Below are 223504 nucleotides of genomic sequence, written 5' to 3' on the forward strand. Positions count from 1 at the left end.
GGCGGCACGGCGTCACCGCCGGGGTGGTCGAGCATCTCCTGGAGAGGTACGGAACCCTCACCGTGCACCTGCTGGCGATGATCTCCGCCCAGCCCGAACTGGCCGCGCCGCTGGCCGGGGCGCCGGAATACCTCGCGGCCGAGGTGGCGTACGCGGCGCTCGCCGAGGGTGCCCTGCACCTCGACGACGTGCTCACCCGGCGGACCAGGATCTCGATCGAGACCTCGCACCGTGGCGCCGAGTCGGCCGCGCACGCCGCCGAGATCATGGGCCAGGCGCTCGGCTGGGACGCCACCGTCCGGCAGAAGGAGATCGAGCACTACCTGGCCCGGGTCACCGCCGAGCGGCAGTCGCAGACCAAGCCGGACGACGAGACCGCCGACGCCGCCCGGATGGGCGCGCCGGACGTTCGCGGGCTGGCCGCCGACCGGCGGGAGCCGCTGCTCGAGATCGACCTTTGATCCTCGTCGACGAGCCACTCTGGCCGGGTCGCGGCCGTCTCTGGTCGCACCTGGTCAGCGACGTCTCCTACGACGAGCTGCACGTCTTCGCCGAGATGCTCGGCACGCCGCGGCGGGCCTTCGACCGGGACCACTACGACATCCCGGAGTTCCGGTTCCACAGCGCGCTCTGGCTGGGCGCCACCCTGCTGCCCTCGCGCGAGCTGGCCGCCCGTCTCCGGGCGGCCGGCCTGCGCCGCCCAAAGTATCTGGTCAAGCGAGTTCTTCCAGCTCAGCCCTGAGATTCTCCCGGGCTCGGTCCTCCCACTGTTCGCGGATCTCGGCGTGGCGGTAGATGGACGGAAGGTTCAGCAGCTCGGTGAGGACCCGCGAGCGGCCGCCCCGGAAGGCGTCGTCGGGGACGTGGGCGTACTCGCGGCGGATCGCGCTGGTGTAGCGGACGTACCGCTCGGTGTCGGCGGCCAGGATCGACAGGTCGGCGTCGCAGAGCAGCTCGCCGTCCGGATCGTTCTCCCCGGTCGCGTGCCCGGCGGTCAGGCTCACCAGGCGGGCCACCTCGACGGCCACCTCGGCCGGGGCGCCCAGGCTGGTCAGCAGACCCTCGGCGAACTCGGCGCTGTCCCGCTCGTTGGCGTCACCCAGAGCACGCGGGTCGTACACCGCGTCGTGCAGCCAGGCGGCCAGGCGTACCCGGTCGGGGTGGGGCGCCAGGTGGGCGAAGCGGTCGACCACCTCGAGCACCGCGGCGAGATGGGTCACGTCGTGATAGTGGCGCTGCGGCTCGGTCCAGCGGCCGACCAGGTAGTTCGCGGCGGAGTCCAGGTCCGCGTCGCTCGCGGTGGCGCCGGCGCCACGGGCCGCGGCCCGGAAAGCTTCAGGCAGAGAGGTCACTCAGGCATCCTGACACGTAGGTTGTTGTCATGATCGGCAAGAAGCGGGTCCCGGTGTTCCTCGCCCGGGGCCGGGCCGGGCTGATGCTCGCGATGCAGGCCGGTCTTGCCGCCGGACTGGCGTGGTATGTGGCTCACGACCTGTCCGGACGCCCGATACCGTTCTTCGCGCCGATCGCCGCGGTGATCGCGCTCGGCTCGTCGGTGGGCCAGCGCCTGCGGCGGACCGCGGAACTGGTCATCGGGGTGGCGGTCGGCATCGGCCTGGGCGACGGCATCATCCTGCTGATCGGCAACGGCCCGGTGCAGATCGGCCTGATCGTGCTGCTCGCGGTGCTGCTGGCGACCGCGGTCGGCGGCGGCGCCGCGCTGATCGTGCAGTCCGCCTCCTCGGCGGTGCTGGTCGCCACCCTCACCTCGAGCAACGGGCAGCCCTGGACCCGCTTCCTGGACGCTCTGGTCGGCGGTGCGGTGGCGCTCGTGGTGATGACCGTGCTGCTGCCGCTGAATCCGCTGACCGTGGTGCGCCGGGCCGCCGATCCGGCGCTGCGGGCCTTCACCGACGGCCTGCACGACGCGGCCCGCGGGCTGGCCGCCGCCGATCCGGACGTGCTCCAGGGTGCCCTGGAGCGGCTGCGGGCGGCCGAGGGCCCCTTCGCGGCGTTCCAGTCCGCGATCGAGGCGGCCGGGGAGAACGTGGCGTTCGCGCCGGCCCGGTGGCGGGCCCGCGGCGCCCTGGCCCAGTACGTCGAGGGCGCACCCCAGCTCACCTACTCGCTGCGTAACGTCCGGGTGCTGCTGCGCCGGGCACACACCGCGCTCAACGACCAGGAGCCGGTCCCGGCGGTGCTGCCCGTGTCGGTCCGGCACCTGGGCGACGCCGTGGAGCTGCTCCGGCAGGAGTGGGACCGGGGCGTCGAGCCGGTCGCGGCCCGGGAACGGGCGCTGCGGGCGGTCGCCGAGTCGGGCCACGCCTACCAGGAGGGGGTCGGCTACTCCGGGGGTGTGGTGGTGGCGCAGATCCGGACCGCGGTGGCCGACCTGCTGCGTGCCACCGGCGTCGAGTACGCGGAGGCGACCCGTCAGGTGCGGGTCGCCATCGGCTGGCGGGGGCGGCCCCACGGAGCACGCCGTCGTACCGGTCGATGACTAGGCTTGCGGGCATGGCCGACGATCCCGCCCCCGAGACGACCGAGGCTGTCCCTCCCTACCCCGAGGTGACCGAGGCGGCGCAGGCGCCGGTCCCCGGGCGTACCGCCGGGTGGCGGCGCTGGCTGCCGGTCGCCCTGGTGATCGCACTGATCGCCGCCGGGGCCGTCTTCATGCTGGTCTTCCTCGGCTACAACATCGGCATCACCGGCCTGGCCGTCGGCCTGACCGCGGCGATCCTCCCGGTCCCGCTGCTGGCCAGCAGTTTCGTCTGGCTGGACAGGTACGAGCCGGAGCCCGCGAAATACCTGGTCTACTGCTTCGCCTGGGGCGCCGCCGTGGCGACCGCGGTGTCCCTCGGGGTGAACAGCGGCGCCGCCTGGCTCTTCGACAAGGTGGGCCTGCCGGACGCGCTGGTCGCGGTGCTGGTGGCCCCGCTCATCGAGGAGTCGACGAAGGTGCTGGGCCCGCTGCTGCTGTTCTGGCGCCGCCGCGGCGAGTGGTCCGGCATCACCGACGGCATCGTCTACTGCGGGCTCTCCGCGCTCGGCTTCGCCATGGTGGAGAACGTGCTGTACCTGGGCGGGCACGGCTACGCGGCGGGCGCCGACGAGTACGGTCCGGCCACCGGCCTGCAGAACGTGTTCCTGATCTTCATCGTCCGGATCCTGTTCACCGGCTTCGCCCACCCGCTGTTCACCTCGATGGCCGGGATCGGGCTGGGCATCGCGGCGCGCTCCGGCGACCGGACCGTCCGGCGGCTCGCCCCGGTGGCCGGCCTGCTGCTCGCGATGATCCTGCACGGCATCTTCAACCTGCTGCCGACCCTGGCCGGCGCCACCGGCGAGACCATGATCATGCTGTACGGCTACCTCGGCTTCATGGTGCCGTTCTTCTTCCTAGTGGTCGGCTTCGCCATCGCACTGCGCAGCTGGGAGGGCCGACTCGCCGAGCGGGTGCTTTACGACTACGCCGCCGCCGGCTGGTTAGCCCCGTCCGAGGTGGCCGCCCTCGGCACGCTCGGCCGCCGGCACGCCGCCCGGGAGTGGGCGACCCGGGTCGCCGGCCCGATGGGGCGCCGCGCGATGCGGGACTTCCAGTTCGCGGCGACCCGGCTGGCGCTGCTGCGGGACGGGCTGCGGCGTGGGCTGCCGCGGACTCCGTACGAGCTGAACCACGCCACCGAGGAGGAGCGGGAGCTGCTGACCGCGATAACCGGGTACCGTTCGGTCTTCGCCGGGCGCGACCCGCAGACGCCGCCATCCTGGTGGGACGGGCGGTATTACCGGATCGCCTTCCCGGACGGGGTGGTGCGGACCGTGGCCGCGCCGCCGGAGCCGGTCATGCCGGTGCCGGTGCGGCTGGGCTACTACGCGAGTCCGCCGCCTCCGCCGATGTTCGCCCCGATGCCGCCTCAGAGGTAGAGGCCGGTGCCGTCCGGCTCGACCCGGGTGGCGGCGACCGCGTGCACGTCCCGTTCGCGGAGCAGCACGTACCCCTTGCCGTGCAGTTCGACCTCGGAGCGGTCGTCCGGGTCGAAGAGGACGCGGTCGCCCACCACGATCGACCGGACGTTGGGCCCGACGCCGACCGCGGTCGCCCAGGACAGGCGCCGGCCCATCGAGGCGGTGGCCGGGATGACGATGCCGGCGGTGGACCGCCGCTCGCCCTCCCCACCGTCCTGACGGACGAGGACGCGGTCGTGCAGCATCCGGATCGGCAATCCGGTCTCGGTACGGGCGGTGTCGGCACTCACGATTGCAGACGGTACGCCGCCACGGATTCCCGTCGCCGCGGGGTAAGGCGTTCCGGGCCAGTGGGTACTAGCGTGATTACCGCGCATTCGAGAGTCGAGGGGGTATGGCGGTTGAACCGCTTCCGACGGGTCCGGGACAACCTCAGGAAGGCCTACGACTCCGGCCGCGAATCGGTGCGGCATGGCCGGACCGACCGTGCCGAGGAGGAGTCCGACCGGTACGAGGAGTTCATCCCACCACCGCCCGCGCCCGAGTTCACGCACCACTCGACGGCCAGTAGGGACGACGCGGACGTGCCGCAGCCGCTGCGCATCGCGGCGTCCTGGAGCTGGCGCCTGATCGTGGTGGGCGTGATCGGCTGGGCGCTGCTCAAGCTGATCGGCATGGTCAGCATCGTGATGATCCCGCTGGCCATCGCGCTGCTGCTGTCGGCGCTGTTCGGCCCGGCGGTGGGCTGGCTGCTGCGGCTGCGCCTGCCCCGGTCGCTGGCCACGTTCCTGGTGATGGTCACCGGGATAGCCGCGGTCGTCGGCACGCTGACCCTGGTGGTGAACCAGTTCATCGCCGGGGTGCCGAAACTGACCGAGAACGCGAGCGCCGGTGTCCGGCAGATCCAGCAGTGGGCGCGGACCGGGCCGCTGCACCTCTCCGACGCGCAGGTGGATCAGGGCATCGACGCCGGCCAGGAGTGGATCAACTCGAACACCACGTCGCTGACCTCCACCGGCATCGCCACCGTGGCGACCATCGCGGAGCTGGTCACCGGCCTGCTGCTGGTCCTCTTCGCGACGTTCTTCTTCCTGCGGGACGGGCGGTCGATCTGGCGGTTCATCGTCCGGCTCTTCCCGGTGAACGCGCGCTGGTCACTGGCCGACGCGGGCGACGCCTCCTGGGCCACCCTGGGGTCGTACGTGCGGGCCACCGTGCTGGTCGCCTTCATCGACGCGGTCGGCATCGGCCTGGCGCTGGTGGTGCTGGAGGTGGAGTTCGCCTTCCCGCTGGCCGCGCTGGTCTTCCTGGGCGCGTTCATCCCGATCGTCGGCGCCAGCGTGTCCGGTGTGGTCGCCGTCCTGGTGGCGCTGGTCGACGAGGGCTGGGTGGTCGCTCTGATCACGCTGGCCGCGGTGATCCTGGTCCAGCAGATCGAGGGGCACGTTCTCCAGCCGCTGATCATGGGCCGGGCGGTGTCGGTGCACCCGCTCGCGGTGATCATCGGGATCGCCTGCGGTGTGGTGCTGGCCGGGATCATCGGGGCGCTGGTGGCGGTGCCGCTGATCGCGGTGCTCAACACCGGCATCCGGCGACTGTCCCGGCGGCGGCCGGAGATCCCACCGCACGCCGAGGTGGTCACCACCGGCGGGGCATGAGAGAAGGGCGGGACCCCGAGGGGTCCCGCCCTTTCAACAGAGCGTGGGTCAGGCGGTGGCCACGTTCAGAGCGATCTCGTTGACGCCGAGGGCGGCGTCGACCGCCAGCTCGCCGTTGCCGTGCCGGCTGAGCGCCTTCACGGTCCAGGAGCCGGGCGCGGCGAAGAACCGGAACACGCCCTCGGGCGAGGAGACCACCTCGGCGGTGAACTCGCCGGAGGAGTCGAGCAGGCGCACGTACGCGCCACCGACGGCCTCGCTGTCGGCGTTGCGGACGATGCCGGTGATGACCGTCTCCTTGGCCAGGTCCACGCTGCTGGGGAGGGGCGCGGACTGGTCGGGGGCGGCGCAACCGGCGGCGACGTTCGCGGTGGGAGAAGTCATGATGATCAGGCCTTTCCGGGCTCGTCGCCGAGGGCGATCGGCACACCGATGAGGGAGCCGTACTCGGTCCAGGAACCGTCGTAGTTCTTCACGTTCTCGTGACCGAGCAGCTCCTTGAGCACGAACCACGTGTGCGAGGAGCGCTCGCCGATGCGGCAGTACGCGATGGTGTCCTTGCTGCCGTCCAGACCGGCCTCACCGTAGATCTTGGCGAGGTCCTCGTCGGACTTGAAGGTGCCGTCCTCGTTCGCGGCCTTGCTCCACGGCACGCTGATCGCGGTCGGGATGTGGCCGGCCCGCTGGGACTGCTCCTGCGGCAGGTGCGCCGGGGCGAGCAGGCGGCCCGCGAACTCGTCGGGGCTGCGCACGTCGACCAGGTTCTTCACGCCGATGGCCTGGACCACCTCGTCACGGAACGCGCGGATCTCCAGGTTCGGCGCCTTGGCGACGTAGCTGGTCTTCTCGCGGACCGGAACGTCCTTGGTGTAGGTGCGGGCGTCCAGCTCCCACTTCTTGCGGCCGCCGTCGAGCAGCTTGACCGCCTCGTGGCCGTACAGCTTGAAGTACCAGTACGCGTACGCCGCGAACCAGTTGTTGTTGCCGCCGTACAGGATCACGGTGTCGTCGTTGGAGATGCCGCGCTCGGAGAGCAGAGCGGCGAACTGCTCCTGGTTGACGAAGTCCCGCCGGACCGGGTCCTGGAGGTCCTTCTTCCAGTCGATCTTGATCGCGCCGGGGATGTGGCCGCCGTCGTAGGCGGTGGTGTCCTCGTCGACCTCGACGAAGACGAGACCCGGGGTCTCCAGGTTCTCCTCGGCCCAGTCGGCCGAGACGAGTGCGGTGTCGCGACTCATCGGTTCACTCCCTGATGGTGGGTGATGGGTGAGTCAGCGCACGGAAGTGTCCTGTTCAGTCGCACTCCGCGCGGACCCATGGGTGGTTGGGATCACGGGCTGCTTGTGCGACGGCGCCACTGCCGGGCTAGAAATGCCCTGGGCTATCAGAAAAGGTGCTCAGCACCGAGTGGCCCCGTCAGTGAACGGGGCGACACAGGCACGCGGCCACGCGGCACAGGTCGACCGCGCGCCTTTTCGTGAGCAACAGGCTCATGGGAACCGACCCTACCAGCGGGCTCAGCCAGCGGAACAGCACCGACCACCATCCGGGAAGACGCGGCCGGTCAGGCGCCCGCCCCGGCGAGCGCCACGTCGCTGGCGCCGAACGTGACCCGCAGGCCCTCGGGCAGCGGGGTCAGCTCCTGGACCTGGAGGTTCATCGGCAGATCCGGGACGTCGACGGTGAACGTCATCCGCTTCACGTACGAATCGATCTGGCCCTGGACGAACGGGTTGGGCGCCACGTCCTTGGCCGTCACATCGGAGAAACGCACCTGAACCTTGCCCTTGGCGACGCTCAGGTCGGCGGTGCCGGCCAGTTCGACGGTCTGGAGGCCGGAGATCTTCAGCTCGGCGGTGCCGACGACCCTGCCGTCCTTCTCGGCCAGGGTCAGGCCCGGCTGACCGGTCGCGTCGGCGATCACGTCGTAGTCGATCGTGCCGGTGCCGGTGACCGTCTCGGCCCGCACGTCGCCGGTGCCGTCGCGCAGGGCGCTGAGCGGCGCGCTGACGTCGGTGGCCCGGATGTCCAGCGAGTCCATCCGCACCGTGACGTCGGTGCCGGTCGGGGCCGAGAAGTCCGGCAGCGAGATCCGGATCTCCTGGTACTTCCCGGCCAGGACCTGGGTCAGGAACGGGACGCCGGCGATCTCGACCTCCGGGGTGCCGCTGGTGGCGCCCTGGTCGGCGACCTGCTGGGACACCTTCTCGGCGAGGACGCCCTCGGCGTACGACGAGCCGATCCGGTCGATCACCACGACACCGAGGAACAGGAGCAGCAGCAGCGTCAGGACGACGATCATCAGGGCACGCCCACGACGGCGACGCCGCGGACGTCCTGATACGTGCACCTCGGTCACTGTTCCTCCCAGCTCATCCACCCTGGGGAACGTACATGCCCGGGTCGAGGGTTCACCGAAACCGGTGTGTCAGGTGAGGTAGAGGTGAACCAGTGAGTACGCCGCGAACGCGGTGAGCGCGAACCCGCCGAGCGGCCCCTGCATGTGCCGTGCCAGCCAGAAGGTGGGCGCCTCCCCGGCCAGTCGGCGCCCCGCCTCGCCGAAGTTGACGGCCAGGTCGATCAGGTGGGCGGCCACCGCGGCGACCAGGCCCAGCACCGCACCCTTGGCCGGGGTGAACGGCAGCACCAGGTAACTGCCGAGCAGGGAGGCGGCCAGCGTGCCGAGCATCGCGCCGAGCACGATGCCGGTCGCGCCGCGCGGCACCTGGAGCGCGATCCGCGGTTTCGGGAAGACCGCGTCGGCCAGCCGGGCGGTCAGCAGCGCCACCCCGGCGCCGGTGCAGCAGACCAGGATGGCCTGGGCGCCGAGCGGCTCACGGACCAGCAAAATCATGATCGAGTACGCCGTCGCGCCGCTGACGATGATCAGCGTGGTCCGCCACGAGTCCCGGGCCCGTTGCCGGTCCTCGGCCCGGATCATCTGCGCCACCAGCGTCACCACGAAACCGCCGAGCGTCACCCAGACCAGCGGGAGCAGCGTGTCCTCGCCGGTGACCGCCAGGTAGTCGGTGGCCAGCGCGGTCACCGCGACGATCGCGGCGGTGGCGCCCGCCGCCGGCGGGTGCAGGGCCATGGTCCAGGCGAGCAGGCCGAGCAACTGCACTCCGAAGAGCACGATCGCGTACGACACGCGCGAACCCGGGCCGGTCGCATGCGCCCCGATGACCAGCGCGATGGCGAGCAGCGCGGCGAAGCCACCGATCGCGGCCGACAGTCTGGGCCGGACCGTGGCTATCGGGATCTCTTCGAACTCGTCGTCCTCGTGATCCGCGGAGGTGGGACGGTCGTCCCCCTCCTCTTCGGGGACGGCGCCGTAGAACCCGGCCTTGGGGCGGCCTGGATTCATCCGGGCGACCTGCTGAGAGGCTTCGGCGTCCCAGGGGTCGTCGTTCGGCATGGAGGGAAACACGACTGCGATCGTGCCAGACCCGGGTCCGCGGACCCAATCGCCGGGCGTGGCAATCCTCGGGTAAAAAGCCGGTTAAGGATCGGCCGTTCGGCCACCTTCATCGCGTTCTCTACATCACTTGCGAGTGCGACCCGGGTGTTCAGCCTGATGTATCGGTTAAGGTAACCGCAACCCACCCGTCGGTGACGCCGGGCCCCAAACTCCGGTGGCGAAGCCTCCAGTGCTGCGCAGACCGGGTCACCCGAGCGGCCTGTGCCGCGAGGACGGAGGTGAGTGTGGAGATCCTTCTGCTGGTCACGGCACGTGCCGGTGAGCCTTCTGCCGTACTGCCCGCTCTGGACCTTCTGCCCCACTCGGTTCGCACCGCTCCGCGCGACGTACGAACCCTGGTGTCCGGGCCCAGCCCCGACGCCGTCCTGGTGGACGCCCGCTCCGAGCTCTCGGAGGCGCGCGCCACCTGCCGGATGCTGCACGCCACCGGAATCGGTGTCCCGCTGATCGCGGTCGTCACCGAGGCCGGGCTGATCGCGCTGAACGCGGACTGGGGTGTCGACGACGTCATCCTCGCCAGCGCCGGACCGGCCGAGGTCGAGGCGCGGCTGCGCCTGTCGGTCGGCCGTCTCAACAACGCGACCGCCGGCGCCGGCGGCTCGATCCGGGCCGGCGAGCTCAACATCGACCCGGACACCTACGCCGCGAAGCTCAAGGGCCGGCCGCTCGACCTCACGTACAAGGAGTTCGAGCTGCTCAAGTTCCTCGCCCAGCACCCGGGCCGGGTCTTCACCCGCGACCAGCTGCTGCGCGAGGTGTGGGGCTACGACTACTTCGGCGGCACCCGGACGGTCGACGTCCACGTCCGGCGCCTGCGTGCCAAGCTCGGCTCGGAGTACGAGTCGATGATCGGCACCGTCCGCCAGGTGGGTTACAAGTTCGTGACCCCGCCGTCCGGCCGCCAGCTGCCGGACAACGAGCCCGTCTCGCTCCCGGTCTGATCTAGAGTTTCCTCCATGACGTCGCGACAGCCGGTCCGTGCCACGGACCGGCTGTCGTCGTCCGAGGTGGACGACGTGCTGGCCCTGGCCGCGGCCGCCGGCTATCTGGACGGCGTCTACCCGCTCTCCGAGGACGTCGTGCTGCGGGTCCGTGGCGGCGTCTCCGCGCAGGGGCGGCACCTGCTGGCCTACGCCGGTGACCGGCTGGCCGGCTACGCCTTCGTGGAGGACGCCTCCGGCGAGTTGATCGTCCACCCCCAGTTCCGCCGGGCCGGCGTCGGCACCGAGCTGCTGACCGCCGCCGGGCCGGGCCCGTTGCGGTTCTGGGCGCACGGTGACGATCCCGGCGCGGCCGCCTTCGCCGCGCGGACCGGTTTCGAGCGCGCCCGGGTGCTGTGGCAGATGCGCCGTTCCCTGCTCGAGCCGCTACCCGACATCCCGCTGCCCGAGGGCGTGACCGTCCGGGTCTTCCGTCCCGGGGCCGACGAGCAGGCCTGGCTCGAGGTGAACGCGAAGGCTTTCGCCGATCATCCGGAGCAGGGGCGCTGGACCCTTCCGGATCTGCTGACCCGGGAGGACGAGCCGTGGTTCGACCCGGCCGGCTTCCTGCTCGCGGTGGACGTCGCCGACACCGTGCTGGGTTTCCACTGGACCAAGGTGCATCCGGCCTCGGGTGACGAGCCGGCGATCGGGGAGATCTACGTGCTCGGTGTCGACCCGTCCGGGCACCGGCGCGGGCTGGGCGCCGCGCTGAGCGTGGCGGGTCTGCGGCATCTCGCCGGGGCCGGTCTGACGGTCTCCAGCCTCTATGTCGACGAGTCGAACACGGCCGCCGTGAAGCTGTACCGGCGTCTCGGGTTCGAGGTCTACAAGACCGACGTCAATTACCGCCGATAACGGCGCGGACAAGCGCTTGTCTCGCTGAGGTCACGGCTGGCCGTATATACCCGACATTTCGGGTAGGGGGAGCGCAGTTCACTTAACGGACAACTGTCTCTAGGGGGATGGCTACCTTCTGGGACGTACGTGTTCACTCCCAGTTCATTTACGACCAGGAATCCAGTCACCTGGCCTTCTTAGCTTTTCGGGTGTGAGCCGGTGAGAGACCGGCTGCATAACCCCGAAGGGACTACCGTGAAGCTCCAGCGGTCCGGTTTCGTGGCCGGCATTGCTTTGACTGCGGCGATCGCGCTCACCGGGTGCGGCTCCGACAACGAGTCCGCCGGCAGCACCTCGTCCGCGGCGCCGGGCGACTGCGTCGGCGGCAGCCTGACGGCGCAGGGCTCCACCGCTCAGAAGAACGCCATGGACGACTGGATCAAGGCGTACCAGACCAAGTGCGCCGACTCCAAGGTGGACTACCAGGGCACCGGCTCCGGCGCGGGCATCGAGGCCTTCATCGCCGGCACCGCCGACTTCGCCGGTTCCGACTCGGCGCTCAAGGAGGAGGAGCAGCCGCAGGCCGACGCCAAGTGCGCCGGTGGCAAGGCGCTCAACCTCCCGATGGTGATCGGCCCGATCGCGGTCGTCTACAACGTCGAGGGCGTCGACGGCCTCCAGCTCTCGTCCTCCACCATCGCGAAGATCTTCGCCGGCAAGATCACCAAGTGGAACGACGCGGCGATCGCCGCCGAGAACACCGGCGCCAAGCTGCCCGACGCCAAGATCGAGACGGTGCACCGGGCGGACGAGTCGGGCACCACCGACAACTTCACCAAGTACCTGAGCAAGACCGCCGAGGCGGACTGGACCTACAGCAACGCCAAGGCGTGGAAGGCCCCGGGCGGCACCGGCGTCTCCAAGTCGGACGGCATCGCCACCAAGGTCAAGAGCACCCCGAACACCATCTCGTACGTCGAGCTGTCGTTCGCCGAGAACAGCGGCCTCCAGACCGCGAAGATCAAGAACGGCGCCGGCGAGTACGTCGAGCTGTCCGGTGAGAGCGCCGGCAAGACCTTCGAGAACGCCGAGATCAAGGGCACCGACGGCGACCTGGCCCTCAGCCTGGACTACGCCACCACCACCCCCGGCGCGTACCCGATCGTGCTGGTGACCTACGAGATCGCGTGCAGCAAGGGCAGCGCGAAGGCCAAGGAGGTCCAGGCCTTCCTGAAGTACACCTCCAGCAGCGATGGCCAGAAGGCGCTCGCGGACCTGGGCTACGCCCCGCTGCCGGAGACCCTCCGCACCAAGGTCGCGGACTCGGTCGCCAAGATCTCCTGACCCATCCGTCAATCCCTCCTAGACGACAGCGAGCGCGCAGATGGGTGACTACCCTTCCCGCTCGGTGAACGCCACCGCCGGCGACCTGGGCGTGACCCCGCGTCACGCTCAGGGCGCCGGCTACGGCAATTCTCCGAGCAACTACAACGAGCCCCCGCTCGGTGGCGGTGGCGCACTGCCCAAGAAGACCCGCTTCTCGATAGAGACGGGCTTCCGTGGCCTGTCCACGGCCGCCGGTGCGATGGTGCTGGTCATCATCGTCGCCATCGCCGTCTTCCTGATCTCCAAGGCGGTGCCGGCCCTCCAGGCCAACAACGCCAGCTTCCTGACCGAACTCAAGTGGTTCCCGAACGACACGGAACCCGTCTTCGGCATCGCCGCGCTCGCCTTCGGCACCGTCCTCAGCTCGATCATCGCGCTGATCGTCGCGGTGCCGATCGCGCTGAGCATCGCGCTCTTCCTGTCGCACTACGCTCCCCGGCGCCTGGCGACCCCACTGGGCTTCGTGATCGACCTGCTCGCGGCGGTGCCCAGTGTCGTCTTCGGTCTCTGGGGCCGCGACGTGTTCCAGCAGCCGGTCCGCGACTTCTCGATCTGGCTCAACGAGTACTTCGGCTGGATCCCGCTCTTCGGCGGCGAGGGCCCGTTCGGCCAGTCCATCATGCTCGGCGGCCTGGTGCTGGCGATCATGGTGCTGCCGATCGTCACCTCGCTCTCCCGTGAGGTGTTCCAGCAGACCCCCGGCATGAACGAGGAGGCCGCCCTGGCCCTCGGCGCCACCCGCTGGGAGATGATCCGGACCGCGGTCCTGCCGTACGGCAAGCCCGGTGTGATCGCCGCCGTGATGCTCGGCCTCGGCCGCGCGCTCGGCGAGACCATCGCCCTGGCCCTGACGCTCAGCATCGCCTTCAAAATCAACTTCAACCTGATCGAGAACGGCGGCAACTCGATCGCCGCCAACATCGCGAACGCCTTCGGTGAGGCCAACGAGACCGGCCGCGGCGCCCTGATCGCCTCCGGCCTGGTGCTCTTCGTGATCACGCTGGTGGTCAACATGACGGCGCGAGCGATCATCTACCGCCGTCGCGAGTTCCGGGACAGTGCCGCATGAGTATTTTGGAACGTCAGGTGCCGGGCGTCGTCATGACGCCGGACCACATTCGCAGCCGCAAGCTCCCGGTCGTCACCAACGTGCTCGTCGCGGTCGCCGCCTTCGCGGTCGCCGCGGTGGTCGTGCTCGGCACCGGGATCGGCAACTGGGTCCTGGCCGTCGTGGTCGGGGCCTTCCTCTACCTGGTCGGCCTGTACTTCGCCGCCAGCCGGGTGGAGGGCAAGCGGGCCGCCAAGAACCGCAGCATGCAGGCGCTCATCTACTCCGCGTGCGTCCTGGCCATCCTGCCGCTCGCCTCGGTGGTGTGGACGCTGGTCTCCAAGGGCGTCGAGCGCCTCGACGCGAACTTCTTCAGCACCTCGATGAACAACATCGGCGCCCGGGACCCGCTGGGTGGCGCCTACCACGCCATCATCGGCACCCTGCAGCAGGTCGGCATCGCCACCCTGATGTCGGTGCCGCTCGGTGTGCTCGGCGCCATCTACCTGGTCGAGTACGGCCGCGGAAAGTTCGCCGGCACGGTCCGCTTCTTCGTCGACGTGATGACCGGTATCCCGTCGATCGTGGCCGGTCTGTTCATCCTGTCGTTCTGGGTCCTGATCGTCAGCCCGTGGTTCAACAACGGGCAGCCGCGGTTCTCCGGCTTCGCCGCCTCACTGGCCCTGGCCGTGCTGATGCTGCCGACGATCGTCCGCTCCACCGAGGAGATGCTGCGCCTGGTGCCCGGGCCGCTCCGCGAGGGCTCGTACGCGCTCGGCGTCCCCCAGTGGAAGACGATCCTCAAGGTCGTCCTGCCGACCGCCCTGCCCGGCATCGTCACCGGCGTCATGCTCGCCGTCGCCCGCGCGGCCGGCGAGACCGCCCCGGTGCTGCTGGTCGCCGGCGGCGCCGCGGCGATCAACTTCGACCCGTTCGGCGGGAACCAGCAGTCCCTCTCGCTCTTCGTCTACCAGCAGGCCGGAGACGCCTCCCGATACGCGCCGGCCCGGGCCTGGACCGCCGCGCTGACCCTGGTGGCGCTGGTCCTGATCCTGACCATCGCCGCCAAGTTGCTCGCCCGACGCAACAAACTGTCCCGGTAAAGAAGGTGTACCCCGCCATGGCAAAGCGCATCGAGGCGAGCAACGTCTCCTCCTACTACGGTTCGTTCAAGGCCATCGACAGCGTCTCGATGACGGTCGAGCCGAAGACGATCACCGCTCTGATCGGCCCGTCCGGTTGCGGCAAGTCCACGTTCCTGCGGTCCATCAACCGCATGCACGAGGTGCTGCCGGGCGCCCGCATCGAGGGCAGCCTGACCATCGACGACCAGAACATCTACGACCCGGACGTGGACGTCACCGCCGTCCGCCGCATGATCGGCATGGTCTTCCAGCGGCCCAACCCGTTCCCGACCATGTCGATCTACGAGAACGCGGTCGCCGGCCTCAAGCTCAACGGCGTCAGGAAGAAGTCGCTGCTGGACGAGGCCGCCGAGAAGTCACTGCGCTCCGCGAACCTGTGGGACGAGGTCAAGGACCGTCTCGACCGGCCCGGCGCGGGTCTCTCCGGCGGTCAGCAGCAGCGCCTCTGCATCGCCCGCACCATCGCGGTCGAGCCGCAGGTCGTGCTGATGGACGAGCCGTGTTCCGCCCTCGACCCGATCTCGACGCTGGCGATCGAGGACCTGATGTTCAAGCTGAAGGACCGCTTCACGATCATCATCGTCACGCACAACATGCAGCAGGCTGCCCGGGTCAGCGACAAGACCGGGTTCTTCTCGATCGACAAGACCGGCGACCCGGGCCGCCTGATCGAGTACGACGACACCCAGAAGATCTTCAGCAACCCCACCCAGAGGAAGACCGAGGACTACATCACGGGACGCTTCGGATAGAGCTGGGCTGTGCCTGATTGCTCCGCTTCGCTGTGCCTGATTGCTCCGCTTCGCTCCGCGGCAAAACGCCTTGTAACCGGTGTCGAGGCAGGCGATTTCCCGCCGCAGCACACCCCGCTGCGTCGGCAAATCGCTTGCCTCGACACCGGCGGCGTTTTGCGGAGGACGTTGAGTGCACCGCCGTAAGGGTGGGTGGTGTCTTGTGGTTTGGGTTTGCTGGACCACCGATCTACGCCCGGCGGGCGCGGCACGGGCTGGGCCCGGCAGATGGTCGCGCGGAGCGGGCGGGACGGTCACGATTCTGTGGGGGCTGCCCTCCGCGTACAAGAAACGGTTTGGTGGGGTTGATCCGGGCCGAGATCGGGTTGCTCTGAGCCGGAGTCAGGACGGGATGTGGAGGACCACCTGGCCGTCGGGGGTTAGCTCGACGCGGGGGTTGAGGGGGGCTGCGGCGTCGCGGTGGGCGGAGGCGGCGACGACGTCCGGGATGGTTTTGCAGGCGGCCAGTTGGTCGAGGGTGCGCCGGGTGGGCGGCAGCATCGGGAGGCCGGCGGTGTCCTCGATGGTGATCCAGGCGGTGCGGTCGGCCTCGCCGGAGACGTCGCGGGCGGTCTGCGACTCGGGGAGCAGCGCCACGAAGAACCAGGTGTCGAACCGTTTGGACTCGAAGTCCGGGGTGATCCAGCGGGCCCAGGGCAGCAGCAGGTCGTCGCGCAGGCGCATGCCACGCCGGGCGAGCAGCTCGGTCATGGTGAGTTCGCGGCGCTGGACGGCGGCGCGGTCGGTCTCCCAGTCGACGCCGTCGGTGGCGGTGGCCGTGTGGTCCGGTTCGGCGAGCGGGCCGGCCAGCAGGATGCCGGTCTCCTCGAAGAGCTCCCGGGCGGCGGCGCCGACCACCGCGTGCGCCTCCTCGGTGGGCACGCCCAGACGCCCGGGCCAGTCGGCGCGGATGGTGTCGGGACGGTCCGAGGGGTCGACGGTCCCGCCCGGGAAGGCGTAGAGGCCGCCGAAGACCATGGTGGAGGCCCGGCGGAGGACGTAGACCTGAAAGGTGTCGGCGTGCGGCCGGAGCAGGACCACCGTGGCCGCCGGGCGGGCCGGGACCGGTGGACCGGTGAACTCACGTGCGCGCTGCGACATGGCGGGGGGAAGCGGCATCGAGTCGGTCACCGGTCGATCCTGCCACCGCAGGTGCCCCGGGCGATACGGTATCGATCATGACTGGACAGAAGGTGCGCTGGGGGATTCTCGGTCCCGGTGGGATCGCCGGTACATTCGCGGCCGACCTGCCCCTGGTGGCGGGCGCCGAGCTGGCCGCGGTCGGCTCGCGGAACCTCGCGAGCGCCGAGGCGTTCGCCGAGCGGTTCGGGTTCGCCCGGGCGCACGGCTCGTACGCGGACCTGGCGGCCGACGACGGCGTCGACGCGATCTACGTGGCCACGCCGCACGCCTTCCACCTGGACGCCGCGATGCTGTGCGTGGAGGCCGGCAAGGCGGTGCTCGTGGAGAAGCCGATCACCGTGGATCTGGCCTCCGCCACGTCGCTGATCGAGGCGGCCCGGGCCCGTGGGGTGTTCCTCATGGAGGCCATGTGGATGCGCTGCAACCCGGCGATCCGGAAGATCGCCGAGCTGGTCGCCGGGGGCGCGATCGGCGACGTCAGCGCCCTGCACGCCGACTTCGGGCTCCAGGGCCCGTTCGAGGCCACGCACCGGCTGCGCGACCCGCGGCTGGGCGGCGGCGCGCTGCTCGACCTGGGCGTCTACCCGATCCACCTGGCGCATCTGATTCTGGGTTCGCCGGCCTCGGCGCACGCCTGGGCGCATCTCACCCCGGAGCGGGTGGACGAGAACACCGGCGTCCTGCTGGGCTACCAGGCCGGTGCGGTGGCCGCGCTGACGTGCAGCATCAACGGCGCCAGCCGGAACGCGGCCTCGATCACCGGGACCGCCGGGCGGATCGACCTGCCGGTCAGTTTCTTCGCGCCGCGCTCGTTCGTGCTGAACCGGCCGGACCGCGCGCCGGAGACGTGGGAGTTCCCCTTCGAGGGCAGCGGCTACCAGTTCGAGGCGGCCGAGGTGCAGCGCTGCCTGCTCGCCGGTGAGCTGGAGAGCCCGCTGGTCCCGCAGGCCACCACGCTCGAGGTGATGGCCCTGCTGGACGCGCTGCGCGATCAGATCGGCGTGGCCTACCAGCTCACTGACTGAAGAGCGGCCGGACCACGAAGTAGATCAGGCAGGCGATGAACGCGGCGGCGGGGAACGTCGTGATCCACGCGATCACGATGTTGCCCGCCATGTTCCAGCGGACCGCGCTGAGCCGCTTCGTCGCGCCCACGCCCATGATCGCCGAGGTGATGGTGTGCGTGGTCGAGATCGGCGCGCCCAGCACCAGGGCGTTGAAGTACAGCACCGAGCTGGCCACGGTCTCGGCCGCGAACCCCTCGGCCGGGCCCAGGTCGATGATTTTGCGGCCCAGGGTGCGGATGATCCGCCAGCCGCCGGAGTAGGTGCCGGCCGCCAGCACGGTCGCGGACGTCCAGTACACCCACTCGGGAATGTGCGTGGGGTCGTCCTGGATGCCGCCGGTGTAGAGGGCCAGCACCACGATGCCCATGGTCTTCGCGGCGTCCTGCACGCCGTGCCCGACGGACATCGCCGCCGCCGACACCGTCTGCGCCCACCGGAAACCGCGGTTCAGCCGGCCCGGGTGGCCGCGCCGGAAGATCCACATGATCGCGACCATCATCACGAAGCCGAGCACCAGCCCGACCAGCGGCGACAGCACCATCGGGATGAGCACCTTGTTGATGATGTTGTCCCACTGGACCTCGCCGGCCGTGGCGAAGAGGGTGGCGCCGACCAGGCCGCCGAAGAGCGCGTGCGACGAGCTGGACGGCAACCCGAAATACCACGTGATCAGGTTCCAGACGATGGCGCCGAGCACGCCGGCGAACACGACGCCGAGGCTGGCGATCCCGGTCGGCAGGTTGACCAGGCCGTCACCGACCGTCTTGGCCACCTCGGTGCCCAGGTGGGCGCCGATGAAGTTGCCGACCGCGGCCATCACCAGCGCGACCCGCGGGGTCAGCGCCCGGGTGCTCACGCTGGTGGCGATGGCGTTCGCGGCGTCGTGGAAGCCGTTCGTGTAGTCGAACGCCATCGCGGCCAGGATCACCGCCACGACCGCTATGAATTCGGGATCCAAGGTCTAGGACTCCTTGACCGCGATGGTCTCGACCGTGTTGGCCACGTGCTCGAAGGCGTCACAGGCCGCCTCCAGCTCGTCGACGACCTCTTTCATCTTCAAGACGGTCAAAGCGTCGTACTCCCCGGAGAAGAGGCGGACCAGCAGCATCCGGTAGGCGCGGTCGCCGTCGTTCTCCAGACGGTTGATCTCGATCCAGTAGTCCTCGAGGTTCTTCATCGAGCGCAGCCGGGGCATCGCCTCGGCGGTGATCTTCGCCTGCTGGTCCAGCACGGTGACCAGCTCGTGCATCTCCCGCGGGAGCGACGGCAGGTCGGTCAGCCCGTACAGGTACAGCAGGTTGCCGGCCGCCTCCAGGTGGTCCATCACGTCGTCCAGCTGGGAGCCGAGCGAGTAGATGTCCTCCCGGTCGAACGGGGTGATGAAGGTGGAATTGATCTTCTTGTACAGCTCGTGGGTGATCGAGTCGCTGTCGTGCTCCACGTCGCTCAGCCGGTCGGCGACCGACTGGACGTCCACTCCGGGCAGCGCGAGCTCGTTGAGCAGCTCGGTTCCCTTCACCAGGTTGGACGCGGCCTTGGTGAAGAGTTCGTAGAAGGCGCCCTCGACGGGACGGAATGAGAACTTCACGGCGCGGACCTCGATCGGCGGTCTTGTGGATGGATCTCCGGAGGCATGCTATCGGTCCACGCGGGTTCACCCTTCGCGACGGGGTTAAACCTGTTCGTGATGTGCAACCGTGCGGGGCGCGTTCGGGCGGGGGACGGAACGGCGTACCGCCCTCGTCGGCAGATGCGGGCGAGGGGTTCCGCTGACCGGGTGCCGGCGCAGGTGCCGGGCCAGCCCGGTCAGGTCGGCGTCGGCGATCACGTCCACACCGGCCGCTCCCAGCTCGCTCCACACCGCCGCACGGGCCTTGCGGGAGCCGTCCGGCAGCCCGGAGAACCGGACCGTACGGCCGTCGTCGTGCGCGGCCCGGACCAGCGCGTGCAGCTGATGCCGTTCCTCGGCGGTGATCGGATCGCGGCCGTCCCAGCCGAACCGCCTGGTCCACCACTCGCTCACCATCGGGACCAGGTCCGGCGGGGCGGCGCGGGAACCCAGGTCGTCGAAGGTGCCGTCGGTGAACGCGTACCGCTCGGACTGGGCGGCGAGCAGCTCACGGACGTCGACCGCGCCGGTCACCGTGACGGTCACCGCGCCCGCGGTCAGCACCCCGTCGCGGCTCCGGCTGAGCAGGTCGGCGTGGTCGCGCAGCTGCCGGTCCAGCATCCGGTAGGCGCGCAGCAGCGCCTGCGGGTCCCGGCTCGGCCCGCCGAACTCGACCACCAGCCGGAACGGCGCCTGCTGGTTCGGCCAGAGCCGGCCGTCGGCGGCCATGGCCCGGGCGAAGAGCGGCGCCAGCACCAGGCGGCGCAGGGTGCGGCCGGGTTGCGGGGCGCCGGGCCCGAGGAAGAGTTCGCCGCGGGGTCCGGGGTAGACCCGTACGGTCATCCCGCCCAGTCCGAGCTTGAGCACCCCGGGCAGCGGGTCGGCGAGGGCCGGCCCGGTGAGCGCGTGCCCGGAGGTCAGCCAGGAGCGGCGGGAACGGCGGAATACCGCGACCGAGACCGCGCCACCGGCTCCGGCGAGACCGGCCAGGCCGCCGGCGAGAGTCGCCATGTCCTGCAACACGCACCATCCGATTCGTACTTTATGGGTGTTTCATACTGTGGCACAGTCGACTCCCGGGAACCGGCAATCTCCCGCAGAATTTCCTTCATGCCGTCGCCGACCGTGACCGAGTTCGAGGCCCACCGTCCCTATCTGATGGCCGTCGCGTACCGGATGCTCGGCAACCGGACCGAGGCCGAGGACGCGGTCCAGGAAGCCTGGCTGCGCTACGCGCAACAGCCGGCCGGCGACATCCGGGACGCGCGGGGCTGGCTCACCACGGTCACCGGCCGGATCTGCCTGGACCAGCTCAATTCCGCCCGTGTACGCCGTACCGCGTACCCCGGGGAGTGGCTGCCCGCCTTCGTGGTCGAACCGGACGCCGGCCCCGCCGACCGGGCCGAGATCGCCGACCAGGTCAGCCTCGCGCTGCTCGTGGTGCTGGAACGGCTCACCCCGGAGCAGCGGGTCGCGTTCGTCCTGCACGACGCGTTCGGCGTGCCGTTCGACGAGGTGGCCGCGGTGCTCGACGGCACACCGGCGGCGGCCCGCCAGCACGCCTCACGGGCCCGCCGGGCGGTCTCCGGCGGCGGCGTCCGGCACACCGCCGGGCCGGCCGAGCAGCGGCGGGTGCTCGACGCCTTCCTCGCCGCGGCACGGGACGGCGACATGCGTACCCTCGCCGCGGTGCTCGCCCCCGACGTGGTCGCGATCAGCGACGGCGGCGGGGTGGTCCGGTCCGCGCTCCGGCCGATCCTCGGCGCCGAGAAGGTGGCCCGGTTCTACCTCGGGCTGGCCCGGAAATTCGCCGCCGTCAGCGGCGTCACGATGGAACCGGTGCTGGTCGACGGCGCGGCCGCGATCCTGATCCGGGGCGAGGGGCTCCGGGTGGCGGTCGCCGTCGCCGTCGACGACGGGCGGATCACCGGCCTCTTCAGCCAGCAGAACCCGGAGAAGCTAGTCCTGGGTGACCTCGAGTAGGTGCTTGCGGTAGTGCGAGGCGAACGGCTCGGTGCCGTCGCCGAGCACCCCGAGCAGGTAGTGGGACGCGGAATAGGCGTGCTCCACGAGATCCTCCGGGTAACCGAACGCGACCCGGTGCTCGGCGAACTCGTCCTCGTCGCGCAGCTCGACCAGGCCGCTCTCGCGGCGGCGGACCGCGTCCAGGTCCAGGTCGACGATGTGCACCGTGTCACCCTCCCAGCGGGCCGGGGTGGTGATGTCGCAGTAGACCTCGCTGGTCCGCGGCGGCGGGTTGAACATCCCGGTCCACCAGGCGTGATGCGGGATCAACAGGACGAACGGGATCTGCTCCACCGAGGGGCGGCCGTGGTAGACCGACGCTGTGCCGCGCGTCACGCCGACCCAGGTGCCCAGGTCGTCCTCGGCCAGGCGGCGGGCCGGGTAGTCACGATGCGCCGAACCGTCGTACTTCGTGTAGATGACCCGGACCATCTCGCTCGGCATGGCTTGCACCCTAGCGGTGACCCGGATATGTCGGTGGTGGCGGGTACGGTTCCACCGTGCCCGCAGCCGCCAAGAAGAAGACCACCGCCGGACAGCTCCTCGCCGCCGCCGTCGGCGCGGTCCCCGGAGGGGCCGCCCGCCCAGGTCAGCAGGCCATGGTCGAGGCCATCGAGAAGTCGATCAAGGACCGTGAGCACCTGCTCGTCCAGGCCGGCACGGGCACCGGCAAGAGCCTCGGCTACCTGACCCCGGCCCTGCTCGTCGACGGCCCGGTGGTGGTCTCCACGGCCACCCTGGCGCTCCAGAACCAGCTGGTCGAGCACGACCTGCCCCGGCTCGCCGAGGCGGTCCAGCCGGTGCTCGGGCGCCAGCCCACGTTCGCCGTGCTCAAGGGCCGCCACCACTACCTCTGCGTGGCCAAGCTGGAGCACGCCGACGAGGAGGGGCCCACCGACACCCTGTTCGACGCCGCCCCCGCGCCCAAGGCCGGCCAGTGGCTCGGCGAGGCGGGCCGGCTCGGCAAACAGATCCAGCGGGTCCGGGCCTGGTCGGAGAAGACGCAGACCGGCGACCGGGACGAGCTGGACCCCGGCGTCGACGACACCGCCTGGCGGCAGGTGTCCATGCCGGCACGCGACTGCGTCGGGGCCGGCCGTTGCCCGTACGGGGCGGAGTGCTTCGCCGAGGCCTCCCGCACCCGGGCCCGCGAGGCCGACATCGTCGTCACCAACCACAGCCTCCTCGCCGTCGACATGCTCGCCGGCCGGCAGATCGTGCCGCCGCACAAACTGCTCGTCGTCGACGAGGCACACGAGCTCGCCGACCGGGTCTCCTCGGCCGCCCAGGCCGAGCTCACCCCGGAGGCGATCGAGCGGGCCGGCCGCCGCGCCCGCACCCTGGTCCCGCAGGCCGCCGCCGAACAGCTCGCCGAGGCCGCCGACGCCCTCACCGTGGGCCTGGCCGACGTGCCCGCCGGGCGGCTCACCGACGGCCTGCCGGAGGCGCTGCGGCGCGCCGTCACGACCCTGGAGCTGGCCACCCGGTCCGGGCTGTCCGCGATCGGCGAGATCAAGGCCGACGACTCCGACCCGGTCGGCAAGCAGCAGGCCAAGGCGGTGCTCGACGAGCTGTCCGGCACCGCTCAGCGGCTGCTCGAGGAGAATGCGTACGACGTCGCCTGGGTGGAGAAGTCCGACCTGGGACACGGCCGCCGCGCGCTCGTGGTGGCGCCGCTGTCGGTGGCCGGCACCCTCTCCGAGAGCCTCTACAAGGACCGGACCGTCGTGGTCACCTCGGCCACCCTCACCCTGGGCGGCCGGTTCGACACGGTGGCCCGCTCCCTCGGGCTGCCCGCGGGCGCGGACGGCGCCTCCTCCGGAGACGGGTGGACCTCCCTCGACGTCGGGTCGCCCTTCGACTATCCCAAACAGGGGATTCTGTACGTGGCGGCGCACCTGCCCAGGCCCGCGGCGTCCGGCCTGCCCGACGCGGCCGCGGCCGAGCTGCTCCGGCTGGTCGAGGCGCTCGGCGGGCGTACTCTCGGGCTCTTCTCCTCCCGCAAGGCCGCCGCCCAGGCCGCCGAGCTGCTGCGCGCCAAGACCGACCTGCCGGTCCTGTTGCAGGGCGAGGAGACGCTGCCGATCCTGGTCCGCAAGTTCAAAGAGGACAGGGCGAGCTGTCTCTTCGGGGTGATGTCGCTGTGGCAGGGCGTCGACGTGCCGGGCGACGCCTGCCAGCTCGTCGTCATCGACCGCCTGCCCTTCCCGCGCCCCGACGAGCCGCTGGCCGCCGCCCGCTCGGCCGCCGTGGACGCCTCCGGCGGTTCCGGCTTCTCCGCGGTCAGCGTCCCGATCGCGGCGGTCCGCCTGGCCCAGGGGGTCGGCCGCCTGATCCGTTCCACCGGCGACAAGGGCGTTGTCGCGGTCCTCGACTCCCGCCTGGAGACGGCCCGCGGCTACGGCGCCTTCCTCCGCAAGTCCCTGCCCCCGTTCTGGTACACGACCAGGCCCGACGTCGCCGAGGGCGCCCTCCGTCGCCTGGCCCAGACCTGACCACGATCAGGCGACATCAATGTTGTCGTTTGTAGAGCCTTGAGATGGAGGGACGCTGGTGCTTCTCATCGCCTGCACGTTCGTGGTGGATCGGGATGGGGCTCTGCTTCTGCAGTTGCGTGATGACAAGGCGCCCTATTTTCCGAATGTGTGGGGGCTTCCCGGCGGGGCGATCGAAGCGGGAGAGACACCGGAGCAGGGCGCGGCCATGGTGTTCGTGCCGGCGGCCGAGGTGCTCGATCGGCCCTTCACGCCGGGCAGCGCCGAGATGATCGAGCGGTTCCTGCGGTCCGGGGAGTATGCGTCCCTCACCTAGGGTTCCGCCGGCCCGACGTGTCACCATGACTGCCGTGACAGGGGCGGGGCGGCGTCGATGGCTGATCGGTGGGGTCACCGCCTGGGCTGTGCTGCTGTTGGGCGGCGGGTTGTGGTCGGTGCGTTCCGATCCGCCGACGGTGCCGGAGCAGCGGGACGCCGGGCAGGCGCTGCCGGTGCTGCGGGAGGCCGCCGGTGCGGTGGTCTCGGCAGCTCAGGGCGGTGAGTGGGCACTGCGGCTCGGGGAGTTGCGGGTCGAGGAGTGCGCGCTCACCCCGGCGTGGGACGGGGCCGAGCTCAGCCGTGAGGTGACCGTCTACGTGCCGGAGGGGGAGGCTCACGCGGCGCTCGACGGCATCGCGGCCGGGCTTCCGGCCGGCTACCGGGCCGGGATGACCGTGGCCCGGGGCGCCACCCGGTTGTCGTTGTTCGCGGATGCCGGAGAGTTCGTCGGGATCGCGGCCGAAGCGTCGTCCGCCGACCAGGTGCTGCGGATCCTGATCTCCAGCGGGTGCCGGCCGGGCGTGGAGCGGCTCGACCGGGCCGACCCGGCTTCCGGACCGGCCCCGGAGCTGCTCACCGAGACGCTGGCGGCGCTCCGGACCCCGAGCCCGGCTGAGGGCGGCGGGGATCCGGCTGACGGCGGGGTGGGCACGACGGAGACCCGGGCCGTCGCCTGCCCGGACGGGGGGACCGCGGCGACGTTCGTGGCGGACGGTGGAGCGGCCCGGCCGGAGAGCGAGCCCGTCGGCGTGCCCGAGGGGACGCTTCCGGTGTGGGTGGAGCCGGGCGCATGGGCGTACCGGATCGGGTTTGAATCGGTCGTGGCGACCACCGAGGGTGGGCGGTGGCAGGTGAGCTTGACCACCGGCTGCCGTCAGTAGACGAGGGCCTGCGCGCCCTCCGACATGATCTCCTCGACGAAGACCGCCGCGCCGGCGATGCGGATGCCGGGGATGACGTCGCCGGGGCCGATGCCGCGGCGGGCCGCGCACTGCGTGCAGAGGGTGACCCGGGCCTCGGCCAGCAGGACTTCCAGCAGGTCGGGCAGGGGTGCGGCGTGCGGCAGGTCGAACTCGGCGGCCCGGCCGGGCAGGGCGAACCACGCGGACTCCCCGGTGAGCCACAGGGAGACGTCGATGCCGGCGGTCACCGCCGTGCTCGCCACGTTGAAGGCCTGCGAACAGCGCTCCGGGGCGTCGGCGCCGGCGGTGGCCTTGACGACCAGCAAACGTGCCATACCGGTCAGCATAAGATGGGCCGGTCATGGTTACCGAGATCGGGTTCGTGAGCCTGCTGGTCGCCGCCCTGGGTGGGCTGGCCGGCGGGTTCGGCTATCTGGCAATGCGTATTTCGAGGGGGCGCTGGTGAGCGGCAGCGAGACGGAAAACCCACTGGGCCCGCCGCCGTGGCTGCATGCGCCTCCGGTCGATCCCTATCCCTACGAGGACACACACGACCTGCGGTCCGGCCCGGACCTGCACCCGTCGCTGCTCGGCCTGCTGCCCTTCGTGGGCCTGTGGCGGGGCCGTGGCCAGGGCGGGTTCCCGGTGGACGAGGACTACAACTTCGCCCAGGAGATCCGGATCAGCCACGACGGCCGGTCGTTCCTGCGCTTCGAGTCGCGGGCCTGGCTGCTCGACGACGAGTCGAAGCCGATCGGGCAGGCGCTGGTCGAGTCCGGGTTCTGGCGTCCGGTGCTGGTCGACGACCGTCCCGGTGACGAGATGGAAGCCACCATGATCCGGCCGGACGGGGTGGCCGAACTCTACCTGGGCAAGGCGAACAACACGCGGCTGGAGATGACCGCCGACGCGGTCGCCTACACGCCGTCGGGTCTGCACGTCACCGGTGGGCAGCGGCTCTTCGGGATCGTCGAGGGTGCGCTGCTCTACGCCCACGAGATCTCCGTCGACAACAGCAAGCTGCACCCGCACATGTCCGCCCGGCTGCTGCGGATCGGCGGCTGAGCGACACCTTCGGTCCGGATGTGGCGGGACGCCGCGGGAGATCCAGCGAACTATGCTCGTAACGTGTCCGCCACATCGCTAGCCGCCATGCTCCGGGAGCGGGGTCTGCGACTCACCCCGCAGCGCCAGCTGATCCTCGAAGCGGTGCACGAACTCGGTCATGCAACACCGGAGTCGGTGCACAACGCGGTCCGGGAGCGGGCCGCCGGGGTGAACATCACGACCGTCTACCGCACCCTCGAGCTGCTCGAGGAGCTGGGGCTGGTCAATCACACCCATCTTTCGCACGGCTCGCCGACGTACCATGCGGCCGGCGAGGATCAGCACGTCCACCTGGTGTGCCGGTCGTGCGGGTCGATCGCCGAGGTCGATCCGGGGGTGATGGAGCCGGTCACCGGGCTGCTCCTGCGGGAGCGGGAGTTCCGGGTGGACGTCGGGCACGTCTCCCTCTTCGGCCTGTGCGGCAACTGCAAGGAGTCCGAGTGACCGTCGTGATGGTCGAGGATCTCGACCCCGGTTCGGCCGATGCCGGTGTGCCCGCGCACTTCGGCGACCCGATGCGCGAGCAGCGCCTGCTGGAGACCGGGGTGGGCCTGGTCGACCGGTCGAACCGTGAGGTGATCGCGGTTCCCGGCGAGGAGCGGGCGAGCTGGCTGCACACGCTGACCACCCAGCACCTCTCGTCGCTGACCAGCGGCGAGGGCAGCGAGTTGCTGGTCCTCTCGCCGAACGGGCACATCGAGCAGCACGCCTTCGTCACCGAGGACGGGACGACGGCCTGGCTCGACACCGAGCCCGGCGCGGGGGCGGGCCTCCTGAAGTATCTGGAGATGATGCGCTTCTTCACCCGGGTGGAGCCCCGCGACGCGAGCGCCGAGATCGCCGTGCTGTCGCTGGTCGGTCCCGGTGCGGCCGAGCTCTTCCCGGACCTCGCGGCCGCTCGGGTCAGCGCGGTTCCGGCGAGCCGGTTCGCCGCCGGGTCCGTGCCGGCCCAGGCCACATCCTCCTATCCGGTACGGGCATTCGAAGGCGGCCTGGCCCGTCGCGTGCCCCTCGGTGTGGACCTGCTCGTGCCACGTACCGCGAAGGAGGCGGTCGTCGAGAGGCTGGGCGTGGCGCCGGCCGGCCTCTGGGCCTACGAGGCGGTGCGTGTCGCGGCCCGCATCCCGCGTCTGGGCTGGGAGACCGACCACCGGACGATTCCCGCCGAGATCGAGCTGATGGCGGCCAGTGTGCACCTCGAGAAGGGGTGCTACCGCGGTCAGGAGACGGTCGCCCGGGTGCACAACCTGGGCCGTCCGCCCCGCCGCCAGGTCCTGCTGCACCTGGACGGGGTCGCCACCGATCACCCACCGGCCCGCGGCACGGCCGTGGAGCTGGACGGGCGGGCGATCGGCTTCGTCGGCACCGCCGTGCGGCACCACGAGCTGGGCATGATCGCGCTGGCCGTGGTGAAGCGCAACGTGCCCGACGACGCCCGCCTCACGGTGGGGGAGTCGGCCGCCGCCATCGACGCCGAGTAGGAACCGGGCCCGGCCTGGCGGTCGGGCCCTGCCCTCAGAACTCGCCGTTCTTGATGCCGCCGATGAACGCCGTCCACTGCGCGGTGGTGAACGTCAGCGTGCCGCCGTCCCGATCCTTGCTGTCCCGAACCGCCACGACATCGGGGAGATTGTCGGCCACTTCAACGCAGTCACCGTTGGCGCTAGACCGGCTGCTCTTGCGCCAAACAGTGCCGACTTCGACACAGTCGCCGCTGGCGGTGGATCGGCTGCTTTTGCGCCATGTCATGTTATTGCTGGTCATGACGATGTATCCCCTAAATCCTTCAAGAGCGTGGTGATCATCGCTTTGGAGTCTCTCTCATTCAGCGCTAACTCCTCCAGTTCGGCCCACACCTGCTCGTAGACGGCAAGCTCGCGCGGATGATCAAGGTAGAGCGCTCCGGTGATGTTCTCGCTGTAGACCGTAGGGGGCTCGCTGCTGCCGCGGTCACTTGGCGGAAACTCAAGAATGGTGAAACCGCCGGAGGCGGCAGCTGAGTGCGGGCCTACGGAGGGTAAGACACGCAATCGTAGATGCGGCAACTCGTCTGTGGCTCTGAGAAGGTGCCACAGTTGCTGCTGCATGGCACCCGGCGTTTCAATCTTTGCCCGGATCACAGCCTCGGCCATGATCACATCCAGTTGAGGTGGTGGCGGGAAGCCTCGCGTCAGAAGCACCTGACGTTCTTGTTTGACCCTGATTCTCCGACCGAACTCCTCGACAGGAACCCGTGGCCGCTCGGCCGTCATCACCGCCTCAAGGTAGGCGTGGGCTTGAAGTAGGCCCGGAATGAGGGATGGTTCGTACTTTCGGAGGCGGCTTGCTGCTGTCTCCAGGCCGACGTACAGCTCGAACCACTCGGGGATCACGTCGCCGTACGCATGCCACCAGCCTTTGACCTTGGTTTCCTTCGACAGGCTGACCAGGGCCTCCTTGACGTCATCGGGGACGCCGTAGAAGTCGCACAGCAGCTTCACCTCAGTGGACTTGACGACCACATTCGGATCGCCCTTCTCGAGTCGCCAGATTTTCTGTTGTGAGCACTCGATGTGTTCATACGCGTCCTTGATCGTTTTTCCGGCGGCCTCTCGATATCGCCGCAGAAACCGGCCGAGTTGGCGTCGAGGGACCGTCGAGCCGGAGCTGGGGGTGGCTTCAACCACGGGCATCGTCCTCTCCTGGAATACTCCGTGCGCCTTCCTGGAATAGGTACACGCAGATATCGCGAAAACCAAGGCATCGACGAGGATTTCATTCTTTGGATTGTTGCGTTCATTTTTCGGGCCCGCCACGATCGGAGAATCTTCCCTGGTCAGCACCGTAATCGAGAGGGCCTGTCGGATGTGCACTCCAAGGACCGGGCACGACCCGGCGCGAAAAATCGACTGGGACTGCCTGGCCTGCGGCCGGCCCTGGCCGTGCGACCCGGCACGTGAGGATCTCCTGACCACCCACGACGCGGTTCAGTTGCGGATCGCGATGTGGGACGCCCTCGAAGAGGCCGCGCGCATTCTGCCGCACACCCCGGCCGCCGAGCTGTTCGAGCGGTTCCTGCACTGGACCGAGCCGGCCGCCGGATGAGCGGGGACCTGGCGCTGATGGGCGTCACCGAGATTCACCGGCGTCTCGGCGGGTCGCGCGGCCGCGTACGAAGAATGGTTTCGAGGGAGGATTTTCCGGATCCTGTCGTGGTGCTCCGCCAAGGGCGGGTGTGGCTGGAGGCCGAGGTCGAGGCGTGGATCCGAAGATCGGATACATGGCGTGCCTTTTAAATCACGGCGACCAACTCCCGAGGTCCGGTCGGTGTGGAACATCCGTGCCGCTGGAGCTGTCTCCCGGCTGCGGGTGGCCGCGATGCCGGACGCGCATTCGGATGGCCACGGCGTCACCCCGACTCGCCGGCGATCTCGGTCGACTGCGGTCTCCGGGCCGATCTTGATTCCTGGTCGTCATCTGGCGGTAGATCACCACCCATGATCTATTTCCCCTGGAAGACCTTGGGTTATCGGTTACATCCGGACGGCCATGATCGCGCAAGATCGCGCCGCTCGGCAACGATCGCCCAAGATTCACATCGACGCTCGCGGACGGCTCGAACAGCCGGCGGGACCGGCCGAAACCCAGCCACGCGCGCCGGCCCCGACACACCCACGGCCACGCCGCCCGGCACACCCACGGCCACGCCGCCCCGACACGCTCATCACCGTCGCCGACCTCGCCCACGGTGGTCTCCGCCCACCCCACCCGCGGCCGACGACCAGAAACCCACGAAAACAGCAGGAGAGCCTCATTTCCGGTACGCCCGACCTCGTCCTACCCAGCCGGGCGCCCGCGGCCGGGCCTGCGAGGGTGGGTGGCCGCACACGGAAGGCACCGTGTGTGCGGCCGCCGCGGTTGTAGGGCGGGTGGGTGGTCGCGATGCCGCGATCGTGTGCGCTCGCCCATCCCAAGACGGCGCTGGCGGGGACGATCCGAGCCGGGTGGAACGACGTCTCGCGTACCGGAGAGATTTTGACCCCGATCGGACGGGTCTCCGGGCGCTGCCGGCCGGGGAGATCGGGCTGTCCCGCATGGCAGGATGACCGGCATGACCGGGACCTTGATCACCGTCGCCCCGACCGGCGCGGAGAGCAGCAAGGCGGACGCGCCGGCTCTGCCAGTGACCCTGGACGAGCTGGTGACCACCGCAAAGGAGTGCGAGGCGCTGGGCGCTTCGATCATTCACGTCCACATCCGTGACGACGCCGCCCGCCCGACCCTGGACCAGGGCCGCCTGCGGGACACCGTCGCCGCGCTGCGCGAGGGCACCGGCCTGATCGTGCAGCTGTCCTCGGGTGGTTCGGTGCACGATCCGGAGGCGGACCGGCTGGCGGTTCTGGACGCCGCCCCGGAGATGGCCTCCTGCACGATGGGCACCGTGAACTTCGGCGACGACGTGTTCATGAACCGCTGGGGGTTCATCGTCGACCTGCACACCCGCATGCAGGAGCGCGGCATCGTGCCGGAGTACGAGATCTTCGACCTGGGCCAGCTCACCACCCTGCAACACCTGCTCGGCCGGTACGGTCTGCCCGCCGGCGGCCACGTGCACGTGGACCTGGTGATGGGCGTGCCCGGCGGGATGCCCGGCACCGCGGCCGCCCTGGTCGCCTGTGAGCAGGCCGTCCGTGACCTGCCGGAGGGCACCACGTTCTCGGCGACCGGCATCGGCCGCAGCACGATCCCGGTGATGCTGGCGTCCCTGGCGGCCGGTGGGCACCTGCGCGTCGGGATGGAGGACACCCTGACGTACGCGAAGGGCCGTCCCGTCGAGTCGAACATGCAGCTCGTGGCCCGTGCCGTCGGCTTCGCCCAGCTCGCCCAGCGCCCGCCGCTCACCCCGTCGCAGGCCCGTGAGCTGCTGGGGGTCCCGGCCCGATGATCATCGCCGAAGTGGTCCGTTCCGGCTTCGTGGAGAGCACGCACCACGGTGTCGTCGCGGTCGACGGTGGCCCGAGCATCGGTGACGTCGACACCCCGTTCTTTCCCCGCTCGTCCAACAAGCCACTCCAGACCGTCGGCCTGCTGAACGCGGGCCTGATGCCGCGGGAGGAGGCCGACCTCGCCCTGATCAGCGGCAGCCACGACGGCGAGGGGTTCCACGTGGAACGCGTGCGGGCCATGCTGGCCGCCGTCGATCTCGGGCCGGAGGCGCTGCGCTGCCCGGCCGACCTGCCGCTGGGCGAGACCCCGCGGTACGACTGGCTGCGTGGCGGCGGCGCGGCCGAGCCGATCCTGATGAACTGTTCCGGCAAGCACGCCGGGATGCTGGCCACCTGTGTGCTCAACGGCTGGCCCCTGGACACGTACCTCGACATCGACCATCCGTTACAGAAAGCCCTCGCCGACGCGGTGAGCCGTCTGTCCGGCGAGCCGATCGCGGCGCTCGGGGTGGACGGCTGCGGCGCGCCGATCTTCGCGATCTCCCCGATCGGGCTGGCGCGGGCGTTCCGGCGGCTGGTCGAGGCCGAGCCGGGCAGCCCCGAGCGCCGGGTGGCCGATGCGATGCGGGCGCGCCCGGAGCTGGTCGCCGGCACCGGCACCGAGGACACCGTGCTGATGAACGCGGTGCCCGGCCTGCTCGTGAAGAAGGGCGCCGACGGGGTGGCCGCGGCCGCGATGGCCGGGGTGGGAGCGGTGGCGCTGAAGATCTCCGACGGCGCGAGCCGGGCCCGCGTACCGGTGCTGCTCGCCGCCCTGCGCCGTCTCGGCCTGGAGGTTCCCGCGATGCCGGAGCTGGTTCTGGGTGGTGGCCTTCCGGTCGGCGAGGTGCGCGCGGTCGGTTAGCGGGGTGACCGGGTTCACGCTAGCTCTTGCAAGCATTTTGCTTGCAAGAGCTAGCACTCCGAGCTAGTTTCGAGTCATGGCCACACCGAAGGATCTGCCGGAGGACATCGGATCGTTCATCCGAGACCTGCGGCAGACCGCGAAGATCTCGCTCCGGCAGCTCGCCGACAAGGCCGGCGTCAGCAACCCCTATCTGAGCCAGATCGAGCGTGGCCTGCGTAAACCGAGCGCCGAGGTGCTGCAGCAGATCGCCAGCGCCTTGCGAGTGTCGACGCCCGCGATGTATTTGCGGGCGGGGCTGCTCGATGGTGAGGGCCAGCAGGGCGTGCTGGCCGCCATCGCGGTCGACCCGGAGCTCACGATCGCGCAGAAGCAGTCCCTGACGCAGATCTACGAGACATTCCGCAACGAGAACGCCCGTAACGCGCCACCCGCAGAAGACGCTGAGGAGTCGAAATGACCGAGCAGACCAAGACCAAGATCCCCGCCCCGCTGTACGCCGCCGCAGGCGCCGGTGACGCGGCCTACGAGCAGCTCCGCAAGCTGCCGGCCGTGCTGACCGAGCTCAGCGACCGGGCCACCGCCTCGCTGAAGTCCTACAACGAGCAGGCCGGCACCAAGGCCGCCGAGCTGCGTGGCAAGGCTCAGGAGACCGACTTCGTGGCCCTGCGCGACAGCGCCACCACCGCGGCCGTCAACTTCGCCCAGGTCGCCCAGGAGCGCGCGATCGCCGTCTACAACGACCTGGTCGCCCGCGGCGAGCGCGTGGTCGGCACCGGTGTGGTCGAGGCCGCCGAGGTGGTCAACGCCGACATCGAGGCCACCGAGCAGCCGAAGGCCGTCGAGGCCCCGGCGACCGAGGTCCCGGCCGTCGAGACCGCGCCGAAGCCGCGCAAGCGGGCCAAGCCGGCCGCGTCCGCCGAGTGATCGACAATCCGACATGATCCGCGGGCCCCGGCGTTTGCCGGGGCCCGCGGCATAGACTCTCCCTCATGGCCACATCCGCCGCGCCCATCTTCTTCGACGACGTCCGCAACTACCTGGACGCCGCCATGTGGTTCGTGTCCATGGCGGTGCAGGCGGTCGCCCTGATCCATTGCCTGACACAGCGCGGCGCCGGCTTCCAGGCGCTCGGGACACTGCCGAAAGGCGCGTGGGCCGCGATCATCGGCGTCTGTCTGGCGCTGACCGTGCTCGTCGGCCTGGGTCTGCTCATCATCACGATGATCGGTGTCGCCGCGGCGCTCATCTACATGCTCGACGTCCGCCCGGGCCTCAAGGATCTGTCGGACGGCAAGGGCTTCTGGTGATCCGGGCCGGCCGTTGAGGAATCGTTTCGGCCCGCCTCCTCCGGACGGCGGGCCGCGCCTCCAGCGCATGGACCGGAGCGGCCCGCGGACCGGTCGCCCCACGTTGCCGGGTCCGGCCACCGAGCTGGTCACTCTCCCCTCGGGGGTACGGGTGGAGCAGCTCGTCACCGGTGCCGGCGACCCGGTGACGGTGTTCGCGCACGGGCTGGCCGGGGACGTCTCCGGCACCCGCCCGCTGGGCAGCGCGGTCGCCGGCCGCCGGGTGTTCTTCCACTTCCGCGGGCACGGCCGCTCCGATGCGCCGCCCGGCCCGTGGTCCTTCGGTGACCTGGCCGCCGACCTGCGCGGTGTCGCCGACCTGTCCGGGGCCACCCGGGCGCTCGGCGTCAGCATGGGCGCCGCCGCGCTGTGCCGCCTGCTCACCGAGGCTCCGGACCGGTTCGAGCGGGTGGTCCTCTACCTGCCGGCCGCGCTGGACGGGTCCCGGACGGCCGCCTCGGTGCAGCGCCTCTCCCGGCTGCTGGCGTCGGTCGAGTCGGGGGAGGCCGCGGTGATCGCCGCGGCGGTCGAGCAGGAGCTGCCGTCCTCGGTGCGCAACACCCCGGCCGGCTGGAGCTTCCTGCGGCAGCGGGTCGAGCAGCTGCAACGGGACGGGCTGGCGCCCGAGGTCGAGACGCTGTGGTCGGCGCCGCCGGTGGCCGACGAGTCTTTGTTGCGGCGTTTCCGGGGCCGGGCGCTGGTGATCGGCTGTCTCGGCGACGAGGTGCACCCGGTGGCCTGGGCGGAGCGGATCGCCGGTCTGTTGCCCGGCGCCGAGCTGGAGGTGTACGACCGGCCGGCCGTTCTGTGGAACAACCGGGCCGAGTTGCGGGACCGCGTCTCCGCCTTCCTCAACGCTTGAGTTCGGGAGCTATGTCCGGAAAGCCGTAACTTTTCCCGCGGTAGAGCGGTGAGTATTACGTGCGCTTGTCCCCCAAGTCCGTTTTCCTCGCTTTGGTGGTTCTCGGGCTGCCGTTCGCGGTCGTGGCCGGCTGGGCCCTCGGAGCGCCGGTCGCGCGCCAGGCCGGCCTCGGCGCCCCGGACGGGTCCGGCGCCATCCTCGGCGACGGCGGTCTGGGCGCCGCGCCGGACGGGGCGGCCCCGACCCGGGACTCCGCCGCCGGCTACACGGCCCGGCCACCCCGCGCCACCCCGGACCCGGTCCCGTCACTGTCGGCGCCGGCGGCCGGGCCCGCCACGGTCATCGCCACCGTGACGGTCGTCCAGTCCGTGCCGGTGTCGCCGGTCGAGACCACCGATCCGCCGCTCACCGCGCCGCCGGTGCCGACCCCGACCCAGCCGGACCAGCCGCCCAGCCCGTCCGCCACACCGTCCTCGCCGAGCGCATCCGCCACCCCCTCCGCATCGACCCCGGTAGCGATGGGGTTCTAAGCTCACGCAACGTGAGCGGTGATCAGAAACGTCCGGTAACAGCCCTCCGTGAGTTCTTCACCGGAGCCGGGTTGCTGGGCCGTGGGCTCGGCCTGGTGCTGGGCAACCCCCGGCTCTTCCTCATCGGGCTGATCCCGGCGCTGATCTCCGGAGTCCTCTACACGGCCGCGATGGTAGTGCTGCTGCGGTTCCTGCCGGATCTCTCGGCACAGGTCACCTGGTTCGCCGACGACTGGTCGGGCTGGCTGCGCGGCACCTTCCGGGTGCTCGGCGGCACCGCGGTGCTCGGCCTCAGCGTGCTGATCGGCGTCCTGACCTTCACCGCCGTGACGTTGCTGATCGGCGACCCGTTCTACGAGAAGATCTCGGAACTGGTCGAGGACCGGTTCGGCGGCGTGCCCGAGGCGGTGAACCTCGGCTTCTGGGAGGCGCTGCGCCGCAGCCTCGTCGACTCGCTCAAGCTGATCGGCATCTCGATCCTGGTCGGCATCCCGCTCTTCCTGCTCGGGTTCCTGCCGTTCGTGGGCCAGACCGTGATCCCCGTGCTGGCCGGCGCGATCGGCGGCTGGCTGCTCGCCCTGGAGTTGACCGGCGTCCCGTTCCAGCGGCGTGGCCAGCGGCTGCGGCACCGTCGCGTGGTGCTCGGACATCACCGCGCCCTGGCCCTGGGCTTCGGCTCGGCCGTCTTCGCCTGCTTCCTTATCCCGCTCGGCGCCGTCCTGGTGATGCCGGCCGCCATCGCCGGCGCCACGCTGCTGGCCCGGCGGTCGCTCGGTAAGCCCATCGAGATCACCAGTACCGCCTCGCTGTGAGGATCGACCTGGTCGAGGGCGACATCACCGCCCGGTCCGCGGACGTGATCGTCAACGCGGCCAACTCGTCGCTGCTCGGCGGCGGCGTGGACGGGGCGATCCACCGTAAGGGCGGACCGGAGATCCTGGCCGAGACCCGGATGCTGCGGGCCTCCCGCTACGGCCGTGGACTGCCGGTCGGCCAGGCCGTCGCGACCACGGCGGGCCGGCTGCCGGCCCGCTGGGTGGTGCACACGGTCGGCCCCGTCTTCAGTGCCACCGAGGACCGCTCCGAGCTGCTGCGTGCCTGCTACACGAACTCCCTTCAGGTGGCCGACGACCTGGGCGCGGTCTCGGTGGCGTTCCCGCTGATCTCGGCCGGGGTCTACCGCTGGCCGGTCGAGGACGCCGTCCGCCAGGCTCTCACCGTGCTCGGCGCCGCCACCCCGCACCACGTCCGCGCCGCGACCCTGGTCCTGTTCGGGTCCGAGGCGGCGGCCGTCGGGCGTGCGGTCCAGGCCGTTATGTTTCCGTGACCTGAGGATCAGAACCACCCCGTCCGGGAGTGCATCGCACTACATGTCGAAGCAGCCTGGACAACGGGGAAGAACAATGACTTTCAGCATCAAGTCGGTCGGTATCGCCGCTGCGGGCATCGCGGCCATCGCCTCGGCGGCCGTCCTGCCGGCGCCCGCCTACGCCGCCTCGGCCGGTACGGCGTTCATCGCCGACTACACCGTCGAGTTCACGGCTGCCAAGGGCGCGGTCAACGACGTCGTCATCACCGTGAACGGGAACACGGTCACCATCGACGACCGGGTCGCGATCAAGCCGGGCCCGGGCTGCCGGGCCGTCCCCGGCGACAGCACCAAGGTCCGGTGCACCGACGACCACCTGTTCTGGATCTTCGCCAAGCTCGGCGACCGGAACGACCGCATCGTCAACCGGAGCGCCATCGACATCATGGTCCTGGGCGGGACCGGCGACGACCGGATCGTCGGCGGCTCCACCGCGGACAGCCTCTACGGCGGCAGCGGCCGGGACGTGCTCTCCGGTGGCGCCGGACCGGACAGCCTGATCGGCGGCGCCGGCGACGACGTGCTCGGTGGCGGCGCCGGCAACGACAACCTCAATGCCGACGCCGGACGGGACGTCATGCGCGGCGGCAGCGGGATCGACCTGGCCTACTACGGCGGCCGGCGCGGCGCCGTGCGGGTCGACCTGGACGGCGCCAAGGGCGACGACGGCGCGCCGGGCGAGGGGGACGCCGTCGGCGCCGACGTCGAGATGATCGTCGGCGGCGCCGGGAACGACCGGCTGACCGGCAACGGGGCCGCCAACCGGATCTACGGCGGCACCGGTGACGACCGCATCTCCGGCGGCGGCGGCAAGGACCTGCTCGTCGGGCAGGGCGGCAACGACACGCTGCGCGGGGACGCGGGCAGCGACCGGCTCTACGGGGAGCAGGAGCACGCCCGCGTGCCGGACGCGGACGGCACGCCCGCCAGCAACCCGAAGGCCAAGGACCACCTCAACGGCGGCACCGCCACCGACACCTGCGTGGGCGGCTCCGCAACCACGAAGGTCAACTGCGAGATCCGCCGCGAGTCCTGAAATGCCCGGCGGGACCACCGATCTACGCCCGGCGCGGGCGGCACAGGCCGGACCCGGCAGTGAGATCGCTGTTTGCCCGGGGCGGCTCGGGTAGGCGTACAGGGAAGGCGTCGGAAAGCGGGAAGGACGTCTCGGTCGGCCGCGGAAACGGCCGTGAGGGCCGGGAATGATCAGGCCGAGGCGCGGACGATGAGTTCGGTGGGCAGGATGATCGCGGGCGGCACGCCGGGGTCGCCGGAGATCAGGCGGAGCATCTCGCGGGCCATCGTGCGGCCGGCCTCGCCGATCGGCTGGCGCACCGTGGTGAGCGGCGGGTCGCTGTAGCGACTGACCTCGAAGTCGTCGAAGCCGATCACGGCGACGTCCTCCGGGACCCGGCGACCGGCGTTGCGCAGGGTTTGCAGGGCGCCGTGGGCCATCAGGTCGGAGGCGGCGAAGACGGCGTCCAGGTCCGGGTCGCGGTCGAGCAGTTCGCGCATCGCGGTGATGCCGGAGTCGCGGGTGAAGTCGCCGGTGACGACGAGTTCCGGGAGGCCGGCCGCGCGCAGCGTGTCGTGGTAGCCGGTGAGGCGTTCGAGGCCGGCCACCATGTCCTGTGGGCCGGCTATGGTCGCGATGCGCCGGCGACCGGAAGTGATCAGGTGTTGGATGGCCGCGGCGACACCGCCGGCGTGGTCGACGTCCACGTACGGAACCGGCGGGTCGGCGATCATCGGGCGACCGCTGCAGATCACCGGGATGCCGCGGCGGGCCAGCAGGCCGGGCAGCGGATCGGCGCCGTGGATCGAGGCGAACATGACGCCGTCGACGTGGCCGGCCACCGCGTAGCGCTCGACCCGGGCGTAACCGGCCGCCGAACCGGCCATCATCAGCACCAGCTGTTTGTCGGCGGCCTCCAGTTCGGAGCCGACGCCGCGGATGATGGCCGGGAAGAACAGGTCGTCGGAGAAGACCCGGTTCGCCGTCTCCGGAAGGATCAGGGCGATCGAGTCGGTCTGCCGGGTGACCAGGCTCCGGGCCGCCTGGTTCGGCACGTAGCCGAGTTCGTCGACGGCCTGGTTGACGGCCTCGCGGATGGAGGCCGCCACCGTGGTCGAACCGTTGACGACGCGGGACACCGTCGCGCGGGAGACCCCGGCTCGACGGGCGACCGCTTCCAGGGTCGGGCGTTCCCGCGTCGTCACAAGCCCCCCGCTCTGAAATGGCTCAGCCCAGGCCGTTGCGCCGGATCACCTCGCTGTACCACTTCGCGCTGTCCTTGAGCACCCGCTGTTGCGTGGTGTAGTCGACGTGCACCATACCGAAACGCTTCGCGTAGCCCTCGGCCCATTCGAAGTTGTCCATCAACGACCAGGCGAAGTATCCCCGCAGATCCACTCCGGCCGCCAGAGCGTCGTGGCAGGCGCGCAGGTGGGAGTCCACGTACTCGATCCGGCGCAGGTCGTGGACCTCGCCGTTCTCGGCCGGGCCGTCCGGGTACGCCGCGCCGTTCTCGGTGATCATCAGCGGGACGCCCGGGTAGTCCCGGTGCAGGCGGGTCAGCAGGCGGGTCAGCGCGGCCGGCTCGATCTGCCAGTTCATGTCGGTGACCGGGCCGACCGGGGAGCGGAACTTGACGCCGTGGCTGCCCGGGTAGTCGAGCGGGCCCGGGTGGCCGGGGGCCGCCGAGACGTACGCCGGGGTGTAGTAGTTGATGCCCAGCACGTCGATCGGCGCGTTGATGATCGTTTCGTCGCCGTCGCGGATCCAGACCGGGTCGGCGATCCGGGCGATGTGCGCCAGCACGTCGGCCGGGTAGTGGCCCTTGAAGAGCGGGTCCAGGAAGATCCGGTTGGCCAGGCCGTCGATCAGGTGGGCGGCCGCGCGGTCGGCCTCGCTGTCCGGGTCGAGCGGGGCGACGGCGCACGGGTTCAGCGTGATGCTGATGCTCTTCGCGCCGGCCGCGCGCAGCGCCCGGGTGGCCAGACCGTGCGCCAGGTTGAGGTGGTGCGCCGCGGTCAGGGCGGCGACCGGGTCCTGGACGCCGGGCGCGTGGATGCCGGAGCCGTAGCCGAGGTAGGCCGAGCACCACGGCTCGTTCAGCGTGGTCCAGGTGGTGACCCGGTCACCGAGACGGCGGTGGACGATCTCGGCGTAGTCGGCGAACGCCTCGGCGGTCTCCCGGTTGGTCCAGCCGCCGCGGTCCTCGAGCGTCTGCGGCAGGTCCCAGTGGTAGAGGGTGACCACCGGGTCGATGCCCTTGCCGAGCAGTTCGTCGGTGAGCCGGTCGTAGAAGTCCAGGCCGCGGACGTTGACCGGGCCGGTGCCGTCCGGGCGGATCCGGGGCCAGGCGATCGAGAAGCGGTACGAGGCCAGGCCCAGCTCGGCCATGAGCGCGACGTCCTCGGCGTACCGGTGGTAGTGGTCGCACGCGATGTCGCCGGTGTGGCCGGCGAAGACCCTGCCCGGTGTGCGGCTGAAGGTGTCCCAGATGGACGGGCCGCGGCCGTCCTCCCTCGCGGCGCCCTCGATCTGGTACGAGGCCGTGGCCGCTCCCCAGATGAAACCTTCGGGGAAGGTGATCCCCGCGGGGGCCGGCTGCGCCGACGTGGACGTGACGGTTGCCGTCATGTCTTCTCCGCTTCCTGATGATCCGCTGAACTTAACCGGTTCATCTTACGGCCTGGCGACGCGGTGACAACGGATCTTGACACCGAACCTCAGCCGGTGTGCAGGGCCTGCACCAGCCGCGGATCGCCGGTGAGGGCGAGTTGATCGGTCCGTTTCCGGCCCATCAGGGCCAGTTGCAGGTCGCTGGCCGTGCCGGTGATCCTCGCCCGGGGGTGATGATCGTCGCCGTCCAGGATCGTGCCGGTGTCCAGCAGGGCGATGCCGGTGCCGCGCAGCCGGACGAACCACTCCTGCGCCGCGTCCGTCCCGACCAGGTGCACGACGCCGTGCATGTCGGCCGGGCCCTGGCGCTTGCCGGCCGGCAGCCAGGTGTCCAGGATCTCGCTCACGCCGTCGGTGGCGAGTTTCGTCTCGATCGGGGTGGCCCGCCCGGCGGCCGACTCGGCGTCCCACCGGTGCACCGAGATCTCGTGGGCCATCCGGCGATGCCAGAAGACGGCCCGCTTCGGCTGTGGCGCCCAGTTCCACGCCGGGAGGTCCGGGTCGAGCGCCTCCAGCGTCTCGATGGTGCCGGTGATCTCGCGGCGCAGGTGGTCGAGCGCCTCGGACCACTCGGCCGGGCGCTCCGGATGGACGAACCCCTCGTGGCGCACTGTCACGCCGCGGGGCACCGTGCCGCGCACCCAGTTCAGCACCGTGGTCACATGATGGGCGAGGTCGGCGACGGTCCAGTCCGGGCAGCCCGGAACCACCGCGTCCGGCCCACTCTCGGCGACGGCGTCCCACAGCGCCGGGCCGTCGGCACGCAGCGCGGCCAGCCAGAAATCCTTCGTCGCGTGCAACCTGTTCATCGCAGTCGTCTCCCGCTCGGCCGGACCGCCGGTGAAACCCCCCGCAGTGTGAGCTTAGGGTGAGCGTCGTGACTGACACTTCCCTGGCGGCGTACACGACGCTACGCCTCGGCGGCCACGCCGGCACAGTGACCAACGCGGTCCATACGGACGAGGCGGTCGCCGCGGTCCGTAAGGCCACCGCGGAGGGGCGGCCGTTGCTGGTGCTGGCCGGCGGCAGCAACGTCGTGATCGGCGACTCCGGCTTCGACGGCGAGGTGCTGCTGCTGCGCGACCGGGGCGTCGAGGTGGTCGGTGAGGACGCCTCCGGTGTGCTGGTGCGGGTGTCGGCCGGCGAGCCCTGGGACGACTTCGTGGCGTACGCCGTGGCGAACGGATGGTCCGGCGTCGAGTGCCTGTCCGGGATCCCGGGCGCGGCCGGGTCGACCCCGATCCAGAACGTCGGAGCGTACGGCCAGGAGGTCGCGCACACGATCGAGGCGGTCCACGCGTACGACCGGATCGCCGACGAGACCCGCGTCATGTCCCCGGCCGACTGCGGTTTCGGCTACCGGTCCAGCGTGTTCAAGCACGACGACCGGCATCTGGTCACCGCCGTCGACTTCCGGCTCGCCCGCTCGGCGGAGTCGGCCCCGATCCGGTACGCGGAACTCGCCCGTACCCTCGGCGGCTCGGCCGGCGATCGGGTGCCGCTGCGGCAGGCCCGCGACACGGTGCTCAAGCTGCGCGCCGGCAAGGGCATGGTGCTCGACCCGGAGGACCGGGACACCTGGTCGGTCGGGTCGTTCTTCACCAATCCGGTGGTGCCCGCGGAGTTCTTCGCGACGTTGGGCGAGATGCCGCACTGGCCGGGCGCGGACGGGACCGTGAAGATCCCGGCGGCGTGGCTGATCGAGCAGTCCGGTTTTCCGAAGGGGTACGCCGGGGACGGCGTGGCGATCTCCGGCAAGCACACGCTGGCGCTGACCAACCGCGGTGACGGCAGTACGGCGGCCCTGCTCGACCTGGCCCGGACGATCCGCGACGGGGTCCGTGCCCGGTTCGGTGTCGAACTGCACCCGGAGCCGGTTCTGATCAACTGCGCCCTCTGACCGTCTAACGCCAGCCGAACACCTGCGTGTAGTACGGAGTGCCGTCGGCCGCGTAGGCCACGCCGGCTCCGACCGAGCGGGCCTTGCAGTTGAGGATGTTGCGCCGGTGGCCCGGGCTGGACATCCACGCGGCCATCACCTCGGGCACGGTGCGGTAGCCCCAGGCGATGTTCTCCCCGGCGGGCTGCTGGTATCCGGCTTCCGCGGTGCGGTCCACGAAGGTCGAGCCGTCCCGCCAGACGTGACTGAAGAGCCGGGTCCGGGCCATGTAGTTGCTCTGCCGCAGGGACGCGGCGACCAGGTGGTCGTCGACCGTGAGGCCGGGACAGCCGGCGTTGCGGCGGGTCTCGTTGGTGAGGCGGACCACCTGGGCCATCACGGCGCGGGCCCGGAGCGGGGTGCGGTTCGGCACCGACCGGACGTTGACGGTGGTCGCCGGGGGCTCTCCTGCCGGGCTCGGCATGCCGGGTGAGGAAGTGCTGGTCCGTGGCGGGACGGCCTGCGGTCGTTCCGGGACGGTCGGCCCCTGGGCCAGGGCCGGTGCGGTGAGAGCGAACAGCACGGGTGCTGCCACGAGCGTGCCGACGCGTCGAACTACCAGGTCGAACACGAATGCCTCCCGGATGCAGGTATGGGCGCGGATCGCCCCGTTACTGCTAATCGCACCCCGTTACACGCGGCGTGTCACATCTTTCGGGGAATGGGCGGTAAGCCGTACGAGAAATGTCAGGCTGTAGGGATGTCCCGATCGGGCATGAGGGTTAGCTCGTTCAGGTCCACCGGCCGGATCCGCGGGGACCGGCTCCGGCCCCGCCCCTCGGCGCTAAACTGTCACTGTCCGTAAATAGGTGAACACATCACGCTATGGTGTGTTTGCGCCGGACTTTTCCTTCCCGCTGGCGTTCGCGCGGCGGGGATCGGCCGTGCCTGTACGAGGCACGAGCGCGAGTTGGGGGCAGGGTGAGCAAACGATGAGTCGCCTTCTCGTGGTCGAGGACGACCCGGACATCGCACTCGCTCTCCGGATGTTGTTCAGCCGGGCCGGATACGAGGTGGCGCACGCCGCCGACGGCCGCTCCGGGCTGAAGGAGGCCTACGCCGAACACCCCGACCTGGTGGTGCTCGACGTCGGCCTGCCGGAGATGGACGGCTGGCAGGTGCTGGAGCGGCTGCGTGACGTCTCGGACGTCCCGGTGCTGGTCCTCACGGCACACGGCCAGGAGGCGGAGAAGGTGCGCGGCCTGCGCGGCGGCGCCGACGACTACCTCACCAAGCCGTTCGCCAACAACGAGTTGCTGGCCCGGGTCGAGGCGCTGCTGCGGCGTTCCAACTCCGGACAGAACACCTGGGCCAGCCAGATCTACGACGACGGCCTCGTGCACCTGGACCCGACCAAGCGCCGGGTCTACGTCAAAGGCGACGAGAAGCGTCTCACGCCCACCGAGTTCCGCCTGCTCAACGCGCTGGTCCGGCATGCCGGCGCGGTCCTCAGCCCGAACCAGCTGCTCACCCAGGCGTGGGACGACCCGACCGGCATCGGCCAGGAGCGGGTCAAGTTCGCGGTGCTCCGTCTGCGCCGCAAGCTGGGCTGGTCCGATCCCGACGACTCTCCCATCGAGTCCGTCCGGGGCTTCGGCTACCGCTACCGGCGCCCGGGCGGCGAGGGCTGATTCTCGCCGTACCGGTCGAGTCTTCTCAGTTGACGCCAGCTCGAGTCGATGAGGGCAGTGAAGCCGAGCAGGAGGGTAGTGAGTCGTGGAAGACCTTGGCGAGATCGTTGGCGAATTCCTCATGGAGAGCCACGAGAACCTGGACCAGATCGACCGGGACCTCGTTAGCCTCGAACAGGAACCGGGCTCGCGTGACCTGATCTCCCGCATCTTCCGGGCGATCCACACGATCAAGGGCACCAGTGGGTTCCTGGCGTTCTCTCGTCTGGAGAAGCTGGCGCATGCGGGGGAGTCCCTGTTGTCCCGGCTCCGTGACGGGGTGCAGCCGGTCAGCCCGGAGACCATCACGGTCCTGCTGTTGTGCATCGACGGTGTCCGGTCCATCCTCGCCTCCATCGAGGAGAACGGTTCCGAGGCCGAAGTCGACATCGACAGTGTGATCGTCAAGATCCAGGCGCAGATGAACGCGCCCTCGGACGGCGCTCCCGCGGCCGCCCCCGCCCCCGCGCCGGCCGCCGAGGCCGAGGCGCCGGTGAGCGTCGAGCAGGAGTCCGCGGAGATCGCCCGGTCGGCCCCCGAGCCGGTCGCCGATCAGCGTCAGCCGCTCGGCCAGATCCTGGTCGACGCCGGCGCGGCGCAGGCCTCCGACGTGAGCTCGGCGCTCCAGCAGCAGATCGAGGGTGACGAGCGCAAACTCGGCACCATCCTGCTCGAGGAGGGCAAGACCCAGCCGGCCGCGGTCAACGAGGCGCTGCAGTCCCAGACTCCGAAGCGGAGCATCGCGGACAGTGCGATCCGGGTCGACGTCGACCTGCTCGACACCCTGATGAACATGGTCGGTGAGCTGGTGCTCGCCCGGAACCAGCTGGTCCGCGGCGTGATGGAGACCGGTGACTCCGGCCTGGTCCGTAGCGCCCAGCGGCTCGGCATGATCACCAGTGAGCTGCAAGAGGGCATCATGAAGACCCGGATGCAGCCCATCGAGCACATCTGGTCCAAGCTGCCCCGGGTCATCCGGGATCTGAGCAACTCGATGGGCAAGCAGGTCGCCCTGGTCATGGAGGGCAAGGAGACCGAGCTCGACCGGAGCCTGCTGGAGGCGGTCAAGGACCCGCTGACCCACCTCGTGCGCAACGCGGTGGACCACGGCATCGAGGATCCAGAGCGGCGGATCGCCAGCGGCAAGGGGCCGGAGGGCACGCTCACGCTCCGCGCGTACCACGAGGGTGGTCACGTCGCGGTCGAGGTCGCCGACGACGGTGCTGGTCTGGACATCGAACGGATCGCGCAGAAAGCCGTGCAGAACGGCCTGCTCCGACCGGAGCAGATCCCGAACATGGATAAGCGCGACATCATGGCGATGGTCTTCCAGCCCGGCTTCTCCACCGCCGCGAAGGTCACCAACGTCTCCGGACGCGGCGTCGGCATGGACGTGGTCAAGACCAACATCGAGAACATCGGCGGCGCGGTCAGCGTCGACTCGACACCCGGCGAGGGTACGGTCTGGCGGCTCACCATCCCGCTGACGCTCGCGATCATCCAGGCGCTCACCGTCGACTGCGGCGACCAGCGTTACGTCGTGCCCCAGGTCGCGGTGCTGGAGCTGGTCTTCATCGACGGCAACACCACCAAGGTCGAGTACGCCTCCGGCGCGCCCGTCTACCGGTTGCGCGGCAAGCTGCTCCCGCTGGTCCGTCTGGACCGCGCGCTCGGCCTCGAGGTCGGCGGCGACCAGGGCGTCTACATCATGGTGCTGCAGGCCGACGGCCGGCGGTTCGGCCTGGTCGTGGACCGGGTGCTGAACACCGAAGAGGTCGTCGTCAAAGCCCTCAACACCAGATTCAAGGACATCGGACTGTACGCCGGGGCGACGATCCTGGGTGACGGGAAGGTGGGCCTCATCCTGGACGTCTCCTCGCTGGCCCGGCGCTCGCACCTCGCGGTCGACTCGGAGCGGGAGAGCGTCACCGAGAAGCGCGGCCAGCAAGCCGCCGGCACCGAGCGCCTGCTGGTCACCGCGGTCGGCGAACGCCGCGTGGCGATCCCGCTGGACACGGTCACGCGACTGGAGGAGTTCCCGCGCGACCGCATCGAGCACGCCGGATCCCGCGAGGTGGTCCAGTACCGGGGGCAGATCCTGCCGCTGGTGCGCCTGTCCCACCTGCTCGGGGCGTACGGCGAGGAGTTGGAGGGCGACACCGTCTCGGTGGTCGTCTACAGCGAGGGCGGAAAGAGCGTGGCACTGGTCGTGGACCGGATCGTGGACATCGCCGAGAACTCGACCACCGCGCGACGGGACGCGGAGGAGGACGGCCTGGTCGGCACCGCGGTGATCCAGCAGCGGGTCACCGAGCTGCTCGACGTGCGCCGGGCCATCCTCGCCGCGGATCCGAACTTCTACAGCGATTCCATGGACGAGATGATGGTGGAGGTCTGACATGGCGAGCCGTCAGTTCGCCACCTTCGAGGTGGACGGCCAGCTCTTCGGGGTCGAGGTGCACACGGTGCAGGAGGTGCTCTCGTACAACGAGTACACCCCGGTGCCGCTCGCCCCGCCGGCCGTGGGTGGACTCTTCAACCTGCGCGGCCAGGTGATCGCCGCGGTGGACCTGCGGGTGCAGCTCGGGCTGGCCCGCCAGGCCCTGCAGGGCCCGGTCATGAACGTCATCCTGCGCGGTGACGGTGAGCCGGTCTCCCTGCTGGTGGACAAGATCGGCGAGGTGGTGGATCTCGACGACGAGACGTTCGAACCGCCACCGGACACGCTGAGTGGCCCCACCCGGGAGCTCGTGGTCGGCACGTTCAAGCTGGACGGGCGGCTGATGCTGGCTCTTGACGTCAATCAGGCCGTCGACACATACCGCGCCACCCACTGATGTACAGCCTGGTCAGCGCCCCCGTTCTGGGCTTCGATCTGACCCGCCTCGAGGGCGGGCCGGCCGCGGCCGAGGTCCTGCTGCGCGCGTTGCGCCTGCAGGCCGGGGACCTACCGGTGCTCGCCGAGCGGCTGCCCGACGAGGAGGTCCGCGGACCGCTCTGGGTGGAGGTGGAGAGCGCCGCCCGCCGTATGCCGTCGCTCAAGGCGATGTCGAAAGACGACCCGGCCGGAAACCTCGCATTGGTCGAGCGCGCGCCGATCGGTACGGTCGACGCCCTGCTGACCTGCCTGCGCTACGACGTGATGTCGTGGACCTGGGAGGGCGCCGGCCGGGCCGCCCGGCAGAGCGAGGACGCGGCAGCGGCGACCGCCCTGCTGTGTGACGCGGCGGTCGCCAGCTACCTGCGTGAGGTGCTGGACGACGACACCCGGCGACGGCTGGGCGCGGGCTGGGTGGCGGCGGTGCGGAAGCTGCCGACCGGTGCGCCGATCGACCTGGGCCCACACCACTACACGGTGTCGTCCCTGCTCGACCGGTTGCGCACGCTGCGGACCGAGGACCGGCAACGGGTCTCGACCGCGGCCGACGACGCCCGGCGGAACACCGCCGGCTGGTCGCCCGCCGTGCATTCGGCGTCGTGGGCGGCGTACCTCTCCGATCGGGTCCGAACCGCCGCCGCGGCACAGATGCTGCTGGTCCAGGCGGTGGATACGGCCGGGATTCCGCTGGCCGACCGGGCCGGCGGGGTCTGGAACATGCTCAGCGGCGCCGTTCAGGCGCTCGTGGTCCGCGATCTGCTGGACACCGCAACGGCACACCGGTTGCTCGCACCGGTCGTGGCGGCGCTCGGTCCGGCCTGGCTCGGTTGAAGGGAGTGGTCGAATGATCTCGGTTCTCGTCGTCGACGATTCCGTCGTGGTTCGTCGGCTGATCGTCGACGCTCTCGGGGAAGCGCCGGGCATTCAGGTGGTCGGCACGGCCGCGAACGGTCTGCTCGCCCAGGCGAAGATCGATCAGCTCAAACCCGACGTGATCACCATGGATATCGAGATGCCGCAGATGGACGGCATCGAGGCAGTCCGTGAGCTGCGCAAACGGCACAGCACGCCGGTGATCATGTTCAGTACGCTCTCCGCCGCGGGCGCGAACGCCACCCTGGAGGCACTGGCCGCCGGTGCGACCGACTACGTCACCAAGCCCAGCAACGTGGGCTCGGTGGCGGAGTCCATCGCGGCGGTGCGCCAGCAGCTCGTACCCAAGATCCAGGTGCTCGGCGGGCGCCGCCGCCCGCCGGCCGGGCCACCCCTGCGAGGCACGTCGCCGGCGGGCCTCCGTCCCGGCGCCGCGCCGATGCGGCCCGGTGGTCTACCGGCCGCGGCCGGGCGCCCCGCGGCCAATGGACCCGTGCCGGTCCGGCCGGCCGTCCGTCGCGCCCCGGGCGGGAAGATCGACATTCTGGCGATCGGCTCCTCGACCGGTGGGCCGGACGCGCTCACCAAGGTCCTTCTCGGGTTGCCGACCGATCTGCCGGTCCCGATCGTGATCACGCAGCACATGCCGCCGGTCTTCACCAAGATGTTCGCCGAACGCCTGGACCGGAGCACCCCGCTCCGGGTGCTGGAGGCGGGCGAGGGCATGGAGCTCGCGGCCGGCACGGTCTACATCGCCCCGGGCGATCGTCATCTGGTCTTCGAGCGTCGCGGCACCACCACCGTCACCCAGCTCAGCGGGGCGCCGCCGGAGAACTCCTGCCGCCCGGCCGTGGACGTGATGTTTCGTTCGGTGGCGGCGCTGTACGGCGGCTTGGCATACGCGGCCGTGCTTACCGGAATGGGACAAGACGGACGGAGTGGTGCGAAGGTGCTACGCGACTCGGGTGCCGAGGTGCTGGCGCAGGACGAGGCGAGTTCGGTGGTCTGGGGCATGCCCGGCGCCGTGGTCGGTGCGGGACTGGCGGACGAGGTCCTGCCCCTGGACCGGATCGCGACCGCGCTGCTCAACCGGGTACGGGTGGGCCGGACGGCGGCGGTGGCCCGATGACACTTTCCCAAGCGGAGTTCGCCTTCGTCTCCAACCTGGTGCGCAAGGAGGCATCGATCGTCCTTGCGCCGGGGAAGGAGTACCTGGTCGAGGCCCGGCTCATCCCGGTGGCCCGGGCGGTCGGGGCGGCGAACGTCAACGACTTCATCGGCGACCTGCAGAAGCGGCCCGACCCGGCCCATCAGATCAGGATCATCGATGCGTTGACCACCAACGAGACGTCGTTCTTCCGGGACCGGGAGCCGTTCTCGGCGCTCACCGACGTGGTGCTGCCCGAGCTGATCAAGTCCCGGTCGGCGGTGCGCAAACTCCGCTTCTGGTCGGCCGCCAGCTCCAGTGGGCAGGAGGCGTACAGCCTGGCCATCACGCTCCAGGAGACGCTGCCGACCGGCTGGACCTACGAGATCCTCGGAACCGACATCTCCACCGCGATGGTGGAACGCGCCAACAAGGCCGAGTACAGCCAGGTCGAGGTGAACCGCGGCTTGGCGGCCACCCAGCTGGTGCAGTACTTCGAACGGGCCGGCGCGCACTGGCGGGTCATTCCCGCGCTGCGCAGGAACGTCTCGTTCAAGCACATGAGTCTCACGGCGCCGTTCCCGCCGATGCAGCCGTTCGACGTGATCTTTCTGCGCAACGTCCTCATCTACTTCGATGTGGCCACCAAGCGCCAGGTCCTGCGGAACGCCTCGAAGATCCTGCGCCCGGACGGCCTGCTCTTCCTCGGCGCGGCCGAGACCACGATCGGAATCGACGACAACTACGAGCGAGTGGCCGCCGGCCGCACCTCTGCCTACCGGACTCGTACTGCGGCGCCCGTCGGCGCCGCGAGAAGGGGATGACGCCGATGCGCGCCATGGTGATCGACGACTCACGCGCAATGCGCATGATTCTCAAGCGCATCGTCACGAAGCTCAACTTCGAGGCGGTGGAGGCCGGGGACGGCAAGGAGGCGCTGGACCTTCTGGCCGACATGACCGAGGTGCCGGATCTGGCCCTCATCGACTGGAACATGCCCAACATGAACGGGCTGGAGTTCGTCACCAAGGTCCGGGCCGATCCGCGGCTCCGGGAGATGACCCTCGTGATGGTCACCACCGAGAGTGAGCAGAGCCAGATCGTCCGTGCCCTCGCGGCGGGCGCCCATGAATACGTGATCAAACCCTTCACCGAAGGGGCAATGATCGAAAAGCTGGCCCTGCTGGGCCTCGTCCCGACCGGAGCGAACTCATGAGCATCGAAGTCGAGGTCGATGAGAGTGACCTCGCCGAGATGGTGGAACAGGTCTGGGAGTCGTACCTGGATCCGGAGGGCGTCAGTCCCCTGATTCCGACGTACGACGAGAACCAGCCGTCCGAGGTGCACTCCTCGGTCTCGATCACCGGGTCCTGGACCGGGCATGTCGTCTACGCGTCCTCCCGCGCCGCCGCGGTGCGTGCCGCGGCAGCCTTCCTCGCCATGGATCTCGACGAGGTGAGCGAGGACGACATGTCCGACACGCTCGGCGAATTGGCCAACATCGTCGGCGGCAACGTCAAGGCGATGTTGCCGCCGGGGTCGCAGTTGTCGCTTCCGCAGGTGAACCTCACGCCGGAATCGTCGGCGCGGTTCCCGAACACCCAGCGCATCGGTGGTGTCTACGGGGTGTGGGAAGGCGAACCCGTGTCCGTTTCGATGTGGCAGAGCCGCATCGACAACAAGGAGGAGGGCGCATGAAGATCCTTGTCGCTGATGACAGCCGGGTCATGCGGCAGATCGTCGTCCGGACCCTGCGCCAGGCCGGGTTCGGCGATCACGACCTGATCGAGGCGGCCGACGGGCAGCAGGCGCTCGAGATGGCCACCAAGGAGCAGCCCGATCTGATCATCTCCGATTGGAACATGCCGCACCTGACCGGCATCGACGTGCTGCGTCGCCTCCGTGGCGCCGGCAACAAGGTCAAGTTCGGCTTCGTGACCTCGGAGTCGACCGCTGAGATGAAGACGGCTGCCGAGGAAGCGGGCGCGGACTTCTTCATCATCAAACCCTTTACGGCTGAGCGATTCGACGAAGTGTTCGCTCCTATCCTGGGATAATCACGACATGTCAGACGTATACGTTCTTCCCGGCTCTCTAGCCGTACGCAATCTGTTCGAGGATCTTCTCGGGCGAGAGGTGAACGTCAGCCCCGGTGAACCGATCGGCGCCGAGGAGGTGCCGACGTCGTCGGTGGCGGTCTTCACCGACAACCGTCAGCAGATGTACGCGGCGCTCGCCCTGGATCTCAGCCTCGCCGCCAACGCCGGTGCCGCCCTCGGCCTGCTGCCGGCAGGCGCCGCCGAGGACGCGATCGACGAGAAGGAACTCTTCCCCAACCTCGCGGAGAACGTCTTCGAGCTGTGCAACATCTTCACCAGCCTCCTCAACAAGGAGGGCGCCAAGCACATCAAGCTCTACCAGGTGATCTACCCGAAGCAGGATCTCCCGGCCGACGTCCGTGCGATCCTCCTGTCCCTCGGGCGCCGGCTGGACCTCACGGTCGAGGTCACCCGCTATGGGAAGGGCAAGCTCAGCCTGGCTCTCGCACCCTGACCCACAAGGCGTACAGAACTGAAGAACCTGACATTGCGGGCCCGCCGATCGGCGGGCCCGCAAATTTGTTCCCGGGACCTGATTTGCAACTAAGCAAAGCCGGGGCCGGGCCGAAGCTTAGGTTGAGCCAGCTACGGGACAGGAGAAGTCGATGACCTCACCGATGTCCGGACCCACCGGCGCCGATGCCTATCAGGGAGTGGCCGCGGCAAACGCGGCCGCGGCCAAGAGCAAGACGCTCGCCGACAAGGACACGTTCATGAAGCTCCTCGTCGCGCAGCTGAAATACCAGGATCCCACCAAGCCCGCCGACTCCACCGCCTTCATGGCGCAGACCGCCCAGTTCACTCAGGTCGAGAAGCTTGAGGACATGGTCGAGATGCTGCAGTCGCAGCGCATGATCGGTGCCAGTTCACTGGTCGGCAAGACGGTCAACTACCAGGACGAGTTCGGTATGCCACAGACCGGTGTGATCACCTCAGCGAAGCTCAACGGAGACAGCGAACCGACGCTCCGGGTCGGGAACACGGATGTACAGCTGTCCAGGGTCACGGAAATCATGACCGACGCCAAGACCGCCTAGTCCGTCTCCTTTCCAGCTCTCCTAAGGACTTCTTTATGCTGCGTTCCCTTTACTCCGGCATCAGCGGCCTCAACGCCCACCAGCGAATGATCGACGTGACCGGCAACAACATCGCGAACGTCAACACGGCCGGCTACAAGTCGTCCCAGATCCAGTTCACCGACACGCTGAGCCAGATGATGTACGCGGCCGGCTCCCCACAGGGCGGTCAGGGTGGCACCAACCCCGCCCAGGTCGGTCTCGGCGTCAAGGTCAGCGCCATCAATACGAACTTCGCCCAGGGTTCGACACAGACCACCGGCCGATCCGGCGACATGCTGATCCAGGGCGACGGCTTCTTCGTCACCCGTAGTGGCAACGAGATGCTCTACACCCGGGCCGGCTCGTTCTCCGTCGACGCGAACGGAACACTTGTCACCAGCAGCGGTGAGCCGATCCAGGGTTGGACCGGGGTGAACGGCGTGGTCAACTCGGCCGGGCAGCCGGGCGACATCCGGATGCCGGTGGGCGCCTCGATCCCGCCGGCGAGGACCTCCCAGATGGGGCTCAAGGGCAATCTGAGCAGTGACGTGCCGCCTCCCCCGGCGGTCGACGACGTCGTGACCATCCCGGTCAGGGTCTACGACAACAGTGGTGCGACCAGCACCGCCACCGTCGAATTCAGACGGGACACCACCGCCGTCCCGGCATCGACGGACTGGACGGTGACCCTCACCAAGGCGGACGGCACCGTCGTGGGCGCGCCGGTGACCCTCGACATGGCGTCCGGCAGGCCCGGCGCGGGCACCATGCCACCCATGGACGCCGAGGGCAATATCGTCTTCGATCTCGGCGGCCCTGACGAGTACAAAGTCAACGTCTCCGACATGACCATGTACTCGGGCCAGTCCGACGCCCGGGTGTTCAGCACCGACGGCCAGACGGCCGGCACGCTGACGTCGACCGGGTTCACGGTCTCCAACACCGGTGAGATCGTCGGTGTCTTCAGCAACGGCCTCAAGCAGGTGCTCGGTCAGGTCGCCGTGGCCACCTTCACCAACCCCAACGGTCTGGAGAAGGTCGGCAACTCGCAATTCCGGAGCACGGTCAACTCCGGGTACGCCCAGGTCGGCGAGGCGGGTTCCGGCGGCATGGGCCAACTCGTCGGCGGCGCGCTGGAGATGTCGAACGTCGACCTCGCCCAGGAGTTCACCAATCTGGTCGTCGCCCAGCGCGGCTTCCAGGCGAACTCCCGCATCATCACCACCTCCGACGAACTCCTTCAGGAACTCGTCAGCATGAAGCGTTAAACCGGCACCCGAGCCAGGCCGGCCGGGATGGGCATTCGTGCCCGTCCCGGCCGTTTCCGTACCCGCTTCCGGGCCGCTGTTCGCACCCGGATAGCGACCGCCTTTAACTCATAGGCAACCGGCGGTCAGCCGAATTGACATGTGTCGGGCCACGGACGGTCCAACCAGCCGAAGACGTACCAAGGACGGATGTCGTGATCCTCGTAACCCGCATCAATGGCGCCGTGTTCGCACTGAACCCGGACCTGGTCGAGCGCGTCGACTGCACGCCCGACACGGTCGTCACCCTGGTGGACGGCACCAAGTACATCGTCGCCGAGTCCGTGCCCGAATTCATCGACTCGGTGCGTCACTACCGCGCTTCTCTGATCGCCCAGGCCAGCCGCCTGGAGCCCGAGCCCGCAATCAGCTCCTCGTCTGCCCTGGACAGCGAACTCGAAGCCAAGGTGCTCCCGATGCACCGGAAGGAACGCTGATGGACCTCGCTAGCATCGTCGGTATCGTCGCCGGATTGGCGATCGTCTTCACCGTCCAAATCCTGGAGGGCGGCTCGCCCGTCTCCATCCTGCTGTTCCCGGCGATGCTGCTGGTCTTCGGCGGCGCCTTCGCGGCAGCCATGGCCGGCGGCGTCATGAAGGACGCCGGCGGTTTCATCAAACAGCTCAAGAAGGCTTTCACCAGCAAGGTCACCCCGCCCGCCGAGCTGCTCGACAGCGTGGTGAAGCTGGCCGAGCGAGCCCGCCGTGAGGGCCTGCTGGCTCTCGAGGACGCGGTCAAGACGGTCAAGCACCCGTTCCTCAAGCGGGGTCTGCAGCTGGCCATCGACGGCACCGACCCGGACGAGCTGCACGACATCCTGCACGCCGAGGTCGCCGCCAAGAAGAAGGCCGACAAGGCCGGTGTGAAGTTCTTCGAGGGCATGGGTGGCTACGCCCCGACGATCGGCATCATCGGCACGGTGATGGGCCTGGTCCACGTCCTGGAGAACCTGGACAAGCCGGAGACCCTCGGCCACTCGATCGCCGCCGCGTTCGTCGCGACCCTCTGGGGCGTGCTCAGCGCCAACATGATCTTCCTTCCGCTGGCCGCCCGCCTCGGTCGGCTGAGCGCGATCGAGGCCGAGGAGATGGAGCTGGTGATCGACGGTGTCCTGGCCATCCAGTCCGGCTCGAACCCGCGTCTGGTCGCCCAGAAGCTGCGCAGCCTGCTGCCGCCGGACGAGATGAAGAAGGCCGAAGCCGCATCGAGCAGGAAGGCGGCCTGATCTAGATGAGTTCCGGCGGGGGGCGTAAGCGTAAACAGAGGCACGAGGAACACGAGGAGCACGTCAACCACGAGCGCTGGCTCGTGTCGTACGCGGACATGCTGACCCTGCTGTTCGTCCTCTTCGTGGTGCTCTTCTCGATGAGCAGCGTGGACCAGAAGAAGTTCGCCCAGCTGGCGTCCGGTCTGTCGGCCGGGTTCGGTGCCCCGACCGTCGCCTTCCAGGGCGCCAAGGCTCCGCTCGACGGTTCGGCCAACAGCGCGCAGCTGGTGCAGATCGAGCCGGGTTCCAACCCGGACGACGGCACCTCCGGCACCGATGGCATGACCCAGAAGCAGAAGGAGGCGGTCGAGCGGGCCGTCAAGGCCGAGGACCGCAAGCGGGCCACGGTCGACGCCAAGAAGGCGGCCGGGGAGGCCGAGAACCTGAAGGCGATCGAGCGGAAGATCGCCGACGCGCTCGCCGGGCAGAAGCTGCTCAACAGCGCGAAGTTCACCATCGACCAGCGCGGCCTGGTGGTCACCATCGTCACCAACGAGGTGGTCTTCGCCGGCAACCGTGCCGAGCTGCAGAAGGGCGGCGAGAAGATTCTGAACGCGATCGCCCCGACGCTGGTGAAGCTGCCGAACAACATCGAGGTGGACGGCCACACCAACCAGCTCAGGTCGAAGACCACCTTCTACCCGAGCGGCTGGGAGCTCTCCGCGGCCCGCGCCTCGACCACGGTCCGGTTCCTCACCGACCACGGCGTGGCGAAGAAGCGGCTCACCGCGGTGGGCTTCTCCGACACCAAGCCGCTCATCGACCCGAAGGACCCCCGCTCGATCACCCAGAACCGCCGGGTGGACGTCGTCGTCCTGACCCAGCTCACGGCCGCGCAGGCGGCGCTACTGCCCTCCGCGGCCGGCGCCGACGGCAAGCTGCACACCGGGCAGACCACGGCCGAGTACCTGGCGAAGGTCAACGCCGAGAAGGCCAAGAGCATCACCCCGACCACCAGCACCACTGTCCACGACTGATTCCGAGGGATTCTTCTGATGTCTGACGAGAACGAAGCGGCCCAGGCGCCGAAGTCGAACAAGATGCTGATGATCATCATCGCCCTCGCGATGGTCCTGCTGGGCGGCGGTGGAGTAGGGGCGTTCTTCATGCTCGGCAGCGACTCGGCCTCGGCCGAGGAGAAGCCGGAGAAGGGCGTGGTGGTCACGATCGAGAACCCCCTCACGGTGAACCTCGCGGACGGGCACTACCTGAAGGTCGGGTTCGCCCTCCAGATGACCAAGAAGGCCGGCGAGGAGGAGATCGACACCAGCGAGGCGCTGAACCTCGCGATCGAGCAGTACACCGGCCGAACCGTCGCCGAGCTCTCCACCGAGGCGGGGCGCGTCAAGCTCAAGGGCGAGCTGCTGGAGAAGATCGAGAAGGCCTACGAGGAGGACGGGAAGCAGATGGTCATGGACCTCTACTTCACCTCCTTCGTGACCCAGTAACGCCCGGGCCGATGGGCGGGCCGCCGTGTGCGGACCCGCCCATCGGCGCGAAGAATGGCGGAAAGCGCCGCCACGGCTCAGCGGATCGGTAAGTGAGCCGATGAGGACGACGTGACCACCGCTTCCCGTACCCCCGGCAGGATGTCACGTCGCGGCCAGGGCGGAGGCCCGACCGCGTACGACTTCCGGCGCCCCATCAAGCTCTCCCGTGACCACGTCCGCACGCTGCAGATCGCCTTCGAGACGTACGCGCGCAGCTGTGGCACCCTGCTGACCACCCGGCTCCGGGCGGTCAGCAATGTCTCGTTGATCTCCATTGAGCAGCTCACCTACGACGAGTACGTCGCCTCGCTCGTCACCCCGACGATCATCGCGGTGGTCGCCCTCGACCCGCTGCCCGGCACCGGGCTGCTGGAGATCGCACAGCCCACGATCATGACCGCGATCGACCACATGCTCGGCGGCCCCGGTGGTTCCCAGCCGGAGCGGCCGCTGACCGAGGTGGAGATGCCGCTGCTGCGCGGCCTGCTCGACCGGATGCTGGGCGAGTTGCGGTACGGCTTCGAGAGCATGGTCGACCTCCGGCCGAAGCTCAAGGAGATCGAGTACAATGCGCAGTTCCTGCGTGCCCATGCGCCCGGTGACGCCGTGGTGGTGGCGTCGTTCGAGACCAAGATCGGTGCGGAGGAGTGCCTCTCCACCATCTGCCTGCCGTTCAACGCCATGTTGTCGGTGCTGGAACGGACCGAGGCGGTGGTGCTCAGCGCCGCCGAGCGGGAGGTGCGGGATCGGGCCCGGCGCAACCTGACCGCCGGACTTTCCGCCGCTCCGATCGACGTAGCAGTGCGATTCCACCCCATTCGGATGCGTACCGATGACATCGTGGATCTACGTCCCGGTGACGTCGTCCCGCTGGGACACCCGACCAGCCGGCCGCTCGAGGTGACCACCGCCGACATCGTCTTCGCTCATGCGGTTCCCGGTAACCAGGGCACCCGGCTCGCCTGTCTCGTCGTGCCGTCGTCCAACGAGAGCCCGTCCAAGGAGTCTGGCCGCCCATGACAGCGCCCACCATGACTGTTTCCCAGCTCGGTCTTGCCCGGAACGCCGCCGAAGCCGCGCTGGCCGTCCTGCCCACCAGCTACACCCTGACGGTCGCCGACCCGGTGGCGCCGGACGCGGGGACGGCGATCGAGGGGCAGGCGATCACGGCCCGATTCACCGGCGCGACCTCAGGTGAGGTCGTGGTGGTGGTCGGCCAGGATCTGGCGAACGCCCTGCGGGAGAGTCCGCTCGGCGAGCTGGATCTGACCGCGGCGGTCCGCCCGGCCCTGGAGGCGGCGGCCCGGGTGTTCGGCCCGGTGGTGCTGGATCCCGGTCAGCTGATGGAGCCCGAGGTCGCGCTCAGCGCACTCGCCGTGAAGGAGGGCGCCGTCGCGGTGCCCTTGCGCGACGAGTCCGAGGTACGCGCGGTCGTCGCTCTCGCCCTGAACCAGTGGCCCGGCGACGACCCCGGCGCGGTGGACGTCGCCCAGCGTGCGGCACCGGTCCAGGGGTCCGGCGGCCGGCGCGGGCTGGACATGCTCTACGACGTCGAGATGGAGGTCTCGGCCGAGCTGGGCCGGACCCGGATGAGTGTGCGGGAGCTGCTGTCGCTCACCCCGGGCGCGATCGTCGAGCTGGACCGGGCCGCCGGAAGTCCGGCCGACCTGCTGGTCAACGGCCGGCTGATCGCCCGCGGCGAGGTCGTCGTGGTGGACGAGAACTTCGGTATCCGGATCACTGAGATCGTCTCTCCCGGTACGGAGTAGCCGTCTTGATCCCCTCCGCCCTCCGGATGATCCTGGCCCTGCTGGTCGTCCTGCTGCTGATGTGGCTGCTGGCCAGGGTGATGCGCAGGCCGTACACCGCCCGCCGCAGCGGCTCGCTGACGGTGCTCAACCGCCAGCCGCTCAGCCGGGGCGCGGCGGTGGCGGTGATCCGGGTGGCGGATCGGGCGCTGGTGGTGGGGATCACCGAACAGCAGGTGAATCTCCTCGGTGAAACCGACATACACGCCTTCGAGGCCGAGCCGGACGAGGAGCACCAGGACGTTCTCAAGGTGGCGCCGGACGAGCTGCCCGGCCGGCATCCGGCCGGCCACCACGGCCGGCTGGAGGGTTCGGTGCTCTCCCGGCGGACCTGGAGTTCGGCGATCGAGTTCCTGCGCGATCGAACGACGAGGCGATGATCCGATGAGCCGGCGCGCGATCCCGTTGCTGCTGATGGTGGCCACCCTGGTGCTGCTGCCGGAGGCCGCCGCGGCGGCTCCCGCGCCGACTCCGTCGCCACCGAGCGTCGACATCCAGATCAACGGTACGAATCCCGACGGCGGCCCACCCGCGTCCCTGGTGATCGTCCTCGCGCTGACCGTGCTCTCGGTGGCGCCGGCCCTGCTGCTGCTCTGCACGTCGTTCACCAAGATATTCATGGTGCTCGGCATCACCCGCAACGCACTCGGCCTGACCAGCATGCCGCCGAACCAGGTGCTCGCCGGCCTGGCGCTGTTCCTGAGCATGTTCATCATGGGACCGACCCTCTCGGCCATCAACCAGGAGGGCATCCAGCCCTACCTCAACGGTGAGAAGACCCAGTCCGAGGCGTTCGAGGACGGGGTTCAGCCGCTGCGGGAGTTCATGTACCAGGTGACCCGCCCGGACGAGATCGCCCTGCTGACCAAGGCGGCCGGTCAGGAGAAGCCGGAGAACATCGACGACGTTCCGCTGTCCACCCTGATCCCGGCCTTCGTGCTGTCCGAGCTGCGTGCCGCGTTCATCATCGGGTTCGTCATCTTCATCCCGTTTCTGATCATCGACCTCGTGATATCGGCGTCGCTGATGTCGCTGGGCATGATGATGCTGCCCCCCGTCACGGTGGCGCTGCCGTTCAAGCTTCTGCTGTTCGTACTGGTCAACGGCTGGGCCCTGATCATCACGGCGCTGGTGGGGTCGTATTGAGGCGATGAACTTCGACATCCCGATCGGGGAGTTCATGGCCTTCATGCTGGGGGTCGTGCGAACCAGCGCGTGGTTGATGGTGTGCCCACCGTTCAACTCGCGGTTCATCCCGGGGCCGGTGAAGGCGCTGCTCTCCGTCGGCCTGACCCTGCCGATGGCGCCCTACCTGAGGCAGACCGTCCCGTCGCTGGAGACGATGGATCTGATCGCCAGCGCGGTTCTCCAGGTCTTCATCGGCGCCGCGCTCGGCTTCATCACCGCGCTGTTCTTCGCCGCCCTCCAGGCCGCCGGTGACCTGCTCGACCTCTTCTCCGGCTTCACCCTGGCGTCGACCTACGACCCGTTCTCGCAGAGCAGCAGCTCGGTCTTCGGCCGGTTGTACAACCTGGTGGCGCTCACCCTGCTGTTCGCCAGCGACGCGCACCAGATCATCCTGCGCGGCTTCCTCCAGAGCTTCAAGACCCTGCCCCTGGACACCGTCTTCTCGATGGAGACGTTCAGCCAGGTGCTGATCCAGGGGATCGGTGAGATGTTCCTGGCCGCGGTCCAGATCGCCGGGCCGCTGATCGCGGTGCTGTTCCTGGCCGACGTCGCGCTGGGCCTGCTGAACCGGGTGGCGCCCGCGCTGAACGTGTTCCAGCTCGGATTCCCGATCAAGATCTTCCTGGTCGTCACCCTCTCCGGCATCGCCATCATGATGCTGCCGACGGTGCTGGACAAACTGATCGACCAGGCGGTCACGATGGTGGTGCGGCTCAGTGGCGGCTGAGGTACGCCGAAAAGGCCTTTGACAGGCGCACAGCGCCCCGGGGCCGAGGAGGTGAGACGTGTCCGGCGAGAAGACCGAGCAACCCACTGCCCAAAAGCTCAAGAAGGCCAAGCAGGAGGGGCAGATCGGCCGCACCCAGGACCTCGGCGCCTGGGCCGGCATGCTCGCCGCCAGCATCATCCTCCCGCGCACCCTGGGCAAGGCCATGGAGCACGCCGAGGAGCTGATGGCGAAGGTCCCGGACACGATCGCCGATCCGGACCCCGCCACGGCCCTCGCGATCCTGAAGGAAGGGCTGATGGGCGCGGCCTGGACGGTGCTGCCGCTGGCGCTGACCATGATGGCGGTCGGCATCGTGGCGGCCGGCGCGCAGGGCGGCATCCGGGTCGCTACCAAGCTGTTCAAACCCAAGTTCAACCGGCTCAACCCGTTCACCGGGATCAAGCGGATGGTCGGCCCGCAGGGGCTCTGGGAGGGTGTCAAGGCGCTGGTCAAGACGACGGTGCTCGCCGTCGTCCTTTACCTGATCATGAAGGACATCGTTCCGACGCTGATGACCGCCGGCCAGCTGCCGCTGCGGTCCCTGATCGGCGTCATCAACGACGCCGCGATCCAGCTCATCCGGGCCGCCGCGGCGGCCGGCCTGGTGATGGCCGCGGCCGACTACTTCGTGGTGCGGCGCCGCACCAACAAGCAGCTGCGGATGAGCAAGGAAGAGGTCAAGCAGGAGCACAAGAACACCGAGGGCGACCCGCTGATCAAGGCCCAGATCCGGGCCAAGCAGCACGCCATGGCCCGGAACCGGCAGATGGCCGACGTGCCGACCGCGGATGTGGTGGTGGTCAACCCGGTGCACATCGCGGTGGCGCTGCGGTACGAGCCGGAGAAGGGCGCACCGCGGGTGGTGGCGAAGGGGCAGGGCCCGCTGGCCGCGAAGATCCGCGACCTCGCGACCGAGAACCGGATCCCGATGGTGCAGGACGTCCCGCTGGCCCGGGCGCTGAACAAGGACTGCGAGATCGGTCAGGAGATCCCGGCGGAGTTCTACGGCGCGGTGGCGAAGGTGCTCGCGTTCGTGATGAGCCTGAAGGCACGTGGTGCGGCCGCTGGTTTCCACCGCAACCCGAACCCCACCCCAGCTGCGGCATAACTACCAAATCCGGAGATTTCCTCACAACGCGGTGCAAGAGCAGGGAAGATCGGTGCGTGGCGGTGCCACAGCGGCCTCAGTGACGGCGCCGAAACGCCGGTCGGACCAATGCCAGGACGGCGTCGGCGGGGCTCGGACGATCACCGGACTGCCCACGCTCGGAAGGTGCCGTGAAGACGAAGCAGCTTGGCAGGTTCGCCGTACCCGTAGGGGTCGTCGGCATCATCATCATGATGGTCGTCCCGCTGCCGACCTTCCTGCTGGACCTGCTGATCGCCGTGAACATCACGACCGCGCTGCTCGTGCTGCTGATCTCGATGTTCGTGCAGAAACCGCTCGACTTCGCCATCTTCCCCGCGCTGCTGCTCGTCCTGACCCTGTTCCGGCTCGCCCTCAACATCAGCGCCACCCGCCTGGTGCTGCGCGACGGCGACGCCGGCAAGGTGATCCACGCGTTCGGCAGCTTCGTCGTCGGTGGCAACCTGGTCATCGGCCTGGTCATCTTCTCGATCCTGGTGATCGTCCAGATGATCGTGGTCACCAAGGGCGCCGAGCGGGTCGCCGAGGTCGGCGCCCGGTTCACCCTCGACGCCATGCCCGGCAAGCAGATGGCCATCGACGCCGACCTCAACGCCGGTCTGATCGACGACGCCGAGGCCAAGAAGCGCCGCGCCGAGGTGGCCGCCGAGGCCGACTTCTACGGCGCCATGGACGGTGGATCCAAGTTCGTCAAGGGCGACGCGATCGCGGCCATCATCATCACGGTGATCAACCTGGTCGGCGGCTTCGCGGTCGGCATCATGCAGGCCGGCATGTCCCCGGCCGACGCGATGAACCACTACAGCATGCTGAGCATCGGCGACGGCCTGGTCTCGCAGATCCCGGCACTGCTGCTGTCGGTCGCCACCGGTCTGATCGTGACCCGCTCGGCCACCACCGGGGACATGGGGCAGAGCGTCACCACCCAGCTCAGCCAGAACAAGCTCGCGCTGCGCATCGGCGGCGGCGCCGCGATCGCCCTGTGCGTCATCCCGGGCCTGCCGAAACTTCCCTTTCTGCTGGTCGGCGGGGCGGTGCTGTTGATCGCCCAGCGGGTGAAGGACCCCGAGCCGGAGGTGGTCGACGCCCACGGCGCCGCGGCGGAGGGCGCCGACCTGCCCGCACCCGACAGCCCGGAACAACTGCTCGGCGAGATGCGGATCGACCCGCTGGAGCTGGCGCTCGCCCCGGACCTGGTCGACCTCGTCGACGTCAACAGCGGCGACCTGCTCGACCGGGTCCGCGCCCTGCGCCGCAAGATGGCCATGGAACTCGGCGTGATCATGCCGCCGGTCCGCACCCGGGACGACCTGGACCTGCCCCTCTCCTCGTACGCGATCCGGATCTCCGGGGTGGACGCCGGCGCCGGCCAGGCGCCGCCGGGCACCGTTCTCGCCATCGGCGAGGGCCTCCAGGCGCTGCCCGGCCGTGCCGGGGTCGAGCCGGTCTTCGGGCTGGCCGGCAAGTGGGTCCCCGCCGAACTGCACTACCAGGCCGAGATCTCCGGGGCGACCGTGGTGGACCGGGCCTCGGTGATCATCACGCATCTCGCCGAGATCGTCCGGACCAACGCCAGCCGCCTGCTCGGCCGGGAGGACGTCCGCGCGCTCAGCGACATGGTCAAGCGCACCCACCCGGTCGTGGTGGAGGAACTGACCCCGGCGCTGCTCAGCCTCGGCCAGATCCAGAAGGTGCTGCAGGCGCTGCTCGACGAGGGCGTGCCGATCCGTGACCTGGTGCGCATCTTCGAGGCGCTCTCGCTGCGGGCCAAGGTCTCCGTCGACCACGACGGCCTGGTCGAGGCGGCGCGCGGGGCCCTCGGCCCGGCCATCGCCGCCCAGTACGCGACCGCCGGCCGGCTCACCGTGCTCACCCTCGACCCGATGCTCGAGCAGGGCCTACTCGAATCACTGCGGCCCAGCGACACCGGCGCCTTCATGGCGATCGACGGCATGCGTGCCGAGGCGATCGTGAGCGAGGCGGGCCGGCTCACCGAGGCCGCCGAGCAGCAGGGCCTGAATCCGGTCCTGGCGTGCTCACCACAGCTGAGGCTGCCGCTGATGCGACTGCTGCGGGCCGGCTCACGCCGGGTCCAGGTGCTGTCGTACAGCGAAATCTCTGGTTCCACCGCACAGATCGAGACGATAGGGGTGGTGAACGGTGCCTACGCGGGTGCTTCTTGAGGGGCCGGCCATCGAGCCACTGCTGGCTCAGATTCGTGACGAGTACGGCTCAGGCGTACGGATCATCTCCGCCGACAAGGTACGAAGTGGTGGCATCGGGGGTTTCTTCGCGAAACAGCACTTCGAACTCTCCGTCGAGGTACCGGATCCGAACGAGGACAGTGAGGACATGGCGCAACAGTCCGTTGCCGAAAGCAGCACACCCAGCTTCGAGCGCCTGCTCGAACAGGCCGAAGCCCAGGACCGGGTGAACACCGAGAGGACGGCCGTCCCCGACCGGCCCGCGCGCCAGGAAGGCCGGCAGGCCGGAATGGGTGACACCGGTGCGGCGTTCGCCGAGCTGATGGCCGGTCTGGACGTCGCCGGTCACCTGGGCGAGGGCCGGGCGCCGGGCAGCCCCCGGTCGGCCAAGCCCCGGCATGCCGAGGCCGGCGAGGACAAACCCACGGTGCGACCGTTCCGGCCGGCGCCGGCCGAGCTGCCCGCCATGCCGAATTTCGGGGAATGGCCCACCGGCCGGGACCGGGAGTCCGCCGAGCCGCGCGGGACCATGACACCGATCCGGGCGGCCGCCGCGACACCGCGCGCCGCGGCGCCCGTGTCGGCGCAGCCGGCGCCTCCGCGTGGGTTCGGTGCGGTTCCGTCCCCGATGCGGTCGGCCGCCGAGGTGTACGGCCTGGAGGAGTCGATGCCGCTCTCCCCGGTTCCGGCGTCATCGGCCCCGGTCGAGGCCCCGGTTCCGGTCGAGGCCCCGGTCCCGGTTGCGGCTCCGGTCGCGGTCGGCCATGGCGAGCTGGATGCGGTCCAGCGCAACCTGATGTCGGTCGGGATGCCGGAGTCGATGGCCCGCAAGATCACGGGCGGGGACACGTACGCCGGTGTGCTCAGCGTCCTGGCCGCCCGTCCGGCCGCACCCGGTATCCCGGACGGCGGCGGCGAGATCCTGGTGCTGGCCGGTGAGGTGCACGCCGCGGTGCCGATCGCCAAGCAACTCCTCGACCAGGTGCACGTGGACCAGACCCATCTGCTGCTGGCGGCGCCCTCCACGGCGGGGACCGGGCTGCACTCGTCCCGGCTCATCTCCAGCTGCAGCGCGGCCGAGTCGCGGGCCGAGAAGCTCCAGAGCTCCGACAATCCGTGGGTGGTGGTGATCGACGCCCCGGTCGGCGGGACCGACGCGTTCTGGGTCAACGACATGTGCGAGGCGCTCGGGGCCACCGCGCTCTGGGCCGTCGTCGACGCCACCCGCAAGACCGCGGACACCGCCCGTCATCTGCTCGGTCTCGGCGACGTCGAGGCCCTCGTGGTGCACGGCGTGGAGCTCACCTCGGATCCGGGTTCGGTGCTGGGCCTGGACGTGCCGATCTTCTCGCTGGACGGCAAGCCGGCCACCCCGCACGCCTGGGCCGCGATGCTCTGCGCCCGGATCGCGGCCGAGGTGATGCCGTCCGCGGTCGCCCAGCGCCGGCTGACCCGTTCCGGCCGCCGTTGAGCGGGCGCCGCGATGATCAGGCCGTCGGTTCTGCTGTTCGCGCTGCTGATCAGCGCGCCGGCCTGGTACCGCCTGCTCCTCGACGAGCTGGAGCTCCGCCAGGTGCTGATCCGGTTCCTGATCGCGGTGCCGGTCGCCGCGGTGCTGCTCGCCGGGCTCCGGTTCCTCCTGGCCGGTTACCGGAAGGTCGAGGAGGAAGAGGCGCCCACATCCGTGGTGGTGACACCCGAGCGGTACGACTCCGTGCCCGATGAGTCACGCTGACCCACCCGCTGTGAACCAACCGGCGCCGGCCCGCGAATCCGCGGGCCGGCGCCGGTCACGTCGCTAGACGTGGGTGTCCAGCCGTCCACTGCCCAGGTCGGCCCGTCGGGTGGGGGCCGGGGCCGGTTGTTCGGCGGCGGTGTCCGGGCCACCCCGGGATCCGCCGTCGGCGCGCCGGCCGAGGTGCTCGGCGAACTGCTGCCGGGCCTGCTGCTCAGCGCTGCCCTGCCGCAGATCCAGTGAGCAGTTGTTGAAGCCGGCCTCGTTCAGTTGGCGGCGCAGGTCGTCGAGGGACTGCCGCAGCGCCTCGGTGCCGGCTTCGGTCCCGCCGGCCAACCGCACGCTGATGTCGCCGTTGCGGATCTCCGCCACCACCTGCACCGGTCCCAGGTCTGCTGGGTGCAGGTGCACGGTCAGCCGGTGCACGCCGTCCGCGTCCAGTCGCAGCGGGATGATCCGGGTGGCGAGCTGTGCCGCGTAGGGAGACGGGGTGGCCGGTGCAGGCGCCGGTGCCTGCGGGGCCGGGGCCTGGGCGGTCGGCGCGGTGGCCTGCGGGCCGGTCATCCCCGGCAGCCCGGCGGCGCCCGGATGGGCTGGACCGGCTTCGCCCGGTCCGGCGGCCTGGGGAAGAACCGTGGAGAACGCGGTGGCGGACTCCGCCGCGGCACGTCCGGTGGTGGGCGCGCCGGCCCTGTCGCCCGTTCCGGGCTGCTGGTCACCCTGTCCGGCGGAACCCTGCTCGGGCGCGGTGTCCGCGGTGGGCGCCGCCGGGCCGGAGGCGTCCGCGGTGGCGCCGAGGTCGGTGCCGGCGGATTCCGTGCCGTCCGCGGTCGCCTGGGTGGCGGCCTCGCCGGCGCGCAGGCTCTCCGGCCGCAGTGCGGCGGGCGCCTCGGCGCCGGTGGTCGTCCCGGTGGGGCCGTTCGCCGGAGCGGCGGCCTGCTCGGCGGCCGTCCGGCCCGCAGCCGCGACCTGGCCGGCGTCGGTGGCGGTTCCGGGCACGGGCGGGCCGCCCTGGGCCGGAGCGGCGACCTGGTCGGCGTCGGCGGTGGTTCCGGGCACGGGCGGGCCGCCCTGGCCCGCCGGAGCCGGTCCGGTCAGTGCCGTCAGCTGGTCCGTGCCGGCCGAGGCCGGGTCGGCCTGCGGCGGCTCGGTGGTCATGGCCTGGACAGCGACCGGCACCGGAACGACGGCCGTCGCCGCCACGGAACCCGTCTCAACGGCGGTCGGCTCCTTTTCGGCGCTGGTCCGGTCCGGCTCCGAGGACGCCGTGGCGGGCTGCTTGGTCACCCGCTCGGCGGTGTTCCGGTCATCGGCGGTGCGGTTCGGCGAGGTACGTTCCGACGTGGTGCGGCCGGACGAGTTCCGGCCCGCGACCGCCCGCCGGTCGGCGGCCTTCTCCGCCGCTCGCGTGGCGGCGGCCCGCTCAGCAGCGGCCTCCCGGCTGTCGGCGGTGCGGGCGGCGGCCCGCTGAGCGGCTTCCCGGCTGTCGGCTGCCCGCTCGGCTGCTCGCGCCACGGCGGCCCGCTGAGCGGCTTCCCGGCTGTCGGCGGTGCGGGCAGCGGCCGCCCGGGTGGCGGCGGCGGCCCGTTCGGTGGCCGCCCGTGACATTGCGGCGCGGGACATGAGGGCCTGGTAGTCAGCCGAGCCGGCACCGGCCCGGCTGCCGCCGCGATCCTGGTCCTTCGCATCGGTCGATCGGCCCATCTCGTTCGAGAGCGCCGACCCGAAGTCCGATCCGTCACCACTGCGGCGCCCAGTCGGCGGGCGGCCGATCTCGGTACCCGGTCGGCGGTCGGGGCCGGTCACTGAACTCGGCGTGGTCATCGGATCTCCCTGCTCTTCGATATCTGCCCGGACCGAACTCAGCGATCGAGCGCGGCCAGGGCGTTCTGCACCTTCGGGACGTATGCCTGGGTCTCCGCGTACGGAGGGATGCCGTTGTGCTTGTGGACCGCTCCGCCGCCCGCGTTGTACGCGGCCAGGGCAAGCGGTACGGACTTGAACTCGCGCAGATGCTGGGACAGGAGCTTGGCGGCCCCGTTCACGGCCTGAGCCGGGTCGAAGGCGTCGTGCACCCCGAGGCCGCGAGCGGTGGACGGCATGAGCTGCATGAGGCCCTGGGCGCCGGCTTTACTGACCGCCTTTGGGTCGTACCCGGATTCCACCTTGGCAACCGCGGCCAGCAGCTTCGGTGAGACGTCATACTTCGCGCCGGCCTTCAGGAACAGGTCGGCGTACGGCACTCCGCCGAGCCCGCCGCCGGTCCGGAGCTCGGCCGGGCGCAGCGACGACATGTCCTGCACCGCGGCGGTGGGAACGGTGTCGAGGACCCGGCGGATGGCGCTGGGCGTCTCGTACACATTCTGGATCTTGACGCGGTCGCCGGGCTTCGGCGCCGCGATCATCCGGTTGTCGCCCAGGTAGATCGCCACATGGTCGACCGGCGAGTTGAACGCCAGGATGTCGCCCGGCTTCGCCTCGGACAGGCTCGCCACCGGGCGCCCGGCGCGGGCCTGCTGCCACGAGTTGCGCGGCAGTTCGACACCGAGGTCCCGGTAGGCCCGCTGGACCAGGCCGGAGCAGTCCAGACCCTTGTCCGGGTCGGTGCCGCCGAAGACGTACGGCGTACCCAGATATTTCTTGGCCGCCGCGACGATGTCGTCACCGCTCGGTCCGCCGGTGACGGCCGGCCCGCCGAGGGTGCCGGTGGCTCCGGCCAGCGCCGATGCGAACTTCGTGCTGGAGGCGCCGCCGGCGGTGACCTGTACCGGGTTCAGGCCCAGCTGGTTCTGCAGTTCCGCGACACGGGAGAGGATCCCGCTGACTCCCAGCATCGTCACGCTTCGCTCCGGCTCGGGTCGTGGACGTCTCCGGCGGCGCTGCGCGCCTTGGCGGTCACCGCGAGCTCGTCCAGGACGGCCTGATCGGTCCGCAGGTCGTGGGCCTTGACCATGGCCGCGTGGCGGTCGCCCATCATCTCCACCGCCCGGCGCCGCTTGGCGGCGTCCGCGAGGGCGGCGAGTCTCTCCTGCTCGATCTCTTCGGCGGCGGTCACCATCCGCTGTGCGTCGAAGAGGCCGGAGGCGAGGGACTGCCGGGCGACCAGCGCCGCCACCATGGCACGGGCGGAGCCCTCGGACGGAGCGTCCGCCCCGACGAGTTCGAGCCTGCGGCGCCGGACCATGGCCTCGGCGTCCCGGACATCGGCCCGGGACTGGATCACGGCGCCGCGGGCGGCGTCCTCCTGGGCCTTGCGGGCACGCAGTACGGGCGCCAGCCGAAACAGACGATTCAACGTTGGCCTCCTAGCGGGACGGGTGGGCCTTCACATGCCGGTTCGGTCAGACAGCCGCTCCGCTGAGGTCCTGCACCCGCTTCGCTCCCGACCTGCCCCGCTCGCTCACCTCAACTCCGCGACCCGCCCGGATGTCCGGATCCGTGACCGCCTCAGGTGGTGGCGATCAGGGCGCGCAGTTCGGCCCAGGCGGACTCGGCGGTGGTGCGGTCGTCGAGGCCCTGGCGGAGGAACGCGCCGATCTGCGGCCAGGCCGCGTTGGCCCGGTCCGCGTCCGGATTGGTACCGGGTACGTAGGCGCCGATCTCGACGAGTTCGCGCACGTCCCGGTGCGCGGCCATCAGCCGGCGCAGCTCGGTGGCGTCGGACCGCTGCTGCGGTGTCGTGATCCGGTTGGCGACGCGGGAGATCGAGTCCAGCGCCTGGATCGCCGGGAAGTGCCCGGCGGTGGCGAGCTTACGGTCCAGCACGATGTGCCCGTCCAGGATCGAGCGGGCGGCGTCGGCGATCGGCTCGTTGTGGTCGTCGCCTTCGACCAGCACCGTGTAGAGGCCGGTGATGCTGCCCCGGGCGCCCGGCCCGGCCCGCTCCAGCAGGGAGGCGAGCATCGCGAAGACGGACGGCGGATATCCGCGGGTGGCCGGCGGCTCGCCGACCGAGAGGCCGACCTCACGCTGCGCCATCGCCGCACGGGTCACGCTGTCCATCATCAGCAGCACGTCGGCGCCGTCGTCCCGGTAGTACTCGGCGATCCGGGTGGCCACCGCGCCGGCCCGGAGCCGGACCAGCGGCGGGGTGTCCGAGGTGGCGATCACCAGCACCGAGCGGGCCAGCCCTTCCGGGCCGAGGTCGTGTTCGATGAACTCGCGTACCTCGCGGCCGCGCTCGCCGACCAGGGCGACCACGTTCAATTCCGCCGAGGTGCCCCGCGTGATCATGCTCATCAGGGTCGACTTGCCGACCCCGGAGCCGGCGAAGATGCCGATGCGCTGGCCCCGGCCGCACGGGACGAGGGTGTCCAGGACGCGTACCCCGAGGGACATCGGCGCGTCGACGAGCTGCCGTTCCATGGCCGAGGGCGGCGCCGAGTCGATCGGCACCAGGTGCCCGCGCAGCGGCGGACCACCGTCCATCGGCCGGCCCAGCCCGTCCAGGATCCGGCCGCGCAGGTCGGGCCCGACCGCGACGCGCAGCGGCCCGCCGGTGCTCACCGCCGGGGTGCCCGCGCCGATCCCGGTGATCGGGCCGAGCGGCATGCAGGAGAGCCGTTCCCCGTCCAACGCGGCCACCTCGGCCAGCACGATGTCCTCACCGACGCCGAGCCGCAGCAGGTCACCGACGTTCGCCTCGAGCCCGCTGACCGTGACGCGCAACCCGACAGCTCCGGTGACCCGCCCACTGACCAGGGGGCGGGCCGCCTCGACGGCACTGTGCAGCCGGTGCTGGAACAGATCGGTCATCGCCGGATCCTCTACATCCGCAGGGCCTCCCGGGCGCGGTCCATCGCGGTGGCGATGGTCGCGTCGACGGTCGCGGTACCCGTCTCGGCGACGGCGTCACCGGGTCGGAGCCCGGGATCGGGGCGCAGCACGATCCGCCGCCCCTGATAGTCGAAATCGCCCCCGGAGCCCTCGCCGACCAGGCTCTGGAGGTCGTCCGGATGCAGGCTGACGACCACGTCGGCGTGTTGCGGGGCGGCGGTCATGGCCCGTCGCAGGGCGTCCGCCCCGCGTTCCGGGTCCTCCCGCAGCGCCCGGCCGATGATTCCCTCGGCCAGCTCCCAGGCGCTCGCCATGATCATTTCCTGCACATCGGTGTAGGTCGGCCTGAGCTGGTCCTCCAGCTCGGTGACGGCACGGCCGAGGGCGTTCACCGCCTGGGCCAGGGCCATGGCGCGGCGATGCTCGTGCTCCTCCTCGGCGACCACGGCGCGAGCCGCGGCGGCCTCGTTGGCCACCGCGGCGTCACGTTTGCCCGCCGACCACCCTTCGGCGTAACCGGTGGTCCGGGCCTGCTGTTTGGCCTTCTCGACCGCTTCGTTGTCGACCGGGGTGTCGGGCCGCAGATCGACGGCGAACCGCGCGGCGGCGGCGTTCTCGGCCATCGCCCCGCGGATCACCCGGTCAGGCGATGAGCTCATCGGCCTCGCCACCACGCTGGATCTCGATCTGGCCGGAGTCCTCCAGCGAGCGGATGACGCCGACGATCTTGGCCTGGGACTCCTCGACCATCTTGACCTTGACCGGGCCCAGCAGGTCCATCTCCTCCAGCAGGTTCTCCCGCCCCCGCTCGGACAGGTTGCCGGTGACCTTGTCCCGCACGCTCACCGGCACACCCTTGAGGGCGGTGGCCAGGTCGGCCGGCTCCACCTGCCGCAGGATCAGCTGCACCGCGCGGTCGTCCAGGTTCACGATGTCCTCGAACATGAACATCCGCCGGCGGATCTCCTCGGCCAGCTCCGGGCTGCGCGTCTCGAGAGCTTCCAGGATGAGCCGCTCGGTGGTGCGGTCGGCGCGGTTGATGATGTCGACGAGCGGTTGCAGACCACCGACCGTGGAGAGCTCGTCCGGCTGCAGCACGCTGGAGAGCTTGCGCTGGAGGGCGCTCTCCACCTGCCGGATGATGTCCGGCGAGGTCCGGTCCATGATCGCGATGCGGTGCGCGACCTCGGTCTGCACCTCCAACGGCAGGTTGGCCAGGATCGACGAGGCCAGCGCCGACGGGATGTGCGCCAGCACCAGGGCGATCGTCTGCGGGTGCTCGTACTGAACATAGGACAGCAGTTGCCGTGGGTCCGCGTTGCTGAGGAAGTTGAACGGGATGTCGTCCATCGACGCCTCGAGCCGGTCCAGGATCAGCGCCGCCCGCTCCGAACCGAGCGACGCCTCCAGGAGCTCCCGGGCGTAATCCATGCCACCCGCTCCGGCGTACCGGGTGGTCGCCATGACGTAGAACTCGTCCATCACGTCGTCGACCTGCGCGGGTTGGAGCTTGCCCAGCCGAGCCACCTCGGCGGACACCATCTCGACCTCCTTCTCGGTCAGGTTCGCCATCACCTGGGAGGCCTGCTCCTTGCCGAACTGGACGAGCATGATCGCGGCCTTGCGGGCGCCCGTCATGGACATCGTGGCTAGCTGCGGTGTAGTCAACGGGTACTCCTGCCGTTCAGTGCTAGACCGGGTCAGAGGACATCCAGCTGCGGATCAGTGCCGCCGTCTCGTCGGGCTTCTCGCGGACCAGTTCCTCGATCTCCCGGCGACGTTCCTCCCGGGCCTCGTCGATCTGGTTGGCCGTGTCCGGCAGCTCCAGCGGCGGCGGCGCGTCGATCTCCAGCTCCGCCCGCTGAGCCTCCAGCGCGGCCTGCATGTCCTCGAGAAGACGGCGCTCCTCGTCGGTCAGCTGCTGCTGGCGCTTCTTGGCACGCCGGTGGGCCCGCCAGGCCAGGAAGATCAGGGCCAGCACCACGAGCAGCAGGACCGCCGTCTGGATCAGCTTGGTCCGCTTGGCCGACTCCTCTTCCGCGGCCGCTGCCGCGAGCTCTTCCTGGGCCGCCTTCGCCTGGGTGTCGTCGAACGGCATGGCGGCCACCGCGATGGTGTCGCCCCGGGTCGGGTCGATGCCGGCCGCCGCGCTGAGCAGCTGCTGCACCTCTTCCTTGTTGACCGCACCGGCGGCCGCGCTGTCCAGCAGAACCGACACGTTGAGCCGCTCGATGCTGCCCGGAGCGTTCCGGCGCACCTCCTCCACCTCGTTGAAGCGGCGGGTACGGGTCTCGTCCTTCTGCTGGTACTGGCCGGTGCCCCCGGCGCCGTTCGGCACCTGGATGTTGTCCGGGCCGAGCACGCCACCCGTACCGGTGCCGGTCCCGGCGTAGGTCTCGCTCTTGATGTTCTCCTGCTCGGCGGGCATCGACGGATCGGTGCTGTATTCCTTGCTGCGCGTCTCGGTCTGGTCGAAGTCCAGGACCGGGCTGGTGGTGACCACCGCGTTGCCGGGACCGACCAGGTTGTCGAGCATCCGCTGCAGGGACGTGTTCATGCGGTTCTGGAAGGCGACCGTCTGCTGCTCGGTGCCGCTGTCGGCGCCGGCTGAGCCGACCGTGTTGCCCCCGCCGGTGGAGAGCATCTGCCCGTCCGAGCCGGCGACCGTGACCTGGGTGGGGTCGAGTCCCTCGACGCTCGACGCGACCAGGTGCACGATCGACTGCACCTGCTGCTGGTCGAGTTCCTCGTTCGGCTTCGAGGCGACCAGCACCGACGCCGTCGGCTTCTTCTCGTCGTCGGAGAAGATGTCCTCCTGCGGCATCACGAGGTGAACCGTTGCGGCCTCGACACCGTCGATGGATTTGATCGTGCTGGCCAGCTCACCCTCGAGCGCCCGCTGGTAGTTGGCGTGCTGCATGAAGTCGCTGGTGGTGATGCCCTGCTGGTCCAGCAGCGAGTAGCCGGTGCCCTCGTCGCCGGGCAGGCCCTCGCTGGAGAGCTGGAGCCGCAGCTCGTTCACCTGGTCGCGCGGCACCATGACGGTCTGGCCGTCGTTCGCCAGCTCGTAGGAGGTGCCGGACTTCTCCAGCGACTCGACGATCGCGGCGGCGTCCTTGGTCGAGAGGTTGTTGAAGAGCGTCTGGTACGACGGCTTGGCCGCCCAGGTGGCGAAGAAGTAGCCACCGACGAGGATGGCGAGAACCGCGAAGATGGTGACTGCCTTCTGTCCCGGTGTAAAGGACTTGAAGGTGTCCGTAACGCGGCGAACGGGAGCGGGAAGGCGGTCAGTCATGTCAGGCCTGCATCCTCATGATCTCTTGGAAGGCTTCGACGGCCTTGTTGCGAACGGCCATGGTCAGCTGCAGTCCGAGGGCCGCCTCGGTGGAAGCCATCGTGTACTGCGCCGGGTCCTGCAGCCGGCCGTCGGCCACCTGCACGGCCAGGTCGCTGGCCTTGGTCTGGGCGGCCTGCACGTTCTCCAGGCCTTTGGCGACCATGCTGGCGAAGTCGCTGTTCGGGCCGACCGCGGAGGGCGTGGACCCGGTCTCCGAGGCGCCGCCGAGGCCGCCGATTTTCAAGCCGCCGGTGACACCGCTGAGACCGCTGAGGCCGGAGACGGAGGAGAAACCGCCGATGGGGCTGATCGGTGAGGTCAAGACAATCACTTCCCGAGGTTGATCGCGGCGGTGTACGTCTCGCGTGCCCGGTCGACGACCGCAAGGTTCGCCTGGTAGGAGCGCTGGGCCATCATCATCTGGGCCATCTGGTCGCCCATGTTGATGTCCGGCCGGCGGACGTAACCCTCGGCGTCGGCGAGCGGGTTGTCCGGTTCGTGGACCAGGATCCCCTCCGGGCTGCCGAAGTGGGCGCCGGCGACCTCGACGCCGTTCCCGTCCTGCGCGGCGCGGGCCGCGACGTACCGGGCCTGGAAGGCGTTCTCGCTGGTCCGGGTCGTGGTGTTGGCGTTGGCGAGGTTGTCGGCCACGGCGTCCAGCCACTTCCGGTAGACCGTGACACCAGTGCCGGCGATCCCGATGGCGTTGAAGGTACTCATCGTCAGGCCCCCTTGATGGCTTCACGCAGCAGGCTGTACTTGCCGTCCAGCGCCCGGATGGCGAGGTTGTAACGCATCGTGGTGTCGATGTGCGACAACGTCTCCTCGTCGAGGTTGACGTTGTTCCCGTTCAGCCGGGTGGGCTCCAGCGACCTCAGCACGCTCGGGGTCACCTCGGCCGGTGTCCGGCCCTGGGTGACGGCGCTCTGCAGCGCCTCCTCGAATTTGACCTTACGGGCCTGGTAGCCGGGGGTCTCGATGTTGGCGATGTTGTTGGCGATGGCCTGCTGGCGCAGGCCCAGCCCGGTCACCGCTACCCGCAGCGCGGACGACGAGCGGTCGTCGAACAAGGTGGCTCCCTCCGTCGATCCGTTCCTGTCGCCGATCCTTGGCTTCTCGTTCGAGCAATCCGTCGCTCGTACCCTGCACTTCGGCGCACTCGCCGATCCGCTGAGTCCCAACCGGTTGCCGGTAGGTTGCACACGAAAAGGTCCCGTCCCCCGTGTCGGGGGACGGGACCTTCATCAGCCGTGGATCACATGGCGCAGTCGAGGTAGACCGGGCGCTTGACGGCCTCCCCGGTCTCGATCCGGGCGGTCATCGCCGCCTGCTGCCGGTTCGCGGTGATCCGCCGGGCGATCTCCTCGGCCGCCGCCAGCTGCCGGGTGAGGATCTCGTCCGCCCGCGGCCTGAGTTCGAGCGGCAGCGCACCCAGGTCGGTCGGCGGACGCCACAGGTTCGCCGGCGGCGTCTCGAGTAGGCGCCGCTCATCGGCGAGCAGCGTCTCGACCGTCAGCACGTCCAGCTCGAGCTCGTCCAGCGCCGCGCTCCAGGCGCCCCGCCAATCGGTGGAAGCCATCACGGTCGTCATGCCGGGGCCAGAGCGGCCTCGCGCCACGCGTCACGCAGTGGCTCCACCAGTTTCCGGCAAGCGGCCACCCGGTCGGCGTCCCGCTTGATGTTCGCGCCGATCAGCTCGGTGAGCAGGAAGCCGTAGAGGTTCGCCAGACCCGGCGCGCCGTCCCACGCGTCCACCTTGAGACTGGCGTGCAGCTCCATGACGATCTCCTGCGCGTGGCCGATCCGGTTGTTCGCCGACTCCCGGTCACCGCCGCGGAGGGCCTCCTCGCCGTGCATCAGGTCCAGCACGAGCCGGTCGTAGAGCATCATCAGCAGCTTCGCCGGCGAAGCCGTGTTGATCGAGTCCTGAAGATAGCGGTCACGGTGGTTGGTCACGGTCGTCGGTCCCCTCGGTCGGTGTGTGCGGAGTCGGTGTCGCGGACGCGTTACATCAGGCCTGCCAGCTGACCGGACAGCCAGCTCGACTGGTTCTGGAGCTTGCCGAGCGCGACTTCCAGGCCGGAGTACTGCTTCTGCAGCGCCTCACGCTTGCTCACCAGCCGGACGTCCCAGCTGCTGATCTGGTCGTTCAGCGAGTCGATCTCGTTCTTGCGGCCGGTGACGGCATTCGTGATCACCGTGGACTGCTTGTCGGCGAGAGCCTCCACCTGGCTGGCGAACGCGGTGCCGACCTGCTGGATCTTCTGCGGGTCCTTGTTGTATTCGGCGGTGAACTTGGCCGCGTCGAAGGTCAGCTGGCCGTCCCGGTTCAGCCCGACGCCGAACTGGCTGAGGCTGCCGAAGTCGACCGTCTCGGTGGTCTGGTCGGGCAGGGTCCGGTCGTAGGTCAGGCCCCGGCTCACCGTGCCGAGGATGGCCTGGCTCATCTCCCGCACGGTGGAGTCACCGGTGAGGGCCGAGCCCTTCTTCGTCCCCACGTTGTACGCGGTCTGCGTCTTCACCTCGGTGAGCGCCGCGTTCATGGCGTCCACCATCGCCTGCATCTTCGCGGTGACGGCGGCGGCGTCCGAGGCGGCCGTGACGGTGACGCCGGCCTCCTTCTTGGTGGCCGTGATCGCCACGCCCGGCATCAGCCCGCTGAACGTGTTCGTGTCGCTGCTGACCGCGTATTCCGCGGCGGTGCCCGGGTTCACCTTGAGGAGGGCGCTCTGCGAGGGCGTGTCCTCGGCGGTGAGGCCACCCGCGCTGAGATCCACCTGGAATCCGTTGCCGGCGCCGGTCTTGGTGCCGGAGAACTGGAGCACGCCGTTGGTGCCGTCGGTGTTGACCACGGTCGCGCGGACATTGAGCCCGGCCGCGTTGACGGCGGCGGCGATGTTGGCGGCCGTGGGGTCCTGATCGGCGGGAATCGTGATCGTGGTGGGGGCGCCGGCGGCGGTGAACAGGTCGTTCGTCCCGTCCGCGTCGCTGTCCGACCACGCTCCGGTCGTGATCGTGAACGAGCGGGGATAGGTGGTCGCGGTGGTGTCGACGTTCTTGACGACGCTGACCTGTGCCCGGGCCACCTGGTCCACGTCGAAGGTGATGCTGCCGGACATGCCGGACATGCCACCGGTGGCCGCGGCGGTGACGCTCGTCGAGGTGGACTCGGTCTTGAGCGATCGCCAGGTGGTGAGCGACTGCATCGCGTCCGCGGCCGTCTTGACGGCCTTCAGCTTGGTGTTGACCGACTGGTAGGCGTTCTGCGCGTTCTGCGCGGTCTGCGCCTTGGCCTTGAGCTTGTTCTGCGGGGCGGCCTCGACCTGCATCAACTGCGTGATCATCGAGGAGGTGCTGAGACCGCTGACGAGACCGTCGATGGAGCTGACCACGGGTACCTACCTTCAGGGGTCTAGCCGGTTGTGAATGCGGATGGGGGTGGCCGTTGCCGGTCCACCCCCATCTTCGGTATCGCGCCTTGCTAATTCAGTTGTTGTCGGTTGCCGTCCGGTTAGAACGTCAGCGGAGCAGCGACAGCACACCCTGCGAGGACTGGTTGGCCTGCGAGAGCATGGCCGTGCCAGCCTGGGTCAGGATCTGGGAACGGGTGAACGAGACCATCTCGGTGGCCATGTCGGCGTCCCGGATACGGGACTCCGACGCGGACAGGTTCTCGACGGTCGTGTTGAGGTTGTTGATGGTGTGCTCAAAGCGGTTCTGGGACGCACCGAGCGAGGCCCGCTGGTCGGTGACCGTCTTGAGGGCAGCGTCCAGCGCATCGATGGCGGCCGTCGCACCGGCGCTGGTGCTCAGGTCGAGAGCGTCGATGGCGAGAGTGGTGGCGTCCATGGCACCGATCGAGATGCTGAGGACATCCTCCGCACCCGTGTTCGCGCCGACCTGGAAGTCCTTGGCGGTGAAGGAACCGTCAAGCAGCTTCGACTTACCGAACGACGTGGTGTCGCTGACCCGGGTGATCTCGAGGGCGAGCTCGTCGACCTCCTTCTGCGACGCCGCCTTGGCGTCGGTGTCCAGGGCGGCGCTGTTCGCCTGCACGGCCAGGTCACGCATGCGCTGCACCATGCTGGTGACCTCGCTCAGGGCGCCCTCAGCGGTCTGCACGACGCTGATCGCGTCCTGGGCGTTGCGGGTGGCGACCTTGAGGCCACCGACCTGGGAGCGCAGACCCTCGGAGATCGAGAGGCCGGCCGCGTCGTCCGCCGCGCGGTTGATGCGGAAACCGCTGGACAGCTTCTCCAGCTGCTTCGACATCTGGTTGTCGCTGACGGAGAGGTTGCGGTAGGCGTTCTGCGCGGCGATGTTCTGGTTGATACGAAGACCCATGAGAAATTCCTCCTTGAGTGGGGTCCTGACCGGCCCGTCCGTGAGCCGTGGTGTTGTGCCCTACCCATCGGCGGACCGGCGGGAGGCCATGAGGATTATCGGAAAATTCTTCGGGCCTATCGGGCGAAACGGAGAAGTGCCGGTCGGCGGCGAAACTGCTCAGTGTTAAGGCCGATGTGCCGATCTGCCCGGATGAACGGTCCGCCCGGCGGGTGGCCCGACCATCGACACGACGGAGGACCACGTGAGCCTGACCGATCTGGCCAGTGTCCTGTGGCGCTCACGTGAGCTGCTGGAGATGCTGCTCTTCAAACTGGAGGAGGAGCAGCTGCTGCTCGCCGCCAACCGTTCGCGCTGGCTCAGCCACGCCACCCGCGAGGTGGAGCTGGTGCTCGATCAGATCCGGCAGACCGAGGTCATCCGGGCGACGTACGCGCAGGCGGTGGCCGCCGAACTGGGTCTGGACCCGGAGGCCTCGCTCGGCGAGCTGGCGGATGCCGCCCCGGACCCCTGGTCCGACCTCTTGCACCAGCACCGCAAGGCGTTCCTGCTGCTGACCTCGGAGATCCGGACGCTGGCAGACGTCAACCGGGACCTGCTCACGGCCGGGCAGCGCGCGGCCCGCGAAACCATGCTCGCGTTCGCCGAGACAGTGGAAACGTATGGACCACAGGGACAGACAGTCACCGGCGGCGTGCGCCGCCCCACCCTGGTAGATGAGGCGATCTGATGGGCAGCACTTTCGGCGGCATCAACACCGCGCTCACGTCGCTCTACGCGCAGCGTCGCGGCTTGGACGTGACCGGCCAGAACATCGCGAACGCCAATACCGAGGGTTACAGCCGGCAGCGGGTGTCGATGCGCTCGCTGAACTCCAACACGGTGCCCGGCATGTACTCCATGTCGACGGAGGCCGGCGCGGGTGTCGCGGTCTCGTCGGTCGATCGGTTGCGCAGCGCGGGGCTGGACCAGCGCAGCTACATCGAACACGGGACCTCGGCGTATCACACCGAGCGGGCCGGATCGTACGGGCTCATCGAGGAGGTCTTCGCCGAGCCGAGCGACACCGCGCTCCAGGCTCGCCTGCAGGACCTGTGGGACGGCTGGAACGCCGTCGCGATGAATCCCACCCAGAGCGCGCCCAAGGCGGCGCTGCTCGAACAGGCCGCGACCGCGGCGGCGTCGCTCAACGACGCGGCCGCCTCGCTGAACAACCAGTACACGACCAACCGGACCGGCCTGGACATCCGTACCGCTGAGGTGAACAAGACCGCCGCGGAGATCGCGAAGCTGAACAAGGAGATCGTGGTGGCCACCGCGGCCGGCCTCCAGCCGAACGAACTGGCCGACCAGCGCGGGCAGCTGATGCTGAAACTGTCCGACATGATCGGTGCGACGGCGCAGAGCCTGCCGAACGGCTCGATGAACGTCTACGTCGGTAACGCCGCTCTGGTCAGCGAGTTCACCTCCCAGACGATCGAGGTCGCGCCCGGTAGCGCGACGCGGCTCGAGGATCTCGCCGCCACCGGGGTCAACCTGCGATGGGCGGACACCGGACTTCCGGTGAACGCCGGCGGGACCATGGGCGCCCAGATGGAGTTGCTCGGCAAGGGCGGCACGCTGGACGAGATCGCCGGGCGGCTGGACAAGGTGGCCGCCGCCCTGGCGAAGACAGTCAACGACCTGCACAGCACCGGGTACAGCGTCGACGGCACGACCGGGCAGAACCTCTTCATCGCGGGCGGCGGTCTCCCGGTCGGCACCCCGATCACCGCGGCCAACATCGCGGTCGGCATCACCGACACGAGGAAGCTGGCGGTCTCCGGAGGGGATCCCACCGGGACACCGCCGGTGCTCGACGGGTCGATCGCGGACAGCCTCTCCGATCTGGGCGCCTCGACGAGCGGAGCCGACGCCGAGTATCAGTCGCTGATCGGCGACCTCGGTGTGGTCGCCCAGTCCTCGATGCGGCGGCGCGACATCCAGGTCTCGGTGACCGAACAGGTGGACGCGGCACGCGACGCGGAGTCCGGGGTCAACCTCGACGAGGAGATGACCAACCTGCTGACCTACCAGCGGGGATACGAGGCGGCCTCACGCGTCCTCACCACGATCGACTCGATGCTTGACCAATTGATCAACCGTACCGGCCTCGTCGGTAGGTAAGGGGAGCCATTTCATGAGCATGAGCCCGCGCGTCACCGAGAACAGTGTCCGTACCCGGGTGATGGGGAACCTCCAGCGCAGCCTCGGCCGGACCCACACGACCATGGAGCAGATCTCCAGCGGCAAGCAGCTGCACCGGCCCTCCGACTCCCCGACCGGGACGGTCACCGCCCTCCAGTTGCGCGGGGAGGTACGTGCGAACCAGAAGTACTCCCTCAACGCGGACGACGCCTTCGGCCGGCTCGGCATGCTGCAGGACAACCTGCAGTCGATGACCGGCCTGATGTCCAGGGTCCGCGAGCTCGCTCTCGAAGGGGCCAGCACGGGTGCCACCTCACCCGAGGCGAACGCGGCCCGGGCTGCCGAGATCGACCAGATCAAGGGCACGCTGCTCCAACAGGCGAACAGCAAGTATCTGGACCGGCCGGTCTTCGGCGGCGCCACCGTGGGCGCCGAGGCCTATGACATGTCCGGCACCTACGTCGGCGAGTCGACGGTTCAGACGCTCCGGGCGGTCGGCCCGAACGCCAAGGTCCGGGTGGATCTGGGGGGTCCGGAGGTCTTCGGGGCCGAGGGCTCTCCGACCCAGCTCTTCCGGGTCCTGGACGACCTCTCGACGGCGATCCGAGCGAGTGACCACACCGCCATCAACGCCGGTATGAAGAATCTCGATCAAGCGTCTGACCTCGTGAAATCCACCCTTTCGGAGGTAGGCGCTCGATACAATCGGGTTACCCAGATGAAGCAGTCCGCCGAGGATCGCTTGATGTCCGTGTCGTCGCAGCTGTCCGGTATCGAGGACATCGACCTGCCGAAGGCGATCATGGATTTGCAGCTTCAGCAGAACTCCTATCAGGCCGCCCTGGCCGCCACGGCCAAGGTGGTCCAGCCCTCGCTCATCGATTTCCTGAGGTGACCATGACTACCCGTACCACATCCCGTCCGATTGAGGCCACGATGACCGACCCGTCGCTGGGGCTGCCGACCATCATGATGGCGGCGTCCATGCCCGGCTTCCCGGCACACCGGGAATTCGTTCTGGTGCGCATCAACGACGACGGCCTGCTCTATGCGCTGACGTCCATCGAGGATCCCGAGCTCCGGTTTCTCGTGGCCCCGCCCGAGCCGTTCTTCCCGGACTACGCCCCGGAGATCGACAACTCGGTGTTCTCCGCGCTGAACTGCAAGGACCCGGATCGGCTGCTGCTGCTCACCGTCATCACCGCGGGGGAGAACGAGACCACGGCGAACCTGCTCGCCCCCATCGTGTTGGACCGCGACAGCATGCGAGCGATGCAGGTCGTCCTGACCGGCTCGAACTACCCGGTTCGGGCGATCATGAACAAGAAATACTAGACCTCGAAGTATGGGCGCGGTCGCGTTTCGTCGCGGCCGCGCCTTTGCCATGCTGTCCGTTCCATGGATGGAGGAGGGCACCGATGCTTGTGCTGACCCGGCGGGCCGGGGAGAGCGTCATGATCGGCGACGACGTCGTCGTCACGGTTCTCGAAGCCCGCGGTGACGTCATCCGGCTGGGCATCCAGGCACCCCGCGACGTGCAGGTGCACCGCGAGGAGGTCTACCGCGAACTACAGGAAGCCAACCAGGCGGCCGCCTCGCCCACCGACGGCGCCGTCAAGGCGCTCGCCAAGATATTCGAGAAGCCGGAATCGGCCGGATGAGGAACACCCGGGAACGCCCGCCGCGATCACGCGGCGGGCGTTTCTCATCCCACCGGCTCGGCCGCTCCTGACCTGCACCGGTCCGCTGACCCCGGGGACAACGCCGGACCCGCACTCTCATCTGGTCGGGAGAATCCCGTTCGTCGAGCCGGGAGGCGAGTGGTGGGCACAGAGCGCGAGTCAGTCATCGAAGGCGGTGTGGTCGGTACGGCCCGCGCGCTGAATCTGGCGGTGGACGCGCACGTGCACACCGGATTCGCGGCCGGCCGGGACGCGGTGGGTGTGGTGGTTTCGGCCGCCGACCAGGCCGGCCTGACCGCGATCACCTTCGCCGATCAGGCCGGGCCGGACACCACCTGGCTCCCGGCGTACGCGGCCGCGGTCCGGCGGGCCCGGCACCGTACCGAGATGACGCTGCGGGTCGCGGTCGAGGTCGAGGTGGTCAGCGCGGACGGGTGGCTGGCCCTGCCGGCCGACCTCGCCCCGCTGGACGCCCTGTCGGTGGCGGTCTCCGCCCTCCCGATCGGCGACGACGTGCTCGGTCCGCGTGAGGTCCGCGCCCGGCTGGACGGCGGCCTGATGGTTCCCGGTCAGGTGGCGGAGCTGCTGGTGGCGGCGGCGGTGAAGGGCATGGAGCGGGCCTCCCGGTACGTGCCCACCCAGCTGGCCCGCCCGCTCGCCCTGCTCGGGCAGGTCGGCCTGGACGACTCCGTGGTCACGTCGGCGCTGGTCGCCGAGCTGGCGACGGCCTGCCGGGCCGCCGGCGCCGTGGTGGAGGTCAGCGAGGCCTGGCGCAGCCCGTCCCCGCGGGTGGTGCAGATGCTGCTGGACGCCGCCGTGATGGTGGTGCCGGCCAGCGACGCCCGGTACGCCGCCGAGGTGGGGCACTGGCAATACCTGCGCCGCGTGTGAGCGCGACGAGGAACCGCCAAATCGAACACGTTTCGCAGTAGCCTCCGTACTCTCTGTGATGCCAGCACTTCAGCATGGGAGAGTTGCGATGAGCATGGTTCAGCAGGCTATCGAGGTGAGCGCACCGCTTCACACGGTGTACGAGCAGCTCGCGGCGTTCGAGAACTACCCCCGTTTCATGACCGGCGTGCGACAGGTGACCGCGGTCGGGTCCGACCAGACCCACTGGATCATGGATGTCGACGGGAAGCGCCGCGAGTTCGACGCCCAGATCATCGAGCGGTCGCCGGACGAGCGGGTCTCCTGGTCCACCATGGAGGGCCCGCTGCTCGCCGAGACCATCACGCTGCGCCCGATGGGGGAGACCAAGACGCAGATCGTCGCCCAGTTGGAGGCTGACGTCGCGTTCCTCATGCCCAGTGACCGGCACGGGCAGGAGTCGCTGAACCGGCGGCTCAAGGACGACCTCACCACCTTCAAGGGCCTGGTGGAGAGCGGTGTGCTCGGCGGTCGCCCGATTCCGCAGAGCGGCGCCAGCTCCAAGCGGATGGCCGCCCACTCGCACACCCTGCTGCCCGGCGTCGCCGCCGATCCGGCCTCACCGGCCTCGGTCGCCGCCCGCATCCGCAACCGCAACGCCGCCGCGAAAGCGGCCCTGGCCGACGCCGCCACCAACACCGCCGGCGCCGAGAACTCGGGCGGCGTCGCCGGATCCGCCCGGATGGGCGGCCGCACCGGTCAGAGCGACATGTGGGGCACCGGCATGATCAATGAAGAGGAACGCGGTTAGGGATTCCCGGCCTGAGCGGCCCGGAGACGCCGAGCGTCTCCGGGCCTTTCCCTTTCCTGGGTACGCCTAGAGCGCCGGCGCCGCTTCCAGGGTGACCAGCAGACGGGCGCCACGTGGCTCGGCGTGCTCGTAGCGGACCGACCCGCCGTTCGCCTCGACCAGGTGCCGGACGATGAAGAGGCCGAGCCCGGCGCCCCGGATGAACCGGCCGAACAGGTTGGGCAGCACGTCCTCCGGGATGCCGGTGCCGCTGTCCTGCACGCTCAGGAGCAGGCTCCCGCCCGGCTCCCGTCCGGCCCGGATGCGGACCGGCGGCGCCCCGTGCGTGAGTGCGTTCTTCAGCAGGTTCTCCACGATGACGATGAGGTGCCCACGGTCGGCCAGCGCGGCCAGGTCCTCGTCGATGGTGATCTCCACGTCGCCGGAGCCGGCCGTCGCCGCGCTGACCGTCTCGACCACCTCGAGCAGTGGCACCGGCACCCGGCGGGCGGTGACCGTGCCGGTGTCCAGCCGGAACAGCAGCTGTAGGTCGTTCATCATCTTGATCAGCCGCCGGGTGTTCTTGTCGATCTTGGTGGCCAGTTCCAGCCGGATGTCCTCCGGCAGATCGGCCCAGTCGGCGCAGAGCAGTTCGGCGAGGCTCGCGATGGAGCTGATCGGCTGCGCCACGTCGTGCGTCAGCATGGAGGTCAGGTCGTTCTTGAAGGCCAGGGCGGCGGCCAGTTCGGCATTGCCGCGCTCCAGGTCGGCGGCGTGCTGGGTGAGCTCCTCCTCGGCCTGCTTGCGCTCCGCGATGTCGACGTAGGTGGCGACGTAGCCGCGGGTCGCGCCGGCCGCGTCCGGGATGGCCGCCATGGTGGCGAGCACCGGCACGTCGGTGCCGTCGGCGCGGGGAAGCAGCCAGTCGCCGCCGGTGCCGGGCGGGGGCAGCGGCGGCGACTCCGGCAGGGTGTCGTCGTGCCCGGTGAGTTCCCGCCAGCGCCGGTTCACGTCGATCACCCGGTAGTTGGCGTCCATCACCATGACCGCCTCGTTCATCGACTGCAACAGCGTCTGCGCGAAGTCCTGCCGTTCGCGCAGATCGTCGACCATGTGCCGGTGACGCCGGCCGGCGCCGAGGGTGCGCACCAGGTAGGCGAGCAGGGCCAGCAGGGCGAGCGCCGCGAGGATCACGGCGATGCTCACCGCCGCGGCGACGGGGCCGATCCCGAGGCCCGCGACCATCACGGTGACCAGCACGGCGGCGATCGGCGTGGCGATCAGGACGGGGGCGTGGTCGCGTACGGCGGCGCGTGTCCCGGGGGCCGGAGGGCTGTGCTCCGGTGCGGTCTCGGGGCGGGCCAGGATGGCGCCGATGACCAGCATGAGCAGGGCGACGGCCAGGTGGGTGACCATGACTCCGGGCGGGCCGGCCGGCTCGACCAGCCGGGGGACCAGGGCGACCAGCACGATGATCGCGGCGCCCAGCAGGAGCGGGTCGGCGACCCGGAACCCGATCCCACCGGTACGCCGGGGCACGCGCAGATCGAGGCAGGCGATCGCCAGCCCGGTGAGGGTGGTGGCGACGCCCGCGGCCGGGTGCCCGCCCAGGGAGGCGACGCCCACGCCGGTCGCGATCAGGGCGAACGACACCGCCGCGGCCACGCGGAAACGGCCCGTCCCCGGATCGGGAACGGGCGTCACCTGGAGCACAAGGGCGATTCCGGCCGGAATCAGGGCGGCCGCCGGAGTGCCGATAAGGCCCTCCGGTGGAACGCCCGCATCGAATGTGTGCAGTGCACCGAAGACGGCGACCACCACTCCGGCGCATGCGGCTGTCAGCTGGGACAGCCTGCCCACGCCGTGCGCCGCGATATGCACAAATACCCACAATACGTGAGGGAAAGAGCATAACGCGGGCTACCCCCGGGAGCGGTTACCTACCGGCCCACTCGAAGCCCTCCTCCAGGCGGATCCTGCTCGCCACGCGAGTGATGTCGGCCTTGTGCCGGTTGGCGTGGTGGCCACAGAACGCCAGATCCCCACCGCTGGCCAGAACGACCTCCAGCTTGGCGGCCGAACCGCAACGATCGCAGCGCTCGGTCAGCTCGCCGACGGTGTCGATCGCGGGCGACAGCAGAGTATTCATATCGCTCTCCTTGCTTCGGTGGCGGTGCAGCGGTCCCGACAGCGAGAAGTTCGGCCTACCGCACGGTCGGCTTAGAGGTTCGCGGTGTGACACGTCCGATCGGATGTCTCCGATCCGTACAACCGGGACGCAACCCGGAGGAACCCGGGGGCGCACTGCCCCCTCCCCACCATTTCCCTCAGCTTCTTTCGGCATTCCCCCGGGCCGGAACTTCATCGACCTGTGCTGACGACCGAGAGGGACACCCACCTTATGTTCGGTAACGACGCCCGCCTGGCCATCCGACTGACCGTTGCCGCGAGCGCCGCCACCGCAGTCGTCTGGGGCCTGACCGGACCGGCCGCCGCCGCTCCGGCCGCGCCCGCGACGGGCACCATCTCCGGCGCCGGCGTGGAGGGCGCCATCCCGGGCAGCTTCATCGTCGTCATGAAGGCCGGCGCCGAGGCGGCCGGCCGGGCCGCCGCCGCGCACGAACTGACCCAGCGGTACGGCGGCCGGGTCGAGGGTGACTACCTCGCCTCGGTCCGCGGCTTCCACCTGCGGGCCACCGCGGATGAGGCGCGCCGTCTGGCCGCCGACCCGTCCGTCGACTTCGTCGAGCAGGACGCCGAGATCAGCACCGCGGGCCGCACCCCGGCCCGGCGCACCCAGACCGGCAAGGCGACGGCCTGGGGCCTCGACCGGCTCGACCAGCGGAAGCTGCCGCTGTCGAAGAGCTACACCTACAAGCCGGCCGCGAACGTCACCGCCTACGTGATCGACACCGGCGTCCGCGTCGGGCACAAGGAGTTCGGCGGCCGGGCGAGCAACGGCTGGGACTTCGTCGACGACGACAAGATCGCCAACGACTGCAACGGCCACGGCACGCACGTCGCCGGCACGGTCGGCGGCACCACGTACGGCGTCGCGAAGGACGTCAAGCTGGTCGCGCTCAAGGTGCTCGGCTGCGACGGCTCCGGCTCGTACGCCGACTTCATCGCCGCCGTCGACTGGGTGACCGAGAACGCGAAGCTCCCGGCCGTGGCCAACATGAGCCTCGGCGGCCCGCTGAGCAAGGCGCTGGACACGGCGGTCAAGCGCTCCATCGACCGCGGGGTGACCTACGCGATCGCCGGTGGCAACGACGGCAAGAACGCCTGCAAGGCCTCGCCGGCCGCCACCCCGGAGGCGATCACGGTCGGCGCCGTGGACAGGCGTGACGCCCGCGCCTCGTTCTCCAACTACGGCACCTGCCTGGACCTGTTCGCGCCGGGCGTGAACATCACGTCGGCCGGCAAGGCCTCCGACACCAACGTCGCGACGATGAGCGGCACCTCGATGGCGGCGCCGCACGTGGCCGGCGCCGCCGCCCTGGTGCTCGGCGCCCACCCGGCCTGGACGCCCCGCCAGGTGCGCGACGACCTGGTCGCCCACGCCGGATCCGGCCTGGTCCGCAATCCGGGCAAGGGCTCGCCGAACCGCCTGCTCTACACCGGTCACCTGAACACGGCCCGCTGACCGGCGGTGCCCCGAACGCCGCGCGACGCCTCCGGTGCGTCGCGCGGCGTTCGTTTTCCCAGACACCGGGCCCCGGGGCGATTAGCGTGGGGAACGACCCCCAGCCCGAGGAGGATCCGATGCCTGAGGCGCCGGTCGCCGAGCAGCCGACAGTGCTGGTCGTCGACGACGAGGAGGATCTGCGCGACATCATGCAGCGCATGCTGGAACGGCGCGGCTCCTACGCGACACTGGCGGCCGGCGATCCGGACGAGGCCATCGCGATCTGCCGGGAACACCCCAGTGAGATCGACGTTCTGATCACCGACCTCACCCTGCCCGGCGTGTCCGGCGGAGAGCTGGCCAAGACCATCCGCGACCTGCGTCCCGGCATCGGCGTGGTGTTCGTCTCCGGGCTGCCCAAGGACATCGCGGTCGGCAAGGGCGAAATCGACGAGGGCGACGTGCTGGTGAAGAAGCCGTTCACCGCCGACCCCCTGCTCGAAGCGGTCCGCGAGGCGCTGAAGAAGGACTAGGCCCTAGAGGGGCCAGGGCAGCGTCAGCTCGCCGAGCCGCCAGCGGGCCGGGCCGTCGAGCACCGGCCAGCCCTCGGCCCGCATCCGGCGGACCGTCGCCAGCCAGCGCTGCCGCGGCCCGAACGGGGTGGCCTCGGTCTCCCAGGCCCGGCTCAGCGCGCGCAGCAGCTCGTGCACCGGGTGACCGGGAACGTTGTGGTGGATCAGGGCCTTCGGCAGCCGCTCCGCGAAGACCGCCGGATGCTCCAGCACCGGCAGCCGGGCCGAGAGGGTCAGCGTCCGCGGTACGCCCTCCTCGACGACCGTCCAGGTGGCGATCCGGCCAAGTTCGTCGCAGGTGCCCTCGACCAGCAGCGCGCCGGTGGCGGTCATCGTCCGCCAGGCGGCCGCCACCTCGTCCTCGGAGTACTGGCGCAGCACGTTGAACGCGCGCACCACCACCGGCGCGAGCCCGGCCAGCTCGAACCCGCCGCGCCGGAAGGCGAGCCACGGCGGGTCCGCGAACGGCTGCGCGTCGCTCACCCGTACCGGATCGATCTCCAGACCGACCACCGTGACGTCCGCACGGACCGCGCCCGCCAGCCGGCCCCGCAACTCCACCGCGGTCACCGGCGTCGCGCCGTAGCCCAGGTCGACGACGAGCGGCTTCGCCGCTTCTTTCAAGAGCCCACCACAGCGGTACGCGATGAAGTTGTCGACGCGTCGCAACCGGTTGGGATTGGTGGTCCCCCGGGTGATCGCGCCGACCGGTTTGGGCACTATTGCTCCCGGTGCACCTTGTGCTGGGCGGCCTGGGCGACCGGCCGGACCACGAGGCGGTCCACGTTGACGTGCTGCGGGCGGGTGGCGGCCCAGGCGATGCAGTCGGCGATGTCGTCGGCGACCAGCGGTTCCCGCACCCCGGCGTAGACCGAGTCGGCGCGGTCCTGGTCGCCGCCGAAGCGGTTGAGCGCGAACTCGTCGGTGCGCACCATGCCGGGGTCGACCTCGATCACCCGGACCGGCTTCCCGCACAGTTCCAGCCGCAATGTGCCGACCAGGGCGGTCTCGGCGTGCTTGGCCGCCACGTAACCACCACCACCCTCGTAGGGGGTGAAGGCCGCGGTGGACCCGACCGTCACGATCGTGCCGCGGCCGCTTGCCTCGAGCGCCGGGAGCAGTGCCTTGGTGACCCGCAGCGTGCCGAGGACGTTCACGTCGTACATCCATTGCCAGTCGTCGACGGACCCGGTGGCGACCGGATCCACGCCGCGGGCCCCGCCCGCGTTGTTCACCAGCAGGGTGACCGGGGCGCCGAGCGCGGCCACCGCCGCGGCCAGCGCGGCCACCGAGTCGTCCGAGGTGACGTCGCACTCGACGGCGGTGGCGTTCGGGCCGATCTCCTTGACCAGCGCGTCCAGCCGGTCCGCGCGGCGCGCCGCCACCACGACGTGAAAACCCTCACCGGCCAGCCGGCGGGCGGTCGCCGCGCCGATCCCGCTCGAAGCCCCCGTGACCACTGCGATGTTCTGCATGTCCTGATTCTTGTCCATGACCCGGATCGGGCCGCGCGCTCAATGACCTGGATCACCCCGCGTCGTCTGCATGCTGGTTCGTGGAGCGGCGATGGGGAAGATGAACGTTGGCGCGACAAGTTTTGCGTATTCGTAACGGATGGGAGTCAGCGTGGCCCAGCCTCGAGGCGTCGGCGGATGGCCCGCCCTCCGCAGGATCGCCACCCTCTCCGTGCACACCTCACCCCTGGAGCAACCGGGCACCGGGGACGCGGGCGGCATGAACGTCTACATCGTCGAGATCGCGAAGCGGCTCGCCGAGCGGGGCGTCGAGGTGGAGATCTTCACCCGGGCCACCGCCAGGGACCTGCCACCGGTCGTCGAGATGTCGCCCGGCGTGCACGTGCGCCACATCACCGCCGGCCCGTTCGAGGGGCTGTCGAAGGAGGAGCTGCCCTCCCAGCTCTGCGCCTTCACGCACGGCGTGCTGCGGGCCGAGGCGGCGCACCCGCCCGGCCACTACGACCTGGTCCACTCCCACTACTGGCTCTCCGGGCAGGTCGGCTGGCTGGCCCGGGAGCGCTGGGGAGTGCCGCACGTGCACACCGCGCACACCCTCGCCAAGGTCAAGAACAGGTTCATCGCGGCCGGTGACCGGCCCGAGCCGAAGGCCCGGGTGATCGGCGAGGAACAGGTCATCGCCGAGTCGGACCGGCTGGTGGCGAACACCGACTTCGAGTCCCGGGACCTGATCACCCACTACGACGCCGATCCGGCCCGGGTGAGCGTGGTGCAGCCCGGCGTCGACCTGCGGCGGTTCCGTCCCGGTACGAGGGACCGAGCCCGGTTCGGCCTCCCGGAGGACGGCCGGATCGTCGCCTTCGTCGGCCGGATCCAGCCGCTCAAGGCGCCCGACGTGCTGATCGCCGCGCTCGCCGAGATGCGCGCCGCCGGTTCCCGGGACGCGACCCTGGTGATCTGTGGCGGCCCCAGCGGCAGCGGCCTGGACCGGCCCACCGCCCTGATCGAGCTGGCGGCCTCTCTCGGCGTCGCCGACTCGGTGGTGTTCCTGCCCCCGCAGACCGGCGCCGACCTGGCCGCCCTCTACCGGGCCGCCGACCTGGTCGCGGTGCCCTCCTACAACGAGTCGTTCGGACTGGTCGCCCTGGAGGCCCAGGCCTGCGGCACTCCGGTGGTCGCGGCCGCGGTCGGCGGCCTGGTCACCGCGGTCCGGGACGGGATCAGCGGGGTGCTGGTCGACGGGCACGATCCGGCGGACTGGGCCAAGGTCCTGGACCGGCTGCTCGACGCCCCCGGCTTCCGGCACCGGCTGGCCGCCGGCGCGGTCGCGCACGCGGCCCAGTTCTCCTGGGATCGCACCGCCGAGACGCTGCTGCGGGTCTACCGTGACGCGGTGAGCGAGCATCGGGCGCTGATCAGAGCGCGACTCGAGGGGGCGTCCTGCGCATGGTGACCGAGTTGATCGAGCGGGTCCTGACCGACCGCGAGCTGGACTGGGAGTCCACCGGGGCGGGATCGTACGTGGTCAGCCTGCCCGGCACCCACAAGCTGAAGACCGCCTGCAACCTGATCGTCGGCGAGCACTCGCTGCGGATCGAGGCGTTCGTGATGCGCCGCCCCGACGAGTGCCACGAGGAGCTCTGGGCCTGGCTGCTGCGCCGCAACGCCCGGATGTACGGCGTCGCCTTCTCCATCGACGCGGCCGGCGACGTCTACCTGACCGGCCGGGTCTCACTCAAGGGCCTCGACGAGGACGAGCTGGACCGCCTGCTCGGCTCGGTGCTGACCTATGCCGACGAGTCCTTCGACACGATGCTGGAGATCGGCTTCAGCTCGTCCATCCGTCGCGAATGGGACTGGCGGGTCAAACGTGGCGAATCGACAGCCAACCTGAGCGCGTTCAAGCACCTGGTGGAACGGGCCGACTGACCTTTCCGATCATCCACAGTCCAATGTGGTTACTCCCGTGGGAATCGCGATCGATTCGTGGGGTATAGCTCGTGAATTCTTCCAGCGCGCGAACCCATACGAGTGATTGGCGGATCATCCGATCGGCTGGTTGTTGGTGAATGTGACGGTCGGAACAGAGGTCGACACGAAATCGGGTTGTCGAGCTTGACTGCCCCAACTAGCGTGGTCGATGGACGCCGAGCCGTCAGTTCGGGGAACGGGTCGATCAGCAATGATCGCCGCGGATCGGCGTTTGGGGACGGGTGGCATGAGCCGTTGGGGGACGGCGCGACCCGAGACCGGCGGTTAGTGCGGGCGGCGCCTATGGGGATGGGTGTCGTCCGCCGCCGCCGGCGCTTTGTTTCCGAGGGATCACATTCTTCACACATGTTCCAGCGAATGGCGCTGTGAATTCCCTGATTCCCGCTGCCCCCGGATTCACGACACGTTGACCGCGTCGGCCGACCGCCGCTCCCGCAACCACGCCGCCCGCCGGGCCCGCGCCGGAGCCGCCAGCCACTGACCCACCGCCACCAGCGCGCAGAGCGCGAAGCATCCGCCCCACAGCGCCGCGCCACCCGCCTTCTGCAGCGTCAGGCCGCCGGCGATCGGGGCCAGCGCCAGGCCGGCCTGCCAGGAGAGCGAGTTCAGCCCCTGGTAGCGGCCACGCAGCTCGGCCGGGGAGAGCGCCGCGATGGTGGCCGCGTTGCTCGGCGACTGGATCATCTCGCCCAGCGTCCAGACCACCACGGTCAGCGCGTAGGCGACCGCCGACCCGGCCAGGCCGACCAGACCGAACCCGGCGCCGATCACCAGCGTGCCGACGGCCAGCACCCGGGCGCTGTCCCGGCCCGCGATCAGCCGCGGGACGAAGAGCTGGCCGAACACGATGAGCACCCCGTTCACCGCGACGACCAGCCCGTACGTGGCAGCGGACAGCCCGTCGGCGAGCATCGTGATCGGCAGCGTCGACTGGTGCTGGAACATCACCAGCACGACGCAGAAGTTGAGGCTCACGAAGATCAGGAAGGTCCGGTCCCGCAGGACCGTGCCGAGCCCGCCGGACGGCGCCGCCGCGTGCGTGCGCGGCCCGACCCGGGCCGGCCGGGTCTCGGCCAGGAAGATCAGGCTGATCAGGGCGGTGAACAGGGTGGTGGCCGAGTCCACGACGAAGAGCAGCAGATAGTCGGCCTGGGCGGCCAGCCCGGCGCAGACCGCGGCGAGCGCGAAGCCCAGGTTGATCGCCCAGTAGTTCAGGGAGAAGGCGCGGACCCGGTCCGCCTCCGGGACGATGTCGACCATCATGGCGCTGAACGCCGGGCGCACGGCCTCCGCGAAGAGGCCCAGGGCGAACGCCGCCGCCAGGATCCGCGGGTACGAGTGGGCGAACCCGAGCGCCAGCATCAGGGCGGACGCGCCGAACTGGGCGGTCAGCATGGTGGGCCGGCGTCCCCAGCGGTCGGCCAGCACGCCGCCGGTCATCGTGCCGATCGCGCCGCCCACCCCGTACAGGCCGAGGACCAGGCCGGCCTGACTGTGGCTGAAGCCGCGCTCCCCGGTCAGGTAGATGCTCAGGAACAGCACCACGAAGGAGCCGAGCCGGTTGATCAGGGTTCCCGTCCACAGGAACCAGAACTGCCGCGGCAGCCCGCCCGTGGCCTGTCGTAACCAACCGTGCACAGGGTCTCCTCAGTAAGCTGTGATCATCGTTTATTCCCTTACATTCGGCGGATCGGCGCAACCGGGTTCCGGTGTGGTGGCGGACACGTGCCGGGTGCCGGTACATGCACTCCGGCGACGAGGGAAGATGTGCTCATGACTGGAACCCTGGTGCTGCTGCGACACGGCAACAGCGAGTGGAACGCCAAGAACCTGTTCACCGGCTGGGTCGACGTGGACCTCGACGCCAAGGGGGAGGCTGAGGCCCGGCGCGGCGGCGAGCTTCTCAAGGAGCAGGGAGTGCTGCCCGACGTGGTGCACACCAGCCTTCTGCGTCGTGCCATCCGGACCGGCTGGATCGCCCTGGACCTCACCGACCGGCACTGGATTCCGGTCAAGCGCCACTGGCGGCTCAACGAGCGTCACTACGGCGCCCTGCAGGGCAAGGACAAGAAGCAAACCCTCGAGACGTACGGCGAGGAGCAGTTCATGCTCTGGCGCCGGTCGTACGACGTCCCGCCGCCCCCCATCGAGGACGACTCCGAGTTCTCCGCGGTCGGCGACGCCCGGTATGCGGATCTCGCCCCGGAGGTCCTGCCGAAGGCGGAGTGCCTGAAGGATGTGCTGGAGCGGGCCCTGCCGTACTGGTACGACGCCATCGTCCCGGACCTGCGCGCCGGCAAGACCGTGCTCGTCGCGGCGCACGGCAACTCGCTGCGCGCCATCGTCAAGCACCTGGACGGCATCTCCGACGAGGCGATCGCCTCGGTGAACATCCCGACCGGCATCCCGCTGCGCTACGACCTGGACGAGAACCTGCGCCCGATCACCAAGGGCGGCACCTACCTCGACCCGGTCGCCGCGAAGGAGGCCGCCGCGGCGGTCGCCAACCAGGGCAAGAAGTAAGAAAAGCGGAGGGCCGGGATCCCCCGGTGGCGTCCGGCCCTCCTCCACCCCGTAGTCGCCGCGAGGGCGTAGCCACGGAACGACCCGCAAAACGCCGCCGGTGACGAGGCAGTCGATTTCTCGACGCCGCGGGGTTTGCGGCGTCGAGAAATCGCCTGACTCGTCACCGGTTACAAGGCGTTTTGCCGCGGAGCGAAGCGAAGCAATCAGGCTCAGGCTCAGGCTCAATTTTCTCCGGTTACCAGGTAGATCAGGTGCTCGCCGATGTTGACGGCGTGGTCGGCGTAGCGCTCGTAGAAGCGGCCCAGCAGGGCGCCGTCGATCGCGGTCTCGGCGCCGTAGGGCCAGTCGTCGGCCAGCATGATCTTGAACAGGGCGCGCTCGAGGTCGTCGATCGCGTCGTCGTCCTTCTCCAGCTGGGCCGCGCCCTCGGCGTTCGGCTTGGCGATCAGTGCGGTGATCTTCTCGGCCATCTGGTCGGCGACCTCGGCCATGCCCTTGAAGGTGGGCCGCAGCTCGGCCGGAACCGCCGGCGACGGGTGCCGCCGGGCGGCCGTCTTCGCCACGTGCTCGGCCAGGTCGCCCATCCGCTCCAGGTCGGCGCCGATGTGCAGGGCGGTGATGACCCGCCGCAGGTCGGACGCGACCGGCGCCTGCCGGGCGATGGTGTCGGCCACCTTCAGCTCGATCTGGTCGTAGACGGCATCGACCTCGGCGTCCCGGTTGATCACCGCCTGGGCGGCGCTCAGGTCGGCGGCCAGCAGGGCGGTGGTCGCCTTGCGCAGTGCGGCGCGGACCGACTCGGCCATCGTCACCAGCAGACGGCTCACCTCGACGAGATCGGCCTGGTACTCCTCGCGCATTTCTCAAGTCCTCTTTCGCTGGGTGACACCCCGTGTGCCCTGCTCACGCTAGGTCCATGGGGCGGCCTCAACATGAACACCGGTGAACGACGCCGGGCCTGATGGTGAACATTGTTCGACGCGCGCCCGATTTGCCGTAATGACCCTGTGGCTCAGGTGAACAATGACCCTACGATCGCAGCGTGGAGTGGGAATACGCCGCCGGCCTGGTTTCAGCCGCGCTCGCCGTCGGTGTGGGAGCGGGACTGGCCCTCGCCCGGTTGCGCCGGTCGGGTGGATCAGCCCGGCCCGGCGCACCGGAGGGGAGAGCCGACATCGAACCGGACGACGATCGCCCGGCGGGCAAGCACGGCCTCAAGGGGCTCGGCCGCAAGAGCCTCGACTCGCTACGGGTCGGGGTCGTGGTGCTCGACGCGGAGGACCATCCGGTCCTGGTCAATCCCGCGGCGCGGGCCATGGGGCTGTTGCGGTCCGGTGGGGCGCCCGGGACCATCGCGGCTCATCCGATCCTGCGGACGCTGGCCGGGCAGGTGCGGCGCACGGGCGTACGCCGGGAGGTTGAACTTGATCTTCCGCGGGGTCGTGCCGGAGGCGGGCACGCACCGCTCGGCCTGCACCTGCGGGCCGTCGCGCTGAACTCGACGCACGTCGCGGTCGAGGCCGCCGACGTGACCGAGTCGCACCGTCTCGCCCGGGTCCGCCGCGACTTCGTGGCCAACGTCAGTCACGAGCTCAGGACGCCCATCGGGGCCCTTCAGCTCCTGGCCGAGGCGCTGCTCGACGCCACCCAGATGCCGGAGGCGGCACCGGAGGCCCAGTCCGAGGACCTGCTGGCGGCGCGCCGGTTCGCCGAGCGCATCCACCACGAGTCCGCCCGGATGGGCCGTCTGGTGAACGAGCTGCTCGAACTCACCCGGTTGCAGGACGCCGAGCCGCTGCCCGACCCCGAGCCGGTCTCGCTGGACTGGGTGATCGCCGAGGTGATCGACCGGACCCGGACCACGTCCTCGGCCAAGGGCATCGAGATCACCTACGACGGCCCCAAGGGCGTCATGGCGTACGGCAACGACAGCCAGATCGCCACCGCGGTCACCAACCTGGTGGAGAACGCGATCGCGTACTCGGGTGAGGACACCAAGGTCTCGATCACCCTGCGTCACAGTGACGACTGGCTCGAGATCGACGTCGCGGATCAGGGCATCGGCATCGCCCCGCAGGACGTCGAGCGGGTCTTCGAGCGGTTCTACCGTGCCGACCAGGCCCGATCCAGGTCCACCGGCGGAACCGGCCTGGGCCTGGCCATCGTCAAGCACATCGCCACCAACCACGGGGGCCGCGTCGACGTGACCAGTTCACTCGGCGACGGCTCTACGTTCACCTTGCGCCTACCCGCGCGACCCCCTGAGTCCCCCTCGTCGTCACCGACGGCGATTGAGATCGAGTCCGGTGTGGCCGGGCGCTGAGTCTTCCGGGCGGCTCCGCCGTCAAACCCGGAAACCCGCGTTTGACCCTGTCACCGACGACGGAAGGAACTTCATTGGCACGCGTGCTCGTGGTCGAGGACGAGGAGTCGTTCTCCGACGCCCTGTCGTACATGCTGCGTAAGGAGGGTTTCGAGGTCTCGGTCGCCGCGACCGGAACCTCCGCGCTCACGCAGTTCGACCGGACCGGTGCCGACATCGTGCTCCTCGACCTCATGTTGCCGGAGATGTCCGGCACCGAGGTCTGCCGTCAACTACGGCAGCGCTCGGCGGTCCCGATCATCATGGTCACCGCCCGGGACAGCGAGATCGACAAGGTGGTCGGCCTGGAGATCGGTGCGGACGACTACGTCACCAAGCCGTACTCACCGCGGGAGCTGGTCGCCCGCATCCGTGCGGTGCTGCGCCGCCAGGGGGCCGAGGCCGCCGAGGTGAGCACCCCGACGCTCGCCGCCGGCCCGGTCCGGATGGACGTCGAGCGGCACGTGGTGACCGTCGACGGCGCCGGCGTCCAGCTGCCGCTGAAGGAGTTCGAGCTGCTCGAACTGCTGCTGCGCAACGCCGGCCGGGTGCTCACCCGGGGCCAGCTGATCGACCGGGTCTGGGGCGCCGACTACGTGGGCGACACCAAGACGCTGGACGTGCACGTGAAGCGGCTGCGCTCCAAGGTGGAGCCGGAGCCGTCCGCGCCGCGCTACATCGTCACCGTGCGCGGCCTGGGCTACAAATTCGAGCCCTGATTTTCACCCTTGCGCAATGACAACTCGCGCCGTGACAATGGAGTCATCGGGAGGCCGTCCGTGAGTGGCCACCCGACCCCCCTGGAAAAGGCGGCGAGGCCGGCTCACGCCCGCCTCGCCGCTGGGGAGCGGCCGCCTCGGCCGTGGCCGGGTGCACCGCGATCAGGCCGCTCTTGATCCGGGCCGCGCAGATGGTGGCCAGTTTCTCGTAGGCGGCCGTGCCGATCAGCGCGGTCAGCTCCGGGGCGTAGGTGAGGTACATCGGCTCGGTTCCGACGTGGGCCTCCGAGGACGACGTGCACCACCACGCGAGATCGTGACCGCCCGGCCCCCAGCCGCGGCGGTCGAATTCGGTCAAAGTGGACTGGAGCAGCTTCGTCCCGTCCGGGCGGGTGATCCAGTCCTGCTCTCGGCGGACCGGGAGCTGCCAGCAGACGTCCGGCTTGTAGGCGAGCGGGTGCACCCCGTCCCGCAGGGCCTGGGCGTGCAGCGCGCAGCCGCCACCGCCGGCGAAATCCGCCTCGTTGAGGAAGACGCAGGGGCCGTCCGCGGACCGCGTCGCCGTCCGCCGGGCGGGCTTGGTCCCGTCGACCGTGTCCACCTCGGTGTAATTCTTGAACCCGCGCCGGTGGTGCTGCCAGGTCTGCGGAGTGAGTTTCGCGGCCGCCGCCTTCACCCGGTTCTCGTCGTCGGCGTCGGTGAAGAACGCGCCGTGCGAGCAGCAGCCGTCCTCGGCGCGGCCGGGCAGGATGCCCCGGCAGGCGGAGCCGAAGACGCAGGTCCACCGGGAGAGCAGCCAGGTCAGGTCGGCCCGGACCAGATGCTGTTCGTCGGCGGGGTCGAGGAATTCGATCCATTCCCGAGGGAAGTCGAGGGGTACTTCCCGGGTGGGCGGCGTGCGGCTCATCCGGCTCAGGGTACGCGCACCGGTGGATCATGACCGTTTAGAGCGGATATATCCGAGCCTGTTGCGCGCCGCTACGCTGAAGAGCGTGACTTCCCGCGTACCCGTGCTTCTCTCCAGCTCCTCGGTCTTCCCCGAGCCGACGGCGGCGGCGTTCGAGATGGCGGCCACGGTCGGCTACGACGGTCTCGAGGTCATGGTGTGGACCGACGCCGTCAGCCAGGACGCCGGCGCCCTCAAGGGCCTCGCCGACCACTACGGCGTGCCGGTCCTCTCGGTCCACGCGCCCTGCCTGCTGGTCACCCAGCGGGTGTGGAGCTCCGATCCGTGGGAGCGGCTGACCCGGGCCGCCCAGCTCGCCGAGACGCTCGGCGCGCCGACCGTGGTGGTGCACCCGCCGTTCCGCTGGCAGGGCGACTACGCGCGCAACTTCGCCGAGGGGCTCACCAAGGTCCGCGGCCGCCATCCGGATCTGACCTTCGCGGTGGAGAACATGTTCCCGATCAAGATGGCCGGTCGATGGGTGGTGCCGTACAACCCGGGTTGGGATCCGACCGAGACCGGCTTCAACGCGTACACGCTGGACCTGTCGCACTGCGCGGCGTCCCACGTCGACGCGCTGGAGATGGCCGACCGGATGGGCGCCGGCCTGCGTCATGTCCACCTCGGCGACGGCACCGGCGAGGGCCGCGACGAGCACCTGGTGCCGGGCCGCGGCAATCAGCCGTGCGCCGAGCTGCTGCGATCGCTGGCCGGCCGTGGCTTCACCGGCTCGGTGGCGCTGGAGATCAACACCCGCAAGGCGGCGAGCCGTCCGGCCCGCGAGGCCGACCTGCGCGAGGCGCTGGCCTTCGCCCGCCGCCACCTCGAGCCGGCTGTGTCTGATGGCCTCGCCTCCGGCTCGGCTGCATTTCGCCCCTGAAGTCGGTGTCGAGGGCGCTGAAAACGACCACGCTTCGCTAGCCGTTTTCAGAGCCCTCGACACCGACGGGCGAAATGCGCGCTATAAGGCAGGGGTGAGGGCGGTGTTCGCGGCCCGCTTGCGGGCGCGGTGTGCGGCCACGTGTGAGCGGGTGGCACAGCGTTCCGAGCAGAACCGGCGGCAGTTGTTCGACGACGTGTCCAGATAGACGTTGCCGCACCGCTCGTCGGCGCAGATCCCGAAGCGGGCGCTGCCGAACTCGCAGAGCCAGACGGAGAGGCCCCACACGGCGCCGGCCAGGTATTCGGCGCTCACCGAGGAGCCGCGGCTGGTGACGTGCATGTGCCAGTCGCTGGCGTCGTGACCGGAGATGCGTGGCTGCACCGGGTACGCCTCGAGCAGACCGTTCAGCTCCCGCACCGCGTCGGCGTCCTGACCGGTGGTGCCGTGTTCGAAGACCTCGCGCAGCCGGCGCTGGGCACGGCGGAACGCGACGAGGTCCTTCTCCGCGACCTGATCGCGCATGTAGGCCTGATCGCCGGAGAACAGGGCACGCAACCCGGCGAGGTCGTCCAGACCGGCGTTGACGAGGTCGATCGCCGTCCGGGCGTACGCATCGAAGTTCACTCGACAACGGTAGCGGCACCGGAGGCGATGAAGCACACATGTGCTGTCTCCATCGGTGCGAATCGGCGGCGCACCGGGGCATCCGGAACACGCTCGGAGGTTACGCTCGCCCCATGCTCCGTTCCCTGTTTCTCGCCGCGGCCGGGTCCGCCCGGCTCGAGCGGCTGGTCGAGTCCGCCCCTGTCAGCAAGGGCATCGTGCAGCGTTTCGTCGCCGGCCGTGGCACCGACGAGGTCCTGCGGGTCACCCGGGAGCTGGTCGACGACGGCCTCGCCGTGAGCCTCGATCATCTGGGCGATGACACCCGGACGGTGGAACAGGCGGTCGCCGCCCGCGACGAGTATGTCGCGATGCTGTCCGGCCTGCACGGCGCCGGGCTGACGCCGGCCGCCGAGGTCAGCGTGAAACTCTCGGCGCTGGGCCAGGGGATCGACGAGAAACTGGCGTACGAGCACGCGCGCGCCATCTGTGCCGCGGCGGCCGAGGCGGGCACCACGGTGACGCTGGACGCCGAGGACCACAGCACCACCGACGCGACCCTCGAGACGCTGATGGAGCTGCGGCGGGACTTCCCCTCGACCGGGGCGGTGCTCCAGGCGCACCTGCGGCGTACCGAGGGGGACTGCCGGGAGCTCGCCACGGCCGGGTCGCGGGTCCGGCTGTGCAAGGGCGCCTACGCCGAGCCCGAGTCGGTGGCCTTCCAGTCGGCGCTGGACGTGGACAAGTCGTTCGTCCGCTGCCTCAACATCCTGATGTCCGGGGAGGGCTACCCGATGGTCGCCACACACGACCCGCGGCTCATCGCGATCGCCGAGGACCGGGCCCGCTGGTTCGACCGGTCCACCGGGGAGTTCGAGTTCCAGCTCCTCTACGGGGTCCGGTCCGAGGAGCAGGGCCGGCTGGCCGCGGGCGGCAACACGGTGCGGGTCTACCTGCCCTACGGCGACCAGTGGTATGGGTACCTGATGCGCCGCCTGGCCGAGCGTCCGGCGAACCTGGGTTTCGTGGCCCGTGCCGTGGCATCTCGCAAATAGCGGCATCAAACGGGCGATACCGTCATACATCCGGCGTGTCAGGCTTGACTTTTTCTGGGCATTTCACGGAACGTATCGCGTTGGTCACAGCCGTATCGATACCGTTCTGATGACACGCACGTCGTCCCCGCGGCGTCCGGGAGCCTCCGGCCGCGGCGGATCGTGCCTGGGAAAGGATCGGTGCGACGAGATGACGGGTCCAGCCCAAACCGAGGAACGGCTCGCCGAAGTGCGGTTCCTGACGGTGGCCGAGGTGGCCGCGCTCATGCGCGTTTCCAAGATGACCGTCTATCGGCTCGTGCACGGTGGTGACCTCACCGCGGTACGGGTCGGCCGCTCGTTCCGGGTGCCCGAGCATGCGGTACACGAGTATCTTCGCGGCGCCTTCTCGCAAAGCGCCTGACGACCCGGGGCCGTGTTGGCCCGGCTGGGACGGGCCGGTACGCTGGACCGGTTGGTTCCCGGATCGGTGCTACCGCTCCGGGCGCCCTCCAGTCGGCTTCCGGCCGTGCCCCCGGGCACTCCCGGTTCCATTCATCAGTGTTTCGAGAGGCTTTTCGTATGGGCTCCGTGGTCAAGAAGCGCCGCAAGCGTATGGCGAAGAAGAAGCACCGCAAGCTGCTGCGCAAGACCCGCGTCCAGCGTCGCCGTCTCGGCAAGTGACCCCGGGCCGGGCCGATGGCCCGGCTCCCGGCGGCACTTGCCTCCTGTTCGAGGCCGCGCATCGAAAGGTGCACCCTTGGTGACCTCACCACCCAGCGTTGTCGTGGTCACCGGAGTCAGCCGTTATCTCGGCGCTCGGGTGGCCGCTCGCCTCGCCGCAGATCCAAAGATCGACCGTGTCGTCGGTCTGGATCCGCATGACCCGCCGGCGGGCCTTCTCGGCCTGCTCGACGGTGTGGAGCGGATCCGGGCCGACGCGCGCGCGGCCACCGAGGCGATCGCCGACCTCGGCGCCGAAGCGGTCGTGCACCTGGCCGTGACCAGCGTGCCCGACGCGCAGCACGGTGGCCGTGCCGCGATGAAGGAACACAACGTCATCGGCACCATGCAGGTGCTGGCGGCCGCCCAGGGCGCGCCGCGGCTGCGCAAGCTGGTGGTGCGTTCCTCCACCGCGGCGTACGGCGCCTCCTTCCGCGACCCGGCCGTGTTCACCGAGGACACCGAGCCGCGCGCGGTTCCGCGTGGCGCGTTCGCCCGCGACATCCTGGACATCGAGGGGTATGTCCGCGGTTTCCGCCGGCGCCGCCCCGAGGTCGCCGCGACCGTCCTGCGGTTCGCCCCGATGATCAGCGAGTCCGCCGAGACGTCGCTGACCCGCTACTTCGCCCAGCCGGTGGTGCCCACCGTGCTCGGCCGTGACGCCCGGCTCCAGTTCGTCCACGTCGAGGACGCGCTGGAGATCCTGCACCGCTCGGTGACCGAGGACCATCCCGGCACCTTCAACGTCGCCGGTTCCGGCGTGCTGATGCTCAGCCAGGCCGTCCGCCGGGCCGGCCGGATCTCCCTGCCGGTGCCCGAGCCGGCGCTCTCCACCGGCGCGGCCCTGCTGCGCAACCTCGGTGTCGAGCAGATCGGGCTGGACCAGATCGACCTCTTCGTGCACGGTCGAGTGGTGGACACCACCCGGCTGATCAATGAGTTCGGCTTCACCCCGCGTACCACCGTGGCCGCGTTCGAGGAGTTCATCCAGGCGCACGCGGCCGGCTCGACGCTCACCGCGGACCGTCTGGCCGCCGCTGAGAGCGCGATCCTGGACGCCATCCGCCGGGTCCGGGCCGCCGCCGAGCCCGCGCCGGCGGGAAGCGACCGAGCATGAGCCAGGACGAATATCGGGACATGTTTCCCGGGCACACCGAGTTCCGGTTGCCCGAGCCGGCGCCGGTGCGGCGGGTGAACGGCCGCCGCCCCATCCCTGAGAGCCCCGAGCCGGCGCCCGCGGTCGGCGTGGCGGACAGCCTGGACGTCTGGGACCAGCGGGTGGCCGGCGGCCTGGCGTTCCTGCGCCGTCGCCTGGCCGGATCGTACGAGGTGGACGAGTTCGGGTTCGACCCCGAGCTTGCCGAGGCGGTCTTCCACCCGATGCTGAAGATCCTGTACAGGGACTGGTTCCGGACCGAGGTGCTCGGTATCGAGAACGTCCCGCTGGACGGCGGCGGCCTCGTGGTGGGCAACCACTCCGGCACGATCGCCCTGGACGCCCTGATGCTGACCGTCGCGCTGCACGACAAGCACCCCCGTAAGCGGCACCTCCGGCTGCTCGGCGCCGACCTGGTCTTCCGGATGCCGGTGATGAGCGAGCTGGCCCGTGCTGCCGGCGCCACGGTGGCCTGCAACCCGGACGCCGAGCGCCTGATGAACTCCAGCCAGCTGGTCGGCGTCTTCCCGGAGGGCTTCAAGGGCATCGGGAAGCGGTTCTCCGAACGCTACAAGCTGCAACGGTTCGGCCGGGGCGGGTTCGTGTCGGCGGCGCTGCGCACCGGCACCCCGATCGTCCCGGTGGCGATCGTCGGCGCCGAGGAGATCTATCCGATCCTGGCCGACCTGAAGCCGCTGGCCCGGCTGCTCGGCGTGCCGTACTTCCCGGTCACCCCGACCTTCCCGCTGCTGGGCCCGCTGGGGCTGGTGCCGCTGCCGAGCAAGTGGCTGATCCAGTTCTGCCCGCCGATCCCGACCGCCCACCTGCGGGAGTACGCGGACGATCCGCTGGTCGTCTACAACCTCGCCGATCAGGTCCGGGAGACGATCCAGGCCACGCTGCACGAGCTGCTGGAGAAGCGGCCGGATCCGTTCGGGCCGTGACCTCGGCGAGTGCCAAATTCCTGGAGTGATCCGTCCGGTCCGTCCTATAGTGACGGTTGAGGGGCGGCCCCGGAGTGATGATCTCCGGCACCGCCCCTCGCCAGTTCCGTCGTTCTAGAAGAGATCGCCGAGCAGGCCGCCCAGCACACCGTCGGCTTCCTCGTTCGCGGTGCCCGCCGGACCGGTGGTCGCGGTCGGCGTCGGCGTGACCCCGGCCGTGCCGGTCGGCGTCACGCCCGGCTGGCTCGCCTTGCCGGTGCCCGGCACGGTCACCTGCCCGGTGCTTCCCGGGTCGGCGGCACCGCTCTTGCTGGGCTTGGACGTGGCGGTCTGACCCGGCTGCTTACCGGTCGTCCTACCGGTGCCGTTCTGCTGCGAAGTGCCATCCGGGCCGCTGTCGCCGGTGCCCTCGCAGCGGTGCAGCTTCGGGCCGAGCGCGTCGGACCCGGACGGGTCCACCTTGTCGCAGGCGAGGCCGGCACGCAGGTCCTCGGTGCGGTCGGCGACGTCCTCCAGCAGGCCCAGCGAGACCGAGGCGCGCTCCCGGTTGGCCGGGGAGAGCTTCTCCAGCGCCGGGGTGAAGGTGCGGCGCTGCCCGGTGGCGAAACCGTCCAGCGTGGTCAGCGGAGTGGTGTCCTTCTGCGACACGGCCGAGGTGGTCAGCAGCCGTACGCCCTTGCGGGTGTCGGCGTCCATGTCGTCCAACACCAGCGCGAACTCGGGCTCGTCACCTCGCATGGCGATCGCCTCGGTCAGCCGGGTCCGGGCGAAGTCCAGGGACAGCTCGCCCCGGGTCACATCGGATCCGGCGATCGCGAGCTGGGCCCGTTCGGTCTGCCGCTTCACGCTGTACAGGGCGTCGCCCGGTGAGGCGCTCTCGCTGGCCGCGGAGATCCCGGAGACGGCCATCGCGCCGGCGGCCACGCCGATCACGATCGCGCCGCGGGCTCGTATCCGGCGACCGATCCGCCGCACGTTGCGGGTCTCGACGATCGGATCCGGATCGGGCTCGACTGCGGTGCGGCCGATGCCGTCCCGCTCGGCCGTGGCGACCAGCATGGCGCGCAGGCCGACGCGGAACTCGGAGTCGACCGGTGCGCCGGGCCGGGCCGCGGAGAGCCGGTTGCCGATGGCGACCAGCCGGTGGAGCTCCTCGTCGGCCTGGCCACGGCTGTGGTGGTGACGGGCGCCGCCGGCGTCGTCGATCAGTTCCGCGAAGTGCTCGGCACTCCGGGAGTTCGGAAAGGCGAATCTCACCGTGGGCACCTCCCCTCGCTCGTGACTGTCTCGCCGGCCTGCGGGCCGACGTCGGCGACCGGACCGTGGGTCACGGCCCCGGGTCGCATCCGGACAAACGCGCGACACGCGGCCCCGGTTACGGGTGCGAGGCGGTCCCATCGGGTATCGGAGATCGACATCTGAGAGCGCCGGATCAAGATTGGAACCCGTCCGGCAGGAGCCTGTTCAATGCCCGGACGGCCCGGTATTGGAGGGCCTTGATGGCGCCCTCGTTCTTGCCCATGGTCTGCGCGGTCTCGGCCACCGAGAAGCCCTGGAGGAACCGGAGCACGATGCACTCCTGCTGCTCCGGGTTGAGCTGCTTGACCGCGGTGAGCAGGGCCACGTTGGTGATGTGGTCGACCACCGCGGACTCCGGGCTGCCCTCCGGGCCCCGGTCCTCGCGGTCGGCGTCGAGCACGTCCCCGGTGGTGACCTCGAGGCGGTAGCGGCCGGACTTGAAGTGGTCGGCAACCAGGTTCCGGGCGATGGTGACCAGCCAGGCGCCGAGGTCACGGCCCTGCCAGGTGAAGCTGCCGATGCGCTTGAGGGCGCGCAGGAACGTGTCCGAGGTGAGGTCCTCGGCGAGCTGACGGTTGCCGACCCGGAAGTAGACGAACCGGAAGACGGTGTCCACGTACCGGTCGTAGATCAGCCCGAACGCCTCGGCCTCGCCGGCCTGGGCGCGCTCGACCAGCGCCCACACCTCGGCCGCCGGATCGCCGCGGTCGGGCCGGGCCGGATGCTTCGGCGGGGCCGTCTCGGTCGGCGGCCCGGTGGTGCTCTGCGTCGGCAGGACCACCGTGTGGTCACCGGTGACGGTGTCGGCCTCGCCGGTGTTCGAGTGCTGGCCGGTGGACTGGGCCGGGGGCCGGTTGGCGCCGGGGCGGCCGAACCTGCTGCCGTTGCCGGAGTTCGGCGTCGCTACAGCGGGCGGTCCGTTCGGCGGACGGCGGCTGCCGGCCTGTTTGGGGCTGTCACCGCGCAGCGCGTTCACGATCGACGACCCGCGCAGGGCGTTCAGCCCCTCGGAGAGCGCGTGCCGGGCCGCGAGCACGTCGCGGTGGTACGGGTCCTCGGCGTACACATGAGTCACTGCGCCTCCTCAACCCGGCGGGCCTGCGACGACAGTGGATCCGTCCCGCCAGACGTGGATTCACTGCGGTTCCGTGCTTTGTGGGGCACAGCGGCCTCCTCGGGATGAGGGTGGTCACTTCACAACAAAAGGGGCGGGGCAACCCGCTGAAAAGCCGGTCGACCTCACCCGTTGGTGTGGATTCGTTACACAGTGCGGAAGTATCGCCGAGTTCGGACACGGGGAGTCGCACACCGTGTGCGCTACGCGAAAAGCCGCGAACGACGCGAAAGCGGCAATGGCCTTCAAGGTCAACTTTTGCCGAACAAGCCGCGTACACGGCGCACCCGCTGTCCGCTGTCCCGGTCGGGCGCGCTTTGTGCCAGACTCGGGCCTCGTGGAGGAACCCGCCCGAGACCCGGTCGCCGAGGCCGCCGGCCGCCGTCCGGACCGGCCCGCGCTGATCGCCGGGGACATTGTCATCACATGGGCGGAATTGGACAGCCGCGTCTCCGCGGCCGCCGCCTCGATCACCGCACGCACCGCGCCCGGCGACCGGGTGGCGCTGCTGCTCGGCAACACCGTCGACTTCGCGGCCGCCTACTTCGGGACCCTGCGGGCCGGCCGGGTCGCGGTGCCACTCAGCCCGCAATACACCGCGGACGAGCGGGAGTACGCGATCGCCGACTCGGCGGCCGCCCTGGTCGTCGAGGAGCCGTTGCCCGGCGGGGTCCAGGAATTCGCGCGGGACGCCGTACCCGGAAAAAATGATCTTGCGGTGTTGCTCTACACCTCGGGCACGAGCGGGCGGCCGAAGGGCGCGATGCTGACCCACGCCGCGCTCGCCGCGAACCACGAGCAGCTCGACCGGATCGAGCCGCCGGTGGTCGGGCCGGACGACGTGGTGCTGCTGGCGGTGCCGTTCTTCCACGCCTACGGGCTGAACACCGGGCTCGGCACGGTGGCGCACCACGCGGCGACCGGAGTGCTGGCCGAGCGCTTCGACGCGGCCGCCTCGCTGGAGCTGATCACCCGTCACCGGGTGACCGTCACGGTCGGCGTGCCCGGTATGTACCAGGCCTGGACCCGCCTGCCGGCTCTCGCTCCGGCGCTGCGTGCGGTGCGCACCGCGGTGTGCGGCGCGGCGCCGCTGGAGGAGAGCGTGGCGGCGCGGTTCCGCGAGTTGACCGGCCGGGCCGTCCTGATCGGGTACGGGCTGACCGAGACCGCCCCGGTGCTGACCACCACGGCGGTGAGCCACCGGGACAAGAGCGGTTCGATCGGCCGCCCGTTGCCCGGTGTCGAGCTGCTCCTGCGTACCCCCTCGGGTCTGGAACTGTGGCGTGACGGCACCGCCTCGGTCGACGCGGATCTCGAGATCGCGGAGTCGGCCGGCACCGATCCGGGCGAGATCGTGGTCCGCGGGCCGAACCTGTTCTCCGGCTATTGGCCGGACGGGCGCGGCGGCCCCGGCCCGGACGGCTGGTGGCCCACCGGCGACATCGCCTACGCCGACGGCGACGGCGACCTGGTCCTGGTCGACCGGATCGGCGAGCTGATCCTGGTGAACGGCTTCAACGTCTATCCGGCCGAGATCGAGCGGGTGCTGATCGCGCACCCGGCGGTGTCCGCCGTGGCCGTGGTCGGGCTGCCCGACCCGGAGACCGGGCAGCGCCCGCACGCCTACGTGGTGCCGGCCGGGGAGCCGGCGCCGGGCCCGGACGAGCTGCGGGCGCACTGCGCCGCCCGGCTGGCCCGGTTCAAGCTGCCCGGCATCGAGCTGGTGGCCACGCTGCCGCGCTCGCCGATCGGGAAGATCCGGAAGGCCGACCTGTGAGACTCACCCTGATCAGCCGGGACGGCTGCCACCTGTGCGAGGTGGCCGAGCAGACGCTGGACCGGATCGCCCCCGGCCAGTGGACGAAGGTCGACGTGGACTCGTCCATCGAGCTGGAGCGCGACTACGGCGACCGGGTGCCGGTGCTGCTGCTGGACGGGAAGGAGCACGGCTACTGGCGCATCGAGGAGGAGCGCCTGCTGCGGGATCTGGCCCGGCAGCCGGGCGAGCCGCGACTGTAGCCTCGCTTCCCGTGACGTCAAAGCACCTGGTCTGGGACTGGAACGGAACCCTGCTCGACGACCTCCACCTGGTGGTCTCGTCGACCAATACGGCCTTCGCCGCGGTGGGCGGCCGCGACGTGGACGCCGACGAGCATCGGCGGGCCTTCCGGCGGCCGGTCGCCGAGTTCTACGCCGAGATGCTGGGCCGGGCGGTCGACCAGGAGGAGTTCGGCCGGCTGGACCGGATCTTCCATGACGCGTACCGCCTGGGGCTGACCGACGTGTCGCTGGCCGCCGACGCGATGACCGCGATCAAGACGTGGCCGGGCAGCCAGTCGTTGCTGTCCATGTGGTTCCACAGCGAGCTGATCCCGGCCGTCGAGGGGTACGGGCTGGCCGGTCTCTTCGCCCGCGTCGACGGGCTGCGGGCCGAGCTCGGTGGCGGGTTCAAAGCCGCCCATCTCGCCGCTCACCTGGACGAACTCGGCGTGGCCGGGCGAGATGTGGTGCTGATCGGCGACTCGCTGGACGACGCGGACGCGGCCGAGGCGGTCGGCGGGTGCGCGGTCCTCTACACCGGCGGGTTCACCCACCCGGCCCGGCTGCGGGAATCCGGCCGTCCGGTCGCCGACACGCTGGTGGAGGCGGTAAAGATGGCCATGTCACTCTGAGCCAGGTGGCCCTGGCGGGGGTCGAGCGGTAATACTCGACGGGTCGGCCCGACTAACACAGCCGGGTCGATCTTGTCCAATTGTCCCAACAAGATCGCGATTTGTGCACGCCTTCACAAGCGCCTACTCTGTGACTCCGACGAGCCCCGCTACCACAGCCACCCCACGAGGGTTTCACCGGTATCGCACAGACAGGGCTCACCGCAGGTTCGCCTCGTCGGCACGGAGTCAGATGAGTCAGCAGCGTCACGGAAGCACGCCCGGCGAGGCCGGTGGCGTCCCGGCCTTCCCGGATCTACCGGAGGCGACCATCGCGCGACTGCCGGAGTACCTTCGCGCCCTCCATCACCTCGCCGAGACCGGCGCGGAGACGGTATCGAGTGAGGGTCTGGCGGCCGCCGCCGGGGTCAACTCCGCCAAACTTCGCAAGGACCTGTCGCACCTCGGGTCCTACGGCACCCGCGGCGTCGGCTACGACGTCTCCCTGCTCGTCGCCCAGATCGAGTACATCCTGGGCCTCGACGAGAACCGGGCGGTCTGCCTGGTCGGCGTCGGCAACCTCGGGCACGCCCTGGCCGGGTACGCGGGCTTCGCCAGCCGCGGCTTCCGGGTGGTGGCCCTCTTCGACACCGACCCGAGAAAGGTCGGCGAGCAGATCAACGGCCTCACCGTGCGGCACATCGACGACCTGGAGCGGATCGCGGCCGAGGAGTCCATCGCCATCGGTGTGATAGCCACCCCGCCCGGCACCGCCCAGACGGTCGCCGACGCGCTGGTCGCCGCCGGTGTGACGAGCATCCTCAACTTCGCGCCGGGCGTTCTGTCGGTGCCTTCCAACGTCGATGTCCGTAAGGTGGATCTCGCCATCGAGCTGCAGATCCTTTCGTTCCACGAGCACCGCAAGGCGTCTCTGACCGCCCTCCCGGGCGGCCGGTCCGCCGCCGCGAGCCCGGACAAGCTGCCGGACAATCAGAAGGCGGTCGGTTCGTGAACCTGCTGAGCATCGGAGCCTCGTACCGCACGGCCGACGTCGCGGTCCTCGAGCGCCTCGCCATCGGAGAGCCGTCCGTCCCCGGTCTGCTGCAACGCCTGGTCGCCCAGCCGTACGTGGGTGAGGCGGTGGTCGTCTCCACCTGCAACCGCGTCGAGGTGTACGCGGCGGTCAGCGGCTTCCACGGCGGCCTCGGCGACATCTGCAACGTGCTGTCCGAGCACTCCGGCATCCCGGCCAGCGAGCTCGCCGGCCATCTCTACGTGCACTACGGCGAGGCGGCGGTCCGCCACTCGTTCCGGGTCTCCGCCGGCCTCGACTCGATGGTCGTCGGCGAGGCGCAGATCCTCGGCCAGCTGCGCGACGCGTACCACGCGGCCACCGAGGTCGACTCGGCCGGCCGGCTGCTGCACGAGCTGATGCAGCAGACGCTGCGGGTCGGCAAGCGGGCGCACGCCGAGACCGGCATCGACCGGGCCGGGCAGAGCGTCGTGACCGCCGCCCTCGACCTGGCCGCCGAGCACCTCGGCGCCGACCTGGCCGGGCGTTCCGCGCTGGTCATCGGGGCCGGGGCGATGGGCGCGCTGTCGGTGGCCACGCTCACCCGGGCCGGTGTGGGGCCGCTGCGGATCACCAACCGCAGCCACGAGCGCGCCGACCGGCTCGCCGAGGCGTACGGGGCGATCGCCGTCCGGTTCGATGAGCTCGACGCGGTGTTGAAAGAGGTGGACCTCGTGGTGTGCGCCACCGCCTCCACCGTGCCCGTGCTCACCCGGCAGCGCCTGGAGCGGGTCGGCCGGGAGCTGGTGGTGCTTGACCTGGCCGTTCCCCGCGACGTCGCACCGGACGCCGCCGGTCTGCCCGGCGTGCACATCATCGACATCGACAGCCTCGCCACCAGCCGGCGCGCCCACCCGGTCGCCGCCGAGACCGCGGCCGTCGAGCAGATCGTCGCCACCGAGGTGGAGAACTTCCTCGGCTGGCTGCGCGGCGCCGAGATCGCGCCCACGGTGGCCGCCCTGCGGACCCGGGCCGAGGAGGTCGTCTCGGCCGAGATGCGCAAGCTGATCGCCCGGCGGCCGGAGTTCACCGAGGAGCAGCGGGGCGACGTCTCCCGTACCCTGCACCGGGTCGTCCAGCAGCTGCTGCACTCGCCGACCGTGCGGGTCCGGCAGCTCGCCGCCGAACCCGGCGGCGACCAGTACGCGGCCCTGCTCCGTGAGTTGTTCGACCTGGACGTCCCGCTGGCCACACAGGCGAACGCGGTACCGGAGATCGGGGGGAAACCGTGACGCTTCGACTCGGCACCCGGGGCAGCGCCCTGGCGCTCACCCAGTCACAGATGGTCGCCGACGCGCTGACCGCCGCCACCGGCCGCCCGGTCGAGCTGGTCCGGATCGTCACCCCCGGTGACCGGTCCGACGCTCCGGTGGCCCGGCTCGGCGTCGGGGTCTTCGTCTCCGCGCTCCGGGACGCGCTGCTGGCCGGCGAGATCGACTTCGCCGTGCACTCGTACAAGGACCTCCCCACCGGCGAGCACCCACGGCTGCACATCGCCGCCGTACCGCTGCGGGAGGACCCGCGTGACGCCCTGATCGCCCGCGACGGACTGACGCTGGCGGAGCTGCCGCCGGGCTCGTCCATCGGCACCGGTGCGGTGCGCCGTATCGCGCAGATCCGCGCTTTGGGGCTAGATTTGCAGGTCACGCCGATTCGAGGGAATGTCGACTCGCGCATCGCCCGGGTTCTCGGACCCGAGGCCGACCTCGATGCCGTCGTTCTGGCCCGGGCCGGTGTGGCACGCCTCGGCCGGTCCGCGGAGATCACCGAGACGCTCGACCCGATGCTCATGCTGCCCGCCCCCGCCCAGGGCGCGCTGGCGGTGGAGTGCCGGGCCGACGACACCGACCTGATCGAGCTGCTGTCCGCTCTCGATCACGCACCGACTCGGGCCGCCGTGCTGGCGGAGCGGTCGATGCTTGCCACGCTCGAGGCCGGGTGCTCCGCCCCGGTCGCGGCACATGCCGAAATCGCCGAAGGCGACGACGGTGACGAGATTTACCTGCGCGGTGCGGTGATCAGCCCGGATGGGGTCCGAGCCATCCGACTGTCGCGCACCGGAACGCCCGCCGGCGCGGCGGAGATCGGCAAGGCGCTTGCCATCGATCTCCTCGACGCCGGAGCCGATACCCTGATGGGGAGCACAGAATGACCACCCGCACCGCCCGTAAGCCAGCCGGACGCATCGCGTTCATCGGCGCCGGACCCGGCGACCCGGAGCTGCTGACCCGCCGCGCGTATGCGGCGCTGACCGATGCCGACCAGGTGGTCTACGACCGCGGCGTGCCCGATACCCTGCTCAGCGCGATCCGCTCCGACGCCAAGGAGGACGCGCAGTTCAGCCCGGCCGAGGGCGCGCCCGGAGACGTCGCCAAGGTGCTGCTGTCCGCCGCCAAGTCCGGCCTCTCCGCCGTGCACCTCGTCGCCGGTGACCCGTTCGGCCACGACACGGTGGTCAAGGAGGTGCAGGCGGTCGCGCGTACCGCGGTGCACTTCGAGGTGATCCCCGGCATCGGCCAGGCCGAGGGCGTCGCCGCCTACGCCGGCGTGCCGCTGCCCGGCGTCCGGATCGCCGCCGACGTCGACGACGTCACCACCCTGGACTTCGACGCCCTCGCCGGCGCCGCGCAGAAGGGCTCCTTCGCCGTCGCGGTGGACGCCGGTGACCTGGCCGCCGTCCGTGACGGCCTGCTCGCCGCCGGTGTCGAGCCGGGCGTCCCGGTCGCGGTGACCGGCGACGGCACCGGTGAGACGCAGTACACCACCACCTCGACCGTGGACAGCTTCGTCGCCGCGGCGCTCGGCTTCACCGGCCGGGTCGTGCTCACCGTCGGCGCCGACGTGGCCGAGCGCGACACCCTCAGCTGGTGGGAGAACCGTCCGCTGTACGGCTGGAAGGTGCTCGTCCCGCGGACCAAGGAGCAGGCCGGCGCCATGTCCGCCCGGCTGCGTGCCTACGGCGCCATTCCGTGCGAGGTGCCGACCATCGCGGTCGAGCCGCCCCGTACCCCGGCGCAGATGGAGCGCGCGGTCAAGGGCCTGGTCGACGGCCGGTACGCGTGGGTCATCTTCACCTCGGTCAACGCGGTCCGCGCCGTCTGGGAGAAGTTCGGCGAGCACGGCCTCGACGCCCGCCACTTCGGTGGTGTGAAGATCGCCTGCATCGGTGAGGCCACCGCCGACGCGGTCCGCGCCTTCGGCATCCAGCCCGAGCTGATCCCGACCGGGGAGCAGTCCAGCGACGGCCTGCTGGCCGAGTTCTCGCCGCACGACGAGATCCTCGACCCGGTCGGCCGGGTACTGCTGCCGCGCGCCGACATCGCCACCGAGACCCTGGCGGCCGGGCTCATCGAGCGCGGCTGGGAGGTGGACGACGTGACCGCGTACCGGACGGTCCGGGCCGCCCCGCCGCCCGCCGAGATCCGGGACGCGATCAAGTCCGGCGGGTTCGACGCGGTGCTCTTCACCTCGTCCTCGACCGTCCGGAACCTGGTCGGCATCGCCGGTAAGCCGCACGCCCGTACCGTGGTCGCGGTGATCGGCCCGAAGACCGCCGAGACCGCGGTGGAGTTCGGCCTCCGGGTCGACACCCAGCCGCAGAACGCCTCGGTGCCCGACCTGGTCGAGGCCCTCGCGGAGTACGCGCTGGAGCTGCGCGAGAAGCTGGCCGCGATGCCGGCCAAGCAGCGCCGCGGCTCCAAGGTGCAGGGCCCGACCGCCCTCCGATTCCGCTGATCCACTGAACGAAGCGCGCCGTTTGCGAAAGCGGCGCGCTTCTTCGTTTCCCGTCGCTCGTCGCTCGTCGCTCGTCGCTTGTCGCTCGTCGCTTGTCGCTTGTCGCTTAGGAGCGCCCGATGTCCTTCCCTGACATCCGCCCGCGCCGTCTCCGGCGCACGCCCGCCATCCGCCGCCTGGTCGAGGAGACCCGGCTCGCTCCGTCCGAGCTGGTCCTGCCGCTCTTCCTGAAAGAGGGCCTGACCGAGCCGAAGCCGATCAGCTCCCTCCCCGGAGTCGTCCAGCACAGCCGCGAGTCGCTGCGCAAGGCCGCGACCGAGGCGGTCAGCGCGGGCGTCGGCGGCCTCATGCTCTTCGGCGTGCCGGACAACGCCAACAAGGACGAGACCGGTTCGGGCGGCCTCGACCCGGACGGCATCCTCAACGTCGGCCTCCGCGACCTGAGGTCCGAGCTGGGCGACAGCACGGTGATCATGGGCGACCTGTGCCTGGACGAGTTCACCTCGCACGGCCACTGCGGCGTCCTGGCCGCCGACGGCACGGTCGACAACGACGCCACCCTCGCGATCTACGCGGACATGGCGGTCGCGCAGGCCGAAGCCGGCGCCCACATGGTCGGCCCGTCCGGCATGATGGACGGCCAGATCGGCGTGATCCGCAAGGCCCTGGACGCGGCCGGCCACCAGGACGTGGCGATCCTCGCCTACTCGGCGAAATACGCGGGCGCCTTCTACGGCCCGTTCCGCGAGGCCGTCGAGTCGACCCTCCAGGGCGACCGCCGCCAGTACCAGCAGGACCCGCCGAACGTCCGCGAGGCCCTGCGCGAGGTCGACCTGGACGTCGCCGAGGGCGCCGACATCGTCATGGTCAAGCCGGCGCTGCCCTACCTGGACATCATCGCCGCGATCCGCGAACGGGTCACCGTGCCGGTCGCCGCCTATCAGGTGTCCGGCGAATACGCGATGGTCGAGGCCGCCGCCGCCAACGGCTGGATCGACCGCGAACGCGTCATCCTCGAAACCCTCACCTCGATCAAGCGGGCCGGCGCCCAGATCACCCTCACCTACTGGGCCACCGAGGTCGCCCAACTGCTCCGCTCGCGTTTTTAGAGAGTTCAAAACCGTTCCCGGTACGGCGTTCCCGCCCCCGGCGAGAATGGCCGCCCCGCCGAGCCACGCGATCCGGCTGCGGGGTCAAGCCTGTGCCGCGCCCGCCGGGCGTAGATCGGTGGTCCGGCACAAAACAAGACCACTCTCGCCCGCACAGCGGTGCACTCAGCACCCCCGCAAAACGCCGCCGGTGTCGAGGCAAGTGATCTGCCGACGCCAGCGGGGTTTGCTGGCGGCGGCAGATCACCTGCCTCGACACCGGTTACAAGGCGTTTTGCCGCGGAGCGAAGCGGAGCAATCAGGCTCAGCTGGGCTCGAGGCTTTGGACCAGTTGTGTGACGTCGGCTATGTACTCGTACCAGTCGCGGTCGGACTGGTAGCCCAGCTCGGCGTTGACCTTGAGCATCGACTCGTTGTGCTGCGCGTTCCACGTCTGGACCTGGCGCAGCGTCGGCTCGGCGGCCCGCAGCTCGAACAGCATCCGCGCCTTGATCGCCCGGTCGATGCCGTAGCCGCGGTGCTCCCGGACGACGATCGTGTCGTACTGGTCGGCCCGCTCCGGATGCTGCGCGGGAACGACCACCTCGGTCAGCCCGGCCACCGCACCGGTCGCCTCATGGATGGCCAGAACGATGAACGGCTTCAGGCCACGCCGGTGGAGCGTTTCGATGGAGTCGCGAAGCCGCTGCGGATCGGACGAGCGGGGCGCCAGCTCCAGGTCGTCATCGTCGTGCTGCGCCTCCGCCTTGGCCTGCGCGTAGGCCCCCAGCAGATGATCCGGTGGGCCGCCCGGGTGGTACTCGATCCGGTAGCCGGGGCTGATCCCGCTGGCCATGCCACCCAGGGCCAGCCAGTCCACCGAGTCCAGGTTGAGCACGCCGCGGGTCTCCACATACTCCCGTTCGAAGCCGAGCGACTCGTAGAACGGGATGGCCGTGGTGCCGCCGATCGCCTCCACCCCGATCGAGGAGAAGCCCTCCAGATAGGCCCGGCGCGCCGCCACCGCCACCAGCTGCCGGCCCAGGCCACGGCGCCGCAACTCGGGCCGGACCAGCACCTCGAGCACCCCGATGTCGCCGAGCAGCAGAATGCTGACATGCGCAAAGATCTTGCTCTCCCCCTCGGGGAGCCGGTCGTCCTCGGCCACCCAGGTGATCCGGCGCTCGCCCGGCATGGTCTCGGCCAGATAGTCCCGGACCTGCACGTCGCGCCAGGGTGGATCGTCCGGGAGGTCGGCCGCCAGGACCGCATTCACCGTCTCCACGAGCGAGCGGACCTCGGCCGCGGACGCGGAGCGGGGATCCCATTCACGCACCCTCACGGGTACATCGTGCCGTTTGTGAGACCTTGAGGGAAGTGCTGACCACGCAAAAGTGCAGCTACGCTCACGCTGAGTCGCGGAATGCGTGTCGATCACGCCTTGCTGCGGCGTCCGTAGTCGTCGGCGATCCGGAACACCTTCTCCGCGTACGGCCGGACCGCGTTGTAGGACAGGATCGCGTCCCACCAGGAGTCGGCGTTGGACATGTCGCGGCCGCCCTTGCAGAGGTACACGGCCGCGGTCAGGCTGGCGTCATCGACGTCGTTCGGGTTCACCACACCGTCCCGGTCGGCGTCGATCGCCGTCTCCTTCCAGGTGGACGGGATGAACTGCATCGGCCCCATTGCCCGGTCGTAGGTCTTGTCCAGATCCATCACGCCCTGGTCGGTGTCCGGGATCAGCTGCCGCCCACCCTGGCCGTCCAGTGGAAGCCCGATGATCGCCGGAAGCGCCACCCCGTCGGCGCCCAGCACCGCCCCGTTGACACTGCCGTGCGACGACTCCACCTCCCCGATGGCGGCGAGCGTCGTCCAGTTCAGATGGCAGCCGGGCGTGGTCTGCGCGGTGACCAGCTCGGCATAGACGTAGGCCTGCACCGCCACCACCGGAATGCTCACCCGGGTGCCGATCTCCGACGCCCAGCCCGCCAGCGCATCCGCGGGCCGGGTGTTGCCCACCGTCGGCTGAGGCAGCCCGCCGATCCCGGTCGGCGGCACCGGCAAACTCGGCGGCGCGCTGACCACCCCACCGCCCGGCACACCACCCGGCGAGGCCCAGACAGGCGGCGGCACCGAGGCCCCATCCGTCCCGAACGCCGGCGTCGCGCTCGGCGCGGGCACCGCCTCGAGCGCCTTGGGCACGAGATAGGCCCCCGAAGTCACCGCCAGCACGACGAGCGCCGCCAGCAGCACGCCGGGAAGAACCACCCGTCCACTGGGCCCCTTGGCCCAGGCCGCCGTCCCGCGCGCGGCCCGCTTGGCGGCAGACCCCGGCCGAAACCGCCGCCGTCGAGCGTCCTTCCCAGCCCCAGCACCCTTCGCCGCTCCCGAGTCCCCGACTTCGGAACCCTTCGCCGCTCCTGTGGTCGCGGCCTCGGCGCCCTTAGCCGCTTCGTCCGGGGCCTTTTCCGGTGCGGCGCTCTCGGTCGCAGTCGATTCCGCGGGGTTTCCCGGTTTCGCGGCTCCGTCCGAGGCTTTCCCAGTCTCGGTGGCCCTTTTCTCCCCGTCGCCGGCCACAACCGCATCACTCCCGGTGGCCTTCTCCCCAGCCGCCGCCGGCTTCTCCGGGCCGGACGACCCGGAAGCGGCGTGGACCGAGTCCGGTGAGGCGGAGGTAGCGGCCGCCGGAGTAGTGGCCTCGGCCGTCAATGCCGCGTCAGCCGGTGTGGCGGTCGGATCGATGGACGACGGGGGAGCGGACGCGGCGGCCTCCTTCGGGGCCGCACCGGAACTGCCCAGCGGCCCGCCCTTATGCGGTGCCGCGGGTCGCAGCTCCGGACGCTCTGCTGGGTTCTTCCGCACCTCCGCCACGCGTCGACCCTACCCGCCGGAAACCATTCCCGGGGAGGCCGCCGAAGCCCTGTGGACAACTCCCTCTACACGCCCCGGGACAGGGGCCCTACGCTGGTCGGATGCCGCGTTATGAGTACCGTTGCCGCTCCTGCGGCGCCACCTTCGAGATCAGTCGCCCGATGCGGGAGGCCGCCGCCGCGGCGACCTGCCCGGAGGGCCACGGCGACACCGTCAAGTTGCTCTCCACCGTTGCCGTGACCGGTCGCGGCGGAGCGGCCCCGTCCGCCGGTGGCGGCGGCGGTGGCGGATGCTGCGGCGGCGGCTGCGGCTGCTGACCCCCGTCGATCACCGCGCGTCCGCTCCGTGCCGGCCGCGCGGTGGTCGATCCCGGACTTCCCGCGGCCACCGCCCATTCCCGCCGAGCCCAAAGCACACCGCACCTCCCCGGCTGGCTCCCAGGGCTGTTTCGCGGGGCTTGAGAAAGCGCTGAGAGCCAGCCGGGGAGATCCGGTTGATGTCCGGGCGGCTCGACCATGTGTGGCTGAGTGGAACCCGGACACGCCGATGTGGAGTACGACGCAACGCATGGCCCGGGTGACACCCTGGTGAATATTCAGCGAACGTACGAAGATCCGGCGAGGCTTATCGCGGAAGAGCATCACGACGGCGGCACCGTGAGGGGATGGCGTCGCAAGGGAATGACCATGATCAGTGTCGACTTCGGCCGGTGACGTCTCGCTCGCGCGCGGTGGCGAAAGTGTGACCCGTTCGGGTACACCCGAACGGCCCGCCGCTTTTGCCCGCCAGCCGCGTTTCCGCGTTCGATCTCTTTCGTTACGAGACGCGTAGTCCCGTATGCCTCCGGTCGATCCCACGATCAGGACGTCCTCCGTAAGGGGTCGGCCGTGGCGGGCAAATGATTACCGTCCGTTTCTACGATGGGCGGTGACACAGAGATACGGCAGCATGAGTCGCGACTTCCCAAAGGGGGCGGAGGTTCCACCGTGTCGGGACGGATCGAGCTACCCAGTGGCCTGGTGACCTTTATGTTCACCGACATCGAGGGCTCGACGCGACTCGCCCGGATGCTCGGTGAGGCGTATCGGAGCGTCCTCGGCGCGCACCGAGCTGTGCTACGCGCTGTGTTTAAGGATTTTGATGGTGTCGAACTCCTTACGGAGGGTGACTCCTTCTTCGTGGCGTTCTCCAATGCCGACGCGGCGGTCGCGGCCTGTGTCGAGGCGCAGCGGCGACTGTCCGCGTACGACTGGCCACGCCGTGATGCGATTCCTAAAGTGCGCATGGGCCTGCACACCGGGCAGGCCGTTCCGATCGGCCAGGAGTACGCGAGCGCCGAGGTCCACCGTGCCGCCCGGGTGTCGGCGGCCGCGCACGGCGGTCAGGTGCTCTGCTCGGAGGCGACCGCCCTCGCCGTGACCGCCACCTTCGCCGCGACCTCCGGCGGGGGCGCCGCGGCCGCCGCCACGCTGGCCACCGTGGACCTGCTGGACATCGGCGCCTACCGGTTGCGCGGGTTCGACGACGACGAGCGGATCTTCCAGGTGTGCGCGCCCGGCCTGGAGCGGGACTTTCCGCGCCCGCGGACCGCCGAGGCGCCCCGGCACAATCTGCCCGCCGAGCACAGCCCGTTCGTCGGGCGGCGTACCGAGATCACCGAACTGTCCGAGCTGATCAGCCACAACCGTCTGGTGACGGTGGTCGGGCCGGGCGGTTCCGGTAAGACCCGGCTGACCCTGGCGGTGGCCGAGCGGCTGCTTCCGGCGTACCCGGGCGGGGTTTGGACGATCGATGCCGCGACCGCGGCGCAGGGCCTGCCCAACGCCCTGGCCGCCGCCCTGGGCCTGCGCCCGGAACCGGGCCGTCCGATGATCGACACGGTGGTCGAGCAGTGCGCCGAGCGCCGGATGCTGGTGCTGTTGCAGACCTGCGACGCGGCGCCCGCCCTGACCGCGACGCTGGCGCATCGCCTGCTCGGCCGGTGCCGCCGGCTGGACGTGGTGGCGACCGGCCGGGCGCCGCTGGCGCTCGCCGGGGAGACCGTGTGGCGGATCCCGCCGCTCGCTCCGGCGGACGCGTTCGCGCTGCTGCGGGACCGTGCGGCGGCCGCGCAGGGTGGCCGCCCGGGTGACGGTGACGCGCAGCTGGCCCGGCTGGCCGCGCGGCTGGAGGGTTCGCCGCTGGCGATCCAGCTGGCCGCCTCCCGGCTGCGGCTGCTGCCGGCCGAGCATCTGGCCCGGCGGCTCGACGACCCGCTGGGCGCGCTGGACAACGACGCGGCCGGGGACGGCCGGCACGCCAGCCTGGCCAACAATCTGGCCTGGTCGTACCGGACGCTGGGCGGCCGGGCCGCGGATCTGCTGCGCCGGCTCGCGGTCTTCGCCGGGCCGGTGGATCTCGCGACGGTGGAGTGGTGCGACGCGGAGGGGTTCAGCGCGCTGTCCGAGCTCGCCGACAAGTCGCTGGTCGAGGTGATCCCCGGCCCGCGGTACCGGATGTCCGACCAGGTGCGGGCGTACGCGCTGCGCCGCCTCGCGGCCACCGGCGATGAACCGTCCGTCCGCGGCCGGCATCTCACCTGGTCGCTGCACACCCTGGACCGGGTCGCGGTGGTCGCCGAGGACCCCGGCCGTACCGTCTCGCTCACCGAGTTCGCCCCCTTCGTGACCGAGTGGGAGGGCGCGCTGCGCTGGGCCGCCGCGATCGGTGACGTGGTTGCCGGGCTGCGCCTGGTGGCCGCGCTGGATCCGTGGTGGCGCGAGCACGGCGGTGGACGGAAGGGCCGTGAGCTGCTCGCCGCCCTCTACCGGGCGCTGCCCGACGACGACTCGGTGCCGCCCGCCGACCTGGCCGGCGCCTATCTGACGCACGCCGGCCTGACCGGCGAACGGGCGGAACGCGACCGGTTCCTGACCCGGGCCGAGGAGGCGGCCGGGCGGTCCGGCGACCCGGCGCTGCCGATCCGGGTCCGGGCCGCCCGGGTGGCGCTGCCGGAGGGCGATCCGTCCGCCGCTGAGCAGAGCTGTCGCGAGGTGATCGCCCAGGCGGAGCGGGCCGGCGTTCCGAACGCCGCGCTGCCCGCCGTGCTGACCCTTGCCGAACTGCTGTGGCGACGGGACGCGCTCACCGATGCGGCCGACCTGCTCGGCGCGGCCCGGCATCTGGAGGCGATCTGCCCGGAGGCGCGTGGCCGCCGGGCCGTCGACTGGCTTCTCGGCATGGTGGCGCTGCGCCGGGGCGACCTGGTGGCCGCGCACGATCACCTGGTGGTGGCGTTGCGGTCGAGGTTGCGGCACGGTTTCCGGGGCGCGGCCGCGGACGCGGTGGCGGCTATCGCGGTCCGCTGCGCGCTCGGCGGCGACCCGGCGACCGCCACGGTGCTCTTCGGCGGTGCGGAGGTGGCGCGCGGCGCGCGGCGTACCGAGTCGTTCGGCGCGTTCTGGTCGGCCCAGCAGATGTCGCTGCGGGCGGCGCTCGGCGACGCCGCCTTCGACGCGGCCTATGCCGACGGCGCCGGCCTCGGCTTCGACCGGATAGTCGCCATGGCCCTGGCCGTCGAACACCCCGACCTGGAGGACGGCGCGGCCCGTTTCGCTCAGATCATCCGATAGAACCTTCCCCGGATCAGGTCTTGGGTAGGGAACGCACGGCCCGGTGGTAGGCGAAGGCGATGGCGTTGCAGGGACGCCGGGTCGCGGGGCGGTGTGCGTCGCAGACGCGGCGCATGTCGGCGCGGAAGACCTCGTCGACGCGGTCCTTGTGCCTGGTGAAGGTGCCCTCGGCGCGGTAGTTGCGGTAGCCGAAGTCGTGGCGCCGGCAGGCGTCGGAGAAGTCGAAGCCGAACGGCACCTCCAGCGCCCGCGTGCACAGATCGGTGGACCAGTCGAAGCGGTAGGACGCCCAACGGGCCGGTTGGCGCCTTGCGGTGTTCCAGGCGGTGTAGCTGGCGTCGGTCGGCTGGGTCCAGCGGGCGAGCACCTGGGCACGGCTCATCGACGCCTGTGCCGGTACGGCCGGGGTCAGGACGGCGAACAGCAGCGCGACCACCGCGATGTGGCGCATACGGGACCTCCAGCGCGCGGCCGGTGACGGATGTGATGTCCTACAGCTAGGACCTCAAGCTTGACCGTTAGGGTGATCGCGTGCGGGCGGTTCCATGATTCATCTACCTCTGGTCCGACAGGGACCGTTGCGGGCGCTGAGCGTCCGCCTGGTGATGGCGTGCGTCCTGGTGTTCCTGGCGGTCGGGGTCGTCTATGTCGACCGGGACGGGTACCGCGACGTCAACGAGGACGGGCTCACCCTCCTCGACTGCTTCTACTACGCGGTCGTCTCGCTCTCCACCACCGGCTACGGCGACATCACCCCGGCGACCCAGGAGGCCCGGCTGGTGAACGTCCTGTTCATCACCCCGGCCCGGGTCCTCTTCCTGATCATCCTGGTCGGCACCACACTCGAGGTGCTGACCGACCAGTTCCGCAAGGGGCTGAGGGTCAGCCAGTGGAGGCGCAAGTTGAAGGACCACGTGATCATCTGTGGTTACGGCACCAAGGGCCGGGCCGCGGTCGCCGCGCTGCTGGAGACGGGCTACGACAAGTCCCGGATCGTCATCGTGGAGAACCGTGAGGCCGGCGTCCGGCAGGCCACCCAGGGCGGGTTCGTCGTCATCGAGGGCGACGCCACCCGGTCGGTGGTGCTCAACGACGCGGACGTGAAGAACGCCAAATCGGTCATCATCGCCACCGACCGGGACGAGGCCTCGGTCCTGATCACGCTGACCGTCCGGCAGTTGACCGCCGGGCAGGTCCGGATCATCGCGGCGGTCCGGGAGCAGGAGAACGCCGCACTGCTCAAGCAGAGCGGCGCCCACCACGTGATCGTGTCGTCCGCGACGGCCGGCCGGCTGCTCGGCCTGACCACCACCGCGCCGCCGCTGATCGACGTGGTGGAGGACCTGCTCACCCCGGGGCAGGGCATGGCGCTGGCGATGCGCTCGGCGGAGCGGGCCGAGGTCGGCCGCAATCCGCGTGAGCTGATGACCCTGGTGGTGGCGCTGATCCGCCGGGGCAAGGTGCTGCCGCTCGGTGGTGAGCAGGCCGTCAGTATCGAGACCGGCGACCTGCTCGTCTACATCCGCGACGAGGCGACCGCACCCAACGGGGTGTCGGTCTAGGGTCTGTCCTGTCGATCACGCGGGGCGCGATCGACAGGACGGACCCTGGCTAGAGGATGGTCCAGGTGTCGCCGGCGTTGAGGAGACCGTCGAGCATCTCCTCGGGGGTGCCGGTGGCCTGGGCCTCCGCGTCGAGCACCTGCTTGCGGACGATCTCGTCGTAGGACGGGCGCCGCACGTTCCGGAACACGCCGATCGGGGTGGTGTTCAGGTCGGAACCGGAGAGCCGGGTCAGCGCGAAGGCGTACGCCGGATCGCTCACGGTCGCGTCGTGGACGATCGGGGTGCCGCCCTCCTGCACCTTCAGGCCGAAGCTGCCCTCGGGATGGACCACGTTGTATTTCCCGATCGTGATCGGCTGGCCCTGTTCCAGCCGGATCAGGTGCTCGTCCCGGGTGGCCGGATCCTTGACCAGGTCGAAGGCGCCGTCGTTGAAGATGTTGCAGTTCTGGTAGATCTCGACGAACGCGGAGCCCTCGTGCTCGGCCGCGGCCCGCAGCACCGATTGCAGATGCTTGCGATCGGAGTCGATGGTCCGGGCCACGAAGGTCGCCTCCGCGCCGAGGGCCAGCGACAGCGGGTTGAACGGCGAGTCCGCCGACCCGGCCGGCGTCGACTTGGTGATCTTTCCGATCTCCGAGGTGGGGGAGTACTGCCCCTTGGTGAGCCCGTAGATCCGATTGTTGAACAGCAGGATCTTGAGGTTCACGTTCCGCCGGAGCGCGTGGATCAGGTGGTTGCCGCCGATCGACAGGGCGTCGCCGTCGCCGGTCACCACCCAGACGCTGAGATCGGGCCGGGACGCGGACAGGCCGGTCGCGATCGCCGGGGCGCGCCCGTGGATCGAGTGCATCCCATACGTGTTCATGTAGTAGGGGAACCGCGACGAGCAGCCGATCCCGGAGACGAACACGATGTTCTCCCGGGGGATCTCCAGCTCCGGCATGAACTGCTGCACCGCGGCGAGGATGGCGTAGTCCCCGCAGCCGGGGCACCACCGGACCTCCTGGTCGGACTTGAAGTCCTTGGCGGTCAGTTTCAGCGCGATCGTCTCAGCCATTCTTGACCACGTCCTCGAGCATGCTCTCCAGCGTCGCGGCGGTGAACGGCAGGCCGCTGACCTGGTTGAACGGAACCGCGTCGACCAAATATCTCGCCCGGATCACCGCGGCCAGCTGACCCAGGTTCATCTCCGGGACGACCACCTTCTCGTACCCGGCGAGCACCTCGCCCAGGTTGGCCGGCAGCGGCGAGAGGTGCCGCAGGTGCGCCTGGGCGATGGTCAGGCCGCGCTGGCGCAGGGCCCGGCAGGCGGCGCCGATCGGCCCGTAGGTCGAGCCCCAGCCGAGCACCAGCACCTGCGCGTTCTCGTCCGGGTCCTCGACGTCCACATCGGGCACCGGAATGGCCTCGATGCGGGCCTGCCGGGTGCGGACCATGAACTCGTGGTTCGCCGGGTCGTAGGAGATGTCACCGGTCTTGTCGGCCTTCTCCAGGCCGCCGATGCGGTGCTCCAGGCCCGGCGTGCCGGGCACGGCCCACGGCCGTGCCATCGTCTCCGGATCACGGAGGTACGGCAGGAAGCGCCCGTCCTCGGTGTTCGGCGCCGTGGCGAACTCGACCCGCAGGTCCGGCAGTTCGTCGACGGACGGCAGCAGCCACGGCTCGGAGCCGTTGGCCACGTAGTTGTCGGACAGCAGGATGACCGGGGTGCGGTAGGTCAGCGCGATCCGGGCGGCCTCCAGCGCCGCGTGGAAGCAGTCCGACGGCGACTTCGGCGCGATCACCGCGAGCGGCGCCTCGCCGTGCCGGCCGAACAGCGCCATGTTCAGGTCGGCCTGCTCGGTCTTGGTGGGCATGCCGGTCGACGGGCCGGCCCGCTGCACGTCCACGATCACCAGCGGCAGCTCCAGGGCGATCGCGAGCGAGATGGTCTCGCCCTTGAGCGCCACACCCGGCCCGGAGGTGGTGGTGACGCCGAGCGCCCCGCCGTAGGCCGCGCCGAGCGCCGCCCCGATCGCGGCGATCTCGTCCTCGGCCTGCATCGTGGTCACACCGAACCGCTTGTGCTTGGACAGCTCGTGCAGGATGTCCGAGGCCGGGGTGATCGGGTAGGCGCCGAGGAACAGCGGCAGCCTCGACCGCACGGCGGCGGCCACCAGCCCGAGCGCGAGCGCCTGGTTGCCGGTGATGTTGCGGTAGGTGCCGGGCTGCATCTTGGCCGGCTTGATCTCGTAGCGCACCGAGAACGCCTCGGTGGTCTCGCCGTAGTTCCAGCCGGCCTGGAAGGCAATCTTGTTCGCGGCGACCAGATCCGGCCGTTTGGCGAACTTGCGCTCCAGGAACCGTAGGGTGGACTCGAACGGCCGCGAGTACATCCAACTGAGCAGTCCCAGCGCGAACATGTTCTTGGCGCGCTCGCCGTCCTTCTTCGAGACGCCGCTCTCGGCCAGGGCGCCTAGGGTCAGGGACGTGAGCGCGACCGGATGGACGGCGAACTCGGCGAGCGAGCCGTCCTCCAGTGGGCTCTCGGCGTAGCCCACCTTGGCCAGGTTGCGCCGGGTGAACTCGTCGGTGTTGACGATGATGTCGGCGCCGGCCGGCAGGTCGGCCAGGTTCGCCTTGAGTGCGGCCGGGTTCATCGCGACGAGGACGTTCGGCGCGTCGCCCGGGGTGAGAATGTCGTAGTCGGCGAAGTGCACCTGGAAACTGGAGACCCCGGGAAGGGTGCCCGCTGGTGCACGGATCTCTGCAGGGAAGTTCGGAAGTGTCGAGATGTCGTTGCCCAACTGGGCGGTCTCCGACGTAAACCGGTCTCCGGTGAGCTGCATTCCGTCACCGGAGTCGCCGGCGAATCGGATTACCACCCGGTCCAGCTGCTCGACTCGCTTCGCGGGAGCGGCCACGATTCAACCTCCATAAGGCGCGGTCCGGCGGCTTCAAGACTGTCGATGAGCCGGCCCGCAAATCGTCAGTTCCACACTACGTCGCCGCTCCTTACGAAGCGGCCGCGGACCGTTGCCCACGGTAGCCGTGGCGATGAACAACCAGCTAGCAGATCTCACTGGTTGCGTCAGATAGGCTCCCCGATCGTGGACGGTTACCTCGGCTCGTACGCCACCCTGGGGCTGCTGCTGCTCGCCGGAGTGCTGCTGTTCGTGGCCGCTTTCGGCGCGAACCGGCTGCTGCGCCCGGCCCACCCGGCCGAGCCGCCGGGCAAGCGGATCGCCTACGAGAGCGGCATCGACCCGGTCGGCGGCGACTGGGCGCAGGCCCAGATCCGGTATTACGTCTATGCGTACCTCTATGTGCTTTTCGCCGTGGAAGCCGTATTTCTCTTCCCGTGGGCGGTGATCTTCGACCGGCCGGGTTTCGGCGGCATGGCCATCGCCGAGATGGGCATCTTCGTAGCCGTGCTGGCCCTGGGCATCCTGTACGCCTGGCGCAAGAAGATCCTCACCTGGACCTGAGCGTCCGGATGGGTGGTGGGCTCGCCTACGGAATGCGGACATGTCAACATCGTGCGCATGGGTCAGCTTCTGCTCTTCATTGTCGTGGCACTGGTCGTCGCGACGATCGTCTTCGGCGTGACCGTTCTGTTGAGCGGGAGCGACCCCGGCCTGACCCCGGTCGAGCCCGACGGTCGCGCGGTTCCGCTGCCCAGCGACCGTCCCCTCGGTGAGGACGACATCTCCCGGACCAGGTTCGACTCCGTCTGGCGCGGCTACCGGATGGAGCAGGTGGACCAGGCGTTGCAGCGGGCGGCGTACGACATCGGCTACAAGGGCGAGCTGATCGGCGTGCTCGAGGCCGAGGTGGCCGCGCTGCGCGAGGGCCGCACCGAGGACGCCGACGCGCTGCGCAAGGCCCGGGAGGCCGCGATGGCCCCGGTCGCCGGACTGCCGCCGATCCCGGAGCCGCCGGTCATCCCGATGGACACCGGCCAGGAGCCGGTGGAGAAGCAATGAGCAGTGATTCGGGGGCCGGCCCAGGTAGCGGGCTCGGTGACGCCGCTCGGGCGGGTTCCGGCGAGTTCACCGCCAAGGTGATCGTCAACGCGCCCGCGTCCCGGGTCTTCGCCGCCTTCATGAACTGGGAGAAGCAGTCCGAGTGGATCCCGTTCACCCGGGTGCGGGTGGTCGAGGGCGACGGCGGCGAGGGCAGCCTGGTCGAGGCGATCACCGCGCTCGGCCCGGCGGTCCTGCGTGACGAGCTGCGGGTGGTCAAGGTCAACGAGCCGTACGAGGTCCGCGTCGTGCACTGCGGCAAGGTGCTGCGCGGCCCCGGTTCGATGCGGTGCACCGCGATGTCCGGCGACCGGACCCAGATCGTGCTGCACGAGTGGTTCCACCTGCCGCCCGGCGCGGTCGGCAAGATCGCCTGGCCGGTCCTCTGGCCGGGCTCCAAGATCGGCTTCACCGGGGCGCTCAAACGCTTCGCACGGCTCGTCGAGCAGGGGCGGCTACCGTGACCGACACCGGGCTGGTGATCGGCGCCGACGGGCAGCCTCGGTGCTTCTGGGCGGGCGGCTCACCGGACTACACGGCGTACCACGACGACGAGTGGGGCCGGCCGGTCCGCGGCGACGACGCCCTCTTCGAGCGGCTCACCCTGGAGGCCTTCCAGTCCGGCCTGTCCTGGATCACCATCCTGCGCAAGCGCCCGGCGTTCCGGGCCGCCTTCGACGGCTTCTCGATCGCCAAGATGGCCGGCTACACCGAGGCCGACGCCGAGCGCCTGATGGCCGACGCCGGGATCGTCCGCAACCGGATGAAGATCGACGCGGCGCTGCACAACGCCCGGGTGGCGGCCGAAATCGACCTGACGGAACTGCTCTGGTCCTTCGCGCCCGCGGGCCGGGACCGGCCGCGGACCCGCTCCGACGTCCCGGCGGTCACGCCCGAGTCCACCGCCATGGCCAAGGCGCTCAAGAAGCGCGGATTCAAGTTCGTCGGGCCCACCACGGCGTACGCGTTGATGCAGGCCACCGGCATGGTCGACGACCACCTCACGGACTGCTGGGTGCCCGTGATGAGATGAAGCCATGGCGCGATGGTCGGTAGTTCTTCCGGATGAGCAGTGGGCGACCGAGCGGTTGTTCCAGCACGATGTGGTGACCGTGGCGGGCGGCCCAGCCGAAGCCGCGGTCGGCGACGAGGTGCTGGTGGTCGCCGAACAGCAGGTCGTGGCGTTGGCCCGGGTGGAGAAGACCGACGGCGGTCTCGCGCTGTGGTACCTACGGCGGGCCTTCGACGAGCCGGTCCCGGCCGCTCTTTCGGAAGGCCCGATCGACGAGGCGACGTTCCGGCGGTTCGCCGAGCGCCTGGGCGGCCCGTCCGACCGGAAGCCGTGGCTGGTGAGCGTGGCCATGCCGATCGAGGCGGTGAACCCGGCCGAGGCGGTGCGCCAGTTCTGGTCGCACGTGCTGGAGCTGGGCCCGGCCGAGCTGCCCACCTACGTCTGGCCCTCCGGTGACGAACTGGCCATGCAGGCCTTCGTCCTCGGGGCCGAGGCGAACCAGGACCCCGAGGAAGAAGACGACGAGGACTAGCGTCCCTGGAATTCCGGGCGCTGCTTGTTCACGAAGGCGTTGACCGCGGCCGAGTGGTCCGCGGTCGCGCCGCAGATCGCCTGAGCCTGGGCCTCGGCCGCCAGGGCGTCGGACAGCGTGCCGGCCGTGGCGATGGACAGCTCACGCTTGATCGCGCCGTAGGCCACCGTGGGACCCGCCGCGAGCCGCGCGGCCAGCTCCTGGGCCGCCGGCAGCACCTTCTCGTCGTCGTCCAGCAGCTCGGTCAGCATCCCGATCCGGGACGCCTCCTCGGCCTTCACCGGCTTCGCGAGCAGCAGCAGCTCCACCGCCTTGGCGTGGCCCACGATCCGCGGCAGCGACCAGGAGATGCCGCTGTCCCCGGCCAGGCCCACGTTGGCGAAGGCCATCAGGAAGCTGGTCCGGGGGCCGCCGATGCGGAAGTCGGCGAGCAGGGCCAGTGAGGCGCCGGCCCCGGCGGCCATCCCGCCCACCGCGGCGATCACCGGCTTCGGCATGCTGGCCAGCCGCTGCGCGATCGGGTTGTAGTGCACCTGCACGGTGTTCAGGTCGGTCGCGCCCGACCGCAGCAGCGACGCGTGCTCCCGCAGGTCCTGGCCGCCGCAGAAGGCGCCGCCCGCGCCGGTCAGCACGATCGCCCGGCAGGACCGGTCGCCCTCCAGCTCGGCAAGGGTGTCCCGCAACGCCTCCTTGAGGTCGACGGTGAAGGAGTTCATCGCCTCGGGACGGTTGAGGGTCAGGGTGACTACCGCGTCAGTGCGGTCGACGAGGAGCGAGTCGTTCATGGGTTCGAGAATCCCACACGCGCTCCACGGGTGGCCGACTGCAGGCACCGTTCCACGTGCCGGTCGGCGGCCGGGCGCAGCCGGGTGGCGTGCTTGTCGAAGAATCCGGCGGCCTTGACGCCCGGCCAGCCCGGGGGCAGCAGCGCCGCGGGCAGTTGCGGGTCCTGGAAGAGGAACGACCGCCAGGCGTGCACCAGACGGAACCGGGCCGCGTACGCCTCCTCGTCGGTGCTACGTGGAGTGATCGCCTTCACTACGGGTAGTAGTGCTTCGACGAACTCCCGATACGACTGTCCGATGCGGGCGAGGTCCCAGGCCCGGTCCACGATCCCGGTGGCGTCCGCCGCGGGGCTCGCGCTGAAACGCTCGTAGCCCGCACCCGCCTCGGCCAGCAGCGCTTCGACCTCTTCGGAGGCCCGGGGCGCCACCCAGACCTGCTCGCTGAGCGGCCCGTAGCCCAGATAGGTGAGCCGGAGCGCGTCCCGCCGCGTGACCGGCTCGTGGAGCAGGATCATGTCGAAGCGACCGTCCCAGCCACCGCGACCGGTTCGGTACACCCGGGCGGCTGCCTCGTCGAGCCGCCGCGCGGCCTTCGGGGTGAGCAGATAACCCGGTCCGGCGGCCAGCCGGAGCGGATGCAACCAGCCCTGTCGCACCATTCGCGACACTGCGGTGCGGACCGCCGGAGCCGCGATGTCGAGCGGTGCCAGCAGCCGGACCAGCGCCGACACCGGGGCTCGGGAGCCGCGATCGCGCAGGTAGTCGCCGTACAGGTCGAAGAGTGCGGACCGCGCCTGCATGACCGCACATTGTGACAGCCCAAAAGACGATATGCTAGATGCTGTCACATCCGCCCGGGCTGGGTTTGGGTTCGCCGGTGTTCATCAGGGAAAATGTTTGATCGGCACGGTGGGCCGCAACGCGTGGAAACGTGAAACGGCCTGTACGGCCGCCGGTCGGAAACGAGCACCGCGTCGCGTGGGGCTGAGCACGTGACGGGGCTGCTGGCATTCCAGGAGCAAGTGGCTGTGGGGCAACCCACCGACCCTGACGTAGGTCTGAGGGGAGACAAGATGGCGGCGATGAAGCCGCGGACGGGCGATGGTCCGCTGGAGGTCACCAAGGAGGGTCGTGGCATCGTCATGCGCGTCCCGCTGGAAGGTGGTGGCCGTCTCGTCGTTGAGATGACTCCGGACGAGGCCAACGCGCTGGGTGACGCGTTGAAGTCGATCGCCGGCTGACGTTTCACGCGAGCCCGCCGGTACGGTACCGCCCGTACCGGCGGGCTTTCCACGTCTCAGGGAAAGGTCATCCTCCCGTGTTCACCATCCGATTGACCGACGTCTCCGACGACTCTCCGACCCGGGTCCTCCCGGTCGGCCCCGGCCTGGATCCTGAGATGTCCGCACTGGTCGCCGCGACCGAGGGCGCCGATACGGCGGGCCGGATCACGGTGTTCCCGCGCCCGCTGCGGCAGCCGTCCCGGGTCCTGCTGGCCGGCGTCGGCACCGGGGACGAGGCGGCCTGGCGTGCGGCCGGCGCCGCGATCGTGCGGGAGGCCGGCGACGACGAGATCCTGGAGGCGCTGCTTCCGGCGGACCTCGCTCCGAGCGCGCTGCGCGGCCTGGCCGAGGGCCTCTGGCTGGGCGGCTATCGCTATCGCGATGCCGTCAAGGCGCCCCGGTCCGGCGAGGTGCGGCTCGTTCTCGACGACCCTTCGGCGTACGCGGAGAGCCTGGCGGCCGCGACCGTGACCGCCGAGGCCACCTGGCTCGCCCGGGACCTGACCAACGCACCGTCGTCGGTGAAGAACCCGGAGTGGTTCGCTGGCCAGATCGTGGCCGAGGCCGCGCGCCGTCCCGGCCTGACCGTAACCGTCCGGGCCGGCGACGAGCTGGAGCGGTTCGGTGGTCTGCTGGCCGTCGGCGGCGGTTCGGTGTCGCCGCCGCGCTTCGTCGAGATGTCCTGGCAGCCGCCCGGCGCCACCACCCACGTGGTCCTGGTCGGCAAGGGCATCACCTTCGACACCGGCGGCATCTCGATCAAGCCGCGGGACAGCATGAAGCTGATGAAGAAGGACATGGGCGGCGCGGCCGCGGTGGTCGCCGCCACCCTGGGGGCCGCCGACCTGAACCTGCCGGTGCGGATCACCACGCTGGTGCCGCTCGCCGAGAACGCGATCGGCGGCGCCGCCTTCCGTCCCGGCGACGTGATCACCCACTACGACGGCTCGACCACCGAGAACACGAACTCCGACGCCGAGGGCCGTCTCGTGCTGGCCGACGCCCTGGCGTACGCGGCCGCCGAGCTCAGCCCGGACCTGGTGATCGACCTGGCCACCCTGACCGGGGCGAACGCCGTGGCGCTCGGCAAGCGCACGGCCGCCCTGATCAGCCCGGACGAGGAGCTGGTCACGGCGCTGACCGCGGCCGGCGAGGCGGCGGGCGAGCGGATGTGGCGGCTGCCGCTCGCCGACGACTACGTCGAGCACCAGAGCAGCGACATCGCCGACCGGATCAACGCGGGCCCCGGACCCGGCGTGATCACGGCCGCGCTGTTCCTGCGTGACTTCTACGGCCCGGTCCGCTGGGCGCACTTCGACATGTCCGCGCCGAGCTGGGCCGAGGCCGCCGATGCGGAACTGACCAAGGGCGCCACCGGCTGGGGCGCCCGCACATTGCTTTATTACCTCGCTTCGCTCGGCGGGGATACGCCCTTTTGAGTTGCTGGCGAGGGCTCCGAAAACGGCTAGGCGAAGCCGTGGTCGTTTTCGGAGCCCTCGCCAGCAACGGGCGTATCCCGGCTGCGCTACCTGTCAGCGCTTGACGGCGGTCAGAAGACCGGCGCCTGACGGGATCACCGCGGGGATCCAGTCCTCGGACTCACGGATCGCCTTGACCGTCTCCCGGATGGTCAGGGTGTCCACGTCCCGGGCGGACGGGTCGCTGATCCGCCCGCCCGCGTGCGCCCCGTTCACGATCAGCACCCCGCCCGGCCGGAGCAGGCGCAGGGCGGCCTCGGTGCAGGCGGCGAACTCGGTGGTGTCGGCGTCCACGAAGATCAGGTCGTAGACGCCGTCGGCCAGCCGGGGCAGCACGTTCAGGGCACGGCCGCTGATGATCCGGGTACGGGAGGACGCGTACCCCGCCTCCAGGAAGATCCGCCGGGCGATCCGCTGGTGCTCGTGCTCGACGTCGATGGTGGTGAGCACCCCGTCCGGGCGCATGCCACGGAGCAGCCAGATGCCGCTCACGCCCGTACCGGTGCCGATCTCGACCACCGCCTTGGCGCTGCCCGCCGCGGCCAGCAGGCGCAGCACGGAGCCGGCGCCGGGGGAGACACAGGGCAGGCCGAGCTCGTGTGCCAGGGCACGCGCGGTCTGCAGGACCGGGTCCTCGGTGGCGTAGGTCTCGGCGAACGGCGTCGATTGCGCCGCCGGCTGACCGAATGAACGAGCGGGACCGATGATGACGACCTCCGTACGAGCGTTTGTGATGCCCGCGGCGGAACCACGCACATCGGATAAGAGAGTAGAGCGATGTTCTCCGGTGACGCACTGCGCCGTCGATGGATAAAGGGGGTCACCCGGCTCGGGCGGACCCGTGGCAAGGTGGGTACCGGCGGATACGTGTCATCCTGGAGAGCGCGGATCCGGGCGAGCGGATGGAGGCACCGACGTGACCGACGGCTGGAACTGGCGCCGGCCACCGACGCCGCCTGCCCACGGCGCCCCGCAGTCCACGACTCCCGGCCGGTCCTCCGGGCCCGAGCCAGACTCGCCCTGGTGGTCCGGCACGACGACCGACCCGTGGCGTGATCCGTACGCTCCGTCAGCGGTGGTCCTGCCCACCCCATTGGCCGGCGGAGGGGCCCCGGAGCCGGTCTCCGATCCCGACGCGCCCCGCCGATCATGGGCGCCGATCATCGTGATCTGCCTGGTCACCGCCCTGCTGGCGGGTGGCATCGGCGGCACGCTCGGGTTCGTCTTCGCGGTTCGCGGCGGGTATGCCGCGAGCGGCGGGACCCAGCTCGGCGCGTCCGGCGGGCAGATCCCGGAAAATACGCAGCGTGCACCCGAGTCCCTCGCCGGAGTGGCCGAGCGGGTCATGCCGAGCGTCGTCACGGTCCGGGTCAGCGGGGCGATCGGCTCCGGTTTCGTGGTGTCCACGGACGGTTACGTGATCACCAACGACCACGTGGTCGAGGGCGCCGACGAGAGCTTGTCGGTCTCCTTCCACGACGGCTCCACGGCCACCGCGAAACTGATCGGCCGCGACCCGGAGTCCGATGTCGCAGTGATCAAAGTCGCAAAGAGCGGCCTCACGCCGGTCTCGCTCGGCAACTCCGACGACATCGCGGTCGGGGACCCGGTGCTCGCCTTCGGTTCGCCCCTCGCGCTCGTCAACACGGTCACCCAGGGCATCGTGAGCGCCCTGGACCGGCCCATCCAGGCCGGCGAGGGTGGCACCACCCGCTACTACGCGGCCATCCAGACCGACGCCGCGGTCAACCAGGGCAACTCCGGCGGGCCGCTGGTCAACGCGGGCGGCCAGGTGGTCGGGGTCAACTCGGTGATCCGCTCGGTCGGTGGCGCCGACACCGAGGCCGGCAACATCGGCCTCGCCTTCGCCATCCCGATCAATCAGGCCAAACGGGTGGCCGAGGACATCATCGACACTGGGAAGGCCCGGCGGACGGTCATCGGCGCCGAGGTGATCACCGGGGAGACGGTGGCCGGCGCCCGGCTGCGCGGGGTGGAGTCGGCCGGCCCGGCGGCGACGGCCGGTCTGCGTGCCGGCGACGTCATCACCAAGCTCGACGGGCATCCGCTCGAGGAGGGCACCGACCTGATCGCGCTGGTCCGCAAGTACGCGCCCGGTTCCACGGTCGCGGTCGAGTACCGCCGCGGCACCAAGACCGCGTCGGTCTCGGTGACCCTCGCCGCGGACACCAACTGACAGTCAGGTCCCATCCGGGTGGGCTGTGCTTGCACAGGGAGCGTGCGTAGTCTTGGCGCGGGACGCTGGGGAGGCCGGACGTGTTCGAGAATCTGAACTGGTGGGAGATCGGCGCGCTGCTCATGCTCGCGCTGTTGATCTTCGGTGAGCGCCTGCCCAAGGTGCTCGGGGACGGTCTGAAGATGCTGCGCGGGCTGCGCAACATGGCTCAGGGCGCGACCGCTGACCTGAGCCGTGAGCTGGGCACCGACATCCAGCTCGAGGACCTGCACCCGAAGGCGTTCATCCGCAAGCACCTGCTCAGCGAGGAGGACGAACAGGCGCTGCGCAAGCCGTTGCAGAGCCTCTTCGACGACGTGAAGCAGGACCTCAACGGGGTCAAGTCGGAGCTCTCCGACGTCGCCTCGGCGGCCGACTTCAAGAGCACCCCGAAAACGACCGCGCCGGCCGAGGCTCCTCGACCGGCGCAGCAGCGTTACGACCTCGACGCGACCTGAGGTCTAGCCCCGCCCGCAATTCGCCGCCGGTGAGATGGCAAGCGGTTTTGCGACGCCCGCGGGGTTTGCGGGTGGCGGAAAACCGCCTGCCGTCTCAGCGGTTACAAGGCGAATTGCCGCGGAGCGAAGCGGAGCCAGTTATTTTGTGTTGACCATGAGGCCCAAGGGCTTGCCGACCAGGGACTCGCGGCGGACGGCCAGCTTGTCGGCCACGCCGTCGAGGGCCTTGGCGGCCGGGGCGTCCGGCTCGGCCAGCACGATCGGGGTGCCGCCGTCGCCGGCCTCACGGACCCGGGTGTCCAGCGGGATCTGACCGAGCAGCTCGACCCGGGCGCCGATGGTGGTGCTCAGCGAATCGGCCACGGTCTGGCCGCCGCCCGCGCCGAAGACCTCCATGCGGGAGCCGTCCGGCAGCTCCAGCCACGACATGTTCTCCACCACGCCGACCAGGCGCTGATGGGTCTGCAGGGCGATCGCCCCGGCCCGCTCGGCCACCTCGGCGGCGGCCATCTGCGGGGTGGTGACGACCAGGATCTCCGCGTTCGGCAGGAGCTGGGCCAGCGAGATGGCCACGTCACCGGTGCCCGGCGGCAGGTCGAGCAGCAGCACGTCCAGGTCGCCCCAGTAGACGTCGGCGAGGAACTGCTGCAGGGCGCGGTGCAGCATCGGGCCACGCCAGACCACCGCGGCGTTGCCGGAGGTGAACATGCCGATCGAGATGACCTTCACACCGTGCGACTGCGGCGGCATGATCATTTCCTCGACCCGGGTCGGGCGGCTCTCCACACCGAGCATCCGCGGCACCGAGTGGCCGTAGATGTCCGCGTCGATCACGCCGACCGACAGGCCCCGCTTGGCCAGGGCCGCGGCCAGGTTCACGGTGACGCTCGACTTGCCGACGCCGCCCTTTCCACTGGCGACCGCGTACACCCGGGTCCGGGAGCCCGGCTGAGCGAAGGGAATGACCGGTTCCTCCGAAGCGCCACCACCACGCAGCGTGGTCTGCAGCGCCTTGCGCTGCTCGTCGGTCATCACCCCGAAATTGATCTCGACCCGGTCGATGCCGGGGATCTTCGTGAGGGCGGCGGTGATGTCGTTGTTCAGCTTGTCCCGCAGCGGGCAGCCGGCGACGGTGAGCAGCAGATCGACCTTGACCAGGCCGTCGCTCACGGTGAAGCCCGAGACCATGCCGAGGTCGGTGATCGGGCGGCGGATCTCGGGGTCGTCCACGGTCGCCAGAGCGGCCTGGATCGCGTCCTCGAGCGTGTTGGCGGGAGCGGACATGCAGCCCATGCTACGTCGAGGTCAGAGCCGCTCTTCCTGAGGTGAGACTCACTCCATACGGCGCTTCTCACGGCGCATCGCGGCCTCGTCGAGCTCGTCCGCGAGACGGCTCAGCTCCGACCGCAGGAAGTCCCGGGTCGCGACGTCACCCAGGGCGATCCGCAGCGCGGCGATCTCGCGGGCCAGGAACTCGGTGTCCGCCTTCTGCATCGCCGCCCGCCGCCGGTCCTCCTCCATGGCGAGCCGGTCGCGGTCGGCCTGCCGGTTCTGCGCCAGGAGGATCAACGGCGCGGCGTACGACGCCTGGAGCGACAGGATCAGGGTGAGGAAGGTGAACGTGTACGGGTCGAAGCGCAGATCATCCGGCGCCAGCGTGTTCCACGCGAACCAGGCGGCGATCACCACCGTCATGTAGACGATGAACTTCGCCGTGCCCATGTACCGCGCGATGCTCTCCGACCAGCGGCCGAACGCCTCCGGGTCGAACCGGGGCAACTGCATCCGCCCCGGGTCGCGTGGCCGGTCCAGCCCCCGCCTGTTGTCGCTCACGGGATCACCTGCTCGTCCACGTGCGCGTCGTGTTCCCGCCAGTCGCGCGGCAGCAGGTGGTCCAGCACGTCGTCGACGGTCACCGCGCCGAGCAGCCGGTACGTCGAGTCCACCACCGGCATGGCCACCAGGTCGTACGTCGCCATCCGCCGGGTGATCTCGGCCAGCCCGGTCTCGGTCCGTAACGGCTCGATGCCGCTGTCCACCAGCCCGCCCACGATCGCGGCCGGCGGCTCCCGCAGCAGTCGCTGGAAGTGCACCACGCCCAGGTACTTACCCGTCGGCGTGGCCATCGGCGCCCGGGCCACGAAAACCTGCGCGGCGACCACCGGTGACAGTTCGGCGTTGCGGATCCGGGCGAGCGCCTCGGCGACCGTGGCGTCCGGGGTGAGGATCACCGGCTCCGAGGTCATCACACTGCCCGCGGTGCCCGCCTGGTAGCTCATCAGCTGCCGGACCGGTGCGGCCTCCTCCGGCTCCATGAGGTCGAGCAGCACCGTCTGCTCGGTGTGCGGCAGTTCGGCGAGCAGGTCGGCCGCGTCGTCCGGGTCCATCCGCTCGAGCACGTCGGCGGCTCGTTCCCGCTCCAGCGCGACCAGGATCTCCACCTGGTCGTGCTCGGGCAGCTCCTCCAACACGTCGGCCAGCCGCCGGTCGTCCAGGGCGGCGGCCACCTCGTTGCGGCGGGCGTCCGGCAGGTGTTGCAGCGCGTTCGCCATGTCGGCGGGGCGCATCTGGTCCAGCACGGCCATCAGGTTCGCGGTCCCCTGGGTGTCGGTGGGGCCGACCAGGCCACGGACCCGGTCGTACTCGGCCTGGTAGACGTGCCCGCGCCGGGCCAGCCGCCCGGTCAGCTCCCGGACCGCGATCCGCGTGACGATCCACTCGGTGTTCCGGTTCAGGTCCATCCCGACGTCGACCACGATCCCGTGGTGGACGGGGCCCTCACCGTGCTCCGGCACCACGGTCACCCGGCGGTCCAGCAGATCCTCAAGGATCAGCAGCTCGTTCGGCCGCTTCTCGAACCGGCGCAGGTTGAGGGTGCCCGTGCTGAGCACCACCGCCTCCGCGTCCATGCTGGTGACCCGGCCGATCGGCAGGAAGATGCGCCGCCGCAGCGCCATCTCGGCGACCAGGCCGACGATCTGCGGCGGTCGGTTGGTGGTGCGCAGGCGGACGACCGCGTCGCGGACCCGCCCCACCCGGTCGCCGTTGGGGTCGAACACCGGCAGGCCGGCGAGGCGAGCCAGATAAATCCGCGTCCCCATGGTCACGACCCCAGCCTAGGTTAGGGTCCGGACATGTCCACCTTGGCGTACGAGATCGTCGACGTGTTCACTGATCGGCCGTTCGCCGGAAATCCACTCGCCGTGGTGTTCGGTGGCGCACGGCTCGCGACCGCCCAGATGCAGGCCCTGGCCCGGGAGTTCAACCTCTCCGAGACGGTGTTCCCGCTGCCCCCGTCGGCGCCCGGGGCCACGTACCGGGCCCGCATCTTCACCCCGGAGGGCGAGATCCCGTTCGCCGGCCATCCCTCCGTCGGGGTGGCGGTCACCGCGATGCGCCGGGGCATGTTCCGGGCCGGTGCGGTGATCCAGGAGTGCGGCGCCGGCCTGTTGCCGATCACCGTGACGGCCGCGGGCACGGCCACGCTCACCGGCGCCGAACCCCGGCTCGGCGCGCCTCTCGATCCGGCGCCGTTGCTCGCGGCGGTCGGCCTGACGGCCTCCGACTACGCCGGTGACGATCTCGCTGCCCCACGTTCCGCCGGGTGCGGCCTGGACTGGGTGCTTCTTCCGGTACGCCGGGAAGCGCTCGCCCGTGCCCGGGTCGACGTGGCGGCGGCGGAACGGGCCGGGGTCACCGACATCAGCGTCTTCTCCTGGGCGGACGGCGAGGCGCACGCCCGCGTCTTCGTGGCCGGCGGCGCCGTTCCCGAGGACCCGGCGACCGGCTCGGCGGCGCTGGCCCTCGGCGTGTGGCTGGTGGCGGCGGGCCGGGTGCCCGGCGAGGGCGTCTCGTCCTACCGCATCCACCAGGGCGTGGAGATGAAGCGCCCGTCCCGCCTGGAGTGCACGGTCACGGCCTCCGGCGGCGCCGCCGTCTCCGCCACGGTCACCGGCCACGTCTGGCCGGTCGCCTCAGGCGAGATAGCCGTCCCACCCTTCATCGGGTAATGAGCCTGACCCGGTGGACCGTGCGGCGTCAGCCGCCCGGTCAGGTTTCTTCACCCGGTGCAGGCGGAAGGGGCGGCGGGTCTCGACCCGGGCCGGGGTCTCGCGGGGCGGCGCGGCCTGCGATTCGGCCGGGAGATCGGCGGCCCCGGTCGTCGCGTCGGCGGCCGGGGTGAGGCGGACCAGCGCGCAGCCGTCGGCCGCCCAGCGGGCCACCACCTCCTCGGCCGTGCCGGAGGCGTTGAGGCGCTTGCCGGCCAGTTGCGGGGCGATCTCGTCCCACTCCGCGGAGCCCGGGTCCAGCCGGGACACCTCGGCCTCGACCTGCACGATCAGGCCGCCGTGGTCGCCGCGGAGCCGCACCGTCGCCCGCTGAGCCTCGGCCAGCCCCGGCGCGAACTGCTCACCCGGCCCGCTCACCACGGCCAGCGAGGACTCCACCGGCATGCACCAGAGCGCGTAGGCCGGCCCGTCACCCACCGAGATCCAGGCGATCGCGGCCTTCTTGATCGCCTCTTCCAGCACGCCAGAGCTCACCGAGCCATCCTCCCACGCCGCGTCAGACCAGTACGGGCACCGAGTCGAGCAGTGTCAGGACCTCGGTGAGCGACCGGACCGTACGCCCCGCGAAGTTGGTGTCCGCGTCGAAGACCAGATGGTTGGCGAGGTCGGGGGCGGCCAGCCGGACCGGTGTCATGCCGACCGCCGCCGCCCCGGTCAGCTCGTGGCTTCCGCCGTCGCCGACGTACAGGCAGTCCTCCGGGGCGACTCCGAGGGCGTCGCAGGCGGCCAGGTAGATCTCCGGGTCGGGCTTGCACACGCCGATCTCGACCGAGTAGATCTGGGCGTCCAGCAGCGGCGCGACCGGCAGGCCGGGCAGGAAGGCGGGGAGTTCGTGGGTGCAGTCGCTGACCACCGCGGTGCGTACCCCGCGCCGGCGGACGGCATCGAGGGCGCTCACCGCGTCCGGCCGCAGCTGGGTGTCGGCGCGCAGCGCGTCGACCCGGGCCGGCACCCCGGCGCGGATGGCACCCGGGTGCGGATGGCCACCGGCCTGCTCGATCACCCAGCGGAGGGTGGCTTCGGCGGAGCCGTAACGGCCGCAGGCCCGGGCCCGGAAGGTGCGGTTCAGGACGCCGACCACGGCATCCGGGTCGGCGCCGAGCGACCGGGCGATGGCGGCGTGCTGGGGGCCGCGCTGGACAGACCGGGTCAAAGTGCCAAAGAAGTCAAACACGACCGCACGGTAGGCGGGCATGCGAATCGGCCTCCAGGACATGGGGGGCGGAAACAGGGAGTGAACCGCCGGTGACTGTATCGACTCCGTCACTGTCCGCCAATAGACAGTGGAAAACTCGCCAGGACGACCGCGCAAGAAGCGACGGCCGGGGATGAATATGCGCTCACCAGGTCAACCGGCGAGCCTGATCTTGGCACTGACCGTGGCGGTGCTGGCCGTTTCCTCGTCGGCCCCGTTGATCGCCTTCGCGGCCGCGCCGGCCCTCGCCATCGCGTTCTGGCGCAACAGCCTCGCGGCGCTCGTGCTCACCCCGATCACGCTCGGTCCGCGCCGGGCCGAGGTGCGCCGGGCCGCCGGTGGCCCGGCCGGGATCCTCTGCGTGCTCGCCGGCCTGGCGCTGGCCCTGCACTTCGCGACCTGGATGCCGAGCGTGCAGCTCGGGTCGGTGGCCACCGCGACCGCGCTGGTCGCCACCCAGCCGGTCTGGCAGGGCCTGATCGCGGCGGTGCAGGGCCGGCGGCCGTCGGTGGCCGGGTGGACCGGTATCGGGCTGGCGGTGGCCGGTGCCGCCTGGGCCACCGGAGCCGACGTCGGGGTGTCCGGGCAGGCCGTCCTCGCCGACGTGCTGGCACTGCTCGGGGCGGTCGCGGCGGCCGTCTACACGGCCCTCGGCGAGCGGGCCCGGATCCGGCTGAGCACCACCACGTACACCTGGATCTGTTACGGCACGTGCGCCGTCGTGCTGCTCGCCGTCTGCCTGCTCTTCGGTGTCGACCTGACCGGGTACGACGGCCGCACCTGGGCGGCGATCCTGGCCATCGTGGCGGGCGCCCAGTTGCTGGGGCACTCGATGTTCAACTACGCGCTCCAGCACACGTCGGCCACCACGGTCAGCGTCCTGATCCTGCTGGAGGTGCCGGGCGCGGCCCTTCTCGCCTGGTGGTGGCTCGGGCAGGTGCCGCGGGCGGGCTCCCTGCCGGGGCTGGCGCTGCTGCTGACCGGAGTCGCGGTGTTTCTCGTGGGCGCGGCCCGGGCGGTCCGTACCGAATCTCTTTCCAGCTAAATATGGGCTGATTGCAACCTTCATCCGATTCAGTACTTGAAGCTCGGTCGTTGGCCCCGCCGAAGCCCCTCCTCCCTCGGCGGCCGCGGCCGCCCCTGGCGGATGGTGGCCGGAACGCGATAGTGAAGGGGGATGCGATGCATTGCGATCGGCTGGTCCGGCTCCTGCTCGCCGGGGCGCTCCTCATGACCGCGCCCGGCTGTGGCGAGATCGATGGCGGTGACCCGCGGGAGCAGTCCGGGCCGACCGGGGGCTGGCGCACGGCGGGTTGCCAGTTCAGCCGTCCGGCGCAGTTCAGCACGGTCGGCGGGCGGAGCATGCCGGTCACTCCGCAGCGGCTCGCCGCCGCCATCGAGCGGATCGACCGCGGCGGGCGTGAGCGGTTCGCCGACAGCTTCGCGGGGCTCGAGGTCGATCAGCTTCGGGTACGGGCGATCGTGTACCGCGTACCGTCGGAGGTTTTCGACGACTTCATCCGGGAGAGCGCCGAGGACACCTGCGTCGTGGTGCGCGACGCGGCGCACGCCGTCGCCGAGCTCACCCACTGGCACGACCGCGTGGTGGCCGAGCTGCCGTACTGGGACTCCCGCGGCATCCGGATCGTGACCGTGGGCAGCCGGCACGACGGCATGGGCGTGGAGATCGGCACCCGCGACATCGACCGGATCCGCCGGGAGTTCCCGGCCCGCTACGGAGCGGACGCGCCCCTGGTGTTCGTCGAGGAGAACCCGGTGCGCCCGCTCACCCCCCGGATCCGGTGACTGATCTTTTCGGGTCCTGTCGGAAAGCCGTCACTACCAGGGCGGATGCGATGCTGGGGCGGTCGTCCCGGGGGACGCCACAGTGACACGATGTTTGCCCCGGCCTGCCGGAGCAGGCAGGATCGCCGCATGGTCTTCGACGCCCGTTCCACCGGGGGCAGCCCGTCCCGGCGCGACACCACACGCCCGGCCGACGGCCGACCACCGAACTCCGGCGCACCCGGCGAAACCCTCGACCGCCCGACCGGAACCGACATGCAGGAGCTCGTCGAGGCGGAGATCGAGGCCTCCGGCGACGCCCCGGTGACGCTCCGCCTGGACGGGAAGGTCGCCCTGGTCACGGGCGCCGGCAGCCCGGACGGGATCGGGTACGCGACGGCTCGCCGCCTGCGTGACCTCGGCGCCCGGGTGGCGATCGTGTCCACCACCCGCCGCATCCACGAACGCGCCACCGAGCTCGGCGTGACCGGCTTCGTGGCCGACCTCACCGACGAGTCCGAGGTCGGCGCCCTGGCCGACGCGATCGCCGACCAGCTCGGCGACGTCGAGGTGCTGGTCAACAACGCCGGCCTGGCGAGCCGGGCCAGCCCCGAGGTGCTGCGGCCGGTCGCTCAGCTCACCTTCGACGAGTGGAAGGCCGAGATCGACCGGAACCTCAGCACCGCCTTCCTGTGCAGCCGGGCGTTCGTCGGCGGCATGTCGGAGCGCGGCTGGGGCCGGATCGTCAACCTGGCCGCCACCGCCGGCCCGGTGAACGCGCTGCCCACCGAGGCGGCGTACGCGGCCGCCAAAGCCGGTGTGGTCGGCCTGACCCGGGCACTGGCCATGGAGCTGGTCGCCGACGGGGTCAACGTCAACTGCGTGGCCCCCGGCACGATCTACACGGCCGCCTCGACGGTGACCGAGATCAAGCAGGGTCTGGGCACCCCGATCGGCCGCCCGGGCACCCCGGACGAGGTCGCCGCGGCGGTCAGCTTCCTCTGCTCGCCGGCCGCGTCCTACATCACCGGCCAGATGCTCGTGGTCGACGGCGGCAACAGCGTCCGCGAGGCCCAGTTCCGCTGACCCGTACGCAGCGGTGGACCGGTCCGCCGGACCGGTCCACCGTGTCGTGCCGGATCAGAACGTCGTGTTGCCCGCGGCGCCGTCAGCGATCGCCCAGACGACCACGACCACGTAGAAGATGATCACGATCAGGCTCAGCACGCTGAGGATGTAGCCGACCCACAGGCCCGCGGTGGCCATCCCGTCGCCGGCCTCGCCGGTCTGCCGGATCTGCTTCTTCGCGATGTGCCCCAGCACCACGCCGACCGGCGCGCTGATGCACGTCACGAGACCGGCGAGCGAGCAGATCAGCGACGCGATGGCCAGGCCGTTGGTGGGCCGCTGAGCGCCGTAGTGCGGGTAGGGCGCACCGTAGCCGGGCGCGCCGGGCGGCCCGTAGCCGGGCGGAGGACCGTAACCGGCCGACGGCGGCGGATATCCGGCCCCCGCGGGCGGATATCCCGCCCCGTCCGTCGCCGACTTGTAGCCCGGCGTCGGCGAGTAACCGGGTCCGCTGGACGGCGCGGGACTCGTCGGAGGCGTGTATGGCGGCGGGTACTGCAGAGTCGGGTCGTTGGCCGGAGGCTGCGGCGGCTGGTATGGATCCTGGTTGCCGTCAGCCGGGGGATAGGTCATCTGAGGTCCTCCTTGAGTCCTCGCACCGTACCTGCCGGGGAGGAGGCGTGTGAGACCGGCTTCCATCCGCGCGGAACCCGATGGCCTCCCATTTTGGCCTGTCACGCCAAGTCCGGAAGGGCTTCGGCGGCGTCCGTTCAGGGACGTCTGGTGAGCTGGCCCAGCGCCCGCTCGACGGCCAGACAGCGGTCCTCGACATACTCGAGCCCCGCCTCCTCGGCGATCCGTCGTGCCTCGGTCGAGACGATGCCGCTCTGCAACCAGACGGCGGGCGCCTTCACGGCCACGGCCTGCCGGACCACGTCGACGGCGTCCCGGGCGGGACGGAACACGTTCACCAGGTCGATCGGCTCGTCGATCTCGGCCAGGGTGGGCACGGTCGGGACGCCGAACAGCTCGTCGACGAACGGGTTGACCGGGATGATCCGCCACCCGTGCCGGAGCATCTGCAGCGGAATGGTGTGCGCCGGCTTGTAGGGATCACGGGATGCTCCCACCACCGCGATGACACTCGCCCCGGCCAGGATCTGCTGAGCGCTCCGCATACCCGAACTCTATCCACGTCCGGTAGGACGAGGTTGGGTGGTTTCCCCGGCCCCGCACCGTCGCCCAGGCCGGGTGTCACAGCAGGGTGGGCTGGTCGTGGACCGGGCGGGCCGCGGGCGCGTCGCCGGCCGGCCGGTGGTCGGCGGCCGGAGCCGACGGCCGGTGCAGGCCGTGCCGCCGGGTCGCCATCCGCACCCGGGCGGCGATCTCGTCCTGGTAGGCCCGGGGCAGGTAGCTTCCGTTGCCGTACAGCTCCCGGTAGCGCGGCCGCAGGTGCGGGTGCTCCCGGCCGATCCAGGACGCGAACCACTCGCGGGCGCCCGGGCGCAGATGCAGCGCCAGCGGCGTCACACCGACGGCCCCGGCCGCCGCGATCGCGGCCACGGTCTCGTCGATCGACTCGTCGGTGTCGGTGAGCCCGGGCAGGATCGGGGCCATCAGGACGTTGACCGCGAAGCCGGCGTCGGTCAGCCGCCGGACCACCTCCAGCCGGCGGCCCGGGCTCGGCGTGCCCGGCTCGGCGGAGCGCCAGACCGTCTCGTCGACGAAGCCGACCGAGACCGCCAGCCCCACCCGGGTCACCTCGGCGGCCTGCCGGAGCAGGTCGAGATCGCGCAGGATCAGGGTGCCCTTGGTGAGGATCGAGAACGGGTTGGCGTGGTCGCGCAACGCCGCCAGGATCTTCGGCATGAGCCGGTAGCGGCCCTCGGCCCGCTGGTAGACGTCGACGTTGGTGCCCATCGCGATCGGCGCCCCGGCCCAGCGCGGGTCGGCCAGCTCCCGGCGGATCAGCTCACCCGCGTTCACCTTCACCAGGACCCGGCTGTCGAAGTCGTGGCCGGCGTCGAGATCCAGATAGGTGTGTGTCTTCCGGGCGAAGCAGTTGTGACTGACCACCCCGTCGGCGATGAAGTCGCCGGTCCCGGTGGAGATGTCGAAGAGCGGCAGGGTGAGCCCGAGCTCCTCGATGTCGGCGACGGCCAACCGCCGCTCCCCGCGGACCCCGACCCCGGAGGCGTCCAGGGGGCCCATCGAGGCGCCGGTCAGGTGCCGGAAGCGCAGCGCCGCGTCGAGGTGGCGCTCGGTCTCCACCCGGCCGGTCGCGCCCGGCCGCACCGGCCCCGGGCCCCGGGCCACCAGGCCGAGATGGGTCAGGGCGTGCACGATCCATCGCAGATAGCCGACGTCGGTGCTCTCCAGAACCACGGCCAGCCGATCCGTGCGCCCGACCGCACCGAAGGCGCCGGCCAGGAAGCCGCGGAACCAGTCGCTGCTGGGCAGCTCGGGCCAGCGCACCGCCTCGGTGAGGGAGACGTCGTCCAGATAGGCGTCGGCCCGCACCCAGGCGTCGCCCTCGACCGCCACCCCGGACCCGGACGCGTCACCCCGGATCAGGCCGCAGACGAACCCGGACTGGTAGTCGGGCGACTCCTTGGGCGGCTCGGCGAAGTGGCCCACCCCGAACATCAGGTCCCCGACGGCGAGCGCCGGCTGGTGCGGCTCGGCCGGGCTGACGTGCCGCCAGCCGCGGTCGGTGAGGAAGCGGTGGTCGCCGCTCGCCACCAGACGGGTCCCGTCGGCCAGGGTCACCCGGAACGCCGGCTTGCTGGTCTCCCAGTGGTCGAGGACCGTGGTGGGCACACATCGCCGGTGTGCTCCGGCGCCCATCGTGCCCATCACCGCGTCGCCGGGCCGGATCTGTGCCAGCGGCCGGGTGGAGCCGTCGGCGAGCAGGATCGGGGTGTCACCGGCCAGGCAGTACGTGCACGCGTGCGAGCAGCCGCGATAGGGGTTGACGGTCCACTCGAACGGCACCCGCGAGGCGCCGGGAACCCGGTTGATCAGGGATTTCGCGTGGATCTCGTAGAACGTCATCCCGGCGAACCCGGGAGTGTCGAACCGGCGCACGGTGGCGCCGGGCAGCGCCAGCGGCAGGGGTGGAGCCGCCGGCGCCGCCCTGTCCGGGAGCGAGCCGTCACCGGGCTGAGCCGACAGGTGGGACCATCGCATGGCAGGTATTCGAACACACGTTCTAGAGCCTGTCCATGACCTTGCTTGAACGAGCGTACGAAAGAAGGCCCGCGAACCGAACCGGTTCGCGGGCCTTCTTTCGTCGGGCGGGTCAGCCGCGTGCGGCGGCTGTCGCGTCCTTGGCCTTGCGCTGCGCGGCCAGCTGCTCGCGCACCTCGTCCATGTCCAGCTCCGCGACCTTCTCGATCAGGCTCTCCAGTGCGGACGCGGGGAGCGCGCCGGGCTGGGAGAAGACGACGATGCCGTCGCGCACCGCCATGATCGTGGGGATGGACCGGATGTCGAACTTCTGCGCCAGAGCCGGCTCGGCCTCGGTGTCGATCTTTCCGAAGGTGATCTCCGGGTGCTTCTCCGAGGAGCGCTCGTAGGTGGGCGCGAAGCTTACGCAGGGCCCGCACCAGCTGGCCCAGAAGTCGACCAGGACGATGCCGTCCTTACTGGTGACCTCGTCGAAGTTCGCTGCGGTCAGCGCAACCGTCGCCATGATGCCTCCGTCTGCGGGAAATCGCTTTCGTCGGGTGGAACTCCTGGCACCCATCCATCATTCCCGTGTCGTGCGCCGCCACACGTGGCGTACAGCACCCTCGGGTTTCGGACCGTCAAACGACCATGGGCGCCCTATCGTAACCGAAAGTAGGCGCTCGGTGTCTGGTTGCTGACACGATTGTGTTGACGTTTCCGTACCTGATCAAGTCTTGATGGGTGGTTTGTCCAGCCCGCGAAGGCTTGGTGGGAGCGGTGCCATGGCGACCATAAACTGTTAAGTTACTTAAATGTGAGCTGCCTCACATTTGAAAGTCCTTCACATGGATACGGACGGTGAGGCAAACTCTTTTCCAACAGAGCGTGGGCGGCGGGTGCCGGGGAGGGCCCCGCCGCTCATTGCGTCTCCTGCCGGGTGAGTCGCCCCCGGCGGAATCGGTAGCCTATCGCCCCATGACGGCGGGCGAGGACATATTTACCGAGGTCGGAGTCGGTCCCTGGATGGGTGAGCGGCCGGCCGGTGAGCACTGGGATCCGGAGTTGCTCGAGCAGGGCGACCGCCGCAACGTGGTGGACCGGTACCGGTACTGGAGCCGGGAGGCCGTGGTCGCGGACCTGGACACCCGGCGCCACGACTTCCATGTCGCGATCGAGAACTGGCAGCACGACTTCAACATCGGCACCGTGGTGCGCAACGCCAACGCGTTCCTGGCCGCCGAGGTCCACATCGTCGGGCAGCGCCGGTGGAACCGGCGGGGCGCCATGGTTACCGACCGCTACCAGCACGTCCGGCACCACCCGGCGATCGAGGATTTCGTGGCGTGGGCGGCGGGCGAGGACCTGCCGGTGATCGGCATCGACAACCTGCCCGGTTCGCGCCCGATGGAGACGGTCACCCTGCCGCGCCGCTGCGTCCTGCTCTTCGGTCAGGAGGGCCCCGGCCTGTCCGACCCGGCGCGGGCGGCCTGCACGCAGCTCTTCTCGATCGCCCAGTACGGCTCGACCCGCTCGATCAACGCCGGTGTGGCCAGCGGCATCGCCATGCACGCGTGGATCCGGGCGCACGCCGGCCCGCCTCCGGCCTGACTCGGATCGGCCCGTCTTCTGCCGATTCGCTTGACGGGGGCTTCCCCGGGCAGCACGGTATGGAGTGTGGGTGTCACGGTGAGTTGCCCCAGATGTGGTGCACAGGTTCGGAAGCCGGACCTGATGCACAGCAACTGGCGGTGCGACAACTGTGGCGACGTTCCGCCGTTCCACGTGGCCGAGCACATCAGTGCGGAGATCGTCGGAACGGTGCTGCGGGAGTCCGCGTCGAGCGCCGAGCGGATTCCGCTCTGGTGCCCCTGGCCGCTGCCCTCCGGATGGATGGTCACCGGGGTGGGCTGGTCCGGCGACGACCGCTTCGGGGTGCGGGCGACCGTGCTCACGTGCAGCGGTCCCGAGCCGCTCGGCGGCGGGCCCGCGGACCTCGCCCTGATCGCCGAGCAGCCCGGTGTCGGTCTGGGCACCAGGTTCGCCGGCATCCCCGGTCTCGACCCGGGTCACCTGCTCTCCGAGGCGCTGGCCGACCGGGGTGGACACGCCGGTCCACACGCGAAGATCAAGGCGGCCGGGCATCCCACTCCACTGTGGTGTGTCAAGTCACCGGAAGATCGAAGCGCCTACGTGAGTGAGGCCAAAGGAATGTGGCTCTATGCGGTAGCGTGGCCCGCGAGCGCGGGCTATCTACTCGCGGAGCATGTCGTCCTGCACGACCTCTCCGAGGGGGTGCCGTCCGAGCTCGTGTTCGGAGCGCCGTCGCCGTTTCTGCACGGTCGTGCCTGACTCTTAGGTGTGACCTGCGGCTATGGCAATCGACTTTCTGGCCACTTTGTTCACACGAAGCGACGAAGCTGATACCGTCAGTACTGCCGCGGCGCAGAACGTATCCCGCACCGGAGGAGAAGGCCCCCATGGTCAAGAAGGTCCTCACCTGGCTTGGTATTGCATTCTTGATCTTCTTCATCGCCTTCAACCCGAGTTCGGCAGCGGCGGTGTTCGAGTCACTCGGAGGCACGATCGCGGACATCGCGCGTGGTTTCGGCACTTTCTTCACGGACCTCGTCGCATAGCATCTCTCCATGGATCCTGGTGAGCCGCGCGACCCGCGAGGCGAGGGCGCGCGTCGCCCTCGGGATGACGATGAGAGCTACGGGTACCGCGACCCGGCCTTCGACGATGACTCCGGCTACGCCGAGGGCGACCTCTATGAGGACGATCCGGCGTACGGGCGGCGCCGCTCACCCTCCGACGTCTACGACGAGCCGGAGGAGTACGAGGCGCCCAGCTTCACCGCCGAGGAACTGGAAGGGCTCGACCGTGGTGGCGGACCGCGCCGCTTCCTCCCCCTGGAGGATGAGCCGACCACATTGGTCGCCCGCTACCTCTTCCCCACCGAGCGCTACCGCGGCGAGTGGAAGCGACACTGGATCCACCTCTCCAAGCCGCTCGGCATCGGCGTGGCCGCCACGCTCGCACTCGGCTACCTGGCCGGCTTCCTGACCCGCCAGGAGGACCTCGACGGTCTGGTCACCGTCGCCGTGCTGGTCTGGCTCGGCGTGATCAGCTGGGTGGCCTGGAAGGTCTTCGACTGGTATTTCGACAGGTTCATCCTCACCAACAAGCGGGTGATGGTGGTCAACGGCATCGTCACCCGGAAGGTGGCGATGATGCCCCTCCTGCGGGTGACCGATATGAAGTACGAACAGTCGGCTCTCGGGCGCATGCTCAGCTACGGCACGTTCGTCCTCGAGTCGGCCGGCCAGGACCAGGCGTTGCGCGAGGTCAAGCACCTGCCCAACCCCAACGAGCTGTACCTGCGGGTGGTCGAGGAGATGTACGAGCCGCAGGCCGTGGAGGCCCGTCTCGGCAAGGACGACGAGGGAGAGGACGCCTGAGTGGCCGCCCGGCGGTAGCGTGACAGCGGTGACCGGAATCGACCTGCACTGTCATTCGACCGCCAGCGACGGCACGTTCACCCCGGCCGAGCTGGTCCGGGCCGGAGCCGCCGCCGGGCTGGACGTCATGGCGATCACCGACCACGACACCACCGGCGGCTGGGACGACGCCGCCGCCGCCCGGCCCGCCGGCCTGCGCCTGGTGCGTGGTGCCGAACTGTCCTGCCGGTGGCACGGAGCCGAGCCGGCCATCCCGTTGCACCTGCTCGCCTACCTGTTCGACCCGGCCGAGCCGGTCCTCGCCGGCGAGCTGGCCCGGCTCCGCGAGGACCGGGAACAGCGGGCCGAGAAGATCGTCGGAAAACTGCGGGCGGACGGGGTGCCGATCTCGTGGGCCGAGGTGAGCGGATACGCGGCCGGCGGTTCGGTGGGGCGGCCGCACATCGCCCAGGCGCTGATCAGAGCCGGTCTCGTGCGGACCACCACCGAGGCGTTCGCCTCCGCGTGGCTGGGCGCGCGGTACTTCGTACCAAAGTCTGATCTTGATGTTTTCGATGCGGTGCAGTCGGTGCGTGAGGCCGGTGGGGTGGCCGTTTTCGCTCATCCGCGGGCGACCAAGCGCGGGCGGGTGGTGCCCGACGAGCTGATCGCCGAGCTGGCCCGGGCCGGACTCTTCGGCCTGGAGGCCGATCACGAGGACCACACGCCCGCCGAGCGGGCCCAGATGCGGGCTCTCGCGGACCGGCTCGGCCTGGTCGTCACCGGATCATCCGACTTTCACGGTACGCACAAGGCGGTCCAGTTGGGAGCGTTCAAAACCGACCCCGAGGCGTACGAGAAGATCGTCTCGGCGGCGGCCGGAGTACCGGTCCTGGGGTGACACTCGACGCACCGGCCAGCGCCGGAGCATCCCGGCACCTACCTTGATCGGGTGAATGTCAAGCTGTTCGGCGAGTTCTTCGTGACGCTGCTGGTGATCGTCGACCCGCCCGGCATGGTCCCGGTCTTCCTCGCGCTCACCGGCTCCATGCAGGCGAAAGCCCGGAACCGGGCCGGCACCCAGGCCGTGCTGCTCGCCCTCGGCGTGATCGTCGGGTTCGCGGTCGCCGGACAGACCCTCCTCGACTACCTGCACGTGCAGCTTCCGGCCCTACAGGCGGCCGGTGGCCTCCTGCTGGTGCTGGTCGCGCTGCAACTGCTCACCGGCAAGACCGACGAGCCGGCCGAACAGGCCGGCACCAGCAACGTCGCACTCGTGCCGATCGGCACCCCACTGCTCGCCGGGCCCGGCGCCATCGTCGCCACCATGCTGTTCGTCCAGCGTGCCAAAAGCGCCGACGAATACCTCATCCTGGCCGCCGCCATCCTGGCCGTGATGGCCTGCGTGTGGCTGGTCCTGCGGTTCTCCGGGCTGATCGTCCGGCTGCTGCGCCCGGCCGGCATCGAGGTGCTCACCCGGATCGCCGGCCTCCTGCTGGCCGCCATCGCCGTACAGCTGATCGCCGACGCGGTGTTCGCCTTCGTGCAGTCCTACGCGGGCATGGTCTGAGTTTGTCGGGGGGTGCTGGCAGGATTGTTCCGTGCCCCCCTCCCGATCACGTGCCACCAGGTCCGCGGTCCCCGAGCAGCTCGGCTTCGCCGGCATGCCCGAGCGACTCTTCGTCTGCACGCCGAGCAAGCTCGGGGCCTATGCCGACTGCCCACGCCGGTATCGGTATTCCTACGTCGACCGGCCCAGCCCGCCCAAAGGCCCGCCGTGGGCGCACAACTCCCTCGGCGCCAGCGTGCACACGGCGTTGAAGAACTGGTTCGCCCTCGCCCCGGAGCGGCGCGAGCCCGAGGCGCTGCCCACCCTGCTCAAGGCCACCTGGGTGCGGGAGGGCTATCGCGACGTCGACCAGGAGCGGGTCGTCTACCGCCGGGCGCTCGACTGGCTGGAAAGCTATGTGGCGACCCTCGATCCCGAGGAGGAGCCGCTCGGCGTCGAGCGGGTGGTCGCCACCAAGACCTCGGTGCTGGCCCTGAACGGGCGGGCCGACCGCATCGACTCCCGGGGGCCCGAGGCGGTCATCGTCGACTACAAGACCGGGCGGTCCGGGCTCAGCTCCGACGACGCCCGGGGCTCGCAGGCGCTCGCGCTGTATGCGTACGCAGCCGAGCGGGTCTTCCGGCGGCCGTGCCGCCGCGTCGAGCTGCACCACCTGCCCACCGGCACGGTGGCCGCCCACGAGCACACCGAGGAGTCACTGGCCCGGCAGGTGCGCCGGGCCGAGGAGACCGCCCTCGACATCATGGGGGCCGAGAAGGCGGTGGCGGCGGGTGCTGATCCGGACGAGCAGTTCCCGGTCAATCCGGGGTCGCTGTGCGGGTGGTGCGACTTCCGCAAGGTGTGCCCGGCCGGAGCCGACGCCGTGGCGAAGGAGCCGTGGACAGCGGTCGAGCACCTGAACAGCTAGGCCACCTTCGGCCGGCCCTGCCCGGCCCCGCTCGGCTGCCCGGCCGTGCCCGGCTGCCCGGCCGTGCCCGGCTGCCCGGCCGTGCCCGGCTGGTTGGTCCTGCCCGGCTGCCCGGCCTGAGCCTGCCTGGCTGGGGGTCAGGCCAGGCCGGCTCGTTCCATGGCGGCTCGGCGTAGTGGGGCCATGCGGTACTGCTCGGGCAGGGTGGCCAGGACACCGGCGATCAGCGCGCGCAGGCCTCGTACCGACAGGGCGGCGGCCATGTCGGTGGTGGGCCAGCCGAGGCCGCCATACATCTTGCGGGCCCAGGCGGGCAGGAGGCCGAGCGCCGTCCCGGCGATGCCGAAGTAGGCCCACCGGGCCGGGCCCAGCGTCAGGCTGAGCCGGAACGGCAGCCCACCCCAGTGCCCGGGGATCGGCGGCACGGTGAGGAAGACGGCGGCCTCCGCGCCGTCCCTGGTCAGGCCGAGCTCGGGGCGCATCGCCGTGAAGTAGGCCGCCACCTCGGCCGCGGTCGCCGGGACGGTCGCCGGATCGAGGCCGACCAGTTCGGCGGAGCGGAGCTGCTCGGTGTAGTAGCCGTCGATCTCCTCCGGCGTGAGGTCCACCCCGGCACGCACGGCGGTGGTCAGGAACGACTCCACCTCGGCCACGTGCACCCAGCGCAGGAGATCCGGCTCGTCGATCCGGAAGCGCTCCCCGGTCCGCGGATCGGTCGCCGACATCCGGGCGTGCAGCCGCCGGAGCCGGCTCGCCGCCTGCCGGACCTCGTCGGTGGTGCCGTAGACGACCGTCCCGACATAGTCCGAGGTGCGCAGGAGCCGACCCCACGGGTCGGCCCGATAGCCGGAATTCTGTGCCACACCGGCCACCGCTCGCGGATGCAGCGCCTGTAGATAGAGCGAGCGCAGGCCGCCGAGCATCAAAATGGGTTCGCGGTGCAGTTTCCAGGTGACCGAGTCCGGTCCGAACAGCCCGACGTCTCCCGTCATGCCCTCCAGCCTGCCACGGCGTGGCGGCTTTTCCCGGGCGCTCGCCGCGTCGGTCAGTTACGGCACGGGCTCAAGCTGGGTCGGGCTCAAGCCGGGTCGGGCTCAAGCGGGGTCGGATCGGTCGGCTTCGCGGCGGGTCCGGCAGGCGGGGCACAGGCCCCAGAAGGTGATCTCGGCTTCGTCCAGGTCGAAGCCGTGGGTCTCGCTCGGCGTCAGGCATGGGCGGCGGCCGACGGAACAGTCGACGTCGGCGATCGCGCCGCAACCCCGGCAGACGATGTGATGGTGGTTGTCGCCGACCCGGGCCTCGTAGCGGGCGGGGCTGCCGGCTGGCTCGATCCGGCGCGCCAGACCGGCCCGGGACAGGGCGCCCAGCACGTCGTAGACGGCCTGGGTGGAAACCGAGTCCAGCCGGGCGCGAACCTGCTGGGCGATCTCGTCGACCTCGAGGTGGCCGCCGTCGGTGAGGATGTCCAGCACGGCCAGCCGGGGGCGAGTGACACGCAACCCGTGCGCACGCAGGAGTTCCGCACCTGTGGACATCCGTCCATGACAACACGGGTACGCGGATTCACCAACAGGTGATGATCACAATGGTTCGGTCACGCTTCGCTGGCAATCGCCGTCAGGGGATGTTTGCGGCGTCACGCAACTCCTAAGCTAGCCACACCCCGGATCGAGGAGGAATTGGTGTTAGACCAGGTCAACGGCTTGCCGGTACATGTCCTCGTGCTCCACGCCGCCGTCATCTTCGTGCCCCTGCTGGCTCTCGGCGCGGTCGTCTACGCCCTCGCCGCACCACTGCGCTCCCGCATCGGCTGGGCCGTGGGCCTGCTGGCCGTCACGGCGCCGGTCGCCGCCCTGATCACCATGCTCTCCGGTACCGAGTTCTACAACCGGCTGCTCAGCGAGGAGCGGGTCTCCCCGGCCGGCAAGGAGATCCTCGACGGCCACATGGCGAACGGGACGCTCACCTTCTGGCTCACCCTCGGCCTCGGCGTGGTCGCCCTGCTCATGGTCGCCCTCACCTTCCGCGACCCCCGCGCCCTGCCGAAGGCCGCCGATCTCGGCTTCGCCGTGGTCCTGGTGGTGCTGGCCGCCCTGAGCGGCTACTACCTCTACCGGACCGGAGACTCCGGAGCCACGGCCGTCTGGGGCACCTACTGACCCGCCGCCGACCTCCCGATCCTGCCTGAAGCCGACCGTCCACCGAGCGGTTCCGGGCGCCGGCTCCGCGCGCCGGGCTGCCGGCTCCGGGCACCAGGCCGCCGGGCCGCCGGGCCGCTGGGCCGCTGGTTCCGGGCACCAGGCCCCTGGTTCCGGGCACCAGGCCGCTGGTCCCGGGCACCAGGCCGCTGGTCCCGGGCGCCGGGCCGCTGGTTCCGGGGGCGGGAGACACGGGCTGGCGCGGGTGGCGGGTTTCGCGGTCGGTCAGAACACGACCCGGGCGCAGAGCAGGCAGACGACAACCAGGGCGATCGCGCCGACGACCAGGCCGACGCCGTAGGTGACGGTGCGGGCGGAGCCCTCCGCCTCGTCCAGCGCGTCCATGTCCTGTGGGGGCAGGGCGCGCGGCGGCGGCGGGTGGGCGATCGTCGGCGGGCGCCAGCCGGCGGGGGGTGGCTCGGCTCGGGGCGGGCCCGGGTACGGCGGCGTCTCCGGTTCGGGCGCCGGCTCGGGCCGGTCCAGTGGATCAGTGGACGGGTCTGGCCGCTGCCAGTAGGCGTCGTCGTCCGGAGGGCGCGTGGGGGAACTCACGTTCACCGACGGTACAGCCGGAGGGGGACGACGGCCGCAACGCTCGCGGCTTACCCTCGTAGTCGTGGACATCCTGGACGAGCCTGAGCGGGACAACGACGCCGAGCGCGAGGTCGACTTCGAATCCGAAGAGGCACCGGTGTTGCCCGACCAGACCCGTGATGACACCGAGCGCGGTTGGGGTGAGCGCAGCCACTCCAACGATGACCGCCTGCTCGAGGACCGCCCGCCACACTGGGACTGACCGCCCGACCCGGTCTCCCGGGGCGTTTCGGCGGATCAGCCGGGGCGGATCAGAATGGCGAAGCCCCGGGCCGGAGTGCTTACCGCGCGATCTGCCTCGTCAGGGGTGAGGGCCAGGAGCAGACCGCCGGTCACCGGGTCGTCGGCTCCGGTCACATCGAGGACCAGGGCCGAGTTCGCCACGGGAATGGGCCGGTCCCGGTCGCCGTCGATTCTCAGCAGGTCCACCCGGTTGCCGGGGCGAACCACGGTCAGGGCTGTCGGGTCGGCCAGGCGGACCGGCACCCCGACACTGCCCGGTGGGATCGGCCGGGCGGCGGACTGCCCGGAAGGCGCCGCCGACGGCTCGCCGGTCGCGGACGAAGACGACCGTGGCGTCGCCGTGGTCGGCACGCAGCCGGACGGCTCCACCCACAGGACCGCGGCCGCTGTGATCAACAGCACCGTGGCCGCGGCCAGCCGGAGCAACATGCCGCGGCTCGGCCGGCGCCATCGCACCGGATCGAGGCGCTCGCCGGACCGTGCCGGAGCCGCGCGGGGCATGAGGGCCTCCACAGAATCGCCACACCCTGTCGAGCTGCCGCGGGAACGGCCGCATCGACATCGGGCCGCCGGAAGAGCGACCGCATCGACGTTAGGCATGGGCGGCTCGGTGCCGCGCAGACGCTTGTGGATGACGGGCGAATGTGGAAAACCCCCGCCGCGCCACGAAACCTGCTACGGCCCGGGCGATGTCGCGGCTTACGGAAGCGGTGGAGTGCCGGACTGATGGCTGGTGCAGCGCGCGGAGGTGGCTGCACAAGCGGCGGCGCGCGGAAGTGCCTGCACAAGGGGCGGCGCCAGGATGCGGCGGCGCGGGGAGACGGCGCTGCCGGGGAAGCATCGGCGCACCAAGGGGGCGGCGCCGGAACTAGAGATCTTTCGTGGTCGAGGGCTTCCAGCTCCTTCTTCCGGTACGCGTGTCCTCGTCTCCGCCTGATCAGGGCCGTTTCGTTCGGTCGGCGCGTGCTTGCTGCCCGCTACGGCCTGTGTCGCGCCCGCCGGGCTGAGGTGCCCGGGCCGGGGATGGAAACGGCGAAGCGCCGAGCCGGTGGTCGGCTCGGCGCTTCGCGTCAGGGTGGTGGCGGTGCGCTCAGGAAGCGGCCGCGGCCTTCGCTCCACCGCTGCTCGACGAGGAGGTCGAGCCGCTGCTGGTGGTGGTGGAGGTTGACGGGGTCGTCGAGGTGGAGGTCGAGGTGCTCGAGGTCTCCGGCTTCTTGGCGGCGGTGTCGCCGCTGCCCGACTTCTCGGCGCTCACGCTGCCGGAGCGGGAGTCGTTGCGGTAGAAGCCCGAACCCTTGAAAACGATACCGACCGAGTTGAACACCTTGCGGAGCTTGCCGTGGCAGTTCGGGCACTCGGTGAGTGCCGGGTCGGAGAAGGATTGCACGGCTTCGAGGTGCTCCCCGCACTCGGTGCAGGAGTACTGGTAGGTAGGCACGGCTCCTCCGGATCGATCGGCTCTTGGCACTCGCCAACTCCGAGTGCCAATGTTGCGGCATCGGAGGTCAGTTCGTCCACTCCGGGCCCGGCCTGAGGGAGAAGCGGGCTGGTGTATGTAGCCGCTCATGCGGTTCGAAGTGGGGCTGGTCACACCCGGTGGTTCGGGGCCGGTCGGAGGGAGAGCCCGCCGGTCGGGGTGATCACGGCGTGGATACGGCGGTCGTGCGGCTCGGCGGGAACGGTGTCGACGTCCTCGCCGTCGTGGAGGAGCGCCACGATCCGTGGGCCGGTGGGCGCGATCCGGTCGCCGGAGCGGGGCGCGGTCACGCCGTGGTGGGAGTCGTCCAGGTGGGCCAGGGCTCGGTCGTAGGAGCCGCCGCCGCGGCCCATGCGGGTGCCGTCCCGGGCTACGGCCAAGGCGGGGACCAGGATCAGGTCGGCGGCGCGCAGGGCGGCCGTGCCCAGTCGCGGGCCGGTGGGTTCCCGTAGGCCGCGGGCGGCGGGAGTGAGGTCGCCGGTGAATTCGGCCCAGTCCAGGTCGTTGTCGGGGAGCAGGATCGGCAGCAGCAGGCGGCCACCGGCGGGGAGCGCCTCCGCCAGGCGGTACGGGAGGTCGAGGCCCCCGGGTTCGGAGCCGATCGGGACATAGGCGGTGATCGTGATCGGGTGCGCCGCCCGTACCAGAGCAAGGGTTTGATCTTGAAGTTTGGCCGCCGCGGTCGCGAGGGCGCTGTCCGAGAGTGATCGACGGACCGTGAGGAGCCGTGCGCGTAGCGCGATCTTGATTTGCAGTGATTTTTCCGCATCACCGGTTAAATCCGACATGCAACACCCCCTTTTGAAATGCGGCAAACGGTGCACACTATGTCAGCATCGCTGGAAGAGAAGGTCGCTCCCGGGAGGATGTGTGACACTTCGAGGCCGGCTGACCAGTGCATTCTTGGTCGTCGTGCTCGGTCCGGTCCTGCTCGGGGCGATTTTCGTCGCACTGACCGTGAGTGCCGTCAACCGTGATCGGACCACCGAACGCCTGGACCACGCGGCAACCACCGTGAGCGCCGCCGTGGGCGCTCTCTGCCGCCAGTTGCAGGCCGCGGCCGACGCGGTGGCGGTGGTTCCAGCCGAGAACCGGGTCGCGGTCGCCGACCAGCTGGTCGCCCGCGGGCTGGCCACGACGGTGGACGTGACCGTTCCGAATCAGCCGTTGCTGGGGCGTGCGGCGGCGCACAGCGGGAACGGGACGACCGGTCCGCTCAGTTGCGCCGACCCGGCGCCCCGGGGGACGGCCACGGCGTTCGCCGCTTACGCGTACGCCGAAGAAGTGACAGTGGTCGCCGCCCAGGGCATCGATCCCGCCCTGATGGACCGGCTCGGTGATGCCGCCGGGGTGGCCGTGGCGATCGGCGCGCCGGCGCCGGAGGCCGGCCCCCGCACGACCCGGCAGCTGACCGCCGTGCCCGGCCAGCCGTTGCCGCTCACGCTCAGCGTGCCCACCGGCGAACCCACCCTCCGGTACGCCATCCTGTTCCTGATCGTGCTGGTCACCGCCGTGGTGGCGGTCCTGGCCGCCCGCTGGCTGGCCCGGTCGACCACCCGTCCGCTCGGTGACCTGGCCTGGGCCGCCGACCGGGTGGCGAACGGTGATCTGGACACCCGGGTGCCGATCCCGCGCCCGGACGAGCTGGGCCGGCTCGCCGGGACCTTCAACCGGATGACCCGTGAGCTGCAGTCCTACGTGCAGGCGCTGACCGCGAGCCGGGATCAGCTGCGCCGTCATCTGGCCATCCTCGGGGACACCCTGTCCAGTACGCACGACCTGGACCGGATCCTGCCGGTGATCCTGCGCACCGCGATGACCGCCACCGGCGCCCGGGCCGGGCTGCTGCTGCTCGCCGACCCGTCCGACGGGCGGCTGGCGGCCCGCTGCGGCGCCGGGCTGACCGGCGCGTGGGATCTGACGCAGGCCGAGCTGGCGCAGCGCCGCCTGCCGCCGGGACGCGGCGTGCTGGGGACGGTGGCGTCGACCGGCCGGCCGATGCGCGGGACCGGCGGGCAGAGCCCGGACGAGCCGGTCTGCGAGTCGTACCTCGCGGTGCCGATCTGCGCGCCGCCGGCCGATCCGGAGACCGATCCGGAGCCGGGCATGCTGGGGGTGCTGGCCCTCTACGACCGGTTGGGCGGGCCCGCCTTCGAGGACGCTGATCTGCGGACCCTGCGCACCTTCGCGGGGCAGGCCGGGGTGGCCGTGCACAACGTCCGGGTTCATGAGGAGGCGCAGCGTCTTTCGTTGACCGATCCGCTGACCGGACTCTGGAACTACCGTTATCTGCGCGAGGTGCTGCGCCGCGAGGTGGAGCGGGCCAGCCGGTTCGGCCGGATGCTCACCGTCCTGGTTCTCGACCTGGACCACTTCAAGGAGGTGAACGACACGTACGGGCACACCGCGGGCGATCAGGTGCTGGGCGAGTTCGCGCGGCGCATCCGGATCGGGCTGCGGGAGGTCGACGTGGCGTTCCGTCAGGGCGGGGAGGAGTTCGTGGTGCTGTTGCCGGAGACGGACGCGTACGGCGGCGCGATCGTCGCCGAGCGGCTGGGCGCCGCGGTGCGGGACCGGCCGGTACCGGTCGATCCGCGCCGGCCCGGGCTCGACGACCGGATCCCGATCAGCGTCTCCATCGGGATCGCCGTCTTCCCCGAGCACGGCGGCACCGCCCAGCAGGTGCTGGACGCCGCCGACGAGGCGCTGTACGCGGCGAAGCACGCCGGCCGGGACACCTATCGGCTCGCGGAACGGGTTTCCCGGACCGGGGCGGAGGGGCATCTGGACGCCGCGACCGCCATCACCGGTGGGCCGCAGCCGCCGCGACACGGCCGTGGCCGATAGTCTCGCGGCATATCCGGCCACGAACCAGCGAAGGTGAAGTGACTGAATGACGACGAAGCGCGCCGTCAAGGCGGTGATTCCGGCGGCGGGACTCGCGACCCGCTTCCTCCCGGCCACGAAGGCGGTGCCCAAGGAGCTTCTGCCGGTGGTGGACCGGCCGGTTCTGCAGTACATCGTCGAGGAGGCCGCGTCCGCCGGCATCACCGACGTCCTGCTGGTCACCGGCCGTGGCAAGACCGCCATGGTGGACCACTTCGACCGGCGGCCGGACGTCGAGGCCCGGCTCGAGGAGAAGGGCGACCACGAGCGTCTCGCCGCGGTGCGCCGGTCCAGCGAACTGGCCGACATCTACACCTGCCGGCAGGGTGAGCCACTCGGGCTCGGGCACGCGGTCGGCTGCGCCGCCTCGCACGTCGGCGACAACCCGTTCGCGGTGCTGCTCGGTGACGAGTTCGTCGAGGAGGACAAGCCGCTGCTCCCGGCCATGCTCGACCTCCAGGCGCGGACCGGCGGCATCGTCCTGGCCTTCATGGAGGTCGCGCCGGAGGAGACCTCCCGGTACGGCATCGCCTCGATCCGGGAGAGCGACCTGGGCGAGGACGTCGTCGAGGTGACCGGCCTGGTGGAGAAGCCGGCGCCGGGGGAGGCCCCGAGCAACCTGGCAGTCCTCGGCCGGTACGTGCTGCCCGGCTCGATCTTCGACGTCATCGCCGACACCAAGCCCGGCAACGGCGGCGAGATCCAGCTGACCGACGCGATGGCCGCCATGCTGGCCGACGGGGTGCCGGTGCACGGCATCGTCTACCGCGGCCACCGGTACGACACCGGCATGCCGCTCGGCTACCTCCAGGCCGTCGTCCAGCTCGCGGTGCAGCGGCCCGACCTGGGCGAGGAGTTCCGGGCCTGGCTGACCGAATTCGTCGGCGGCCGGAAGGGATGACCGCCACGGCCGATCGCGAGGCGGCCGCTTCCAACGAGCTGATGCCTCTCGCCGAGTACCTGGGCAGCGTGCTGCGCAGGCTCCGGGCGCTGCCTCCGCTCGACCTCGACCTCACCCAGGCGCACGGGAACGTGCTCGCCGCCGACGTGGTGGCGCCGCATCCGTTCCCGGCGTTCGACCAGGCCGCGATCGACGGGTACGCGGCCCGATGGGAAGACCTGGCCGGTGCCGGGCGCATCGGGTCGCACCCGTCGTTCGGGCAGTTCGAGAACACCGCCCGTACGGTCCGGCTGAACGTGGTCGGCGACATGGGCGCGGCACACTGGCGGCCGGTCCGGATCACCCCGGGCACCTGCTTCTCGGTGGCGGCCGGGGCGCCGCTGCCGATCGGCGCCGACGTGGTCGTCCCGGTCCACTGGACCGATCAGGGCATGGCCGCCGTCGAGATCCTGCACGCCCCGAAACGGGGTTCCGGCGTCCGCCGGGCCGGTGAGGAGTTCGCCGTCGGGCAGCTGCTCGCCGCCGCCGGGTCGTACGTCGCCCCGCCCATGGTCGCCGTCTTCGCCGCCGCCGGGATCGGCCACGTGCTGGTCCGGCCCAGTCCGCGGGTGGTGGTCGTGGCCACCGGCGACGAGCTGGTCGACGTGGGCCGGCCCAGCCAGCCCGGCCAGGTGGTGGACGCCAACTCGCATGCGCTCACCGCGGCGGCCGTGGAGGCGGGCGCGATGGCGTACCGGATCGGGATCTGTGACGACGACCCGGAAGGGCTGCGCGGCCTGCTGGAGGACCAGACGCTGCGCGCCGACCTGATCATCACGACCGGCGGGACCGGTACCGGACCCGGCGACATGCTGCGCCGGGTGCTGTCCCGGCCCGGCCCGAGTCGCGGCACCGTCGAGTTCACCGACGTCGCCCTCTGCCCGGGCACCGCGCTCGGCTTCGGCACGGTCGGCGGTGAGGAGGTGCCGGTGGTCTGCCTGCCCGGGGAGCCGGGCGCCGCCCTGATCGGCTTCGAGGTGCTGGCCCGGCCGGTGATCCAGCTGCTCGCCGGCGCCGAACCGGTGTTCCGTCCCGGGGTCAAGGCGCACCTGCTGGAGACCGTCTCCTCGCCCGGTGGGCTGCGCGAGTTCCGGCCGGCGCACGTCGCCGAGCGGCGCGGTGGCGGTTACACGGTGCAGCCGCTCGCCGGAGGGCCGTACACTCTCTCCGGTTTGGCCGAGGCGAACGGCCTGCTGGTGCTCGGCGAACGGGTCACCACAGCGGCCGCCGGCTCGACCGTCGACGTACTGCTGCTCGACCGGAGGCGATGAATGCTCGGGGCCACCACACCCGGATGGCCCGCTGTGCTCTCGGACGGGGCCGTGCTGCTCCGGCCGTACAAGCGGGGTGACGCCCGGGCGTGGTCCGAGGTGCGGATCGCCAACCAGGCGTGGCTGGCGCCCTGGGAGTCGGCGCCGCCCGGGCCGTGGGCGGAGATGAACTCGCCCCGCGCCTACGGCTACGTCTACCGCGACATGAAACGGGCCGCCCGCAACGGCGACAGCATGCCGTTCGCCGTCTGCCTGGCCGAGGACGGGCGGGAACGCCTGGTCGGCCACGTCAACCTGGGCAACATCGTGCGGCGGGCGTTCGCGTCGGCGTACGCGGGCTACTGGGTCGATCACCGGGTGGCCGGCCGGGGCGTGATCCCGACCGCGCTCGCGCTCGCCGTGGACCACGCGTTCGGGCCGGGCGGGCTGCACCGGATCGAGGTCAACATCCGGCCGGAGAACGGGCCGAGCCGCCGGGTGGTGGAGAAGCTGGGGTTCCGCGAGGAGGCCTACCACCAGCGGTACATGCACATCGACGGTGGTTGGCGTGATCACCTCGGCTATGCGATGACGAGCGAGGAGGTCGCAGCCGAGGGTGGCCTGCTGGCGCGGTGGCGGCGCGCCCGTACCGCTAAATGATCTTGAAGGTCGGAGAGCCTCCGGCGCGGCGCGCGAAATATCACGGCTACCGCCCGTAACCTCGCATTCGTCGTGTCCTTTTCCGTGGCGGATCGGAGGCCTGAGGGTGCCGACCTCGGTGCTCCTTGCGGTCCTCGCCGCGGCGGGTCTGCTCGCTCTCGCTCCGGCGCTGGCCCGCCGGTACGATCCCGCCGAGCGCCTCGCCGCGGAGCGGGCGTCATCGACGGCGCGGGTGCTGCAACGCCGCCGCCGTCCGCGCACCGTGCCCGGACGCCGACCGATAAACCCCGCCCGCCAGGTCACGGTTACGGTTCCGGCCCCATCGGGTGATCCCGCGCCACCCGAACGCAGGCTCCGCCTCGTCACCGGCCGGCCGCGCCGCATCCCACGCCGCCGCGGCACACCCGCCGTCGTCCGCCGCCGCCGCGTCTTCGCCGCCCTGGTGCTGCTCAACGCCATCGAACTGGTCGGCGTACTGGTCGTCGGGCCCGGCTTCTGGATCAGCTTCGCCGTCACCGGCAGCCTCCTCGGCGTGTACCTCGTACACCTGCGCAACCGCGCCATCGCCGACCGCCGGCGCCGGCGCGTACAGGCCCGCGAAGCCGCCTGGCTCGCCGCCCGCCAAGCCGAGGTCCGCCGCGAACAGGCCCGCCGCGCCGCCGCCCGCCGGGAGGCCCAGCGCCGCCTCGCCGCCCAGCGCGAAGCCGTCCGGCGAGCCGCCATGGGCCTCGACCGGGAACCCTCCGACCTGCCCGTCGCCGCCAACGGCGGCTCGGTCTCCTATCGGAGGCGCGGCGGGCTGCGTGGTCGCCCCTACGAGGCCGGCGGCCGGCATCATCACGCTTCATAGAGGGGTACGGCGTACGCCGCCCCCGACGACATCGGCCCCGTCCCGCCGGCCCGGCGACCCGGGTGCCGGTCCGGCCGGTGCCGCCCGCATCCGGGCGGTGCTGCCCTGCCGCTTCTCCGGAGGGGCGGTTCGCGAGGCGCATGGACGACCTGTTAACCTTTCCTCGGTTCCACGGTGAGCGATCATCGAGGAGCCAAGGGGCTGTGGCGCAGTCTGGTAGCGCACCTCGTTCGCATCGAGGGGGTCTGGGGTTCAAATCCCCACAGCTCCACCCTTGGGAAACGCCCGGACTTCGGTTCGGGCGTTTTGGTTTCCGGCGGCTGATCCTGCTTGGCAGGCTCTCAGGTCCTCTGTCCGCCCCCGGCTTGTTTGCACCGACCAGCGCACACGTAACGGCTTGCGTGGTCGCCCGCCCGTGTCATGGCGGCAGGCCGGGCACACGGGCGGCGCGACGTGAGCGCCCGCCGGGTCGGGCGGCACGGGGGGTGAGTGGGGACAGGTGGTGACTCTGCCTCCCCGTACCTCTATGCAAGGGTTTTGACCGCGACCGTCTCGCCCTCGGTGATCTCGCCGGTGGGGGTGAAGCCCAGCCTGGCGTAGAACGGCGCGGGACCGCCCTCGCGGGGCTCGTAGGTGACGTAGGCGCGGGTTTCGCCGCGGGTGCGGATCTCGGCGCAGACGGCCTCCACCGCGAAGGTGCCGTAGCCGCGGCCCTGGTGGTCCGCGGCGATGTTGAGGCGCCAGAGGCCGGAGCGTAGGTCGGTGGGGTCGGAGGGCTCGCCCCACGGGAGGTCGAGGAAGGCCATCACGAAGCCGACCAGTTCGTCGCCGTCGTAGATCAGGCGTGGCCAGGCGTATTCGGGGTAGACGTACGCCTCGGCGAGGGATTTGACCACCGGCGCGACCAGGTCGTCCTGGTCGGGGCGGACGGAGAGGGCCAGTGCCGCCTCGTAGTTGTCCGGGTCGACCTTGCGGAGATGCATTTCGGCAGGTTAGCGGTGCAGGTGGAAGGCGGCGATCTCCTCCACCCGGGTCCGGGTGACGCCGGCGAGCTGTTCGACGGCGAGTGGGTGGCCGGTCGGTTCCAGTTCGATGTACGGCAACTGCCCCACGGCCCGGGTGTGCACGTTCGTCCGCAGGTTGAGCGTCGACGGCTCGTACCCGGCGATGATGTTGGAGAGCCAGCCGAAGTAGGGCGGCTCCTTTTCGCGGCCGGGTTGTTCCCAGACGTCGACCGCCCGGGTGAAGCTGGCCCGGCTCAGTGACACCCACATGCTGTAGGTGAATATCTCTCCGGTGTCCCAGACCGGCAGTTCGATCAGGCCGCGGACGAAGAACTGCTCCCCGGCGATCACGCACAGGTCCGCGTCCAGCAGGCAGCCTTCCTGGTCCGCCATCTCCGGCTGCCAGAAATCCGGGGCCGGAGCGGCGAAGCTGAGCGGCGGGCCGTCGTGCAAGGCCCCGCACGTGCCGCAGGTGAACTGCTCGGTGCTCATGGCCGCGAAGCATACGGGCGGCACCGGTAGTGACGGTCGGCACGGCCGCTGTCGGTGCCTGATCTGGGTGAAAAGCGAGTGTTGCTACTTTTGGGTGGTATCTCTGAATCAAGTCTCGGAGGTGACGTCACATGAAAGCACCACTGCCCGACAACGAGATCGAGCGGCTGGCGGCGCTGTACTCGCTCGACATCCTCGACAGCCCCCCGGAGAAGGACTTCGACGACATCGTCGCGCTGGCGGCCGGGGTCTGTGAGGTACCCATCGCGATGGTCAGCCTGGTCGACGCCGATCGGCAGTGGGCCAAGGCCAGGACCGGCTCCGAGGTTGCGGAGACCTCCCGGGACGTGTCCATCTGCGCCCACGCCATCCTCGGCCGTGACCTGCTCGTCGTTCCGGACACCCGGGCGGACGACCGGTTCGCCGACATCCCGGCGGTGGCCGCGAGCGGGGGCATCCGGTTCTACGCCGGGATGCCGCTGCTGACCACCGACGGGTTCGCGCTCGGCACCCTCTGCGTCACGGACGTCGAACCGCGGCGGCTCGACATGGAGCAGCAGCAGGCGCTGCGTGCCCTCGCCCGGCAGGTGACCGCCCAGCTGGAGCTGCGCCGGTACGCCTTCGCGCTGGCCAACACCACGGCCCGGCTCCAGGAGCTGGAGCGCCGCAAGGACGACCTGGCCGGTCTGGTCGGCGGGGAGCTGCGGTCGTCGCTGCGGCTCATGTCGGGGTACCTGGAACGGCTGGGCGACACCGGCTATCACGACGCCGAGATGGCGGACCTGGTCGGGCGGGCCACGGCGGCGCACGTACGGGGGTTCCGTGAGCTGATCGACCACCTCACCACGATGGCCGACGCCGGGCTGGGCGGGGACAGCCTGCACATGCGGCAGTGCGACCTCACCCGGGTCACCCAGCGGGCGGTGGAGGCGGTACGCCCGATCGCCGCCAGCAAGCACATCTGGATCCTCAACCAGGCGGGCGGCCCGTCGTTGCCGATCATCGCCGATCCGGTGCGCCTGGAGCAGGTCCTGACCCACCTGCTGTTCGCCGCGGTCAAGTACACGCCGGAGGGCGGCCGGGTGCGGGTCGGCACCGAGATGGAGTCCGGCCCGACCGTACGGCTGGACGACATGGACCTGCCCGACGGCCTGCGGCCCGACCTGTTCCCGCACCTGTACTACGGGGCCATCGCCAACCCGACCGACGTACCGGGGCCGGACCGGGGGCTGGCCGTCGCCAAACGCATCCTGGACGCCCATCACGCCACCGTGGCGCTCTCCGACCGGCCGGGCGACGGGACGTCACTGCACGTCGTGTTCCCGTACGCCGAGATGACCCCGGCCGAGATGATCCGGGACCTGGCCATCGCCTGAGCACGAGCGGAACCCGCCCCCGATCGGCTGCAGTTCGGTCGGGGGCGGGCCGGTCTCATCGCCGCCGTACCGGTGGCCTTCCGTGCGCGCTCGGCGGCCAGGAGTCCACCTCCGGCGCCACCCGCTGCCCGGGCGGCATCGGCGCCGGCGGTGGTGGTGGCGGTGGAACCGGCGAGCGCGGGGCCAGCCCGGCCCGGTTGAGCTTGTGCCAGCGCAACCGCCCACCGGTCAGGGCCGTGGTCGCCGACTGCAACAGCACCAGATACATCAACTGCCGGTACGCGAACTGCTGCAACGGCAGCCGGAGCAGCGGCTTGAACGACTCCTTGTCGAGGCGGAACGCGACCCCTGCGGTGAACAACTGGAGGGCCAGCATGCCGAGCCAGGCCGCTACGGTCTCCTGGCGCTCCCAGAAGACCAGGCCGTACACGAGCATGATGTCGACCACCGGCGCCAGCATCGGCAGCGCCACCCCGAAGAGGGCGAGGAACGGCAGGCCCACCCGCCCGAAGCGGCCGGACGGCCCGGACTCGAAGAGCGACCGCCGGTGCTTCCACATCGCCTGCATGGTCCCGTAGCTCCACCGGTACCGCTGGCGGTACAGCTGCTCCAACGTGGTCGGCGCCTCGGTCCAGGCCAGGGCGTCCTCCACGTAGACGACGCGCCACCCTTTCCGGCACAGCGCCATCGTGACGTCGGTGTCCTCGGCCAGGGTCTCGTCGCTGACCCCGCCCACCTGGGCCAGCGCCTCCCGCCGGAACGCGCCGATCGCGCCGGGCACGGTGGGCATGCAGTTCAGCACCTCGTAGAGGCGGCGGTCCAGGTTGAAGCCGATCACGTACTCGATGTGCTGCCAGGTGGCGACCATGGTCTCCCGGTTGCCGACCTTGACGTTGCCGGCCACCGCGCCCACCGACGGGTCGCCGAACGGCTGGACCAGCCGGTGCAGCGCGTCGGGTTCGAAGACGGTGTCGCCGTCGACCATCACGATCAGGTCGTGCTTCGCCAGCGCTACGCCGGTGTTCAGGGCATTCGGCTTGCCACCGTTGGGCACCCGGACCACCCGCACGTGCGGCAGGTCCATCCGGTCGACCAGGTCGGCGGTGCCGTCGGTGGAGCCGTCGTCGACCACCACCACCTCGATCATCGGATGGTTGCCGCCGGCCAGTGAGCGGACCGCGGCCTCGATGCCCTCCTTCTCGTTGTAGGCGGGCACGATCACCGAGACCGGCTCGAACACCTGCGGGCCCCAGCTCCAGCCGGGCTTGCGCCGCTGCCGGGCGTTGCGCGTCGCGAGCGCGAGCATGAGCAGCGTACGGCCGATGGTCAGCAGCCCGACCACCAGGAAGAGCCCGGCGATCACGACGACCATGCCGTCGGCCAGGCTGACCGTCCAGATCAGGGCCATGCCGCGCCACTTGTCGCCGGCCGGCGCCTCGGGGTTGACCGGCAGCGCCGCCGCGGGAGCGTCCGCGCGTCCGGCGATGCTCAGGTTGAGCCCTTCGGTGACGGTGGTGAAGCGGTAGCCCTGGGCCTTCATCCGCGGGATGAACTCGCGCAGCGCCGCGACGGTCTGCGAGCGCTCGCCGCCGGCGTCGTGGAAGAGGACGATCGCGGACTCGCCGTCGGCCGGGGTGGCATTGGCGATGATCTCGTCGATCCCGGGACGCTCCCAGTCCCGGCTGTCCCTGTCGTTGACCACGACCAGGTAGCCGAGGGCGCCGGCCTCCTGGACCAGCTCCCAGTTGTCCCGGTCGATGGCCGGGTTCTTGGACGAGTACGGGAACCGGGCCAGGTTGGTGTGCACCCCGGCTGCCCGGGCGATCGCCACCTGGTTCTGGGACAGCTCGAGTTCCCGCCGCCACGGGGCGAGCTTCTGCATGTTGCGGTGGGTGAAGGTGTGCAGGCCCAGTTCGTGGCCGCCGTCCACGATGTGCTCGGTCAGCTCGGGGTGCCTGGCGACCTGGGCGCCGACGACGAAGAAGGTGGCGTGGGCGTCCTGCTCGCGCAACACCTCCAGGATCTTCGGCGTCCACACCGGATCGGGTCCGTCGTCGAAGGTGAGCGCGATGGTGCGCTCCGGCAGCCGGCTGGTGCTCTCCTGGCCGCCGGTGGTGTTGATGATCGGGCCGCCGTCGCGGATCGTCGACGGCACCCCGGCGTAGTCGCCGGCCTTGCTCGCCACGTGGTCGCCGGCGACCTTGGGGTTGATGTACGTCTGCACGTACAGCACCGCCGTGAAGAACACGACCAGGAGTGTGCCGAGCAGCACGCGCGGCGGGGGCACGATGCGCCGCCGGTTGCGGGCCCGGGCCCGGCGGGACGGGGGAGTCACGGGGCGGCCCGGGTGGACGGTGGAGTGCTGTCGGCGGCCGGTGACAGCGACGGCGGGGGCGGAGGCGTACCGGTGTCCTCGGCCGGCACCGGGCCGCCGCCACCCTCACCGCCGGAGTCGGGGACCACCGGCGGGGCCGGCGGCACCGGCTCGCTCGGGTTCGGGACCGGGGTGTCCGTCGAGGTGGGGGTCGGTGTCGGCGTCTTGGTGGACTCCAGCGTCCTGGTCTCCGTGGCGCTGGGTGTTCCGGCGGCCGATGGCCGGGTGGTCGACTGCGCCGGCTTGCTGGAGGTCTTCGCGGACTGGCTCGCGGTACGGCGTTCGGTGCCGCCGGTACGCCGCTCCACCGACTCGACATGCCTGGTCGGGGTGGCGTTCGGCGTGGGTGTCGGCGCCGGGGTGGGACGGGCCGTGGGCTTCTGCTCCTCGTCCTCGTCGTCCTCGTCCAGTCCGGGCAGCGGGAACACCGCGCTCGAGCTCACCGGACCGCCGGCCAGGCTGATGCCGACCAGGCCCCCGTACACGACGAGAAGGATGCCGAAGGCCAGTGCGAGGCGCCGGAGCAACCGGCTGCGCCGTCCGGTGGAGTCCACGAACACCGGCGCCGGCTCCGGCACGGTGATCACTTCCGTGGGGAGGTGAGGGTCGTGTGGGTCTCTGGGCTCCTGCGAAGTCACGCGGCGAGCTTAAGAACATTTATCGCGATCTTGGCACAGATCACTCACAAGGGGGACGGTCGACTGATCCACTGAAATAGGACGAAATGCCATGCGTGGCGATTTGGCCGGTCGGAGGGGGTGTGAACCCGTTTCGCTGACCAGCGGCGCGGCATCGGATCGAAAGACGTTATGCCGTTATCCGAAGCAATTTACTGTCGTATTCCCGACTGCGCGGCCGAGCAATTCTCGCGAAACGATAAAGCCGATAAGAGAAGTATGAACTTAATGTCTGAATCGCTGTGATGGTGGGAGCGACACGACAAACTCCTGGCCGCACCCGTTGTGCACGCCATCCGACCTAGTTAAGCTCTTGTTGCGCGCCCCAATCGCCCGCTTCCCCCGTGGCAGGCGATCGGGGCGCGCCCTTCTGTTTCCGGGCTGTCGCCGCTAGATCCAGCGGCCCCCGAGCCACATGCGCACCGACCAGTCGTCGTAGGGCAGCAGTGTGCCCACGAAGACCGGGTAGAAATAGGCGAAACACAGCGCGACCAGGACGACGTAGGTGGACACCGCGACGGCGCCGATGAGCTGCCGGTCGGAACGGTTCGCCCCCGCCGCCATCCCGCCCGGGGGCGTCATGATCGCCCCGAGCACGTAGACCACCGCCAGGATCAGGAACGGCAGCGCCGGCATCACGTAGAACGCGAACATCGTGCGCCCGTCCTTGACCGCGAAGTAGAACCACGGCAGCAGGCCGGCCACCGCGCCGGTCATGATCGCGTAGGCCCGCCAGTCGCGCCGGGCGATCCCGAACCAGGTCAGCGCGCCGAGCGCCGGCAGGAACGACCACCACAGGATCGGCGTACCCAGAAGCAGGATCTCGGCGGCGCAGCTCGGCGCCCCGCAGTTGCCGGCCGTGCTCCAGTAGAAGGCCACCGGACGGCCCAGCAGCAGCCACTGCCACGGCCACGACTGGTAGGTGTGCTTCTCGGTCAGTCCGGTGTGGAAGTTGAACGCCTCGGAGTGGTAGTGGGCCAGGTTGAGCAGCGCCCCGACGACCGGCGGTTCGCTCCACCCGTTGTCCGCCCGGTAGTGCCGGAAGTAGCCGTTGTCGGTGACGAACCAGCCGGTCCAACTGGCCAGGTAGACGCCGATGGCCAGACCGAAGCAGAGCAGCAGCCAGCCCAGGTCGCCGAGGATGCCGGCCAGCACCGGCCCGCGCACCCCGGCGGAGCGCCGCGCCTGCACCCGCCAGACGATCACCAGGGCCGCGAAGAACGGCGCGAAGAAGGCGGCGCTCCACTTGACACTGCACGCCATGCCGAAGGTGATCCCGGCGGCCAGCAGCCACCACGGCACGATCAGCGGCACGGTCGGCGTCTTCTCCGGGTCGTAGCCCCGCTCCAGCGCCCGCAGCCAGCGGCGGCGGTAGTGGTCCCGGTCCAGCACCAGGGCGCCGAAGGTCATCAGGATGAACAGGCCGATGAAGATGTCCAGCAGCGACGTCCGGGAGAGGACCAGCTGGAAGCCGTCCAGCGTCATCAGCAGACCGGCGATCCCGGCCAGCACGATCGAGTGGAACAGCCGGAACGCGATCCGGATGAGGATCAGCACCATCAGCGTGCCGGCGACCGCGGTGGAGAACCGCCAGCCCAGCTCGTTGTTGCCGTACACCGTCTCGCCGAGCGCGATCAGCCACTTGCCGAGCGGGGGGTGCACGACGTACGCCGCGCCGTTGACCTTCTCGTCCCACTCGAAGCCGTGCTGGAGCATGTCCCAGGCGTCGGTCGGGTAGCAGACCTCGTCGAAGATGTAACCCTTCGGCTTGTCCAGCCCGGCGAACCGCAGGATGCCGGCCACCGTGACGATGATCAGGGTGATGAGCCACGAGTACGGATTGAACCGTTGGTCCAGCGTCGACAGCCGACGCCGGACGATCTCGGGCACATCACGCATGCTTGGGGATGACCCTGTCCCGGCGGTGGGGTCCGCGGGGGTGAGGTCTGTGTCAGCTGTCGCCGCCGTCGTCACCCCGCGATCGTAGGACGGAAGCCTGAGAAGCGATGCCCGCCATCACCACCTCTTGCCATGTGATGGACTTTTGCGATGCCTGATGACGAAGAAGCCGGCGGACGGGTGATCCTGGTGGGTGCCCCGCTGGGCAACACCGGCGACGCCTCGGCCCGGTTGCGCGAGGTCCTGGCCTCGGCAGATGTGATCGCCGCGGAGGACACCCGGCGGCTCGGCCGGCTCGCCCGGGACCTCGATGTCACCGTGCGCGGCCGGATCGTCTCCTACTTCGAGGGCAACGACGAACGGCGTACCCCCGAACTGGTCGAGGCGCTGCGCGACGGCTCGGTCGTCGCCGTCGTCACCGACGGCGGCATGCCGAGCGTCTCCGACCCCGGCTTCCGGTTGGTCCGGGCGGCGCTCGACGCCGGTTTCCCGGTCACCTCGGCGCCCGGGCCGAGCGCGGTCACCACGGCGCTGGCCCTCTCCGGCCTGCCCAGCGACCGGTTCGTCTTCGAGGGCTTCCTGCCCCGGTCCGGCTCGAACCGCCGCTCCCGCCTCCGCGAACTGGCCGCCGAGCCGCGCACGCTGGTGTTCTTCGAGGCGCCGCACCGGATCGGCGGCGCGCTCGAGGACCTGGCCGCGATCTTCGGGGCGGACCGGCCGGCCGCCCTCTGCCGGGAGCTCACCAAGACGTACGAGGAGATCCGCCGGGACACCCTCGCCGAGCTCGCCGCGAACGCCGCGGCGGATCCGCCGCGCGGCGAGATCACCCTGGTGGTCGCGGGCGCGCCGGCCGGGCCGCCGGAACGGCCCGGCGACGACGAGCTGCGTGCCGAGGTCGCCCGGCGGGAGGCCGCCGGCGCTTCCCGCCGGGACGCGATCCAGTCGGTGGCCGACGCTTATCAGCTGCGCAAACGCGACGTCTACGCCCTGATACACCATTGATTCGTACGGCTACCCGAACCGATTCGGAGGAAATACGCTAAGCACGGTCCCGCCCAGCCGACGGTTCAGTAGGCCGCGACCAGGAAGCCGCTCAGCAGCAGGAACGGGCCGAGGAAGCTGGCGATCAGGGCACTGCGCCGGGTGGGCCGGGACGGCAGCCGCCGTGCCCCGGTCGCCTCGGCGATGCCGTAGCCGCAGATCGCCACGAGCAGGAAGCCGAGCCCCCAGCGCAGGTGCATGAGCGCCCCGGCCGGCGCCGCGTAGGCCTGGTCGCTGTCCGGGCTGACCATCCGGGCCGAGGACACCGCGCCCGTCTGCCGTCCCGCGCCGGAGATGCCGAGCAGCGTCACCCGGGAGACGCTGTAGTGCCCGTCGAGCGAGGCGAACCGCCCGGCGCAGCGCTGGGCCAGGCCGTCGCCGCGGCAGTGGGTGGTGGTCGCGTACCCCCGGTCGCCGTGCCCCACCGCCAGCCAGAACGGCTCCGCGCTGACCCAGCCGAAGAAGGCCGCCACCAGGCTCAGCAGGACCAGCGCGAACAGCGCGCTCAGCGGGTTGTGGTCGGCCGGCCGGCGGCGCCGGCCGGGCCGGTGGTCGGCGCGTGCCGCGTCGTTGCGGGCGCGCTCCTCCTCGGTGAGCCAGAACGGTGAGTTCTCCATCCGCTCCAGGCGGGCCTCGACGTCGGGGCAGCCGATCACCTCGGGCAGCGGCGTGACCCCGGGCCGGGGCTCCCGCTCCGGGCCGCCCTCGACGATCATCAGCTCGCCCGCGGTGGCGAGCCGGGAGCCACCGGGCGCGGCGCCCGGTTCGGTCAGCCGGGCGGGCGGTCCCGGCTCCTCGGCGGGTTCCGGGCGGTCCCGGTGTTCCCGGCGGTCGCGGCGGTCCCGGTTCTCCAGGCGGTCCAGGTGTTCCAGACGGTTCAGGTGCTCGGTGAGGTCACGGACCCCGGCGACGTGGGCGGCGGCCGACGACGGATCTTCGGCGTCCGGCCGGTCCCGGTCGTCCTCGCCGTGCCACCAGGCGCCGTCGGGGTCGGACAGGGTCCACGGGTTGCCCTGGTCACGGGGCGGTTCCGCGGGCTGTGGAGCGTCTCCGGTCATTTGCCCATTGAATGCCCCGGCCCGTCGGTGATCACGTTCCTGATGGGGCGTGTCGGGACAAATCGGCATACCAGCGCGGGAGGAGGCAATCCGTTCGCGAACCCCTGGGAGCGGTCACTACGCTTGGACACCATGAGTCACGTTCTCGCCGCGGTTGCCTGGCCCTACGCCAACGGCCCCCGCCACATCGGTCATGTGTCCGGCTTCGGGGTGCCGTCCGACGTCTTCAGCCGGTACATGCGGATGGCCGGTCACGACGTGCTCATGGTCTCCGGCACGGATGAGCACGGCACCCCGATCCAGGTGCAGGCCGACGCCGACGGGGTGACCCCGCGTCAGCTCGCCGACCGGTACAACCGGGTGATCGTGGAGGACCTGCACGGGCTCGGCCTGTCGTACGACCTGTTCACCCGGACCACCACGCGCAACCACTACGCGATCGTCCAGGAGCTGTTCGAGGGGCTGCACCGGAACGGCTACATCGTCGCCCGGACCACCCTCGGCGCGATCTCCCCGTCCACCGGCCGCACCCTGCCCGACCGGTACATCGAGGGCACCTGCCCGATCTGCGGCTACGAGGGCGCCCGCGGCGACCAGTGCGACAACTGCGGCAACCAGCTCGACCCGGAGCAGCTGCTGAACCCGCGCTCCCGGATCAACGGCGAGGTCCCGCAGTTCGTCGAGACCGAGCACTTCTTCCTCGACCTGCCGGCCTTCGCCGAGGCGATCGGCGGCTGGCTGGACCGCCGGGAGAACTGGCGGCCCAACGTCCTCAAGTTCTCCCGCAACCTGCTCGACGACCTCCAGCCCCGGGCCATCACCCGGGACCTGGAGTGGGGCGTGCCGATCCCGCTGGACGGCTGGCGGGACCGCAACGACAAGCGCATCTACGTGTGGTTCGACGCGGTCATCGGCTACCTGTCGGCGTCCATCGAGTGGGCCCGGCGCAGCGGTGACCCGGAGGCCTGGCGGCAGTGGTGGTCGGCCGACGCGCAGGGCAAGGACGCCCTCGGCTACTACTTCATGGGCAAGGACAACATCGTCTTCCACTCGGTGATCTGGCCGGCCCTGCTCCTCGGCTACTCCGGCGAGGGCGACTCCGGCGGCACGGCCGGCGAGTTCGGCAAGCTCAACCTGCCCACCGAGGTGGTCTCCAGCGAGTACCTGACGATGGAGGGCAAGAAGTTCTCCTCGTCCCGCCGGGTGGTCATCTACGTGCGCGACTTCCTGGAGCGGTACGACGCCGACGCCCTGCGCTACTTCATCGCGGCGGCCGGGCCGGAGTCCAACGACACCGACTTCACCTGGGCCGAGTTCGTCCGGCGCAACAACGACGAGCTGGTGGCAGGCTGGGGCAACCTGGTCAACCGGTCGATCTCGCTGACCGCGAAGAACTTCGGCGAGATCCCGGCGGCCGGTCCGCTGACGCCGGAGGACGAGGCGGTCCTCGAGGTGGCGAAGGCCGGGTTCGCCACGGTCGGCGAGCTGATCGGCAAGCACCGGCAGAAGGCGGCGATCGGCGAGGCCATGCGGGTGGTCGCCGAGGCCAACCGGTACCTGTCCGAGCAGGCCCCGTGGAAGCTCAAGTCCGATGAGGACAAGCCGCGCCAGGCCACCGTCCTGCACGTCGCGCTCCAGGTGGTGAGCGACGCCAACACGCTGCTCACCCCGTTCCTGCCGCACTCCGCGCAGAAGGTTTTCGAGCTGCTCGGCGGCGAGGGCGTGCACGCCCCGATGCCGCGCATCGAGGAGGTCGAGGACCTGGACGGCGGCCCCGGCTACCCGGTGCTGACCGGTGACTACCGGACCGGCGCCCGCTGGGAGTCGGTGCCGCTGGTGGCCGGCACCCCGCTGGCCGCGCCGACGCCGGTGTTCCGCAAGCTCGACCCGTCGGTGATCGAGGAGGAGCTGGCCCGCCTGGAAGGTGGCGACGAGTCCTGAGTCGACTTCGATGCCCACCGGATTGTGATCAATCCGGTGGGCATCGTCGTTGTTAAATGACGTTGATCGCTGATCATCGGTTCGGTATCTTCACAGTGCCACGGGGACGGGGGCGTTTCGTCGGTACGTCTTGGTAACGACCAATTCGCTCCTTCAAGTGGCAGACATCCCCCTTGAAGGAGTTCTGTGAAGACACGCCTTGCCGTCGCCGTCGTGAGCGGCGCCCTCATCGCGGGCGGCACGCTCATCGGCGCACCGGCCTACGCGATCCCGGACTCGGCCGCCGACGCGCCCTCCGGGAAGAACCCGTCGGCCGTCATCGAAGAGTCCGCCACCGGCCTGGACGCGGTCGACCCGACGCCGACCCCCAGCGACCCGACGCCGACCGCGACGGACCCCACGCCGACGGATCCGACCCCGACACCGACGTCCACCGACCCGACCCCGGACACGACGAAGCCGACCGGCTCGTTCGCGCTCGACTACACCTCGGTCTGGGCCGGCCAGCAGATCAAGGTCGTCCAGGAGTCCTGGGACTACAGCGACCCGGGCGACGCCCAGAACACCCTCAAGCGGGTGGTGAGCTGGGGTGACGGCACCAGCACGGTGCTGAGCCCGACCACGTACAGCGCCCGGAAGTCGTACACCCGGGCCGGGAGCTTCAAGGTCACGGTGACCATCACCGACCCGGCCGGCAACACCTCCGCGATCCCGGCCCGTACCGTCGCGGTCACCGTGCCCGCCGGCAAGGCCTCGCTCAGCCGCAAGAGCGTCTACCAGGGCGCGCTGTTCAACATCAACATCGGCAAGGTCCCGGCCGGGGCGACGATGTACAAGATCGACTGGAGTGACGGCTGGGACTCGTCCCACTGGTCGTCGACCAGGTCGCTCTCCGGCCGCATCCTCTACCGGTGGAAGTGGGACCCGGCGCTGCGGCGGCACGTCAAGGTCAGCAACGCCCGCCTCTCCGGGACCCGCACGCTCCGGATCGCCTGGGGTAACGACAAGGGCTACGGCGCCTGGCAGACGATCGGCAACCTCAACCTCGTCAAGGACAAGTGGAAGCCGACCCTGACGATCAAGAAGCCGTCCAGCACCAACCGGGCGAGCTCCTGGAAGACGATCACCGGCACCGTCGCCGACAAGGGCTCCGGCGTGCGGCACCTCGGCGTCACCGCCTTCCGGATCACCAAGAGCGGCAAGGCCTACTGCCTCACCCCGGCGCGGAAGTGGAAGCGGTACTACAGCGACGCCGACGTCAACAAGTACTGCTACGCGACCGGTGTCAAGGTGAAGATCAAGAACGGCAAGTGGTCGCTCAAGCTGCCTGCCGGCCTCGCCAAGAACCAGTACTTCGCGGTCGACGCCTGGGTCTACGACTACGCGGACTACTTCCGCCAGACCTACCGCACCGCGGAGATCACCCGTAGTTGATCGCCCGATGCCCGCCGGTGAGAAACCGGCGGGCATCGCTGTTTTCCAGGCCTTCCGCAGGATTGATCGTGGTCCTGGGCTGGGGTAGCGTCGCGACAACCACGGGGAGGCCTGGGTTTCGCGTGTCCTTCGTGTGGTTCCGCACCGAAGGAGTCGAAGTTGAAGTCACGGCACACCCGTCCGCTCGTGGCCGCGATCGTCAGTGGCGTGCTGGTGGCCGGCGGCGTGGTCGTCACGTCCCCGGCGTCGGCGGTCGGCCCGGCCACCACGGTGGTCAACCTGGCCGACGAGTCGACCGACCCCACCGTGGACCCGACGACGGACCCGACCACGGAGCCGACGACCGACCCCACGACGGACCCGACCACGACGCCGCCGACGACCGAGCCGACGACGACGCCGCCCACCACCGAGCCGACGACGACCCCACCCACCACCGAGCCGACGACGACCCCGCCGACCACCGGGCCGACCACGACGCCGCCGACCACCGGGCCGACCGGTGACACCGGGGCGCCGACCGGCTCGTTCCGGGTGAACGCCACCTCGCTCTGGCTCGGCCAGTCGGTGCAGCTCAGCCAGACCGCCGCCGACTTCCAGGACGACACCGACACGGACGCGCAGATCACCCGGGTCGTCAACTGGGGCGACGGCTCGGCGCCGCAGACGCTCGCGGCCGGCGCCGTCGGTGCGACCAGGCAGTACTCCCGGGTCGCGTCGTTCACGATCACCGTGACGATGACCGACCGGGCCGGCAACGCCCGCACCCTCACCCGGACCGTCGCGGTGACCAACCCGGCCGGGAAGTACTCACTCAGCCGGGCCGGTGTCTACCAGGGCTACCCGTTCGCCGTGAAGATCAGCAGCCTGCCGGCCGGGACCCGGTACGTGTCGATCGACTGGGGCAACAACTACCGGTCCGGCCTGTCGGCGAAGACCGGCACCTACAACACCTCGCTCCTGTACGACTGGGATGCCGCCAGCCGCCAGTGGAACCTGAGTAGGAAGATCACCGGCGCCCGTACCCTGAAGATCGCTTTCTGGAATGCGAACGGGTGGAGCGCCTACCAGGCCATCGGCACGGTCCAGGTCTACGCCGACGCCGTGAAGCCGTCGCTGAGCATCACCAAACCGTCGAAGTCGAACCGGGTCAGCTCCTGGAAGACGGTCCGCGGAACGGCCTCCGACAAGGCGTCCGGCGTGACCCACGTGTGGATGACCGTGGCCCGATCCACCGCGAGCGGCAAACTGTACTGCCTGACCCCGCAGCGGAAGTGGAAGCGGTTCTACACCGACGCGCAGTTCCTGGCCTACTGCTCGAACTCCGGGGTCCGGGTCACCGTCAGCAAGGGCAGATGGTCGCTCAGGCTGCCGGCCGGGGTCACCCGGGGGCAGTTCCTGGTCTACGCCTGGACGTTCGACCGGGCCGGCAACCTGACCGAGCGGGCCCGGCAGGTCACCCTGAACAAGGTTTGACCTACATCTGGTAGGCGATGTCCGCGATGTGGTGATCGGTCAGCTCGTCGATCGGCGCCCACGCCTCGTAGACGCCACGCTCGTAGCACCGGGCGCCGGTCGTGTTGATCCCGTCCACCTCGGGGCGGAGCAGCCGCAGGCGGGCCCAGGTCTCGTCGCGCTGCAACACCCAGCAGGGGACCCCGCGCCATCGGGCCTGCTCGGCCCGGCGGCTCAGGGTCTGCACCGGATAGCGGGCGGCACGGGTCAGCGCCCGCACCCGGAACTCGCCGGGCGGGTCGGCGACCGCCTCGTACTCCTTGTCGTCGATCCGGCCGACCAGCCGGGCCGACCCGGCCGTGGTGCAGGGCACGTACTCCCGGTCGGGGCTGCCGCCGGGAATCTCGGAGAGCAGGCTCCGCCAGCGCGGCCCGGCCAGGCGCAGCCACCCGTGCTGCTCCGGCTGGTACGTGTACAGCACCACCTCGTCCCCGCCCGGCACATGGGCCAGCAACTGCGCGTTCGCCGGCATCGGCAGGTCCGCGAAGCCGGCCGTCACGTACTCCGGGATGAGGTCGTCGGCGCTCGGGGTGAATCCGGTGCCGAGCACCATGGCCCCGATCCGGGAGTGCGCGGGCAGCGCGGCCAGACCCGGGTGCGCGGGCTCGCCGGGGATCTCGTAGTCCAGCGGATCGGTGGCCCGCCAGCGCAGCGCGAACGTCACCTGCGAGTCGGCCGCGCCGTCCGTGCGCAGCAGTGCCAGCTCCCCGGGCTCACGCAGGTGGGCGAGGTCGCTTGCGCGGTAGCAGAAGCCGTACGGCAGCCAGCCGCCGAGATGGCCGGCAACCTGGGCGGCGGAGAGCACCTTGGTCATCCGGGTGCCCCGGCGGACCGCCGCGGTGGCCCGGATCCGGCGCAGCATCGGGTCGTCCCGGTAGGCCACCGACTGGCTCATCGACTGCACCTGCTGCCAGGTGAGGTCGCGGCGCAGCGGGGCCATCAGGGGCGGCTCGAGTGGGTCGGTGCCCAGCTCGCTCTCCTCACCGGTCACGGTCACGCCGCGCAACCTAAGTGATCGCGGTGGATATCGGATGAACGCCCGGTTACCGGAAATCTCGGCGTGCACAATGTCTCACATGCCTTCGTCTCCCCCGGGTCAGTCCCCATCAGACCGGCGCCGCGCCAAGGAAGCCCGCCGGGCCGGTGAGTTCCCGCCGGCGCCCGAGCCGCTCGCGGTCCCGGTCTTCGACAGCCACACCCACCTCGACCTCACGGTTCAGGAGGCGGGGGTGCCCGGGGACGGCGCCGGCGACCCGGTCGGGGCACTGATCGGCGCGGCCGCCAAGAGCGGTGTGGACCGGCTGGTCCAGGTGGGGGTGGACGTCGAATCGTCCCGCTGGGGCGCCGACCTGGCCGAGCATCATGAGTCGATTCTGGCGGCGGTGGCCCTTCACCCGAACGAGGCGCCGCGACTCTCCGATCTGGACGAGGCGCTGCGCGTCATCGAGTCGCTGGCCGCCCGGCCCCGGGTGCGGGGGATCGGCGAGACCGGGCTGGACACGTTCCGTACCGGGGAGGAGGGCCGGGCCGCGCAGGAGGAGAGCTTCCGCGCGCACATCGCCATCGCGAAGCGCTACGGCAAGGCGCTGATCATCCACGACCGGGACGCGCACGCCGACGTGCTGCGGGTGCTCGACTCCGAGGGCGCGCCGGACCGGGTGGTCCTGCACTGTTTCTCCGGGGACGCCGAGTTCGCGGCCGAGTGCGTGCGCCGTGGCTACTACCTGAGCTTCGCCGGGACGGTCACCTTCGCGAGCGCCACCGGGCTGCGGGAGGCGGCCGCGATCACACCGCCCGGGCAGATGATGGTGGAGACCGACGCGCCCTACCTCACCCCGACGCCGTTCCGGGGGCGGCCCAACGCGTCGTACCTGGTTCCGCTGACCATGCGGGCGCTCGCCACCACGACCGGCACCGACCTGGACACGCTCTGCGCGGCGATCTCGGCCAACGGCGAGGAGGTCTTCGGCGGCTGGCGATGAGGTCACCGTAGGCTCTGGCCATGGCTGATGCACTTCTCGGCCCGGCGGAGATCCGGGACCTGGCCGCGCGCCTCGGCGTCGCGCCGACCAAGAAGCTCGGCCAGAACTTCCTGCACGACCCGAACACGATCCGCCGGATCGTGGCGGCGGCCGCCCTGCGCCCGGAGGACGTGGCCCTGGAGGTCGGCCCGGGGCTCGGCTCGCTGACGCTGGGCCTGGTCGGCGCGGTCCGGCACGTGCACGCAGTGGAGATCGACCCGGCCCTGGCCGCAGCACTGCCGGGCACCGTCACCGCGGCGCACCTCACCGTGCACCCGGCCGACGCGCTCAAGGTGACCGGCGACCGGTTCGACCCGGCGCCGACCATGCTGGTGGCCAACCTGCCGTACAACGTGGCGGTCCCGGTGGTGCTGCACCTGCTGGCCGAGCTGCCCACCCTGCGCGGCGGGCTGGTGATGGTGCAGAAGGAGGTCGCCGACCGGCTCACCGCCGGTCCGGGATCGAAGGTGTACGGCGTGCCGTCGGTCAAGCTGGCGTGGTACGCCGAGGCGAGACCGGCCGGGAAGGTGCCGCCCGCGGTGTTCTGGCCGGTGCCCAACGTGGACTCCGGGCTGGTCGCCTTCACCCGGCGGGAGCCGCCGTCCGACGTCCCGCGGGCCGCCGTGTTCGCGGTGGTCGACGCCGCTTTCGCGCAGCGCCGCAAGACGCTGCGGGCCGCGCTGGCCGGCTGGGCGGGCGGGCCGGACCGGGCCGAGTCGGTGCTGCGGGCGGCCGGGGTCAGCCCGCAGGCCAGGGGAGAGTCGCTCACCGTGGGTGAGTTCGCCGCGATCGCGGGGGCGGCCACACAGCAGGGGTCCGGCGGTAAGCTCAGCCCGTCCGGCGCAGAGCCCGAGGAGAAGAACTCATGACCACGGAAGCTATCCGGGACTTCGCTCCGTGACGGAGGCGTGGGGACCGGACGATGACGAGCCGCGCCCGCACCACGGTCCGGTGAAGGTGCGTGTGCCGGCGAAGATCAACCTGCATCTCGGGGTCGGCCCGCTGCGCCCGGACGGGTATCACGAGCTGAACACCGTCTACCACGCGATCAGCCTCTTCGACGAGCTGACCGCCCGCCGCGGGGACACCCTCACGCTCACCATGGAGGGTGAGGGCACCGGTGAGCTGGAGCTGGACGAGTCGAATCTGATCATCCGGGCGGCCCGGGCGCTGGCCGCCCGCGGCCGGGTCCCGGCCTACGCGCGGCTGCACCTGCGCAAGAGCATCCCGCTGGCCGGTGGTCTGGCCGGGGGCAGCGCCGACGCGGCCGCCGCCCTGATCGCCTGCGACATGCTCTGGGGTCTCGGCATGTCCCGCGACGAGCTGGCCGAGGTCGGCGCCGAGCTGGGCTCGGACGTGCCGTTCCTGCTGCACGGCGGCACCGCCCTGGGCACCGGCCACGGTGAGGCGGTCAGTCCCATCCTGGCCCGCCCGACCACCTGGCACTGGGTGGTGGCGATCGCCGACGGCGGGCTCTCCACCCCGGCCGTCTACCGCGAGTTGGACCGGTTGCGCGCCGCCTCCTCGCCGCCCGAGCCGCTCGGCGGCCCGGACGAGCTGATGGCCGCCATGCGCCAGCGTGATCCCAAGGTGCTCGGCGCGGCGCTCGGCAACGACCTCCAGCCGGCCGCGCTCGCGCTGCGCCCGCAGCTGGCCGACGTGCTGAACGCGGGTCAGGAGGCGGGCGCCATCGCCGGGCTGGTCTCCGGGTCCGGCCCCACCTGTGTCTTCCTGGCCGCCGACGCCAACCACGCCCAGCGGGTCGCGGCCGGGCTCACCGAGGCCGGGGTGTGCCGGGCGGCGGTCACCGCGCGCGGACCGCAGCCGGGCGCGCGGGTAATCTAGAAGCATCGTGGCCAACATCATCAACCTGGACCGGGTCAGCAAGGGTTACGGCGCCGCCGGTCAGCTGCTCACCGACGTGTCGCTCGGCCTGGACGACGACGCCCGCATCGGGATCGTCGGTCTCAACGGCGCCGGCAAATCGACCCTTCTCCGCATGCTCGCCAAGACCGAGGAGCCGGACTCCGGCCGGGTCACCCACCGCCGTGACCTGCGGGTCGCGTCGCTGCCGCAGACCCTCTCCCTGGCCGGCGAGGCCACCGTGCGGGACGTCGTGCTCGGCACCGCCTGGCTGCCGCAGAGCATGGGCGCCGAGCACGAGTGGGCCGGCGACGCCGGGGTGCGCACCGTCCTCGACGGCCTCGGCATGGGCTACCTCGGGCTGGACACGCCGGTCGGGCCGATGTCCGGTGGCGAGCGCCGCCGGGTCGCCCTGGCCGCGCTGCTGGTCCGGCAGAGCGACCTGCTGATCCTCGACGAGCCCACCAACCATCTGGACGTGGCCGGTGTCGACTGGCTCGCCAAGCACCTGCTGACCCGCCGGGGCGCGCTGCTCGTGGTCACCCACGACCGCTGGTTCCTGGACGCGGTCTGCACCATGACCTGGGAGGTCGTGGATCAGCAGGTGCACACGTACGAGGGTGGTTACGCCGCCTGGGTGCTGTCCCGCGCCGAGCGCCAGCGGGTCGCCGCGGCCGTCGAGGCCCGCCGGCAGAACCTGTTGCGCAAGGAGATCGCCTGGCTGCGCCGTGGCCCGCCGGCCCGGACGTCGAAGCCGAAGTTCCGGATCGACGCGGCCAACGAGCTGATCGCCGATGTCCCGCCGGTCCGCGACACGGTGAGCCTCCAGCGGCTCGCCACCACCCGGCTCGGCAAGCAGGTCTACGACCTGGAGCAGGTCGAGCTGAACGCCGGTCCGAAGAGCATCTTCCAGGGCCTGACCTGGCAGGTCGGTCCCGGCGACCGGATCGCCGTCCTGGGCGCCAACGGGGCCGGCAAGACCACCCTGCTGCGGCTGCTCGCCGGGGTGACGAAACCGGACGGCGGCCGGCTCGTCACCGGCTCGACGGTCCGGCCGGCCTTCCTCTCCCAGGAGCTCAAGGAGCTGCCCGGGCAGTTGCGCCTGCTGGAGGCCGTGGAGGAGGTCGCGAAGCGGGTCAAGCTGGGCGACCGGGAGCTGTCGGCCGGTCAGCTCGCCGAGGTGTTCGGGTTCACCGACAAGCGGATCTGGACGCCGGTCAGCGATCTCTCCGGCGGTGAGCGGCGGCGGCTCCAGATGCTGCGCCTGCTCGCCACCGAGCCCAACGTGCTGCTGCTCGACGAGCCGACCAACGACCTGGACACTGACACCCTGGCCGCGCTGGAGGACCTGCTCGACTCGTGGCCGGGCACCATGGTGGTGGCCAGCCACGACCGTTACCTGGTGGAGCGGGTCACCGACACGGTCTACGGCATGTTCGGCGACGGCCGGCTGGTGCACCTGCCCGGCGGCATCGACGAATATCTGGCCCGGGTCGCCACGCCGGGCGCCGTGCCGACGGTCGCCAAGACGGGTGCCCCGTCCGCCGCCTCGGGGCTCTCCGCCGGCGAGCTGCGCCAGGCGAAGAAGGACCTGGCCCGGCTGGAGCGGCAGATGGAGAAGCTGTCCGACCGGGAAGCGAAGATCAACGAGAGCCTGGCCGAGCACGGCAGCAACTACGACAAGCTGATCGAGCTGGAGGCTCAGCTCAAGGCCGTGCAGCAGGAGAAGGCCGAGGCCGAGGAGGCCTGGCTCGAGCTGGCGGAGCAGGTGTCCGAGAGCTGAAGCGGGGGGTGTGGCTGCGCCCGTTGTCGGGGATACGCGAGAATCTGCTCGAAGACACCTGACCTTGGAGACGGAACCATGGCGCACACCCCGGTCAATCACCCGCTTCGGCCGATCTACCGGATCGTCGGCTTCATCACCGGTGCGTACCTGGTGGCGTTCGGCCTCATCGGGTTCATCACCACCTCCGGCGAGGAGTTCACCGGCCCCGGCGAGCGGGTGCTCGGACAGGGCAGCAACATGCTGTGGTCGATCATCTCGCTGGTGCTCGGCGCGATCGTGCTGCTCGCCACCGCGGTCGGCCGCAACATCGACGTCGCCGTCGACCAGTTCCTCGGCTGGGGCCTGCTGGTGGTCGGCACCTACCAGTTGGCCGTGCTGCGGACCGACGACCTGAACATCTTCGGGTTCACCATGTCGACCGTGGTCGTCACCTACCTGGTCGGCCTGCTGCTGATCACCGTGAGCCTGTACAGCAAGAGCGCCCCGAAGGCTCAGGCCGGTGCGCCGCGGCAGGTGCGCGAAGGCCGTACCGCCTGAATCTCGCTCCGGGTGACCCGCCGGGACCGCTCAGCGGACCCGGCGGGTGATCAGCCCCGGTTTGGCCTCCAGATGGGACAGACCGTTCCAGGCCAGATTGACCAGGTGCGCGGCGACGATCTCCTTCTTGGGCTTGCGCTCCTCCCGCCACCACTGCCCCACCAGCGCCACCATCCCGACCAGCGCCTGCGAGTAGAGCGCGGCGTACCTCGGATCGAGGCCCCGGCTCTTGAACTCGGCGCCGAGGATGTGCTCCACCTGGTGCGCCACGTCGCTCAGCACGCTCTGGAGATTGCCCGAGGCGGACAGCACCGGCGACTCGCGGACCAGCACCTGGAAGCCGTGCGGCTCCTCGTCGATGTAGTCGAGCAGCGCCAGCGCGGCCTGCTCCAGCAACTCCCGCGGATGCCCGGCGGTGAGCGCCGTGGTGATCCGGTCCAGCAGGGCCCGCACCTCGCGGTCGACGACCACCGCGTACAGGCCCTCCTTGCCGCCGAAGTGCTCGTAGACCACCGGCTTCGACACCTTCGACCGGGCCGCGACCTCCTCGACGCTGGTGGCGTCGAAACCGCGCTCGGCGAACAGCTGTCGCCCGATCGTGATCAGCTGCTCCCGGCGCTGGGCGGCCGACATCCGGACGCGTCTCTGCCGGTCGGTGGCGTCCCCGTACTCACTCACCCGGTTCATCCTGCCAGCCCGATCCTGTCGTCAACTCGACAGGCTTCGTCCGCTTATCGCGATCGTTCCGCGGGACGCTAGTCTGTCTCCAGCAACATTCGGCCGTGGTGTAATTGGCAACACCTCTGGTTTTGGTCCAGATGTTCCGGGTTCGAGTCCTGGCGGCCGAGCAATTTCTGTGGTGAGCCCCGATGGCTGCGGGTGGACATGTCGCCACCTATGCAAGATGCCACTGCGATCGATGGAGTAACCGCGTGAGCCAGGCCCCCAGCCGTACCGTCGTCGTCCTCGCCGCCGGCGAGGGCAAGCGGATGAAGTCCCAGACGCCCAAGGTCCTCCAGCCGCTGCTCGGGCGCACCCTGCTCGGGCACGTGCTGGCCGTCGCGCAGGCCATCCACACCGACCGCACCGTGGTGGTCGTCGGCCACAAGGCCGACCAGGTCGGCGCGTTCCTGGCCGAGGCCGCTCCGGCGGCGACCCCGGTCCTGCAGGCCGAGCAGAACGGCACCGGCCATGCGGTGCGGATCGCGCTGGACGCCACGCCCGACCTGACCGGCACCGTCGTGGTGCTCAGCGGCGACGTGCCGCTGCTGCGCCCGGAGACGGTGGAGGCGCTGCTGGCCACCCACGAGAGGGCCGGCGCCGCGGCGACCGTGCTGAGCGCCGAGGTGGCCGAGCCGGGCGGGCTGGGCCGGATCGTCCGGGGCGCCGACGGCAACCTGGAGCGGATCGTCGAGCAGAAGGACGCCACCGAGGAGCAGCGGCGGATCCGGGAGATCAACTCGGGGATCTACGCGTTCGACGCGGCGCTGCTGCGTGAGGCGCTGGGCAAGCTGTCCACCGACAACGCCCAGGGCGAGGAGTACCTGACCGACGTCTTCGGGATCCTGGCCGCCCAGGGGCACCCGGTGGCGATCGAGGTGGCCGAGTTCGCGTACGAGACCCTCGGCTGCAACGACCGCGCCGAGCTGGCCCGGCTGCGGGTGCTGATGCGGGACCGGGTGAACGAGGCCTGGATGCGCTCCGGTGTGCTGATCCTCGATCCGGCGACCACCTGGATCGACGTGACCGCCACGCTCGAGCCGGACGCGACCGTCGACCAGAACTCGCAGATCCTCGGCACCAGTTCGGTCGCGACCGGCGCGGTGATCGGGCCGGACACCACGCTCGTCGACACCACGGTGGCGGCCGGCGCCACGGTCCTGCGGACTCACTCGATCGGGGCGGAGATCGGCCCCTCGGCGACCGTGGGACCGTACTCGTACCTGCGCCCGGGCACCCGTCTGGGTGAGAAGTCCAAGATCGGTGGCTTCGTCGAGGCGAAGAACGCCGAACTCGGCGCGGGCGCCAAGGTGCCGCACCTGACGTACGTGGGTGACGCCACGATCGGGGCCAAGGCCAACATCGGCGCCGGCACGATCTTCGCCAACTACGACGGGGTGCGGAAGAGCCACACCACTGTGGGCGAGGCGGCCTTCGTCGGGTCGGACACCGTGCTCATCGCGCCGGTCGAGATCGGCCCGGGGGCGTACGTGGCGGCCGGCAGCGCGGTGCAGAAGAACGTCCCGGCCGGCAACCTCGGGATCACCCGCGCGCCGCAGCGCAACGTGGAGGGCTGGGTGGCGCGGGCCCGTCCCGGGACGGCCTCCGCCGAGGCCGCCGCCAGGGCCACGGATATCACCCCTGAGCAGGACTGATCCAGCTGGGGTGAGCCATCCCACGCGAGGCCCTCGAAACGTGGCGGTTACGTTCCCGCAAGGGATACTTCACTGCGAACCTCCATCCCCCTAATCCACGGGAGCAGCGAGCCGATGGGCAGCATCGTCGCCGAGAACCGTAAGAGTCTGATGCTCTTCTCCGGCCGGGGTTTCCCGGAACTGGCCGAGGAGATCGGTCAGGTGCTCGGTGTGGCACCGACCCCGTCGGACTCGTACGAGTTCGCCAACGGTGAGATCTTCGTCCGTTTCAAGGAGTCGGTCCGCGGCTCGGACGCGTTCGTCGTCCAGTCGGTGACCGAGGGCGTCAACCGGTGGGTCATGGAGACCCTCATCATGATCGACGCGCTGAAGCGTGGCTCGGCCAAGCGGATCACCGTGGTGCTGCCGTTCTATCCGTATTCGCGGCAGGACAAGAAGCACCGCGGCCGTGAGCCGATCTCCGCCCGTCTGGTGGCCGACCTGCTGAAGACCGCGGGCGCCAACCGGATCCTCACGGTGGACCTGCACACCGCCCAGATCCAGGGCTTCTTCGACGGCCCGGTGGACCACCTGTTCGCGATGGACATCCTCGCCGACTACGTGCAGAAGAAGTACGCGGGCCGGCCGATGACCGTGGTCGCGCCGGACTCCGGCCGGGTGCGGGTGGCCGAGCGCTGGACCGACCGGCTGGGCGGCTGCCCGCTGGCCTTCATCCACAAGACCCGTGACCCGCTGAAGCCCAACCAGGTGGTGGCGAACCGCGTGGTCGGTGAGGTGGAGGGCCGTGTCTGCCTGATCGTCGACGACATGATCGACACCGGCGGCACGATCGCCAAGGCGGCCGACATCCTGTTCGAGGAGGGCGCGGCCGACGTGATCGTGGCCTCCACGCACGCGCTGCTCTCCGACCCGGCCACCGAGCGGCTGAAGAACAGCAGGATCAGCGAGCTGGTGGTGACGAACACGCTGCCGCTCTCCCCGGAGAAGCGGCTCGACAAGATCACTGTGCTCTCCATCGCCCCGCTGCTGGCCCGGGCGATCCGTGAGGTGTTCGACGACGGCTCGGTGACCACTTTGTTCGGTGGCCTGAGCTGACCTCTGTGGTTCGTGAGGCGCCCGTCGACTCGACGGGCGCTTTCGCATCTGGTGCAACTTGCATCAGTAGCATCGTTTTTTCGCGGACGCCGCCAGCCGGACGGACCCGCTGACTGATGCACGATCGTGCCAGGTAAGCTGGTGCGGTTGCCACGGCGAGGGTGCCTCGTGGTCTGCTGAGGTTCCGCAGTCCACTCGAGGTGCCGTCATCGACGCGGTGCTCCGGGCCTGTGCCCAGCGCGCCCCTTGCCCGGCAGCGCCAGGAACACCAAAGCCTTCGACGGCCACGCGCCGTCGGCGGCCACCACCGCAGCACTGCCGGATACCGCAGCCGCAGACTTAGCCGCAGCCCGCATCGAAGAGTTTCAGGAGTTTCCCCGTGTCCGAGGTAAAGATCAGCGCCGAGCCCCGTACCGAGTTCGGCAAGGGTGGTGCCCGTCGCACGCGCCGGGCCGGTCTCGTGCCCGCCGTGCTTTACGGCCACGGCGAGGCGCCGCAGCACATCGCCCTCCCGGCCCGTGAGTTCGCGGCCGCCATCCGCCACGGCGGCATCAACCAGATTTTCACGATCGACATCGCCGGCAACTCGGCCGCCACCCTGGCCCTGCCGAAGGCGATCCAGCGCGACCCGATCCGTGACACGTTCGAGCACGTGGACCTGCTGATCGTGAAGCGTGGCGAGAAGATCCAGGTCGACGTCCCGGTGACCCTGACCGGCGAGGCCGCCAAGAACACCCTGATCGTCAACGAGTCGACCACCGTCGCCGTGGTCGCCGAGGCGCTGCACCTGCCGACCGAGCTCGAGGTCTCGATCGACGGCCTGGAGGCCGGCTCGCACGTCACCGCCGGCGACGTGAAGCTGCCCAAGGGCGTCGAGCTGGCCGCCGACCCGGAGCTGGTGCTCGCGGTGATCAGTGCCGCCCAGAGCAACGCCGAGGCCACCGAGGAGTCGGCCGAGGGTGCTGAGGGCGAGAGCGCGGAGTAATTCTGTCGCGCAGCAGCGGTAAGCCAGATATCAGGGAAAGTGCCGGCCGGCACTTTCCCTGATGCGTATGCGGCGGGAGGCGAGAGGGATGAGCGACGAGGCACCCTGGCTGGTGGTCGGCCTGGGCAATCCGGGCCGGGAGTACGCCGGCAACCGGCACAACGTGGGTTTCCTGGTGGCCGACCTGCTGGCCTCCCGGACCGGTGGCAAGTTCGGGCGGGCGAAGCGGGCGCAGGCCGAGGCCGCGGAGGGCAGGTTGGGGTTCGGTGGACCCAAGCTGATCCTGCTGAAGCCGCTCACCTACATGAACCTCTCCGGTGCCCCGGTGGTGGCGCTGTCGCAGTTCTTCAAAATCCCGGTGACGCAGGTGATCGCGGTGCATGATGAGCTGGATGTGCCGTTCGGGCAGGTTCGGGCGAAAAGGGGTGGAGGCGAGGGCGGTCACAACGGACTCCGCTCGATGTCCAAGTCGCTCGCGACCAAGGAGTACGCGCGCGTGCGCTTCGGCATCGGACGGCCCCCCGGGCGACAGGACCCGGCCGACTACGTGCTCTCCGACTTCTCCGGGGCGGAGCGCAAGGAGCTGGACTTCCTGGTGGACCGGGCGGCCGACATGGTGGAGGCGATCGTCCAAGAGGGCGTCGAATGGGCACAGAACAAGTACCATGGTGTCTGATTTGTCCATCTAACGATCCCGTGACGCGTTCCGCCTCCGACCCGTTGGTCAATCGGACGCACGAACAGGTGCGCTGGCTGACGTGACGGGAGGCTCGAGGTGTCGCAGGACGTGTCCGAGGACCGTGCGGACGCGTTGATCGAACCCACGGTGACCCTGCCGGCGGTCGATGGGCGGGGCGTAGGACTGAACCAGGGGCCACAGCGTGCGCCCGAGCGGCGCAGCGGCCTCAACACCCGGATCCCCGGACCGGCGGCCGGTGTGGAGAACGCTCCGCCACAGGCCGTCCGGGGCGAGCCGGTGCCGGCCCGGAACCAGGCGGTCGAGCGGCACCTGCCGGCCGGCCGGAACCGGTCGATGGCGGCCCGCCCGTTCCAGCGGGTCCGCGGCCGGCACGCGGCGATGTCCCGCCGGCAGGACTGGGAGCGCCGCTACGTACGGTCGCTGGTCCTCTCCGACCTGAGCGCCGGAGTGGTGGCCGGGGCGGGCACCTTCTTCACCCGGTTCGGTGACCATGTCACCGCGTACAACCGGCAGTATCTGGTGTGGTCGGCGCTCATGCCGCTGGCGCTGCTGCTGGTGCTGGTCGCGGCGCGGGCGTACGAGCGCCGCTATCTGTTCGTCGGCTCCGACGAGTACCAGCGGGTGCTGCGCGGCGGCGCCGGTCTGGTCGGCGGGGCGGCCGTCGTGTCGTACGCCCTGAATCTCGATCTGGCCAGGTCCTACGTCCTGGTGGCGTGCCCGCTGGCCATCGTCGCGATCGTGGTGTTGCGGTTCGTGCTGCGCAAACGGCTGCATCTGGCCCGGTCTCGGGGCGAGAACCTGCGCCGGGTGATCGTGGTCGGGCACGAGCACTCCGTCATCGGCATGACCCAGCAGCTGCGCCGTGAGCGCTACCACGGCCTCGAGGTGGTGGGCGCGTGCCTGCCGCCCGGCGCCGACGGGGTCGGGCTGACCGATCCGACAGTCTTCGGCACCTTCGACGACGTGGCGACCGCGGTGGAGCTGGCCGACGCCGACACCGTGGTGGTGCTGAGCTGCCCGGAGCTGGACGGCGCCGCGGTGCGCCGGCTGGCGTGGCGGCTGGAGCGCGACGAGGTGGACCTGGTGGTGGCCAGTGCGCTGGTGGACGTCGCCGGGGCGCGGACCACGATCCGGCCGTTCGACGGGCTGCCCATGCTGCATGTCGAGCATCCCCGGCTGCACGGCGGCTCGCGTCTGGTGAAAGACCTGGTCGATCGGCTCGGCGCGGTCCTCCTTTTGATTCTTCTGAGCCCGGTGCTCTTGACCGTGGCGCTCTGCGTAGGCCTTACGTCGCGCGGGCCGGTACTCTTTCGCCAGGTGCGCGTGGGACGTGACGGCCGGTTGTTCCGGATCTTCAAGTTCCGCAGCATGTACGTCGATGCCGAAGCCCGGCTTGCCGAGCTGAGGCATCTCAACGAGCACGATGGTGTGCTCTTCAAAATCCGCGACGACCCGCGAGTCACTCCGGTCGGACAGTGGTTGCGCCGGTTCTCGCTCGACGAGCTGCCGCAGCTGCTCAACGTCCTGTCGGGGCAGATGTCGCTGGTCGGTCCGAGGCCGCCGCTGCCGACCGAGGTCGCCGCCTACGCCGACGACGTGCGGCGCCGGCTTGCCGTCAAGCCGGGGATGACCGGCCTCTGGCAGGTGTCCGGGCGGTCGGATCTCTCCTGGGAGGAGGCGGTCCGGCTCGACCTGCGCTATGTGGAGAACTGGTCGTTGAGCCTGGATCTGGTGATCCTGCTGAGGACGGTGACCGCGGTGGTGCGGTCGTCGGGGGCGTACTGAGGACGCACACGGAGCGAAGGAGCGAGACGATGGGCGAGCAGACGAAGACGTCGGCACGCATTGCCGGGCCACGGGAAGCCGGAGAGGGCGGAGCGCCCCCGGTGAACGACTCCGCCTTCGCCCGTTGGCTCGCGGACCGCGCCGGACAGGTGCTGCTCCAGGTCCGCCAGGACACCGGGTACTCGGACGGCAAGGCCCTCAAGACGGCCGGCGACCAGGCCGCCCACGAGCTGCTCCGGGCCGAGCTGGCCCGCTGGCGCCCGGCCGACGCGGTGCTCTCCGAGGAGGACGAGCACTCCCGGACCGCCTGGATCGAGGGCGAGCCCACCCTGACCCGGCCGAACCGGCTCGACGCGAACCGGGTCTGGATCGTCGACCCGCTCGACGGGACCCGCGAGTTCTCCGAGGAGGGGCGGGACGACTGGGCCGTACACGTGGCCCTGTGGACCGCCGACTCGTCGGCGCCGGCCCGGTTGACCGCGGGTGCCGTGGCCATGCCGGCCCGGCACTGCACCCTGGCCACCGACCACGCGCCGGCCTACCCCCCGATGCCCCTCGAAGCGGCGACGGGCGGGGCGATCCGGATCGCGGCGAGCCGGACCCGCCCGCCCGCCTTCGTCACCGCGCTCGCCGAGGAGATCGGCGCCGAGCTGGTGCCGATGGGCTCGGCCGGGGTGAAGATCGCCGCGGTGATCAACGGCGACGCGGACGCCTACGTGCACGCCGGCGGTCAGTACGAGTGGGACTCCGCCGCCCCGGTGGCTGTGGCGTTGGCCACTGGCCTGCACGCAAGCCGTATCGACGGCACCCCGCTCACCTATAACCAGGCAGACCCCAAGTTGCCTGACCTGGTGGTTTGTCGGAAAGATCTCGCTCCTCGGTTGCTTGCTGCACTGCAGAGGCACCTTCCGTCAGAATGACGTCTGCCCTGCCCGGCTGATACCGGAGAAAGGTCTGGGGACAGAACCCATGAGCCAGACGAAGCCCTATCGCGTATCGCATCTGGATGCTCTCGAAGCGGAGAGCATCTTCGTCATGCGTGAGGTCATGGCCGAGTTCGAGCGCCCTGTGCTGCTCTTCTCCGGCGGTAAAGACTCGATCGTGATGCTGCGCCTAGCGGAGAAGGCGTTCGCGCCCGCGCGAATCCCGTTCCCGGTCATGCACGTCGACACCGGGCACAACTTCCCGGAGGTCCTGGAGTACCGGGACCGTCGCGTGGCCTCGCTCGGCCTGAACCTGGTGGTCGCCAGCGTGCAGGAGGCGATCGACGCCGGTCAGGTGCGCGAGCTGCCGGACGGCACCCGCAACCGGATCCAGACGCCGGTGCTGCTCGCCGCCGTGGAGAAGTACCGGTTCGACGCGCTCTTCGGCGGCGCCCGCCGCGACGAGGAGAAGGCCCGCGCCAAGGAGCGGATGTTCAGCTTCCGCGACGAGTTCGGCCAGTGGGACCCGAAGAACCAGCGGCCCGAGCTGTGGTCGCTCTACAACGGCCGGCACCACCCGGGCGAGTCGATCCGGGTCTTCCCGCTCTCCAACTGGACCGAGCTGGACGTCTGGCACTACATCGCCAAGGAGAACATCCCGCTCCCGAGCATCTACTACGCCCACGACCGCGAGGTCGTCGAGCGCAACGGGATGTTCTACGCGGTCAACGAGTTCATCCGGCTGCGGGACGGCGAGACCTCCGAGGTCCGCCGGGTGCGGTACCGGACGGTCGGCGACGCGTCGCAGACCGCGGCCGTGCTCTCCGAGGCCGACACGGTGGAGAAGGTGATCGACGAGGTCGCGGCGACCCGGATCACCGAGCGCGGCGCCACCCGTGGCGACGACAAGGTCAGCGAGGCCGCGATGGAAGACCGCAAGCGAGAGGGTTACTTCTGATGAGCCAGGCAGTTCTCGAGCCTGACGCCGCCGCCTCCCGCGGCATGGACCTGCTCCGGTTCGCCACGGCGGGCAGCGTCGACGACGGCAAGTCCACGCTCATCGGCCGGCTGCTGTTCGACACCAAGACGATCTTCGAGGACCAGCTCGAGGCGGTGGAGAGCGCCAGCGCGTCGCGCGGCGACGAGTACACCAACCTGGCTCTGCTCACCGACGGCCTGCGCGCCGAGCGGGAGCAGGGCATCACGATCGACGTGGCCTACCGCTACTTCGCCACGCCGCGGCGGAAGTTCATCATCGCCGACACCCCCGGGCACATTCAGTACACCCGGAACATGGTGACCGGCGCGTCCACCGCGGACCTGGCGCTGATCCTGGTCGACGCGCGCAAGGGCCTGGTCGAGCAGTCCCGGCGGCACGCCTTCCTGACCAGCCTGCTGCGGGTGCCGCACCTGGTGCTGTGCGTCAACAAGATGGACCTGGTGGACTGGAGCCAGGAGGTCTTCGAGCGGATCGCCGACGAGTTCACCTCGTTCGCGGCCAAGCTCGACGCGCCGGACCTGAGCATCATCCCGATCTCCGCGCTCAACGGCGACAACATCGCCACCCGGTCGGAGAACACCCCGTGGTACGAGGGCCCGTCCCTGCTGCACCACCTGGAGCACGTGCACATCGCCAGCGACCGCAACCTGGTCGACGTGCGCTTCCCGGTGCAGTACGTGATCCGGCCCCAGTCCACCACGGTCACCGACTACCGCGGGTACGCCGGTCAGGTGGCCTCCGGCATCCTCAAGCCGGGCGACGACGTGATGGTCCTGCCCTCCGGCCTGACCAGCACGATCTCCTCGATCGAGACCGCCGACGGCCCGGTGGACGAGGCGTTCCCGCCGATGTCGGTGACGGTCCGCCTGGCCGACGAGATCGACATCTCGCGCGGTGACATGATCTGCCGCCCGCACAACGCCCCGACGCCCGCTCAGGACGTCGAGGCGATGATCTGCTGGATGGACGAGTCGGCCCCGCTGCGGGTCGGCGGCAAGTACTCGATCAAGCACACCACCCGGTCGGCGCGTGCCGTGGTCCGCGGTCTCCAGTACCGGCTGGACGTGAACACGCTGCACCGGGACGAGGCGGCCGGCGAGCTCAAGCTCAACGAGATCGGCCGGGTCAAGCTGCGCACCACGGTGCCGCTGCTGGCCGACGAGTACCGCCGCAACCGGACCACCGGTGGCTTCATTCTGATCGACGAGAGCACCAACCGTACGGTCGGCGCTGGAATGATCATCGAGGCTCGCTGAGCCGGACCGTCGCCCAGACGACCTTGCCGGCCTCGGTCGGCAGGCTGCCCCACTGGTCGGCGGTCGCCTGAACCGTCCGCAGCCCGCGACCCCGCTCGTCGAGCGGCAGGTCCGGGCGCGGCGGGGAGGGGCGGATCAGCCGGGGCAGGCGCGGGTCACCGTCGGCCACCGACAGATGCATCCCGGCGCCCCGGCGGCTCACCACCACCCGGATGTCGGTGCCGGCGTGCTCCACCGCGTTCGTCACCAGCTCCGACATGACCAGCCGGCTGGGGTGCAGCAGGTTCACCAGCCCCCAGCCCAGGCAGGCGTCGCTCACCAGGTTGCGGGCCACACTGGGGGCGTCCGGATCGGGCCGTAGCGTGGCGCTCAGCCGCTCGTCGCCGGGGATCCGGCCGGCCAGGGCCACCCGGGCCTGGCCGATCCTGGCGTAGACCGGCAGGTAGCGCCCGGCGCCCAGACCCTGCATGCGGTCGGCGAGCGGCAGCTCCGGGGGCACGCAGAGGGCCAGGTGCACCGGCGGTTGCAGGCCGGCCGCCAGCCGGCGGGCCGTCATCCAGGTCGAGGCGCTCTCGCTGTGTGGGTCGAGCAGCCCGGACAGGTCCACGATGAGCCCGTCCGGATGGTCGGTGAAACACCGGCGGAGCGTCGTCGACGCGGTCCAGCACAGCTGTGCGTCCCACGGTCCGCGCACGGTGAGGAGGGAGACCGCGGCGTCCTCGGTGGAGTCGATGCTGACGGTGACACCTTGCTCGGTGTCACCGCGAAGATACGGTGGGCTGACCCCCATGCCGGACACGATAGTCCCGTGCCCGATTGCCAAGCCCTGGTCTCGCTCGTGCGGGTGATCAGGCGAAGGCCGGCGCGACCCCCGGACGGGTGGCCCCGGAAGGCCACTCGGGCACTTCCGGGGACGGGCCGGGCGTCAGAGCGCGGTGGCGCCCGGCCCGGCCACCGCGACCCAGCTGGTCGGTGCGGTGAAACCCCGTTCCTCGTACGCGACGGCGACCGCGGTCGCCGTCGCCTCGGCACGGTCGGCGTCGATCAGGGCCAGCACGCAGCCGCCGAAGCCGCCGCCGGTCATCCGGGCGCCGTACGCCCCGGCCTCCAGAGCCGACTGTACGGCGACGTCCACCTGGGCCACGGTGATCTCGAAGTCGTCGCGCATCGAGGCGTGCGAGGCGGTCAGCAGCGGGCCGATCTCGCGGACCCGGCCGGACCGCAGCAGCGAGACGGTGTCCAGCACCCGCTGGTTCTCGGTGATGATGTGCCGGGCCCGGCGGCGCAGCACGTCGTCGTCCAGCCGCCGGAGGGCGTCGTCCAGCTCGGCGGTGGACACGTCGCGCAGGGCGGGCACCCCGAGGGCCGCGGCCGCCGCCTCACAGCTCTTGCGACGTTCGCCGTACTCCCCGTCGACGTGCTGGTGCGGCGCGTTGCTGTTGATCACCAGTATGGCCAGGCCCTCGGCGGCCAGGTCGAACGGGATCTGCTCGATCCGGTAGCTGCGGCAGTCCAGGAACAGCGCCCGGCCCTGGAGGCAGCGGATCGACGCGGACTGGTCGAGGATGCCGGTGGGCGCGCCGACGTACACGTTCTCGGCGCGCTGGGCGATGGCCGGCCGGCGCTCCAGCGGCACGTCCAGCCCGCCCAGGTCGATCAGAGCGGTCAGCACGGACGACTCGAGCGCGGCCGACGAGGACAGCCCGGAGCCGAGCGGCACGTCCGAGGCGAGGGCGATCCGGACCGGTGGCACCTCGAAACCGGCGTCCCGCAGCGCCCAGACCACCCCGGCGACGTACGCGCCCCAGCCGGTGACCTCACCCGGTTCGGTGACCCCGAAGGTCACCGGATCGGGGGCAAGTGTGGAGCAGACCGACCAGCGGCCGTCCGGCGCCGGGCCGACCGCCGCCACGGTGCGCTGCGGCAGCGCGAAGGGCAGCACGAAGCCGTCGTTGTAGTCGGTGTGCTCGCCGATCAGGTTGACCCGGCCCGGCGCGGCCCAGAGCCCGGTGGGCTCGTCCCCGTACGCCTCGATGAAGGCCGCCGTGGCGGTCTCTCTGATGCTGGTCATGCCACGTGCTTTCGGTAGAAGGTCCAGGCGTCGCCGATCATGTCGGCCAGGGTGTTCTTCCGGGGCGTCCAGCCCAACTCGTCGCGGGCCCGGGCCGACGAGGCGACCAGGGTGGCCGGGTCGCCGTCGCGCCGTGGGGCGATCTCGACCGGGATGGCCGCCCCGGTGACCTCGCGGGCCGCCTCGACGACCTGCCGGTTGGAGAACCCGTTGCCGTTGCCCAGGTTGTAGATGCGGTGCTCGCCGGCGACCGTCGCGTCCAGCGCCAGCAGGTGGGCCCGGGCCAGGTCCTCGACGTGGATGTAGTCGCGTACGCAGGTCCCGTCGGCGGTCGGGTAGTCGTCGCCGAACAGCTGGAGCTTCTCCCGCTTCCCGGCGGCCACCTGGAGGGTGATCGGGATGAGGTGGGTCTCCGGGTCGTGGCGTTCGCCGATCTCGTGACCGTCGCTGATGTACGCCCCCGCCACGTTGAAGTAGCGCAGCGAGACGGCGGCCAGGCCGTGCGCGAACGTCTCCGAGGTCAGCGCCAGGTCGAAGGCCAGCTTGGTGGAGCCGTACGTGCTGGTCGGAGCCTTGATCGCGGACTCGGTGATGGGCAGCTCGACCGGGTTGCCGTAGACCGCCGCGGTGGACGAGAAGATGAACCGCGGCACCCGCGCGGCGCGCACCGCGTCCAGCAGGGCCAGCGACTTCACCATGTTCTCGTGCCAGTACAGCTCCGGCTTGGCCATCGACTCACCGGCCGCGATCAGGCCGGCGAAGTGCAGGACCGCGTCGAAGCCGGCGTCGGGGGTGAGCACCCGGGCGGCGTCGGCGATGTCCGCCTCCACGAAGGTGGCGCCGGGGGCGACCGCCTGCCGGAAACCGGTCCGCAGACTGTCCAGCACGACGACCTCGTGGCCCGCGTCCAGCAGCAGCCTGCTGGTCACACTGCCCACGTAGCCGGCGCCGCCGGTGACGAGCAATTTCACGGTTCAGGCCCTTTCCGTAGTCAGACGATCATAGAATTCCCCAGAATCGCTCATAGGTCAACAGGTTCGAACATCGTGCCACCCGCTGAGAGGATTCGCGGTTCGAGGCCCGGTGCTGACACAATGGCGGCCATGTCCGACGTTGCCCGCCGCCCGCGTGTGCTTTCCGGCATTCAGCCGACCGCCGATTCCTTCCATCTCGGCAACTACCTGGGCGCGGTGCGCAACTGGGTGTCGATGCAGGACACGCACGACGCCTTCTACTGCGTCGTCGACCTGCACGCGATCACCATGGGCCATGACCCGGAGACTCTTCGTAACCGTAGCCGGATCTCCGCCGCCCAGCTGCTCGCGCTCGGTCTCGACCCGGAGCGCTGCACCCTCTTCGTGCAGTCCCACGTGCCCGAGCACGCGCAGCTCGGCTGGGTGCTGAGCTGCATCACCGGGTTCGGCGAGGCCGGCCGGATGGTTCAGTTCAAGGACAAGTCGGCCAAGGCCGGGCAGGACAGCACCACCGTCGGGCTGTTCACCTACCCGATCCTCCAGGCCGCCGACATCCTGCTCTACCAGGCCGACCAGGTGCCGGTCGGCGAGGACCAGCGGCAGCACCTGGAGCTGACCCGCGACCTGGCGCAGCGCTTCAACACCCGATTCGGCAAGACGTTCAACGTGCCCTCGGCGTACATCGTGAAGGACACCGCGAAGATCACCGACCTCCAGGACCCGACGAGCAAGATGTCGAAGTCGGCCTCCTCGCCGAACGGTCTCATCGAGCTGCTGGAGGACCCGGCCCGCTCGGCCAAGAAGATCAAGTCGGCGGTCACCGACACCGGGCGGGAGATCCTCTACGACGAGGTGAACAAGCCCGGCATCAGCAACCTGCTGACCATCTACGCGGCCCTCACCAGCCGGGCGATCGACGAGCTTCTCGAGGCGTACGAGGGACGCGGCTACGGCGACCTCAAGAAGGACCTGGCCGAGGTGCTGGTCGAGTTCGTCAAGCCGATCCAGGAGCGCACCCGGCTCTACCTCGACGACCCGGCCCAGCTCGACAAGGTCCTGGCGATCGGGGCGGAGAAGGCGCGGGCGGTGTCCGCGGCCACGCTCGCCACGGCGTACCGGAACGTGGGTTTCCTCAGCCCCGTGCGCGGGGCCTGACCCGGTGTCCGACCCGGCCATCACCCGCATCGGCGTCGCCATCGACATCCCCGAACCCTGGGGTTCGGCGCTGACCCGCCGGCGCGCCGAGGCCGGCGACCCGCAGGCCGCCTGGACCCCGGCGCACGTCACCCTCCTCGGGCCCACCGAGGTGGCCGCCGACGCGCTGCCGGCGATCGAGAAGCACCTGGAGGAGATCGCCTCGGCGCAGCCGGCGTTCACCGTCCACCTGCGTGGGACCGGCACGTTCCGGCCGGTGACCGACGTGGTGTTCGTGGCGCTGGCGCAGGGCATCAGCGAGTGCGAGCTGCTGGCCGAGGCGATCACCCGGTCGGAGGACGTGCGACGGGACACCCGGTTCCCGTACCACCCGCACGTCACCGTGGCGCAGGACGTGCCGGCGGACGCGCTGGACGCGGTCTTCGACGATCTGGCCGGCTTCTCGGCCCGGTTCGAGGTCGCCTCGTTCACGCTCTTCTCGCACGGCGGCGAGGGACCGTGGCGGCCCCGGCGGGACTTCCCCCTCGGAAGCTGACCGGTCGGTTACGGTCTGCCGGTGAACCCGATCGACCGGGCCTACGACGCGACCGCGGCTCGGATCACCGCGGTGCGGTACCGATCGCCATACTTCGATCATCTGTGCCGGGCCATCCTGCGCTACGAGAGCGTCCAGGGTGGCCGGCTGGCCGCGGCGATCGCCTACTACGGGTTCTTCGCGGTCTTCGCCCTGCTGCTGATCGGGTACTCGGCCTTCGGCTTCCTGCTCACCAACAACAGTGAGCTGTTCGACCTGGTGCGCGACTTCCTCGCCGAGAACCTGCCCTTCCTCGACGTGCAGGCGATCCTGGACAGCAAGAGGACGGTCGGCATCGTCGGCCTGGTCGGCCTGACCTTCACCGGCATCGGCTGGGTCGAGTCGATCCGGTCCTCGCAGCGGCTCATCTGGCAGTTGCGCGAGCAGCCCGGCTACATCGGCGTACGCCAGGTCGTCGACCTGCTCGTGCTGATCGGCATGCTGCTGTTGCTGGCCCTCTCCCAGCTCGCCGTGTACGGGCTGGAGACCCTGCTGCACTGGCTGGCCGGCGGCGGGTTCCACACCCTGCTGTCGATCGCCAGCTGGGCCCTCACCCTGGCGGTCAACATGCTGCTGGCGGCGGCGCTGCTGGCCGCGGTGCCCCGGCTGCGGATGACCGCCCGCCGGATGACGCCGCCGGTGCTCCAGGTGGGCATCGGGATCATGCTGCTCAACACGGTGGGCAGGTCGTTCGTCGCGCTGGTCGAGCGGAATCCGGCGTACGGCCTGGTCGGCTCGGCCGTCGGCGCGCTGGTCTACCTCTACGTCTTCAACCAGTTGCTGCTCTTCGGGGCGGCCTGGGCGGCGACCAGCCCACACGGCCGGGTGGTCGATCTGTCGGCTGACGACAAGACCGCCCCGGTGGGGCAGAACACCTGGATTCGGCACTCCCGCCCGCGATGATGAGCCGGTGGGGACACTCGTGACGTTGCATCTGCCGCCCGGCTCGCCGATCTCCGATCAACCGTGGGTCATCACCATCGGCTCGCTCGGTGACCTGGAGGACTGGGAGCCGGTGGTCTGCGGGCCGTACGAGCACGCCCATGCCCTGGCCCTGGCCCGTGCCGTGGTAGCCGACGACGACCTGATGGCCGTGGTGGAGCCGCTGCTGCCGCTGGACGGGGTGGACGCGATCCGCCGGGAGATCGAGCTGGCCCGGACCGGCGAGGAGGAGGACTTCCCGCCGCAACTGGCCCGCGAGCAGCCGGGCGCCCCGCCGGAGCCGGCCGAGGTGCGGGCCGGCTGGCGGCGGATCGCGGCGCGATTGACCGGTTGAGATACTCACCCCGTGGTGATCAACAAACGGTGGGCGGCGTTCCTGGTCGCGGTCGGCGTGTGGACCTGGCTGATCTGGCCGCGTTTCGGGCTGGCCATCTGGAAGGACGAGCGGTCGTTCGCCGACGGCGCGCCGACCTCGTTCCTGTGGGTGCACGCGGTGCTGATCGCCGCCTCGCTGGCGATCGGGACAGGGGTCGGAGTGCTCGGTGTCAAGGCCTGGCGGCGGGCCGCAGATTAACTCTCTGTTTCCTGCTAGAGGCGCAATTCCCTCCTGATCCAGCCGAAAGGAACGGCCCGCGGGCGCGGTGATTGCGGAGCTATAACGGTGCGCCAACAGTCCGTACCGATGTCCTGACGGGGTGCGGACCCGGGGATACGCTCCCGCCTGAGATTCACCCGAGATACAGGAACCTCGGTGTGCAGCGGAAGGAGGGCGTCTTGCGCCCAGTACGTGGGAAGCGGATCGTGGCGATTCTCGCGGCAGGTGGGCTGACGCTCGCTGCCGCCGCATGTGGCGAGGCCCCGGAGGAGAGCGGCTCGACCGGCTCCAGCCCGGCCGCGGTCGCCGCCTACAAGGCCTGCATGGTCACCGACCTCGGCGGTATCGACGACAAGTCGTTCAACGCCTCGGCGTGGGCCGGTCTCCAGGCAGCCAAGGCCGAGGCCCCCAGCGTCGACCCGAAGTACGTGGCGTCCTCCTCCGAGGCCGACTACGAGCCGGGCCTGCGGGGCTTCGTGAGCCAGGGCTGCAACTTCATCCTCGCGGTCGGCGGCCTGATGGGCGAGGTCACCACGAAGGTGGCCAAGGACAGCCCGAGCTCGCAGTTCGGCATCGTGGACAGCTCCAGTGGTAGCCCCAACGTCTACCCGATGCAGTTCGCGACCCACCAGGCGGCGTTCCTCGCCGGCTACCTGGCCGCGGGCTACTCGAAGTCGGGCAAGGTGGCCACCTACGGCGGCATGAAGATCCCGCCGGTGACCATCTTCATGGACGGTTTCGCCGACGGTGTGGCCCAGTACAACAAGGCCAAGGGCAAGGACGTCAAGGTTCTCGGCTGGGACAAGGCCGCCCAGAACGGCAGCTTCGCCGACAGCTTCATCGACCAGAGCAAGGGCAAGAGCATCGCGGACACCCTGGTCGGTCAGGGCGCTGACGTGATCATGCCGGTCGCCGGCGGCACCGGCCTGGGCACCGCGCAGGTCGCCAAGGACTCCAACGGCAAGCTCGCGGTCATCTGGGTCGACCAGGACGGCTGCACCAGCGCCGCGCAGTACTGCGAGGTGTTCCTGAGCACCGTGGTCAAGAACATCGAGGACGCGGTGAAGCAGGCCGTCGTCAAGGGCGCCAAGGGTGAGGCCCTCGCGGCGAGCCCGGGCTACCTGGGCACCCTGGAGAACGACGGCGTCTCGCTCGCCCCGTTCAACCAGTTCGAGAGCAAGGTCGACCCGGCCCTGAAGGCCGAGCTCGACAAGCTGAAGGCCGACATCATCGCCGGCACCGTCAAGGTCGAGTCGGCCAACGCGCCTAAGTGACCTTCGGGTAGTAGCATTCGGCCGCCGCGCGGCCACGGGCAAAACCCGTGGTCGAGCGGCGGCTCGCATTCCCCCCGTCCACCAGGATCAGTCACCGAACCCCGGGAGATTCCGCTGAAACTGGAACTGCGCGGCATCACCAAGCGCTTCGGCGACCTGGTGGCCAACGACCACATCGACATCACCGTCGAACCCGGCGAGGTGCACGCCCTGCTGGGGGAGAACGGCGCCGGCAAGTCGACGCTGATGAACCAGCTGTACGGCCTGCTCCAGCCGGACGAGGGGCAGATCGTCGTCAACGACGAGCCCCGTGTCTTCAAGAGCCCGCGAGACGCCATCGCGGCCGGCATCGGCATGGTGCATCAGCACTTCATGCTCGTGCCGGTCTTCACCGTGGCGGAGAACATCGCGCTCGGCGCGGAGGAGGTGCGCGGCGGCCCGCTCGGCTGGCTCGACCGCCGCCGGTCCCGCCGGGACGTCATCGAGACCTCCGAGAGGTACGGCCTGCCGGTCGACCCGGACGCGCTGATCGAGGACCTTCCGGTCGGCGCTCAGCAGCGGGTCGAGATCGTCAAGGCGCTGACCCGCGAGGTCGACCTGCTCATCCTGGACGAGCCGACCGCGGTGCTCACCCCGCAGGAGACCGAGGAACTGCTCACGGTGATGCGCTCGCTCACCGCCATGGGCAAGTCCATCGTCTTCATCACCCACAAGCTCAAAGAGGTCAAGGCGATCGCCGACCGGATCACCGTGATCCGGCGCGGCCAGGTCGTCGGGACCGCCTCCCCGGACACCAGCGAGGAGGAGCTGGCCGCCCTGATGGTCGGCCGGGCCGTGAGCCTCGAGGTGGAGAAGGCGCCCGCCGAGCCGGGCGACAGCATCCTCAAGATTTCCGGCCTGGTGGTCGACGACGACCGCGGCGTGCGCGCCGTCGACGGGGTCGACCTGGAGGTCCGGGCCGGCGAGGTGCTCGGTATCGCGGGCGTCCAGGGCAACGGTCAGACCGAGCTGGTCGAGGCGGTGATGGGCCTGCGCGAGGTGCGGGCCGGCGCCGTCCACCTGGAGGGCGAGGACCTGGTCGGCCGAAGCACCAAGCGGATCCTGCGCTCCGGTGTCGGCTACGTCCCCGAGGACCGCAGCCACGACGGGGTCGTCAAGGAGTTCTCCGTCGCGGAGAACCTGATCCTCGACATGTACGACCGGGCTCCGTTCGGCAACGCCTTCCGGATCGACGGCGACTCCGTGGCGAGCAACGCCAAGCACCGTGTCGAGCAGTTCGACATCCGGTGCCAGTCACCGGCGAGCCTGGTCGGCGCCCTGTCCGGCGGCAACCAGCAGAAGGTCGTGGTGGCCCGGGAGATGTCCCGCCCGCTGCGCCTCTTCATCGCGTCCCAGCCCACCCGTGGTGTGGACGTCGGCTCGATCGAGTTCATCCACAGCCGGATCATCCACGAGCGCGACCAGGGCACCGCGGTGCTGGTGGTCTCGAGTGAGCTGGACGAGGTGGTCGGCCTCGCGGACCGGATCGCGGTGATGTACCGCGGCCGCGTCCTGGCCATCGTCTCGCCGGACACACCACGTGAGGAGATCGGTCTGCTCATGGCCGGCATCACCGGCGACACGCCGGAGGGGGCGAAGTGAAGAGGTTCTGGTCGGCGAACAACTTCACGCTCACGGCCCTGTCGATGCTCATGGCCGTGGTCATCGGCGGGGTCCTGATCATCATCTCGGACGCCACCGTCCTGGCGAAGTTCGGCTACTTCACGGCCCGCCCGAGTGACGCGTTCGAGTCGAGCTGGCTGCTGGTCAGCACGGCCTACGCGGACCTGCTCAAGGGCGCCCTCGGCGACCCCGCGGTGTTCTCCGCCTGGTTCTCCGGGGAGGCCACCTGGCAGCAGGCGTTCGCGCCGATCTCGGAGACGCTCACCTACGCCGCGCCGCTGGTCTTCACCGGCCTCTCGGTGGCGCTCGCGTTCCGGGGCGGCCTGTTCAACATCGGCGCGCAGGGCCAGGCGGTGCTCGGCTGCATCGCGGCCGGGGTCGCCGGCTTCACCTTCGGCCTGCCGATCGCGCTCAACCTGATCGTCGCGGTGGTCGCCGGCGTCCTCGGCGGGGCGCTGTGGGGCTTCATCCCCGGCCTGCTCAAGGCGCGTACCGGGGCGCACGAGGTGATCACCACGATCATGCTCAACTACACGGCCGGCCTCTTCCTGGCCTGGCTGGTCATCCAGCAGGGCATCCAGGCCCCGGGCCGCAGCGACGCGATCAGCAAGGCGGTCGCCGAGTCCGCCCAGCTGCCGTCGCCCGGTGGGGTCCTCCGGGTGCACCTGGGCATCATCCTGGCCGTGCTGACCACGGCCGGGGTGGCCTGGCTGCTGAACAAGTCGGCCTTCGGCTTCGAGATCCGGGCGGTGGGCGCCAACCCGCACGCCGCGAAGACCGCGGGCATCAGCGTCGCCAAGACGTACGTGCTGCTGATGGCGGTCGCCGGCGGTCTGGCCGGGTTCGGTGGCGCCACCCAAGTATTGGGTACCGCGCACGCGCTGACCCCGTCGGTGGCCGGCAACATCGGCTTCGACGGCCTGCTGGTCGCCCTGCTGGGCCGTACCCGGCCCTGGGGCACCCTGTTCGCCGCGCTGCTGTTCGGCGCGCTGCGGGCCGGCGGAAACCGGATGCAGTCCTTCTCCGGCATCTCGCTGGAGCTGGTCACCGTGTTGCAGGCGCTCATCGTCATCTTCATCGCCGCCCCCGCCCTGGTGAAGGCGATCTTCCGACTGCGCGCCTCCCGGGCCACCGGGCTCGGCGCCTCGCTGGCGAAGGGCTGAGGACATGTCGACCACGACTGTGGAGGAGATGGCCGAGGTCACCGCGCCGGAGCCGTTCTGGAGCCGGCAGCGCCACCTGGGCGTGGCGCTGATCCTGATCGGCGGCCTGGCCGCCGTGGTGTTCGGCTCGCTGGCGCCGAGCGAGGACGCCCGCTTCACCCTGAGCGAGGACTCCGCGGGCGCCGCGCTCGCCATCAACGGCCAGTTCGGCGCGGTGCTGTTCGGGCTGCTCACCGCGGCGGCCGGCGGGGTGCTCCTCGCCGGCCTGCTCAAGCGCTGGTCCAACGTGTTCCTGGTGGCCGGCATCCTGTCCTTCCTCCTGTCCTTCCTCTGCTGGCAGGTGGCGGGCGAGTTCATGCCGCTGGTGGACACCACCGACGGCACGCTGGAGCTGGCGCTCCCGCTCATCCTGGGCGCCCTGGCCGGCGTGCTGGGTGAGCGGAGCGGTGTGGTCAACGTGGCGATCGAGGGCCAGTTCCTGATGGGCGCCTTCGCCGGCGCCCTGGTCGGCACGATGGCCGGCAGCGTCTGGGCGGGCCTGCTCAGCGCGGCCGTCGGCGGTGTGATCATCGCGGCGATCCTGGCCGTCATGGCGATCCGCTACCTGGTGGACCAGGTGGTCGTCGGTATCGTGCTGAACCTCTTCGCGCTCGGCATCACCGGCTTCCTCTACGAGCGGCTGATGCAGCCCAACGCGCAGGAGTACAACCAGCCGCCGCAGATGCCGGAGTGGCGGATCCCGGGCCTGGCCGACATCCCGGTCGTCGGGCCGGTGTTCTTCGAGGCGAACCTGCTGGTCTGGATCGCGCTCGTGCTGGTCGTGGTGATTCACTTCGGGCTCAGCCGGACCCGCTGGGGCCTGCGTACCCGGGCGGTCGGCGAGCACCCGACCGCGGCCGACACGGTGGGCATCCGGGTGCGCGGCCTGCGCTACCTGAACGTGCTGCTGGGTGGCGTGGTGGCGGGCATCGGCGGGGCGTACTTCACGCTCGTGGCGACCGGCAGCTTCACGAAGAACATGACCGCCGGCGCGGGCTTCATCGCCCTGGCCGCGCTGATCTTCGGCCGGTTCACCCCGTTCGGGGCGTTCGGGGCGGCGCTGTTCTTCGGCTTCGCGCAGAAGCTGGCCACCTACCTGAGCGCGATCGGCAGCCCGGTGCCCAGCCAGTTCCTGAACATGCTGCCCTACCTGGCGACCCTGATCGCGGTGGCCGGCCTGGTCGGGCGGGTGCGGGCTCCGGCGGCGGACGGACAGCCCTACATCAAGGGCTGAGTTCAACGAGCCATTTCAAAAGCGGCAGAATCAGGGACATGGAGATCGACTGGGCGGCCCTGCGCGCCGCCGCCATCGAGACGATGCGGCGGGCGTACACGCCGATATCCGACTTCCCCGTCGGGGTGGCCGGCCTGGTCGACGACGGCCGGGTGATCGTCGGCTGCAACGTGGAGAACGCGTCCATCGGGATGACCCTGTGCGCCGAGTGCGGCCTGGTCAGCTCGCTGCACGCGACCGGCGGGGGCCGCCTGGTGGCGATCTCCTGCGTGGACGCCACCGGCGCCCCGCTGATGCCGTGCGGCCGCTGCCGCCAGCTGCTGTGGGAGCACGGCGGCCCGGAGCTGCTGGTCGAGGCGGTGCCCCGGCCGCTGCGGATGACCGAGTTGCTGCCGCACGCGTTCGGCTACGAGGACATGGAGCGGGTCACCGGCCCGGTCGGTGGCGCCGAGGTCCCCGCCGAGCTGGCCAAGTGGCGTGGACGCGGCACGGTCTTCGTCCACCCCGACCTGTCCGGCGGGGCGACGATCTGGACCGGCTACTGGGAGCGCTCGTCGGGTGAGCCCGGCTCGACCGAGGAGAAGGGCATCCTGGAGGAGGGCCCGAACCTGCCGACCGCGGCGGCTGCCGTGGCGTGGGGTCTCGTCCGTAGTCCGCGGGTCGTGGTGGTGGATGCCGAGGGCGGTCTGTCCTGGGCGGGCGAGGGAGAGGCCCCGGAGGGCATCCCGCAGCGTTGGGAAGATCAGGCATGAGTGCATTTGCGGCAGTGGACGTCATCCGTGCCAAGCGGGACGGCCACGTGCTCACCGACGCGCAGATCGACTGGGTCGTCGACGCGTACACCCGCGGGGCCGTCGCCGACGAGCAGATGTCGGCGCTGGCCATGGCGATCCTGTTGCGCGGCATGACGTCGGGCGAGATCGCCCGCTGGACCGCCGCGATGATCGCCAGCGGCGAGCGGCTGGACCTGTCCTCGGTGTCCCGGCCGACCGCCGACAAGCACTCCACCGGCGGCGTCGGCGACAAGATCACCCTGCCGCTGACCCCGCTGGTCGCCGCGTGCGGCGTGGCCGTGCCGCAGCTCTCCGGCCGCGGTCTGGGCCACACCGGCGGCACCCTGGACAAGCTGGAGTCGATCGCCGGCTGGCAGGCCCGCATCTCCAACGAGCAGTTCAAGAGCCAGTTGCAGGACATCGGCGCGGTCATCTGCGCGGCCGGTGAGGGCCTGGCCCCGGCCGACCGCAAGCTCTACGCCCTGCGCGACGTCACCGGCACGGTCGAGGCCATCCCGCTGATCGCCAGCTCGATCATGAGCAAGAAGATCGCCGAGGGCACCGGGGCGCTGGTCCTGGACGTGAAGGTCGGCACCGGCGCGTTCATGAAGGACCTGGCGAACGCGCAGGAGCTGGCCCGCACCATGGTCCAGCTCGGCAAGGACTCCGGCGTCACCACGGTCGCCCTGCTCACCGACATGAGCATCCCGCTCGGCCTGGCCGTCGGCAACGCCAACGAGGTGGCCGAGTCGGTCGAGGTGCTGGCCGGCGGCGGACCGTCCGATGTGGTGGAACTCACGCTGGCCCTGGCCCGGGAGATGCTGGCCGCCGCCGGGGTGGACGCCGACCCGGAGAAGGTGCTGGCCTCGGGCGCCGCGATGGACACCTGGCGGGCGATGATCCGGGCGCAGGGCGGCGACCCGGACGCGCCACTGCCGACGGCCGCGCACACCGAGGTCCTGCGGGCCACCGAGGACGGTGTGGTCACCTCGCTGGACGCGTACGGGATCGGGATCGCCGCCTGGCGCCTCGGCGCCGGTCGCGCCCGTAAGGAGGACCCGGTCAGCTTCGGCGCCGGGGTGCAGCTCAAGGTCCGCCCGGGTGACCGGGTCCGGGCCGGTGACGTGCTGCTGGAGCTGCGCGCCGACGACGAGTCGCGGATCCCGGTGGCCCGGGCCGACGCGGCCGCCGCGATCACCGTCGGGACAGAGGCGCCCGCCCCTTCCCCGCTGCTGCTCGACCGCATAGCCTGAGCCGCCATGCAGAAGGCCGTCCCCGACCCCCGCGCGGTCCGCGAGGCCAGTCTCGACGAGCTGGCGCGCCTCGGCCTGCCCCTGCCCCCGCTGGCGTTCCCGCTGGTGTGGGAGATGGGCGACACCGTCGAACTCCGCCCGGTCGCCGAACTGGAGGCCCGGGCCGCGGTGCTGCACGTCGTCGTGGCCCGCTGCTTCGGCATGCCCACCGAGGCGGCGATGAGCTGGCTGCTCGGCTCCCACCTGGTCGATCTGGTCACCCCGCCGGAGTGGCAGTTCGTGATCGGCGCGAAGGGCGACCACCGCTCCTTCGTGCTGCACCACGACGCCGTCTTCGCGCTGGCCTGGCTGCTCGGCCTGAGCCGGCACCTGGACCCCACGGTGCCGCCGGACGACCGGCTGATGATCCAGATGCCCGACCTGCCGGCCGGTGAGAGCTTCACCGACTGGCGGTCCCGTTCGCTGGTCGCGATCCGGGACCCGGCCGAGGCCGCCGTGCTGCTGGACCTCTACTACTGCCTGGACTGGGCCTACCAGGAGGCGGAGCAGAACGGGCGGTCACTGCCCGGCGAGGTGGACAGCAACGCGATCGGCCAGCGCCGGTGGGCGCTCGAGTGGGCGGTCGTCTTCCACGGCCCCTACCACGACAAGCCGCCGGAGTGGGAAGAGGTCGACCTCTCGGTCTGAGGAGCTAACACGGCCGATAGACCGCCACCTCCACCGCGGCGGTCACCGTCACGTCGTGGCCGGGCAGATCCTCCATCGGTACGTGACGCGCGCTCGGTGTCATGCCGACGAGGGTCCGCGTCTCGCCCGCCGTCAGCCTCAGCTCGCGCCGGTGGGTGGCGGCCGCGTCGAGCGTGAAGTGCTCACCGAGGCTGCCGCTGACCCGGGCCGCCTTCTCCGGGTCGACCTGGATCAGCCCGTACGCGGTGATCAGCTCGGTGAGATGGTCGGCGGCCGGGGTGACCACCAGCAGCAGCCCGTCCGGCCGCAGGATCCGCCGGTACTCCGGCCCGTTGCGGGGTGCGAAGACGTTCAGGATCACGGCCGCCGTGGCGTCGGCGACCGGCAGCGGGCGCCACAGGTCGGTCAGCGCCGCCGCGGCCCGCGGATGCGCCTTCGCGGCCCGCCGCAGGGCCGGCTTGGAGACGTCCAGCCCGAGCCCCGTCGCGCCCGGCGAACCCTCCAGGAAGTGGGCCAGGTAGTCACCCGTGCCGGTGCCGGCGTCCACCACGAGACCCTCGGCCCGGTGTGCGGCCAGCGCCTCCGCGATGAACCGGTAGTGCCCGGCGCTCAGGAAGGCGGCCCGGTCGGCCACCATCTCCGCGGTGTCCCCGGTGTGCGGCAGCCGGCCCGCGCTGAGGTCCACGTACCCCTGCCTGGCCATGTCGAAGCTGTGCCGGCGCGGGCAGCGCAGCGCCCGCTCCTGGCGGCTGAGCGGTTCCCGGCAGACCGGGCACCACAGAAACCGAATTGCTCCGTCGATCATCGGGCGCTTCCCTCTAGGCTCTGCTGATGGTTGGCATCGCACACTCCGACATCGTCAAGGCCCCGAAGGTTCTCCTGCACGACCACCTGGACGGCGGGCTGCGGCCGGCCACCATCGTGGAACTCGCCGCCGCGGTGGGTCACGAACTGCCCACCACGGATCCCGGGCGGCTCGGCGAGTGGTTCGCCGCGGCGGCCGACTCCGGCTCGCTGGAACGGTACCTGGAGACGTTCGCGCACACCGTGGCGGTGATGCAGACCGAGCAGGGCCTGCACCGGGTCGCCAAGGAGTGCGCGCTCGACCTGGCCGCCGACGGCGTGGTCTACGCCGAGGTCCGGTACGCGCCGGAGCAGCACCTGGAGCGCGGTCTCACCCTGGACCGGGTGGTCGAGGCCGTGCACGCCGGGTTCCGCGAGGGCTGCGCCGAGGCGGCGGCGCTCGGCACGCCCATCCGGGTCGGCACCCTGCTCACCGCGATGCGGCACGCCGCCCGTTCGCAGGAGATCGCCGAGCTGGCCGTCCGCTACCGGGACACCGGCGTGGTCGGCTTCGACATCGCCGGCGCGGAGGCCGGTTTCCCGCCCACCCGGCACCTGGACGCCTTCGAGTACCTCCAGCGGGAGAACTTCCACTTCACCATCCACGCGGGCGAGGCCTTCGGGCTGCCGTCGATCTGGCAGGCGATCCAGTGGTGCGGCGCCGACCGGCTGGGTCACGGGGTGCGCATCGTCGACGACATCACGGTCACCGCGGCCGAGCCGAGCGCGGTCACCACGACCGGGGGCACCCACGCCGCGCCGCCGGTGCTGGGCCGGCTCGCGGCGTACGTCCGGGACAAGCGGATCCCGCTGGAGCTGTGCCCGTCGTCGAACGTGCAGACCGGGGCCGCCCCGTCGATCGCCGAGCACCCGATCAAGCTGCTGCACGACCTCCGGTTCCGGGTCACGGTCAACACCGACAACCGGTTGATGAGCGGCACCTCGATGTCACGGGAGATGACTCTGCTGACGGAATCGTTCGGGTGGGGCTGGATGGAACTCCAGTGGCTGACGATCAACGCCATGAAATCCGCCTTCATCCCGTACGACGAGCGGTTGGTGTTGATCAATGAGGTGATCAAGCCGGCGTACGCCAAGTTGCTGAGCTGAGATTAGGACTTGTCGGATATTCCAGGATCTGAACGAACGTACGTCAAAAGAAATCGACCGTCAGCCTTGCGAACCTCGCCGTTCGGCTAGACTGCCGCCTGCAAAGTCGGCATAATCCGGCATCTCGCCTTGTCGATCGCGGGGAACCGAGTCATCGTGACTGTTATCCCGATCGACTACGATCGGGACCCGGTCGGCCTGCACCCACCCCCCACGCCGTGCCGACCGAGTAAGTGACCTTGAGAGATGCACAGCTCCACAGGCAGTGATAAAGGACCGGCGATGTCCAACTACGAGGTTGCAACATCGCGTCACACAACCGGTCCGTGTCCGGCTGCTCTTTCTCTTTGACACTTGTCGTGATGGAATCTCGGGGGCCCGACGTCGGCGAGTCGGCCGTGTGCGGTGCCCGGCGAGCCGAATGCCGGGCCCGAATCAGGAGGACGGTGACGTGAGCAAGCGCCCCAACAGCGCGAATGGCGTCATGTCGCGTCTCAGTCGACCTGCGGGTCGACTCCGAGACCTACCGATCTGGTCAAAACTAGGCTTGATCATGTTGGTTCCGACGGTGGCGACGATCATCGTTGGTGTCAACGGCCTCGTGGACCACATCGACGAAGCCAGTAACGCGGAGCGCGCGCGCACCCTCTCGGTGCTGTCACAGGCCGCCGGTGGTCTGGTCGACCACCTGCAGGCCGAGCGCACGTACGCCATCATGATCAACACCGCGCCGAAGGCCACCAACCCGGCCGGTTTCCAGACCGCCGTGGAGCTCTACAACAACGAGCACGCCCAGGTGGACGCGGCCAAGGAGCCCTACCTCCAGCAGAAGCAGGTCCTCGAGGATGTCCCGGAGAACGTCGGCAAGCTGATCGTTCGCCTGGACCGTAACCTCGTCGACCTGCCCACCTTCCGGAGCCGGGCGGCCAAGGGCGGCGAGGACCTCAGCAACATCACGAAGACCTACGACACGCTCATCAACGACCTGCTCCAGGTCCGTGACGCGTCGGCGCAGCTCGCCATCGACCCGGAGCTGAGCAACCACCTCCGGATGGTGGCCGCGGTCGCCCAGGCCAAGGACTACATCGCCCGGCAGCGCTTCATCGGCCAGCAGGTCGTGGCGGCCGGCGAGCTCGCCCCGAACCTGCGGCAGAGGTTCCTGGAGACCCAGACCGGTTACCTCCTCGCCACCGAGACGATGAAGGCGGTCGGCACCGCCGAGGAGCAGGAGCTCTTCGACAACACCGTCGTCGGCAAGCTGAAGCAGCAGGCGGAGAACCTGAGCATCCCGCTCATGGCCCTCCAGGGTGACAACACCAAGAAGATCCAGTTCAACTCGGCGGAGTGGGAAGAGGCCCTCGCGGGTTACAACACCCTCTTCCGTCAGGTGGAGACCTCGCTCGACAAGCAGATCGTGGCCGACGCCACCGACCTGCGGGACGAGACGAACCAGCAGGTCTTCCTGGAGACCAGCATCCTGCTCGGCATGCTCCTGCTGGCCATCCTGTTCGCCTGGTTGGTCGCCCGGTCGATGGCCCGCTCGTTGCGGGAGCTGCGTCAGGGCGCCCTCGCGGTCGCCCAGTTCGGCCTGCCGCACGCGGTGAGCCGGCTGCGTGACCCGGCGCTCTCCGCGTCGCTCACCCCGGCCCAGGTCGCCGACCAGATCGCCGAGCCCCTCCCGGTGCGCAGCCGGGACGAGTTCGGGCAGGTGACCGAGGCGTTCAACGCGGTTCACCTCGAGGCCGTGCGGACCGCGGCCGAGCAGGCCGCACTCCGTGCCTCCGTCGCGACGATGTTCGTCAACCTCGCCCGCCGTTCGCAGATCCTGGTCGACCGGCTCATCGGTCACCTGGACCGGCTGGAGCGCGGCGAGGAGGACCCGGACCGGCTGGCCGAGCTCTTCCAGCTCGACCACCTGGCCACCCGAATGCGTCGTAACGACGAGAACCTCCTGGTTCTCGCGGGCGCCGACTCGACCCGTGTGCAGCGCGAGCCGGCCGCTCTGATCGACGTGCTCCGTGCCGCCCAGTCCGAGGTCGAGCACTACACCCGCATCGAGTTCGGCATGATCGACCGGGACATCGAGGTCGCGGCGCACGCCGTGAACGACATGGTCCACCTGGTCGCCGAGCTCTTCGACAACGCGACCGCCTTCTCCCCGCCGAACTCCAACGTTCTGGTCGAGGCCCGGCGCGTCGGTGACAACGCCGTACTGACGGTCGAGGACCACGGCATCGGCATCAGCCGCGAGCAGCTCCGCGACCTCAACGAGCGGCTCGCCAACCCGCCGACGGTGGACGTGGCCGTCTCCCGGATGATGGGCCTCGTCGTGGTCGCCCGGCTGGCCAACCGCCATGCCGTTCGGGTGGAGCTGCGACCGGCCGACCGCGAGCGCGGCACCGTCGCCGAGGTGGGCCTGCCCGTCTCGGTCCTGGCCACCGCCGCGACCGCCCAGGTTCAGGGGCGTGGCTCGTTCGACGGCGGCCCCGGCCCCGGCCTGCCCGGCGGCTTCGGCGAGCCGCTGGCTCTGGAGAGCAGCGGACACGGCGGCTACCCCGCTTCCAACGGCTACCCCGGTTCCAACGGCTCCAACGGTTCGGTCCCGGCGTGGTCCGACCTGACCGGCGCGGCTCCGGCCGGCTTCGGCGGGTTCAACGCCGGCGGCCACAACGGTGGCGGCGGCTTCAACGGCAACGGCAACGGCCTGGCGAACGGCTTCCACGGCCCGCGCAGCAACGAGGTCATCCCGCCGCTGCCGTCCGGTCCGCAGGGCTTTGCCGGCCTGGACGAGCTGGCCCAGCGCCGCAACGCTGAGTACCAGCGCCCGGAGAGCGACACCAACGGCTTCGGCGCGACCATACCGAGGCAGCTCCCCGCCAACCCGAACTCGTTCATGCCGCCGGTCTCGGCGCCCCCGGTGCCGCCGGTCTCCGCGCCTCCGGTGTCGGCGGCTCCGTACTCCGCGGCCCCGATCGAGCCGATCTCGGCCTCGCCGGTCTCGCCCGCCGACCACCGCAACCCGTTCGCGGCAGCGCCGCCGGCCTGGCCGCCGGTCGCCGCCGAACGCGAACAGGCCACCCCGCACGTGCCCGAGAACCTGGCCGCCGCGCTCGACATGACGGCCGAGATCCCGCGGTACCGTCCGGAGAACTACGAGCCCCAGCCGCAGGTGACGCCGCCGGCCAACCCGCAGACCGCACCGATCCCGGTGTCGGCTCCGCCGGTTACCACGCCGGTCGAGGCGCAGGCCACGGCCGCGGCCCAGATGGCCTCCGCCCGGGAGGGCGCGGTTCCGTTCGCCGACGAGACGATGGAACTGCCGATCTTCCGGGAGCTCGAGTCCGCCTGGTTCACCACCACGGCGCCCGACGCCGCCGGTCCCAAGGTCTCCGGCACCGGCGAGGAGTCGGTGGTCTCCCAGCGGATCCCGACCGGTGAGCCGACCCGCAACACGGGTGTTCCGCAGCAGGCGGCATCGCCCGAGGTCCGCAACCTCGACACGGCTAGTGTTGGTGCACCGGCCACGGCGGCGACCGGTTACGGCAACGGCGCGCCTCCCGCGTCGAACCCGTGGCGGACCGCGGCCGACGACGGCTGGCAGGCGGCCCGTGCGGCCGCTGAGACTCCGGTCGACTCGACCACCACGGCGGGCCTGCCGAAACGTACGCCGATGGCGCAACTCGTCCCCGGCGGTGTCGACCGGGGCGGTACCTCCGTCCAGCGCCGTACTCCTGAGGGGGTTCGCGGTCTGCTGTCCGCGTACCACCGCGGTGTTCAGCGCGGTCGCACCAAGGAACAATCGACCAACCTGGAGGACACTCCGGGAGGGCAGCAGCCCTCGCAGGCTGGCAAGGAGCATGAGGCATGACATCTACGCAGGATCTCGGTTGGCTTCTCGCCAACTTCGCCGACCGCGTTCCCGGGGTCGCGCACGCGATCGCGGTCTCCGCCGATGGTCTGCTCCTGGCGGCCTCGCGGGACCTTCCGCGTGACCGTGCCGACCAGTTGGCGGCCATCGCGTCCGGCCTGGTAAGCCTTACCCAGGGCGCCGCGCGATGCTTCGAGGGCGGCGCCGTTCTTCAGACGGTCGTCGAGATGGACAACGGATTCCTGTTCCTCATGTCCATTTCTGACGGTTCCTCCTTCGCGGTGCTCGCGGCGCGCAGCTGCGACGTCGGTCAGGTCGGCTACGAGATGGCCCTCCTGGTCGACCGCGTCGGCGAGGCGTTGACCCCCGCGCCGCGTTCCGCGGCCGGGGTGCTGGGCTGAGGCGACAGTCAGCCGGAGTCGATCAGGGGCTCATCCGGGGTTTTCGGCCGCGGACAGGCTCCGGCCGGCTACTGGTGAAAACTTTGAGAACCAATACACTTCGAGGGGCCGAGGAAGGGGTTGAGGGTGACGATGCCTGAACGCGATGAGCCGACTGGCGCGCTGGTCAGGCCGTACGCCATGACCCGTGGTCGGACCCGGCCGAAGCTTGAGATAGCGCTGGAAGCGCTGGTCGAGACAACCGTGCGCGGCCGTTCTGGAATCAGCCGCGGCGGGCAGGGTGGAAGCGAGCATCAGTACATCGCGGCGATGTGCGACGGCGGCCGAGTTCAGTCGCTGGCCGAGATCGCCGCTCGCATGCAACTGCCGCTTGGTGTGGCACGTGTGATCGTCGCCGACATGGCCTCTGACGGCCTCGTCGCTGTGTACGAGCCCACCTCGCTCGAGGATGAGACCGACGCGGTAGGCACGGAACTGCTGGAAAGGGTGCTGAGTGGACTTCGCAGGCTCTGACATGTCTCACCGTCCCGCTGCGGGACGCGTGACATCGGCGAAGATTGTCATCGCCGGTGGCTTCGGCGTCGGTAAGACGACGCTGGTGGGGTCGGTCTCGGAGATCACCCCGCTGACCACCGAGGCGATTATGACCTCGGCCGGTGTGGGTGTCGACGACAACCGGCAGGTGCCGGGCAAGATGACCACGACCGTGGCCATGGACTTCGGCCGGATCAGCATCGACCGTGACCTGATCCTCTACCTGTTCGGTACCCCCGGCCAGACGCGGTTCTGGTTCATGTGGGACGAACTGGTCCGGGGTGCCATCGGTGCGGTCGTTATGGTGGACACGCGTCGGCTCGCCGACTGCTTCGCCGCCATCGACTTCTTCGAGCATCGCCGCCTGCCGTACCTGGTGGCGATAAACTGCTTCGACGGCATGCAGTACCACAACGCGCAGGACGTGCGGGACGCTCTGGCGATCTCGAGCGACGTGCCCGTGGTCAGCTGCGACGCCCGTAACCGCGAGTCGACGAAGAACGTCCTCATCTCGCTTGTCGAGTATGTGCTGACGATGCGTCGCACGCGCGCGACCGCGCCCGCCTGAGCAGAGACCGTCTGACGAGCCGCTCCACTGGGGAGGCTCAGCACCCAGTCAACGGTCGAAAGCCCCGTCCCGCCGGTGGAAACCTCCACTGGCCGGTGCGGGGCTTTCGCGCGCTTTCCGGCCGTTCGCCATCGTATATGAGCGGTCACCCGTTGTCACAAGCCGTTCCCAGTAACCGAATCAGCTCGTCCAGCTCGTCGATCCGGTGCTCCGGGAGGTAGGTGTCCGGGTCCACCCGCATCCCGGGAGCACCCGGGTAGGCGGCATTCGTGACGAGCACCGGCCGCATGCCGGCCCGGCGGGCGCCGTCGTGCTCCCGGCCGCCGCCGTCGCCCACGAACCAGCACTCCGCGGCCGGAACGCCCAGACGCTCGGCGGCGACGGCGTACAGCCGGGGATCAGGTTTGCGGCGCCCCTCCCGCCAGGAGAACACCGGGGCATCGATGCGGTCCGCGTAGACCGTCCCCGGCCACGCCTCGGAAAGCTCGCTCGCGCAGTCGCTGAGAAGCCCCAGACGGAAATCCTGGGCCCGGAGGTGGTCGAGTACCGCGAGGGCGTCCCTACGCGGCGTGCGGAGCCGCTCAGCGCCCGCGTGGTGCGTTGCGACGGCGTGGTCCAGCCGTTCGTCGTCCGGTTCGGCGCCGCAGCGGTGGGCCATCGTCCGGAGCGTCTCCCGGGTCCCGCCGAACGCCCCCACGATCCGCTGCGGGAAACTCGCCACCATCGCTGCCCGGAACGGCTCCGCCGGCACCCCGAGCGCCGCCGCCGTCTCGCCGAACGTCCCCGGCCGCAGCGCCTCCGCCGCCGGATCCGTCAACGTCCCGAAGAAATCGAAAATCACCGCGCGCATCGCGCCATCATCACAAAACCCTTCACCGGTACGGGTTGAGCAGTCCTCGACCGCACCACCCCCGAACCGCGGCGCACCGCGATCCGCTGCCGGGTCCCGCCCGTGCGGCACCGCCGGGCTTTGCCGCCCACTCCATCTCCCCTCAACGCCGTCCCGCCACGAAGGACACGACCCGGCAGGCGGAGGCCGCTGGGCCCGCCCGGGCTCATGGATCTTCGCGGCTGGCCCTCGGCACGGACCCCGCTGGCCAGTTGCCCCACTGCCATCCGCCGCCCGCGCTGTCCGGCCCGATGGGCGCTCACGTCGCGCCGTCCGTGTGCCCGGCCTGCCGCCATGACGCGGGCGGGCGACCACGCAAACCGTTACGTGTGCGCTGGTCGGCGCAAACGAGCCGGAGGCACGGACAGAGGACCAATTGACCAGCGGGGTCAGGGATGTTTCGGGGGCTTGAGGCAGCGCTGGGAGCCGGCGGGGGAACGGCGGAGGGGCCGCGACCGGGTGGTCGCGGCCCCTCCGAGGGATCAGGGCGGGGGTCAGCGGCCGCCGTACCCCGCGCTGTTGTTGCGGTATTCGTCGGCGGGCTGGCCGTCACGGGTGAAGTCCCAGCCGCCGGCCGCCTCGCGCCCGGGGCGACCGCCCATGGCGAAGCCACCGATCTCCTGGCCGCGCCGCCAGCCACGGAAGTAGCCCGTGGTGTGTGCCGCGATCGAGGCGGCGTCGCGGACGATGCGGATCGGGCGTTCCTCACGCAGCGGGGAGCCGGGGACCAGGTTGGCCTGTGGCACCCGCTTGGGCAGACCGGCCGAGGTCTCCGCGGCGACGGCCGGGGTGGCGGCCTTCTCCGCGGCGCGCCAGCCGCTGTCGTTGGGGTTGGTCCAGGTGACGTCGTCGTTGGTGTCGGTGTGGCCGGTGAACCAGGCCGACCGGGCCGCCGCGAAGATCAGCAGGTCGCCGTCGCTGCTGTCGGACGGGACCGGCGGCGCGGAGCTGCGGTCGAGGGCGGTCAGCCGGCCGCCGTTGTGGCCGCGGTCGTCGCTGTCCGGCCGGCGCATCGGCGGGGTGGCGGCGCCGCCCATCTGGTCGAGCCCGGGGAGGCGGGCGCGCTTGCCGTTCTTCGCCTGGTCGACGAGACGCAGCGCCGGCTCCTTGGGGAGTTCCAGGGCGGGCGGCTCCTGCGGCATGTCGTGCCACGGCGGCCGGACGCGGCCACCGGGCGGCGAGCTGACCGAGGAGGCGACGGGCGCGTCGTCCTTCTCCGTGTTGAGCAGCGGCCAGTTGGCCCGGGAACCCGGCTCCGGCATCTCCTGGGCGGGCCGCTGGGCCGGCATCGGGAGGCTGAAGTCGGTGGGGCCGGCCGGCGTGCCGTTGGCGGCCGGCTGCTGACGGGGCGTGGTCGACGGGCGCGGCGGGATGACCGTGCGCCGCTCCGACCGGGCCCGGCTCAGCTCGGCGTTGGTCAGGGTGGGCCGGAACGGCTCGCCGGCCTCGGCGGGTGTGCTCGCCGCGGCGGGCGGCACCGACGACGGGCGGGCGGGCGGAACCGACGTGGGGCGGACCGGCGGCGCCGAGGACGGGCGGGCCGGGTTGCGTGTCGCCGGGGCCGGACGGGACCCCGGGGTGATCGGGGTCATGCCGGGCGGGGGCGGCGGCACCGAGACCGGGCGGTTCAACGGGTTCGAGGAGCGGCCGGGCAGGCCGTTCGCCGCGGCCGGGGCCATCGGGGGCGGCCCGATCGGGTCCGGCGCGACGGGCGGCGCGGTCATCGGGCGGGGCGTGGCCGGGCCGGCGCCGGTGGAGGCCGGCTCGGGGCGGCCACGACGGCCGAAGCGGCTGCCGTTGTCGCCGGTCGGCACGGGCTCGAGCACGGGCGGCTCGGTGCCGCGGCGGGTGCCGCGACGGCCCACGTTCGGTCCGGTGAGCGGCGGGGTGGCCCGGGCGGCGAGCGTGCCGACCAGGGCGGAGCATGCGGCGTCGCAGGAGCGGATGGCCGAGATCGCCTGGCGGACCGCGTCGGCCGCGGCGGGGGCGAGGGACTTGTTGACGCCACCCCGGCGCGGGGACTCGCTGATCGCGACCTGGAGGGCGGTGACGGCCGAGCCGACCTCGCCGGCGGATCCGGCGCCGGCCCGGACCAGCTCCGCGGTGATCTCCCGCAGCACCTGGTCGGAGTCGCCGGCCCGGCCGGTCAGCCGACCGGGCTCGGGCACCGCGTCGAGCACGGCCAGGCAGACGGGGTGGGCGGGATCCGGGTACGCCCGGAGGGCCGCCGGGTAGAGCTCGCGGAGGACCTCGCGCAGGGCGACGGCGGCCGCGTTCCGGCCGCCCAGCATCGCCACGTGGGCGGCGAGGACCGGCTTGTAGCTGACGAGCTCCCGGGGAGCGGGCAGGGTGACCGCGGCGATCGCGCCGGCCTGCAGCGCCCGGGCCAGGCCGACGGCCCGCCGGGCGGCCGCAGGCGCCGCGATCTCCTCGGGAGAGTCGTCGTCAGAGAAGCGTTCGGCGAAGTCGTCGGCCCCGTCGTCGTCGACGACCACGAGTGGCCGGCCCGCCGCGGTGAGGAGTGACGTCACGACGTGGTCGTCGCTGTCGGCGGCGACCGCCGCGTCGCTGAAGCCCGTCGTCCGCTCCACGAGCAGCGTCCCCAGCTGGGCGTAGCCGGCCGGGTCGTCGCTGATCTCATGGACGCCGAGCAGCCGGCCTGCGTCGTCCACCACGGCGACGGTCAGTGGTGCGGCCGAGGCCGTACGCACCGAATCATCAGCCGACGCGAGACCGCAGTACACGCGCACGAGCGCCACGGCGTCGTCCTCCTCCCCGGGAGTGCTTCTCTGTGGCCAAGGATTGATATTCCCTGGTAATCGGTCAGTCACGCCAGTCCACAGCGGCGGAGATCTTGCCGATCACCGAACGCCAACCGAGACTCGCCTGTTGTGCCCCGATTTTCTTCAATCGGCGGCGACCGAAGAATCCGCCCATTCCGCCCTTCTCCGCGGTTCGGAGGGACTCGTCCAGATCGTCGAGCGGTGAACCGGGCGACAGCGCCAGGATCACCGGCTTGATACGGAGTGCAAACCCCAGGTCGCGGGCGACCTCGCCGGCGTTGATGAGCAGCGGCAGATCCCACGTGTCATGGCCGCCGCGCAGGTTCTCCACCACGAGATCGAGCTCGTAGCGGTCCTCCGGCTGCGGGTCGATGTCGCTCGACTCTACCCGCTCGGCCAGGTCACCCCAGGTGTCCAATTGTGCGAGATCGTGCGGAGCACCCGAACGAAGGAAGGAGACGAGCGATTCGGGCGTCTTGAAGGCGAGCAGGCGGCCCTTGTGACTGAGGAACATGGGCACCTCCTCGTCATCCGCCTGGGCCGCGGGCTCCTCCTCGAAGTCAGCCGGGTCCGGCTCCTCGGCGGACTTGCCCTCCTCCGCGTCGCCCTCGGAGAGGAGCGCCTGGTACTCCCCGTCGACGATGACCTCTTCCTCGTCCTCCTCGGCGCGCTTCTTGCGGGCCTCGAAGGGGTCGTCCTCATCGACCTGAACCTCGGTGGGCGTGAGCTCGGACGCCTTCCGGTACGCCCGGAGGGTCAGCGCCACCCCGGCCGGCAGCGCGATCTCCACCGGCGAGACGCGGACTTGCTCCCAAAGCTCCCGCCCGGAAGTCCCCTCGGACGAGGGCTTCTCGGCCACCGGCGCGGACGCCTCGGGCTCGTCGGACTGGCTGGTCACGGTGACCTCCGGGTGATCTGGGGGTGGCGGGACGGGTGACTCTGGGCACACACCCTAGTCGGCAACGCTGTGTGACAACCGCCCCGTCCCCAGCGCCATCCGAACTGGTGTCGTCAGTAGCCCTTCGGGTGCCACACGGTCTTGGTCTCCAGCAGAGCGGTCATCGGCCGGAGCCCGGGGTCGGCGGTGAAGTCGACACCGCCGGTCACCGGCCGGATCACCCGCTTCAGGGTGCCCGCCGCGGCGCGTTCCAGCTCGATGGCCACGTCGGGGTGGTCGACGCCGGTGAGATCGATGGCGTTCACGTCGTCGTGCGAGGCGAGCCACGGTGCGGTCTCCGCGTACCGGCCGGTGAGGAGGTTCACCACGCCGCCCGGTACATCCGAGGTGGCCAGCACCTCGGCCAGGGTGATCGCCACCTGCGGGCCGGCGGCCAGGACGACCACCGTGTTGCCGGTCACGATCGCCGGGGCGATCACGCTGACCAGCCCGAGCAGCGAGGGCGGGGCCACCACGGCGACGACGCCGGTGGGCTCCGGGGCGGAGATGTTGAAGAACGGGCCGGCCACCGGGTTGGCGCCGCCGGCGACCTGGGCGATCTTGTCGGACCAGCCCGCGTACCACACCCAGCGGTCGACGGCCGCCGACAGTTCGGAGGACCGCACGCCCAGCGCGGTGAACTCGGCGCGCCGGGCCTCCATCATCTCGGCGATCCGGTAGAGGACCTGGCCCCGGTTGTACGCCGTGGCGCCGGCCCACTTGGGCTGGGCGGCCCGGGCGGCGAGCACCGCGTCCCGGGCGTCCTTGCGGGATGCGAGCGCCACGTTGTCGCCGTCCACCAGGTAGGTCCGTCCTGACTCGCTGCGAGGAAAGGCGCCGCCGATGTAGAGCTTGTAGGTCTTGCGCACGGAAAGCCGGCCCGGCTCGGCGGGGGCCTTCACGGAAGATGACTTAGGCAAGGTACGCCTCCAGGCCGTGCCGGCCGCCCTCCCGGCCGTAGCCGGATTCCTTGTAGCCGCCGAACGGCGACGCCGGGTCGAACTTGTTGAACGTGTTGGCCCACACCACACCGGCCCGCAGTTTGTCGGCCACGGCGAGGATCCGCGAGCCCTTCTCGGTCCAGATGCCGGCGGAGAGCCCGTACGGCGTGTTGTTGGCCTTGGCGACGGCCTCCTCCGGAGTACGGAAGGTGAGCACCGACAGCACCGGGCCGAAGATCTCCTCGCGGGCGATCCGGTGCGCCTGGGTGACCCCGGTGAAGATCGTCGGCGCGAACCAGAAGCCCCGGTCCGGCAGCGTGCACTCCGGTGACCAGCGCTCGGCGCCCTCGGAGGCGCCGATTTCCGACAATTCCGTAATACGGGTGAGCTGTGCGGCCGAATTGATCGCGCCGATGTCGGTGTTCTTGTCCAGCGGGTCGCCCACCCGCAGCGTGGCCATCCGCCGTTTCAGCGAGGCCAGCAGCTCGTCGGCGACGGACTCCTGGACCAGCAGCCGCGAGCCCGCGCAGCAGACGTGCCCCTGGTTGAAGAAGATGCCGTTGACGATGCCCTCGACGGCCTGGTCGATCGGGGCGTCGTCGAAGACGATGTTGGCCGCCTTGCCGCCCAGCTCCAGGGTGAGCCGCTTGCCGGTGCCGGCCACCGCGCGGGCGATCTCCCGGCCCACCTCGGTGGAGCCGGTGAAGGCCACCTTGTTCACGTCCGGGTGCTGGACCAGGTAGGCGCCGGTGTCGCCGGCCCCGGTCACGATGTTGACCACGCCCGGCGGCAGCTCGGCCTGGCGGCACACGTCGGCGAAGAAGAGCGCGGACAGCGGGGTGGTCTCGGCCGGCTTGAGCACCACGGTGTTGCCGGTGGCCAGCGCGGGCGCGATCTTCCAGGCCAGCATGAGCAGCGGGAAGTTCCACGGGATGACCTGGCCGGTCACCCCGATCGGGCGCGGGTCGGGGCCGAAGCCCGCGTACGCCAGCTTGTCCGCCCAGCCCGCGTAGTAGAAGAAGTGTGCCGCCACGAGCGGCAGGTCGACGTCGCGCGACTCCTTGATCGGCTTGCCGTTGTCCAGTGACTCGAGCACGGCCAACTCGCGGGAGCGCTCCTGGATGATCCGGGCGATCCGGAACAGGTACTTGGCGCGCTCGGCGCCGGGCAGGGCCGACCAGGGGCCGAAGGCGCGGCGGGCCGCCGCCACGGCACGGTCGACGTCCTCCGGGCCGGCCGCGGCGACCTCGGCCAGCACCTCCTCGGTGGCCGGGTTCACCGTCTTGAAGACGTTGCCGTCCTTGCCGCCGTCGAAGGCGCCGTCGATGAACAGCCCGTAGGACCCGGCGATGTCTACTACGGAACGGGATTCGGGTGCTGGTGCGTACTCGAACATGCCTCAGTCCAGGGTGAAATAGTCCGGACCGGCGTAGTGGCCGGTGGTCAGCTTGGTGCGCTGCATGAGCAGGTCGTTGAGCAGCGAGGAGGCGCCGAACCGGAACCGGTCGGGGCTGAGCCAGTCGTCGCCCACCGTCTCGTTGATCAGCACGAGGTACTTGATCGCGTCCTTGGTGGTCTTGATCCCGCCGGCCGGTTTGACCCCGATGATCCGCCCGTGCCGGGCCCGGAAGTCGCGGACCGCCTCCAGCATGACCAGGGTGATCGGGAGGGTGGCGTTGACCGTCACCTTGCCGGTGGAGGTCTTGATGAAGTCGGCGCCGGCCAGCATCGCGAGCCAGGACGCCCGGCGGATGTTGTCGTACGTCGCCAGCTCACCGGTCTCCAGGATGACCTTGAGGTGGGCGCCGCCGCACGCCTCCTTGACCGCGGCGATCTCGTCGAAGACCCGCGTGTACTCCCCGGCCAGGAACGCGCCCCGGCTGATCACCATGTCGATCTCGTCGGCGCCGTCGGCGACCGCCTCCCGGGTGTCGGCGAGCTTCACCTCGAGCGGCGCCTGACCGGACGGGAAGGCGGTCGCGACGCTGGCCAGGTGCACCCCGGAGCCGGCGAGGGCCTCCGCGGCGACCTTGACCATCGCCGGGTAGACGCAGATCGCCGCGGCCGGCGGGCAGGTCGGGTCGGCCGGGTCGGGCCGCCTCGCCTTGGCGCAGAGCGCCCGCACCTTGCCCGGGGTGTCGGCGCCCTCCAGCGTGGTGAGGTCCACCATGCGGATGGCCAGGTCGATCGCCTTGGCCTTGGAACTCGTCTTGATCGACCGGGTCGCGAGCGCAGCCGCCCGCGCCTCGACGCCCACCTTGTCGACCCCGGGGAGGCCGTGCAGGAACGAGCGGAGATCAGACAGTTCGGCGGCCGCTGTCACAGTCATGAGAACGATTCTACGCAACCCTGTAGCAGTTGATCATGTTGGAACGATTAGGTTGTTGCCGTGGATGTCCTTGTCGTAGACCACCCGCTGGCTCAGACCCGGCTCACCGCGATGCGCCGTACCGAGACCGACTCCGGGGTCTTCCGTGCCTCACTGCACGAACTCACCACGATGGTGGTCTACGAGGCGGCCCGCCTCTTCGCCGTCGAGAAGTACCCCATCGAGACGCCGGTCGCGCCGACCGAGGGCACCCGGCTGGCCAACCCGCCGCTGATCGTCCCGGTGCTCCGGGCCGGTCTGGGCATGGCCGACGCCGCGCTCGGGCTGCTGCCCGAGTCGTCGATGGGCTTCGTCGGCCTGGCCCGGGACGAGGAGACGCACGAGCCGCGCGCCTACATGGAGTCGCTGCCCGGCGACCTGACCGGGCAGCCGGTCCTGGTCCTCGACCCGATGCTGGCCACCGGCGGCTCGCTGCTGCACTGCTGCCGGCTGCTCGCCGACCGCGGCTGCACCGACATCATCATCTGCTGCGTGCTGGCCGCCCCCGAGGGCGTCGACCGGCTGAAGGACTCCGGCCTGCCGCTGCGCCTGGTCACCGCGTCGATCGACCAGGGGCTCAACGAGAAGGCCTACATCGTGCCCGGCCTGGGCGACGCCGGCGACCGCCAGTTCGGCGGCATGCGCCGATTCTGAAAACCCGTTCCGGGTACGGCGACGGCCGTACCCGGAAGCCGGACCACCGATCTACGCCCGGCGCGGGCGGCACGGGCGTGAGTGGGCAGTAGGTCGCGGCTTTGTGCGTACGATATGACTGGTTTTATGGGGTTGTGTAGTTCCAGGAGAGGGCCTGGCCCGCTGAGAACGGCATGACGCCGTGGAAGACCGCGGGCTCGCCCGCGAAGACCAGCGGGAGGAAGTGCCGGTCGGACTCCCACATCGGGATCTTTCCGGCCAGCACGTCGGTGACCTCGACCCAGTGCAGACTGCCCTCGTCGTTGGCGGTGTGCGGGTCGCCGGTCCAGGACGTGATCCGGAAGAGGAAGCCGAACCAGTTCTCCCCGTTCCGGCCGAAACCGGGCCAGGAGATCGTGCCGGCCAGATCGAGGCCGGTGCAGTCGAGCCCGGCCTCCTCGTGGATCTCCCGGCGCATCCCGGCCACCACGTCCTCGCCGGGCTCCAGCTTGCCGCCCAGGCCGTTGAACTTGCCGTAGTGGATGTCGTCCGGCCGGGCGTCCCGCCGGATCATCAGCACCCGCGAGCCGTCCGGGGAGAGCACGTAACCGAGGGTGGCCAGGATCGCTTGCACCGATGCACCTTACCGGCGCGGGCCGGAGCCCCGCCCGCGCCGGTGAAGGTGGTCAGCGGTCCAGGAGCGCGAAGAGGCTCTCCCAGCGGTCCACGATGCTGTCCGGGGTGAACCGCTGAACCGACTCGCGGCCCGCGGAACCGAGGCGGACCCGCAGGTCATGGTCCTCGATCAGGCGGTCCAGGCCACTCGCGAACCCGCCCACGTTGCCGGGCGTGACGACCAGGCCACCGCTGACCTCGTCGTCGATCAGCTCCCGGATGCCGGGCGCGCAGTCGAACGCCACGGTGGGCAGCCCGTACGCCATCGCCTCCATCACCGCGATCGGGAAACCCTCCTCGCGGGACGGCAGAGCGTAGACCGAGGCGGAACTGAGCGCGCCGTCGATGTCGCTGGTCTTGCCCTGGAACAGCGCCGTATCGTCGAGGCCCAGCGAGCGGGCCTGCGTGCGGAGCGCCTGCTCGTCCGGGCCGGCGCCGAAGATCTTCAGCTTCCAGTCCGGGTGCTGCGGCCCGACCTGCGCCCACGCCTCGATCAGCATGTCGATGCCCTTGTCGTGGGAGAGGCGGCGGAGCGTGACCACCGTCTTCTCGTTCAGCGTGGGCAACGTCTTCGGCACGGTCATCAGCGGGTTCGGCATGGCGCCGA

At 70.5% G+C, this 223504-nt stretch carries 235 protein-coding genes, 2 tRNA genes and 2 pseudogenes (2 of these 239 cut by a window edge); 153 read left to right on the plus strand and 86 right to left on the minus strand.

Annotated elements, in window-relative coordinates; translation table 11 throughout:
• Both IEZ13_RS13030 and IEZ13_RS13035 read left to right on the plus strand, forming a co-directional pair.
• Positions 1-461 carry the 3' end of a glycerol-3-phosphate dehydrogenase/oxidase gene (locus IEZ13_RS13030; protein WP_183222424.1) on the plus strand. Its footprint begins 1339 nt before the window's first position, so only the last 461 of its 1800 coding nucleotides appear in the window; the start codon falls outside the window, past its left edge; its stop codon occupies positions 459-461.
• Positions 458-742 (plus strand): DUF4031 domain-containing protein, encoded by a 285-nt coding sequence (locus IEZ13_RS13035; protein ID WP_183222425.1) that lies wholly within the window; start codon positions 458-460, stop codon positions 740-742. The genes IEZ13_RS13030 and IEZ13_RS13035 overlap by 4 nt, the downstream gene beginning before the upstream one ends.
• Here the strand turns inward: IEZ13_RS13035 and IEZ13_RS13040 are convergent.
• Positions 714-1352, minus strand: a complete 639-nt coding sequence (locus IEZ13_RS13040) for an HD domain-containing protein (RefSeq protein WP_183222426.1) — start codon at positions 1350-1352, stop codon at positions 714-716. The two genes, IEZ13_RS13035 and IEZ13_RS13040, sit on opposite strands and share 29 nt — an antisense overlap.
• Before the next feature lie 29 nt (positions 1353-1381).
• Between IEZ13_RS13040 and IEZ13_RS13045 the strand changes: the two genes are divergently transcribed.
• Together IEZ13_RS13045 and IEZ13_RS13050 are read left to right on the plus strand one after the other, a co-directional pair.
• Complete coding sequence (locus IEZ13_RS13045) at positions 1382-2500, plus strand: FUSC family protein (protein WP_183222427.1); 1119 nt, start codon at positions 1382-1384, stop codon at positions 2498-2500.
• Positions 2501-2514: 14 nt separating this feature from the next.
• Entirely contained in the window at positions 2515-3924 is a 1410-nt protein-coding gene (locus IEZ13_RS13050; protein ID WP_229794658.1) for a PrsW family intramembrane metalloprotease, read from the plus strand.
• Here IEZ13_RS13050 and IEZ13_RS13055 read toward each other — a convergent pair.
• Complete coding sequence (locus IEZ13_RS13055; RefSeq protein ID WP_183222745.1) at positions 3915-4211, minus strand: GroES family chaperonin; 297 nt, start codon at positions 4209-4211, stop codon at positions 3915-3917. The genes IEZ13_RS13050 and IEZ13_RS13055 overlap by 10 nt on opposite strands.
• Positions 4212-4367: 156 nt before the next feature.
• Here IEZ13_RS13055 and IEZ13_RS13060 point away from each other — a divergent pair, with 156 nt between their 5' ends.
• Positions 4368-5624: an AI-2E family transporter gene (locus IEZ13_RS13060; protein ID WP_183222429.1), complete on the plus strand. Its 1257-nt coding sequence runs from the start codon at positions 4368-4370 to the stop codon at positions 5622-5624.
• Between the two features lie 48 nt (positions 5625-5672).
• Here the strand turns inward: IEZ13_RS13060 and IEZ13_RS13065 are convergent, their stop codons facing one another.
• The 5 genes from IEZ13_RS13065 to IEZ13_RS13080 form a co-directional block, all read right to left on the minus strand.
• A complete protein-coding gene (locus tag IEZ13_RS13065) occupies positions 5673-6008 on the minus strand; it encodes a DUF1416 domain-containing protein (protein WP_183222430.1) in 336 nt (111 codons plus the stop codon).
• 5 nt (positions 6009-6013) lie between these two features.
• Positions 6014-6862 (minus strand): sulfurtransferase, encoded by an 849-nt coding sequence (locus tag IEZ13_RS13070; RefSeq protein ID WP_183222431.1) that lies wholly within the window; start codon positions 6860-6862, stop codon positions 6014-6016.
• Between the two features lie 178 nt (positions 6863-7040).
• A complete protein-coding gene (locus tag IEZ13_RS47870; RefSeq protein ID WP_311733677.1) occupies positions 7041-7118 on the minus strand; it encodes an Ms5788A family Cys-rich leader peptide in 78 nt (25 codons plus the stop codon).
• Positions 7119-7188: 70 nt separating this feature from the next.
• The gene (locus tag IEZ13_RS13075; protein WP_183222432.1) at positions 7189-7926 is read right to left on the minus strand and encodes an LmeA family phospholipid-binding protein; all 738 of its coding nucleotides are present in this window, start codon (positions 7924-7926) and stop codon (positions 7189-7191) included.
• Between the two features lie 126 nt (positions 7927-8052).
• Entirely contained in the window at positions 8053-9054 is a 1002-nt protein-coding gene (locus tag IEZ13_RS13080) for a hypothetical protein (protein ID WP_229794659.1), read from the minus strand.
• Positions 9055-9329: 275 nt separating this feature from the next.
• On the opposite strand from IEZ13_RS13080, the gene IEZ13_RS13085 reads away from it, so the two are divergent.
• The 6 genes from IEZ13_RS13085 to pstB all read left to right on the plus strand — a co-directional run bounded on the left by IEZ13_RS13085 (position 9330) and on the right by pstB (position 15256).
• The gene (locus IEZ13_RS13085; protein WP_183222433.1) at positions 9330-10046 is read left to right on the plus strand and encodes a winged helix-turn-helix transcriptional regulator; all 717 of its coding nucleotides are present in this window, start codon (positions 9330-9332) and stop codon (positions 10044-10046) included.
• 15 nt (positions 10047-10061) lie between these two features.
• The gene (gene mshD / locus IEZ13_RS13090; protein ID WP_183222434.1) at positions 10062-10943 is read left to right on the plus strand and encodes a mycothiol synthase; all 882 of its coding nucleotides are present in this window, start codon (positions 10062-10064) and stop codon (positions 10941-10943) included.
• 237 nt (positions 10944-11180) lie between these two features.
• Positions 11181-12269 (plus strand): phosphate ABC transporter substrate-binding protein PstS, encoded by a 1089-nt coding sequence (gene pstS, locus IEZ13_RS13095; protein ID WP_183222435.1) that lies wholly within the window; start codon positions 11181-11183, stop codon positions 12267-12269.
• Between the two features lie 40 nt (positions 12270-12309).
• A complete protein-coding gene (gene pstC / locus IEZ13_RS13100; protein WP_183222436.1) occupies positions 12310-13380 on the plus strand; it encodes a phosphate ABC transporter permease subunit PstC in 1071 nt (356 codons plus the stop codon).
• Positions 13377-14462: a phosphate ABC transporter permease PstA gene (pstA, locus tag IEZ13_RS13105; RefSeq protein WP_183222437.1), complete on the plus strand. Its 1086-nt coding sequence runs from the start codon at positions 13377-13379 to the stop codon at positions 14460-14462. Before pstC ends, pstA begins: the two co-directional genes overlap by 4 nt.
• Positions 14463-14479: 17 nt before the next feature.
• Entirely contained in the window at positions 14480-15256 is a 777-nt protein-coding gene (gene pstB, locus IEZ13_RS13110; protein ID WP_183222438.1) for a phosphate ABC transporter ATP-binding protein PstB, read from the plus strand.
• Positions 15257-15637: 381 nt separating this feature from the next.
• Here the strand turns inward: pstB and IEZ13_RS13115 are convergent, their stop codons facing one another.
• Complete coding sequence (locus tag IEZ13_RS13115) at positions 15638-16414, minus strand: NUDIX hydrolase (protein WP_183222747.1); 777 nt, start codon at positions 16412-16414, stop codon at positions 15638-15640.
• Between the two features lie 59 nt (positions 16415-16473).
• Here IEZ13_RS13115 and IEZ13_RS13120 point away from each other — a divergent pair, with 59 nt between their 5' ends.
• Positions 16474-17463, plus strand: coding sequence for a Gfo/Idh/MocA family protein (locus IEZ13_RS13120; RefSeq protein WP_183222439.1), 990 nt, complete (start codon positions 16474-16476; stop codon positions 17461-17463).
• On the opposite strand, the gene IEZ13_RS13125 is transcribed toward IEZ13_RS13120, so the two are convergent.
• The 3 genes from IEZ13_RS13125 to IEZ13_RS13135 all read right to left on the minus strand — a co-directional run bounded on the left by IEZ13_RS13125 (position 17453) and on the right by IEZ13_RS13135 (position 20137).
• Positions 17453-18463: an inorganic phosphate transporter gene (locus IEZ13_RS13125; RefSeq protein WP_183222440.1), complete on the minus strand. Its 1011-nt coding sequence runs from the start codon at positions 18461-18463 to the stop codon at positions 17453-17455. The genes IEZ13_RS13120 and IEZ13_RS13125 overlap by 11 nt on opposite strands.
• Positions 18464-18466: 3 nt before the next feature.
• Positions 18467-19093 (minus strand): DUF47 domain-containing protein, encoded by a 627-nt coding sequence (locus IEZ13_RS13130; protein ID WP_183222441.1) that lies wholly within the window; start codon positions 19091-19093, stop codon positions 18467-18469.
• An 84-nt stretch (positions 19094-19177) separates the two neighbouring features.
• The gene (locus IEZ13_RS13135; RefSeq protein WP_229794661.1) at positions 19178-20137 is read right to left on the minus strand and encodes a PI-PLC domain-containing protein; all 960 of its coding nucleotides are present in this window, start codon (positions 20135-20137) and stop codon (positions 19178-19180) included.
• 87 nt (positions 20138-20224) lie between these two features.
• On the opposite strand from IEZ13_RS13135, the gene sigJ reads away from it, so the two are divergent.
• Positions 20225-21097: an RNA polymerase sigma factor SigJ gene (gene sigJ, locus IEZ13_RS13140; protein ID WP_183222443.1), complete on the plus strand. Its 873-nt coding sequence runs from the start codon at positions 20225-20227 to the stop codon at positions 21095-21097.
• Here the strand turns inward: sigJ and IEZ13_RS13145 are convergent.
• A complete protein-coding gene (locus IEZ13_RS13145) occupies positions 21074-21583 on the minus strand; it encodes a DUF402 domain-containing protein (protein WP_183222444.1) in 510 nt (169 codons plus the stop codon). The two genes, sigJ and IEZ13_RS13145, sit on opposite strands and share 24 nt — an antisense overlap.
• A 155-nt stretch (positions 21584-21738) precedes the next feature.
• On the opposite strand from IEZ13_RS13145, the gene IEZ13_RS13150 reads away from it, so the two are divergent.
• From IEZ13_RS13150 to IEZ13_RS13160, 3 genes are read left to right on the plus strand one after another with little or no spacing between them, the layout of a single operon-like run.
• A complete protein-coding gene (locus IEZ13_RS13150; RefSeq protein WP_221245699.1) occupies positions 21739-23634 on the plus strand; it encodes an ATP-dependent DNA helicase in 1896 nt (631 codons plus the stop codon).
• A 58-nt stretch (positions 23635-23692) separates the two neighbouring features.
• On the plus strand, positions 23693-23950 hold the full coding sequence (locus tag IEZ13_RS13155; protein ID WP_229794662.1) for an NUDIX domain-containing protein: 258 nt from the start codon (positions 23693-23695) through the stop codon (positions 23948-23950).
• Positions 23951-23975: 25 nt separating this feature from the next.
• Positions 23976-24833 (plus strand): hypothetical protein, encoded by an 858-nt coding sequence (locus tag IEZ13_RS13160; protein WP_183222446.1) that lies wholly within the window; start codon positions 23976-23978, stop codon positions 24831-24833.
• On the opposite strand, the gene IEZ13_RS13165 is transcribed toward IEZ13_RS13160, so the two are convergent.
• The gene (locus IEZ13_RS13165; protein WP_183222447.1) at positions 24827-25201 is read right to left on the minus strand and encodes a DsrE family protein; all 375 of its coding nucleotides are present in this window, start codon (positions 25199-25201) and stop codon (positions 24827-24829) included. The two genes, IEZ13_RS13160 and IEZ13_RS13165, sit on opposite strands and share 7 nt — an antisense overlap.
• A gap of 14 nt (positions 25202-25215) precedes the next feature.
• Here IEZ13_RS13165 and mtfM point away from each other — a divergent pair, with 14 nt between their 5' ends.
• From mtfM to ygfZ, 4 genes are all read left to right on the plus strand, one after another.
• Positions 25216-25320 carry a small membrane protein MtfM gene (gene mtfM / locus IEZ13_RS47470; RefSeq protein WP_043533180.1) on the plus strand — a complete coding sequence of 35 codons (105 nt, stop codon included), beginning with the start codon at positions 25216-25218 and terminating at the stop codon, positions 25318-25320.
• Entirely contained in the window at positions 25317-25919 is a 603-nt protein-coding gene (locus IEZ13_RS13170) for a heme-binding beta-barrel domain-containing protein (protein WP_183222448.1), read from the plus strand. The genes mtfM and IEZ13_RS13170 overlap by 4 nt, the downstream gene beginning before the upstream one ends.
• 87 nt (positions 25920-26006) lie before the next feature.
• Positions 26007-26405 carry a Fur family transcriptional regulator gene (locus IEZ13_RS13175; RefSeq protein WP_183222749.1) on the plus strand — a complete coding sequence of 133 codons (399 nt, stop codon included), beginning with the start codon at positions 26007-26009 and terminating at the stop codon, positions 26403-26405.
• 8 nt (positions 26406-26413) lie between these two features.
• Positions 26414-27442 carry a CAF17-like 4Fe-4S cluster assembly/insertion protein YgfZ gene (gene ygfZ, locus IEZ13_RS13180; RefSeq protein ID WP_183222750.1) on the plus strand — a complete coding sequence of 343 codons (1029 nt, stop codon included), beginning with the start codon at positions 26414-26416 and terminating at the stop codon, positions 27440-27442.
• A gap of 34 nt (positions 27443-27476) precedes the next feature.
• Here the strand turns inward: ygfZ and IEZ13_RS13185 are convergent, their stop codons facing one another.
• Both IEZ13_RS13185 and IEZ13_RS13190 read right to left on the minus strand, forming a co-directional pair.
• Entirely contained in the window at positions 27477-27710 is a 234-nt protein-coding gene (locus tag IEZ13_RS13185) for a DUF397 domain-containing protein (protein ID WP_203833859.1), read from the minus strand.
• A gap of 11 nt (positions 27711-27721) precedes the next feature.
• Entirely contained in the window at positions 27722-28633 is a 912-nt protein-coding gene (locus IEZ13_RS13190) for a helix-turn-helix domain-containing protein (protein ID WP_183222751.1), read from the minus strand.
• Positions 28634-28805: 172 nt separating this feature from the next.
• On the opposite strand from IEZ13_RS13190, the gene IEZ13_RS13195 reads away from it, so the two are divergent.
• The 11 genes and pseudogenes from IEZ13_RS13195 to IEZ13_RS47725 all read left to right on the plus strand — a co-directional run bounded on the left by IEZ13_RS13195 (position 28806) and on the right by IEZ13_RS47725 (position 36936).
• Positions 28806-29045 (plus strand): hypothetical protein, encoded by a 240-nt coding sequence (locus tag IEZ13_RS13195; RefSeq protein ID WP_183222450.1) that lies wholly within the window; start codon positions 28806-28808, stop codon positions 29043-29045.
• A 1006-nt stretch (positions 29046-30051) separates the two neighbouring features.
• On the plus strand, positions 30052-30885 hold the full coding sequence (locus IEZ13_RS13200; RefSeq protein WP_372441874.1) for a beta-keto acid cleavage family enzyme: 834 nt from the start codon (positions 30052-30054) through the stop codon (positions 30883-30885).
• A complete protein-coding gene (locus IEZ13_RS13205) occupies positions 30882-31790 on the plus strand; it encodes an asparaginase (RefSeq protein ID WP_183222452.1) in 909 nt (302 codons plus the stop codon). Before IEZ13_RS13200 ends, IEZ13_RS13205 begins: the two co-directional genes overlap by 4 nt.
• Before the next feature lie 76 nt (positions 31791-31866).
• Positions 31867-32247 (plus strand): annotated as a pseudogene (locus IEZ13_RS13210) (helix-turn-helix domain-containing protein); the annotation flags it as partial.
• On the plus strand, positions 32247-32717 hold the full coding sequence (locus IEZ13_RS13215) for a hypothetical protein (RefSeq protein ID WP_183222454.1): 471 nt from the start codon (positions 32247-32249) through the stop codon (positions 32715-32717). The pseudogene IEZ13_RS13210 and the gene IEZ13_RS13215, both read left to right, overlap by 1 nt.
• 65 nt (positions 32718-32782) lie before the next feature.
• Positions 32783-33100: a DUF2516 family protein gene (locus IEZ13_RS13220; protein WP_183222455.1), complete on the plus strand. Its 318-nt coding sequence runs from the start codon at positions 32783-32785 to the stop codon at positions 33098-33100.
• Positions 33101-33113: 13 nt separating this feature from the next.
• Positions 33114-34001, plus strand: coding sequence for an alpha/beta fold hydrolase (locus IEZ13_RS13225; RefSeq protein WP_372441873.1), 888 nt, complete (start codon positions 33114-33116; stop codon positions 33999-34001).
• 95 nt (positions 34002-34096) lie between these two features.
• Positions 34097-34531: a hypothetical protein gene (locus IEZ13_RS13230; RefSeq protein WP_183222457.1), complete on the plus strand. Its 435-nt coding sequence runs from the start codon at positions 34097-34099 to the stop codon at positions 34529-34531.
• A gap of 11 nt (positions 34532-34542) precedes the next feature.
• Positions 34543-35343: an EI24 domain-containing protein gene (locus IEZ13_RS13235; RefSeq protein WP_183222458.1), complete on the plus strand. Its 801-nt coding sequence runs from the start codon at positions 34543-34545 to the stop codon at positions 35341-35343.
• Positions 35340-35858 carry an O-acetyl-ADP-ribose deacetylase gene (locus IEZ13_RS13240; protein WP_183222459.1) on the plus strand — a complete coding sequence of 173 codons (519 nt, stop codon included), beginning with the start codon at positions 35340-35342 and terminating at the stop codon, positions 35856-35858. The genes IEZ13_RS13235 and IEZ13_RS13240 overlap by 4 nt, the downstream gene beginning before the upstream one ends.
• Before the next feature lie 76 nt (positions 35859-35934).
• Positions 35935-36936 (plus strand): calcium-binding protein, encoded by a 1002-nt coding sequence (locus tag IEZ13_RS47725; RefSeq protein WP_275408367.1) that lies wholly within the window; start codon positions 35935-35937, stop codon positions 36934-36936.
• Positions 36937-37106: 170 nt separating this feature from the next.
• Here the strand turns inward: IEZ13_RS47725 and IEZ13_RS13250 are convergent, their stop codons facing one another.
• The 3 genes from IEZ13_RS13250 to IEZ13_RS13260 form a co-directional block, all read right to left on the minus strand.
• Positions 37107-38120 (minus strand): LacI family DNA-binding transcriptional regulator, encoded by a 1014-nt coding sequence (locus IEZ13_RS13250; protein ID WP_183222461.1) that lies wholly within the window; start codon positions 38118-38120, stop codon positions 37107-37109.
• A gap of 22 nt (positions 38121-38142) precedes the next feature.
• Positions 38143-39546: a GH1 family beta-glucosidase gene (locus IEZ13_RS13255; RefSeq protein ID WP_183222462.1), complete on the minus strand. Its 1404-nt coding sequence runs from the start codon at positions 39544-39546 to the stop codon at positions 38143-38145.
• A gap of 89 nt (positions 39547-39635) precedes the next feature.
• Positions 39636-40397, minus strand: a complete 762-nt coding sequence (locus tag IEZ13_RS13260) for a maleylpyruvate isomerase family mycothiol-dependent enzyme (RefSeq protein ID WP_183222463.1) — start codon at positions 40395-40397, stop codon at positions 39636-39638.
• 68 nt (positions 40398-40465) lie between these two features.
• On the opposite strand from IEZ13_RS13260, the gene IEZ13_RS13265 reads away from it, so the two are divergent.
• The gene (locus IEZ13_RS13265) at positions 40466-41488 is read left to right on the plus strand and encodes a UDP-N-acetylmuramate dehydrogenase (protein ID WP_268240094.1); all 1023 of its coding nucleotides are present in this window, start codon (positions 40466-40468) and stop codon (positions 41486-41488) included.
• Between the two features lie 4 nt (positions 41489-41492).
• On the opposite strand, the gene IEZ13_RS13270 is transcribed toward IEZ13_RS13265, so the two are convergent.
• Positions 41493-42098, minus strand: a complete 606-nt coding sequence (locus tag IEZ13_RS13270; protein WP_183222465.1) for a CAP domain-containing protein — start codon at positions 42096-42098, stop codon at positions 41493-41495.
• Between the two features lie 361 nt (positions 42099-42459).
• Between IEZ13_RS13270 and IEZ13_RS13275 the strand changes: the two genes are divergently transcribed.
• The 25 genes from IEZ13_RS13275 to IEZ13_RS13395 all read left to right on the plus strand — a co-directional run bounded on the left by IEZ13_RS13275 (position 42460) and on the right by IEZ13_RS13395 (position 64167).
• On the plus strand, positions 42460-43158 hold the full coding sequence (locus tag IEZ13_RS13275) for a response regulator transcription factor (protein ID WP_183222466.1): 699 nt from the start codon (positions 42460-42462) through the stop codon (positions 43156-43158).
• A gap of 85 nt (positions 43159-43243) precedes the next feature.
• Positions 43244-45595 carry a chemotaxis protein CheA gene (locus IEZ13_RS13280; protein ID WP_183222467.1) on the plus strand — a complete coding sequence of 784 codons (2352 nt, stop codon included), beginning with the start codon at positions 43244-43246 and terminating at the stop codon, positions 45593-45595.
• 1 nt (position 45596) lies between these two features.
• Positions 45597-46034, plus strand: a complete 438-nt coding sequence (locus IEZ13_RS13285; protein ID WP_183222468.1) for a chemotaxis protein CheW — start codon at positions 45597-45599, stop codon at positions 46032-46034.
• Positions 46034-46906, plus strand: coding sequence for a hypothetical protein (locus tag IEZ13_RS13290; protein ID WP_183222469.1), 873 nt, complete (start codon positions 46034-46036; stop codon positions 46904-46906). Before IEZ13_RS13285 ends, IEZ13_RS13290 begins: the two co-directional genes overlap by 1 nt.
• 13 nt (positions 46907-46919) lie before the next feature.
• Positions 46920-48077: a protein-glutamate methylesterase/protein-glutamine glutaminase gene (locus IEZ13_RS13295; RefSeq protein WP_183222470.1), complete on the plus strand. Its 1158-nt coding sequence runs from the start codon at positions 46920-46922 to the stop codon at positions 48075-48077.
• Positions 48074-48919, plus strand: a complete 846-nt coding sequence (locus tag IEZ13_RS13300; protein ID WP_183222471.1) for a CheR family methyltransferase — start codon at positions 48074-48076, stop codon at positions 48917-48919. The genes IEZ13_RS13295 and IEZ13_RS13300 overlap by 4 nt, the downstream gene beginning before the upstream one ends.
• Positions 48920-48924: 5 nt before the next feature.
• Positions 48925-49311, plus strand: coding sequence for a response regulator (locus IEZ13_RS13305; protein ID WP_183222472.1), 387 nt, complete (start codon positions 48925-48927; stop codon positions 49309-49311).
• Entirely contained in the window at positions 49308-49793 is a 486-nt protein-coding gene (locus IEZ13_RS13310; protein WP_183222473.1) for a chemotaxis protein CheX, read from the plus strand. The genes IEZ13_RS13305 and IEZ13_RS13310 overlap by 4 nt, the downstream gene beginning before the upstream one ends.
• Complete coding sequence (locus tag IEZ13_RS13315; RefSeq protein WP_183222474.1) at positions 49790-50152, plus strand: response regulator; 363 nt, start codon at positions 49790-49792, stop codon at positions 50150-50152. The genes IEZ13_RS13310 and IEZ13_RS13315 overlap by 4 nt, the downstream gene beginning before the upstream one ends.
• A gap of 7 nt (positions 50153-50159) precedes the next feature.
• Positions 50160-50648 carry a hypothetical protein gene (locus IEZ13_RS13320; RefSeq protein WP_183222475.1) on the plus strand — a complete coding sequence of 163 codons (489 nt, stop codon included), beginning with the start codon at positions 50160-50162 and terminating at the stop codon, positions 50646-50648.
• A gap of 151 nt (positions 50649-50799) precedes the next feature.
• A complete protein-coding gene (locus IEZ13_RS13325) occupies positions 50800-51231 on the plus strand; it encodes a flagellar hook assembly protein FlgD (protein ID WP_183222476.1) in 432 nt (143 codons plus the stop codon).
• Positions 51232-51266: 35 nt separating this feature from the next.
• Positions 51267-52520 (plus strand): flagellar hook protein FlgE, encoded by a 1254-nt coding sequence (locus tag IEZ13_RS13330; protein ID WP_183222477.1) that lies wholly within the window; start codon positions 51267-51269, stop codon positions 52518-52520.
• A 194-nt stretch (positions 52521-52714) separates the two neighbouring features.
• Complete coding sequence (locus tag IEZ13_RS13335) at positions 52715-52996, plus strand: flagellar FlbD family protein (RefSeq protein ID WP_183222478.1); 282 nt, start codon at positions 52715-52717, stop codon at positions 52994-52996.
• Positions 52996-53784 carry a flagellar motor protein gene (locus IEZ13_RS13340; protein WP_183222479.1) on the plus strand — a complete coding sequence of 263 codons (789 nt, stop codon included), beginning with the start codon at positions 52996-52998 and terminating at the stop codon, positions 53782-53784. The genes IEZ13_RS13335 and IEZ13_RS13340 overlap by 1 nt, the downstream gene beginning before the upstream one ends.
• A gap of 5 nt (positions 53785-53789) precedes the next feature.
• On the plus strand, positions 53790-54803 hold the full coding sequence (locus IEZ13_RS13345) for a flagellar motor protein MotB (protein WP_183222480.1): 1014 nt from the start codon (positions 53790-53792) through the stop codon (positions 54801-54803).
• An 18-nt stretch (positions 54804-54821) separates the two neighbouring features.
• Positions 54822-55274 carry a flagellar basal body-associated FliL family protein gene (locus IEZ13_RS47480; RefSeq protein ID WP_183222481.1) on the plus strand — a complete coding sequence of 151 codons (453 nt, stop codon included), beginning with the start codon at positions 54822-54824 and terminating at the stop codon, positions 55272-55274.
• A gap of 111 nt (positions 55275-55385) precedes the next feature.
• A complete protein-coding gene (locus IEZ13_RS13355) occupies positions 55386-56336 on the plus strand; it encodes a flagellar motor switch protein FliM (protein ID WP_229794664.1) in 951 nt (316 codons plus the stop codon).
• Complete coding sequence (fliN, locus tag IEZ13_RS48250; RefSeq protein ID WP_183222482.1) at positions 56333-57085, plus strand: flagellar motor switch protein FliN; 753 nt, start codon at positions 56333-56335, stop codon at positions 57083-57085. The genes IEZ13_RS13355 and fliN overlap by 4 nt, the downstream gene beginning before the upstream one ends.
• Positions 57086-57090: 5 nt before the next feature.
• On the plus strand, positions 57091-57504 hold the full coding sequence (locus IEZ13_RS13365; protein ID WP_229794665.1) for a flagellar biosynthetic protein FliO: 414 nt from the start codon (positions 57091-57093) through the stop codon (positions 57502-57504).
• Between the two features lie 4 nt (positions 57505-57508).
• Positions 57509-58270 (plus strand): flagellar type III secretion system pore protein FliP, encoded by a 762-nt coding sequence (gene fliP / locus IEZ13_RS13370; protein WP_183222483.1) that lies wholly within the window; start codon positions 57509-57511, stop codon positions 58268-58270.
• Positions 58271-58274: 4 nt separating this feature from the next.
• Positions 58275-59039: a flagellar biosynthetic protein FliR gene (gene fliR / locus IEZ13_RS13375; protein ID WP_183222484.1), complete on the plus strand. Its 765-nt coding sequence runs from the start codon at positions 58275-58277 to the stop codon at positions 59037-59039.
• A gap of 58 nt (positions 59040-59097) precedes the next feature.
• Positions 59098-60189, plus strand: coding sequence for an EscU/YscU/HrcU family type III secretion system export apparatus switch protein (locus IEZ13_RS13380; RefSeq protein ID WP_183222485.1), 1092 nt, complete (start codon positions 59098-59100; stop codon positions 60187-60189).
• Positions 60190-60359: 170 nt separating this feature from the next.
• Positions 60360-62411: a flagellar biosynthesis protein FlhA gene (locus IEZ13_RS13385; RefSeq protein ID WP_183222486.1), complete on the plus strand. Its 2052-nt coding sequence runs from the start codon at positions 60360-60362 to the stop codon at positions 62409-62411.
• On the plus strand, positions 62389-63903 hold the full coding sequence (locus IEZ13_RS13390; protein WP_183222487.1) for a hypothetical protein: 1515 nt from the start codon (positions 62389-62391) through the stop codon (positions 63901-63903). Before IEZ13_RS13385 ends, IEZ13_RS13390 begins: the two co-directional genes overlap by 23 nt.
• A 12-nt stretch (positions 63904-63915) precedes the next feature.
• Entirely contained in the window at positions 63916-64167 is a 252-nt protein-coding gene (locus IEZ13_RS13395) for a hypothetical protein (protein WP_183222488.1), read from the plus strand.
• 63 nt (positions 64168-64230) lie between these two features.
• On the opposite strand, the gene IEZ13_RS47485 is transcribed toward IEZ13_RS13395, so the two are convergent.
• The 14 genes from IEZ13_RS47485 to IEZ13_RS13465 form a co-directional block, all read right to left on the minus strand.
• A complete protein-coding gene (locus IEZ13_RS47485) occupies positions 64231-65991 on the minus strand; it encodes a flagellar hook-length control protein FliK (RefSeq protein ID WP_183222489.1) in 1761 nt (586 codons plus the stop codon).
• Between the two features lie 38 nt (positions 65992-66029).
• Positions 66030-67001, minus strand: coding sequence for a transglycosylase SLT domain-containing protein (locus IEZ13_RS13405; RefSeq protein ID WP_183222754.1), 972 nt, complete (start codon positions 66999-67001; stop codon positions 66030-66032).
• A 2-nt stretch (positions 67002-67003) separates the two neighbouring features.
• On the minus strand, positions 67004-67462 hold the full coding sequence (locus IEZ13_RS13410) for a flagellar export protein FliJ (RefSeq protein WP_183222490.1): 459 nt from the start codon (positions 67460-67462) through the stop codon (positions 67004-67006).
• 152 nt (positions 67463-67614) lie between these two features.
• Entirely contained in the window at positions 67615-68922 is a 1308-nt protein-coding gene (locus IEZ13_RS13415) for a FliI/YscN family ATPase (RefSeq protein WP_183222491.1), read from the minus strand.
• Positions 68923-68933: 11 nt separating this feature from the next.
• Positions 68934-69602 carry a FliH/SctL family protein gene (locus IEZ13_RS13420; RefSeq protein WP_221245669.1) on the minus strand — a complete coding sequence of 223 codons (669 nt, stop codon included), beginning with the start codon at positions 69600-69602 and terminating at the stop codon, positions 68934-68936.
• Entirely contained in the window at positions 69586-70611 is a 1026-nt protein-coding gene (gene fliG / locus IEZ13_RS13425; RefSeq protein ID WP_183222492.1) for a flagellar motor switch protein FliG, read from the minus strand. Before fliG ends, IEZ13_RS13420 begins: the two co-directional genes overlap by 17 nt.
• Positions 70612-70633: 22 nt before the next feature.
• On the minus strand, positions 70634-72238 hold the full coding sequence (gene fliF, locus IEZ13_RS13430) for a flagellar basal-body MS-ring/collar protein FliF (RefSeq protein WP_183222493.1): 1605 nt from the start codon (positions 72236-72238) through the stop codon (positions 70634-70636).
• Between the two features lies 1 nt (position 72239).
• Positions 72240-72611, minus strand: coding sequence for a flagellar hook-basal body complex protein FliE (fliE, locus tag IEZ13_RS13435; RefSeq protein WP_229794666.1), 372 nt, complete (start codon positions 72609-72611; stop codon positions 72240-72242).
• A complete protein-coding gene (locus IEZ13_RS13440) occupies positions 72608-73000 on the minus strand; it encodes a flagellar basal body rod protein FlgC (RefSeq protein ID WP_183222495.1) in 393 nt (130 codons plus the stop codon). Before IEZ13_RS13440 ends, fliE begins: the two co-directional genes overlap by 4 nt.
• Positions 73001-73002: 2 nt before the next feature.
• Positions 73003-73350: a flagellar basal body rod protein FlgB gene (locus IEZ13_RS13445; RefSeq protein WP_183222496.1), complete on the minus strand. Its 348-nt coding sequence runs from the start codon at positions 73348-73350 to the stop codon at positions 73003-73005.
• Positions 73351-73535: 185 nt separating this feature from the next.
• Positions 73536-73859 carry a hypothetical protein gene (locus IEZ13_RS13450; RefSeq protein WP_229794667.1) on the minus strand — a complete coding sequence of 108 codons (324 nt, stop codon included), beginning with the start codon at positions 73857-73859 and terminating at the stop codon, positions 73536-73538.
• A gap of 8 nt (positions 73860-73867) precedes the next feature.
• A complete protein-coding gene (gene fliS / locus IEZ13_RS13455; RefSeq protein ID WP_183222498.1) occupies positions 73868-74236 on the minus strand; it encodes a flagellar export chaperone FliS in 369 nt (122 codons plus the stop codon).
• A gap of 50 nt (positions 74237-74286) precedes the next feature.
• Positions 74287-75672: a flagellar filament capping protein FliD gene (gene fliD / locus IEZ13_RS13460; protein ID WP_183222499.1), complete on the minus strand. Its 1386-nt coding sequence runs from the start codon at positions 75670-75672 to the stop codon at positions 74287-74289.
• A gap of 127 nt (positions 75673-75799) precedes the next feature.
• Positions 75800-76624 (minus strand): flagellin N-terminal helical domain-containing protein, encoded by an 825-nt coding sequence (locus IEZ13_RS13465; RefSeq protein ID WP_183222500.1) that lies wholly within the window; start codon positions 76622-76624, stop codon positions 75800-75802.
• A gap of 244 nt (positions 76625-76868) precedes the next feature.
• Here IEZ13_RS13465 and IEZ13_RS13470 point away from each other — a divergent pair, with 244 nt between their 5' ends.
• From IEZ13_RS13470 to IEZ13_RS13500, 7 genes are all read left to right on the plus strand, one after another.
• The gene (locus tag IEZ13_RS13470) at positions 76869-77354 is read left to right on the plus strand and encodes a flagellar protein FlgN (RefSeq protein ID WP_183222501.1); all 486 of its coding nucleotides are present in this window, start codon (positions 76869-76871) and stop codon (positions 77352-77354) included.
• Entirely contained in the window at positions 77354-78790 is a 1437-nt protein-coding gene (flgK, locus tag IEZ13_RS13475) for a flagellar hook-associated protein FlgK (protein ID WP_183222502.1), read from the plus strand. The genes IEZ13_RS13470 and flgK overlap by 1 nt, the downstream gene beginning before the upstream one ends.
• Positions 78791-78809: 19 nt before the next feature.
• Positions 78810-79706: a flagellin N-terminal helical domain-containing protein gene (locus IEZ13_RS13480; RefSeq protein ID WP_260179311.1), complete on the plus strand. Its 897-nt coding sequence runs from the start codon at positions 78810-78812 to the stop codon at positions 79704-79706.
• A gap of 41 nt (positions 79707-79747) precedes the next feature.
• Complete coding sequence (gene fliW / locus IEZ13_RS13485) at positions 79748-80146, plus strand: flagellar assembly protein FliW (protein ID WP_229794668.1); 399 nt, start codon at positions 79748-79750, stop codon at positions 80144-80146.
• A gap of 83 nt (positions 80147-80229) precedes the next feature.
• Entirely contained in the window at positions 80230-80472 is a 243-nt protein-coding gene (csrA, locus tag IEZ13_RS47490; RefSeq protein ID WP_183222505.1) for a carbon storage regulator CsrA, read from the plus strand.
• 162 nt (positions 80473-80634) lie between these two features.
• Positions 80635-81384, plus strand: coding sequence for a hydrolase (locus IEZ13_RS13495; protein WP_183222506.1), 750 nt, complete (start codon positions 80635-80637; stop codon positions 81382-81384).
• Positions 81385-81478: 94 nt separating this feature from the next.
• Positions 81479-82174 carry an SRPBCC family protein gene (locus IEZ13_RS13500; RefSeq protein ID WP_183222756.1) on the plus strand — a complete coding sequence of 232 codons (696 nt, stop codon included), beginning with the start codon at positions 81479-81481 and terminating at the stop codon, positions 82172-82174.
• Between the two features lie 66 nt (positions 82175-82240).
• Here IEZ13_RS13500 and IEZ13_RS13505 read toward each other — a convergent pair whose 3' ends face one another.
• The gene (locus IEZ13_RS13505) at positions 82241-84034 is read right to left on the minus strand and encodes a sensor histidine kinase (protein WP_229794670.1); all 1794 of its coding nucleotides are present in this window, start codon (positions 84032-84034) and stop codon (positions 82241-82243) included.
• 55 nt (positions 84035-84089) lie between these two features.
• Positions 84090-84302, minus strand: coding sequence for a DUF7455 domain-containing protein (locus IEZ13_RS13510; RefSeq protein WP_183222507.1), 213 nt, complete (start codon positions 84300-84302; stop codon positions 84090-84092).
• Between the two features lie 252 nt (positions 84303-84554).
• Between IEZ13_RS13510 and IEZ13_RS13515 the strand changes: the two genes are divergently transcribed.
• Positions 84555-85799, plus strand: a complete 1245-nt coding sequence (locus IEZ13_RS13515) for a S8 family peptidase (protein ID WP_183222508.1) — start codon at positions 84555-84557, stop codon at positions 85797-85799.
• A gap of 119 nt (positions 85800-85918) precedes the next feature.
• Positions 85919-86314 carry a response regulator gene (locus tag IEZ13_RS13520; protein ID WP_183222509.1) on the plus strand — a complete coding sequence of 132 codons (396 nt, stop codon included), beginning with the start codon at positions 85919-85921 and terminating at the stop codon, positions 86312-86314.
• Between the two features lie 3 nt (positions 86315-86317).
• On the opposite strand, the gene IEZ13_RS13525 is transcribed toward IEZ13_RS13520, so the two are convergent.
• Together IEZ13_RS13525 and IEZ13_RS13530 are read right to left on the minus strand one after the other, a co-directional pair.
• Complete coding sequence (locus IEZ13_RS13525) at positions 86318-87073, minus strand: class I SAM-dependent methyltransferase (RefSeq protein ID WP_183222510.1); 756 nt, start codon at positions 87071-87073, stop codon at positions 86318-86320.
• The gene (locus tag IEZ13_RS13530; protein WP_183222511.1) at positions 87073-87828 is read right to left on the minus strand and encodes an SDR family oxidoreductase; all 756 of its coding nucleotides are present in this window, start codon (positions 87826-87828) and stop codon (positions 87073-87075) included. The genes IEZ13_RS13525 and IEZ13_RS13530 overlap by 1 nt, the downstream gene beginning before the upstream one ends.
• Before the next feature lie 139 nt (positions 87829-87967).
• Between IEZ13_RS13530 and mshA the strand changes: the two genes are divergently transcribed.
• Both mshA and IEZ13_RS13540 read left to right on the plus strand, forming a co-directional pair.
• Entirely contained in the window at positions 87968-89281 is a 1314-nt protein-coding gene (mshA, locus tag IEZ13_RS13535; protein WP_183222512.1) for a D-inositol-3-phosphate glycosyltransferase, read from the plus strand.
• Positions 89275-89757 (plus strand): type III secretion system chaperone family protein, encoded by a 483-nt coding sequence (locus IEZ13_RS13540; RefSeq protein WP_183222513.1) that lies wholly within the window; start codon positions 89275-89277, stop codon positions 89755-89757. Before mshA ends, IEZ13_RS13540 begins: the two co-directional genes overlap by 7 nt.
• A gap of 459 nt (positions 89758-90216) precedes the next feature.
• On the opposite strand, the gene IEZ13_RS13545 is transcribed toward IEZ13_RS13540, so the two are convergent.
• Positions 90217-91458 carry an MDR family MFS transporter gene (locus IEZ13_RS13545; protein WP_183222514.1) on the minus strand — a complete coding sequence of 414 codons (1242 nt, stop codon included), beginning with the start codon at positions 91456-91458 and terminating at the stop codon, positions 90217-90219.
• 135 nt (positions 91459-91593) lie between these two features.
• Here IEZ13_RS13545 and IEZ13_RS13550 point away from each other — a divergent pair, with 135 nt between their 5' ends.
• Entirely contained in the window at positions 91594-92343 is a 750-nt protein-coding gene (locus IEZ13_RS13550) for a phosphoglyceromutase (RefSeq protein WP_183222515.1), read from the plus strand.
• Positions 92344-92567: 224 nt separating this feature from the next.
• On the opposite strand, the gene phoU is transcribed toward IEZ13_RS13550, so the two are convergent.
• Complete coding sequence (gene phoU, locus IEZ13_RS13555; protein WP_183222516.1) at positions 92568-93206, minus strand: phosphate signaling complex protein PhoU; 639 nt, start codon at positions 93204-93206, stop codon at positions 92568-92570.
• 182 nt (positions 93207-93388) lie between these two features.
• On the opposite strand from phoU, the gene IEZ13_RS13560 reads away from it, so the two are divergent.
• Both IEZ13_RS13560 and IEZ13_RS13565 read left to right on the plus strand, forming a co-directional pair.
• Complete coding sequence (locus IEZ13_RS13560) at positions 93389-94669, plus strand: sensor histidine kinase (protein WP_183222517.1); 1281 nt, start codon at positions 93389-93391, stop codon at positions 94667-94669.
• A gap of 74 nt (positions 94670-94743) precedes the next feature.
• A complete protein-coding gene (locus tag IEZ13_RS13565) occupies positions 94744-95427 on the plus strand; it encodes a response regulator transcription factor (protein WP_183222518.1) in 684 nt (227 codons plus the stop codon).
• A gap of 43 nt (positions 95428-95470) precedes the next feature.
• Here IEZ13_RS13565 and IEZ13_RS13570 read toward each other — a convergent pair whose 3' ends face one another.
• A complete protein-coding gene (locus IEZ13_RS13570) occupies positions 95471-96334 on the minus strand; it encodes a DUF3109 family protein (protein WP_183222519.1) in 864 nt (287 codons plus the stop codon).
• Between the two features lie 85 nt (positions 96335-96419).
• On the opposite strand from IEZ13_RS13570, the gene IEZ13_RS13575 reads away from it, so the two are divergent.
• Positions 96420-97253 (plus strand): sugar phosphate isomerase/epimerase family protein, encoded by an 834-nt coding sequence (locus IEZ13_RS13575; protein WP_183222520.1) that lies wholly within the window; start codon positions 96420-96422, stop codon positions 97251-97253.
• A gap of 81 nt (positions 97254-97334) precedes the next feature.
• On the opposite strand, the gene IEZ13_RS13580 is transcribed toward IEZ13_RS13575, so the two are convergent.
• Positions 97335-97880: a CGNR zinc finger domain-containing protein gene (locus IEZ13_RS13580; protein WP_183222521.1), complete on the minus strand. Its 546-nt coding sequence runs from the start codon at positions 97878-97880 to the stop codon at positions 97335-97337.
• 113 nt (positions 97881-97993) lie between these two features.
• Here IEZ13_RS13580 and IEZ13_RS13585 point away from each other — a divergent pair, with 113 nt between their 5' ends.
• The 5 genes from IEZ13_RS13585 (at position 97994) to IEZ13_RS13605 (ending at position 101716) form a co-directional block, all read left to right on the plus strand.
• Entirely contained in the window at positions 97994-98914 is a 921-nt protein-coding gene (locus IEZ13_RS13585) for a proline dehydrogenase family protein (protein WP_183222522.1), read from the plus strand.
• A gap of 190 nt (positions 98915-99104) precedes the next feature.
• Positions 99105-99317 (plus strand): helix-turn-helix domain-containing protein, encoded by a 213-nt coding sequence (locus tag IEZ13_RS13590; RefSeq protein WP_183222523.1) that lies wholly within the window; start codon positions 99105-99107, stop codon positions 99315-99317.
• Between the two features lie 158 nt (positions 99318-99475).
• On the plus strand, positions 99476-99577 hold the full coding sequence (locus IEZ13_RS13595) for a 30S ribosomal protein bS22 (protein ID WP_007465623.1): 102 nt from the start codon (positions 99476-99478) through the stop codon (positions 99575-99577).
• A 76-nt stretch (positions 99578-99653) separates the two neighbouring features.
• Positions 99654-100733, plus strand: coding sequence for an NAD-dependent epimerase/dehydratase family protein (locus IEZ13_RS13600; RefSeq protein ID WP_183222524.1), 1080 nt, complete (start codon positions 99654-99656; stop codon positions 100731-100733).
• Entirely contained in the window at positions 100730-101716 is a 987-nt protein-coding gene (locus IEZ13_RS13605; protein WP_183222525.1) for a lysophospholipid acyltransferase family protein, read from the plus strand. Before IEZ13_RS13600 ends, IEZ13_RS13605 begins: the two co-directional genes overlap by 4 nt.
• A gap of 114 nt (positions 101717-101830) precedes the next feature.
• Here IEZ13_RS13605 and IEZ13_RS13610 read toward each other — a convergent pair whose 3' ends face one another.
• Entirely contained in the window at positions 101831-102973 is a 1143-nt protein-coding gene (locus tag IEZ13_RS13610; protein ID WP_229794672.1) for a DUF5667 domain-containing protein, read from the minus strand.
• A gap of 175 nt (positions 102974-103148) precedes the next feature.
• The gene (locus IEZ13_RS13615) at positions 103149-104090 is read right to left on the minus strand and encodes an ECF subfamily RNA polymerase sigma factor, BldN family (protein ID WP_183222527.1); all 942 of its coding nucleotides are present in this window, start codon (positions 104088-104090) and stop codon (positions 103149-103151) included.
• A gap of 376 nt (positions 104091-104466) precedes the next feature.
• Between IEZ13_RS13615 and IEZ13_RS13620 the strand changes: the two genes are divergently transcribed.
• The 8 genes from IEZ13_RS13620 (at position 104467) to hemB (ending at position 112696) form a co-directional block, all read left to right on the plus strand.
• Positions 104467-105906, plus strand: coding sequence for a class I adenylate-forming enzyme family protein (locus IEZ13_RS13620; protein WP_229794673.1), 1440 nt, complete (start codon positions 104467-104469; stop codon positions 105904-105906).
• Complete coding sequence (locus IEZ13_RS13625; protein ID WP_183222529.1) at positions 105903-106148, plus strand: glutaredoxin family protein; 246 nt, start codon at positions 105903-105905, stop codon at positions 106146-106148. Before IEZ13_RS13620 ends, IEZ13_RS13625 begins: the two co-directional genes overlap by 4 nt.
• An 11-nt stretch (positions 106149-106159) precedes the next feature.
• Positions 106160-106801, plus strand: a complete 642-nt coding sequence (locus tag IEZ13_RS13630) for an HAD family hydrolase (RefSeq protein WP_183222530.1) — start codon at positions 106160-106162, stop codon at positions 106799-106801.
• A 232-nt stretch (positions 106802-107033) separates the two neighbouring features.
• Positions 107034-107792: a redox-sensing transcriptional repressor Rex gene (locus tag IEZ13_RS13635; protein ID WP_183222531.1), complete on the plus strand. Its 759-nt coding sequence runs from the start codon at positions 107034-107036 to the stop codon at positions 107790-107792.
• Positions 107789-109084 carry a glutamyl-tRNA reductase gene (locus tag IEZ13_RS13640; protein ID WP_183222532.1) on the plus strand — a complete coding sequence of 432 codons (1296 nt, stop codon included), beginning with the start codon at positions 107789-107791 and terminating at the stop codon, positions 109082-109084. Before IEZ13_RS13635 ends, IEZ13_RS13640 begins: the two co-directional genes overlap by 4 nt.
• On the plus strand, positions 109081-110004 hold the full coding sequence (hemC, locus tag IEZ13_RS13645; protein ID WP_183222533.1) for a hydroxymethylbilane synthase: 924 nt from the start codon (positions 109081-109083) through the stop codon (positions 110002-110004). The genes IEZ13_RS13640 and hemC overlap by 4 nt, the downstream gene beginning before the upstream one ends.
• A complete protein-coding gene (locus IEZ13_RS13650; protein WP_183222534.1) occupies positions 110001-111587 on the plus strand; it encodes a bifunctional uroporphyrinogen-III C-methyltransferase/uroporphyrinogen-III synthase in 1587 nt (528 codons plus the stop codon). Before hemC ends, IEZ13_RS13650 begins: the two co-directional genes overlap by 4 nt.
• Before the next feature lie 119 nt (positions 111588-111706).
• Positions 111707-112696, plus strand: coding sequence for a porphobilinogen synthase (gene hemB / locus IEZ13_RS13655; RefSeq protein ID WP_183222535.1), 990 nt, complete (start codon positions 111707-111709; stop codon positions 112694-112696).
• 304 nt (positions 112697-113000) lie between these two features.
• Here the strand turns inward: hemB and IEZ13_RS13660 are convergent, their stop codons facing one another.
• Together IEZ13_RS13660 and IEZ13_RS13665 are read right to left on the minus strand one after the other, a co-directional pair.
• Entirely contained in the window at positions 113001-114017 is a 1017-nt protein-coding gene (locus tag IEZ13_RS13660) for a GNAT family N-acetyltransferase (protein WP_183222536.1), read from the minus strand.
• 92 nt (positions 114018-114109) lie between these two features.
• Complete coding sequence (locus IEZ13_RS13665) at positions 114110-114943, minus strand: lytic transglycosylase domain-containing protein (RefSeq protein ID WP_183222537.1); 834 nt, start codon at positions 114941-114943, stop codon at positions 114110-114112.
• Between the two features lie 704 nt (positions 114944-115647).
• On the opposite strand from IEZ13_RS13665, the gene IEZ13_RS13670 reads away from it, so the two are divergent.
• Positions 115648-115863 carry an FmdB family zinc ribbon protein gene (locus tag IEZ13_RS13670; protein ID WP_183222538.1) on the plus strand — a complete coding sequence of 72 codons (216 nt, stop codon included), beginning with the start codon at positions 115648-115650 and terminating at the stop codon, positions 115861-115863.
• 669 nt (positions 115864-116532) lie between these two features.
• Positions 116533-119157: an ATP-binding protein gene (locus tag IEZ13_RS13675; protein WP_183222539.1), complete on the plus strand. Its 2625-nt coding sequence runs from the start codon at positions 116533-116535 to the stop codon at positions 119155-119157.
• Between the two features lie 13 nt (positions 119158-119170).
• Here the strand turns inward: IEZ13_RS13675 and IEZ13_RS13680 are convergent, their stop codons facing one another.
• Positions 119171-119608, minus strand: coding sequence for a phospholipase (locus IEZ13_RS13680; RefSeq protein ID WP_183222540.1), 438 nt, complete (start codon positions 119606-119608; stop codon positions 119171-119173).
• A gap of 94 nt (positions 119609-119702) precedes the next feature.
• Between IEZ13_RS13680 and IEZ13_RS13685 the strand changes: the two genes are divergently transcribed.
• Entirely contained in the window at positions 119703-120719 is a 1017-nt protein-coding gene (locus IEZ13_RS13685) for a potassium channel family protein (RefSeq protein ID WP_183222541.1), read from the plus strand.
• A 49-nt stretch (positions 120720-120768) separates the two neighbouring features.
• Here IEZ13_RS13685 and IEZ13_RS13690 read toward each other — a convergent pair whose 3' ends face one another.
• Complete coding sequence (locus IEZ13_RS13690) at positions 120769-121779, minus strand: 2-oxoacid:ferredoxin oxidoreductase subunit beta (RefSeq protein ID WP_183222542.1); 1011 nt, start codon at positions 121777-121779, stop codon at positions 120769-120771.
• Positions 121772-123625: a 2-oxoacid:acceptor oxidoreductase subunit alpha gene (locus tag IEZ13_RS13695; protein WP_183222543.1), complete on the minus strand. Its 1854-nt coding sequence runs from the start codon at positions 123623-123625 to the stop codon at positions 121772-121774. The genes IEZ13_RS13690 and IEZ13_RS13695 overlap by 8 nt, the downstream gene beginning before the upstream one ends.
• A gap of 186 nt (positions 123626-123811) precedes the next feature.
• On the opposite strand from IEZ13_RS13695, the gene ndhC reads away from it, so the two are divergent.
• The 5 genes and pseudogenes from ndhC to IEZ13_RS13720 all read left to right on the plus strand — a co-directional run bounded on the left by ndhC (position 123812) and on the right by IEZ13_RS13720 (position 126270).
• On the plus strand, positions 123812-124189 hold the full coding sequence (ndhC, locus tag IEZ13_RS13700; protein WP_183222544.1) for an NADH-quinone oxidoreductase subunit A: 378 nt from the start codon (positions 123812-123814) through the stop codon (positions 124187-124189).
• 57 nt (positions 124190-124246) lie between these two features.
• A pseudogene (locus tag IEZ13_RS13705) lies at positions 124247-124618 on the plus strand (DivIVA domain-containing protein); the annotation flags it as partial.
• 65 nt (positions 124619-124683) lie between these two features.
• Complete coding sequence (locus IEZ13_RS13710) at positions 124684-125190, plus strand: SRPBCC family protein (protein WP_183222546.1); 507 nt, start codon at positions 124684-124686, stop codon at positions 125188-125190.
• Positions 125187-125759 carry a DNA-3-methyladenine glycosylase I gene (locus tag IEZ13_RS13715; RefSeq protein WP_275408365.1) on the plus strand — a complete coding sequence of 191 codons (573 nt, stop codon included), beginning with the start codon at positions 125187-125189 and terminating at the stop codon, positions 125757-125759. The genes IEZ13_RS13710 and IEZ13_RS13715 overlap by 4 nt, the downstream gene beginning before the upstream one ends.
• A gap of 4 nt (positions 125760-125763) precedes the next feature.
• The gene (locus tag IEZ13_RS13720) at positions 125764-126270 is read left to right on the plus strand and encodes a hypothetical protein (protein WP_183222547.1); all 507 of its coding nucleotides are present in this window, start codon (positions 125764-125766) and stop codon (positions 126268-126270) included.
• On the opposite strand, the gene IEZ13_RS13725 is transcribed toward IEZ13_RS13720, so the two are convergent.
• Together IEZ13_RS13725 and IEZ13_RS13730 are read right to left on the minus strand one after the other, a co-directional pair.
• A complete protein-coding gene (locus IEZ13_RS13725; RefSeq protein ID WP_183222548.1) occupies positions 126267-127055 on the minus strand; it encodes an enoyl-CoA hydratase-related protein in 789 nt (262 codons plus the stop codon). The two genes, IEZ13_RS13720 and IEZ13_RS13725, sit on opposite strands and share 4 nt — an antisense overlap.
• Positions 127052-127855 carry a PaaX family transcriptional regulator gene (locus IEZ13_RS13730; protein WP_183222549.1) on the minus strand — a complete coding sequence of 268 codons (804 nt, stop codon included), beginning with the start codon at positions 127853-127855 and terminating at the stop codon, positions 127052-127054. Before IEZ13_RS13730 ends, IEZ13_RS13725 begins: the two co-directional genes overlap by 4 nt.
• Positions 127856-128128: 273 nt before the next feature.
• Between IEZ13_RS13730 and IEZ13_RS13735 the strand changes: the two genes are divergently transcribed.
• On the plus strand, positions 128129-128296 hold the full coding sequence (locus IEZ13_RS13735) for a DUF3117 domain-containing protein (RefSeq protein ID WP_014447667.1): 168 nt from the start codon (positions 128129-128131) through the stop codon (positions 128294-128296).
• 158 nt (positions 128297-128454) lie between these two features.
• The gene (locus tag IEZ13_RS13740; protein ID WP_183222759.1) at positions 128455-129777 is read left to right on the plus strand and encodes a M17 family metallopeptidase; all 1323 of its coding nucleotides are present in this window, start codon (positions 128455-128457) and stop codon (positions 129775-129777) included.
• Positions 129778-129870: 93 nt separating this feature from the next.
• Here the strand turns inward: IEZ13_RS13740 and IEZ13_RS13745 are convergent, their stop codons facing one another.
• Positions 129871-130440, minus strand: a complete 570-nt coding sequence (locus tag IEZ13_RS13745; protein ID WP_183222760.1) for an O-methyltransferase — start codon at positions 130438-130440, stop codon at positions 129871-129873.
• Between the two features lie 292 nt (positions 130441-130732).
• On the opposite strand from IEZ13_RS13745, the gene IEZ13_RS13750 reads away from it, so the two are divergent.
• Positions 130733-132013 (plus strand): S1C family serine protease, encoded by a 1281-nt coding sequence (locus IEZ13_RS13750; protein WP_183222550.1) that lies wholly within the window; start codon positions 130733-130735, stop codon positions 132011-132013.
• An 80-nt stretch (positions 132014-132093) separates the two neighbouring features.
• Positions 132094-132510 (plus strand): twin-arginine translocase TatA/TatE family subunit, encoded by a 417-nt coding sequence (locus IEZ13_RS13755; RefSeq protein ID WP_183222551.1) that lies wholly within the window; start codon positions 132094-132096, stop codon positions 132508-132510.
• A gap of 138 nt (positions 132511-132648) precedes the next feature.
• Here IEZ13_RS13755 and IEZ13_RS13760 read toward each other — a convergent pair whose 3' ends face one another.
• The 3 genes from IEZ13_RS13760 to IEZ13_RS13770 are packed head-to-tail and all read right to left on the minus strand — an operon-like array spanning position 132649 to position 135611.
• Positions 132649-133794, minus strand: a complete 1146-nt coding sequence (locus IEZ13_RS13760) for an Mrp/NBP35 family ATP-binding protein (protein WP_183222552.1) — start codon at positions 133792-133794, stop codon at positions 132649-132651.
• A gap of 48 nt (positions 133795-133842) precedes the next feature.
• Positions 133843-134295 carry a DUF1003 domain-containing protein gene (locus IEZ13_RS13765; RefSeq protein WP_183222761.1) on the minus strand — a complete coding sequence of 151 codons (453 nt, stop codon included), beginning with the start codon at positions 134293-134295 and terminating at the stop codon, positions 133843-133845.
• A 44-nt stretch (positions 134296-134339) separates the two neighbouring features.
• Positions 134340-135611, minus strand: a complete 1272-nt coding sequence (locus tag IEZ13_RS13770; protein ID WP_221245726.1) for a magnesium transporter MgtE N-terminal domain-containing protein — start codon at positions 135609-135611, stop codon at positions 134340-134342.
• A 33-nt stretch (positions 135612-135644) separates the two neighbouring features.
• Between IEZ13_RS13770 and IEZ13_RS13775 the strand changes: the two genes are divergently transcribed.
• Positions 135645-136520, plus strand: coding sequence for a PhzF family phenazine biosynthesis protein (locus IEZ13_RS13775; protein WP_183222554.1), 876 nt, complete (start codon positions 135645-135647; stop codon positions 136518-136520).
• Here the strand turns inward: IEZ13_RS13775 and IEZ13_RS13780 are convergent.
• A complete protein-coding gene (locus tag IEZ13_RS13780) occupies positions 136485-137054 on the minus strand; it encodes a hypothetical protein (protein ID WP_229794675.1) in 570 nt (189 codons plus the stop codon). The genes IEZ13_RS13775 and IEZ13_RS13780 overlap by 36 nt on opposite strands.
• Positions 137055-137076: 22 nt before the next feature.
• Entirely contained in the window at positions 137077-137775 is a 699-nt protein-coding gene (locus IEZ13_RS13785) for an HAD family hydrolase (protein ID WP_183222555.1), read from the minus strand.
• 133 nt (positions 137776-137908) lie between these two features.
• Here IEZ13_RS13785 and IEZ13_RS13790 point away from each other — a divergent pair, with 133 nt between their 5' ends.
• The 3 genes from IEZ13_RS13790 (at position 137909) to IEZ13_RS13800 (ending at position 140646) form a co-directional block, all read left to right on the plus strand.
• Complete coding sequence (locus IEZ13_RS13790; RefSeq protein WP_183222556.1) at positions 137909-138820, plus strand: DMT family transporter; 912 nt, start codon at positions 137909-137911, stop codon at positions 138818-138820.
• Positions 138821-138957: 137 nt separating this feature from the next.
• Positions 138958-139581 (plus strand): hypothetical protein, encoded by a 624-nt coding sequence (locus tag IEZ13_RS13795; RefSeq protein WP_183222557.1) that lies wholly within the window; start codon positions 138958-138960, stop codon positions 139579-139581.
• Between the two features lie 129 nt (positions 139582-139710).
• On the plus strand, positions 139711-140646 hold the full coding sequence (locus IEZ13_RS13800; protein WP_183222558.1) for an SDR family NAD(P)-dependent oxidoreductase: 936 nt from the start codon (positions 139711-139713) through the stop codon (positions 140644-140646).
• Between the two features lie 54 nt (positions 140647-140700).
• Here the strand turns inward: IEZ13_RS13800 and IEZ13_RS13805 are convergent, their stop codons facing one another.
• From IEZ13_RS13805 to trxA, 4 genes are all read right to left on the minus strand, one after another.
• Entirely contained in the window at positions 140701-141261 is a 561-nt protein-coding gene (locus IEZ13_RS13805) for a DUF4190 domain-containing protein (protein WP_183222559.1), read from the minus strand.
• A gap of 137 nt (positions 141262-141398) precedes the next feature.
• On the minus strand, positions 141399-141806 hold the full coding sequence (locus IEZ13_RS13810) for a CoA-binding protein (RefSeq protein ID WP_183222560.1): 408 nt from the start codon (positions 141804-141806) through the stop codon (positions 141399-141401).
• Between the two features lie 76 nt (positions 141807-141882).
• A complete protein-coding gene (locus tag IEZ13_RS13815) occupies positions 141883-143817 on the minus strand; it encodes an intein-containing Rv2578c family radical SAM protein (RefSeq protein WP_183222561.1) in 1935 nt (644 codons plus the stop codon).
• A gap of 112 nt (positions 143818-143929) precedes the next feature.
• Entirely contained in the window at positions 143930-144322 is a 393-nt protein-coding gene (gene trxA, locus IEZ13_RS13820) for a thioredoxin (RefSeq protein ID WP_183222562.1), read from the minus strand.
• A 452-nt stretch (positions 144323-144774) separates the two neighbouring features.
• On the opposite strand from trxA, the gene IEZ13_RS13825 reads away from it, so the two are divergent.
• From IEZ13_RS13825 to IEZ13_RS13855, 7 genes are all read left to right on the plus strand, one after another.
• The gene (locus IEZ13_RS13825) at positions 144775-145407 is read left to right on the plus strand and encodes a TrmH family RNA methyltransferase (protein ID WP_183222563.1); all 633 of its coding nucleotides are present in this window, start codon (positions 144775-144777) and stop codon (positions 145405-145407) included.
• A 78-nt stretch (positions 145408-145485) separates the two neighbouring features.
• Complete coding sequence (locus IEZ13_RS13830; protein WP_311733675.1) at positions 145486-146148, plus strand: DUF6758 family protein; 663 nt, start codon at positions 145486-145488, stop codon at positions 146146-146148.
• Between the two features lie 128 nt (positions 146149-146276).
• A complete protein-coding gene (locus IEZ13_RS13835) occupies positions 146277-146435 on the plus strand; it encodes a hypothetical protein (protein ID WP_173476757.1) in 159 nt (52 codons plus the stop codon).
• A 9-nt stretch (positions 146436-146444) separates the two neighbouring features.
• Positions 146445-147260 (plus strand): PH domain-containing protein, encoded by an 816-nt coding sequence (locus IEZ13_RS13840; protein WP_183222565.1) that lies wholly within the window; start codon positions 146445-146447, stop codon positions 147258-147260.
• Positions 147261-147288: 28 nt separating this feature from the next.
• On the plus strand, positions 147289-148140 hold the full coding sequence (locus IEZ13_RS13845) for a PHP domain-containing protein (protein WP_183222566.1): 852 nt from the start codon (positions 147289-147291) through the stop codon (positions 148138-148140).
• Between the two features lie 51 nt (positions 148141-148191).
• A complete protein-coding gene (locus tag IEZ13_RS13850) occupies positions 148192-148809 on the plus strand; it encodes a MarC family protein (RefSeq protein WP_183222567.1) in 618 nt (205 codons plus the stop codon).
• 94 nt (positions 148810-148903) lie between these two features.
• On the plus strand, positions 148904-149716 hold the full coding sequence (locus tag IEZ13_RS13855) for a RecB family exonuclease (protein WP_221245729.1): 813 nt from the start codon (positions 148904-148906) through the stop codon (positions 149714-149716).
• A gap of 137 nt (positions 149717-149853) precedes the next feature.
• Here the strand turns inward: IEZ13_RS13855 and IEZ13_RS13860 are convergent, their stop codons facing one another.
• Both IEZ13_RS13860 and IEZ13_RS13865 read right to left on the minus strand, forming a co-directional pair.
• The gene (locus IEZ13_RS13860) at positions 149854-150708 is read right to left on the minus strand and encodes an oxygenase MpaB family protein (protein WP_183222569.1); all 855 of its coding nucleotides are present in this window, start codon (positions 150706-150708) and stop codon (positions 149854-149856) included.
• Between the two features lie 102 nt (positions 150709-150810).
• The gene (locus IEZ13_RS13865) at positions 150811-151251 is read right to left on the minus strand and encodes a Fur family transcriptional regulator (RefSeq protein ID WP_183222570.1); all 441 of its coding nucleotides are present in this window, start codon (positions 151249-151251) and stop codon (positions 150811-150813) included.
• A gap of 168 nt (positions 151252-151419) precedes the next feature.
• Here IEZ13_RS13865 and IEZ13_RS13870 point away from each other — a divergent pair, with 168 nt between their 5' ends.
• Positions 151420-151875, plus strand: coding sequence for a DUF2231 domain-containing protein (locus IEZ13_RS13870; protein ID WP_229794676.1), 456 nt, complete (start codon positions 151420-151422; stop codon positions 151873-151875).
• A gap of 264 nt (positions 151876-152139) precedes the next feature.
• Here IEZ13_RS13870 and IEZ13_RS13875 read toward each other — a convergent pair whose 3' ends face one another.
• Entirely contained in the window at positions 152140-152466 is a 327-nt protein-coding gene (locus tag IEZ13_RS13875; RefSeq protein ID WP_229794677.1) for a translation initiation factor 2, read from the minus strand.
• Between the two features lie 64 nt (positions 152467-152530).
• Between IEZ13_RS13875 and IEZ13_RS13880 the strand changes: the two genes are divergently transcribed.
• The gene (locus IEZ13_RS13880; protein WP_183222573.1) at positions 152531-152710 is read left to right on the plus strand and encodes a hypothetical protein; all 180 of its coding nucleotides are present in this window, start codon (positions 152531-152533) and stop codon (positions 152708-152710) included.
• Positions 152711-152745: 35 nt separating this feature from the next.
• On the opposite strand, the gene IEZ13_RS13885 is transcribed toward IEZ13_RS13880, so the two are convergent.
• The 3 genes from IEZ13_RS13885 to IEZ13_RS13895 form a co-directional block, all read right to left on the minus strand.
• Positions 152746-153252 carry a hypothetical protein gene (locus IEZ13_RS13885; RefSeq protein ID WP_183222574.1) on the minus strand — a complete coding sequence of 169 codons (507 nt, stop codon included), beginning with the start codon at positions 153250-153252 and terminating at the stop codon, positions 152746-152748.
• Between the two features lie 589 nt (positions 153253-153841).
• Positions 153842-154189, minus strand: a complete 348-nt coding sequence (locus IEZ13_RS13890) for an FmdB family zinc ribbon protein (RefSeq protein WP_183222575.1) — start codon at positions 154187-154189, stop codon at positions 153842-153844.
• A gap of 149 nt (positions 154190-154338) precedes the next feature.
• Complete coding sequence (locus IEZ13_RS13895) at positions 154339-155016, minus strand: 5-formyltetrahydrofolate cyclo-ligase (RefSeq protein WP_183222576.1); 678 nt, start codon at positions 155014-155016, stop codon at positions 154339-154341.
• Positions 155017-155140: 124 nt separating this feature from the next.
• Here IEZ13_RS13895 and IEZ13_RS13900 point away from each other — a divergent pair, with 124 nt between their 5' ends.
• From IEZ13_RS13900 to IEZ13_RS13925, 6 genes are all read left to right on the plus strand, one after another.
• Positions 155141-157075: a GGDEF domain-containing protein gene (locus IEZ13_RS13900; RefSeq protein ID WP_372441872.1), complete on the plus strand. Its 1935-nt coding sequence runs from the start codon at positions 155141-155143 to the stop codon at positions 157073-157075.
• 46 nt (positions 157076-157121) lie between these two features.
• Positions 157122-158015 (plus strand): UTP--glucose-1-phosphate uridylyltransferase, encoded by an 894-nt coding sequence (locus IEZ13_RS13905; protein ID WP_183222578.1) that lies wholly within the window; start codon positions 157122-157124, stop codon positions 158013-158015.
• Complete coding sequence (locus IEZ13_RS13910; RefSeq protein ID WP_183222579.1) at positions 158012-159325, plus strand: molybdopterin molybdotransferase MoeA; 1314 nt, start codon at positions 158012-158014, stop codon at positions 159323-159325. The genes IEZ13_RS13905 and IEZ13_RS13910 overlap by 4 nt, the downstream gene beginning before the upstream one ends.
• A complete protein-coding gene (locus IEZ13_RS13915; RefSeq protein WP_183222580.1) occupies positions 159326-159964 on the plus strand; it encodes a GNAT family N-acetyltransferase in 639 nt (212 codons plus the stop codon).
• A 100-nt stretch (positions 159965-160064) separates the two neighbouring features.
• On the plus strand, positions 160065-160814 hold the full coding sequence (gene sepX / locus IEZ13_RS13920) for a divisome protein SepX/GlpR (RefSeq protein ID WP_183222762.1): 750 nt from the start codon (positions 160065-160067) through the stop codon (positions 160812-160814).
• Between the two features lie 197 nt (positions 160815-161011).
• Positions 161012-161085: transfer RNA gene (locus IEZ13_RS13925), tRNA-Ala, on the plus strand.
• 253 nt (positions 161086-161338) lie between these two features.
• On the opposite strand, the gene IEZ13_RS13930 is transcribed toward IEZ13_RS13925, so the two are convergent.
• Positions 161339-161797 carry a GNAT family N-acetyltransferase gene (locus tag IEZ13_RS13930; protein ID WP_183222581.1) on the minus strand — a complete coding sequence of 153 codons (459 nt, stop codon included), beginning with the start codon at positions 161795-161797 and terminating at the stop codon, positions 161339-161341.
• Between the two features lie 9 nt (positions 161798-161806).
• Entirely contained in the window at positions 161807-162310 is a 504-nt protein-coding gene (locus tag IEZ13_RS13935; protein ID WP_183222582.1) for a DUF2199 domain-containing protein, read from the minus strand.
• Positions 162311-162441: 131 nt separating this feature from the next.
• Between IEZ13_RS13935 and IEZ13_RS13940 the strand changes: the two genes are divergently transcribed.
• Positions 162442-163686, plus strand: a complete 1245-nt coding sequence (locus IEZ13_RS13940; protein WP_183222583.1) for a GAF domain-containing sensor histidine kinase — start codon at positions 162442-162444, stop codon at positions 163684-163686.
• A gap of 55 nt (positions 163687-163741) precedes the next feature.
• Here IEZ13_RS13940 and IEZ13_RS13945 read toward each other — a convergent pair whose 3' ends face one another.
• From IEZ13_RS13945 to IEZ13_RS13955, 3 genes are all read right to left on the minus strand, one after another.
• Complete coding sequence (locus IEZ13_RS13945) at positions 163742-166021, minus strand: bifunctional polysaccharide deacetylase/glycosyltransferase family 2 protein (protein WP_183222584.1); 2280 nt, start codon at positions 166019-166021, stop codon at positions 163742-163744.
• Positions 166018-166638: a hypothetical protein gene (locus tag IEZ13_RS13950; RefSeq protein ID WP_183222585.1), complete on the minus strand. Its 621-nt coding sequence runs from the start codon at positions 166636-166638 to the stop codon at positions 166018-166020. Before IEZ13_RS13950 ends, IEZ13_RS13945 begins: the two co-directional genes overlap by 4 nt.
• 489 nt (positions 166639-167127) lie before the next feature.
• Entirely contained in the window at positions 167128-168636 is a 1509-nt protein-coding gene (locus IEZ13_RS13955; RefSeq protein ID WP_221245676.1) for a dolichyl-phosphate-mannose--protein mannosyltransferase, read from the minus strand.
• A gap of 150 nt (positions 168637-168786) precedes the next feature.
• On the opposite strand from IEZ13_RS13955, the gene rsmI reads away from it, so the two are divergent.
• Complete coding sequence (gene rsmI / locus IEZ13_RS13960) at positions 168787-169638, plus strand: 16S rRNA (cytidine(1402)-2'-O)-methyltransferase (RefSeq protein WP_183222587.1); 852 nt, start codon at positions 168787-168789, stop codon at positions 169636-169638.
• A gap of 65 nt (positions 169639-169703) precedes the next feature.
• Here rsmI and IEZ13_RS13965 read toward each other — a convergent pair whose 3' ends face one another.
• Positions 169704-170735 carry a hypothetical protein gene (locus tag IEZ13_RS13965; protein WP_183222588.1) on the minus strand — a complete coding sequence of 344 codons (1032 nt, stop codon included), beginning with the start codon at positions 170733-170735 and terminating at the stop codon, positions 169704-169706.
• Between the two features lie 132 nt (positions 170736-170867).
• Between IEZ13_RS13965 and metG the strand changes: the two genes are divergently transcribed.
• The 3 genes from metG to IEZ13_RS13980 all read left to right on the plus strand — a co-directional run bounded on the left by metG (position 170868) and on the right by IEZ13_RS13980 (position 175586).
• Positions 170868-172676, plus strand: a complete 1809-nt coding sequence (metG, locus tag IEZ13_RS13970; RefSeq protein ID WP_183222589.1) for a methionine--tRNA ligase — start codon at positions 170868-170870, stop codon at positions 172674-172676.
• Positions 172677-172862: 186 nt separating this feature from the next.
• A complete protein-coding gene (locus IEZ13_RS13975; protein ID WP_183222590.1) occupies positions 172863-174110 on the plus strand; it encodes a hypothetical protein in 1248 nt (415 codons plus the stop codon).
• A 159-nt stretch (positions 174111-174269) separates the two neighbouring features.
• Positions 174270-175586 carry a hypothetical protein gene (locus IEZ13_RS13980; protein WP_183222591.1) on the plus strand — a complete coding sequence of 439 codons (1317 nt, stop codon included), beginning with the start codon at positions 174270-174272 and terminating at the stop codon, positions 175584-175586.
• A gap of 1 nt (position 175587) precedes the next feature.
• Here the strand turns inward: IEZ13_RS13980 and IEZ13_RS13985 are convergent, their stop codons facing one another.
• Positions 175588-176622, minus strand: coding sequence for a hypothetical protein (locus tag IEZ13_RS13985; RefSeq protein WP_183222592.1), 1035 nt, complete (start codon positions 176620-176622; stop codon positions 175588-175590).
• Positions 176623-176692: 70 nt separating this feature from the next.
• On the opposite strand from IEZ13_RS13985, the gene IEZ13_RS13990 reads away from it, so the two are divergent.
• From IEZ13_RS13990 to IEZ13_RS14010, 5 genes are all read left to right on the plus strand, one after another.
• Positions 176693-177607: a TatD family hydrolase gene (locus IEZ13_RS13990; protein ID WP_372441871.1), complete on the plus strand. Its 915-nt coding sequence runs from the start codon at positions 176693-176695 to the stop codon at positions 177605-177607.
• A 20-nt stretch (positions 177608-177627) separates the two neighbouring features.
• Positions 177628-178515, plus strand: a complete 888-nt coding sequence (gene rsmA / locus IEZ13_RS13995; protein ID WP_183222594.1) for a 16S rRNA (adenine(1518)-N(6)/adenine(1519)-N(6))-dimethyltransferase RsmA — start codon at positions 177628-177630, stop codon at positions 178513-178515.
• Positions 178516-178543: 28 nt separating this feature from the next.
• Positions 178544-179491 carry a 4-(cytidine 5'-diphospho)-2-C-methyl-D-erythritol kinase gene (locus IEZ13_RS14000; RefSeq protein ID WP_183222595.1) on the plus strand — a complete coding sequence of 316 codons (948 nt, stop codon included), beginning with the start codon at positions 178544-178546 and terminating at the stop codon, positions 179489-179491.
• A gap of 7 nt (positions 179492-179498) precedes the next feature.
• The gene (locus IEZ13_RS14005; RefSeq protein ID WP_183222596.1) at positions 179499-181292 is read left to right on the plus strand and encodes an ABC-F family ATP-binding cassette domain-containing protein; all 1794 of its coding nucleotides are present in this window, start codon (positions 179499-179501) and stop codon (positions 181290-181292) included.
• A gap of 78 nt (positions 181293-181370) precedes the next feature.
• Positions 181371-181832, plus strand: coding sequence for a DUF4383 domain-containing protein (locus IEZ13_RS14010; RefSeq protein ID WP_183222597.1), 462 nt, complete (start codon positions 181371-181373; stop codon positions 181830-181832).
• Between the two features lie 30 nt (positions 181833-181862).
• Here the strand turns inward: IEZ13_RS14010 and IEZ13_RS14015 are convergent, their stop codons facing one another.
• The gene (locus IEZ13_RS14015) at positions 181863-182465 is read right to left on the minus strand and encodes a TetR family transcriptional regulator (RefSeq protein ID WP_203833858.1); all 603 of its coding nucleotides are present in this window, start codon (positions 182463-182465) and stop codon (positions 181863-181865) included.
• 143 nt (positions 182466-182608) lie between these two features.
• Here IEZ13_RS14015 and IEZ13_RS14020 point away from each other — a divergent pair.
• The 9 genes from IEZ13_RS14020 to cysN all read left to right on the plus strand — a co-directional run bounded on the left by IEZ13_RS14020 (position 182609) and on the right by cysN (position 191951).
• A tRNA-Gln gene (locus tag IEZ13_RS14020) sits at positions 182609-182680 on the plus strand.
• Between the two features lie 84 nt (positions 182681-182764).
• Positions 182765-184207, plus strand: a complete 1443-nt coding sequence (gene glmU / locus IEZ13_RS14025; protein WP_183222599.1) for a bifunctional UDP-N-acetylglucosamine diphosphorylase/glucosamine-1-phosphate N-acetyltransferase GlmU — start codon at positions 182765-182767, stop codon at positions 184205-184207.
• Between the two features lie 114 nt (positions 184208-184321).
• Positions 184322-185302 carry a ribose-phosphate diphosphokinase gene (locus tag IEZ13_RS14030; RefSeq protein ID WP_183222600.1) on the plus strand — a complete coding sequence of 327 codons (981 nt, stop codon included), beginning with the start codon at positions 184322-184324 and terminating at the stop codon, positions 185300-185302.
• A 379-nt stretch (positions 185303-185681) separates the two neighbouring features.
• Complete coding sequence (locus IEZ13_RS14035; protein ID WP_183222601.1) at positions 185682-186287, plus strand: 50S ribosomal protein L25/general stress protein Ctc; 606 nt, start codon at positions 185682-185684, stop codon at positions 186285-186287.
• An 88-nt stretch (positions 186288-186375) separates the two neighbouring features.
• The gene (pth, locus tag IEZ13_RS14040) at positions 186376-186963 is read left to right on the plus strand and encodes an aminoacyl-tRNA hydrolase (RefSeq protein WP_183222602.1); all 588 of its coding nucleotides are present in this window, start codon (positions 186376-186378) and stop codon (positions 186961-186963) included.
• A 99-nt stretch (positions 186964-187062) separates the two neighbouring features.
• Positions 187063-188772, plus strand: a complete 1710-nt coding sequence (locus tag IEZ13_RS14045; protein WP_183222603.1) for a sugar transferase — start codon at positions 187063-187065, stop codon at positions 188770-188772.
• Between the two features lie 29 nt (positions 188773-188801).
• Positions 188802-189692, plus strand: coding sequence for a 3'(2'),5'-bisphosphate nucleotidase CysQ (locus IEZ13_RS14050; protein WP_183222604.1), 891 nt, complete (start codon positions 188802-188804; stop codon positions 189690-189692).
• Positions 189693-189741: 49 nt separating this feature from the next.
• Positions 189742-190653, plus strand: a complete 912-nt coding sequence (gene cysD, locus IEZ13_RS14055) for a sulfate adenylyltransferase subunit CysD (protein WP_183222605.1) — start codon at positions 189742-189744, stop codon at positions 190651-190653.
• Positions 190653-191951 (plus strand): sulfate adenylyltransferase subunit CysN, encoded by a 1299-nt coding sequence (gene cysN, locus IEZ13_RS14060; RefSeq protein WP_183222606.1) that lies wholly within the window; start codon positions 190653-190655, stop codon positions 191949-191951. The genes cysD and cysN overlap by 1 nt, the downstream gene beginning before the upstream one ends.
• Here cysN and IEZ13_RS14065 read toward each other — a convergent pair.
• From IEZ13_RS14065 to galE, 3 genes are all read right to left on the minus strand, one after another.
• The gene (locus IEZ13_RS14065) at positions 191935-192741 is read right to left on the minus strand and encodes an ATP-binding protein (protein WP_183222607.1); all 807 of its coding nucleotides are present in this window, start codon (positions 192739-192741) and stop codon (positions 191935-191937) included. The two genes, cysN and IEZ13_RS14065, sit on opposite strands and share 17 nt — an antisense overlap.
• A gap of 135 nt (positions 192742-192876) precedes the next feature.
• On the minus strand, positions 192877-194022 hold the full coding sequence (gene galK / locus IEZ13_RS14070) for a galactokinase (protein ID WP_183222608.1): 1146 nt from the start codon (positions 194020-194022) through the stop codon (positions 192877-192879).
• Positions 194019-194993, minus strand: coding sequence for a UDP-glucose 4-epimerase GalE (gene galE, locus IEZ13_RS14075; RefSeq protein WP_183222609.1), 975 nt, complete (start codon positions 194991-194993; stop codon positions 194019-194021). Before galE ends, galK begins: the two co-directional genes overlap by 4 nt.
• 132 nt (positions 194994-195125) lie before the next feature.
• Here galE and trpS point away from each other — a divergent pair, with 132 nt between their 5' ends.
• The 12 genes from trpS (at position 195126) to IEZ13_RS14135 (ending at position 206347) form a co-directional block, all read left to right on the plus strand.
• Positions 195126-196151, plus strand: a complete 1026-nt coding sequence (trpS, locus tag IEZ13_RS14080) for a tryptophan--tRNA ligase (protein WP_183222610.1) — start codon at positions 195126-195128, stop codon at positions 196149-196151.
• 4 nt (positions 196152-196155) lie between these two features.
• Positions 196156-196686 carry a 2'-5' RNA ligase family protein gene (locus IEZ13_RS14085; RefSeq protein WP_183222611.1) on the plus strand — a complete coding sequence of 177 codons (531 nt, stop codon included), beginning with the start codon at positions 196156-196158 and terminating at the stop codon, positions 196684-196686.
• Between the two features lie 21 nt (positions 196687-196707).
• Entirely contained in the window at positions 196708-197628 is a 921-nt protein-coding gene (locus IEZ13_RS14090) for a YihY/virulence factor BrkB family protein (protein ID WP_183222612.1), read from the plus strand.
• A gap of 7 nt (positions 197629-197635) precedes the next feature.
• Positions 197636-198001, plus strand: coding sequence for a hypothetical protein (locus IEZ13_RS14095; protein WP_183222613.1), 366 nt, complete (start codon positions 197636-197638; stop codon positions 197999-198001).
• 12 nt (positions 198002-198013) lie between these two features.
• A complete protein-coding gene (locus IEZ13_RS14100) occupies positions 198014-198241 on the plus strand; it encodes an SCO4848 family membrane protein (protein WP_183222614.1) in 228 nt (75 codons plus the stop codon).
• Positions 198242-198441: 200 nt separating this feature from the next.
• Positions 198442-199536 (plus strand): BMP family lipoprotein, encoded by a 1095-nt coding sequence (locus tag IEZ13_RS14105; RefSeq protein ID WP_183222615.1) that lies wholly within the window; start codon positions 198442-198444, stop codon positions 199534-199536.
• A gap of 159 nt (positions 199537-199695) precedes the next feature.
• The gene (locus IEZ13_RS14110; RefSeq protein WP_306421513.1) at positions 199696-201177 is read left to right on the plus strand and encodes an ABC transporter ATP-binding protein; all 1482 of its coding nucleotides are present in this window, start codon (positions 199696-199698) and stop codon (positions 201175-201177) included.
• Complete coding sequence (locus IEZ13_RS14115) at positions 201174-202361, plus strand: ABC transporter permease (protein WP_183222616.1); 1188 nt, start codon at positions 201174-201176, stop codon at positions 202359-202361. Before IEZ13_RS14110 ends, IEZ13_RS14115 begins: the two co-directional genes overlap by 4 nt.
• A 4-nt stretch (positions 202362-202365) precedes the next feature.
• A complete protein-coding gene (locus tag IEZ13_RS14120; protein WP_183222617.1) occupies positions 202366-203634 on the plus strand; it encodes an ABC transporter permease in 1269 nt (422 codons plus the stop codon).
• Positions 203635-203672: 38 nt separating this feature from the next.
• Entirely contained in the window at positions 203673-204386 is a 714-nt protein-coding gene (locus IEZ13_RS14125) for a cytidine deaminase (RefSeq protein ID WP_183222618.1), read from the plus strand.
• Positions 204383-205660 carry a thymidine phosphorylase gene (locus IEZ13_RS14130; RefSeq protein ID WP_183222619.1) on the plus strand — a complete coding sequence of 426 codons (1278 nt, stop codon included), beginning with the start codon at positions 204383-204385 and terminating at the stop codon, positions 205658-205660. Before IEZ13_RS14125 ends, IEZ13_RS14130 begins: the two co-directional genes overlap by 4 nt.
• A 6-nt stretch (positions 205661-205666) precedes the next feature.
• Complete coding sequence (locus tag IEZ13_RS14135; protein WP_183222620.1) at positions 205667-206347, plus strand: DUF4272 domain-containing protein; 681 nt, start codon at positions 205667-205669, stop codon at positions 206345-206347.
• A gap of 4 nt (positions 206348-206351) precedes the next feature.
• Here IEZ13_RS14135 and IEZ13_RS14140 read toward each other — a convergent pair whose 3' ends face one another.
• Positions 206352-207152 (minus strand): putative RNA methyltransferase, encoded by an 801-nt coding sequence (locus tag IEZ13_RS14140; protein WP_183222621.1) that lies wholly within the window; start codon positions 207150-207152, stop codon positions 206352-206354.
• Positions 207153-207178: 26 nt separating this feature from the next.
• Between IEZ13_RS14140 and IEZ13_RS14145 the strand changes: the two genes are divergently transcribed.
• The 5 genes from IEZ13_RS14145 to IEZ13_RS14165 all read left to right on the plus strand — a co-directional run bounded on the left by IEZ13_RS14145 (position 207179) and on the right by IEZ13_RS14165 (position 213671).
• Positions 207179-208300, plus strand: coding sequence for an adenosine deaminase (locus IEZ13_RS14145; RefSeq protein ID WP_183222622.1), 1122 nt, complete (start codon positions 207179-207181; stop codon positions 208298-208300).
• Between the two features lie 451 nt (positions 208301-208751).
• The gene (locus IEZ13_RS14150) at positions 208752-212168 is read left to right on the plus strand and encodes a sensor histidine kinase (RefSeq protein ID WP_183222623.1); all 3417 of its coding nucleotides are present in this window, start codon (positions 208752-208754) and stop codon (positions 212166-212168) included.
• Complete coding sequence (locus IEZ13_RS14155) at positions 212165-212569, plus strand: roadblock/LC7 domain-containing protein (RefSeq protein WP_014447580.1); 405 nt, start codon at positions 212165-212167, stop codon at positions 212567-212569. The genes IEZ13_RS14150 and IEZ13_RS14155 overlap by 4 nt, the downstream gene beginning before the upstream one ends.
• 132 nt (positions 212570-212701) lie before the next feature.
• The gene (locus tag IEZ13_RS14160) at positions 212702-213082 is read left to right on the plus strand and encodes a DUF742 domain-containing protein (protein WP_106315985.1); all 381 of its coding nucleotides are present in this window, start codon (positions 212702-212704) and stop codon (positions 213080-213082) included.
• Position 213083: 1 nt separating this feature from the next.
• Positions 213084-213671 carry a GTP-binding protein gene (locus IEZ13_RS14165; RefSeq protein ID WP_183222624.1) on the plus strand — a complete coding sequence of 196 codons (588 nt, stop codon included), beginning with the start codon at positions 213084-213086 and terminating at the stop codon, positions 213669-213671.
• A gap of 145 nt (positions 213672-213816) precedes the next feature.
• Here IEZ13_RS14165 and IEZ13_RS14170 read toward each other — a convergent pair whose 3' ends face one another.
• From IEZ13_RS14170 to deoC, 6 genes are all read right to left on the minus strand, one after another.
• Entirely contained in the window at positions 213817-214521 is a 705-nt protein-coding gene (locus IEZ13_RS14170) for an HAD family hydrolase (RefSeq protein ID WP_183222625.1), read from the minus strand.
• 533 nt (positions 214522-215054) lie between these two features.
• Positions 215055-217319, minus strand: a complete 2265-nt coding sequence (locus IEZ13_RS14175) for a transposase (protein WP_229794678.1) — start codon at positions 217317-217319, stop codon at positions 215055-215057.
• A gap of 64 nt (positions 217320-217383) precedes the next feature.
• Entirely contained in the window at positions 217384-218241 is an 858-nt protein-coding gene (locus tag IEZ13_RS14180; protein ID WP_183222626.1) for a DNA primase, read from the minus strand.
• 113 nt (positions 218242-218354) lie between these two features.
• A complete protein-coding gene (locus tag IEZ13_RS14185; protein WP_229794679.1) occupies positions 218355-219182 on the minus strand; it encodes an aldehyde dehydrogenase family protein in 828 nt (275 codons plus the stop codon).
• A gap of 10 nt (positions 219183-219192) precedes the next feature.
• Entirely contained in the window at positions 219193-220617 is a 1425-nt protein-coding gene (locus IEZ13_RS14190) for an aldehyde dehydrogenase family protein (RefSeq protein ID WP_183222628.1), read from the minus strand.
• A 3-nt stretch (positions 220618-220620) separates the two neighbouring features.
• A complete protein-coding gene (gene deoC, locus IEZ13_RS14195; RefSeq protein ID WP_183222629.1) occupies positions 220621-221550 on the minus strand; it encodes a deoxyribose-phosphate aldolase in 930 nt (309 codons plus the stop codon).
• Positions 221551-221610: 60 nt separating this feature from the next.
• On the opposite strand from deoC, the gene upp reads away from it, so the two are divergent.
• Complete coding sequence (gene upp, locus IEZ13_RS14200) at positions 221611-222243, plus strand: uracil phosphoribosyltransferase (RefSeq protein WP_183222630.1); 633 nt, start codon at positions 221611-221613, stop codon at positions 222241-222243.
• Positions 222244-222367: 124 nt separating this feature from the next.
• On the opposite strand, the gene IEZ13_RS14205 is transcribed toward upp, so the two are convergent.
• Entirely contained in the window at positions 222368-222856 is a 489-nt protein-coding gene (locus IEZ13_RS14205; protein WP_183222631.1) for an NUDIX hydrolase, read from the minus strand.
• Positions 222857-222908: 52 nt separating this feature from the next.
• Positions 222909-223504, minus strand: the 3' portion of a protein-coding gene (locus tag IEZ13_RS14210) for a glycosyltransferase (RefSeq protein ID WP_183222632.1). 556 nt of this gene lie beyond the right edge of the window; 596 of the gene's 1152 nt are visible here — the last part of the coding sequence; its start codon lies off the right edge, out of view; it ends in the stop codon at positions 222909-222911.

Origin of the sequence: Actinoplanes campanulatus (assembly GCF_014647795.1) — a bacterium.
GTDB lineage: Bacteria > Actinomycetota > Actinomycetes > Mycobacteriales > Micromonosporaceae > Actinoplanes > Actinoplanes campanulatus.

Coding starts and splice junctions, on each gene's coding strand:
- IEZ13_RS13045 (WP_183222427.1), top strand. CDS start 1,382: ATGATCGGCAAGAAGCGGGTCCCGGTGTTCCTCGCCCGGGGCCGGGCC.
- IEZ13_RS13050 (WP_229794658.1), top strand. CDS start 2,515: ATGGCCGACGATCCCGCCCCCGAGACGACCGAGGCTGTCCCTCCCTAC.
- IEZ13_RS13055 (WP_183222745.1), bottom strand. CDS start 4,211: ATGCTGCACGACCGCGTCCTCGTCCGTCAGGACGGTGGGGAGGGCGAG.
- IEZ13_RS13065 (WP_183222430.1), bottom strand. CDS start 6,008: ATGACTTCTCCCACCGCGAACGTCGCCGCCGGTTGCGCCGCCCCCGAC.
- IEZ13_RS13070 (WP_183222431.1), bottom strand. CDS start 6,862: ATGAGTCGCGACACCGCACTCGTCTCGGCCGACTGGGCCGAGGAGAAC.
- IEZ13_RS47870 (WP_311733677.1), bottom strand. CDS start 7,118: ATGAGCCTGTTGCTCACGAAAAGGCGCGCGGTCGACCTGTGCCGCGTG.
- IEZ13_RS13075 (WP_183222432.1), bottom strand. CDS start 7,926: ATGATCGTCGTCCTGACGCTGCTGCTGCTCCTGTTCCTCGGTGTCGTG.
- mshD (WP_183222434.1), top strand. CDS start 10,062: ATGACGTCGCGACAGCCGGTCCGTGCCACGGACCGGCTGTCGTCGTCC.
- pstC (WP_183222436.1), top strand. CDS start 12,310: ATGGGTGACTACCCTTCCCGCTCGGTGAACGCCACCGCCGGCGACCTG.
- pstA (WP_183222437.1), top strand. CDS start 13,377: ATGAGTATTTTGGAACGTCAGGTGCCGGGCGTCGTCATGACGCCGGAC.
- pstB (WP_183222438.1), top strand. CDS start 14,480: ATGGCAAAGCGCATCGAGGCGAGCAACGTCTCCTCCTACTACGGTTCG.
- IEZ13_RS13115 (WP_183222747.1), bottom strand. CDS start 16,414: ATGCCGCTTCCCCCCGCCATGTCGCAGCGCGCACGTGAGTTCACCGGT.
- IEZ13_RS13120 (WP_183222439.1), top strand. CDS start 16,474: ATGACTGGACAGAAGGTGCGCTGGGGGATTCTCGGTCCCGGTGGGATC.
- sigJ (WP_183222443.1), top strand. CDS start 20,225: ATGCCGTCGCCGACCGTGACCGAGTTCGAGGCCCACCGTCCCTATCTG.
- IEZ13_RS13145 (WP_183222444.1), bottom strand. CDS start 21,583: ATGCCGAGCGAGATGGTCCGGGTCATCTACACGAAGTACGACGGTTCG.
- IEZ13_RS13150 (WP_221245699.1), top strand. CDS start 21,739: ATGGTCGAGGCCATCGAGAAGTCGATCAAGGACCGTGAGCACCTGCTC.
- IEZ13_RS13160 (WP_183222446.1), top strand. CDS start 23,976: ATGACTGCCGTGACAGGGGCGGGGCGGCGTCGATGGCTGATCGGTGGG.
- IEZ13_RS13165 (WP_183222447.1), bottom strand. CDS start 25,201: ATGCTGACCGGTATGGCACGTTTGCTGGTCGTCAAGGCCACCGCCGGC.
- mtfM (WP_043533180.1), top strand. CDS start 25,216: ATGGTTACCGAGATCGGGTTCGTGAGCCTGCTGGTCGCCGCCCTGGGT.
- IEZ13_RS13175 (WP_183222749.1), top strand. CDS start 26,007: ATGCTCCGGGAGCGGGGTCTGCGACTCACCCCGCAGCGCCAGCTGATC.
- ygfZ (WP_183222750.1), top strand. CDS start 26,414: ATGGTCGAGGATCTCGACCCCGGTTCGGCCGATGCCGGTGTGCCCGCG.
- IEZ13_RS13185 (WP_203833859.1), bottom strand. CDS start 27,710: ATGACATGGCGCAAAAGCAGCCGATCCACCGCCAGCGGCGACTGTGTC.
- IEZ13_RS13190 (WP_183222751.1), bottom strand. CDS start 28,633: ATGCCCGTGGTTGAAGCCACCCCCAGCTCCGGCTCGACGGTCCCTCGA.
- IEZ13_RS13195 (WP_183222450.1), top strand. CDS start 28,806: ATGTGCACTCCAAGGACCGGGCACGACCCGGCGCGAAAAATCGACTGG.
- IEZ13_RS13200 (WP_372441874.1), top strand. CDS start 30,052: ATGACCGGGACCTTGATCACCGTCGCCCCGACCGGCGCGGAGAGCAGC.
- IEZ13_RS13205 (WP_183222452.1), top strand. CDS start 30,882: ATGATCATCGCCGAAGTGGTCCGTTCCGGCTTCGTGGAGAGCACGCAC.
- IEZ13_RS13215 (WP_183222454.1), top strand. CDS start 32,247: ATGACCGAGCAGACCAAGACCAAGATCCCCGCCCCGCTGTACGCCGCC.
- IEZ13_RS13220 (WP_183222455.1), top strand. CDS start 32,783: ATGGCCACATCCGCCGCGCCCATCTTCTTCGACGACGTCCGCAACTAC.
- IEZ13_RS47725 (WP_275408367.1), top strand. CDS start 35,935: ATGACTTTCAGCATCAAGTCGGTCGGTATCGCCGCTGCGGGCATCGCG.
- IEZ13_RS13255 (WP_183222462.1), bottom strand. CDS start 39,546: ATGACGGCAACCGTCACGTCCACGTCGGCGCAGCCGGCCCCCGCGGGG.
- IEZ13_RS13260 (WP_183222463.1), bottom strand. CDS start 40,397: ATGAACAGGTTGCACGCGACGAAGGATTTCTGGCTGGCCGCGCTGCGT.
- IEZ13_RS13275 (WP_183222466.1), top strand. CDS start 42,460: ATGAGTCGCCTTCTCGTGGTCGAGGACGACCCGGACATCGCACTCGCT.
- IEZ13_RS13285 (WP_183222468.1), top strand. CDS start 45,597: ATGGCGAGCCGTCAGTTCGCCACCTTCGAGGTGGACGGCCAGCTCTTC.
- IEZ13_RS13290 (WP_183222469.1), top strand. CDS start 46,034: ATGTACAGCCTGGTCAGCGCCCCCGTTCTGGGCTTCGATCTGACCCGC.
- IEZ13_RS13295 (WP_183222470.1), top strand. CDS start 46,920: ATGATCTCGGTTCTCGTCGTCGACGATTCCGTCGTGGTTCGTCGGCTG.
- IEZ13_RS13300 (WP_183222471.1), top strand. CDS start 48,074: ATGACACTTTCCCAAGCGGAGTTCGCCTTCGTCTCCAACCTGGTGCGC.
- IEZ13_RS13305 (WP_183222472.1), top strand. CDS start 48,925: ATGCGCGCCATGGTGATCGACGACTCACGCGCAATGCGCATGATTCTC.
- IEZ13_RS13310 (WP_183222473.1), top strand. CDS start 49,308: ATGAGCATCGAAGTCGAGGTCGATGAGAGTGACCTCGCCGAGATGGTG.
- IEZ13_RS13315 (WP_183222474.1), top strand. CDS start 49,790: ATGAAGATCCTTGTCGCTGATGACAGCCGGGTCATGCGGCAGATCGTC.
- IEZ13_RS13320 (WP_183222475.1), top strand. CDS start 50,160: ATGTCAGACGTATACGTTCTTCCCGGCTCTCTAGCCGTACGCAATCTG.
- IEZ13_RS13325 (WP_183222476.1), top strand. CDS start 50,800: ATGACCTCACCGATGTCCGGACCCACCGGCGCCGATGCCTATCAGGGA.
- IEZ13_RS13330 (WP_183222477.1), top strand. CDS start 51,267: ATGCTGCGTTCCCTTTACTCCGGCATCAGCGGCCTCAACGCCCACCAG.
- IEZ13_RS13340 (WP_183222479.1), top strand. CDS start 52,996: ATGGACCTCGCTAGCATCGTCGGTATCGTCGCCGGATTGGCGATCGTC.
- IEZ13_RS13345 (WP_183222480.1), top strand. CDS start 53,790: ATGAGTTCCGGCGGGGGGCGTAAGCGTAAACAGAGGCACGAGGAACAC.
- IEZ13_RS47480 (WP_183222481.1), top strand. CDS start 54,822: ATGTCTGACGAGAACGAAGCGGCCCAGGCGCCGAAGTCGAACAAGATG.
- fliN (WP_183222482.1), top strand. CDS start 56,333: ATGACAGCGCCCACCATGACTGTTTCCCAGCTCGGTCTTGCCCGGAAC.
- fliP (WP_183222483.1), top strand. CDS start 57,509: ATGAGCCGGCGCGCGATCCCGTTGCTGCTGATGGTGGCCACCCTGGTG.
- fliR (WP_183222484.1), top strand. CDS start 58,275: ATGAACTTCGACATCCCGATCGGGGAGTTCATGGCCTTCATGCTGGGG.
- IEZ13_RS13395 (WP_183222488.1), top strand. CDS start 63,916: ATGATCAGGCCGTCGGTTCTGCTGTTCGCGCTGCTGATCAGCGCGCCG.
- IEZ13_RS47485 (WP_183222489.1), bottom strand. CDS start 65,991: ATGACCACGCCGAGTTCAGTGACCGGCCCCGACCGCCGACCGGGTACC.
- IEZ13_RS13405 (WP_183222754.1), bottom strand. CDS start 67,001: ATGCTGGGAGTCAGCGGGATCCTCTCCCGTGTCGCGGAACTGCAGAAC.
- IEZ13_RS13415 (WP_183222491.1), bottom strand. CDS start 68,922: ATGACCGATCTGTTCCAGCACCGGCTGCACAGTGCCGTCGAGGCGGCC.
- IEZ13_RS13420 (WP_221245669.1), bottom strand. CDS start 69,602: ATGAGCTCATCGCCTGACCGGGTGATCCGCGGGGCGATGGCCGAGAAC.
- fliF (WP_183222493.1), bottom strand. CDS start 72,238: ATGACTGACCGCCTTCCCGCTCCCGTTCGCCGCGTTACGGACACCTTC.
- IEZ13_RS13440 (WP_183222495.1), bottom strand. CDS start 73,000: ATGAGTACCTTCAACGCCATCGGGATCGCCGGCACTGGTGTCACGGTC.
- IEZ13_RS13450 (WP_229794667.1), bottom strand. CDS start 73,859: ATGGCTTCCACCGATTGGCGGGGCGCCTGGAGCGCGGCGCTGGACGAG.
- IEZ13_RS13465 (WP_183222500.1), bottom strand. CDS start 76,624: ATGGGTCTTCGTATCAACCAGAACATCGCCGCGCAGAACGCCTACCGC.
- flgK (WP_183222502.1), top strand. CDS start 77,354: ATGGGCAGCACTTTCGGCGGCATCAACACCGCGCTCACGTCGCTCTAC.
- IEZ13_RS13480 (WP_260179311.1), top strand. CDS start 78,810: ATGAGCCCGCGCGTCACCGAGAACAGTGTCCGTACCCGGGTGATGGGG.
- fliW (WP_229794668.1), top strand. CDS start 79,748: ATGACCGACCCGTCGCTGGGGCTGCCGACCATCATGATGGCGGCGTCC.
- csrA (WP_183222505.1), top strand. CDS start 80,230: ATGCTTGTGCTGACCCGGCGGGCCGGGGAGAGCGTCATGATCGGCGAC.
- IEZ13_RS13500 (WP_183222756.1), top strand. CDS start 81,479: ATGGTTCAGCAGGCTATCGAGGTGAGCGCACCGCTTCACACGGTGTAC.
- IEZ13_RS13510 (WP_183222507.1), bottom strand. CDS start 84,302: ATGAATACTCTGCTGTCGCCCGCGATCGACACCGTCGGCGAGCTGACC.
- IEZ13_RS13515 (WP_183222508.1), top strand. CDS start 84,555: ATGTTCGGTAACGACGCCCGCCTGGCCATCCGACTGACCGTTGCCGCG.
- IEZ13_RS13520 (WP_183222509.1), top strand. CDS start 85,919: ATGCCTGAGGCGCCGGTCGCCGAGCAGCCGACAGTGCTGGTCGTCGAC.
- IEZ13_RS13530 (WP_183222511.1), bottom strand. CDS start 87,828: ATGCAGAACATCGCAGTGGTCACGGGGGCTTCGAGCGGGATCGGCGCG.
- mshA (WP_183222512.1), top strand. CDS start 87,968: ATGGGAGTCAGCGTGGCCCAGCCTCGAGGCGTCGGCGGATGGCCCGCC.
- IEZ13_RS13540 (WP_183222513.1), top strand. CDS start 89,275: ATGGTGACCGAGTTGATCGAGCGGGTCCTGACCGACCGCGAGCTGGAC.
- IEZ13_RS13550 (WP_183222515.1), top strand. CDS start 91,594: ATGACTGGAACCCTGGTGCTGCTGCGACACGGCAACAGCGAGTGGAAC.
- phoU (WP_183222516.1), bottom strand. CDS start 93,206: ATGCGCGAGGAGTACCAGGCCGATCTCGTCGAGGTGAGCCGTCTGCTG.
- IEZ13_RS13570 (WP_183222519.1), bottom strand. CDS start 96,334: ATGAGCCGCACGCCGCCCACCCGGGAAGTACCCCTCGACTTCCCTCGG.
- IEZ13_RS13585 (WP_183222522.1), top strand. CDS start 97,994: ATGCTCCGTTCCCTGTTTCTCGCCGCGGCCGGGTCCGCCCGGCTCGAG.
- IEZ13_RS13590 (WP_183222523.1), top strand. CDS start 99,105: ATGACGGGTCCAGCCCAAACCGAGGAACGGCTCGCCGAAGTGCGGTTC.
- IEZ13_RS13595 (WP_007465623.1), top strand. CDS start 99,476: ATGGGCTCCGTGGTCAAGAAGCGCCGCAAGCGTATGGCGAAGAAGAAG.
- IEZ13_RS13605 (WP_183222525.1), top strand. CDS start 100,730: ATGAGCCAGGACGAATATCGGGACATGTTTCCCGGGCACACCGAGTTC.
- IEZ13_RS13635 (WP_183222531.1), top strand. CDS start 107,034: ATGAGTCAGCAGCGTCACGGAAGCACGCCCGGCGAGGCCGGTGGCGTC.
- IEZ13_RS13650 (WP_183222534.1), top strand. CDS start 110,001: ATGACCACCCGCACCGCCCGTAAGCCAGCCGGACGCATCGCGTTCATC.
- hemB (WP_183222535.1), top strand. CDS start 111,707: ATGTCCTTCCCTGACATCCGCCCGCGCCGTCTCCGGCGCACGCCCGCC.
- IEZ13_RS13670 (WP_183222538.1), top strand. CDS start 115,648: ATGCCGCGTTATGAGTACCGTTGCCGCTCCTGCGGCGCCACCTTCGAG.
- IEZ13_RS13680 (WP_183222540.1), bottom strand. CDS start 119,608: ATGCGCCACATCGCGGTGGTCGCGCTGCTGTTCGCCGTCCTGACCCCG.
- IEZ13_RS13685 (WP_183222541.1), top strand. CDS start 119,703: ATGATTCATCTACCTCTGGTCCGACAGGGACCGTTGCGGGCGCTGAGC.
- IEZ13_RS13690 (WP_183222542.1), bottom strand. CDS start 121,779: ATGGCTGAGACGATCGCGCTGAAACTGACCGCCAAGGACTTCAAGTCC.
- IEZ13_RS13710 (WP_183222546.1), top strand. CDS start 124,684: ATGAGCAGTGATTCGGGGGCCGGCCCAGGTAGCGGGCTCGGTGACGCC.
- IEZ13_RS13720 (WP_183222547.1), top strand. CDS start 125,764: ATGGCGCGATGGTCGGTAGTTCTTCCGGATGAGCAGTGGGCGACCGAG.
- IEZ13_RS13725 (WP_183222548.1), bottom strand. CDS start 127,055: ATGAACGACTCGCTCCTCGTCGACCGCACTGACGCGGTAGTCACCCTG.
- IEZ13_RS13730 (WP_183222549.1), bottom strand. CDS start 127,855: ATGCAGGCGCGGTCCGCACTCTTCGACCTGTACGGCGACTACCTGCGC.
- IEZ13_RS13735 (WP_014447667.1), top strand. CDS start 128,129: ATGGCGGCGATGAAGCCGCGGACGGGCGATGGTCCGCTGGAGGTCACC.
- IEZ13_RS13740 (WP_183222759.1), top strand. CDS start 128,455: ATGTCCGCACTGGTCGCCGCGACCGAGGGCGCCGATACGGCGGGCCGG.
- IEZ13_RS13760 (WP_183222552.1), bottom strand. CDS start 133,794: ATGTCCGCTCCCGCCAACACGCTCGAGGACGCGATCCAGGCCGCTCTG.
- IEZ13_RS13765 (WP_183222761.1), bottom strand. CDS start 134,295: ATGCAGTTGCCCCGGTTCGACCCGGAGGCGTTCGGCCGCTGGTCGGAG.
- IEZ13_RS13770 (WP_221245726.1), bottom strand. CDS start 135,611: ATGGGGACGCGGATTTATCTGGCTCGCCTCGCCGGCCTGCCGGTGTTC.
- IEZ13_RS13775 (WP_183222554.1), top strand. CDS start 135,645: ATGTCCACCTTGGCGTACGAGATCGTCGACGTGTTCACTGATCGGCCG.
- IEZ13_RS13785 (WP_183222555.1), bottom strand. CDS start 137,775: ATGCCCGCCTACCGTGCGGTCGTGTTTGACTTCTTTGGCACTTTGACC.
- IEZ13_RS13790 (WP_183222556.1), top strand. CDS start 137,909: ATGAATATGCGCTCACCAGGTCAACCGGCGAGCCTGATCTTGGCACTG.
- IEZ13_RS13795 (WP_183222557.1), top strand. CDS start 138,958: ATGCATTGCGATCGGCTGGTCCGGCTCCTGCTCGCCGGGGCGCTCCTC.
- IEZ13_RS13800 (WP_183222558.1), top strand. CDS start 139,711: ATGGTCTTCGACGCCCGTTCCACCGGGGGCAGCCCGTCCCGGCGCGAC.
- IEZ13_RS13805 (WP_183222559.1), bottom strand. CDS start 141,261: ATGACCTATCCCCCGGCTGACGGCAACCAGGATCCATACCAGCCGCCG.
- IEZ13_RS13810 (WP_183222560.1), bottom strand. CDS start 141,806: ATGCGGAGCGCTCAGCAGATCCTGGCCGGGGCGAGTGTCATCGCGGTG.
- IEZ13_RS13815 (WP_183222561.1), bottom strand. CDS start 143,817: ATGCGATGGTCCCACCTGTCGGCTCAGCCCGGTGACGGCTCGCTCCCG.
- trxA (WP_183222562.1), bottom strand. CDS start 144,322: ATGGCGACGGTTGCGCTGACCGCAGCGAACTTCGACGAGGTCACCAGT.
- IEZ13_RS13825 (WP_183222563.1), top strand. CDS start 144,775: ATGACGGCGGGCGAGGACATATTTACCGAGGTCGGAGTCGGTCCCTGG.
- IEZ13_RS13835 (WP_173476757.1), top strand. CDS start 146,277: ATGGTCAAGAAGGTCCTCACCTGGCTTGGTATTGCATTCTTGATCTTC.
- IEZ13_RS13840 (WP_183222565.1), top strand. CDS start 146,445: ATGGATCCTGGTGAGCCGCGCGACCCGCGAGGCGAGGGCGCGCGTCGC.
- IEZ13_RS13855 (WP_221245729.1), top strand. CDS start 148,904: ATGCCCGAGCGACTCTTCGTCTGCACGCCGAGCAAGCTCGGGGCCTAT.
- IEZ13_RS13860 (WP_183222569.1), bottom strand. CDS start 150,708: ATGACGGGAGACGTCGGGCTGTTCGGACCGGACTCGGTCACCTGGAAA.
- IEZ13_RS13865 (WP_183222570.1), bottom strand. CDS start 151,251: ATGTCCACAGGTGCGGAACTCCTGCGTGCGCACGGGTTGCGTGTCACT.
- IEZ13_RS13885 (WP_183222574.1), bottom strand. CDS start 153,252: ATGCCCCGCGCGGCTCCGGCACGGTCCGGCGAGCGCCTCGATCCGGTG.
- IEZ13_RS13895 (WP_183222576.1), bottom strand. CDS start 155,016: ATGTCGGATTTAACCGGTGATGCGGAAAAATCACTGCAAATCAAGATC.
- IEZ13_RS13905 (WP_183222578.1), top strand. CDS start 157,122: ATGACGACGAAGCGCGCCGTCAAGGCGGTGATTCCGGCGGCGGGACTC.
- IEZ13_RS13910 (WP_183222579.1), top strand. CDS start 158,012: ATGACCGCCACGGCCGATCGCGAGGCGGCCGCTTCCAACGAGCTGATG.
- IEZ13_RS13915 (WP_183222580.1), top strand. CDS start 159,326: ATGCTCGGGGCCACCACACCCGGATGGCCCGCTGTGCTCTCGGACGGG.
- IEZ13_RS13930 (WP_183222581.1), bottom strand. CDS start 161,797: ATGCATCTCCGCAAGGTCGACCCGGACAACTACGAGGCGGCACTGGCC.
- IEZ13_RS13935 (WP_183222582.1), bottom strand. CDS start 162,310: ATGAGCACCGAGCAGTTCACCTGCGGCACGTGCGGGGCCTTGCACGAC.
- IEZ13_RS13940 (WP_183222583.1), top strand. CDS start 162,442: ATGAAAGCACCACTGCCCGACAACGAGATCGAGCGGCTGGCGGCGCTG.
- IEZ13_RS13955 (WP_221245676.1), bottom strand. CDS start 168,636: ATGCGTGATGTGCCCGAGATCGTCCGGCGTCGGCTGTCGACGCTGGAC.
- rsmI (WP_183222587.1), top strand. CDS start 168,787: ATGCCTGATGACGAAGAAGCCGGCGGACGGGTGATCCTGGTGGGTGCC.
- IEZ13_RS13965 (WP_183222588.1), bottom strand. CDS start 170,735: ATGACCGGAGACGCTCCACAGCCCGCGGAACCGCCCCGTGACCAGGGC.
- metG (WP_183222589.1), top strand. CDS start 170,868: ATGAGTCACGTTCTCGCCGCGGTTGCCTGGCCCTACGCCAACGGCCCC.
- IEZ13_RS13990 (WP_372441871.1), top strand. CDS start 176,693: ATGTCTCACATGCCTTCGTCTCCCCCGGGTCAGTCCCCATCAGACCGG.
- rsmA (WP_183222594.1), top strand. CDS start 177,628: ATGGCTGATGCACTTCTCGGCCCGGCGGAGATCCGGGACCTGGCCGCG.
- IEZ13_RS14010 (WP_183222597.1), top strand. CDS start 181,371: ATGGCGCACACCCCGGTCAATCACCCGCTTCGGCCGATCTACCGGATC.
- IEZ13_RS14015 (WP_203833858.1), bottom strand. CDS start 182,465: ATGTCGGCCGCCCAGCGCCGGGAGCAGCTGATCACGATCGGGCGACAG.
- IEZ13_RS14030 (WP_183222600.1), top strand. CDS start 184,322: ATGGGCAGCATCGTCGCCGAGAACCGTAAGAGTCTGATGCTCTTCTCC.
- pth (WP_183222602.1), top strand. CDS start 186,376: ATGAGCGACGAGGCACCCTGGCTGGTGGTCGGCCTGGGCAATCCGGGC.
- IEZ13_RS14050 (WP_183222604.1), top strand. CDS start 188,802: ATGGGCGAGCAGACGAAGACGTCGGCACGCATTGCCGGGCCACGGGAA.
- cysD (WP_183222605.1), top strand. CDS start 189,742: ATGAGCCAGACGAAGCCCTATCGCGTATCGCATCTGGATGCTCTCGAA.
- cysN (WP_183222606.1), top strand. CDS start 190,653: ATGAGCCAGGCAGTTCTCGAGCCTGACGCCGCCGCCTCCCGCGGCATG.
- IEZ13_RS14065 (WP_183222607.1), bottom strand. CDS start 192,741: ATGGGGGTCAGCCCACCGTATCTTCGCGGTGACACCGAGCAAGGTGTC.
- galK (WP_183222608.1), bottom strand. CDS start 194,022: ATGACCAGCATCAGAGAGACCGCCACGGCGGCCTTCATCGAGGCGTAC.
- trpS (WP_183222610.1), top strand. CDS start 195,126: ATGTCCGACGTTGCCCGCCGCCCGCGTGTGCTTTCCGGCATTCAGCCG.
- IEZ13_RS14120 (WP_183222617.1), top strand. CDS start 202,366: ATGTCGACCACGACTGTGGAGGAGATGGCCGAGGTCACCGCGCCGGAG.
- IEZ13_RS14125 (WP_183222618.1), top strand. CDS start 203,673: ATGGAGATCGACTGGGCGGCCCTGCGCGCCGCCGCCATCGAGACGATG.
- IEZ13_RS14130 (WP_183222619.1), top strand. CDS start 204,383: ATGAGTGCATTTGCGGCAGTGGACGTCATCCGTGCCAAGCGGGACGGC.
- IEZ13_RS14135 (WP_183222620.1), top strand. CDS start 205,667: ATGCAGAAGGCCGTCCCCGACCCCCGCGCGGTCCGCGAGGCCAGTCTC.
- IEZ13_RS14140 (WP_183222621.1), bottom strand. CDS start 207,152: ATGATCGACGGAGCAATTCGGTTTCTGTGGTGCCCGGTCTGCCGGGAA.
- IEZ13_RS14145 (WP_183222622.1), top strand. CDS start 207,179: ATGGTTGGCATCGCACACTCCGACATCGTCAAGGCCCCGAAGGTTCTC.
- IEZ13_RS14155 (WP_014447580.1), top strand. CDS start 212,165: ATGACATCTACGCAGGATCTCGGTTGGCTTCTCGCCAACTTCGCCGAC.
- IEZ13_RS14160 (WP_106315985.1), top strand. CDS start 212,702: ATGCCTGAACGCGATGAGCCGACTGGCGCGCTGGTCAGGCCGTACGCC.
- IEZ13_RS14165 (WP_183222624.1), top strand. CDS start 213,084: ATGTCTCACCGTCCCGCTGCGGGACGCGTGACATCGGCGAAGATTGTC.
- IEZ13_RS14170 (WP_183222625.1), bottom strand. CDS start 214,521: ATGCGCGCGGTGATTTTCGATTTCTTCGGGACGTTGACGGATCCGGCG.
- IEZ13_RS14190 (WP_183222628.1), bottom strand. CDS start 220,617: ATGTTCGAGTACGCACCAGCACCCGAATCCCGTTCCGTAGTAGACATC.
- deoC (WP_183222629.1), bottom strand. CDS start 221,550: ATGACTGTGACAGCGGCCGCCGAACTGTCTGATCTCCGCTCGTTCCTG.